The 230686-nt window shown below is 63.2% G+C and carries 213 protein-coding genes, 3 tRNA genes and 4 pseudogenes (2 of these 220 only partly in view); 107 read left to right on the top strand and 113 right to left on the bottom strand.

The window, feature by feature from the left end:
- The 7 genes from atpD to K426_RS15440 all read left to right on the top strand — a co-directional run.
- Positions 1 to 70, top strand: partial view of a F0F1 ATP synthase subunit beta gene (gene atpD, locus K426_RS15410; protein WP_066558844.1) — the 3' portion only. 1376 nt of this gene lie to the left of the window's left edge; only the last 70 of its 1446 coding nucleotides appear in the window; the start codon falls outside the window, past its left edge; its stop codon occupies positions 68 to 70.
- Between the two features lie 117 nt (positions 71 to 187).
- Positions 188 to 442, top strand: coding sequence for an ATP synthase F1 subunit epsilon (locus tag K426_RS15415; RefSeq protein ID WP_013846041.1), 255 nt, complete (start codon positions 188 to 190; stop codon positions 440 to 442).
- Positions 443 to 566: 124 nt separating this feature from the next.
- Positions 567 to 2537, top strand: a complete 1971-nt coding sequence (locus K426_RS15420; RefSeq protein ID WP_066558845.1) for a hypothetical protein — start codon at positions 567 to 569, stop codon at positions 2535 to 2537.
- Entirely contained in the window at positions 2534 to 3097 is a 564-nt protein-coding gene (locus K426_RS15425) for a hypothetical protein (RefSeq protein ID WP_066558847.1), read from the top strand. The genes K426_RS15420 and K426_RS15425 overlap by 4 nt, the downstream gene beginning before the upstream one ends.
- 72 nt (positions 3098 to 3169) lie before the next feature.
- On the top strand, positions 3170 to 4696 hold the full coding sequence (locus K426_RS15430) for a CpaF family protein (RefSeq protein ID WP_066558849.1): 1527 nt from the start codon (positions 3170 to 3172) through the stop codon (positions 4694 to 4696).
- Positions 4697 to 4821: 125 nt separating this feature from the next.
- Positions 4822 to 5628, top strand: coding sequence for a class I SAM-dependent methyltransferase (locus K426_RS15435; protein ID WP_066558851.1), 807 nt, complete (start codon positions 4822 to 4824; stop codon positions 5626 to 5628).
- A gap of 50 nt (positions 5629 to 5678) precedes the next feature.
- Positions 5679 to 6584 (top strand): DMT family transporter, encoded by a 906-nt coding sequence (locus tag K426_RS15440; protein WP_066558854.1) that lies wholly within the window; start codon positions 5679 to 5681, stop codon positions 6582 to 6584.
- Here the strand turns inward: K426_RS15440 and K426_RS15445 are convergent.
- Positions 6576 to 7007, bottom strand: coding sequence for an OsmC family protein (locus tag K426_RS15445; protein ID WP_066558855.1), 432 nt, complete (start codon positions 7005 to 7007; stop codon positions 6576 to 6578). The two genes, K426_RS15440 and K426_RS15445, sit on opposite strands and share 9 nt — an antisense overlap.
- Positions 7008 to 7094: 87 nt before the next feature.
- Between K426_RS15445 and K426_RS15450 the strand changes: the two genes are divergently transcribed.
- From K426_RS15450 to K426_RS15500, 11 genes are all read left to right on the top strand, one after another.
- Positions 7095 to 7475, top strand: coding sequence for a PRC-barrel domain-containing protein (locus K426_RS15450; protein WP_066558857.1), 381 nt, complete (start codon positions 7095 to 7097; stop codon positions 7473 to 7475).
- Between the two features lie 173 nt (positions 7476 to 7648).
- Positions 7649 to 8317 (top strand): RBBP9/YdeN family alpha/beta hydrolase, encoded by a 669-nt coding sequence (locus K426_RS15455; protein WP_066558859.1) that lies wholly within the window; start codon positions 7649 to 7651, stop codon positions 8315 to 8317.
- A 97-nt stretch (positions 8318 to 8414) separates the two neighbouring features.
- On the top strand, positions 8415 to 8606 hold the full coding sequence (locus K426_RS15460; RefSeq protein WP_025549910.1) for a YezD family protein: 192 nt from the start codon (positions 8415 to 8417) through the stop codon (positions 8604 to 8606).
- Positions 8607 to 8771: 165 nt separating this feature from the next.
- Complete coding sequence (locus K426_RS15465; protein WP_066558860.1) at positions 8772 to 11246, top strand: TonB-dependent receptor; 2475 nt, start codon at positions 8772 to 8774, stop codon at positions 11244 to 11246.
- A 161-nt stretch (positions 11247 to 11407) separates the two neighbouring features.
- Positions 11408 to 12280, top strand: a complete 873-nt coding sequence (gene panB, locus K426_RS15470) for a 3-methyl-2-oxobutanoate hydroxymethyltransferase (protein WP_066558862.1) — start codon at positions 11408 to 11410, stop codon at positions 12278 to 12280.
- Positions 12281 to 12354: 74 nt separating this feature from the next.
- Positions 12355 to 13053, top strand: a complete 699-nt coding sequence (locus K426_RS15475; RefSeq protein ID WP_066558863.1) for a tetratricopeptide repeat protein — start codon at positions 12355 to 12357, stop codon at positions 13051 to 13053.
- Complete coding sequence (locus K426_RS15480) at positions 13050 to 14411, top strand: outer membrane protein assembly factor BamB family protein (protein ID WP_066558864.1); 1362 nt, start codon at positions 13050 to 13052, stop codon at positions 14409 to 14411. Before K426_RS15475 ends, K426_RS15480 begins: the two co-directional genes overlap by 4 nt.
- 117 nt (positions 14412 to 14528) lie before the next feature.
- Positions 14529 to 15899: a ribosome biogenesis GTPase Der gene (gene der, locus K426_RS15485; protein WP_066558871.1), complete on the top strand. Its 1371-nt coding sequence runs from the start codon at positions 14529 to 14531 to the stop codon at positions 15897 to 15899.
- On the top strand, positions 15886 to 16122 hold the full coding sequence (locus tag K426_RS15490) for a sulfurtransferase TusA family protein (protein ID WP_066558873.1): 237 nt from the start codon (positions 15886 to 15888) through the stop codon (positions 16120 to 16122). Before der ends, K426_RS15490 begins: the two co-directional genes overlap by 14 nt.
- Positions 16123 to 16179: 57 nt before the next feature.
- Positions 16180 to 16620, top strand: a complete 441-nt coding sequence (locus K426_RS15495) for an Hpt domain-containing protein (protein ID WP_066558875.1) — start codon at positions 16180 to 16182, stop codon at positions 16618 to 16620.
- Positions 16621 to 16673: 53 nt separating this feature from the next.
- Positions 16674 to 17690, top strand: a complete 1017-nt coding sequence (locus tag K426_RS15500; RefSeq protein WP_066561864.1) for an LLM class flavin-dependent oxidoreductase — start codon at positions 16674 to 16676, stop codon at positions 17688 to 17690.
- On the opposite strand, the gene K426_RS15505 is transcribed toward K426_RS15500, so the two are convergent.
- Positions 17658 to 18740 (bottom strand): acyltransferase family protein, encoded by a 1083-nt coding sequence (locus tag K426_RS15505; protein WP_066561866.1) that lies wholly within the window; start codon positions 18738 to 18740, stop codon positions 17658 to 17660. The genes K426_RS15500 and K426_RS15505 overlap by 33 nt on opposite strands.
- Positions 18741 to 18925: 185 nt before the next feature.
- Here K426_RS15505 and K426_RS15510 point away from each other — a divergent pair, with 185 nt between their 5' ends.
- Entirely contained in the window at positions 18926 to 20584 is a 1659-nt protein-coding gene (locus tag K426_RS15510; protein WP_066558879.1) for an ATP-binding protein, read from the top strand.
- 4 nt (positions 20585 to 20588) lie between these two features.
- Here the strand turns inward: K426_RS15510 and K426_RS15515 are convergent, their stop codons facing one another.
- The 6 genes from K426_RS15515 to K426_RS15540 all read right to left on the bottom strand — a co-directional run bounded on the left by K426_RS15515 (position 20589) and on the right by K426_RS15540 (position 29796).
- The gene (locus tag K426_RS15515; RefSeq protein ID WP_066558880.1) at positions 20589 to 22040 is read right to left on the bottom strand and encodes an MATE family efflux transporter; all 1452 of its coding nucleotides are present in this window, start codon (positions 22038 to 22040) and stop codon (positions 20589 to 20591) included.
- Positions 22041 to 22117: 77 nt separating this feature from the next.
- Positions 22118 to 24817, bottom strand: coding sequence for a valine--tRNA ligase (locus K426_RS15520; RefSeq protein ID WP_066558881.1), 2700 nt, complete (start codon positions 24815 to 24817; stop codon positions 22118 to 22120).
- 40 nt (positions 24818 to 24857) lie between these two features.
- Positions 24858 to 26900, bottom strand: coding sequence for an alpha/beta hydrolase family protein (locus tag K426_RS15525; protein ID WP_066558882.1), 2043 nt, complete (start codon positions 26898 to 26900; stop codon positions 24858 to 24860).
- Positions 26901 to 27117: 217 nt separating this feature from the next.
- Positions 27118 to 27609, bottom strand: a complete 492-nt coding sequence (locus K426_RS15530) for a DUF2497 domain-containing protein (RefSeq protein ID WP_066558884.1) — start codon at positions 27607 to 27609, stop codon at positions 27118 to 27120.
- A 68-nt stretch (positions 27610 to 27677) separates the two neighbouring features.
- Entirely contained in the window at positions 27678 to 29144 is a 1467-nt protein-coding gene (locus K426_RS15535; RefSeq protein ID WP_066558888.1) for a TolC family outer membrane protein, read from the bottom strand.
- Between the two features lie 19 nt (positions 29145 to 29163).
- Positions 29164 to 29796: a protein-L-isoaspartate O-methyltransferase family protein gene (locus K426_RS15540; protein WP_066558893.1), complete on the bottom strand. Its 633-nt coding sequence runs from the start codon at positions 29794 to 29796 to the stop codon at positions 29164 to 29166.
- A gap of 203 nt (positions 29797 to 29999) precedes the next feature.
- Between K426_RS15540 and K426_RS15545 the strand changes: the two genes are divergently transcribed.
- Positions 30000 to 30073, top strand: a tRNA-Cys gene (locus tag K426_RS15545).
- Positions 30074 to 30086: 13 nt separating this feature from the next.
- Here K426_RS15545 and K426_RS15550 read toward each other — a convergent pair.
- On the bottom strand, positions 30087 to 30878 hold the full coding sequence (locus tag K426_RS15550) for a sulfite exporter TauE/SafE family protein (RefSeq protein ID WP_066558895.1): 792 nt from the start codon (positions 30876 to 30878) through the stop codon (positions 30087 to 30089).
- A 173-nt stretch (positions 30879 to 31051) separates the two neighbouring features.
- Between K426_RS15550 and K426_RS15555 the strand changes: the two genes are divergently transcribed.
- Complete coding sequence (locus K426_RS15555; protein ID WP_197672720.1) at positions 31052 to 31726, top strand: glutathione S-transferase family protein; 675 nt, start codon at positions 31052 to 31054, stop codon at positions 31724 to 31726.
- Between the two features lie 241 nt (positions 31727 to 31967).
- Here the strand turns inward: K426_RS15555 and ndk are convergent, their stop codons facing one another.
- The 3 genes from ndk to K426_RS15570 all read right to left on the bottom strand — a co-directional run bounded on the left by ndk (position 31968) and on the right by K426_RS15570 (position 34384).
- Positions 31968 to 32390, bottom strand: coding sequence for a nucleoside-diphosphate kinase (ndk, locus tag K426_RS15560; RefSeq protein ID WP_066558896.1), 423 nt, complete (start codon positions 32388 to 32390; stop codon positions 31968 to 31970).
- Between the two features lie 81 nt (positions 32391 to 32471).
- Positions 32472 to 32909 (bottom strand): DNA polymerase III subunit chi, encoded by a 438-nt coding sequence (locus K426_RS15565; RefSeq protein ID WP_066561868.1) that lies wholly within the window; start codon positions 32907 to 32909, stop codon positions 32472 to 32474.
- Positions 32910 to 32923: 14 nt separating this feature from the next.
- Entirely contained in the window at positions 32924 to 34384 is a 1461-nt protein-coding gene (locus K426_RS15570) for a leucyl aminopeptidase (RefSeq protein WP_066558898.1), read from the bottom strand.
- A 210-nt stretch (positions 34385 to 34594) separates the two neighbouring features.
- Between K426_RS15570 and K426_RS15575 the strand changes: the two genes are divergently transcribed.
- The 5 genes from K426_RS15575 (at position 34595) to K426_RS15595 (ending at position 40993) form a co-directional block, all read left to right on the top strand.
- Positions 34595 to 36838 (top strand): LPS-assembly protein LptD, encoded by a 2244-nt coding sequence (locus K426_RS15575; RefSeq protein WP_443018194.1) that lies wholly within the window; start codon positions 34595 to 34597, stop codon positions 36836 to 36838.
- Between the two features lie 86 nt (positions 36839 to 36924).
- Positions 36925 to 38310, top strand: coding sequence for a peptidylprolyl isomerase (locus K426_RS15580; RefSeq protein ID WP_066558904.1), 1386 nt, complete (start codon positions 36925 to 36927; stop codon positions 38308 to 38310).
- Positions 38288 to 39325, top strand: coding sequence for a 4-hydroxythreonine-4-phosphate dehydrogenase PdxA (gene pdxA, locus K426_RS15585; RefSeq protein ID WP_066558906.1), 1038 nt, complete (start codon positions 38288 to 38290; stop codon positions 39323 to 39325). Before K426_RS15580 ends, pdxA begins: the two co-directional genes overlap by 23 nt.
- A 5-nt stretch (positions 39326 to 39330) precedes the next feature.
- Positions 39331 to 40173, top strand: coding sequence for a 16S rRNA (adenine(1518)-N(6)/adenine(1519)-N(6))-dimethyltransferase RsmA (gene rsmA / locus K426_RS15590; RefSeq protein ID WP_066558909.1), 843 nt, complete (start codon positions 39331 to 39333; stop codon positions 40171 to 40173).
- A gap of 28 nt (positions 40174 to 40201) precedes the next feature.
- The gene (locus tag K426_RS15595) at positions 40202 to 40993 is read left to right on the top strand and encodes a transporter (protein ID WP_066558910.1); all 792 of its coding nucleotides are present in this window, start codon (positions 40202 to 40204) and stop codon (positions 40991 to 40993) included.
- Positions 40994 to 41041: 48 nt separating this feature from the next.
- Here K426_RS15595 and K426_RS15600 read toward each other — a convergent pair whose 3' ends face one another.
- The 3 genes from K426_RS15600 to guaB form a co-directional block, all read right to left on the bottom strand.
- On the bottom strand, positions 41042 to 41560 hold the full coding sequence (locus K426_RS15600) for a tetratricopeptide repeat protein (protein ID WP_066561869.1): 519 nt from the start codon (positions 41558 to 41560) through the stop codon (positions 41042 to 41044).
- 92 nt (positions 41561 to 41652) lie between these two features.
- Complete coding sequence (locus K426_RS15605; RefSeq protein WP_066558911.1) at positions 41653 to 42828, bottom strand: RsmB/NOP family class I SAM-dependent RNA methyltransferase; 1176 nt, start codon at positions 42826 to 42828, stop codon at positions 41653 to 41655.
- Between the two features lie 46 nt (positions 42829 to 42874).
- Complete coding sequence (guaB, locus tag K426_RS15610; protein WP_066558913.1) at positions 42875 to 44332, bottom strand: IMP dehydrogenase; 1458 nt, start codon at positions 44330 to 44332, stop codon at positions 42875 to 42877.
- 43 nt (positions 44333 to 44375) lie between these two features.
- Between guaB and K426_RS31335 the strand changes: the two genes are divergently transcribed.
- Entirely contained in the window at positions 44376 to 44588 is a 213-nt protein-coding gene (locus tag K426_RS31335) for a hypothetical protein (protein WP_145907343.1), read from the top strand.
- Positions 44589 to 44767: 179 nt separating this feature from the next.
- On the opposite strand, the gene groL is transcribed toward K426_RS31335, so the two are convergent.
- Both groL and groES read right to left on the bottom strand, forming a co-directional pair.
- Complete coding sequence (gene groL, locus K426_RS15615; RefSeq protein ID WP_066558918.1) at positions 44768 to 46414, bottom strand: chaperonin GroEL; 1647 nt, start codon at positions 46412 to 46414, stop codon at positions 44768 to 44770.
- Positions 46415 to 46490: 76 nt separating this feature from the next.
- Complete coding sequence (gene groES, locus K426_RS15620) at positions 46491 to 46778, bottom strand: co-chaperone GroES (protein ID WP_066558920.1); 288 nt, start codon at positions 46776 to 46778, stop codon at positions 46491 to 46493.
- A 457-nt stretch (positions 46779 to 47235) separates the two neighbouring features.
- Between groES and K426_RS15625 the strand changes: the two genes are divergently transcribed.
- On the top strand, positions 47236 to 50199 hold the full coding sequence (locus K426_RS15625) for a TonB-dependent receptor (protein WP_066561871.1): 2964 nt from the start codon (positions 47236 to 47238) through the stop codon (positions 50197 to 50199).
- Between the two features lie 160 nt (positions 50200 to 50359).
- A complete protein-coding gene (yghU, locus tag K426_RS15630; RefSeq protein WP_066558923.1) occupies positions 50360 to 51229 on the top strand; it encodes a glutathione-dependent disulfide-bond oxidoreductase in 870 nt (289 codons plus the stop codon).
- A 131-nt stretch (positions 51230 to 51360) separates the two neighbouring features.
- Here the strand turns inward: yghU and ligA are convergent, their stop codons facing one another.
- From ligA to rimP, 16 genes and pseudogenes are all read right to left on the bottom strand, one after another.
- Positions 51361 to 53496 (bottom strand): NAD-dependent DNA ligase LigA, encoded by a 2136-nt coding sequence (gene ligA / locus K426_RS15635; protein WP_066558926.1) that lies wholly within the window; start codon positions 53494 to 53496, stop codon positions 51361 to 51363.
- Positions 53496 to 54269 carry a WYL domain-containing protein gene (locus K426_RS30360; protein WP_082748618.1) on the bottom strand — a complete coding sequence of 258 codons (774 nt, stop codon included), beginning with the start codon at positions 54267 to 54269 and terminating at the stop codon, positions 53496 to 53498. The genes ligA and K426_RS30360 overlap by 1 nt, the downstream gene beginning before the upstream one ends.
- A 171-nt stretch (positions 54270 to 54440) precedes the next feature.
- A complete protein-coding gene (gene recN, locus K426_RS15645) occupies positions 54441 to 56114 on the bottom strand; it encodes a DNA repair protein RecN (RefSeq protein WP_066558930.1) in 1674 nt (557 codons plus the stop codon).
- Positions 56115 to 56222: 108 nt separating this feature from the next.
- Positions 56223 to 57008 carry an outer membrane protein assembly factor BamD gene (locus tag K426_RS15650; RefSeq protein WP_066561873.1) on the bottom strand — a complete coding sequence of 262 codons (786 nt, stop codon included), beginning with the start codon at positions 57006 to 57008 and terminating at the stop codon, positions 56223 to 56225.
- 59 nt (positions 57009 to 57067) lie between these two features.
- Positions 57068 to 58080: pseudogene (locus K426_RS15655) on the bottom strand (sensor histidine kinase).
- A 144-nt stretch (positions 58081 to 58224) separates the two neighbouring features.
- Entirely contained in the window at positions 58225 to 60558 is a 2334-nt protein-coding gene (gene pnp, locus K426_RS15660) for a polyribonucleotide nucleotidyltransferase (protein ID WP_066558933.1), read from the bottom strand.
- A 291-nt stretch (positions 60559 to 60849) separates the two neighbouring features.
- Positions 60850 to 61119, bottom strand: a complete 270-nt coding sequence (gene rpsO / locus K426_RS15665; RefSeq protein ID WP_022681215.1) for a 30S ribosomal protein S15 — start codon at positions 61117 to 61119, stop codon at positions 60850 to 60852.
- 15 nt (positions 61120 to 61134) lie between these two features.
- Entirely contained in the window at positions 61135 to 62043 is a 909-nt protein-coding gene (truB, locus tag K426_RS15670) for a tRNA pseudouridine(55) synthase TruB (RefSeq protein ID WP_066558936.1), read from the bottom strand.
- A gap of 60 nt (positions 62044 to 62103) precedes the next feature.
- Positions 62104 to 62685, bottom strand: a complete 582-nt coding sequence (locus K426_RS15675; RefSeq protein WP_066558944.1) for a thymidine kinase — start codon at positions 62683 to 62685, stop codon at positions 62104 to 62106.
- Positions 62685 to 63581, bottom strand: coding sequence for an alpha/beta hydrolase (locus K426_RS15680; protein ID WP_066558952.1), 897 nt, complete (start codon positions 63579 to 63581; stop codon positions 62685 to 62687). Before K426_RS15680 ends, K426_RS15675 begins: the two co-directional genes overlap by 1 nt.
- A 123-nt stretch (positions 63582 to 63704) precedes the next feature.
- Entirely contained in the window at positions 63705 to 64100 is a 396-nt protein-coding gene (gene rbfA, locus K426_RS15685; protein WP_066558954.1) for a 30S ribosome-binding factor RbfA, read from the bottom strand.
- Positions 64101 to 64148: 48 nt separating this feature from the next.
- Complete coding sequence (infB, locus tag K426_RS15690) at positions 64149 to 66755, bottom strand: translation initiation factor IF-2 (RefSeq protein WP_066558956.1); 2607 nt, start codon at positions 66753 to 66755, stop codon at positions 64149 to 64151.
- Between the two features lie 73 nt (positions 66756 to 66828).
- On the bottom strand, positions 66829 to 67485 hold the full coding sequence (locus K426_RS15695; protein WP_066558958.1) for a DUF448 domain-containing protein: 657 nt from the start codon (positions 67483 to 67485) through the stop codon (positions 66829 to 66831).
- A gap of 162 nt (positions 67486 to 67647) precedes the next feature.
- Positions 67648 to 67884, bottom strand: a complete 237-nt coding sequence (locus K426_RS15700; protein ID WP_066558962.1) for a tautomerase family protein — start codon at positions 67882 to 67884, stop codon at positions 67648 to 67650.
- A gap of 6 nt (positions 67885 to 67890) precedes the next feature.
- On the bottom strand, positions 67891 to 69462 hold the full coding sequence (nusA, locus tag K426_RS15705) for a transcription termination factor NusA (RefSeq protein WP_066558966.1): 1572 nt from the start codon (positions 69460 to 69462) through the stop codon (positions 67891 to 67893).
- Between the two features lie 12 nt (positions 69463 to 69474).
- Positions 69475 to 69999 carry a ribosome maturation protein RimP gene (gene rimP / locus K426_RS15710; RefSeq protein WP_066558972.1) on the bottom strand — a complete coding sequence of 175 codons (525 nt, stop codon included), beginning with the start codon at positions 69997 to 69999 and terminating at the stop codon, positions 69475 to 69477.
- 166 nt (positions 70000 to 70165) lie between these two features.
- Here rimP and K426_RS15715 point away from each other — a divergent pair, with 166 nt between their 5' ends.
- Positions 70166 to 71299 carry a PQQ-dependent sugar dehydrogenase gene (locus tag K426_RS15715; RefSeq protein WP_066558974.1) on the top strand — a complete coding sequence of 378 codons (1134 nt, stop codon included), beginning with the start codon at positions 70166 to 70168 and terminating at the stop codon, positions 71297 to 71299.
- A 91-nt stretch (positions 71300 to 71390) separates the two neighbouring features.
- On the opposite strand, the gene K426_RS15720 is transcribed toward K426_RS15715, so the two are convergent.
- The 3 genes from K426_RS15720 to tpiA all read right to left on the bottom strand — a co-directional run bounded on the left by K426_RS15720 (position 71391) and on the right by tpiA (position 74339).
- On the bottom strand, positions 71391 to 73025 hold the full coding sequence (locus K426_RS15720; RefSeq protein WP_066558977.1) for a CTP synthase: 1635 nt from the start codon (positions 73023 to 73025) through the stop codon (positions 71391 to 71393).
- Positions 73026 to 73115: 90 nt separating this feature from the next.
- Positions 73116 to 73493, bottom strand: a complete 378-nt coding sequence (gene secG, locus K426_RS15725) for a preprotein translocase subunit SecG (RefSeq protein WP_066558980.1) — start codon at positions 73491 to 73493, stop codon at positions 73116 to 73118.
- Positions 73494 to 73598: 105 nt separating this feature from the next.
- Positions 73599 to 74339 carry a triose-phosphate isomerase gene (gene tpiA / locus K426_RS15730; RefSeq protein ID WP_066558983.1) on the bottom strand — a complete coding sequence of 247 codons (741 nt, stop codon included), beginning with the start codon at positions 74337 to 74339 and terminating at the stop codon, positions 73599 to 73601.
- Positions 74340 to 74533: 194 nt separating this feature from the next.
- Between tpiA and K426_RS15735 the strand changes: the two genes are divergently transcribed.
- Together K426_RS15735 and trpE are read left to right on the top strand one after the other, a co-directional pair.
- On the top strand, positions 74534 to 76483 hold the full coding sequence (locus K426_RS15735; RefSeq protein WP_066558990.1) for a peptidylprolyl isomerase: 1950 nt from the start codon (positions 74534 to 74536) through the stop codon (positions 76481 to 76483).
- A gap of 25 nt (positions 76484 to 76508) precedes the next feature.
- Positions 76509 to 78011, top strand: coding sequence for an anthranilate synthase component I (gene trpE / locus K426_RS15740; RefSeq protein ID WP_066558992.1), 1503 nt, complete (start codon positions 76509 to 76511; stop codon positions 78009 to 78011).
- Positions 78012 to 78199: 188 nt separating this feature from the next.
- Here trpE and K426_RS15745 read toward each other — a convergent pair whose 3' ends face one another.
- The 7 genes from K426_RS15745 to K426_RS15775 all read right to left on the bottom strand — a co-directional run bounded on the left by K426_RS15745 (position 78200) and on the right by K426_RS15775 (position 82917).
- Positions 78200 to 78472, bottom strand: coding sequence for a DUF4242 domain-containing protein (locus tag K426_RS15745; RefSeq protein ID WP_066558995.1), 273 nt, complete (start codon positions 78470 to 78472; stop codon positions 78200 to 78202).
- A 154-nt stretch (positions 78473 to 78626) separates the two neighbouring features.
- Positions 78627 to 79397, bottom strand: a complete 771-nt coding sequence (locus K426_RS15750; protein ID WP_066558998.1) for an NUDIX domain-containing protein — start codon at positions 79395 to 79397, stop codon at positions 78627 to 78629.
- A gap of 41 nt (positions 79398 to 79438) precedes the next feature.
- The gene (locus K426_RS15755) at positions 79439 to 80029 is read right to left on the bottom strand and encodes a GNAT family N-acetyltransferase (RefSeq protein WP_082748620.1); all 591 of its coding nucleotides are present in this window, start codon (positions 80027 to 80029) and stop codon (positions 79439 to 79441) included.
- Complete coding sequence (locus K426_RS15760) at positions 80026 to 80430, bottom strand: ketosteroid isomerase-related protein (protein ID WP_066559000.1); 405 nt, start codon at positions 80428 to 80430, stop codon at positions 80026 to 80028. The genes K426_RS15755 and K426_RS15760 overlap by 4 nt, the downstream gene beginning before the upstream one ends.
- On the bottom strand, positions 80430 to 81272 hold the full coding sequence (fghA, locus tag K426_RS15765; RefSeq protein ID WP_066561875.1) for an S-formylglutathione hydrolase: 843 nt from the start codon (positions 81270 to 81272) through the stop codon (positions 80430 to 80432). The genes K426_RS15760 and fghA overlap by 1 nt, the downstream gene beginning before the upstream one ends.
- Positions 81273 to 81282: 10 nt before the next feature.
- Positions 81283 to 81684 (bottom strand): VOC family protein, encoded by a 402-nt coding sequence (locus K426_RS15770; protein WP_066561877.1) that lies wholly within the window; start codon positions 81682 to 81684, stop codon positions 81283 to 81285.
- 120 nt (positions 81685 to 81804) lie between these two features.
- On the bottom strand, positions 81805 to 82917 hold the full coding sequence (locus K426_RS15775) for an S-(hydroxymethyl)glutathione dehydrogenase/class III alcohol dehydrogenase (protein ID WP_066559002.1): 1113 nt from the start codon (positions 82915 to 82917) through the stop codon (positions 81805 to 81807).
- A gap of 205 nt (positions 82918 to 83122) precedes the next feature.
- Here K426_RS15775 and K426_RS15780 point away from each other — a divergent pair, with 205 nt between their 5' ends.
- A complete protein-coding gene (locus K426_RS15780) occupies positions 83123 to 84031 on the top strand; it encodes a LysR substrate-binding domain-containing protein (RefSeq protein WP_066559005.1) in 909 nt (302 codons plus the stop codon).
- A 152-nt stretch (positions 84032 to 84183) separates the two neighbouring features.
- On the opposite strand, the gene K426_RS15785 is transcribed toward K426_RS15780, so the two are convergent.
- The 10 genes from K426_RS15785 to K426_RS15830 are packed head-to-tail and all read right to left on the bottom strand — an operon-like array spanning position 84184 to position 92407.
- On the bottom strand, positions 84184 to 84384 hold the full coding sequence (locus tag K426_RS15785) for a hypothetical protein (RefSeq protein WP_087574953.1): 201 nt from the start codon (positions 84382 to 84384) through the stop codon (positions 84184 to 84186).
- Between the two features lie 5 nt (positions 84385 to 84389).
- Positions 84390 to 85175: a 2-keto-4-pentenoate hydratase gene (locus K426_RS15790; RefSeq protein WP_066559010.1), complete on the bottom strand. Its 786-nt coding sequence runs from the start codon at positions 85173 to 85175 to the stop codon at positions 84390 to 84392.
- A complete protein-coding gene (locus K426_RS15795; RefSeq protein WP_066559012.1) occupies positions 85156 to 85926 on the bottom strand; it encodes an electron transfer flavoprotein subunit alpha/FixB family protein in 771 nt (256 codons plus the stop codon). The genes K426_RS15790 and K426_RS15795 overlap by 20 nt, the downstream gene beginning before the upstream one ends.
- Entirely contained in the window at positions 85923 to 86672 is a 750-nt protein-coding gene (locus K426_RS15800) for a hypothetical protein (RefSeq protein ID WP_066559015.1), read from the bottom strand. The genes K426_RS15795 and K426_RS15800 overlap by 4 nt, the downstream gene beginning before the upstream one ends.
- Entirely contained in the window at positions 86669 to 88018 is a 1350-nt protein-coding gene (locus tag K426_RS15805; RefSeq protein WP_066559017.1) for an FAD-dependent oxidoreductase, read from the bottom strand. Before K426_RS15805 ends, K426_RS15800 begins: the two co-directional genes overlap by 4 nt.
- Positions 88015 to 88815 (bottom strand): aspartate/glutamate racemase family protein, encoded by an 801-nt coding sequence (locus tag K426_RS15810; RefSeq protein ID WP_066559022.1) that lies wholly within the window; start codon positions 88813 to 88815, stop codon positions 88015 to 88017. Before K426_RS15810 ends, K426_RS15805 begins: the two co-directional genes overlap by 4 nt.
- A 1-nt stretch (position 88816) precedes the next feature.
- Positions 88817 to 90019 carry an acyl-CoA dehydrogenase family protein gene (locus K426_RS15815; protein WP_066561882.1) on the bottom strand — a complete coding sequence of 401 codons (1203 nt, stop codon included), beginning with the start codon at positions 90017 to 90019 and terminating at the stop codon, positions 88817 to 88819.
- 23 nt (positions 90020 to 90042) lie between these two features.
- Positions 90043 to 90585 (bottom strand): flavin reductase, encoded by a 543-nt coding sequence (locus K426_RS15820; RefSeq protein WP_066559024.1) that lies wholly within the window; start codon positions 90583 to 90585, stop codon positions 90043 to 90045.
- 5 nt (positions 90586 to 90590) lie between these two features.
- The gene (locus K426_RS15825) at positions 90591 to 91478 is read right to left on the bottom strand and encodes an alpha/beta fold hydrolase (RefSeq protein WP_066559027.1); all 888 of its coding nucleotides are present in this window, start codon (positions 91476 to 91478) and stop codon (positions 90591 to 90593) included.
- 29 nt (positions 91479 to 91507) lie between these two features.
- Positions 91508 to 92407 (bottom strand): VOC family protein, encoded by a 900-nt coding sequence (locus K426_RS15830; protein WP_066559034.1) that lies wholly within the window; start codon positions 92405 to 92407, stop codon positions 91508 to 91510.
- Between the two features lie 123 nt (positions 92408 to 92530).
- Here K426_RS15830 and K426_RS15835 point away from each other — a divergent pair, with 123 nt between their 5' ends.
- On the top strand, positions 92531 to 93433 hold the full coding sequence (locus K426_RS15835; RefSeq protein WP_066559036.1) for a LysR family transcriptional regulator: 903 nt from the start codon (positions 92531 to 92533) through the stop codon (positions 93431 to 93433).
- A gap of 7 nt (positions 93434 to 93440) precedes the next feature.
- Here K426_RS15835 and tcuA read toward each other — a convergent pair whose 3' ends face one another.
- On the bottom strand, positions 93441 to 94892 hold the full coding sequence (gene tcuA, locus K426_RS15840) for an FAD-dependent tricarballylate dehydrogenase TcuA (RefSeq protein ID WP_066559039.1): 1452 nt from the start codon (positions 94890 to 94892) through the stop codon (positions 93441 to 93443).
- A gap of 141 nt (positions 94893 to 95033) precedes the next feature.
- On the opposite strand from tcuA, the gene K426_RS15845 reads away from it, so the two are divergent.
- From K426_RS15845 to K426_RS15880, 8 genes are all read left to right on the top strand, one after another.
- On the top strand, positions 95034 to 97343 hold the full coding sequence (locus K426_RS15845) for a TonB-dependent receptor (protein ID WP_066559042.1): 2310 nt from the start codon (positions 95034 to 95036) through the stop codon (positions 97341 to 97343).
- A gap of 62 nt (positions 97344 to 97405) precedes the next feature.
- Positions 97406 to 97999 (top strand): cysteine hydrolase family protein, encoded by a 594-nt coding sequence (locus K426_RS15850; RefSeq protein WP_066559045.1) that lies wholly within the window; start codon positions 97406 to 97408, stop codon positions 97997 to 97999.
- Positions 98000 to 98003: 4 nt separating this feature from the next.
- The gene (locus tag K426_RS15855; protein ID WP_066559048.1) at positions 98004 to 98852 is read left to right on the top strand and encodes an isocitrate lyase/PEP mutase family protein; all 849 of its coding nucleotides are present in this window, start codon (positions 98004 to 98006) and stop codon (positions 98850 to 98852) included.
- Positions 98853 to 98856: 4 nt separating this feature from the next.
- Positions 98857 to 100272, top strand: a complete 1416-nt coding sequence (locus tag K426_RS15860) for an FAD-dependent oxidoreductase (protein WP_066559051.1) — start codon at positions 98857 to 98859, stop codon at positions 100270 to 100272.
- Entirely contained in the window at positions 100269 to 101021 is a 753-nt protein-coding gene (locus tag K426_RS15865) for an SDR family NAD(P)-dependent oxidoreductase (protein WP_066559054.1), read from the top strand. Before K426_RS15860 ends, K426_RS15865 begins: the two co-directional genes overlap by 4 nt.
- A gap of 600 nt (positions 101022 to 101621) precedes the next feature.
- On the top strand, positions 101622 to 103082 hold the full coding sequence (locus K426_RS15870; RefSeq protein ID WP_066559057.1) for a glycoside hydrolase family 16 protein: 1461 nt from the start codon (positions 101622 to 101624) through the stop codon (positions 103080 to 103082).
- 318 nt (positions 103083 to 103400) lie between these two features.
- Positions 103401 to 104528 carry a glycosyl hydrolase gene (locus K426_RS15875; protein ID WP_066559064.1) on the top strand — a complete coding sequence of 376 codons (1128 nt, stop codon included), beginning with the start codon at positions 103401 to 103403 and terminating at the stop codon, positions 104526 to 104528.
- A gap of 11 nt (positions 104529 to 104539) precedes the next feature.
- On the top strand, positions 104540 to 104797 hold the full coding sequence (locus K426_RS15880) for a MoaD/ThiS family protein (RefSeq protein WP_066559067.1): 258 nt from the start codon (positions 104540 to 104542) through the stop codon (positions 104795 to 104797).
- 77 nt (positions 104798 to 104874) lie between these two features.
- Here K426_RS15880 and trxC read toward each other — a convergent pair whose 3' ends face one another.
- Complete coding sequence (trxC, locus tag K426_RS15885; protein WP_066561884.1) at positions 104875 to 105315, bottom strand: thioredoxin TrxC; 441 nt, start codon at positions 105313 to 105315, stop codon at positions 104875 to 104877.
- 324 nt (positions 105316 to 105639) lie between these two features.
- Here trxC and K426_RS15890 point away from each other — a divergent pair, with 324 nt between their 5' ends.
- Both K426_RS15890 and K426_RS31340 read left to right on the top strand, forming a co-directional pair.
- Positions 105640 to 106425: a transglutaminase-like domain-containing protein gene (locus tag K426_RS15890; protein WP_066559068.1), complete on the top strand. Its 786-nt coding sequence runs from the start codon at positions 105640 to 105642 to the stop codon at positions 106423 to 106425.
- Positions 106425 to 106691 (top strand): hypothetical protein, encoded by a 267-nt coding sequence (locus K426_RS31340; protein WP_145907345.1) that lies wholly within the window; start codon positions 106425 to 106427, stop codon positions 106689 to 106691. Before K426_RS15890 ends, K426_RS31340 begins: the two co-directional genes overlap by 1 nt.
- A 176-nt stretch (positions 106692 to 106867) precedes the next feature.
- Here the strand turns inward: K426_RS31340 and K426_RS33100 are convergent, their stop codons facing one another.
- Together K426_RS33100 and K426_RS15895 are read right to left on the bottom strand one after the other, a co-directional pair.
- Entirely contained in the window at positions 106868 to 107233 is a 366-nt protein-coding gene (locus K426_RS33100) for a DUF6538 domain-containing protein (protein ID WP_443018195.1), read from the bottom strand.
- 116 nt (positions 107234 to 107349) lie between these two features.
- Entirely contained in the window at positions 107350 to 107688 is a 339-nt protein-coding gene (locus K426_RS15895; RefSeq protein WP_066559071.1) for a hypothetical protein, read from the bottom strand.
- Between the two features lie 113 nt (positions 107689 to 107801).
- Between K426_RS15895 and K426_RS15900 the strand changes: the two genes are divergently transcribed.
- The gene (locus K426_RS15900; RefSeq protein WP_066559074.1) at positions 107802 to 108161 is read left to right on the top strand and encodes a hypothetical protein; all 360 of its coding nucleotides are present in this window, start codon (positions 107802 to 107804) and stop codon (positions 108159 to 108161) included.
- 40 nt (positions 108162 to 108201) lie between these two features.
- A complete protein-coding gene (locus K426_RS15905) occupies positions 108202 to 108522 on the top strand; it encodes a hypothetical protein (RefSeq protein WP_066559076.1) in 321 nt (106 codons plus the stop codon).
- Positions 108523 to 108732: 210 nt separating this feature from the next.
- On the opposite strand, the gene K426_RS33105 is transcribed toward K426_RS15905, so the two are convergent.
- The gene (locus K426_RS33105) at positions 108733 to 108891 is read right to left on the bottom strand and encodes a biotin carboxylase N-terminal domain-containing protein (RefSeq protein ID WP_197672804.1); all 159 of its coding nucleotides are present in this window, start codon (positions 108889 to 108891) and stop codon (positions 108733 to 108735) included.
- 42 nt (positions 108892 to 108933) lie between these two features.
- On the opposite strand from K426_RS33105, the gene K426_RS15910 reads away from it, so the two are divergent.
- A complete protein-coding gene (locus tag K426_RS15910) occupies positions 108934 to 110157 on the top strand; it encodes an IS256 family transposase (RefSeq protein WP_066553447.1) in 1224 nt (407 codons plus the stop codon).
- Between the two features lie 3 nt (positions 110158 to 110160).
- Here the strand turns inward: K426_RS15910 and K426_RS32160 are convergent, their stop codons facing one another.
- From K426_RS32160 to K426_RS15940, 6 genes are all read right to left on the bottom strand, one after another.
- Complete coding sequence (locus K426_RS32160) at positions 110161 to 110415, bottom strand: biotin carboxylase N-terminal domain-containing protein (RefSeq protein WP_066559079.1); 255 nt, start codon at positions 110413 to 110415, stop codon at positions 110161 to 110163.
- Positions 110416 to 110491: 76 nt separating this feature from the next.
- A complete protein-coding gene (locus K426_RS15920; protein WP_066559086.1) occupies positions 110492 to 111664 on the bottom strand; it encodes an acyl-CoA dehydrogenase family protein in 1173 nt (390 codons plus the stop codon).
- Between the two features lies 1 nt (position 111665).
- Positions 111666 to 112679: an acyl-CoA dehydrogenase family protein gene (locus K426_RS15925; protein ID WP_066559088.1), complete on the bottom strand. Its 1014-nt coding sequence runs from the start codon at positions 112677 to 112679 to the stop codon at positions 111666 to 111668.
- Positions 112680 to 112793: 114 nt separating this feature from the next.
- Complete coding sequence (locus K426_RS15930; RefSeq protein ID WP_066559090.1) at positions 112794 to 114410, bottom strand: thiamine pyrophosphate-binding protein; 1617 nt, start codon at positions 114408 to 114410, stop codon at positions 112794 to 112796.
- 78 nt (positions 114411 to 114488) lie between these two features.
- Positions 114489 to 115886 carry an aromatic ring-hydroxylating oxygenase subunit alpha gene (locus K426_RS15935; RefSeq protein ID WP_066559092.1) on the bottom strand — a complete coding sequence of 466 codons (1398 nt, stop codon included), beginning with the start codon at positions 115884 to 115886 and terminating at the stop codon, positions 114489 to 114491.
- Positions 115887 to 115953: 67 nt separating this feature from the next.
- Positions 115954 to 117630, bottom strand: a complete 1677-nt coding sequence (locus tag K426_RS15940) for an FAD-binding protein (RefSeq protein ID WP_158511748.1) — start codon at positions 117628 to 117630, stop codon at positions 115954 to 115956.
- A 746-nt stretch (positions 117631 to 118376) separates the two neighbouring features.
- Between K426_RS15940 and K426_RS15945 the strand changes: the two genes are divergently transcribed.
- Both K426_RS15945 and K426_RS15950 read left to right on the top strand, forming a co-directional pair.
- Positions 118377 to 120989: a TonB-dependent receptor gene (locus tag K426_RS15945; RefSeq protein WP_158511749.1), complete on the top strand. Its 2613-nt coding sequence runs from the start codon at positions 118377 to 118379 to the stop codon at positions 120987 to 120989.
- A 186-nt stretch (positions 120990 to 121175) separates the two neighbouring features.
- Entirely contained in the window at positions 121176 to 122018 is an 843-nt protein-coding gene (locus K426_RS15950) for an acyl-CoA dehydrogenase (RefSeq protein WP_145907349.1), read from the top strand.
- A 325-nt stretch (positions 122019 to 122343) separates the two neighbouring features.
- Here K426_RS15950 and K426_RS15955 read toward each other — a convergent pair whose 3' ends face one another.
- The 6 genes from K426_RS15955 to K426_RS15985 form a co-directional block, all read right to left on the bottom strand.
- Positions 122344 to 122817: an SDR family oxidoreductase gene (locus K426_RS15955; RefSeq protein ID WP_066559100.1), complete on the bottom strand. Its 474-nt coding sequence runs from the start codon at positions 122815 to 122817 to the stop codon at positions 122344 to 122346.
- A 54-nt stretch (positions 122818 to 122871) separates the two neighbouring features.
- A complete protein-coding gene (locus tag K426_RS15960) occupies positions 122872 to 123849 on the bottom strand; it encodes a hypothetical protein (RefSeq protein ID WP_066559102.1) in 978 nt (325 codons plus the stop codon).
- 70 nt (positions 123850 to 123919) lie between these two features.
- Complete coding sequence (locus tag K426_RS15965) at positions 123920 to 124225, bottom strand: 2Fe-2S iron-sulfur cluster-binding protein (protein WP_066559107.1); 306 nt, start codon at positions 124223 to 124225, stop codon at positions 123920 to 123922.
- 81 nt (positions 124226 to 124306) lie between these two features.
- Entirely contained in the window at positions 124307 to 125599 is a 1293-nt protein-coding gene (locus tag K426_RS15970) for a metal-dependent hydrolase family protein (RefSeq protein WP_066559109.1), read from the bottom strand.
- Positions 125600 to 125627: 28 nt separating this feature from the next.
- Positions 125628 to 126083 carry a hypothetical protein gene (locus K426_RS15975; protein WP_087575151.1) on the bottom strand — a complete coding sequence of 152 codons (456 nt, stop codon included), beginning with the start codon at positions 126081 to 126083 and terminating at the stop codon, positions 125628 to 125630.
- A gap of 572 nt (positions 126084 to 126655) precedes the next feature.
- Positions 126656 to 127084: a GlcG/HbpS family heme-binding protein gene (locus tag K426_RS15985; RefSeq protein ID WP_082748920.1), complete on the bottom strand. Its 429-nt coding sequence runs from the start codon at positions 127082 to 127084 to the stop codon at positions 126656 to 126658.
- A gap of 521 nt (positions 127085 to 127605) precedes the next feature.
- Between K426_RS15985 and K426_RS15990 the strand changes: the two genes are divergently transcribed.
- From K426_RS15990 to K426_RS16005, 4 genes are all read left to right on the top strand, one after another.
- Positions 127606 to 127944 (top strand): hypothetical protein, encoded by a 339-nt coding sequence (locus K426_RS15990; RefSeq protein ID WP_066559117.1) that lies wholly within the window; start codon positions 127606 to 127608, stop codon positions 127942 to 127944.
- An 87-nt stretch (positions 127945 to 128031) separates the two neighbouring features.
- Positions 128032 to 128496 (top strand): cupin domain-containing protein, encoded by a 465-nt coding sequence (locus tag K426_RS15995; RefSeq protein ID WP_145907352.1) that lies wholly within the window; start codon positions 128032 to 128034, stop codon positions 128494 to 128496.
- Between the two features lie 69 nt (positions 128497 to 128565).
- A complete protein-coding gene (locus tag K426_RS16000; protein ID WP_066559121.1) occupies positions 128566 to 129015 on the top strand; it encodes a cupin domain-containing protein in 450 nt (149 codons plus the stop codon).
- A gap of 125 nt (positions 129016 to 129140) precedes the next feature.
- Entirely contained in the window at positions 129141 to 129995 is an 855-nt protein-coding gene (locus K426_RS16005) for a MaoC/PaaZ C-terminal domain-containing protein (RefSeq protein ID WP_066559123.1), read from the top strand.
- A gap of 127 nt (positions 129996 to 130122) precedes the next feature.
- Here K426_RS16005 and K426_RS16010 read toward each other — a convergent pair whose 3' ends face one another.
- The 10 genes from K426_RS16010 to K426_RS16055 all read right to left on the bottom strand — a co-directional run bounded on the left by K426_RS16010 (position 130123) and on the right by K426_RS16055 (position 141084).
- Positions 130123 to 131028 carry a DMT family transporter gene (locus K426_RS16010; protein WP_066559125.1) on the bottom strand — a complete coding sequence of 302 codons (906 nt, stop codon included), beginning with the start codon at positions 131026 to 131028 and terminating at the stop codon, positions 130123 to 130125.
- Positions 131029 to 131193: 165 nt separating this feature from the next.
- Entirely contained in the window at positions 131194 to 132597 is a 1404-nt protein-coding gene (locus tag K426_RS16015) for an aldehyde dehydrogenase family protein (RefSeq protein WP_066559127.1), read from the bottom strand.
- Between the two features lie 19 nt (positions 132598 to 132616).
- Positions 132617 to 133708 carry a Zn-dependent alcohol dehydrogenase gene (locus K426_RS16020; protein WP_066559130.1) on the bottom strand — a complete coding sequence of 364 codons (1092 nt, stop codon included), beginning with the start codon at positions 133706 to 133708 and terminating at the stop codon, positions 132617 to 132619.
- A gap of 99 nt (positions 133709 to 133807) precedes the next feature.
- Positions 133808 to 135535: an N-acyl-D-amino-acid deacylase family protein gene (locus K426_RS16025; protein WP_066559131.1), complete on the bottom strand. Its 1728-nt coding sequence runs from the start codon at positions 135533 to 135535 to the stop codon at positions 133808 to 133810.
- 97 nt (positions 135536 to 135632) lie between these two features.
- The gene (locus K426_RS16030) at positions 135633 to 136577 is read right to left on the bottom strand and encodes a TauD/TfdA dioxygenase family protein (RefSeq protein ID WP_066559132.1); all 945 of its coding nucleotides are present in this window, start codon (positions 136575 to 136577) and stop codon (positions 135633 to 135635) included.
- 65 nt (positions 136578 to 136642) lie between these two features.
- A complete protein-coding gene (locus K426_RS16035) occupies positions 136643 to 136975 on the bottom strand; it encodes a 2Fe-2S iron-sulfur cluster-binding protein (protein WP_237229816.1) in 333 nt (110 codons plus the stop codon).
- 10 nt (positions 136976 to 136985) lie between these two features.
- Positions 136986 to 138224, bottom strand: coding sequence for a cytochrome P450 (locus K426_RS16040; protein WP_237229818.1), 1239 nt, complete (start codon positions 138222 to 138224; stop codon positions 136986 to 136988).
- Between the two features lie 153 nt (positions 138225 to 138377).
- Positions 138378 to 139034: a GTP cyclohydrolase I FolE gene (gene folE / locus K426_RS16045; RefSeq protein WP_082748636.1), complete on the bottom strand. Its 657-nt coding sequence runs from the start codon at positions 139032 to 139034 to the stop codon at positions 138378 to 138380.
- Positions 139034 to 139783: an SDR family NAD(P)-dependent oxidoreductase gene (locus K426_RS16050; protein WP_066559136.1), complete on the bottom strand. Its 750-nt coding sequence runs from the start codon at positions 139781 to 139783 to the stop codon at positions 139034 to 139036. Before K426_RS16050 ends, folE begins: the two co-directional genes overlap by 1 nt.
- Before the next feature lie 44 nt (positions 139784 to 139827).
- Complete coding sequence (locus tag K426_RS16055; RefSeq protein WP_066559138.1) at positions 139828 to 141084, bottom strand: FAS1-like dehydratase domain-containing protein; 1257 nt, start codon at positions 141082 to 141084, stop codon at positions 139828 to 139830.
- 345 nt (positions 141085 to 141429) lie between these two features.
- On the opposite strand from K426_RS16055, the gene K426_RS16060 reads away from it, so the two are divergent.
- The 10 genes from K426_RS16060 to purU all read left to right on the top strand — a co-directional run bounded on the left by K426_RS16060 (position 141430) and on the right by purU (position 152204).
- Positions 141430 to 141870, top strand: a complete 441-nt coding sequence (locus K426_RS16060) for a VOC family protein (RefSeq protein ID WP_066559144.1) — start codon at positions 141430 to 141432, stop codon at positions 141868 to 141870.
- A 61-nt stretch (positions 141871 to 141931) separates the two neighbouring features.
- Positions 141932 to 143089, top strand: coding sequence for an acyl-CoA dehydrogenase family protein (locus tag K426_RS16065; protein ID WP_237229819.1), 1158 nt, complete (start codon positions 141932 to 141934; stop codon positions 143087 to 143089).
- Positions 143090 to 143094: 5 nt separating this feature from the next.
- Positions 143095 to 144165 (top strand): acyl-CoA dehydrogenase family protein, encoded by a 1071-nt coding sequence (locus tag K426_RS16070; protein ID WP_066559148.1) that lies wholly within the window; start codon positions 143095 to 143097, stop codon positions 144163 to 144165.
- Between the two features lie 13 nt (positions 144166 to 144178).
- Positions 144179 to 145711 (top strand): class I adenylate-forming enzyme family protein, encoded by a 1533-nt coding sequence (locus K426_RS16075; protein WP_237229820.1) that lies wholly within the window; start codon positions 144179 to 144181, stop codon positions 145709 to 145711.
- 37 nt (positions 145712 to 145748) lie between these two features.
- Positions 145749 to 146018 (top strand): hypothetical protein, encoded by a 270-nt coding sequence (locus tag K426_RS16080; RefSeq protein ID WP_066559150.1) that lies wholly within the window; start codon positions 145749 to 145751, stop codon positions 146016 to 146018.
- A 237-nt stretch (positions 146019 to 146255) separates the two neighbouring features.
- Positions 146256 to 147506, top strand: a complete 1251-nt coding sequence (locus tag K426_RS16085) for a sarcosine oxidase subunit beta family protein (protein ID WP_066559152.1) — start codon at positions 146256 to 146258, stop codon at positions 147504 to 147506.
- A 10-nt stretch (positions 147507 to 147516) separates the two neighbouring features.
- Positions 147517 to 147804: a sarcosine oxidase subunit delta gene (locus K426_RS16090; protein WP_066559154.1), complete on the top strand. Its 288-nt coding sequence runs from the start codon at positions 147517 to 147519 to the stop codon at positions 147802 to 147804.
- A complete protein-coding gene (locus tag K426_RS16095) occupies positions 147801 to 150767 on the top strand; it encodes a sarcosine oxidase subunit alpha family protein (RefSeq protein WP_066559157.1) in 2967 nt (988 codons plus the stop codon). The genes K426_RS16090 and K426_RS16095 overlap by 4 nt, the downstream gene beginning before the upstream one ends.
- Before the next feature lie 76 nt (positions 150768 to 150843).
- Positions 150844 to 151302, top strand: coding sequence for a sarcosine oxidase subunit gamma (locus K426_RS16100; RefSeq protein WP_158511750.1), 459 nt, complete (start codon positions 150844 to 150846; stop codon positions 151300 to 151302).
- 11 nt (positions 151303 to 151313) lie between these two features.
- On the top strand, positions 151314 to 152204 hold the full coding sequence (gene purU / locus K426_RS16105) for a formyltetrahydrofolate deformylase (RefSeq protein ID WP_066561893.1): 891 nt from the start codon (positions 151314 to 151316) through the stop codon (positions 152202 to 152204).
- 395 nt (positions 152205 to 152599) lie between these two features.
- Here the strand turns inward: purU and K426_RS16110 are convergent, their stop codons facing one another.
- From K426_RS16110 to K426_RS16180, 15 genes are all read right to left on the bottom strand, one after another.
- Positions 152600 to 153004 carry a VOC family protein gene (locus K426_RS16110; RefSeq protein ID WP_158511751.1) on the bottom strand — a complete coding sequence of 135 codons (405 nt, stop codon included), beginning with the start codon at positions 153002 to 153004 and terminating at the stop codon, positions 152600 to 152602.
- A gap of 91 nt (positions 153005 to 153095) precedes the next feature.
- Positions 153096 to 153395, bottom strand: coding sequence for a chorismate mutase (locus tag K426_RS16115; protein WP_066559165.1), 300 nt, complete (start codon positions 153393 to 153395; stop codon positions 153096 to 153098).
- Positions 153396 to 153516: 121 nt separating this feature from the next.
- The gene (locus K426_RS16120) at positions 153517 to 154011 is read right to left on the bottom strand and encodes a hypothetical protein (protein ID WP_066559167.1); all 495 of its coding nucleotides are present in this window, start codon (positions 154009 to 154011) and stop codon (positions 153517 to 153519) included.
- Positions 154012 to 154095: 84 nt separating this feature from the next.
- On the bottom strand, positions 154096 to 154677 hold the full coding sequence (locus K426_RS16125) for a TetR/AcrR family transcriptional regulator (RefSeq protein WP_158511752.1): 582 nt from the start codon (positions 154675 to 154677) through the stop codon (positions 154096 to 154098).
- A 16-nt stretch (positions 154678 to 154693) separates the two neighbouring features.
- Positions 154694 to 155863, bottom strand: coding sequence for an FAD-dependent monooxygenase (locus tag K426_RS16130; protein ID WP_066559177.1), 1170 nt, complete (start codon positions 155861 to 155863; stop codon positions 154694 to 154696).
- A gap of 108 nt (positions 155864 to 155971) precedes the next feature.
- Positions 155972 to 157003 (bottom strand): GlxA family transcriptional regulator, encoded by a 1032-nt coding sequence (locus K426_RS16135; RefSeq protein WP_066559181.1) that lies wholly within the window; start codon positions 157001 to 157003, stop codon positions 155972 to 155974.
- A gap of 59 nt (positions 157004 to 157062) precedes the next feature.
- Positions 157063 to 158439 carry an L-serine ammonia-lyase gene (locus tag K426_RS16140; RefSeq protein ID WP_066559184.1) on the bottom strand — a complete coding sequence of 459 codons (1377 nt, stop codon included), beginning with the start codon at positions 158437 to 158439 and terminating at the stop codon, positions 157063 to 157065.
- Between the two features lie 159 nt (positions 158440 to 158598).
- Positions 158599 to 159600, bottom strand: a complete 1002-nt coding sequence (locus K426_RS16145) for a bile acid:sodium symporter family protein (RefSeq protein ID WP_066559187.1) — start codon at positions 159598 to 159600, stop codon at positions 158599 to 158601.
- 76 nt (positions 159601 to 159676) lie between these two features.
- On the bottom strand, positions 159677 to 160873 hold the full coding sequence (locus tag K426_RS16150; protein WP_066559191.1) for an acetyl-CoA C-acetyltransferase: 1197 nt from the start codon (positions 160871 to 160873) through the stop codon (positions 159677 to 159679).
- An 11-nt stretch (positions 160874 to 160884) separates the two neighbouring features.
- Positions 160885 to 161802: an SDR family NAD(P)-dependent oxidoreductase gene (locus K426_RS16155; RefSeq protein WP_066559194.1), complete on the bottom strand. Its 918-nt coding sequence runs from the start codon at positions 161800 to 161802 to the stop codon at positions 160885 to 160887.
- A gap of 14 nt (positions 161803 to 161816) precedes the next feature.
- The gene (gene paaG, locus K426_RS16160; protein ID WP_066561894.1) at positions 161817 to 162608 is read right to left on the bottom strand and encodes a 2-(1,2-epoxy-1,2-dihydrophenyl)acetyl-CoA isomerase PaaG; all 792 of its coding nucleotides are present in this window, start codon (positions 162606 to 162608) and stop codon (positions 161817 to 161819) included.
- 34 nt (positions 162609 to 162642) lie between these two features.
- Positions 162643 to 164394: a gamma-glutamyltransferase family protein gene (locus tag K426_RS16165; protein ID WP_066559197.1), complete on the bottom strand. Its 1752-nt coding sequence runs from the start codon at positions 164392 to 164394 to the stop codon at positions 162643 to 162645.
- Between the two features lie 118 nt (positions 164395 to 164512).
- The gene (locus tag K426_RS16170) at positions 164513 to 165454 is read right to left on the bottom strand and encodes an electron transfer flavoprotein subunit alpha/FixB family protein (protein WP_066559203.1); all 942 of its coding nucleotides are present in this window, start codon (positions 165452 to 165454) and stop codon (positions 164513 to 164515) included.
- On the bottom strand, positions 165454 to 166206 hold the full coding sequence (locus tag K426_RS16175) for an electron transfer flavoprotein subunit beta/FixA family protein (protein WP_066559206.1): 753 nt from the start codon (positions 166204 to 166206) through the stop codon (positions 165454 to 165456). The genes K426_RS16170 and K426_RS16175 overlap by 1 nt, the downstream gene beginning before the upstream one ends.
- A 95-nt stretch (positions 166207 to 166301) precedes the next feature.
- Positions 166302 to 167072: a class II aldolase/adducin family protein gene (locus K426_RS16180; RefSeq protein WP_066559208.1), complete on the bottom strand. Its 771-nt coding sequence runs from the start codon at positions 167070 to 167072 to the stop codon at positions 166302 to 166304.
- A gap of 213 nt (positions 167073 to 167285) precedes the next feature.
- Between K426_RS16180 and K426_RS16185 the strand changes: the two genes are divergently transcribed.
- The 9 genes from K426_RS16185 (at position 167286) to K426_RS16225 (ending at position 179751) form a co-directional block, all read left to right on the top strand.
- The gene (locus tag K426_RS16185; protein ID WP_158511753.1) at positions 167286 to 168170 is read left to right on the top strand and encodes a LysR family transcriptional regulator; all 885 of its coding nucleotides are present in this window, start codon (positions 167286 to 167288) and stop codon (positions 168168 to 168170) included.
- 263 nt (positions 168171 to 168433) lie between these two features.
- Positions 168434 to 169399, top strand: coding sequence for a LysR family transcriptional regulator (locus K426_RS16190; RefSeq protein WP_066559213.1), 966 nt, complete (start codon positions 168434 to 168436; stop codon positions 169397 to 169399).
- A 210-nt stretch (positions 169400 to 169609) separates the two neighbouring features.
- On the top strand, positions 169610 to 170467 hold the full coding sequence (locus tag K426_RS16195) for an enoyl-CoA hydratase-related protein (protein ID WP_066561895.1): 858 nt from the start codon (positions 169610 to 169612) through the stop codon (positions 170465 to 170467).
- 69 nt (positions 170468 to 170536) lie between these two features.
- A complete protein-coding gene (locus tag K426_RS16200) occupies positions 170537 to 171514 on the top strand; it encodes an NAD(P)H-dependent flavin oxidoreductase (protein ID WP_066559215.1) in 978 nt (325 codons plus the stop codon).
- A gap of 121 nt (positions 171515 to 171635) precedes the next feature.
- Complete coding sequence (locus tag K426_RS16205; RefSeq protein WP_066559217.1) at positions 171636 to 173327, top strand: class I adenylate-forming enzyme family protein; 1692 nt, start codon at positions 171636 to 171638, stop codon at positions 173325 to 173327.
- 120 nt (positions 173328 to 173447) lie between these two features.
- Positions 173448 to 174707: an MFS transporter gene (locus K426_RS16210; protein WP_066559218.1), complete on the top strand. Its 1260-nt coding sequence runs from the start codon at positions 173448 to 173450 to the stop codon at positions 174705 to 174707.
- A gap of 80 nt (positions 174708 to 174787) precedes the next feature.
- Positions 174788 to 175951, top strand: coding sequence for an acyl-CoA dehydrogenase family protein (locus tag K426_RS16215; RefSeq protein WP_066559220.1), 1164 nt, complete (start codon positions 174788 to 174790; stop codon positions 175949 to 175951).
- Positions 175952 to 176046: 95 nt separating this feature from the next.
- Positions 176047 to 176847, top strand: a complete 801-nt coding sequence (locus K426_RS16220) for a crotonase/enoyl-CoA hydratase family protein (protein ID WP_066561896.1) — start codon at positions 176047 to 176049, stop codon at positions 176845 to 176847.
- A gap of 792 nt (positions 176848 to 177639) precedes the next feature.
- Positions 177640 to 179751, top strand: coding sequence for a TonB-dependent receptor (locus K426_RS16225; protein ID WP_066559221.1), 2112 nt, complete (start codon positions 177640 to 177642; stop codon positions 179749 to 179751).
- A gap of 335 nt (positions 179752 to 180086) precedes the next feature.
- Here K426_RS16225 and K426_RS16230 read toward each other — a convergent pair.
- Both K426_RS16230 and K426_RS32005 read right to left on the bottom strand, forming a co-directional pair.
- Positions 180087 to 180311, bottom strand: a pseudogene (locus K426_RS16230) (transposase domain-containing protein); the annotation flags it as partial.
- On the bottom strand, positions 180239 to 180553 hold the full coding sequence (locus K426_RS32005) for a hypothetical protein (protein WP_162492911.1): 315 nt from the start codon (positions 180551 to 180553) through the stop codon (positions 180239 to 180241). The gene K426_RS32005 and the pseudogene K426_RS16230, both read right to left, overlap by 73 nt.
- A gap of 242 nt (positions 180554 to 180795) precedes the next feature.
- On the opposite strand from K426_RS32005, the gene K426_RS16240 reads away from it, so the two are divergent.
- Positions 180796 to 182865 (top strand): recombinase family protein, encoded by a 2070-nt coding sequence (locus K426_RS16240; RefSeq protein WP_066559228.1) that lies wholly within the window; start codon positions 180796 to 180798, stop codon positions 182863 to 182865.
- Between the two features lie 27 nt (positions 182866 to 182892).
- Here K426_RS16240 and tnpC read toward each other — a convergent pair.
- The 3 genes and pseudogenes from tnpC to K426_RS16260 all read right to left on the bottom strand — a co-directional run.
- Positions 182893 to 184287: pseudogene (gene tnpC / locus K426_RS32560) on the bottom strand (IS66 family transposase); the annotation flags it as partial.
- A 60-nt stretch (positions 184288 to 184347) separates the two neighbouring features.
- Positions 184348 to 184695 carry an IS66 family insertion sequence element accessory protein TnpB gene (gene tnpB, locus K426_RS16255; protein WP_030541462.1) on the bottom strand — a complete coding sequence of 116 codons (348 nt, stop codon included), beginning with the start codon at positions 184693 to 184695 and terminating at the stop codon, positions 184348 to 184350.
- A complete protein-coding gene (locus K426_RS16260) occupies positions 184692 to 185021 on the bottom strand; it encodes a transposase (RefSeq protein ID WP_066552878.1) in 330 nt (109 codons plus the stop codon). Before K426_RS16260 ends, tnpB begins: the two co-directional genes overlap by 4 nt.
- A gap of 242 nt (positions 185022 to 185263) precedes the next feature.
- On the opposite strand from K426_RS16260, the gene K426_RS16265 reads away from it, so the two are divergent.
- Positions 185264 to 185464 (top strand): hypothetical protein, encoded by a 201-nt coding sequence (locus tag K426_RS16265; RefSeq protein WP_082748642.1) that lies wholly within the window; start codon positions 185264 to 185266, stop codon positions 185462 to 185464.
- A gap of 743 nt (positions 185465 to 186207) precedes the next feature.
- Here the strand turns inward: K426_RS16265 and K426_RS16270 are convergent.
- Positions 186208 to 186282: transfer RNA gene (locus tag K426_RS16270), tRNA-Gln, on the bottom strand.
- Positions 186283 to 186410: 128 nt separating this feature from the next.
- Between K426_RS16270 and K426_RS16275 the strand changes: the two genes are divergently transcribed.
- The 3 genes from K426_RS16275 to K426_RS16285 all read left to right on the top strand — a co-directional run bounded on the left by K426_RS16275 (position 186411) and on the right by K426_RS16285 (position 188293).
- Positions 186411 to 186932: a MarR family winged helix-turn-helix transcriptional regulator gene (locus K426_RS16275; RefSeq protein WP_066561897.1), complete on the top strand. Its 522-nt coding sequence runs from the start codon at positions 186411 to 186413 to the stop codon at positions 186930 to 186932.
- Positions 186933 to 187004: 72 nt separating this feature from the next.
- Positions 187005 to 187319: a hypothetical protein gene (locus tag K426_RS16280; protein WP_066559250.1), complete on the top strand. Its 315-nt coding sequence runs from the start codon at positions 187005 to 187007 to the stop codon at positions 187317 to 187319.
- Positions 187320 to 187402: 83 nt separating this feature from the next.
- Positions 187403 to 188293, top strand: coding sequence for a DMT family transporter (locus K426_RS16285; RefSeq protein ID WP_066559252.1), 891 nt, complete (start codon positions 187403 to 187405; stop codon positions 188291 to 188293).
- Positions 188294 to 188391: 98 nt separating this feature from the next.
- Here the strand turns inward: K426_RS16285 and K426_RS16290 are convergent, their stop codons facing one another.
- Positions 188392 to 189147 carry an enoyl-CoA hydratase-related protein gene (locus K426_RS16290; protein WP_066559254.1) on the bottom strand — a complete coding sequence of 252 codons (756 nt, stop codon included), beginning with the start codon at positions 189145 to 189147 and terminating at the stop codon, positions 188392 to 188394.
- A gap of 107 nt (positions 189148 to 189254) precedes the next feature.
- Between K426_RS16290 and K426_RS16295 the strand changes: the two genes are divergently transcribed.
- The 12 genes and pseudogenes from K426_RS16295 (at position 189255) to K426_RS16350 (ending at position 200128) form a co-directional block, all read left to right on the top strand.
- The gene (locus K426_RS16295; RefSeq protein WP_066559256.1) at positions 189255 to 190238 is read left to right on the top strand and encodes a bile acid:sodium symporter family protein; all 984 of its coding nucleotides are present in this window, start codon (positions 189255 to 189257) and stop codon (positions 190236 to 190238) included.
- Positions 190195 to 190470 (top strand): annotated as a pseudogene (locus tag K426_RS16300) (phosphoribosyltransferase family protein); the annotation flags it as partial. The gene K426_RS16295 and the pseudogene K426_RS16300, both read left to right, overlap by 44 nt.
- A gap of 96 nt (positions 190471 to 190566) precedes the next feature.
- On the top strand, positions 190567 to 191724 hold the full coding sequence (locus K426_RS16305; RefSeq protein WP_066559259.1) for an aromatic ring-hydroxylating oxygenase subunit alpha: 1158 nt from the start codon (positions 190567 to 190569) through the stop codon (positions 191722 to 191724).
- The gene (locus tag K426_RS16310) at positions 191721 to 193331 is read left to right on the top strand and encodes a phytoene desaturase family protein (protein ID WP_066561901.1); all 1611 of its coding nucleotides are present in this window, start codon (positions 191721 to 191723) and stop codon (positions 193329 to 193331) included. The genes K426_RS16305 and K426_RS16310 overlap by 4 nt, the downstream gene beginning before the upstream one ends.
- Before the next feature lie 39 nt (positions 193332 to 193370).
- Positions 193371 to 194381 carry an aspartate carbamoyltransferase catalytic subunit gene (locus K426_RS16315; protein ID WP_066559261.1) on the top strand — a complete coding sequence of 337 codons (1011 nt, stop codon included), beginning with the start codon at positions 193371 to 193373 and terminating at the stop codon, positions 194379 to 194381.
- Entirely contained in the window at positions 194378 to 195601 is a 1224-nt protein-coding gene (locus K426_RS16320) for a dihydroorotase (RefSeq protein WP_066559263.1), read from the top strand. The genes K426_RS16315 and K426_RS16320 overlap by 4 nt, the downstream gene beginning before the upstream one ends.
- 68 nt (positions 195602 to 195669) lie before the next feature.
- A tRNA-Trp gene (locus K426_RS16325) sits at positions 195670 to 195745 on the top strand.
- Positions 195746 to 195914: 169 nt separating this feature from the next.
- Complete coding sequence (gene secE, locus K426_RS16330; protein WP_066559273.1) at positions 195915 to 196121, top strand: preprotein translocase subunit SecE; 207 nt, start codon at positions 195915 to 195917, stop codon at positions 196119 to 196121.
- Between the two features lie 62 nt (positions 196122 to 196183).
- Positions 196184 to 196720 (top strand): transcription termination/antitermination protein NusG, encoded by a 537-nt coding sequence (nusG, locus tag K426_RS16335; RefSeq protein ID WP_037451561.1) that lies wholly within the window; start codon positions 196184 to 196186, stop codon positions 196718 to 196720.
- A 184-nt stretch (positions 196721 to 196904) separates the two neighbouring features.
- A complete protein-coding gene (gene rplK, locus K426_RS16340) occupies positions 196905 to 197336 on the top strand; it encodes a 50S ribosomal protein L11 (protein WP_007709087.1) in 432 nt (143 codons plus the stop codon).
- Positions 197337 to 197340: 4 nt separating this feature from the next.
- Positions 197341 to 198039, top strand: a complete 699-nt coding sequence (rplA, locus tag K426_RS16345) for a 50S ribosomal protein L1 (RefSeq protein WP_066559275.1) — start codon at positions 197341 to 197343, stop codon at positions 198037 to 198039.
- A gap of 343 nt (positions 198040 to 198382) precedes the next feature.
- A complete protein-coding gene (locus tag K426_RS16350; RefSeq protein ID WP_066559277.1) occupies positions 198383 to 200128 on the top strand; it encodes a DEAD/DEAH box helicase in 1746 nt (581 codons plus the stop codon).
- A gap of 126 nt (positions 200129 to 200254) precedes the next feature.
- Here K426_RS16350 and ybaL read toward each other — a convergent pair whose 3' ends face one another.
- From ybaL to K426_RS16360, 3 genes are all read right to left on the bottom strand, one after another.
- Positions 200255 to 201892: a YbaL family putative K(+) efflux transporter gene (gene ybaL, locus K426_RS16355; RefSeq protein ID WP_066559280.1), complete on the bottom strand. Its 1638-nt coding sequence runs from the start codon at positions 201890 to 201892 to the stop codon at positions 200255 to 200257.
- Positions 201893 to 201968: 76 nt separating this feature from the next.
- Positions 201969 to 202109, bottom strand: a complete 141-nt coding sequence (locus tag K426_RS32165; RefSeq protein WP_169576878.1) for a hypothetical protein — start codon at positions 202107 to 202109, stop codon at positions 201969 to 201971.
- A 57-nt stretch (positions 202110 to 202166) separates the two neighbouring features.
- On the bottom strand, positions 202167 to 202568 hold the full coding sequence (locus K426_RS16360) for a hypothetical protein (RefSeq protein WP_066559282.1): 402 nt from the start codon (positions 202566 to 202568) through the stop codon (positions 202167 to 202169).
- 252 nt (positions 202569 to 202820) lie between these two features.
- Here K426_RS16360 and rplU point away from each other — a divergent pair, with 252 nt between their 5' ends.
- The 7 genes from rplU (at position 202821) to K426_RS16395 (ending at position 209025) form a co-directional block, all read left to right on the top strand.
- Positions 202821 to 203117: a 50S ribosomal protein L21 gene (rplU, locus tag K426_RS16365; protein ID WP_066559284.1), complete on the top strand. Its 297-nt coding sequence runs from the start codon at positions 202821 to 202823 to the stop codon at positions 203115 to 203117.
- 30 nt (positions 203118 to 203147) lie between these two features.
- A complete protein-coding gene (gene rpmA, locus K426_RS16370; protein WP_007683600.1) occupies positions 203148 to 203417 on the top strand; it encodes a 50S ribosomal protein L27 in 270 nt (89 codons plus the stop codon).
- Between the two features lie 274 nt (positions 203418 to 203691).
- The gene (locus K426_RS16375; protein ID WP_066559286.1) at positions 203692 to 204267 is read left to right on the top strand and encodes a GNAT family N-acetyltransferase; all 576 of its coding nucleotides are present in this window, start codon (positions 203692 to 203694) and stop codon (positions 204265 to 204267) included.
- Between the two features lie 222 nt (positions 204268 to 204489).
- Positions 204490 to 205590 carry a GTPase ObgE gene (gene obgE, locus K426_RS16380; protein ID WP_066559287.1) on the top strand — a complete coding sequence of 367 codons (1101 nt, stop codon included), beginning with the start codon at positions 204490 to 204492 and terminating at the stop codon, positions 205588 to 205590.
- 73 nt (positions 205591 to 205663) lie between these two features.
- Positions 205664 to 206794 (top strand): glutamate 5-kinase, encoded by a 1131-nt coding sequence (gene proB / locus K426_RS16385; protein WP_066559289.1) that lies wholly within the window; start codon positions 205664 to 205666, stop codon positions 206792 to 206794.
- A gap of 3 nt (positions 206795 to 206797) precedes the next feature.
- Positions 206798 to 207715, top strand: a complete 918-nt coding sequence (locus K426_RS16390; RefSeq protein ID WP_176392403.1) for an NAD-dependent epimerase/dehydratase family protein — start codon at positions 206798 to 206800, stop codon at positions 207713 to 207715.
- Positions 207716 to 207801: 86 nt separating this feature from the next.
- The gene (locus tag K426_RS16395; protein ID WP_066559295.1) at positions 207802 to 209025 is read left to right on the top strand and encodes an IS256 family transposase; all 1224 of its coding nucleotides are present in this window, start codon (positions 207802 to 207804) and stop codon (positions 209023 to 209025) included.
- Positions 209026 to 209299: 274 nt separating this feature from the next.
- Here the strand turns inward: K426_RS16395 and K426_RS16400 are convergent, their stop codons facing one another.
- From K426_RS16400 to radA, 6 genes are all read right to left on the bottom strand, one after another.
- Positions 209300 to 210334 (bottom strand): IS110 family transposase, encoded by a 1035-nt coding sequence (locus K426_RS16400; RefSeq protein WP_066559298.1) that lies wholly within the window; start codon positions 210332 to 210334, stop codon positions 209300 to 209302.
- A gap of 221 nt (positions 210335 to 210555) precedes the next feature.
- On the bottom strand, positions 210556 to 214125 hold the full coding sequence (locus tag K426_RS16405; protein ID WP_066559304.1) for an error-prone DNA polymerase: 3570 nt from the start codon (positions 214123 to 214125) through the stop codon (positions 210556 to 210558).
- Positions 214122 to 215714, bottom strand: coding sequence for a Y-family DNA polymerase (locus tag K426_RS16410; RefSeq protein WP_066559307.1), 1593 nt, complete (start codon positions 215712 to 215714; stop codon positions 214122 to 214124). Before K426_RS16410 ends, K426_RS16405 begins: the two co-directional genes overlap by 4 nt.
- Entirely contained in the window at positions 215611 to 216471 is an 861-nt protein-coding gene (locus K426_RS16415; protein WP_066559310.1) for an ImuA family protein, read from the bottom strand. Before K426_RS16415 ends, K426_RS16410 begins: the two co-directional genes overlap by 104 nt.
- A 202-nt stretch (positions 216472 to 216673) precedes the next feature.
- The gene (locus K426_RS16420) at positions 216674 to 217189 is read right to left on the bottom strand and encodes a CvpA family protein (RefSeq protein WP_066559311.1); all 516 of its coding nucleotides are present in this window, start codon (positions 217187 to 217189) and stop codon (positions 216674 to 216676) included.
- Positions 217190 to 217200: 11 nt separating this feature from the next.
- Positions 217201 to 218568: a DNA repair protein RadA gene (gene radA, locus K426_RS16425; RefSeq protein ID WP_066559313.1), complete on the bottom strand. Its 1368-nt coding sequence runs from the start codon at positions 218566 to 218568 to the stop codon at positions 217201 to 217203.
- An 89-nt stretch (positions 218569 to 218657) separates the two neighbouring features.
- Here radA and K426_RS16430 point away from each other — a divergent pair, with 89 nt between their 5' ends.
- The 3 genes from K426_RS16430 to K426_RS16440 all read left to right on the top strand — a co-directional run bounded on the left by K426_RS16430 (position 218658) and on the right by K426_RS16440 (position 222391).
- Positions 218658 to 219356 carry an endonuclease/exonuclease/phosphatase family protein gene (locus K426_RS16430; RefSeq protein WP_176392455.1) on the top strand — a complete coding sequence of 233 codons (699 nt, stop codon included), beginning with the start codon at positions 218658 to 218660 and terminating at the stop codon, positions 219354 to 219356.
- 81 nt (positions 219357 to 219437) lie between these two features.
- The gene (locus K426_RS16435) at positions 219438 to 221771 is read left to right on the top strand and encodes a patatin-like protein (RefSeq protein ID WP_066559316.1); all 2334 of its coding nucleotides are present in this window, start codon (positions 219438 to 219440) and stop codon (positions 221769 to 221771) included.
- On the top strand, positions 221768 to 222391 hold the full coding sequence (locus K426_RS16440; protein WP_066559318.1) for a hypothetical protein: 624 nt from the start codon (positions 221768 to 221770) through the stop codon (positions 222389 to 222391). The genes K426_RS16435 and K426_RS16440 overlap by 4 nt, the downstream gene beginning before the upstream one ends.
- 3 nt (positions 222392 to 222394) lie before the next feature.
- Here K426_RS16440 and K426_RS16445 read toward each other — a convergent pair whose 3' ends face one another.
- The gene (locus K426_RS16445) at positions 222395 to 222682 is read right to left on the bottom strand and encodes a 4a-hydroxytetrahydrobiopterin dehydratase (protein ID WP_066561903.1); all 288 of its coding nucleotides are present in this window, start codon (positions 222680 to 222682) and stop codon (positions 222395 to 222397) included.
- An 84-nt stretch (positions 222683 to 222766) separates the two neighbouring features.
- Here K426_RS16445 and K426_RS16450 point away from each other — a divergent pair, with 84 nt between their 5' ends.
- The 4 genes from K426_RS16450 to K426_RS16465 all read left to right on the top strand — a co-directional run bounded on the left by K426_RS16450 (position 222767) and on the right by K426_RS16465 (position 225546).
- Positions 222767 to 223192 carry a metallopeptidase family protein gene (locus K426_RS16450; RefSeq protein ID WP_066559320.1) on the top strand — a complete coding sequence of 142 codons (426 nt, stop codon included), beginning with the start codon at positions 222767 to 222769 and terminating at the stop codon, positions 223190 to 223192.
- Positions 223189 to 223791, top strand: coding sequence for a heme ABC exporter ATP-binding protein CcmA (gene ccmA, locus K426_RS16455; protein ID WP_066559325.1), 603 nt, complete (start codon positions 223189 to 223191; stop codon positions 223789 to 223791). The genes K426_RS16450 and ccmA overlap by 4 nt, the downstream gene beginning before the upstream one ends.
- On the top strand, positions 223788 to 224435 hold the full coding sequence (locus tag K426_RS16460) for a heme exporter protein CcmB (RefSeq protein WP_066559326.1): 648 nt from the start codon (positions 223788 to 223790) through the stop codon (positions 224433 to 224435). Before ccmA ends, K426_RS16460 begins: the two co-directional genes overlap by 4 nt.
- A 214-nt stretch (positions 224436 to 224649) precedes the next feature.
- A complete protein-coding gene (locus K426_RS16465) occupies positions 224650 to 225546 on the top strand; it encodes a DMT family transporter (RefSeq protein WP_066559327.1) in 897 nt (298 codons plus the stop codon).
- Between the two features lie 3 nt (positions 225547 to 225549).
- Here the strand turns inward: K426_RS16465 and K426_RS16470 are convergent, their stop codons facing one another.
- Complete coding sequence (locus K426_RS16470) at positions 225550 to 225834, bottom strand: chorismate mutase (protein WP_066559329.1); 285 nt, start codon at positions 225832 to 225834, stop codon at positions 225550 to 225552.
- 103 nt (positions 225835 to 225937) lie between these two features.
- Between K426_RS16470 and K426_RS16475 the strand changes: the two genes are divergently transcribed.
- The 4 genes from K426_RS16475 to K426_RS16490 form a co-directional block, all read left to right on the top strand.
- Entirely contained in the window at positions 225938 to 226966 is a 1029-nt protein-coding gene (locus K426_RS16475) for a polyprenyl synthetase family protein (protein WP_066561905.1), read from the top strand.
- An 88-nt stretch (positions 226967 to 227054) separates the two neighbouring features.
- Positions 227055 to 227834, top strand: a complete 780-nt coding sequence (locus tag K426_RS16480; RefSeq protein ID WP_066559332.1) for a TSUP family transporter — start codon at positions 227055 to 227057, stop codon at positions 227832 to 227834.
- 20 nt (positions 227835 to 227854) lie between these two features.
- Positions 227855 to 230356 carry an ATP-dependent helicase HrpB gene (hrpB, locus tag K426_RS16485; RefSeq protein WP_197672722.1) on the top strand — a complete coding sequence of 834 codons (2502 nt, stop codon included), beginning with the start codon at positions 227855 to 227857 and terminating at the stop codon, positions 230354 to 230356.
- Positions 230357 to 230414: 58 nt separating this feature from the next.
- Positions 230415 to 230686, top strand: partial view of an ETC complex I subunit gene (locus K426_RS16490; RefSeq protein WP_066559337.1) — the 5' portion only. 7 nt of this gene lie beyond the right edge of the window; only the first 272 of its 279 coding nucleotides appear in the window; its start codon is at positions 230415 to 230417; its stop codon lies off the right edge, out of view.

The following is a 230686-nucleotide window of genomic DNA, read 5'->3' on the forward strand; positions in this document are numbered from 1 at the left end:
CTTCTACATGGTCGGCGGCATCGACGAAGCCATCGAAAAGGCGAAGAAGCTGGCTGCGGAAGCGGCGTAAGACTTCTACATTCCCCTCCCTTTAGGGAGGGGTTAGGGGAGGGCCTGTAACGGCGCGCCCTCCGCGAACATCCCCTCCCCCGACCCCTCCCTACAGGGAGGGGGGAGATAGAGAAAAATGGCACTGCATTTCGAACTCGTGACCCCGGAAAAGCTCGTCCGCTCGGAAGAGGTCTATCAGGTGGTCGTCCCCGGCACCGATGGCGACTTCGGCGTGCTGGAGGGCCACGCGCCCTTCATGTCGACCGTCCGCGACGGTGCAATCCAGATCTTCGCCAGCGCGGGTTCCGCGCCTGAAGTCATCCCGGTCCGCGGCGGCTTTGCCGAAGTGAATGAAAAGGGCCTGACCGTCCTTGCGGAACATGCCGGCTGACAAGCCACAGACCGCCCGCTCCCGTCACAAGCAAAAGGCCGCCTCCCGTATCGGAGCGCGGCCTTTTTGGTTAGCAGCTCCTTAACTTTGCGCCGGTAATCGGATGCTCAATTGGGGAGTATCCATGTCCTATATGTTCCAAGACCTTGCAGGCCTTGCTCTCGCCACATTGCTGGCGCCGCTGGTCTTGTATTTGCCGGGTCTGGGCCTTGTCCGTCTGCTATCCCGAGCGGGACTTGCGATCGAAACCTATTGGCAACGGATCGGCTGGGCCATGCTGCTGGGCCTCGCGATCCTGCCCGTCTTCGACACGCTGCTGATCCGCGTCGCGGGCATTCCGGGCATGCTCCTGTTGAACGGCATGCTCGCCCTTTGGGGGACGCCCTTGCTTAAGGGCCGGGACCGGATCACATCCCTTATTCCCTTTCTTTTGCTTGCCGTCATCTGGTGGTTGATCTGCGCCTGGAGCCTCGTCGATGTCGACATGGAGGGTAAGCTTTATCAAAGCCTGATCGCAGTCGACATGGTCAAGCATGCCGCTGTGGTGGAGCAGATCGTCCACCACGGCATCCCGTTTGCCGATCCCTTTTTCGCGCGTGATGGCATCGCGGGCTATTATCATTATTTCTATGCATGGCCCGCCGCGATCAAATGGATCGGCGGAGAAGCGATCAGCGCCCGCATGGCTTTCAGCGGTACGATCTACTGGACGGGTTTCGGCGTGGTGGCGCTCCTTTGGCGCGTTGCCGCCGATGCCGCCTTCATCCGTCCCGGTCGCGGCCCACGCCTGTTGTTGCTGGCCGCCATCCTGTGTTTCGTCGCGGGCGCCGACCTGTTGTTCATGCTTTTGCGCTATCTTGTGGTCCATCGCATCGAACCGGAACTCGATAGCTGGAACACAGAAATCCGCATGTTGGGGACGTCCGTTCTTTGGGTACCGCATCATGTATCCGCGATGGCCGCCGCATGGACAGGGATGTTGCTGGTAACACGGGCCACGCCACGTAACCGGCTATTGCTCGGTTCGGCAGCGGGAGCCGCGTTCGCGACCATGTTTGGCGAGTCGGTATGGATCGCCCTGGCCATTGCGCCGCTGCTCATGGGGTGGACAATCCTGCGATTGTCGCGACGGGACTTCACGCTATTCATAGCGGGGGCGATCGCTCTCCTGCTGTCGTTCCCGCAATTGCACGACATCATTCACGGCCGCGCGCCAGAGGCCTTTCCTATCGCCTTCAGCGTCCGGCCCTTCACTGTTCTCTTCGCGGCCGATACGCCGACGACGCAGCTTTGGTGCTTGATCCTTCTCCCCCTTAACTATGGGCTGGAATTCGGCCTTTGCGGTCTGGGCGCCTATCTCTACTGGCGCAGGCACCGGCGGCCGGACAGCCGGGGTCTGGCCGTTCGCCAACTTCTGTTGTGGAGCACGATCACCACGCTATTTATCGGCAGCTTCTTCAAATCCGTCATCATCAACAATGATCTGGGCTGGCGCGCCGTTCTTTTCCCCGTAATGGCGGTGCTGATCTGGACCCTGAGACTGGCTCAGAGCGTCCCGTCCATCCGCAAACTCCACCCGATGGCGCTTGCACTTCTGGCATTGGGTTCAGCCGGAACAGCCTGGGATCTGTTTGGCATGCGCCTCATTCGACTGCCCCTGTTTGCAGTACGGCCGATCGGACTCAATAACTCCCCGTCCACCAGCTATGCGCAACGACAGGCCTATGAATGGGCAGATCGCCATCTGCCGCCCGACGCCGTGTTGCAGCACAATCCCTCCATTACGTTAAGAGCCGTGGATTTCGGTCTTTACGGTCGCCATTGGCCTGCCGTCGCTGATGAGCAGGCCTATCTTTTCGGCGCCGGGGTAAAAGCGACCGCAGATCGCATGGCCTCGCTGTCTCCGATCTTTACCCGCCCTCTCCCCGCACAGGACACCCTCCGCCGCGTCCGCACCGCGCATATCGACTATCTGCTGTTCGCTCAGCGCGATCCGATCTGGCGCCGCCATGGCGGACCGCCCGCAGCCTTCCCCTGCGTATATCGCTCGCAGTTCATCTGCATCGCCCCCGTGCCAAAGGCTGATCGTCCATGAAAACCCTCATCACGCTCGTCCTCGCCTATGCGCTGACGATGGCGATCGGCTTCCTCCTTTATATCGGCCTGATCCGCAGCCCGTTGCTAAGCGATGTCGGCATCCTCTTCTATCGGGGGATCATCATCGCGGGCCTTGCCGCCCTGCTGATGCTGATCGCTGGCCTGCTGCTACGTCACCGGCTGCGATTGGACCATCCGACGCTGGTCGGCGCGATTGCCCTCTCGCTGTCTTTCAACATCTGCTTCCTCATCACCTTCCCCGTGACCTTCGACCGGTCGATCACCATGTTCCTGCTCGCCCGGATCGAGCGCCATGACGGGGCGTTGGACACCGCCAGGCTGGAGCAGCTCTATGTGCGGGAATATCTGGGCGATATGCGCCAGATCGACCGGCGCGTGGCGGAACAGACCCTGTCCGGCAATATCCGCATCGACCAGGGACGCATCCATATCACCCCGCAGGGGCGGCGCCTGCTGGCCGGTGGGCGGATGATCGGGGGCTGGTTCGGCGCCGACCCGCGTTTCGTTACCGCGCCTTCGCCGACGCCACGCCATTAGCCATTTATCAAAGTTTCCACTCTATTCACCTTTAACAATCAGAGCTGATCCAGATTATTTCGGCGGAGAATTATGAGCGCGTTTGGACGAAAAAATGGACCCGCCGGCATCAAGCCGGGTTTCGGCATCGCTCGGCCAATGCAGGGAGGCGCGCCCAAGGAGGAGATCAAGGGCGGCGAGCAATTCCCGCCGCTGGACATGACGGCGCTGCCCACGGACGCCCCGCTCGATCCCCTTTCCGCGCCGACCGGCCAGATGCTGCGCAATGCCGATGCGATGCAGCGCCTGTCGGATCGCGCCAATGCCGAACATGCCGTCGATACCGGGCCGCAGGGCTTTGAAGCATCAGTCCACAAGATCAAGGAGCAGGTGCTGCCCCGCCTGCTGGAGCGCGTCGATCCTGAAGCCGCCGCGACGCTGACCAAGGATGAGTTGGCCGAGGAATTCCGGCCGATCATCATGGAAGTGCTGGCCGAACTCAAACTGACCCTGAACCGGCGCGAGCAGTTCGCGCTGGAAAAGGTGCTGGTCGACGAGCTTCTGGGCCTCGGCCCGCTCGAAGAATTGCTGTCCGATCCGGACGTCACCGATATCATGGTCAACGGCCCCGACCAGACCTATATCGAAAAGAAGGGCAAGCTCCAGATCGCGCCGATCAAGTTCCGCGACGAGGAGCATCTGTTCCAGATCGCCCAGCGCATCGTGAACAAGGTCGGCCGCCGCGTCGACCAGACCACGCCGCTGGCCGACGCCCGCCTGCCCGACGGTTCCCGCGTGAACGTGATCGTGCCGCCGCTGTCGCTGCGCGGCACCGCCATCTCGATCCGTAAATTCTCGGCCAAGCCGATCACCATCGACATGCTCGCCCAGTGGGGCGCGATGAGCCAGAAAATGGCCACCGCGCTCAAGATCGCGGGCGCCTGCCGCTTCAACATCGTGATTTCGGGCGGCACCGGCTCGGGCAAGACCACCATGCTCAATGCGCTCTCCAAGATGATCGATCCGGGCGAGCGCGTGCTGACCATCGAGGATGCGGCGGAACTTCGGCTGCAACAGCCGCACTGGCTGCCGCTGGAAACCCGCCCTCCCAACCTGGAAGGTCAAGGCGCGATCACCATCGGCGACCTCGTCAAGAACGCGCTGCGTATGCGTCCCGACCGCATCATCCTGGGCGAAATTCGTGGCGCGGAATGTTTCGATCTGCTCGCGGCGATGAACACGGGCCATGACGGCTCCATGTGCACGCTCCACTCCAACTCCCCGCGAGAATGCCTGGGCCGTATGGAGAATATGATCCTGATGGGCGACATCAAGATCCCCAAGGAGGCGATTTCCAAGCAGATTGCCGACTCGGTCGACCTGATCGTGCAGGTGAAGCGCCTGCGCGACGGTTCGCGCCGCGTCACCAACGTCACTGAAGTCATCGGCATGGAAGGCGACGTCATCGTCACCCAGGAACTGTTCAAGTTCGAATATCATGACGAGGATGACAGCGGGAAGATCATCGGAGAATATCGCTCCATGGGCCTGCGTCCTTACACGCTCGACAAGGCGCGGATGTTCGGTTTCGACCAGCCTTTCCTGGAAGCCTGCCTGTAACGACCGGCCCGTAAAAGCCGATCTGTGACAATCTGTTGCCGGCGGGACATTTCTCGCCGGCCCGCTTGCGCCAGCCCCGCATCGCCGGCACATCATCCCCTCTCCCCGTGAAGAGAGGATTGCCGATGAACCGTCTCGCCCGCACCGCCCTGTTGCTGACCGGCCTCTCCCTGCCCCTGCTTCCCCTGGCCGCCCAGCATTCGGGGCACCATCAGGCGGCCGATCCGATCGCAGCCGCAATTGCAGCCCCCAGCCGCACGCCTGCCAATATCGCGCGCGACAAATACCGCCACCCAGCCGAAACGCTCGCCTTTTTCGGGGTGAAACCAGACCAGACCGTGGTCGAATATGCCCCCAGCGGCGGCTGGTACACGGAAATCCTGGCGCCCTTGCTCCGCGACAAGGGTATCTTCTACGCGCTCCAGCCGACAGGCCGCTACCTGGACGGCTACAAGGCATTTCTGGCCGCAAAGCCGGAGATTTACGGCAAGGTGAAGCTGGTTCCCTTTCCCGACCAGACCAGCCTGATCCCGGCAGGCAGCGTCGACACGCTCCTCACCTTCCGCAATGTCCATAATATGGTGATGGGCGGCACCGAGACGGCGACGTTCAAGGCTTTCTACGATCTGCTCAAGCCGGGCGGGACGCTGGGTATCGTCGATCATCGCCTGCCCGAAGGACGCGATACGGCGCAGGAAAAGACCAGCGGTTACCTTAAGGTTTCGACCATCCGCCGCCTCGCGGAAGCGGCCGGGTTCGAATATGCCGGGTCGTCGGAGATCAATGCCAATCCCATGGACACCGCCGATTGGGAGAAAGGCGTGTGGACGCTCCCCCCGACACTGCGCAATGGGGAGGTCGACAAGGCGAAATATATCGCCATCGGGGAAAGCGACCGGATGACGCTGCGGTTTCGCAAGCCGGTGAAGTAACGCGGCACCTAAGCTGTTGCTTCATCGCGCAGCCGGGCTAAGGCGGTCGCGTGCCGCCCTCGTCCCTTTCCAGCCGTCCCCATCGCCCGCTTACCGCCATCGCGCTGCGGCTGGTTGCGGTGATCTGCCTGTCGATCATGTTCGTGACGGTCAGGCTGGCCGACGCGCGCGGCGTGCATGTCGTCGAATCGCTGTTCTACCGCCAGGCGCTGGCGCTGCCCGTGGTCTTCGCCTGGATCGCGGCGACCACCGGCGCCGGGTCGATCCGCACCCGCCGCATCGGCGTTCATGCCACGCGCATGGTCATCGGCTTGACCGGCATGGTGCTGAATTTCCTATCCTATATTCTGCTGCTGCCGGCGGAAGCCGTCACCATCGGTTTCACCATGCCGATCTTCGGCACCATATTGTCTGCCCTGATCCTGCGCGAAGCGACCGGCGTGCACCGCTGGAGCGCCGTTCTGGTCGGATTTCTGGGCGTGATCGTCATGGTCCGACCGGATGCGGGGCATTTCCCCGCAATCGGGGTCGCCGTGGCTCTCTCCGCCGCGTTCATCACCGCCAGCGTCAGCCTGGTCCTGCGCGAACTGGGGCGGACGGAAAATGCCGGGGTGATCGTCTTCTGGTTCACCCTGCTGTCCCTGCCGCCATTGGGCGCGGCCATGCTGTTTTATGGACAGGCTCATGACGCCGCGACCTGGGGGCTGCTGCTGCTGATCGGCGTGACGGGAGGGATCGCGCAAATCTGCATGACCGCCGCCTTGCGCTGGGCGCCCGTGTCGGTGGTGCTGCCGATGGACTATAGCTCGATCGTCTGGACGACGCTGCTTGGCTGGGCGATCTGGGGCAATTGGCCGATGGCGACGACCTGGATCGGCGCGGTCCTGATCATCGCGAGCGGCCTGTACATCGCCTGGCGCGAACATGTCCGCGCCAGGCGATTCCGATCAGCCTAGCAGTTCCGCATCCAGGCTGATCTCCGCATTCAGCAGCTTCGAAACCGGGCAATTGGCCTTCGCCTTGGCCGCCAGTTCCTGAAACTGCGCATCGTCCGCGCCCGGGATTGTCGCTTTCAGGCTCAGCCTGCTGGCGGTGATGGCGAAACCGCCCTCCTGCTGCTCCAGCGTCACGACGGCGTTCGTCTCCATCTTCTCCGCCGTCAGCCCCGCTTCGCCCAGAATCAGCGACAGCGCCATGGTGAAGCAGGAGGCATGGGCGGCGGCGATCAGCTCTTCCGGATTGCTGCCCGGCACCCCTTCGAAGCGCATCGCAAAGCCATAGGGATGCGCGTCCAGCGCGCCGCTCTGGGTCGAAATCGCGCCCTTGCCGTCCTTCAGGCCGCCGCTCCACACTGCCGATCCGCTGCGATTGATCTTCATGACCGTCCTCCTGTCTGCGGATGGGGAACCCCGCCGCCGCCCCTTGGTTTCATCACCATAGCGCGATTCTTTCGCAGGAGAGTGACAATGTCTGACTTAGTTGGGGCCGAATTGGCCGCGGAAAATCATCACGACCTGATCGCGTCTGACCGGGTCGAAGGCACCACCGTCTATAATCGCCAGGGCGAGAAACTGGGCCATATCTCCAATTTCATGGTCGACAAGCGAAGCGGACAGGTGCGCTATGCCGTGCTGTCCTTCGGCGGCTTTCTGGGCATGGGCAACGATCATTATCCGCTGCCCTGGTCGATGCTGAGCTACGATACCGACAAGGGCGGCTATGTCGTCGATCTGGCCAAGGAAACCCTGGACGACGCGCCCCGGCATCTGCCCGACGAACGGCCCGATTATGACGACGCCTATGGCCGCAGCGTCTTCCAATATTATGGGCTGATCTACCCCTGGTAACGGGTCTCAAACGCTGTAGATGGGCGCGCAAAGGAGGTATTGAGCGACCCTTCCGGCTACATGAACGCCAGATGAATCGGGCTGCCCAGATTCCGACACATTTTGTCGCTTGGCCATTGTCTACTGGATAAATAGAATTATCTCTCCCTCGACAATAGGACGAGGATCTGACCATGGAGCGATTCGGACATTCAGGTGACGCGCGCCAGCCGGTCGTGCTGACCATACCGGGTCTCAACAATAGCGGACCCGATCATTGGCAGACGCTGTGGGAAAAAACGCGCGGGGATTGCGAACGCGTCGATCTGGGAAGCTGGGCCAGCCCCAGCCGCAATAGCTGGGTCACGCGGCTGGACGCGGCGATCCGGGCAGCGGACGGACCGATCATCCTGGCCGCGCACAGCCTGGGTTGCCTCGCGGTGGCCTGGTGGGGCGCCTTGCAGAGCCAGGCCTATGGCTGGCCGGTGACCGGCGCGCTGCTGGTGGCGCCGCCCGACTGCGACCGGATGGAAACGCCCGAGACGATCGGCGGCTTCGGCCCCACACCCCGCGCGCAACTGCCCTTCCCGTCGATCGTCGTGGCGAGCCGCAACGACCCCTATATCTTCTTCGAACGCGCCCATAGCGTCGGCAAGAATTGGGGCAGCAGCTTCGTCGACGCGGGCTTTTGCGGCCATATCAACGCCGAAGCGGGCCTGGGCGAGTGGCGCTTCGGTCAAGCCTTGCTCGAAAAACTGATCGACAATGCGCATGAGCAGGCCTCTGCGATGCGGCAATTAAGGCCCGCCATACCACTGGCGCATCAGGAGCGGCGATTGGCGGCGCTGCGGGTCAACGGCTAGATTTTTCCGGGGCGCGACAAGAGAAACTTGAGCGCCCCTTATATTTGCTTTTTTGTCTATCAATCCAGTTGAGATAAAGAGCGGCTAAGAGGTGTTTATGAGTGAAAACCGATCGATTGAATTTGCCCGCAACGGCCGCAGCGATGGGCAGCGCCACGACATCGCCGTCAGCATCGAGAAGGTGCGCAGCGTGCTCGAAGCGCTTCGTTTCGGGTCGGTCACGTTGACCGTTCACGATGCGCGCGTGGTGCAGATCGACGTTACGGAAAAGACACGCCTGACCGCCTGAAAGAAGCGCGGGGGCACGCAGGGTTGTCGAATAAGGCCCGCATAAGGGCCGAATAACAAGTGGCAAGGGGTGGGCCACATTTTCCATTCCCAGACCAACGGCTTTGAGCGGATCACCGCAGAGGCCGCGATCAACATTCACCGGACATCCGGAAGGGGAATATACATGATTGCGCGTTTTCTGTGGCTCGCCGGGGTGGCGAGCGCATCCATCATTGCGTCCAGTGCATCTGCGCAGGACGCGCCTCAACCCGTTGCGGACAGCGCCGAGCAAGCCACTGCCCGCGGGGAAGTGATCATCGTCACCGCCCGCCGCCGGCAGGAAACCGCGCAGGAAGTGCCGCTGGCGATCTCCGTGATCCGCGGCGACAGCATCGAGGCGACCGGCAACTTCAACGTCGTGAAGCTTCAGCAACTGGCGCCGACGCTGCAGGTCTACACCACCAACCCGCGCAACACCTCGGTCAACATCCGTGGCCTTGGCGTGCCGTTCGGTCTGACCAGCGACGGCTTTGAGCAGGGCGTCGGCATCTATGTCGACGACGTCTACAATTCGCGCGTCGCCGCCGCGACCTTCGACTTCCTCGATGTCGCCCAGGTCGAAGTGCTGCGCGGTCCACAAGGTTCGCTCTACGGCAAGAACACCACGGCAGGCGCGATCAACATCACGACCAACCAGCCGACCTTCGATTTCGAGGGCCGCGCCGAGCTGACCGTCGGCAACCTCAACTACAAGCAGGCGAAGGCCGCCATTTCCGGCCCGCTGTCGGACACGATCGCCGCCCGCATCGCGATCGCCTCGACCAGCCGCCGTGGCACGCTGTACAATGTGACGAGCAAACGCTGGATCAACGAACAGGACAATCTGGGCATTCGCGGCCAGTTGCTGTTCAAGCCCACCGATGATTTCAGCATCACCCTGTCGGGCGACTATAGCAAGCAGGATCCGGAATGCTGCGGCACGGTGTTCGTGCGCGTCGGCACGACCCAACGCCCGATCACGCGCCAATATGACGCGCTCGTCGCAGCGATCAACGCTGCCAATCCCGGCCGCAACTATGCGACCCCCAGCCGCAATCCCTACGACCGGCTGACCGATCTCGACAGCAACCTGAATGCAGGCAACAAGATCGGCGGCGTGTCGGCGAAGATAAAGTGGGATGTCGGCCCCGGCACGCTGACCTCCGTCACTGCATGGCGTTTCTGGGACTGGAAGCCCGAAAACGACCGCGACTTCACCGGCCTGTCGGTCGTGTCGAAATCGCAGAACCCCTCGCAGCAGGACCAGTATAGCCAGGAGTTCCGCTATAATTACGAAAGCCAGAAGGTCGACTTCGTCCTCGGCCTGTTCGGCTTCAAGCAGCGGATCGACACCCAGGGCACCGAGCAACAGGGTGCCGACGCCAGCCGCTGGAGCCTGACCGGCACGCAGGCCACCACGCCCAGCATCCTTCAGGGTCTGACCGCCAGCAATACGCAATGGCTCAAGAGCACGAGCGCGGCACTGTTCGGCCAGTTGAGCTGGAAAGTGACCAACGCGCTGACTATCCAGCCGGGTGCTCGCCTCAATTATGACAAGAAGTCGGGCTTCTATCAGCGCGTCGTGACCAATGGCACAGGCCAGGTCATTTCCTGCACTCCAGCCCCGACCGCCGGCACGGTCCTCGCAGCGCAGTGCGGCGTCTATCAGCCGCAGGTCAGCTCGCCGTCCGACAGCGCCTGGAACTTCACCTACGACTTCAACGTCAATTACAAGATCGCGCAGGACATCCTTGCCTATGCGACCTACGCCAAGAGCTTCAAGACGCTGGGCATCAACCAGAACGGCTTGCCGCTCAATTCCGACAATACGGTGAACTACGCCGCCGGCACGGTGAAGCCGGAATCGGTCAACCATTATGAAATCGGCCTCAAGACGCAGTTCTGGGATCGCCGGGCGACCTTCAACCTCACCGCCTTCCGCACGGAGATCAAGAATTTCCAGGCGACGGTGAACGGCGGACAGTTCGGCACGGTGCGCGGCTACCTCGCCAATGCGGAAAAGGTCCGGTCGCAGGGTATCGAGGCAGACCTCAAGATCGTCGCCAGCGATCGCTTCACCGCCTATGCCAATGGCGCCTATACCGACGCCAAGTACAAGAAGTTCACCAACGCGCCCTGCCCGCCCGAACTGTCCGGCGGCACGTTCGTGACTGGCACCCAGACGCCGGACGCACCCGGCCAGGCCGGCAACACGCCCACTCATCCCGGAGCATCGCTCAGCCCGCGGGCATGCGACATCTCGGGCCAGGGTCTGCCCGGCGTGTCAAAATGGGCCTTCTCCTACGGTGCCGAATACAACATTCCGGTCACGCTGCTGGCGAAGGAAGGCCAGATCTATCTGGGCGTCGACGGCAATTATCGTTCGCACTGGAATTCGAACGCCTCGCCGTCAATCTACACGCAGGTGAAGGGCTATGCGCTGACCAACGTCCGGGCCGGTTTCCGTGGCGAAGGGTTCGACATCTTCGGTTGGGTCCGCAACGCCTTCGACGTGAACTATATCGAAAATCTCCAGGTTGCGCCCGGCAACACCGGCCTGATCGCCGGTCAGCCCGGCGACCCGCAGACCTGGGGCGGAACGATCAAATTCTCGTTCTGATAGCGCCCACGGCCTCATGATCGAGGCCGGCATCCAACGAGGTTCACCCCTGCGGGGAGCGACACAGCCCTGTCGCTCCCCGCATTTTTCGATGCCGCCATGATCGGATTGGACTTCTGCCCGATTTGCGCCAGCGATCAGGCTGGGGTAGAGGGCGTCCCATGTCCACGACCTTCACGCTCGATACGTCGACCAGCCGCGCCAATCCCACGCCCGCGCCGATGAAGCGCCTGACGGTGCCCGCCATCCAGCGCCGCAAGTTCGAGGGCAAGACGCAGCAGCCGCTGGTGATGCTGACCGCCTATACGGCGCGGATGGCGCAATTGCTCGACCCGCATTGCGACATGCTGCTGGTCGGGGATTCTCTGGGCCAGGTGGTGTACGGCCTGCCCTCCACCCTTCCTGTCACGCTCGACATGATGATCGCCCATGGGGCCGCCGTGGTGCGCGGCAGCTATCATAGCGTCGTGCTCGTCGACATGCCCTTCGGCAGCTATGAAGCCTCCCCGCAACAGGCCTTTGCCAGCGCCAGCCGCATCATGGCCGAAACCGGCTGCGCGGGCGTCAAGCTGGAGGGCGGCGTGGCGATGGCAGAAACCATCTCCTTCCTCAGCCAGCGCGGCATTCCGGTGATGGCGCATATCGGCCTCACCCCGCAGGCGGTGAACGCGCTGGGCGGCTATGGCGCGCGCGGCAAGAGCCAGGAGGAGCATGCCAAGATCATCTCCGACGCCCGCGCCGTCGCGCAGGCGGGCGCCTTCGCCATGGTGATCGAGGGCGTGATGGAGGACATCGCCATCGCCGTCACCGACAGCGTCGACGTGCCGGTGATCGGCATCGGCGCATCGGCCCATTGCGACGGGCAGGTGCTGGTGGCGGAGGACATGCTGGGCATGTTCGAGCGCGTGCCCCGCTTCGTGAAGCGTTATGAAAATATCGCGGAAACGATCGGCAACGCCGCCTCCCGTTATGCCGAAGATGTCCGAAACCGGCACTTTCCGACCGAAGATCAGGTCTATCGGCCCAAAAAGTGATTTGCGTGAGCGCAGTGCGCCGCTAATGATCGCGCCTTCCGCGTGCCTTATCTGACGAATTTCTGGAGACCCAAGTGGCCCTGACGCCGCAAAACAGCGAAGCCTTCATGCGTGAGGTCGATGAGGCCGTCCGGCAGGACCAGTTGCTGACCTTCTGGCAGCGCTTCGGCCGCTGGATCGTCGTGCTGGTGATCCTGGGGCTCGCCGCGTTCGGCGGATGGCTTTATTGGCAGCATTATACGAAGACACAATCGCAGGCCGTTTCGGAAGAGATGGACAAGGTGATCGCCACGGCGGTCGGCGGGGGCACGCCCGATGTGAAGCAGCTCGAAACGCTGACACAGGCGAGCCAGCCCGGCTTCCGCGCTTCTGCCCTGCTGGTGAAGGCCGGCACCGCCGCGCGCAAGGGCGACAGCAAGGCCGCGATCGCCGCCTATCAGGCGATGGCCAGCGACAGCTCGCTCGACCAGCCCTATCGCGACCTGGCGCTGATCCGCCAGACCACGCTGGAATATGAAAGCCTGGCTCCGCAGCAGGTGATCGATCGCCTGAAGCCCCTCGCCGTCGAGGGCGCGCCCTGGTTCGGCAGCGCCGGGGAACTGGTCGCCATCGCCTATATGAAGTTGCGCAAGCCCGACCTGGCCGGGCCACTGTTCGCCGCCATGGCGAAGGACAGGAACGTGCCGCAGTCGATCCGTTCACGCGCGCGACAGATGGCGGGCTTATTGGGTGTGGATGCAGTCGAAACGCCGATCGTGGCGGGACAGGAATGATTGGGCGCATGGGAAAGCACAGCATGACGAAATTTTCGGGCGCCAGCCGCGCCGTGACTGTGGCCGCGATGATCGCCCTGCTCGCGGGCTGCGGCGTGATCGGCGGCAAGAAGGGCGGCCCCAAGACCCCGGTAATCGGCAAGCGCACCTCGATCCTCAGCAATGAACAGGGTGTGGAGGTCGATCCGACCCTGGCCGACGTGCCGGTGGCCCTGCCCGAACCCTATGCCAATGACCAATGGTCGCAGCCGGGCGGCAGCCCCGCCAAGACCATGGGCAATCTCGCGCTGGGCGCTTCGCCCTCGCAGGCATGGACCGCCTCCATCTCGGGCAGCACGCCTCAGGCGCGCCTCGCCTCCGCCCCGGTGGTGGTCGGCGGCAAGCTCTATGTCATCGACGCCGATGCGCGGGTGATCGCGTTCGACGCCAACAGCGGCGCGAAGCTGTGGCAGACCGCCCTGCCCGCCGAAGGCAGCGGCCGCGCCCTGTTCGGCGGCGGCGTCAGCGTGATCGACGGCAAGCTCTATGCCAGCACCGGCGTGGGTGACGTCGCCGCCATAGACGCCAATACGGGCGCAGTCCTGTGGAAGAAGCGCCCTGGCGGCCCGCTGCGTGGCGCGCCGACGCTCGCCAACGGCCATGTCTATGTGATGGGCCAGGATAACCAGATCTTCGCGCTCAACCAGACGGACGGCGAAGTGCAGTGGACCGACAGCGGCACGCTGCAAGTCACGGGCATTTTCGGCGTGGCCGCTCCGGCCGCCGCGCAGGGCACGGTGATAGCAGGCTACAGCTCGGGCGAGCTGACCGCCTATCGCTATGAAAATGGCCGGACGCTGTGGGGCGACGCCCTGTCGCGCACCAGCATCTCGACGGCGGTGGCATCGCTCACCGATATCGACGCCGATCCGGTGATCGATCGTGGTCGCGTCTTCGCCATCGGTCAGGGCGGCCGCATGGCCAGCTATGAACTGGTGAGCGGCCAGCGCCTCTGGGAAATCAACATTGCGGGCATTTCCACCCCCTCGGTCGTGGGCGAATGGGTGTTTGCGGTGACCAGCGACGCCAAGCTGCTCTGCGTCGCCCGCGCGACCGGCAAGATCCGCTGGATCAGCCAGTTGCGCCGCTGGGAGAAGGAAAAGAAGAAGGACAAGGCGATCCGCTGGACCGGGCCGGTGCTGGCGGGCGGTCGCCTGATCCTGGTTTCGACCCATGGCGACCTCAACTATGTCGATCCGACGACGGGCAAGATCCAGGCGGAAATCGATCTCGACCGGTCGATGTCGCTCTCGCCGGTCGTGGCGAACAACACGCTTTATATCCTTGCCGACAACGGCAAGCTGACGGCGTTTCGTTAACGCCCTCAATGATGTTAAGTAACCGTGCTCCTGCGAAGGCAGGAGTCCAGTTCCGCTGTTTGGACTGGACTCCTGCCTTCGCAGGAGCACCAATATTTTGAAGGATACGGGCCTTTTATGCTGCCCACCGTTGCCATCGTAGGACGCCCCAATGTCGGCAAGTCCACCCTGTTCAACCGGCTCGTCGGCAAGAAGCTGGCGCTGGTCGACGACCAGCCCGGCGTGACCCGCGACCGGCGGGAGGGGCAGGCGAATCTTCTCGGCGTCGAATTCACCATCATCGACACCGCCGGTTATGAGGATGAGGATCCGCAGACCCTGCCCGGCCGCATGCGCATGCAAACGCAAGCGGCAGTGGAAAATGCCGACGTCGCACTGTTCGTCGTGGACGCCCGAGCCGGGATAACACCACTGGATGAGGAAATCGCCCGCTGGCTGCGCGAGGGCGACGCCCCGGTCGTGCTGATGGCCAACAAGGCCGAGGGCCGGGCGGGCGATGATGGCGTGATGGAAGCGTTCAGCCTGGGCCTGGGCGACCCCATCCCCTTCTCCGCCGAACATGGCCAGGGGCTGGCCGATCTGTTCCAGGCTCTCCTCCCCTATATCGACCGTGAGGAGGAGGAAGAGGAAGAAGGCGAGCTGAACGAGGCCGACCTCGAATCCGCGCCGTTGAAGCTGGCCATTGTCGGCCGCCCCAATGCGGGCAAGTCGACGCTCATCAACCGGCTTCTCGGTGAAAACCGCCTGCTGACCGGCCCGGAGGCCGGCATCACCCGCGACAGCATTGCCGTCGACTGGCAATGGACCAGCCCCGACGGCAATGAACGCCCCGTCCGCCTGATCGACACGGCTGGCATGCGCAAGCGCGCCAAGGTGCAGGACAAGCTGGAAAAGCTGGCCGTGTCCGATGGCCTCAACGCGGTCAATTTCGCGGAGGTCGTGGTGCTGTTGCTCGATTCCACCCGCGGGCTGGAGGCGCAGGATCTGCGCATCGCGGACAAGGTGGTGGAGGAAGGCCGCGCCTTGGTCGTGGCGCTCAACAAATGGGATACGGTGGAGCACGGCTCGGCGCTTTACCAGGGCATCAAGCAGGCGCTGTCCGACGGCCTCGCGCAGATACGCGGCGTGCCGATCATGACCGTGTCGGGGGCAACCGGCAAAGGGCTGGACGACCTCATCCGCGTCGCCTTCGAAACCCGCACCGCCTGGTCGCAGCGCGTGTCTACCGGCATCCTCAACCGCTGGTTCGAACGCGCGCTGGAGGCTAATCCGCCACCCGCGCCCGGCGGTAAGCGGATCAAGCTGCGCTACATCACCCAGAACAAGACCCGCCCGCCGACCTTCGTGCTGTTCGGCACGCGGCTGGACGAGCTGCCGGAAAGCTATCGCCGCTATCTGGTGAACGGCATCCGCAAGGAACTGGGCTTCGGCGCGGTGCCGGTACGCCTGACGCTACGCAGCGCCAAAAACCCCTATGCCAACAAGTGATGCGGCACATATCGACGCCAGGGGCATGAAATGTCCCTGGCCCGCGCTGCGTGTGGCGCGGGCGATGCGCTCGGGCGATGCGGTGACGATCGAGGCTGACGATCCCATCGCGCCGACGGAGCTGGAGGCGCTGGCCCGGCAGCAAGGCTGGACCTTCACGGCCAAAGGGCCGCACCTCTTCACGATTGGCCGGTCGCCCCAGCCCATGGCCATCACAGCTTAACCCCATATTTACGCCCCTCTTCTATACTCGCTGCGGCAGAACAGGGAGTGTCGCAGCGTGTCATATCAAGAGGCCGAACTGGTCAACTGGACCGATTTTGCCAAATCCCGATCGGAGCTGGGTACCGCCTTCCTGCGGATTCTCGGCTATTTCCGGGAAGATGGCGGCAAGGCGATCGGCGCGATTGAGGAAGCCTTTCGCGCGCGCAACGCCGCCGCGCTCGTCACCCCGGCCCATACGCTGAAGGGCGAGTCGGCGCAGTTCGGCGCCTATCGTCTGAGCGCCATGGCCGAAAAGATCGAGATGGTCGCCCGCCGCTGCGTCGAAAGCCGGGAAGGCCCGGACGAGCTGATCGAGGATGTGGTCGCGCTGCGCCCCTGCTTTACCGAGACGATGGCCCTGCTAGACCGCGACGCCAATCCGCTGGTCGCCCGTCGGCCCCAGGGCTTCGGCCGCCGCGTCGACGGTCCCGCGCAGGGATTCGGCCGCGCCGTCTGAACCGCGTCACATAAGTATTGAAATAAAACGGGTCATCCCCCCATATGCGGGCCATGACTCGTTTTTCCGTTCTGGACCTCGTCCCCGTCAATGAAGGCAGCAGCCCCGGCGAAGCGCTCCGCCGCGCCGCCGCCTTTGCCGCCCATGCCGAAAGCCTCGGCTTCCACCGCTATTGGGTGGCCGAACATCATGGCATGCCGGGGATCGCGTCGGCCGCAACCGCCGTGGTGCTGGCGCATATCGGACAGGCTACCCGCCACATCCGCATCGGCGCGGGCGGCATCATGCTGCCCAATCATGCGCCGCTGCTGATCGCGGAGCAATTCGGCACGCTCGCCGCCCTGTTTCCCGGCCGCGTCGATCTGGGATTGGGCCGGGCGCCCGGTTCGGACCAGCGCGTGGCACAGGCGATGCGGCGGACGCTGAGCGGCGGCCCGGATGAATTCCCCCGCGACGTGATGGAGTTGCAAGCCTATTTCGCGGGCGATGCGCGCCTGGGCTTCCAGGCGACGCCCGGCGCTGGCGAGGATGTGCCGCTCTGGATTCTCGGCTCCAGCCTCTATGGGGCGCAACTGGCCGCCGCGCTCGGCCTGCCCTATGCCTTCGCCTCCCATTTCGCGCCGGGCGCTCTGGACGAGGCGATCGCCATCTACCGCCGCGATTTCCGGCCATCGGCGCAACTCAAATATCCCTATGTGATGGCGGGCTATAATGTCTTCGCCGCCGACACCGTGGAGGAAGCGCAACTGATCGCGACCTCCATGCAGCAGGCCTTCGTCCGGCTGCGCACTGGCCAACCGGGCAAGCTGCAACCCCCTGTTCCCGGCTATTATGAAAGCCTGCCGCCCCAGGCGCAGGCCATGCTGGCCGACGTACTGAGCGCTTCGAGTATCGGCACCCAGGCCGATGTCGAGCGGGATCTGGCCACTTTCATCCGCCGCACCCAGGTCGATGAGATCATCATCGGCGGCCATATCCACGATCTGGAGGCCCGCAAGCGCAGCATCGAAATCGCCATCGCCGCAGGGCGAGCCGTGTCAGGCGGCCATGAGGCGGCCGCCGCTCAATAGCTTTGCCAGTCCCGGCGCGGCGCGGCTGAGCAGCGATCCCAGCAGCACCACGGCGACCAACACCAGCAGGGGCTGCACCAGAAGATAGGCGGGATAGAAAGGCGAGCCGAGCTTGCCGAACAGCGTCCCCAGCACCGGTCCGCCCAGCCAGATCAGGATGAGGTGCGAGCAGAAGAGGAAGAAGGCGAAGGGCTCGATCCGCAGCAGCATCCCGCGCGCCGCGCTGGCCGCCAAGGACCAGGCCAGCCGCCAGAAGAACAGCGCCGCCGCGATCCGCACCGCCATGTCCAGCACCGCCATGCCGATGCCCGGCGGCAAAGCGCCCACATGCAGGGAAACATGGAGCTGCGCTGTCATCAGCAGCGCGAAAGGGGGCGCCGCGACCGTCCAGGGCAGCGCCGCCACCCGATCGGCCAGCCCCTCGCGCCGGGCAATGATGCCCATGATGAAGAAGAACAGGATCGTCGCCCGCATCAGTACCGGCGGTCCCCAGCCCATGATCTGGCACAACGCCGCCATCGCCGCGACCGCGCCCAGCGCCCAGCCGGGCAGGCGCACGAACAGCGGCGCGGCGATCATGCACAGGAACAGGTCGCGCAGGAACGGCATCTGGACATTGATGTCGGGATTGCGGCTGACGATGAACAGTTCCTGGAACATCCAGTCGGTGGACGACGGCACGGGCGCGGACAGGCCCAGCACCCAGGCCGCGCCGGACACGAACAGGATCGCCAGCGCATTCCACAGGATCATCGGCAGCAGGATCGTCCGCACCTTGCGCCCGACATGGCGCACCCAATCCTGCGTGCGCGCCGATCCCGCGACCAGCCAACCGGAAATCAGGCCCAGCAACGGCACCGCGCTGCGCCCGAAAATCTCCATCAATCCCCAACGCAGGCTGTCCTGCGGCGTTCCCCGCAGGCTTTCCAGATCATGGCCGCTCAGACCCGTCCAGGCGTGGACGTACACCACTCCCAAAATGCAGATAACGCGAGCGATGGAGATCGCATCGGAACGCCGCGCCGCATCGGTCGTCAGCACGGCGGTCAAGCGATTTTCCCGATTTTCGGCAAATGTTTCAACGACCAGGCCTGACACGCATTTCCTCTGACATCGCGGCGCAGGCGTCCGGCCGCTTCCTGTTTATGGGGCCGGAATAAGCAGATTCTTTACCAGTCGCCGGTTAAATCGATCCGACGTGCCGGAATCCCGTCCGGTCGAGGGGAAAAAGGTTCATGACCCAGATGCACGGTGCCGACCATTTCGCAGGCGCGCAGCCGCATGTCTTTCAGGCTTCGGTCGACGCCATGGGCATGGTTTTCCAGATTGCGGGGTCCAGTTCGCAGTTGATCATCGACGCCACGCGGATCGCCGCGCTGTCGCATAATCCCGATCCTTCCCTTGCCATGGCGGGGCAAGTCGGCTCCCAGGTGAAGATGCGCGTCGGCCATGTCTGGCTGATCGCCAGCGTGCGCCGCATGGCGATGGACCGCCAGGACAGCAACAGCATCGTCGTCGACATCGACTTTCTGGGCGAAGGCGATGAGGAAAAGCTGACGGGCCGCATCTACCGCTTCCGCCGCGGCGTGACCCGCTATCCAACGCCGGGGACGGAGGTTTATCCGGTGTCCAGCCAGGACATGCAGCAGATCTATTCCGCCGACGACCGCCCTCATGTGCAGATCGGCACCGTCTATCCCACCGCCGACACCCGCGCCGCGCTCTATGTCGACTCCATGCTGGGCAAGCATTTCGCGCTGCTGGGGTCGACCGGCACCGGCAAGTCGACCAGCGCCGCGCTCATCCTCCACCGCATCTGCGACCTGTCGCCGCAGGGCCATATCGTGATGATCGACCCCCATGGCGAATATGGCGCGGCTTTCCAGACCAATGGCGCGGTCTATGACGTCAACAACCTCGCCCTCCCCTATTGGCTGATGAATTTCGAGGAGCATTGCGAGGTGTTCGTCACCTCCGAGGGTTCCGAGCGGACCGTTGATTGCGACATCCTCGCCAAATGCCTGCTCGCCGCACGGTCGAAGAACCGGCTGGCGGAGAGCATCGGGCGGCTGACGGTCGATTCGCCGGTTCCCTATCTGCTCTCCGACCTCACCAACATCCTTCAGAACGAGATGGGGAAGCTGGACAAGGGCACCGGATCGCTGCCCTATATGCGGTTGAAGACCAAGATCGACGAGATCAAGAGCGATCCGCGCTACAGCTTCATGTTCTCCGGCATGCTGGTCGCGGATTCGATGCAGGAATTCATCGCCAAGATCTTCCGCCTGCCCTCGGGCGGCAAGCCGATCTCCATCATCGACGTGTCTTCCATGCCGTCCGACATCACGTCGGTCGTCGTGTCGGTGCTGTCCCGGCTGGTGTTCGACTATGCCCTGTGGGCGCGTGACGAGCCGCAACGGCCGATCCTGCTGGTCTGCGAGGAAGCGCATCGCTACATCCCCTCCTCCACCACCGGATCGGGTCAGGCCGTGCGCCGCATCCTGGAGCGGATCGCCAAGGAAGGCCGTAAATATGGCGTATCGCTGGGCCTCATCACCCAGCGTCCGTCGGACCTGGCCGAAGGCGTGCTGTCGCAATGCGGCACGATCATCTCGATGCGCCTCAACAACGACCGCGACCAGGCCTTCGTGAAGGCCGCCATGCCCGAAGGCGCGCGCGGCTTCCTCGATTCCATCCCCGCGCTGCGCAACCGCGAGGCGATCATCTGCGGCGAAGGCGTCGCCGTACCGATCCGCGTCGCGCTCGACAATCTGGAAGAAGAACGGCGTCCGGCCTCGGGCGACCCGAGCTTCACGGAGCTGTGGCGTCAGTCAGGCGGCGAGGCGGAGATTCTCGACCGCACCATCACCCGCTGGCGCAGTCAGGGGCGGTAAGACTTTACCCTGCCGGGACGATCCGGCCGGCAGGCTCGCTCTCCGCATTAATGCTTTCGCGGCACTCTTCCTCGTTCACGGGGACGAGCAGCTTCGCCTTGCGCCAGCCCCCCTGCCAATAGACCAGCCCGGCCAGCAGGAAGGCCGCTGCCGAACCCGCCGGGAAGCTGAGCCACAGCGCGTCCGCCCCGATATGCGGATAACCCAGATGATAGAAGCCTAGCCGCACCGCGAAGAGGGTGAAGATCAGGATCAGCAGCGGTCTTACCACCACGCCATTGGCCCGCATCACGCCGAACAGGATCATCGTGCAGCCGAACAGCACGAAGCTCCAGCTCGCCAAAAGCTGCATATGCCATGCAGCGGCGATGGCGGCTTCGTTCCGCCCCAGGAACAGCGACAGCAGCGGCGCGTGGAACAGCAGGATCACGGCCACCATCGTGCCGGTGATCAGCAACAGATAGCCCATGCCATAGCCGGTGATCCGGCTGATCCGGTCCCATCGCCCGGCGCCGATATTCTGCGCCGCCATGGCGCTGACCGCCGCGCCCATCGCCATCGCCGGCATCTGGAGGTAGGTCCAGATCTGCTGGGCCGCGCCATAGGCAGCGGTGACGAGGAAACCCTCCCGATTGACGAGGCCGATCATCACCAGCCCGGAAGCGGACATGACGATCATCTGCAGTCCCATGGGCAACCCCTTGCCGAACAAGACCCGCATCTGCTCCGGCGCCGGGCGCAGATAGGCCAGTTCCCGCCCGCGCAGACGCAGCGGCAGATCCTTGGCATAGGTATAGAGGATGAGGCCGATCAGGCTGATGACACCCGCCGTCGCCGTCGCCGCGGCCGACCCGCCGATGCCCATCGCCGGTATCGGCCCCAGGCCCAGGATCAGCACCGGGTTGAGCACCAGATCGACGCCCACGCTCACGAACATGAAGATCAGCGGCGTGCGCGCATCGCCCGTCCCGCGCAGGCCCATCATCATCATGACGCTGAGCAGGGAAGCCGGCATGGCGATGAAGATCACCCGCAAATAGATGAGCGCCAGGTCGAACGCCTCCACCGGCGTCGCCAGCAGCCGCAGCAAAGCGGGTGCGCCGATCCAGCCGGCGGTCGCGACGATGAGACCCAACAGGGTACAGAAGCCGACGGCCGAACCGAAAGCGCGGCGCGCCGCGTCGAGATCGCCCCGCCCCGCCGCCTGCGCGATCATCACGGTCGACGCCATGCCGAAGCCGAAAACGACGGAGAACATCAGGAACATGGTGATGTTCGCATTGGCGGTGGCCGCCAGCGCCTGCGCCCCCAGGAAACGGCCGACCCAGACGGCGTTGATCGAGCCGTTCAGCGATTGAAGGATGTTGGACGCCAGCGTCGGGACGGCGAACAGCAGCAGGGTCGATGCGATCGGCCCTTGCGTCAGATCCCTGGCCCGATGTTCCCCTATAGCCATGACCGTTCCCCCTTGCGGATGCAGCGCGGCACCTGCTGGCCCTTGGTCAGCGCATCCCGATCGGATGCGCCGGCAAATCAGGCGAGCCGTTCCAGCGCCGCCTTCAATCTTTCCGCTTCGGCGGCTTTTTCGCCATGGTCCTCGCGCGCCTTGGCGACGGCTTCGGGCTTAGCCTTTTCGACGAAGCTGGGATTGGAAAGACGCCCGGAGAGGGAATCCCGTTCCTTCTCCGCGCTGGCGAGCGCCTTGGCGAGACGGGCCTTTTCGGCGGCGGTGTCGATCACGCCTTCCAACGGCAGGATGAAGGTCGCCTCGTCGACGACAATCTGCGCCGCGCCGCCCTCGACACTGTCACCAAAGGACAGGCTCTCGACCCGGCCCAACCGCGCCAGCGCCGCGCCCTGACGATCGATGCGACGGCGGGTTTCCTCCGACGCATCCTGGACGACCACGCCCAGCTTCGCGCCCGGCGGCACGTTGAGTTCGGTTCGGGCCGTGCGCATCGCGCTGATCAGGCGGATCAGCCAGTCGATCTCCGCCTGCGCCTCGCTATCCACAGCATAGAGCGCCTGCGGCCAGCGCGCGACGATCAGCGCCGTCTCCCGCTCGCCCGTCAGATGCCACAGCTCTTCGGTGATGAAGGGCATGAAGGGATGCAACATCACCAATATCTGATCGAACGCCCAACCCGCGACGGCGCGGGTTTCGTCATCCATCGCGCTCTTGGTCAGTTCGATATACCAGTCGCAAAACTGGTCCCAGACGAAATGGTAAATGGCGTTCGCCGCCGCGTCGAAACGCAATTCGGTCATCGCGGTGTCGATCGCCTGCACGGTCGCGACCGTCTCGGCAATGATCCAGCGGTTGACCGGCGCCTCCGCATGGGGCGCCTCATGGCTGGTCGAAGCGGTGACGCCATTGGATTGCAGGAAGCGCGCCGCGTTCCACAGCTTGGTCGCGAAGTTGCGATAGCCCTCGACGCGCTTCTCATCCATCTTCACGTCGCGGCCCTGGCTTTCCATGGCGCTCATGAAGAAGCGCAGCGCGTCGGCGCCGAACTTATCGATCAGGCCCAGCGGGTCGACGACATTGCCCTTGGACTTGGACATTTTCTGCCCGTCCGCGGCGCGCACCAGCCCGTGGAGGTAGAGCTTGCGCCACGGCACATCGCCCATGAACTCCAGCCCCTGCATCGCCATGCGCGCATCCCAGAAGAACAGGATGTCGAAGCCGGAAATCAGCAGGTCGTTGGGATAATGGCGCTTGAGCGTATCGGTCTCTTCCGGCCAGCCAAGCGTGCCGAACGGCCAGAGCGCAGAGGAGAACCAGGTGTCGAGGACGTCAGGATCGCGGGTCAGCGTCTTGTTGCCCGCGAGCGCCTGCGCCTCTTCCTCGCTCTCCGCGACATAGGGATTACCGTCCTCGTCATACCACGCCGGAATCTGGTGCCCCCACCAGAGCTGGCGCGAGACGCACCAGGGCTGGATATTCTCCATCCAGTTGAAGAAGGTCTTTTCCCACGTCTTGGGGACGATCTCGATCCGCCCGTCCCGCACCGCCTGCATGGGGGCAACCGCCAGCTTCTCCGCATCGACATACCATTGATCGGTCAGCCACGGCTCGATCACCACGCCCGAACGATCGCCAAAGGGAGTCTGGATGGTGCGCGGCTCGGCGTCGGATTCGACTTCCTCGCCTTCCTTGGTCTTGCTGATGTGCGGGACCAGCAGGCCCAGCGCCTTCATCTCCGCCACGACCAGCTCGCGCGCGCCGTCCACGCCGTCGCGGCTGAAGCGGTGCAGGCCCAGGAAGCGCTCCGGGATCAGGCCGTCGGCGGTCTGGATCACATTGGCTTCGGCATCGAACATGTTGAGCATGTCGGCGGCCTTGAAGCCCGCGCGCTTGCCGACTTCGAAGTCGTTGAAGTCATGCCCCGGCGTGATCTTCACCGCGCCCGACCCCAGTTCCGGGTCGGCATAATCGTCGCCCACGATCTTGAACCGGCGGCCAGTGATCGGCTGGAGGATATCCTTGCCGATGACGTCCTTGTAGCGCGGGTCTTCGGGATGCACGGCGACCGCCATGTCCGCCAGCATCGTCTCGGGCCGCGTGGTGGCGACGACGATATGGTCCGCGCCATTGGCCAGTTTCACGCCATCGGCTAGCGGATAGCGGAAATGCCAGAAGCCGCCCTTCACTTCCTTGGTCTCGACCTCCAGGTCGGAGATGGCCGAACGGAAATGCGGGTCCCAGTTCACCAGGCGCTTGTCGCGGTACAGCAGGCCGCGCTTGTGCAGTTCCACGAACGTCTTGATGACGGCCTTCGAAAAGCCCTCATCCATGGTGAAGCGCTCATTGGCCCAGTCCATCGAGCAGCCCAGACGGCGAAGCTGGCGCGTGATCGCGCCGCCGCTCTCGGCCTTCCATTCCCAGACCTTCTCGACGAACTGGTCGCGGGTGTAATTGGTGCGCTTGTCCTGCCGCGCCTCCATCTGCCGCTCGACCACCATCTGCGTCGCGATGCCTGCATGGTCGGTGCCCACCACCCACAGCGCATCCTTGCCGCGCAGCCGCTCATAGCGGATCACGATGTCCTGCAACGTATTGTCCAGCGCATGGCCGATATGCAGGCTGCCCGTCACGTTCGGCGGCGGGTTGACGATGGTGAAGGGCTCCGCGCCGGACCGCTCCGGGCGGAACAAGCCATTTTTCTCCCAATGGGCGTACCAGCGGGACTCGATATCGGCGGGGTCGAAGGTCTTGGGCAATTCGGTCATGAGAAGGCGCCTTAATGCGCCTTCTCATGGCATTCCAGCTTTACTTGCCGGTCCACTTGTCAAGCCAGCCCAGCGCCTCATCATACCATTGCAGCGAGTTGCGCGGCTTCAAGACCCAGTGATTCTCATCGGGAAACACCAGCAGCTTGGAAGGCACATTGCGCCGCTGCAACGCCGTGAAGGCCGCCAGCCCCTGGGTATAGGGAATGCGGAAATCCTTCTCGCTCGTCACCACCAGCATCGGCGTCTTCCATTGGGTCACATGGTTGACGGGATTCCATTTCTCGAACTCTTGCGCCTTTTCATAATAAGACCCGCCATGTTCCCATTCGTCGAACCATAGCTCTTCGGTCTCATAAGCCATGGCGCGGGCGTCGAACACGCCGTCATGCTGGACGATGCACTTGAAGCCGTCGGGCCAATTGCCCTCGATCCAGTTCATCATATAGCCGCCATAGCTTGCGCCGAGCGCACAGCCATTGCCCGCATCGACCTGTGCATCCTTCGCCGCAGCCGCCGCCAGGCCCAGCTTCAGATCCTCCAGCGGCTTGCCGCCCCAATCCTGGTTGATGCTGTCGACAAAGGCCTGGCCGTAGCCGGTCGAGCCATGGAAATCGACGATGACGGCGGCATAGCCATGCGCCGCGAAAGCCTTGGGATTCCAGCGATAGGACCAGCTATCGTTGAAGCTTCCCTGCGGCCCGCCATGGACCAGCATGGCCACCGGCAGCTTGCCCGTCACACCTTTGGGCTTCACGATCTGTCCCCAGACGGTGTCGCCATTGGCGCCCTTGAAGCTGTAGCGCTGGACCGACACGTCATCCACCCCTGCCAGCTTCTCCGCATTGACGCTGGTGAGTCGCACGGCTTTCCCCTTGGCCGGCATTTTCCAGAAATCGGTCGGCGACTGGATGCTGTCGAGGGTATAGACGAACCCACCCTTGGGCAGCGGCACGACGCTGCCCGCATGGCCCGCCTGTGTCAGCCGCGTGACCTTGCCCGAAGCAGCATCCACTCGAAAGACCGGATGGTCCAGCACATCATCAGCGGTGACGAATATCGCCTTCCCATCCGCCGCCCAGGCGATGGATGCCACCGAACGGTCCCAAGCCTCGGTCAGCGCCTTCGTCTCGCCCGTCGCGATGTTGCGGAGCATCAGCACCAGCCGGTCGCTCTCATAGCCGGGCCGTTTCATCGCCGCATAAGCGAGCCATTTCCCATCCGGCGACACGGTCGGCATGGTATCCGTCGCATCATTGGCATCCGTCAGATTGACCGGCGCCGCGCTGCCATCCGCCGGAACCGCGAAAATATCGAGATTGGTCGACAGCGATTCGATCCGCCCCGCCTCGCGCAGCGCGAAGAACAGCGTCTTGCCGTCGGCACTCCACGCGATCTCCTCGGCCCCGCCAAAGGGCTTGGACGGGCTGTCCCCGACCAGCGCGCCCATCACCGACACCGCCTTTCCGCCCGAAAGCGGCATCACGAAGATCTGCGAGCGCTGCCCGTCCGCCCATGTGTCCCAATGACGCACGAAAAGCTGTTCATAGACGCGCCCCGTACCAGCGCCCGGCGGCGTCGCGGGCTTTGCATCGTCGATCGTCTTCGCCCCCACCGGCCGGTCCGCCCACAGCGCGACCCGATCTCCCGCTGGGCTCAGCAGAAAGCCTGCAATCCCGCCTGGCGCCTGAGTCACCTGCTCGCCCTTGCCGCCCGCGACGGTCACCCGCCAAAGCTGATCATCGCCGCTCTGATTGGAAAGATAATAAAGCGATTTCCCATCAGCCGAAAAAGCGGGTGCGCTTTCATTCTTGTCCGCGACCGAGGCGACCATGCGCGGCGCCGCGCCCGCCTTGCTCAAGTCCAGCAGATAGAGGTCCGTCCGTCCCTTGTTCGCGGCAAGATCGGTCACCCGCAATTGATAGGCGAGCCATTGCCCGTCAGGCGAAACCGCCGGGGCCGACGCGCGATGGAGACTGGCCATGTCGCTGGGCGTGAACGGCCGGGCCGACGCCGGCGAAACGGCCAGCGCCGATTGGGCCAAGGCCAGAGCGCCAAGTCCCGCGTGCAGAAGATATTTCATGGATGAACACCCTTGAATCAGGTCGCGCCGCTCTCTTGGGGGCAGCGTCGACAGCTATGGAAAGGGTGTAGGCAACGCCTCGCCTGCTCGCAAGGATCAACCACCAAAGCGTAATAAAAGAACAAAGACGATGAAATCGGCGTTCAGTTAAGCGCAGGCGGAACATAGGACAAGCAACCGCCCGCCATGCGCGCGCGAATCACCAAGACTTCTCGACTCAACGGCCAGTGATGCGGGCGATTTCCTTGGCGACCATATCCTCGACCATCTGCGGCAACCGCAGGTCCAGCCATTCCTTCAGCATCGGCTTCAGCATCGAGCGGACCAACCCGTCGAGCGTATTGTCCTCGCCCTCCTTGGGCGTCACCAGCATGGACGACAGGGCCGAAAGCGAATGGCGGGCCGCAACCTCGCTCTCGACCGACAGGATGGACACACCCTCCTGTTCAGCCACGGGCCGGGGCGCACGGGACGTTCGATGGGCAGGCATGGGTTCCTCCACAGCAACCTCGTCGGTCAGTTCCAGCACTTCATCGCTGGCAGGCTCCGGCACTGCCTCCGCGACGGGTCCAGGCCGGACCTTCTGCGCCGCCTCTCCCCGCACGCGGCGCGGCAAGGTCTGCACAGCTTCTTCGCCTTCTTCCGCGATGATCCGCTTGATGGACGAGAGAATGTCCTCCATCGAGGGTTCCTTGCTCATATCGCCCATGGTTAACCCCTATTCCAGTTCCCGTTAACGCTATACCACAAAGGAACGCTTTCGGGGTTAAAATTGCGTTAAGGCTGCGCCAAACCGGGGTCCACATTGGCGTTTTGCGCCGGCGAGTCAACGGTCCGCGTCGATTGCAGCTTCGGCGCGGGGTCGAAATCCCAATCGAACCACTTGCCCTTCACCCGATCATAATTGACCATCGGGTCGTAGAGCGTGCCCGCTTCCAGGTTCAGATCGTCCGCCTCGGCATGGCCCATGGCGGCGAGCAGGCTGAAACCCGCGACATAGGCATTGCGCCGCGCCGTCACCAACTGGACCTTGGCGTTCACCGCCTCCTGCTCGGCATTCAATATGTCGAGGATGGTGCGGCTGCCGACCGAGTTTTCCGCACGCACGCCTTCCAGCGACAGGTTCGCGGCGTCGACCGCCTTCTGGTTCGACTGGATGCTCTCCAGCGAGGCTTGCCAGCTCGCATAAGCGGACCGGGTCTGCGCGATCACGCCGCGCTCGACCTCGATTTCCTTCTCCATCGCCTGCGATTCCAGCGCCTGGCTGCGCCGCACCTGCGCCGCCGGACGGCCGCCCTGATAGAAGGGGATGTTCAGTTGGACACCCGCCGACGCCTGCTTGTTGATTTGCGATCCGGTCGCGCTGCTGGTCAGCGTGTCGAGATAGTTGGTGTAGCCCGCCTGGGTGAAGGCGGATACCGTCGGCAGCACCGTGCCCTTGGCCGCGCGCACGTCGAATTGCTGAGCCTCCCGCAGCTTTTTCGCGACTAGAATGTCCGGATTGTCCTTGAGCGCCACCTGCACGGCGCTGTCCGGGGTCGCGGGCAGGCCCGGCAAGGGCGGCGGCGGCTCCAGAGCGTCCGGCGCCTCGCCCACCAGCGCGATGTAATTTTCACGGGCGGTAATGAGATTGGCCTCAGCGCCCTGCAGGTCGGACCGTGCCAGCGCCAGGCGCGACTCGGATTGCGCGACGTCGGTGCGGGTCACGTCGCCTACCTCGAACCGGTCGCTGGTCGCCTGGAGATTGACCTCCAGCGCCCGCACATTGGCCTGGTTGAGCGCAACCACCGCCCCGTTGCGGATGACGTCCATATAGGCGGCGACGACCTGCGAAAAGACGCTCGCCTCCGTGCCGCGCAGATCGGCCTGCCCGGCGGCCACCCGTGTCTTGGCGGCCTTGATGCCGTTGCGCACGCTCCCGCCTGTATAAAGCGGCACGCTCAATTGCGCATTCGCATTCAGCGTCCGCTGCGGCGAAGTGAAGCTGATCGTCGGCTTGAGAATGCTTTCGGAATAGCTGCCCGTCGCATCCAGCGCGGGCCGCCCCGACGCCTTCTGGATCGGCACATTCTCATCCGTCGCCCGCTGCCCCGCGCGTGCGCCCGTCAGCGTCGGATTCGACCGATAGGCCTTGGCGAGCGCGCCCTGCAACGTCTCCGCATGGGCCGCGCCGGCCATGGCGGAGGACACCGACAGCAACAGGAACAGGGCGCAACGCCCAGAAAACCGATGTCTTGCCGTCATGTCTCCCCCAATCGGTCCTTCAGAACACAAACCGTTCCGGCGCGGCAAAGCCCGGAAGCACAACCATTTCCAAATCAGCGAGACTGGAAAGACCCAGCACGCCCGACACCACCCGGCCGCTGCACAGACGGGTAACGCCGCGCTCGACGATGCCCGTCACGACCCGCGCGCCATCGGCAAGCTGCTGAACGAGCGGGGCGGGCACTTCCTCCACTGCGCCGTCGATGAACAGCACAGTATAAGGCGCCCCGGCAGCCGCACCGGCATTCAGCGGACCGCGAACGACCGTCACGCCCTCGACAGAAATCTCGGCCCCGCCTTCTTCCTCGACCGCCGTCACCTGCGCGCCCAACGCCGTCAGCAGCGCCGCGCTGTAGCCGGTGGCGGCACCGATCAGCAGCACCTTGTCGCCCTCAACGATCTGCGCTTCCTTAAGCAGGCGGCCGGTCACCAGCGGCGGATTGAGCGCGCGCCCTCCCGCCAGCGGAATCGGCCGGTCGACATAGGTCATCGCGCGCCGCTCGGCCGGCACGAAATCCTCCCGCGCGACATGCGCCATCGCCGCGATCACACGCTGATCATCCACATCGCTGGTGCGAAGCTGGCTTTCGACCATGGCGGTCCGCATCGATGAAAAATTCTGCTCGGTCACGACAATTCCTCGATCAGGATAGCTTCTATGACGACTGTATTAATAAGGCAATACAGCAAAGGATATAATTCCGGACCTCTAAATCAGCGCAAAGGCCACGCCAAGCGGCTTTGCGTGCCCGAGTGCCGGAATCTTGCCCGACAATATCACAGTGCTGCTTGACTTTGCATCAAAAGCCGCACATTTGCGGCCACCCACGCCGAGGCCCGATGGCGGAGTGGTGACGCAGCGGACTGCAAATCCGTGCACGCCGGTTCGATTCCGGCTCGGGCCTCCAGATATCATGCCGGTCAAACGATCAGGCGCCACCCCACCACCACCAGCACCGTCGCCAGCAAGGGCTGAAGCACGCGATCCGACGTGCGCGTGGCCAGCAGCGATCCGATCACGATGCCCGGCAGCGATCCGGCCAGCAGGTTGACCAGCAGGACCGGATTGACGTTTCCGATCCACAAATGCCCAAGCCCCGCGACGAGCGTCAGCGGCACGGCATGAACGATGTCCGTCGCCACCAGCCGCTGCATCCGCATGCGCAGCGGATAGAGCGCCAGCAACAGCGTCGCCCCGATCGCGCCCGCCCCGACGGAGGTCAGCGTCACCATCCCGCCCAGCAAGGCTCCCGCCAGCACGGTCAGCGCCGGCTGCCAGCGGGTGAAGCGGTCGGCCGTGCCGACCCTGCGGGCCAGCGCCCATTTGTGGAAACGCCCGCGCAGCAAGGTCGCGATCGCCGTGCCGATCAGCACCACGCCCAGCGCACCCGTGATCACGCCGGCCTTGACCTGCCCGATATGCATTTGCGACAGGATCGCCAATACGATCAGGGAGGCAGGGATGCTGCCGATCATCAGGCGCTTCACCACTTCATAGTCCGGACCGCCATCGGCGCCGCCCTGATGGTGATGCACCGCGCCCCCGACCGCCTTGGTGACCGATGCGAACCACAGGTCCGTGCCGACCGCCGTCGTGGGCGCGACGCCGAACAGCAGGATCAGGATCGGCGCCATCAGCGACCCGCCCCCCACTCCGGTCATGCCGACCATCAGGCCCACAAAAAGGCCTGCGATCGCGTGCAACCAATCCATATTCCGCCCCAAACTCTCTATGAGTAATTTGGTAGACATCTAGAGCCCAAAGCCCGCGCCAGCCAGCCCCCTTTTTGGATTGGAAATTTATCGCCATCAAAACAAATGCTGTTCACCGCGCCGATAGCGCGATGCTCTCGACTTCCCTTGCTCCCGCCGTCTAAAGACAAAGCATGATGAAGCTGTTCATTGGCAACAAAGCCTATTCGAGCTGGTCGCTGCGCGGCTGGCTGGCGTGCAAGCTGTCCGGCCTTCCTTTCGAGGAAGTGGTCGTGCCGCTCTATGACGAAGCGTGGGAGAAGCGGCGCGAGGGCGACGAATTCGCGCCATCGTCCGGCAAGGTGCCGATTCTCTGGGACGGCGACGATATGGTCGTTTGGGATAGCCTGGCCATCGTCGAATATCTCAATGAAAAGTCGGGCGGCGACAAATTCTGGCCCGCCGACACTGCCGCTCGCGCCATGGCCCGATCAATGGCGGCGGAAATGCATTCGAGCTTCGCCGCGCTGCGCCGCGAGCACAGCATGAACATCCGCCAGATCTATGCGCCCGTCCCGCCGTCCGAAGCGGTAGCGCAAGATATCGGCCGGATCATGCAGCTCTGGGCGCAAGCCCGCGCCCGCTATGGCGGTGAGGGGGAGTTTCTGTTCGGGGAGTTCGGCGCGGTCGACGTGATGTTCGCGCCGGTCGTGACCCGCTTCATCACCTATCAACTCCCCGTGGCCCGCTTTGCCGAGGCCTATATGCGCGCAGTCATCAACCATCCCTGGATGCAGGAATGGATCGGCGGCGCCCAGGCGGAGGAATGGGTGATCGACCGTTTCGAAGTTCCGCCGCAATTGGGATGAGTGGTCGTTAGTGGCCAATTGCTGCAATTGAGCGGATCCGTGTTCCTGCGAAGGCAGGAACCCAGTTCCGCCGCTGGTGGATCATCGCACCATAGGAACTGGGCTCCTGCCTTCGCAGGAGCACGATGCGCTTCAAGAAAAGCAGCGCGAAGCAGACCGTCCGCCTTCCACCCATTTCCACCACAAAAAAGGGCCGGCGGGCTTATCGCCCCCGGCCCTTTTTCCAAACTATCGCGCCGGATCAGCCGACGATTTCGTCCGTCTTGAAGAAATAGGCGATCTCGATCGCGGCATTTTCCTCGCTGTCCGAACCATGGACCGAATTGGCTTCGATCGATTCGGCATAATCCTTGCGGATCGTGCCTTCATCGGCATTGGCCGGGTTGGTGGCGCCCATGATGTCGCGGTTGCGCTTCACGGCGTCTTCGCCTTCCAGAACCTGCACGACCACCGGGCCGGAGATCATGAACGCGACCAGATCGGCAAAGAAAGGGCGTTCCTTGTGCACGGCGTAAAAGCCTTCGGCCTGCTCGCGGCTCATGCGGATGCGCTTCGAAGCGACGACCCGCAGGCCCGCTTCTTCCAGCTTCTTTGTCACGGCGCCCGTCAGGTTGCGACGGGTCGCGTCGGGCTTGATGATCGAAAAGGTGCGGGTAACGGCCATGAGGCTCAAAAGCTCCGAATTATTTGGGATAAGATGGCGCGCCTTTAGACCGGGCCGATGCCTATCGCAAGAGGGGCTGATTTACGGCCCCTGGACCCATTTGCGGCCTTCCTGCCGCCAGAAGCGGGGAGTCACGCCTTCGCGCTTGGCAAGATCGCGCCAGCTTGCCCGAGCGGCTTCAATGGTTTCCGCGTCGAAGAAATAGAAGGCGCGCTCGAATTCCAGCGCTTCCTCGCGCCATAGGCCGTCCGCCAATGCGACATGCCGTGCCCCATTGGCGGCGACGCAATCCGTCGCCAGCAAAACCGGCTGCATCGACTCGGCTCCCTCGCCCACCTTCCCGTGCGCCAGGAAGCTCTCTGGCGGTCCGGCCCACAGGCCTGCGGAAATCCGATCCAGCCGATCGGATTCCTGCGCCACCACCAGCAACCGCTCGCCCAGTCCCAGAATGCGGCCCGCAATGGCGGGCAGCACCTGTTCCACCGGATCGCGGCTGAGCTGGTAGAAGTCGACCTGTATCGGACTTTCTGGCATCAACCTTCAAACTTGTCCGCGACATAGCGGTCGAGCAGCCGCACGCCATAGCCGGTCGCGCCCTTGTCCCAGGTCGCGCCGGGCTTGTCGGCCCAGACCATGCCGGCAATGTCGAGATGCGCCCATTTGACGCCTTCGTCGACGAAGCGCTTGATGAACTGCGCCGCGGTGATCGAACCGCCATAGCGCGGACCGATATTCTTCATGTCGGCAATCGGGCTGTCGATCAGCTTGTTATAGGCGTCGCCCAGCGGGAAACGCCACAATTGGTCACCCGCCGCCTTGCCCGCCGCGATCAGATCGTCGGCCAGGCCGTCATCATTAGAGAAGATGCCCGCATATTCATTGCCAAGCGAAATGATCATCGCCCCGGTCAGCGTGGCGAGATCGATGATAACCTCCGGCGCATAGGTCTTCTGCGCCCAGGTAATGACGTCGCACAGCACCAGACGCCCCTCGGCATCGGTGTTCAGCACCTCGATCGTCTGCCCGGACATGGAGGTGACGATGTCGCCCGGCCGCTGCGCATTGCCGTCGGGCATATTTTCGACCAGGCCGCAAATGCCGACGACGCGGACCTTCGCCTTGCGCCCGGCCAGCGCCTTGATCGCGCCCGCCACGGCCCCGGCGCCACCCATGTCCCATTTCATGTCTTCCATGCCCGCGCCGGGCTTTAAGGAAATGCCGCCCGTATCGAAGGTCACGCCCTTGCCGACGAAGACCAGCGGCTTTTCGGTCGCGCCACCAGCACCCGCAGATGGCGTGCCGTCCCACTCCATCGCCAGCAGGCGCGGCTCGCGCACGGAACCCTGCGCCACGCCCAGCAGCGCGCCCATGCCAAGGTCCGCCATCGCCGCCTTGTCCAGCACGGTGATCTTGACGCCCAGCTCTTCCAGAGGCTTGCAGCGTTCGACGAAGCTTTCGGGATAGAGGATGTTCGCCGGTTCCGACACCAGCTCGCGGGTGAAGGCCACGCCCGACGCGACCGCCGCCCGCTTCTCCCATGCCGCCCCGGCATCGGCCGAGACCAGCGTGATCTTCTGCAACGTCGGCTTGGACTTTTCCGGCTGCCGCGTGCGATATGTTTCGATTCGCCAGCCGCGCAACAGCGCCCCGAAAGCCAGTTGCGCCGCCTTCTCCCCGCTCGCGCCGCCGAAAAATTCGACCGCCGCATGGGCCGCGCCGCTGGTCGCCAGCCGCGCCGTCAGCGCGCCGCCCGCGCGCTCATAATCCGCGTCGCTGCCCACCCCGGTGCCGACCAGCACCACACGCAGCACCTTGCCGCCTTCCTCCACGAAGCTCTCGAAGCTCGACCCCGCTTCCCCGGCGAAGCGCGCCGCGGCAGCGCCAGCCGCCAACACCGGCGCCGCGCCGAGCGGCAGCGCATCGAAGCCGCCCTTCGGCACGGCGAAGACCAATGTATCGGCTTCGGGACGGATCGGGCTGAACGCGATTTCCATCTAGGATCCTTTATTTCCTGCAAACATTCTATGCCTGTCAGATAGTGCGGCTTAGCTTGTCTGGCAAAGCCGTTCGACCGATTTTCCGGCAAAACTGTTGGTCCAGACGATTGCAGCGCAGACAAAGCGGTGCAATAGGGCATGCGATAGGCGGGAAACAAAGCGCCCCCTCAAAGAGGCTCCATCCCTTTGCATCATTCCCCATCCCTCTTGAATTTCAAACAGGTTCTGGCGGTAGGCGCGGCCCTTCCGTGCCTCGCGCTGGCGCCCCATGCCACCGCCCAACAGCTCCAGGAACCGCAGACCACGATCAGCACGCCCGACGCCCCAGTGCCGGAAAATGACGATCAGATCGGCTTTGCCGCCGACGCCCTGGAATATGACAGCAACAGCGAGGTCGTGACCGCCAGCGGCAATGTGCAATTGCTGCGCGAGGGCAACCGGCTGCGCGCGGACAAGGTCATCTGGAACCGCAATACGGGGAAGGTCGAAGCGACCGGCAATGTCTCCGTCACCGACCCTGAAGGCAATATCGCCTATGGCGACAGGTTCGACGTCACCGATTCCCTCCAGGACGGCATGGTCCAGAACATGCTGCTGGTGCTGCAATCGGGCGGACGCCTGGCCGCCGCCAACGGCCAGCGGGTGAACGGCGTCTACACGCTGCGCAAGGCCGCCTATACCGGCTGCGTGGTCGAGGATCATGAAGGCTGCCCCAAGGAGCCGACCTGGCAGATCAAGGCGGTCAAGGTCGTCTATGATCCGGTGAAGGCCCGGGTCAAATATACCAACGCCAGCATCGAGCTGTTCGGCCTGCCGCTGATCCCGATGCCCGGCTTTTCCCATCCGGTGGGCGACAATGGCGGCAGCGGCCTGCTGGTGCCAAACCTGCGCTACGACCGCACCAACGGGTTCGAGGTCGCGCTGCCTTATTATCTGAAGCTCGCGCCCAATCGCGACCTCACCATCACGCCGCATGTCTATACCGACACGCTGCCGATGCTGGAGACCAATTACCGCCATCTGTGGGACCGGGGCGCCTATCAGATCACCGGCTATGCCACCTATGGCAGCCGCGTCGCCACCAGCGGCGCCTCCTCCACGACCCCGGCGGGATCGGAAAAGGATTTCCGCGGCTATATGGACGCCAGCGGCGCGCTACAACTGACGCCGGAATGGAGCATCGGCGGATCGATTCGGACCGCGACGGACCGTACCTTCCTGCGCCGTTACGACATCAGCCGCGACGACCGGCTGCGTTCGACCCTCAATGCGCAGCGGATCGGGGAGAACAGCTATTTCTCGATCGCCGGCTGGGCTGTGCAGACGCTGCGCACCGGCGATTCGCAGGGGCAGATGCCGATCGCGCTGCCTGTCATCGACTATCGCCTGCGGATGAAGGATCCGCTGCTGGGCGGCGTGGTGCAGTTGCAGGCGAACAGCCTGGCCATCACCCGCACCCATGGCCAGGATACGCAGCGCGCCTTCGCCGCCTTCGAATGGAATCTGCGCAAGCTGACCCCGATGGGCCAGGAAGTGACCTTCACCACCTATTTGCGCGGCGACGTCTATCACAGCAGCGACAATCTGCTGACCAGCGTGGTGAGCTATGCCGGCGATCCGGGCTGGAAGGCGCGCGGCATCGCGGCGGCGGCGATCGACGTGCGTTGGCCCTTCATGGGCGAGGCTTTCGGCGGCGTCCAGCGCATCGCCCCACGCGTGCAGATGGTCGCCGCGCCCAGGATCGCCAATCTCTCCGTCCCCAATGAAGACGCCCGCGCCATCGACCTGGAGGACAGCAACCTCTTCGCGCTCAACCGCTTTTCCGGCTACGACCGGTTCGAGGATTCGAGCCGCATCACCTATGGCCTCGAATATAGCCTGTCGCTCCCGAACTTCTCGCTGGAGAGCGTGGTGGGGCAGAGCTATCGCCTCAACAGCCGGGAAAGCATCCTGCCCGATGGCACCGGCCTGTCGGATCGCCTGTCCGACATCGTCGGCCGCACCACCGTCCGCTACAAGGATTTCATTAGCTTCACCCACCGATTCCGGCTGGACAAGGACAACCTCTCCGTCCGCCGCAATGAGATCGACGCCACCATCGGCAGCCGCAAGACCTATGCGACGGTCGGCTATTTGCGGCTCAACCGCGATGCCAATCTCAATCTGGAGGATTTGCAGGACCGCGAGGAACTGCGTCTGGGCGCCCGCGTCCAGTTCGCGCGCTTCTGGTCGGTCTTCGGCTCGACCGTCATCGACCTCACCGATGCGAAGGAAGATCCGCTGTCTGTCGCGGACGGTTATGAACCCGTCCGCCACCGCCTCGGCATCGCCTATGAGGATGATTGCCTGACGCTCGGCCTTACCTGGCGGCGCGACTATCAGGTGTTGGGCGATGCACGAAAGGGCAATAGCTTCCAGCTTCGGCTGGCTTTTCGGAATATTGGCATATAAGGATCAGCCTTCCCGCTTTCCGCTCAGCACCGGTTAAGGCGGATCGGCGCATCTCGTGCCGAACCGATTGGAGAGTTTTGTCGACGATGCAGCCTGTCGTTTTCCCGTTTTACCGCATTGGCCGCCATGTCCGGTCGGGTCTTCGCACCATGCTCCTGTCCTCGGCCCTCCTGGCGACGGGCGTGCAAAGCGTCGCTGCCCAGACGGTCAATGACGATGACAATGTCGGAACCCAGCAGCTCAACTTGCCCAAGGACGTGACCGTCTTCGGCAAGAGCGATCCCAATGTCCGCAAGGCGACCGCCATCGTCAACGGCCGCATCATCACCGGCACCGACGTCGACCAGCGTCTGGCCCTGATCATCACCGCCAATGGCGGCAAGGTGTCGGACGAGGAGAAGGAGCGGCTTCGCGTCCAGGTTCTGCGCAACCTGATCGACGAGACGCTGCAGATCCAGGAAGCCGCCGCCAACGACATCAAGGTCGACAAGGCCGAGATCGAACAAAGCTATGAAAGGGTCGCGGCCAATTTCCGCCAGTCCCCCGCCCAGTTCGACCAATATCTGCGCACGCAGGGCAGCGCGTCCGCCAGCATCAAGCGCCAGATCGAGGGCGAACTGGCCTGGAGCCGCCTGCTCCGCCGCAACATCCAGCCCTTCGTCAACGTGTCGGAGGACGAGGTGAAGTCGGTGGTCGACCGCATGAATGCGGCCAAGGGCAGCGACGAGTTCCGCATCGGTGAGATCTATCTCTCGGCCACGCCCGAAAATCAGCAGCAGATCCTGGCCAACGCCCGCAACATCATCGAGCAGATCAAGCAGGGCGGCAGCTTCGCAGCCTATGCCCGCCAATTCTCCGAGGCTTCGACGGCGGCGGTCGGCGGCGATCTGGGCTGGGTCCGTCCCGCCCAATTGCCCGACGAACTGGCGCAGGCCGCGGCCGCAATGCAGGTCGGCCAGATCGCGGGGCCGATCAGCGTGCCCGGCGGCGTGTCGGTCATCTATGTCATGGACAAGCGTAAGGTGCTGACCGCCGATCCGCGCGATGCCCTGCTCAGCCTCAAGCAGCTTTCCGTCAGCTTCCCCGCCGGCACGACCAAGGAACAGGCGAGCAGCAGAGCTGCGGCCTTCGCCGCGCAGGTCAAGACCATCAAGGGCTGCGGCCAAGCCAATGAACTGGGCGGCAAGATCGGCGCCGACGTGGTCGACAATGACAATGTGAAGCTGCGCGATCTGCCGCCGCAGTTGCAGGACATTCTGCTCAACCTCCAGGTGGGCGAGGCGACGCCGCCCTTCGGCTCGATCGCGGACGGCGTGCGCGTGCTGGTCGTCTGCGGCCGTGACGAAGCCACTTCCGCCGCTGCGCCCAATGCAGAACAGATCATGGCGCAGCTTGAGGAGGAACGGGTCAACAAGCGCGCGCGCATCTATCTGCGCGATCTCCGCCGCGATGCCGTTATCGACTATAACTGATCCGGCGGACCCTCACGCGATGGGGCCGCCCTTCGCCGTCTCGCTTGGCGATCCGGCGGGCATTGGGCCGGAAATCGTCGCCAAAAGCTGGGTGATGCGGGAGGCACGCGGCCTGTCGCCTTTCTTCGCGGTCGGTGACGCCGCTTCGCTGCGGGCGGTCTGGTCCGGCCCGGTCCAGATGGTCAGCTCGCCGGAGGAAGCGATCATGGCGTTCGACGACGCCCTCCCCTGCCTGCAGGTGGCCGATGCTGGCGAAATCATCCCCGGCACGCCCAGCATGGACGGCGCGCGCACGGCGTTTCAGGCGTTGGAAGTCGCGGTCGGCCTCGCCCGCAGCGGTTCCGCGGCGGGGATCGTCACCGCGCCGGTGGGCAAGGAACAGCTTTACGGCGTCGGCTTCACCCATCCGGGGCAGACCGAGTTCATCGCTGAACGTTGCGGCGTGGCGCCGCATAACGCCGTGATGATGCTGGCCGGGCCGTCGTTGAAGGTCGTGCCGATCACCATCCATATCCCCTTGGCCGATGTGGCGTCCGTGCTGACGATCGATCTGATCCGCGCCCGCGCCATCACCACCGCCAAGGGACTCCAGCGCAATTTCGGCATCGGTCGTCCGCGCCTGGTCGTCGCCGGGCTCAACCCCCATGCGGGCGAAGGCGGGGCGCTGGGCCGGGAGGAGATCGACATCATCCGCCCGGCCGTGGAATCGCTCCAGGCCGAGGGTTACGACATTATCGGCCCACTCGCCGCCGACACCCTGTTCCACACCCGCGCCCGCGAAACCTATGACGCCGCGCTCTGCATGTATCACGATCAGGCGCTGATCCCGATCAAGACGCTGAATTTCGATGAGGGCGTCAACATCACTTTGGGCCTTCCCATCGTGCGCACCTCGCCCGACCATGGCACCGCCTTCGGCATAGCAGGCAAGGACAGCGCCAATCCCGGCGCGATGATGGCCGCGATCCGGATGGCCGCCGAAGCCGCCCGCGCCCGGTTGACCCCCGGCTGCTGAGCCTCATGACTGCTGATATCCGCCCCAAGCTCCCACCACTGCGGGAGGTCATCGCCGCCCACGGCCTTCAGGCGAGCAAGGCGCTCGGCCAGAATTTCCTGCTGGACGAGCAATTGCTGGATCGCATCGCCGCCATCCCCGGCCCGATCAAGGACCAGTCGGCCTTCGAAGTCGGCCCCGGTCCCGGTGGCCTCACTCGCGCGATCCTGAGGGCGGGCGCGAATCTGGTCGCCGTCGAACGCGACCGTCGTTGCCTTCCGGCGCTGGCCGAACTGTCCGAAGCCTTTCCCGGCCAGCTCCGCGTCATTTCCGGCGACGCCATGCAGATCAATGCCCGCGCCGAAGCGGGCGAAGGCGCGCATATCATCGCCAACCTGCCCTATAATGTCGGCACGGCCCTGCTGATCGGCTGGCTTTCGGCAGAGTGGGCTCCGCTCCCCTGGTGGTCGACGCTGACCCTGATGTTCCAGATGGAGGTAGCCGAGCGCATCGCCGCCAAGCCCGGCGGCGACCATTATGGCCGCCTCGCGGTGCTCGCCCAATGGCGGAGCGACGCCAAGATTGCGATGAAGGTCCACCGCAGCGCCTTCACGCCCCCACCTAAGGTGATGTCAGCAGTCGTCCACATCACCCCCAAACCCGCGCCCGAAGGCGTGCAACTGAAGCATCTCGAACGCCTCACCGCAGCCGCCTTCGGCCAGCGCCGCAAGATGCTGCGCCAGAGCCTGAAAGGCCTGCCCGGCGCACTGGACGCGCTGGAGGTGGTCGGCATCGACCCTCAACGCCGGGCCGAAACCGTAAGCGTCGAGGAATTCGTCGCAACCGCACGGATGATGGGCCGTTCCTGACGAATCGCCAAGCTTTCAAAGGCCGTCCATGCTGCGTACCCTCCCGTTTCTTCTCGCCCTTCTCGCCAGCCCGGCGCAGGCGCAACTGCGCGATTTCTGCCCGGAACGCCCCGGCCTCGACACCCCGCCCTGCATTTTGGACAAGGGCCATTGGCAGGTGGAAATCGGTCTGGCCGACCTTGCCCGCGACAAGACGCCCGAGCGGAAGACGACCAGCGTCACTCTGGGCGACACCGAATGGCGCTACGGCCTCGACGGCAACACCGAACTGCACGCAGCCTGGACAGCCTATTTATGGCGGCGCGACATTGATCGGCTCAGTGGTGGGCGCAGTCATGCGTCCGGCATGGGCGACCTCAGCCTGGGTCTCAAACGCGCCCTGTTCAATCCCGATGGCGATGCGCTATCGCTCGCGGGCGCGGCGACGATCACTCTGCCGACCGGAAGCGATGCCGTCAGCGACGGCACCTGGAGCGCTTCCTTCCAGCTCCCCTTCAGCTATGCGCTGACCGACAATCTCAGCCTGATCGCCACCCCGGAAATCGACGCCGCCGCCGATGAAGGCGGCCATGGCCGCCACCTCGCTTATGGCAGCGCGGGCGGCCTGTCCGCCGATCTTGGCGAGAAATGGAATGCCTCGCTGGAAATGCAGGTCATTCACGATCGAGACCCGGAGGAATCGTCGACCCAGACCCTCAGCTCCGTTTCGCTCGCCTTCAAGCCGCAGGCGTCTCTCATGCTGGATGCCGGGGCGAATTTCGGCCTCAACCACGCTACGCCGGACGCGGAAATCTATATCGGCCTGTCACGACGTTTTTGAAACGTCTCCAGTTTAATCAGATGTGTTCCTGCATCCGAAGGTAAGCCATCAGGGCGTTTCGGTCGCCGCCGCCTTGGGCGCTGGCACCGCATCCTTCGAACTCAACACCGTCGCGGGCGGACCCTTTTCGATCGCTGCCGCCAACTGGCCCACGGCGGCACAGTTCGCCTTGCACAGCCCCTGCGCCTGGGCGAGATTTTCCTTGGCCTTGGCGATCGCACCCTTTTCGACCATCGCCTCGCCCTGTCCCACCAGAGCAGCAACATCATTGGGTTCCAGCAACAGCGCCTCGCGATACAGGCGGATCGCCTTGCCCTGCAAACCCTGCGCCCGAGCGACCTGCGCCAGCTCGATATAGGCGGAGCGGTTGCGCGGATCGACCGCCAGCGCGCTTTCCAGCGCATCGGTCGCGCCCTGATAATTGCCCGCCTTGCGCGCCGTCTCGCCCGCCTTCTGCCACTCTACCGACAAGGGCGATATCTGCGAATCCGGCCGCTGCGACAGGCCTGCGCTGGAAACGGTAGTCAGCAGGACAGCCAAGGCGATCGAAGCAGGGGTAAAACGCATGCACAACTCCAGCCATGTTTCAGGCATTGATTCCGACCCGAATTCCGGCTGACAAGTGTCGCGATTTTGCGCCCGCTTGTCCATCGACTCTTTCAAACGGCCCGCCGCAGGCGCGCGACATAGAAACCGTCGGTGCCGTCATGGCCCGGCGTCAGCAGCAATCCATCGCCATGGGCACGGCCCATCGCCGCTTCGATCCTTTCGGCGGTCCAACCGTCATGCCGTTCCAGAAATGCCCGCACCTGATCCCGCCCCTCCCGGTCCGTCAGCGCGCAGGTAGCATAAACCAACGCACCGCCCGGCGCCAGCAAGGGCGCCGCGAAATCGAGGATACGTGCCTGCTCCGCCACCAGCCGGTCAAGCCGGGCCGGAGTCAGCCGCCAGCGCGCCTCCGGATTGCGCCGCCAGGTGCCGGTCCCCGAACAGGGCGCGTCGACCAGCACGACATCCGCCCGGCCCTTCAGACTTTCCAGCGCACCCGCCTCATGCCCCTGATCGAGCAGCAGTGTCTCGATGAAGGTCGCCCCGGCCCGCTCGGCCCGCGGATCGAGCCGGGCTAGGCGCGAACGGATGGTATCGGCGGCGATCAGCGTCCCCTTGCCCGCCATCGCTGCGGCCAGCGCCAGCGTCTTGCCGCCCGCCCCGGCGCAAAGATCGATCACGGTCATGCCCGGCGCGGCGGCGCAGGCGAGCGCGATCAACTGGCTGCCCGCATCCTGCACCTCGACCTGACCCCATTTCCAGGGATCGCTCTGCTCGACGGGCGCGCCTTCGGGCAGGCGCAACGCGTCGGGCAGTCCCGATAGCCGGATCGCTTCAGGATAATGCGGCGCGACCCTGTCCAGATCGGCCTTCAACCGATTGACGCGCAGATCGACGGGCGCCCGACCAAGCAACGCCTCGCGCTCCACCGGCGCGGCCAGCAGCGGCTCGATCCAGCTGGGCACGATGCCGGCCAGGGCGCCCGCTTCCGCATCGGTGATCGGCGCAGGGCCATGCGCCGACCCATCGAACAGCGCCGCCAGTTCCGCCCGCTCCCGTACGAGCCCGACCATGGCGGCGCGCCCGCTCTCGGGCCGATCGGCCACGCGCCGCACGGCGTCATAGACATGGTCCCGCACCGCCCGCCGGTCACGCGACCCGGCATAGCGCCGTTCCTTGAAATAGCGGGCGATCAGCGTGTCCGCCGCCGGACCGCCATCCCGCGCCGAGGCGATGATGGCGTCGAGCAGTTCGATGGCGGCTTGGACACGAGCGGAAGGGGTCATCAAAACACTCCCCCCTTCCGCAAGCGGGAGGGGAATTTACAAGGCTTCAACGCGTCGGATAATTGGGCGCTTCCCGCGTGATCGTCACATCATGCACATGGCTTTCCGACAATCCGGCATTGGTGATCTGAACGAAGCGCGCCCGCTCCTGAAGATCCTTGATCGTGCGGCTGCCGGTATAGCCCATGGCCGCCTTCACGCCGCCGACGAGCTGATGGATGACATCCTTCGCCGGTCCCTTGAAGGGCACCTGACCCTCAATGCCTTCGGGCACCAGCTTCATCTGATCCTTGATGTCCGCCTGAAAATAGCGGTCCGCCGACCCCCGCGCCATCGCGCCGACGCTGCCCATGCCGCGATAGCTCTTATAGGCGCGCCCTTGATAGAGGAAGGTTTCGCCCGGCGCCTCCGCCGTGCCCGCCAGCAGTGAGCCAACCATGACGCAGCCTGCGCCCGCCGCCAGCGCTTTCGCCACATCGCCCGAGGTGCGCAACCCGCCGTCCGCGATCACCGGAACGCCCTGCTTGGCAGCTTCCTCCGCCGAATCCATGACGGCGGTAAGCTGTGGCACGCCCACGCCCGCGACCACGCGGGTGGTGCAGATCGACCCCGGCCCGATACCCACCTTCACGCAATCCGCGCCCGCCCCGATCAGCGCCTTGGTCGCCTCGGCGGTGGCGACATTGCCGGCCACGACCTGAACATGGTTGGACAGCTTCTTCACCGCCTCGACGGCGACCGCGACCTGCCTGCTGTGACCATGGGCGGTATCGATGACGATCAGGTCGCACTCCGCGTCGATCAGCGCCTTGCTGCGCTCCAGCCCTGCATCACCCACGGTCGATGCCGCCGCCACGCGCAGGCGGCCCGAAGCGTCCTTGGTCGCCTGCGGATAGGTGACGGCCTTCTCGATATCCTTGACGGTGATGAGGCCGACGCAATGATAATGATCGTCCACCACCAGCAGCTTTTCGATGCGCCGCTGGTGCAGCAGGCGCATCGCCTCATCCTGGCCCACACCCGTCTTCACCGTCGCAAGATTGTCGTGCGTCATCAATTCGCTCACCGGCTGGGCCGGGTTTTCCGCGAAGCGCACGTCGCGGTTGGTGAGGATGCCGACCAGCTTGCCCGTAGCCTCGACCACTGGAATGCCGCTGATCTTGTGGCGCGCCATCAGCATCTGGGCATCGGCCAGCGTGGCATTGGGGGTGATGGTGATGGGGTTCACCACCATGCCGCTTTCGAAGCGCTTGACCGCGCGCACAGCGTCCGCCTGTTCCTCGATCGAGAGATTGCGGTGCAACACGCCGATCCCGCCCAACTGCGCCATGACGATTGCCATGTCGGCTTCCGTCACCGTGTCCATGGCGGACGACAGGACCGGGATGTTGAGCCTGATCGCCTTGGTTACGTAAGTGCTGGTGTCCGCCTGGCTGGGCAACACATCGGATTCGGCGGGCTGCAACAGCACGTCGTCGAAGGTGAGGCCAAGGCGAATATCCATGTAAAAGCCACTTTCTGCTGCGCGGACCATGCAGGGGCATAGCATGATCGCTGGGGGATTCGTGGCGGCCCATGTAACCATTAACCAGCAAAACGGCCAGACCCCCGATGGTATTTTATTGCGGGGATATTTTGGACGGGGTGTCGAGGGGTTAGATTGGGTGGAAGGCGGACGCTTCCTGTTTTGTCATTCCCGCGAAGGCGGGAATGACGAACTTCGAAAATGTCCGGAAATGGCCAAAAAAGTGAGCGTTTGATGATATTGTCATCCCATCGAAAGCTGGGTTCTCGTGAGGCTAGGTCGAGCGCTATCGCCTGAAATCCCAGCTTTCGCCGGGATGGCGGAAATGAAGGCCGCTCCCCACCCAAAACGGCCACAAGAAAAAGACTGGCGGATTGCTCCGCCAGCCTTTTCTGTTTCGCTTGAGGGCAGGACTTAGAAGTCCATGCCGCCCATGCCGCCCATGCCGCCGCCGGGCATGCCCATCGGCGCCTTGTCGTCGGCGGGCAGTTCAGCGATGGTCGCTTCGGTCGTGATCAGCAGGCCGGCCACCGAAGCGGCGTCCTGCAGCGCGGCGCGAACGACCTTGGTCGGGTCGATGACGCCAGCGGCGACGAGGTTCTCATAGGTGTCGGTCGCGGCGTTGAAGCCCTTGGTCTCGTCATTCTCGCGCAGCAGGTTGCCAGCGACGACGGCGCCGTCGACGCCCGCATTCTGGGCGATCTGGCGCAGCGGCGCTTCGATGGCCTTGCGGATGATGTCGATGCCACGGGTCTGGTCGTCATTGGCGCCCTTGAGGCCATTGAGAGCCTTGGTCGCGTACAGCAGAGCCGTGCCGCCACCGGGGACGATGCCTTCTTCAACGGCTGCGCGGGTCGCGTGCAGCGCGTCGTCGACGCGGTCCTTGCGCTCCTTGACTTCGACTTCGGTGGCGCCGCCGACCTTGATGACGGCCACGCCGCCAGCCAGCTTCGCCAGACGCTCCTGCAGCTTTTCGCGGTCATAATCGGACGTGGTGGTCTCGATCTGAGCGCGGATCTGCTCGGTGCGGCCCTTGATCGCTTCGCCATCACCGGCGCCATCGACGATGGTGGTGTTGTCCTTGTCGATCGTGATGCGCTTGGCGGTGCCGAGCATGCCAAGGGTGACGTTTTCGAGCTTGATGCCGAGGTCTTCGGAGATCACTTCGCCCTTGGTCAGGACGGCGATGTCTTCCAGCATGGCCTTGCGGCGGTCACCGAAGCCGGGAGCCTTGACCGCAGCGACCTTCAGGCCACCGCGCAGCTTGTTGACGACCAGGGTTGCCAGCGCTTCGCCTTCGATATCCTCAGCGATGATGAGGAGCGGACGGCCCGACTGAACCACGGCTTCGAGGATCGGCAGGATCGACTGCAGGTTCGAAAGCTTCTTCTCGTGGATCAGGATGTACGGATCAGCCAGCTCGACAGCCATCTTTTCCGGGTTGGTGATGAAATAGGGCGACAGATAGCCGCGGTCGAACTGCATGCCTTCGACGACGTCCAGTTCGAAGTCGAGACCCTTGGCCTCTTCCACGGTGATGACGCCTTCCTTGCCGACCTTTTCCATCGCTTCCGCGATCTTCTGGCCGACTTCGACGTCACCGTTGGCGGAGATGATGCCGACCTGGGCGACTTCCTGCGAACCGGAAACCGGCTTCGAGCGGGCCTTGACGTCTTCGACGACCTTGGCGACGGCGAGGTCGATGCCGCGCTTCAGGTCCATCGGGTTCATGCCGGCGGCAACCGACTTCATGCCTTCGCGAACGATCGCCTGGGCCAGAACGGTCGCGGTGGTGGTGCCGTCACCGGCGATGTCGTTGGTCTTCGAAGCGACTTCGCGGACCATCTGGGCGCCCATATTCTCGAACTTGTCCTTCAGTTCGATTTCCTTGGCGACGCTGACGCCGTCCTTGGTGATGCGGGGGGCGCCGAAGCTCTTGTCGATGACGACGTTGCGGCCCTTGGGGCCGAGCGTCACCTTGACCGCGTCGGCCAGGATGTCGACGCCGCGCAGAATGCGCTCACGGGCGTCGCGGGAGAATTTTACTTCTTTTGCAGCCATGGGTAAAAACCTTCTTGCAAATGTGTGTGCGGGGAAATCTTGAGTAGGTCAGACGACGACGCCCAGCCCGTCGCCTTTAGGCGACAACACCCAGAATATCCGATTCCTTCATGATCAGCAGGTCTTCACCGTCGACCTTGACTTCGGTGCCCGACCACTTGCCGAACAGCACGCGGTCGCCCGCCTTCACGTCCAGCGGAGTGACCTTGCCGTCTTCGGCCTTGATGCCGGTGCCGACAGCGACGATCTCGCCTTCCTGCGGCTTTTCCTTGGCGGTGTCGGGGATGATGATGCCGCCGGCAGTCTTCTCTTCCGCCTCTACGCGGCGAACGAGAACGCGGTCATGCAACGGACGAAATGCCATGTTGTGTGCCTTTCCCTCTTTACGACGTTTAAATGGGATGAGGTGGAACCGCCATGGACGGCGACTCCGGCTCCTTCTCCCGATGAACCCGTGTCTGTTAGCACTCCCGATCAGGGAGTGCCAGCGCCGTTTCATATGGACGGGAAAGCCCGGAGATCAAGAGCCACCCGTATTTTTTTGGACCCGGAATTTTCCGAACGCAGAACGAAAGAGATTATGACGATGCCGCTATAAGACTTCCGTGCGGACAGAGACAGTCAAACTGTTGCCAAAATGCTTCTACGTGCAAAAAATACGACAAATGCAGGCCGATGCCGGGGAAATACTGCTTTACGTGAATAAAACAGAACAGCAACATTCCCCTGTCGGCTCAACCGGATAGCGGATGGTCGGACAAAAGCAGCGTGATGTCGCGGCATTCCCAGACCGCGGCGCGCGCCACAGAGGGGATAGCCTGATGTCTATGATGAAGACATTTGCCCGGCTGCGTGATGGCGCGGCCCTTTCCGTGTTTGCCCTTGCCAGCTTGAGCGCCGTCGCGGCGACACCAGCCTTGGCCCAAAGCTCTCCGCAAAGCTCCTCCACCGCCGATGAGGGCGAAACCATCGTCGTCACCGGATCACTATTCCGCCGCACCAATACGGAAACGCCATCCCCGGTTACGGTTCTCACCGCCGAGACGCTGCAAAAGGCGGGCATCACCACTGCTTCCGACGCCATCCGGTCCGTGTCCGCCGACAGCGCCGGATCCATCGGCACCGGCTTCCAGAGCGGCTTTTCCGCTGGCGGTTCGGCCGTGTCGCTGCGCGGCCTGGGCGTGTCCTCCACGCTCGTTCTGGTGGACGGGCTGCGCTCCACCAACTTCCCGATCAACGACGACGGGCACAATGCCTATGTCGACCTAAACTCCATTCCGTTCAGCCTGGTCGAGCGGGTCGAAGTGCTGAAGGACGGCGCGTCCTCCACCTATGGCGCCGATGCGATCGGCGGCGTCGTCAACCTGATCCTGAAGAAGCATTTCAACGGCATTGCGGGCAGCGCCGAGGCGGGCGCCGCCTTCCAGGGCGATGCCGCGCACCAGCGGCTGGACCTGACCGCCGGCTATGGCGACTATGAGGATCAGGGCTGGAATATCTACGTCAACGGCGAATATCAGCGCGACGGCCGCGTCACCAACCACAGCCGTGGCTTTCCGTACAACACGCTGGACCTGACCTCCATCGGCGGGCTGGATAACAATAATAATGACAGCACGCTGACCGGCCAGGCAGATAACGGCACGCCGACCGCAGTGGTAACCCGGGTCAGCCAGACCGACCTCAACAATCCGCTTGCCGGCGGCGGCACGTTGCTGACGAACCAATATCAAGCGCTCAACCTGAACTGCGCCAACGGCACCTATACCCAGACGGGAGCGCAGGTCGGCACCGTCTGCAAATATAATCTGGAGGATCAATATAATCAGCTCGCGCCCCTTCAGCGGCGCTATGCCTTTAGCGGCCGCATCAGCGTGCGGATCAACGACAATGTCGAAGCCTATCTGACCGGCATGTATTCCAACAGCTTCGTCAGCATCATCAACCAGCCACGCGCCCTGCGCGCCACCCAGCCCTTCGGCGCTTCGCCATCGCTGGCGTCGAACAATCCGGGGATCGTGCTGCCGGTCTATATCTGCTCGGCGGGCGTCAATTGCGCCACGGCGGCCAATCGTCAGCTCAATCCGAACAACCCCTTTGCGGCCGCCTTCGCCAACGATCCCGCCAATGGCGCGGCGCGCATCCATTATCTGTTCGGGGACATTCCGGCGGGCAGCGACCGCACCAATGAGGTGTGGCGCTTCGCCGGCGGCTTCAGCGGCAGCATCAATGACGACTGGAACTGGAAGATCGACGGGGTTTACGCCCGCGACAACCTCAAGATCACGCAATATGGCTATCTGAACATCGCCAACACGCTGAACGCGATCAACACGGGCGCCTATAATTTCGTCAATCCCTCCGCCAACAGCCAGGCGGTGCGGGACTTCGTGTCGCCTGACATCACCACGCCGTCGCATTCGGAAATGTATTCGGTCGATGCGTCCGTGACCAAGAAGCTGATGGACCTGCCGGGCGGCCCGCTCCAGATCGCCATCGGCGGGCAGGTGCGCCATGAGATGCTGGAGAACAACAACCAGAATGCGGCGCTGGACACCTGGACGCTGACGACATCCGCGGCCTTCGGCAAACATACCGTTTCGGCCGCCTATTTCGAAGTGCAGGCGCCGATCCTCGACAGTCTGGAGGTGAACGCATCCGGCCGCTACGACCATTATTCGGAAGGGTTCAGCCACTTCTCGCCCAAGCTGGGGGTGAAGTTCACGCCGATCCGGCAACTGGCGCTGCGCGGCACCTTCTCCAAGGGGTTCCGGGCACCGACCTTCGCGGAATCGAACCCGCGCAGCCAGTTTGCGGGCTTCTCCAACTTCACGCCGCCAACCTCCTTCCAACTGGCGCATGGCAATAACGGCTATTCGCAGAGATATCGGCTAGGGTCCGGCCTGACCGGCAATCCCGACCTGAAGCCCGAAGTGTCGCGCAGCTTCACGGCGGGCGCCATCTTCGAGCCGACCCGCTGGCTGAGCCTGACCGTCGATTATTATAATGTGAAGAAATCGGACCTGATCGTCGCGGGGCCGCAAACAGGCGATGCTCGAAACGCCTATTATGGACAGTCGAACGTGGCCGCTGCCTGTGCTGCGGTGGCTGCCGTAGGGCCGGGCTATAGCTGCTACGCCATCGACGCGCCCGACCCGGCATTCCCCAATGCCCTGCCCCGCGTGCTGATCATCAACGCACCGTTCGTCAACGCCAACTATGCAGTGACGTCGGGCGTCGACTTCTCGGCCACCGCCAAGATTCCGCTGGGCGACGAGATCATGTGGACGAGCCGGATCGAAGCGACCCATGTGATCCAATATGATCTGCACACTGCCAAGGGCGTGCAGAAATATGCGGGCACCATGGGCCCCTATGAGCTGTCGTCGGGTAACGGCACGCCCGATTGGCGCGGCAACTGGCAGAATACGTTGCAGATCAGGAAATTCGCCCTGACCGCGACGGCCTATTATGTCGGCAAGATCAAGGCGGTGGCGGCGGACGAAGGATCGCTCGACCTTTCCTGCGCCCACAATCTCTATTCAAGCAATCCGCTCTATTCCGACAAATTCTGCCATGTGAAAAGCTTCATCAATGTCGACATGAACGCTCAGGTGGAAGTGAACGAGAATTTCACCTTCTTCGCCAATGTCGGCAATGTGTTCGGTCGCCGGGCTCCGCTGGCGCCCGCTTCCTATACAAGCTCGCCCAATTTCCTGACCACTTGGCATTATGCCGGGCTGATCGGCCGCACCTTCAAGGCGGGGGCAAGCTTCAAATTCTGATCTTCCGTTAAAGGGGGAGAAAGGGCGGCCTCCCTTGGGCCGCCCTTTTTTTGCGCGCGCGCGTTTGTATCGCGGGCGGGCGATCCTTACCTAGCGCCGGAGCGGTGGACCTCCTCGCTACCCGCCGCCCCTGTTAGAAGCCTTTAGAGGGATCGCCTGCATGACCGACACAGCCTATATTCCGCCGCGCGTCTGGACCTGGGACAAGGATAATGGCGGCGCCTTTGCCAACATCAACCGGCCGATCGCGGGACCGACCCATGAAAAGGCGCTGCCGGTCGGCAAACATCCGTTGCAACTTTATTCGCTCGCCACGCCCAATGGGCAAAAGGTGACGATCCTGCTGGAAGAGTTGCTGAAGGCAGGCAAGGATGCGGAATATGACGCCTGGCTGATCCGTATCGGAGATGGCGATCAGTTCGGCAGCGGCTTCGTTTCGGTCAATCCGAACAGCAAGATCCCGGCGCTGATGGACCATGGCGTCTCTCCGCCCCGCCGGGTGTTCGAGTCCGGCTCGATCCTGGTCTATCTGGCCGAGAAATTCGGCGCTTTCCTGCCGACCGATCCGACCAAGCGCACCGAGACGCTCAACTGGCTGTTCTGGCAGATGGGCAGCGCGCCGCTCCTGGGTGGCGGCTTCGGCCATTTCTTCGCCTATGCGCCGGAGAAATTCGAATATGCGATCAACCGCTATGCGATGGAGGCCAAGCGGCAGCTCGATGTGCTGGACCGGCAACTGGCCGAGCATGAATATATAGCGGGCGAGGATTATACGATAGCGGACATGGCGATCTGGCCCTGGTATGGCGGCGTCGCGCTGGGCCGCGCCTATGATGCGGCGGAGTTTCTCGACGTGCAGAGCTACAAGAATGTGCTGCGCTGGGCGAAGCAGATCGACGAGCGGCCCGCGGTGAAGCGCGGGCGGATGGTCAACAAGGCGAACGGGCCGCTGGAAGAACAGCTACACGAACGCCATGAAGCGGGCGACTTTGCGACGCGCACGCAGGACAAGCTGGAGGGGGCGAGCTGAGGGCGACCTTATCCTTGTCCGGTTTTGCCTAGGCGGTTTTGAAATTTTGCGCCGGGTGGCTTCCCGCCATTCCCCCTCCCGCTTGCGGGAGGGGGATGTCTTGGAAATGTCCAAAACCGGCCACACACACACTATCCCGCCGCTTTCACGATCTCCGCCCAGGCGGCTTCGTCGATCACTTCAATGCCGAGCGCGGCGGCCTGTTTGAGTTTCGAGCCGGCGCCGGGACCGGCGACCACCAGGTCGGTCTTGGCGCTGACCGAGCCGGCGGCCTTGGCGCCCAGCCGTTCGGCCTGCGCCTTGGCCTCGTCGCGGCTCATGGTTTCCAGCTTGCCGGTGAAGACGACCGTCTTGCCCGTGACCTGGCTGGCGGTGGTTTCGACCACATAATCGGGCGGAGAGACTTCGCTCAGCAGGTCGTTCCACACCTCCACATTATGCGGCTCGTGGAAGAAATCGGCCAGTGCATGGCCGACCGCTGAGCCCACATTTTCGACGCCGATATGTTCCGCGATCGCCTTGTCGAGGCGGTTGCGGAAGCGGCCTTCCTCTTCCCCCTCCGCAGGCTCGGCGGCATCGCGCAGGGCGATGATCTCTCGGGCAAGCGCGTGAATCGCCTCCAGCGTCGTATAGCGTTTCAGCAGATCACGCGCCGTCACCGCCCCGATATGACGAATACCCAGGCCGAAGAGCAGACGGGCGGCGTCGGGCCGACGCTTCGCCTCTATGGCAGCGAGGAGATTGTCGACCGATTTTTCCTTCCAGCCCTCCCGGCCCAACAGGCTTGGGCGGTGAGCCTTCAGGCGGAAAATGTCGGCGGGTTCGGTGATCCAGCCCAGATCGAGAAATTCCTCTATGCTCTTCTCGCCCAGCCCCTCGATATCGAGCGCGACGCGGCTGACGAAATGGCGCAGCCGTTCGAAACGCTGCGCCGCGCAGATCAGGCCGCCGGTGCAGCGGATGTCGACCTCACCCTCTTCGCGCACGGCTTCCGAATGGCAAACGGGGCAATGATCGGGGAAAGTGAAAGGATCGCGCACGGCATCGCGGGTCAGATTGTCGACCACCTGCGGAATGACGTCGCCCGCGCGCTGCACGACAATGCGGTCGCCGGGACGTACGCCCAGACGCTCGATCTCGTCGGCATTGTGCAGGGTGACGTTGGAAACGACGACGCCGCCGACAGTGACGGGGGTCAGACGGCCCACCGGCGTCAGCTTGCCGGTGCGCCCGACCTGGATATCGATCGCCTCCAGCGTGGTCTGGGCGCGTTCGGCGGGGAATTTATGGGCGATGGCCCAGCGCGGAGCCTTGGCGACGAAACCCAGGCGTTGCTGCCAGTCGAGCCGATCGACCTTATAGACCACGCCGTCAATGTCGAAGGGCAAGTCGGCCCGCGCCGCCTCTATGGCGCGATAATGGGCGATCAGCGCTTCCAGCGTGTCGACGCAGGTGAGCCGGTCGGAAACGGGCAAGCCCCAGTTCGCAATCACCTGCATGACGCCGAGCTGGGTTTCGGCGGGGACCGCGCTGACCTCACCCCAGCCATGGGCCAGGAAGCGCAGCGGGCGGCTGGCGGTGACGGCGGCGTCCTTCTGGCGCAGCGATCCGGCGGCTGCGTTGCGGGGGTTGGCGAATTGGCGGGCCTTTTCCGGGTCTTCGGCTTCGGCCGCCAAACGCGCGTTGAGGGCAACGAAATCGGCCTTGGCCATATAGACTTCGCCCCGGACCTCGAAAAGATCGGGGATGGCTTCGCCCGTCAGGCACTGCGGGATGTCGTCGATGGTGCGGACATTGGCGGTGACATCCTCGCCGGTCGTGCCGTCGCCGCGCGTGGCGGCGAGGACCAGTTCGCCCTTTTCATAGCGCAGCGAGCAGGACAGGCCGTCGATCTTGGGCTCGGCGGTCAGCGCCACCGGGGCATCCTCGGGCAGCGCCAGGAAGCGGCGGACGCGGGCGATGAATTCGGCTATGTCCTCGTCGGAAAAGCCGTTGTCGAGGCTCATCATACGGACGGCATGCTGCACCTTCTTCAGCGAAGAGGTGGGCGCTGCGCCGACCTGGGCGTTGGGAGAGTCGCTGCGGATGAGATGCGGGAAGGCGGCTTCCAGCGCATTATTTTCGCGGACGAGCGCGTCATAGTCGGCATCCGCAATCTCCGGCTCGTCCTGATCGTGATAAAGGCGGTTGTGACGTGCAATCTCGCGCGCCAGGCGCATCAGGCGATTGGCGGCTTCGGCTTCGGTCATTTGCGTGGGGTCGGTCATCAGCCCTGATTCTTGAAAAACTCGTCTATCTTCGAACCCCAATAGACTTCATGGGGCGCGTGAACACCATCTGCATCGATAATCTCGGCAGCGCTCTCCTTTAACAGCCGAACCAAACGCGGTTCGGCAGCACATCGGTTCAAAGAGACAAAAAAGGTTTCCGCATCAGGCGCCAGCCGGTCGGCATGGTTGAGAATAGCCTCCATATCTGGATCACCGGGAGCCTCGAACCGCAACCAGTAGCGCGCAATACAATCCTCCAGAGCCTGTCGTTCCAGCGGATGATATTCGCGATCACAGCGAGCCATGAACATTAGGGCATTCAGAACAGCAACGAAATCGGCTCGTTGACGAACGTTCAAACCCCAACCCGGTTTCGAGCGTTGCGATCTGTCGATCTCAAATTGTGCAAAGAAAGCCAATGGCGAACCGAGTAACTCTCCCGTCGCCGCATCAGCAATATCCGTGATGCGATCGACACGAAATTGACGCACCGCCGCCCGATGATGACAGAAAGCCCATAAATAGAGCGTATCGGCGGCACGATCCAATCGTTGGCAGGTTACAAGCCGCTGAGTAACCTCGCCTTTGCTTGCCGGATAGGTAAGAACGAAGGGTAGGCCAGAAACCGAAATGAGTTTTTCTTGCCACGCAGGCAGCCCGTCTTCGGGAACAGAGGCAGGGTGATCGTCCTCATCGGGGACAACAAAGTCGGTGAGGATTGCTCTTGCTGCGACAAACTTCCCGCGAACCTCCGTCCACAAACTGCTCATCCTTTTGCCCCCTTAGAAATCCAGCCGCACCTCTGCGGCAGCCCCAGCTTTTAGAGTTTGCCTCGATTTGATTGAAGCGCAATGTGCTCCTGCGAAGGCTGGAACACAGTTCAAACGGCAGGACTGGGCTCCTGCATTCACAGGAGCACCACTTTCCTTCGAACAAAAATCCTAAACTCCCAGCAGCCTTTCCGCCTGCGCCCGCGCCTCTGCGGTGATCTCCGCGCCAGAGAGCATGCGGGCGATTTCTTCGCGCCGTTCGCCATCGCTCAAAGCATGGACGCCGGTGCGCGTGACCGTGCCCCCGTTCACATTGGCGCTCGATTTGGCGATCAGCATATGGCCCGCACCCCGCGCCGCGACCTGAGGGCTGTGGGTGACGACCAATATCTGATTGGTCTTCGACAAGCGCGCAAGGCGGTCACCGATGGCGGATGCGACCGCGCCCCCTACCCCGCGATCGATCTCGTCGAAGATCAGCGTGTCCGCCCCGCCCTGCTCCGCCAGCGCGACCTTGAGCGCGAGGATGAAGCGGGACAATTCGCCTCCGCTAGCGATCTTGACCAGCGGCGCGAAGGGCGCGCCGGGGTTGGTGGAGATTTCGAACTCCACCCGGTCCATGCCATGGGCGCCCCATTGCCCCTCCCCCTGCGGTGCGACCACGGTGCGGAAGCGGGCGGCGTCCAGTTTCAGCGGCGCCAGTTCGGCGGCGACAGCGGCGTCGAGCTTGCCCGCCGCCATCTGTCGTTCGGCGGACAGAGCCTGCGCTGCTTCACGATAGGCGGCCGCCTTGGCCCTCGTCTCCGCTTCAAGGGCGGCAAGATGCTCCTCCCCACCTTCGATCGCGGCCAGTTTCGCGGCCATGTCGTTGCGCAGGGCGGCGAGATCGTCGGGCTGCACCTGATGCTTGCGGGCCAGGCCGCGCAGGTCGAACAGGCGGGTCTCGATGGCGTCGAGCCGGGCGGGATCGAAACTCAGCGCCTCGGCGGCTTCGTTCAGGCGGTCCTCCGCTTCGCTCGCCTCGATCACGGCACGGTCGAGCGCGGCGAGAACCTCGGCCAGCAGCTCATATTCGCTGACGATCCGGTCGAGTCGGCGGGCAGCCTGCCGCAACTGGGCAAGGCCGCCATCGGAGCCGGTGAAGCATTCGGTAACGGCGGACAGATCGTCGGACAGGCGGGCACCCTTCTGCATGGTGGCGCGTTCCTCGGCCAGCAGGGCTTCCTCGCCGGGTTCGGGCGCGAAGCGGGTGAGTTCGTCCACCGCATGGGTCAGGTAATCGCGGTCGCGGGCAGCCGTTTCGACGCTGGCGCGGCTTTCGGCAAGGCGGTCGGCGGCGGCCCGCCAGGCCTGATAGGCGCCGGAGACAGCGCCAGTGTCGCAGCGCCCATAGGAATCGAGCAAGGCCCGATGCCCACGCGGGTTGAGCAGACCGCGATCGTCGTGCTGGCCGTGGATTTCCACCAATGCGCTGCTAAGGTCACGCAGCAAGGCGGCCGAACAGGCCTGGTCGTTGATGAAGGCGCGGCTGCCGCCATCGGCCTTGACCATGCGGCGGATGATCAGCGGCTCGCCCGGTTCCAGGTCGATGCCATTGTCGGCCAGCAGGTCCGTCGCGCGATGATCGGCGCGGGGCGTGTCGAAGGTGGCGGTGACGCTGGCCTGCGCCTCCCCATTGCGGACGAGGCCGCTGTCGGCGCGAGCCCCCAGCGCCAGACCCAGCGAATCGAGCAGGATCGATTTGCCTGCCCCCGTCTCGCCGGTCAGCACGCCCAGGCCGGAACCGAAATCCAGGTCCAGCGCCTCGATCAGCACGACATTGCGGATGGACAGGGCGGTCAACATGACGATGGTCCGCGAATGTCATTCCAGCGAAAGCCGGAATCTCGGGCCGCCAGGTCGCGCCCGGACGCCTGAAACCCCAGCTTGCGCTGGGGTGACGATATCATCCGATTAAGCCTTGGGCGCATGTTCCCGCATGAGCTTGTAGGACCGCTCATACCATTTCGAACCGGGATAGTTCTTGCCCAGTACCGCGGCAGCCTTTTGCGCTTCGGCGGGAATGCCGAGCGAGAGATAGCTTTCCACCAGACGCTCCAGCGCTTCCGGCGTATGCGTGGTCGTCTGATATTTGTCGATCACCGTGCGGAAGCGCAGCGTCGCCGCCAGCCACTGACCCCGGCGCTGGTAGAAGCGCCCGACTTCCATTTCCTTGCCCGCCAGATGATCGTTGACGAGGTCGAGCTTCAGCCGGGCGTCGGCGGCGTAGCGCGTGTCGGGATAGCGGCGGATCAGCTCGCCCAGCGCGTCCAGCGACTGCTGGGTGATCTTCTGGTCGCGGGTGACATCGGCAATCTGTTCATAATAGCAAAGCGCGATCAGATAATAGGCGTAGGGCGCGTCCTTGTTGCCGGTATGAATCGACAGGAAGCGCTGGGCGGCGCCGATCGCTTCGGGATAATCCTGATTCATATAATAGCTGAAGGCGGACATGAGCTGCGCCCGGCGCGCCCAGGGCGAATAGGGATGCTGGCGCTCCACCTCGTCGAACAGCGCGGCGGCGAGCTTGTACTGCCCCCGATCCAGCCGATATTTGCCCGCATTGTAGAGCGTGGACACGTCGCGGGCGACATATTGGGTGTCGGCCTTGTTCTTCGACGTCGCGCAGCCGGCGAGCAGGGCGGCAAGCAGAAGCGGTGCGGTGGCCGCGCCGATGCGCGTCATGGTTTTCGTCAGCATGGCCGGGTCATAGCCGAGCGAATGCGCCGCGCCAAGCGGCAGAATGGTGGCAAGCGTCACTATGCGCGGACTGGCAGGTCCAGCCGTGCGGTCGCGCCGCCCTGCGCCGAGCGCTGGAGGGAGAAACGGCCGTTCAATTGCCCCGCCAGCGCGTTGGAAATGCGCAGGCCCAGACTCTGACTGCCGCCCAGGTCGAAATCGGGCTCTATCCCCTTGCCGTCGTCGGTTACGTGGAGCGTGATCCCGCCGTCCGCCATGTCCAGACCGACATGGATGCGACCCGCCCGATGCGGCAGGCCATGTTCGATGGCGTTGCTGACCGCTTCCGTCACGATCAGCGCCAGCGGCACGGCGATATCGGGTTCGAGAATCAGGTCTTCCGGCGCTTCGATGGTCAGCGCTATGTCATCACGGCCGCTGGCTTCCACCACATCGGCGGTCAATGTCGTTAAGAAGGCGCGGATATTCTGCCCCTCCCCCGACGGATTGTAGAGCGCACGGCTGATCCGTCCGACCAGCGCCAGCCGGGCCGAGGCGTCGTCCAGGGCGCGGCGGGCGATGTCATGGTCGACATCGCGCCGCTGGAGCGAGAGCATCGCGGCCACGACCTGAAGATTATTGGACACGCGGTGCTGCAATTCGTGAAACAGCAGCTCGCGATTTTCCGCCAGCGCGCGGCTGCGCTCCCGCTCGATCGCGAGGTTGAAATTCGCCTCTGCATGAAATGGATGAGCGCGATGTCGACCGCCACGACGGCGCCGTAAAAGCCAAGGGCCAGCAGGACACCCGGATCGAATGCAATGCCCATGCGCGGCGGAATGAAGAAATACCAGGAAAGCGCGCCGCACAGCAGGCCCGCATAGATGCCCGGCCGTACGCCGAAGAGGAAGGATGAGAGAATGACGGCAGGAAAGAAGGACACGAAAGGATAGCCGACCGGCATGACGATTTCGGCGGCGCTCCGGATCGCAAATGCGATCAGGCAGAAGGCTGTCGTCAGCAGATAGGCCTGCCACGGTCGCCGCAGGACAAGCGGCAGGCGCTCCACGAATTTTTCGTTCCTGCGCTGCATATGTCCCCCCAAACCCTTTGTTACCGTATCATAACTTTCATTCCCGCCAACTGATTGAGATCAGGAAAGACTCGATTCCATCGAAAAGGGCGCCCGGATGATCCGGACGCCCTTTCCTGCTGTTTCAGCGATGTGCTTGCGCGATCAGTCCTGGGTCAGGAAGTCGGGCAGACCGGCGTTCGAGCCGTCATCATCACCGCCCTTGCCGCCTTCGCCACGCGGGCCACGGTCACGGCGCGGGCCACGATCGCCACGACCTTCACCACCGCGACCGCCACGGTCGCCGCCATCGCGACGCGGGCCACGGCCCCGATCACCACGATCACCGCGGTCGCCGCGCGGTTCACGCGGCTCGCGGGCAGGACGGGTGTCCTCCAGCTCTTCGCCGGTCTCCTGATCGACGACGCGCATGGACAGGCGAACCTTGCCGCGCGGGTCGATCTCCAGAACCTTGACCTTCACTTCCTGGCCTTCCGACACGACGTCGGTCGGCTTTTCGACGCGCTCATTCTTCATTTCGGAGACGTGGACGAGGCCGTCCTTGCCACCCATGAAGTTCACGAACGCACCGAAGTCGACGATGTTGACGACCTTGCCGGTGTAGATCTTGCCGACTTCCGCTTCCTCGACGATGCCGAGAATCCACGCCTTGGCGGCTTCGATCTGAGCGATGTCGGACGAGCTGATCTTGATGATGCCCTCATCGTCGATGTCGACCTTCGCGCCGGTTTCCGCGACGATCTCGCGGATGACCTTGCCGCCGGTGCCGATGACGTCGCGGATCTTCGACTTGTCGATCTGGATCGTCTCGATGCGCGGGGCATGGGCCGACAGCTCGGAACGGGTCGAGGACAGCGCCTTGCTCATCTCACCCAGGATATGGGCACGGCCTTCCTTGGCCTGACGCAGGGCGACTTCGAAGATTTCCTGCGTGATGCCGGCAACCTTGATGTCCATCTGCATGGTGGTGATGCCCGCTTCCGTGCCCGCCACCTTGAAGTCCATGTCGCCCAGATGATCCTCGTCGCCCAGAATGTCGCTGAGGACAGCGAAATTCTTGCCTTCCAGGATCAGGCCCATGGCGATGCCCGACACCGGACGCTTGAGCGGAACGCCCGCGTCCATCATCGACAGCGAACCGCCGCAGACCGTCGCCATCGAGGACGAGCCGTTGGACTCGGTGATGTCGGACAGGACGCGGATGGTGTAGGGGAACTCGTCCTTGCTGGGCAGGACGGGGTGCAGGGCGCGCCATGCCAGCTTGCCATGACCGACTTCGCGACGGCCCGGCGCGCCGAAGCGGCCGACTTCACCGACCGAATAGGGCGGGAAGTTATAGTGCAGCATGAAGTTTTCATAATAGACGCCGTTCAGGCCGTCGATCATCTGCTCGGCGTCCTTGGTGCCCAGCGTGGTGGTGCAGATCGACTGCGTTTCGCCACGGGTGAACAGCGCCGAACCATGGGTGCGGGGCAGGAAACCGACGATCGCCTCGATCGGGCGAATCTGCGTGGTGGTGCGGCCGTCGATGCGCTTGCCGTCCTTCAGGATGGCGCCGCGCACGATCTCGGCTTCCAGCTTCTTGGTCAGCTTGATGCCGGCCATGACGGTCTGGGCGTCCAGGCCGTCAGCGGTGAACTGTGCCTTCGCCTTGGCGCGGGCTTCGTTCAGCGCGTTGGAGCGGGCCGACTTGTCGGTCAGCTTGTAGGCGGCGGTGATGTCCTTGCCGATCAGCTTCTTGAGCTTCTTCTTCAGGTCATCCAGATTGTCGCCCGTGGCAACGTCCCACGGATCCTTCGCCGCCTTTTCAGCAAGGTCGATGATCGCGTTGACGATCTTCTTGCTGGCTTCATGGGCGAACAGGACGGCGCCGAGCATGACCTCTTCCGACAGCTCCTTGGCTTCGGATTCGACCATCATCACCGCACTGCCGGTGGCGGCGACGACCAGGTCGAGTTCGCCGGTCTTCACTTCGTCCAGCGACGGGTTGAGCTGATATTCACCATCCTTGTAGCCGACGCGGGCAGCGCCGATCGGACCCAGGAAAGGCACACCCGACAGGGTCAGCGCGGCCGAAGCGGCGATCATCGCCACGATATCGGGCTCGCTCTCGCCGTCGAAGCTCAGAACCTGAGCGATGACGTTGATTTCGTTATAGAAACCTTCGGGGAAGAGCGGGCGGATCGGGCGGTCGATCAGGCGGGAAACCAGCGTTTCCTTTTCCGTGGCGCCACGCTCACGCTTGAAGAAGCCACCCGGAATGCGACCGGCGGCCGAATATTTTTCCTGATAATGGACGGTCAGCGGGAAGAAGTCCTGTCCTTCCTTCACCGACTTGGCGGCGGTCACGGCGCACAGCACCACCGTCTCGCCATAGGTCGCCAGCACGGCGGCGTCGGCCTGACGCGCAATACGGCCGGTTTCGAGAGTCAGGGTCTTGCCTGCCAGCTCGATTGATACCTTCTTTACATCGAACATAGATTTTTCCTTCGCCCGCGCGGCCCTATTGCCGGGCGGGGCCTGTGTTGCGCGCTATCCGGCGCGCGGCGGTTTCGGGGCATCGTCTGGCCCCTTGTTTCGAGGGATCGCGCCGGATTGCACAATCTCCTCACCTGCTTACCGTGTTCCTGCGACCCGAAGGGCGGCGTAAGCCAACGCAGGAACCCAGTTCTGGTCTTTGTCCTGGATCCCCGCCTTCGCGGGGGCGCCCCAGACCTATTTGACCAATACGTAATCGGCCCGCCGAAGCGGGCCGAACGATTGGGTCACTTACTTGCGCAGGCCCAACTTGGCGATGAGGTCGGTGTAACGCGCCCCATCCTTCTTCTTCAGATAGTCCAGCAGCGAACGGCGCTTGTTGACCAGCATAAGCAGGCCGCGACGGCTGTGGTTATCCTTGTGGTGACCCTTGAAATGCTCGGTCAGGTTCGAAATGCGCTCCGAGAGGATCGCCACCTGGACTTCCGGCGAACCGGTATCGCCTTCGGCGCGGGCATGTTCCTTGATCAGCGCTTCCTTGCGCTCAGCAGTAATCGACATCGGCTTCCTTTCATTTTAGAGATTAAAGCCGCGCACCACCCGGATCTCCGGGCCACTGGCTTCGACCAGCGCGACGGGTGTTTGCCCGTCCATCGCCAGCATCAGGCCGGTATGCGGTTTCCCCATAAGCACCTTCCCCTGTCGGAGAGCCAGCGCGTCATCGGGAGAGACTGCGAGAGCCGGGATGTCGTCCAGCCCTGCGGTCAACGGCAGCATGCACTGCGCGATGCCGCCGCCCCTAGCAGCTTCGTTCAATTTGTCCAGCGAAATCGCGGATTCCAGGGTGAACGGCCCCGCCTTAACCCGGCGGAGCATCGTGACATGGCCCACCGTGCCAAGCGCGAGCGCAATGTCGCGGGCAAGGCTGCGGATATAGGTGCCCTTGGAGACATGAGCGGTGAGGGTGACGGAGGCAAACCTGTTTTCCTCGAGTTCTGGCCCTTCCGGCTCCTGCCCCGTGATGGAGAGGGCGTGGATGGTGACGGCGCGGGTCTTCATCTCCACCTCCTGCCCTGCGCGGGCGAGGTCATAGGCGCGCTGGCCGTCGATCAGGATAGCCGAATAGGCAGGCGGAGCCTGCTCGATCGGGCCGGTGAACCGCGGCAGCACGGCTTCGACATCGGCCAGCGTCGGGCGATGCTCGCTGGCGGCGATTTCCTTGCCCTCCAGGTCGAGCGTGTCGGTCTGGACACCGAAGGCAACGGTAAAATCATAGATTTTGTCGCTGTCCAGCATCCGCCCGGCGAGCTTGGTCGCTTCACCGATCGCGATGGGCAGCACGCCAGTCGCCAGCGGGTCGAGCGTGCCGCCATGGCCGACCTTCCACTTCCCCGCGCCACTCTGGCGCAGGGCGCGCTTCACGGCGCTCACTGCCTGGGTCGACCCCAGGCCATGGGGTTTGTCGATGATGATCCAGCCGTGCATGGCGGCGGGCTCTAACCGTCATGCGGCCTATTGTCAGCCCTTCTTGGGCCGGCAGACAAATCAGTCGCCCGATCGCCTTTCAGCAAAATGGCGGCGGCAGAGCGCGACATAGCGGTCATTGCCGCCGATTTCAGTCTGCTCGCCCTCGCGGATCGGGCGTCCTTTCCCATCGACGCGCAGGTTCATGATCGCCTTGCGCCCGCATTCGCAGATTGTCTTGATCTCCGTCAACGTGTCGGCAAGGCCCAGCAGCGCCGCGCTGCCCTCGAACAATCGCCCCTGGAAGTCGGTGCGGATGCCATAGCAGAGCACGGGGATGCCCAACCGGTCGCACACCGCGGCAAGCTGCCAGACCTGATCGGTGTTCAGGAACTGCGCTTCGTCGATCAGCACGCAGGACAAGGGGGTCTCCGCCTGCCGCGCCTCGACGGACTGGAAAAGATCGGTCGCCGCGTCGAAGAGATGCGCCTGCGCCTCCAGCCCGATGCGGGACACGATCCGGCCCTGGCCGTAGCGGTCATCGATCGCGGCGGTCCAGAGCATGGTTTCCATGCCGCGCTCGCGATAGTTGAAGCTTGATTGCAGCAGGGTGGTCGATTTGCCCGCGTTCATCGAGCTGTAGTAGAAATAGAGCTTCGCCATCAGCGTGCCATCGGAGCAACGCTTTTGAGGAAGCGCACAAGCGCATCTCCCAGCGCAATGCGCTTGTCGGAGAAACTATGGTCGGTCGGCCAGACCATCAGCCGCGTGTCCGGATTGGCGGATTGCGCGTCAGCGGTGACCTTGCGGGCCATAGCGCCGATGCCCCGCTCCGCGCCGATGATGGTGAGCGGGCGGCGGCCATAGCCGACCAGTCGGCGGCCGAGGTCGAATTTTTGCGGCTGGGCGCGGATTTCGCCGGTCAGGCTGTCATAGGTCGCGCCTTCAAGCGGCGGCAGGTCACTGGCGACTTCGGCCTTCCAGGCGGCTTCGCCCTGCGGCGTCGAGAGCGCGGCAACGGTTTCGGCCGGGTCCCAGGGGTCGATCAGGAACAGGCCGGCGACATGGGGTTCGGCGGCGGCGACATCAGCGGCCATGAAGCCGCCCATGCTGTGGCCTGCGACGACGATGGTGCTGGTATCGATACGATATTTGGCCACGGTGGCGGATTGCTGGAGATATTGCAGCGCGTTCCAGGCATCTTCCGAGGCGTGGGTGAAAGAGAAGCTGCCGGGACTGCCCCAGGAGCCGCGATAGTGAAGCGTCAGGACATTCCATCCGGCGCGGCGGGCGGCCTGGGCGATGTCCAGATTCTGCTCATTGCCGGGAAAGCCGTGGAGCAGAAGCAGAGTCGGGTGAAGGCCCGATCCGGCAGCGGTATAGAGAACCGCGTTCAGCGCGCCATCCTCGGAGGGGATGACGAAGGCGCTCACGCCAGCCGGATAGGCGCTGTCGGGCGCGGGATCGCTGATGACGGCGGGGTGGATCGGCGCTTCCTTCGCCGCCAGCGGCGCAGCGAGGGCCAATAATCCGCCCGAAAATATCCCGATTCTTTTCATATGCCCTGCCCCTTGGTTCTTGTCCGGGAGAGGCGTTGTTAGCCGGGCTGCGCCGTCCCGTCGACGGGATTAGAATCAGTTCGCTTCACGGAGAGCCTAGTCCCGCACAGAAGCACTGCGCGCTCATTCGTCTTCAGGCGTTTCCAGATCGCGGGCAACCTTGGGGTCGCGAAGCAGCTTGTCGATGTGGGTACCCTCATCGAAACTCTCATCCGCCAGGAATTTAAGCTTCGCCGCATATTTGAGGCGGATGCGGGTCGCAACCTCGCGCTGGAGATAGGCGGTATTGGTGCGCAGAGCCTTCAGCACCGCTTCCTCATCCTGTCCCAGCAGCGACTTCACGAACACGGTCGCGTGGCGCAGGTCGGGTGACATGCGGACTTCGGTGATGCTGACGACATGCCTGGCCAGCACATCGTCATGCACGTCACCGCGCTGGAGGATGTCGGAAAGGACATGGCGCACCTGTTCGCCTACACGGAGCAGACGAACGGAGGGGCCTTCATTTTGTTGAGCCATTGCAAATCCTGGCCACCCCGGCTTGCACCGGGGTAGCTCATTCGATGGTTACAGCGTGCGGGCGCGTTCCTCGACCTCGAACAGTTCGAGCGTGTCGCCGGGCTTGATGTCGTTGGTGTCCTGCAACACCGCACCGCATTCCATGCCTGCACGGACTTCGGACACATCGTCCTTGAAGCGGCGCAGCGAGGCGATGTGGGTGCGCGACACGATGACATCGTCGCGGGTAAGGCGCGCATTGAGACCCTTGCGGATGATGCCGTCGAGGACGAGCAGACCGGCCGCCTTGTCCTTCTTGCCCGCCGGGAACACCTGAAGCACCTCGGCCCGGCCGACGATGGTTTCGATACGCTCCGGCGCGAGCTGGCCCGCCATTTCGCCACGGACTTCTTCGAGCAGGTCGTAGATCACGTCATAATAGCGCAGCGAGATCTTCTCGCGCTCCGCCAACTGACGCGCCTTGGCATTGGGACGGACGTTGAAGCCGATCAGCGGCGCACGGCTGGCGGCTGCCAGCGTGACGTCGCTTTCGGTGATCGCGCCGACGCCCGAATGCAGGATGCGCACCTTGATCTCGTCGGTCGAGATGCGGTTGAGCGACGACACGATCGCTTCGACCGAACCCTGCACGTCGCCCTTCACCACCACCGGATATTCGATGACGGTCGTGTTCAGCGCCGAGAACATATGCTCGAAGCTGGTCGGAGCGGTGGTGGTGCGCTTCTTGGTCGCCTGTTCCTGACGGTAAGCGGCGACTTCGCGGGCGCGGGCTTCATTTTCCACGACGGTGAGTTGGTCGCCCGCCATGGGAACACCCGAAAGACCCAGCACCTCGACCGGAGTCGAGGGACCGGCGGTCTTCACATTCTGGCCCTTGTCATTGATCAGAGCACGCACCTTGCCGCTCTCCGCGCCGATGACGAAGGTGTCGCCGACCTTGAGCGTGCCCCTGCGGACCAGCACGGTGGCAACCGCGCCACGGCCCTTGTCGAGCTGCGCCTCGATCACATTGCCTTCGGCAGCGCGTTCGGGGTTGGCGGTCAGTTCCATGACCTCGGCCTGGAGCAGAATCTTCTCGATCAGCTCGTCCAGACCCGTCTTCTTGAGCGCCGATACCTGCACGTCCTGCACGTCGCCGCCCATATCCTCGACGACGATCTCATGCTCCAGAAGACGCTCGCGCACCTTTTGCGGATTGGCTTCCGGCTTGTCGCACTTGTTGATCGCCACGATCATCGGGACGCCAGCGGCCTTGGTGTGGTTGATGGCTTCGATGGTCTGCGGCATCAGCCCGTCATCGGCCGCCACCACGAGGATGACGATGTCGGTGACGTTGGCGCCGCGCGCGCGCATTTCAGAGAAGGCTTCGTGGCCCGGCGTATCGAGGAAGGTGATGACGTCGCCCCCCTTGGTCGTCACCTGATAGGCGCCGATATGCTGGGTGATGCCCCCGCTTTCGCCCGCGACCACATCGGTCCCGCGCAGCGCGTCGAGCAGCGAGGTCTTACCGTGGTCGACATGGCCCATGATGGTTACGACCGGCGCACGGAGCTTCAGCGTCTCGGGCGCGTCGACATCGCCTTCGATGCCGATTTCGACGTCGGCATCGGACACGCGCTGGATGCGGTGACCGAATTCCTCGACCAGCAATTCCGCCGTATCCTGATCGATCGGCTGGTTGAGCGTGACGGCAGTGCCCATCTTGAACAGAGCCTTCACCAGATCCGCGCCCTTTTCGGCCATACGGTTGGCGAGTTCCTGAACGGTGATGCTTTCCGGCACGACCACATCGCGCGACTGCTTTTCGCGAGCCTGGGCACCGCCCGAATAATGGGCGCGGCGTTCCTTCTCGCGGGCGCGCTTGAGCGCGGCGAGGCTGCGGGCGCGAGCGCTGTCGTCGTCCGCCAGAGCGCGGGTCACGGTCAGCTTGCCGGCCTGACGGCGATTGTCGTCGCCACGCTTGGCGCGGTCGGGCTTGGCCGGTTCCGGACGCTTGACCGGCGCGACCGGGGTAAAGCGGCGCGGCGGAGGCATGGCGGAGGCGCCGGGCGTTGCCGGCTTCTGATCGGCGGCAGCGGGCGCGGCTTCGGCGGCAGGCGCAGCTTCTTCGGTTGGCGCAGGCGCGGCCGGAGCCTCGTCGACTTCCTCGACAGCCTTGGCCTGTTGCTCGACCTGACGCGTGGCTTCCGCCTCAGCGGCTTCGGCAGCCAAGCGATTTTCCTCGGCTCGGCGCTTTTCTTCCTCGGTCGCGGCAAGACGCTGGGCATCCTCGCGGCGGCGCGCATCTTCCAGCGCGGTCATCCGGGCCTCTTCCGCCTCGCGCAGCAGCTTGGCCTGCAATTCCTGACGCGACATCAGGCTTTGCGGCGGCGACTGGCGCACGGGAGCGGCAGGCTGCGGCGCGCGAGTCTGCTGCGGCGGGGAAGCCGGAGCCGCCGGAGCGACAGGCGCAGGCGCGGGATCGGCCTGAAGCTCAGGCGCAGAGGCGCCGGCTTCACCCGGCCTGCCCAGGATGCGGCGCCGCTTCACCTCAACCACGACCGTATTCTTGCGGCCATGGCTGAACTGCTGCTGCACCTGACCGGACTCGACCGTGCGCTTGATCCCCAGCGGCTTGCGGCCCAGAACCGGCTTGTCTTCCTTGCTGTCACTCATACGACTGAACTATACCCTTCACATCAACCCGGCTGGTAAGGCCCGCCGGCGCCTTTCAATTCCAACAACCACTTCAGGCGCCCAGCGCACCGGCAGAGTCCTGCTCCCCATGCACCGGCGCCTCGTTAGCGCAACCCAGATAGCTTTCCAAGCGGCCTATGGCCGCACGCAGACGCGACGCCGCACGCGAGTCGGTCACTGCGATATGGACGACATTGTCCCGCCCCATTGCCATAGATAGGGCGTGTCGGTCCACAGGCAAGACGATGCCCGCCAAATCGGTGCCCTCCGCCTCCTGCCCGACGCGGAGCGCCTGATCGAGCTTGCGGTTGCCGTCTGCAGCCGCATCGGCGGCATGAAGCAAGAGGGTCACGTCCCCTTTGCGGCAAGCGACATCGATCTTTTCCGAACCTGTAAGGACCATGGAAGCCTTCGCCTCCAGCCCCAGACGGTCCAGCAGAGCCTTGCGCAAGCCGTCCTCGATGAGGGCGGGCAGCGTGTCGGGGATTTGCAACTCGCCTGTCTTGAAGGCGCGGGCCAGTGCGCCCTTGAGCTTGCCTTTCATGTGCGGCTGTTCGAGTTCGGTGCGGGTGACGCCGATCCAGGCGCCCCGGCCGGGGGCTTTGGCGCGGATGTCGGGCAGGATTTCGCCATTGGGGCCGCAGGCGAGGCGCACCAGCATTTCCGGGTCGGCGCGGTCGCCGGACAGAATGCATTTGCGTTCGGTCATGCCAGCGCCTCCCCGCCAACTGCCATGTTCCTGCGACCCGAAGGGCAGCGCAAGCCAAAGCAGGAACCCAGTTCAGCGCTATCGAGGAGATGCGACGGCGGGGATGGGCTCCTGCCTTCGCAGGAGCCCATCAGCCGAACAGCGATGTCGGCGTTCAGCCTCTCATTGGGAAGTGACCGCAGCATTGGCGTCCTCCCCAGGTTTGGAGGCCGGCACGCGGTCAGCGATAAGCTGCCCGCCCGACCCATAATTTTCCGTCGAAATCTCGGAAATCACCACTTGCACGGCAGCAGGCGACTTCCCCAGCCGCTCGACAAGCGACTGGGTGACGTCAGCGACGATAGCCGCCTTCTGCTCACGGGTGGCGTTTCCGGCCAGACGGATGTCGACAAAGGGCATCTGTTCTTACGCTTCCTCGTCTTCGAACCAGTGCGCGCGGGCGGCCATGATGATCTCATTGCCCTGCTCTTCGTTCAGGCCATATTCGGCCAGAATCCCGCCCTTGTCCTCGCTGCTTTCGTTGCGGCGGCGGCGCTGGTCGACGCGCTTCTTCGCGATCAGCTCATCGGTGGCGAGGTCGGCCAGATCATCCAGCGTCTTGATGCCCGCCTTGCCCAGCGTCACCAGCATGGCTTCGGTGAGGTGCGGCATGCCGGCCAGCGCGTCCTCGACGCCCAGCGCCTGGCGCTCTTCGCGGGCAGCGGCTTCGCGGCGATCCAGCGCTTCCTGCGCGCGGCTCTGCAATTCTGCGGCGAGGTCTTCGTCGAAGCCCTCGATCGCGGCCAGTTCCTCGACGCCGACATAGGCGACTTCTTCCAGCTCGCCAAAGCCTTCCGCCACCAGAAGCTGCGAGAGCGTCTCGTCCACATCCAGCTCGTTCTGGAATAGTTCGGAGCGGGCGACGAATTCCTTCTGGCGCTTCTCGGACGCGTCGGCCTCGGTCATGATGTCGATGGCCTTGCCGGTGAGCTGCGAGGCCAGACGGACATTCTGGCCGCGACGGCCGATGGCGAGCGAGAGCTGATCGTCGGGCACGACGACTTCGATGCGTTCCTCTTCCTCGTCGATGACGACGCGGGCGACCTGCGCGGGCTGAAGCGCGTTGACGACGAAGGTCGCGGTGTCCTCGCTCCAGGGGATGATGTCGATCTTTTCGCCCTGCATTTCCTGCACGACGGCCTGCACGCGGCTGCCCTTCATGCCGACGCAGGCGCCGACCGGGTCGATGCTCGAATCGCGGCTGATGACGCCGATCTTGGCGCGGCTGCCCGGATCGCGGGCGGCGGCCTTGATCTCGATCACGCCGTCATAGATTTCGGGCACTTCCTGCGCGAACAGCTTCTTCATGAATTCGGGGTGTGCGCGGCTGAGGAAAATCTGCGGCCCGCGATTTTCGCGGCGCACGTTCAGGATCACCGAGCGGATGCGGTCGCCCACGCGGACGACTTCGCGGGGAATCTGCTGATCGCGGCGGATGACGCCCTCGGCGCGGCCCAGATTGACGACGACATGGCCGAATTCGACGGATTTCACGACGCCGGTGATGATCTCACCCACGCGGTCCTTGAATTCCTCATGCTGGCGTTCGCGCTCGGCGTCGCGGACCTTCTGGAAGATCACCTGCTTGGCCGACTGGGCGTCGATGCGGCCCAGGTCGATCGGGGGCAGCGGGTCGACGATGAAGTCACCGATCACGGCATCCTTCTTCAGCTTCTGCGCCTGGCGCAGATCGACCTGCTTGAAATAGTCGTCCACAGCCTCGACCACCTCGACGACGCGCCACAGGCGCAGGTCTCCGGTCTCCGGGTCCAGCTTGGCGCGGATGTCGTTTTCCGCACCATAGCGGGCGCGGGCGGCGCGCTGGATCGCGTCTTCCATCGCCTCGATGACGATCGCCTTGTCGATCATCTTCTCGCTGGCGACGCTGTTCGCAATGGCGAGCAGTTCGGCCTTGTTGGCGGAAATGGCGTTGGCCATGGTCGTGAACCCTTATTCTTCGGTTTCGAACTCGTCCGCCCCATCGGAGGAGAGCGGCATACTAGCAGCAATCAGCGCGTCGGTCAGTATCAGCTTGGCATCCCCGACCAGCGCGAAAGGGATGACCACTTCACCGGCCTTGACGTCGGTGAACAATATGTCCTCGCCCTCGACGCCGTTCAGCACGCCCCGGAAGCTCTTGCGGCCCGAGACGGTTTCGGCGGCGGCGATCTTCGCCTCATGCCCGGCCCATTCGATGAAATCGTGCAGGCGGGTCAGCGGACGGTCGATGCCAGGCGAGCTGACTTCGAGGCGATAGGCCTCCTCGATCGGGTCGGCTTCGTCCAGCACGTCCGAGAGGCGGCGGGAGATGGTGGCGCAATCCTCGATGACGAGCTGCTTCGTTTCCGGCCGTTCGGCCATGATCTGCAGCGTATATTCGTCGCCCGATCCGAACAGCTTGATGCGCACGAGGGCGAAGCCCAGGGCTTTCACCTCCGGTTCGATCAGGGCTGTCAGTTCGGCGATGTCCGCCATGCAGTCTCCAAAAGCAAATGTGCAGCTTCTTCGTCGCCGCAGGCTCTTGCCTGCGACCCCGACATGTTTGACGATGTAAGGAAGCAACGGCGATATAGGCGGGATGCCGCGCTGCTGCAACAACATTTGTTGCAGGGCATTTCATGCCCGGACGAGAGGAGATTCGATGCGCCAATTCGCCCTGACCGCCCTGCCCCTGGCGCTTATCGCCTGTTCGCCGGACAATGCCGTGGGGCAAAATAGCGCCGCCTCGACGGACAAGCCATTCAAGACGTCGGTGATTGCCGATTTCGATTCTCCCTGGGCGATGACCTTCCTGCCGGACGGGCGGATGTTGATTACCGAGAAGGCCGGCGAGATAATCCTGTTCGATCCGGGAAACGGAACGAAAATTCCCGTCGCGGGAATGCCGAAGGTCGACAGCGCAGGCCAGGGCGCCCTGATGGATGTCGTGCTGGCGCCCGGATTTGCGCAGGACAAGAGGGTTTATTTCAGCTTCTCCGAAACCGGACAGGGCGGCAAGGGTGTGGCGCTCGCCACCGGCACCTTCCATCAGGCAAGCGACGGGACGACGAAGCTGGATGGCGTGAAGGTGATTTTCCGTGCCAGCCAATATGTCGACGGCAACGGCCATTATTCGGGGCGAATCGCCTTTTCCCCGGATAGGAAATATCTGTTCTTCACCAATGGCGAGCGGCAGAAATTCGATCCGGCGCAGGATCCGAAATCGACATTGGGCAAGGTGCTGCGGTTGAATTTGGATGGGACGGCTGCGGCGGGCAATCCGCTGGCGGCCAAGGGATTTCATCCGGCGGTCTGGTCCTATGGGCATCGCAACCTGCTGGGGATCGCGTTCGACAAGGACGGGCGGCTCTGGGAGCAGGAAATGGGGCCGCGAGGCGGGGATGAACTCAATCTGATCAAGCCGGGGCTGAATTATGGCTATCCCCTCGCTTCCAACGGCAGCCATTATGATGGGCGCGACATTCCCGATCACAAGCCGGGCGACGGGTTCGAAGCGCCAAAGCTCTGGTGGAATCCGGTGATCTCGCCCGGTGGGCTTGTCTATTATTCGGGCGACCTGTTCCCGCAGTGGAAGAATTCGCTGTTCATCGGCGGGCTGTCGAGCCAGTCGCTGGTGCGCGTGAAGCTGGACGGAGACAAGGCCGTCAAAGCCGATCGGTGGGACATGGGCGCGCGAATCCGGGAGGTGGAGCAAGGGCCGGATGGCGCGCTCTGGCTGCTGGAGGATGGCAAGGATGGGTCGCAGGGACGGTTATTGAAGCTGACGCCTGCCTGATATCGTCATCCCAGCAAAAGCCGGGGTCTCAAGCCGAAGCGCGAGACATAGCCGCACGAGATCCCAGCTTTCGCTGGGATGACACATGCAATCAAACCAACCGGCTCTGCTTGACCGCCGCTTCGATGAAGCTGGCGAACAGCGGATGCGGGTCGAAGGGTTTGGACTTGAGTTCCGGGTGGAACTGCACGCCGACGAACCAGGAATGGTCCGGCCGCTCGACGATTTCCGGCAACATGCCGTCGGGCGACATGCCCGAGAAGATCAGGCCGCCCTTTTCCAGCGGTTCGCGATAGCCCGCATTGACCTCATAGCGATGGCGGTGCCGCTCGCTGATCTCGCTCGCGCCGTAGATGCCCGACACGACGCTGTTGCCGGTGAGCTTGGCCGGATAGGCGCCCAGACGCATCGTGCCGCCCAGATCGGTCTCCGCCGTGCGCTTTTGCAGGCCTTCCTTGCTCATCCATTCGGTGATGAGGCCGACGACCGGCTCGCTGGTTTCGCCAAATTCGGTGGTCGAGGCATTGTCGATGCCCGCCGTGTTCCGCGCGCCCTCGATGCAGGCCATCTGCATGCCCAGGCAAATGCCGAAGAAAGGCACATTGCGCTCGCGGGCGAACTTGACCGAGGCGATCTTGCCCTCCGACCCGCGCACGCCGAAGCCGCCGGGGACGAGGATGCCGTGCATCGGCTCAAGCCGGGCGGCGATGTCCGCCCCCTCTTCCTCGAACAATTCGGCGTCGATCCACTTGATGTTGACCTTCACCCGGTTGGCGAAACCGCCATGGTGTAGGGCTTCGTGAAGCGACTTATAGGCATCGGGCAGGCCGACATATTTGCCGACCACGCCGATGGTGACTTCGCCCTCGGGATTTTGCTGGCGGTCCATGATGTCGTGCCAGCGGTCGAGCTTCGGCTCGGGCGCACCCTCCATGCCGAAAGCGCGCAGCACTTCATCGTCCAGCCCCTCGGCATGATATTGCGTCGGCACGGCATAGATGCTGCTCGCGTCGAGCGCCGGGATGACGGCTTCGGGCCGGACGTTGCAGAACAGCGCGATCTTGTGCCGCTCGCTCTCCGGCAACGGATGTTCGCAGCGACAGAGCAATATGTCGGGCTGGATGCCGAGCGAGGTCAGTTCGCGCACGCTATGCTGGGTCGGCTTGGTCTTCAGCTCGCCCGCCGCCGCGATATAGGGGACCAGCGTCACATGGACGAAAATCGACTGGCTGCGCCCCAGATCATTATGAAGCTGGCGGATCGCCTCCATGAAGGGCAGCGATTCGATGTCGCCCACCGTCCCGCCAATCTCGCACAACACGAAATCCAGATCGTCGGATTCGGCGAGGGCAAAGGCCTTGATCTCGTCAGTGACGTGCGGGATCACCTGCACCGTCGCACCCAGATAGTCGCCGCGCCGCTCGCGCTGGATGATGGTCTGATAGACGCGGCCCTGGGTCACATTGTCGGATTGCCGCGCCGAAACGCCGGTAAAGCGCTCATAATGGCCAAGGTCGAGGTCGGTTTCCGCCCCGTCATCAGTCACATAGACTTCGCCATGCTGATACGGACTCATCGTGCCCGGATCGACGTTGAGATAGGGATCGAATTTCCGAATGCGCACACGGAAACCTCGCGCTTGCAACAAAGCTGCAAGCGAAGCGGCCATCAGGCCCTTGCCAAGCGAGGAGACCACGCCGCCGGTGATGAAAATATACCGCGCCATGGGAGGAGAGGCTTAGCCTTTTACAAACGAGTTAAGCAAGCGCGCGAATCCACGCGCGAGCAAAAAAAGCGAAATTGACGGTTAAGTCGTTCAGTTCGCGAGCGGAACCGCACCATTTGCAGCGTTGCTGCTCGCCGCGCCCGCAGCGCCGGCCAGCGGATCATTGCCGGTGGCCGGAGCCGGAGCGGTCGCCGGAGCGCTGGGCGCCTGCTTCACGAGCGATGTGTCGATGTCGCTCGGGCGGTGCTGGATCGATGCGATGACCGCCAGCACGACCGACAGAGTCACGAAGATAGCGGCAAGAATCGTGGTCGAGCGGGTCAGGAAATCGGCCGCGCCGCGCGCAGACATGAACCCCGCCGGGCTGCCGCCGACGCCCAGGCCGCCGCCTTCCGACTTCTGCATCAGGATGACGGTGACCAGCAGAGCAGCGACAATGGCCTGCACGACGAGGATGAAGGTGAACATGGGGGCGAACTCTGTCTGGTAATGGGTGCGTTGCCGCGCACATAGCGATGAAGGGGCGCGGGGGCAACCGCCCCTCTTCTCCCCTCCCGCCTGCAGAGGGCTTATTCAGGCGGCCGCTGCGATTACCGGAGCGAATTTCTCCGCCGTCAGGCTTGCGCCGCCGATCAGGCCGCCGTCGACATCGGCCAGCGCCAGAAGCTCCGCCGCATTGTCGCCGTTCATCGACCCGCCATAGAGGATTCGCATCCCATCGGCCTCCCCGCCGATCCGGCTCGCCAGCGCGGCGCGCAGGGCGGCGTGCATGGCGGCGACCGCTTCCATCGTCGGGATTCGCCCCGTGCCGATCGCCCAGATCGGTTCATAGGCGATCGCCAGCCAGTCCGCCGCCGCCCCGTCCGGCAAAGATGCCAGCAATTGCGCCGATACGACCGCCTCCGCATTGCCCGCATCCCGGACGTCGAGGCTTTCGCCGACGCAGAGGATGACCTTCAGCCCCGCCGCCTTCGCCGCCAGTGCTTTCGCCGCGACATCGGCATCCGTTTCGCCCTGGTCCTGCCGCCGCTCGCTATGGCCGACGATGGTCCAGCTCGCACCGGCCTCCGCCAGCATCGCAGCGGAAAGGCAGCCGGTTTGCGCGCCGCTCGCCTTCATATGGCAATCCTGCGCGCCGACGAAGGCCGCGCCTTTCACGCCGTCCGCCGCCGCGATCAGCGTCGCGGGCAGACACAGCCCGACATCCACCGCCGGATATTCGCGCGCAAGGCCGCCGATCGCCTCCACCTCGCCTAATTGGGCACGAAGGCCGTTCATCTTCCAGTTCCCGACAACCAGCTTCCGCCTGCTCATCGATCTTTCCCCTTATGGTTATTGCTGCACGGTGCCCAACGGCGCCGCTCTCCAATGCGAACCGTCGAGTTGGCCGAGCCGATGAACGGCGCACGGGCATTTGTCCAGCCTTGCGCCCGTCGCGCCCCTTGCCCACGCGACGATCCGCCCTTAAAGCGGGCCGCCATCAAAGCCGCATTTACGGACTTTCCTCCATGCTTTCAGTCTTTCGCCGTTTCATCCACTCCAAATTCGGCGCCTTCGCGGCCCTGATCTTCCTTGGGATCGTCGCGGCCGCCTTCATCATGGGGGACCTCACCAGCGGCAAGTTCGGCACGTCGCTGGGCGCCGGAGAAACCGCGGCGAAGGCGGGCGGATCGCGCCTGACGATGACGGAATTTCAGGACCGGGTGCAGCGCGTGTTCGAAAATGCGCGCCGTTCCAATCCGGGCCTTCAGATCAGCGATTTCCTGGCCCAAGGCGGCGGAGCGCAAGTCTATGATCAACTCGTCGCATCGATGACGCTGAAGGAATATGCGGGCGACCAGAAGGTCCATATTTCCAAGCGGCTGGTCGACGCGCAGATCGCGCAGATCCCGGCCTTTCAGGACGCGGCGGGCAATTTCAGCCAGGAGAATTTCCGGCAATTGCTGCTGCGGGAACGGATCACGGAACAGGCGCTGCGCGACGATATCAGCCGCGAAATATTGGAGCGGCAGATGCTCGCCCCCCTGGGCCTGGGCGTGAAGCTGACCGACTCCATGGTGCTGCCCTATGCCTCGCTGCTGCTGGAGGCGCGCCAGGGAACCATCGCCGTCGTTCCCGCCAGCGCATTCAGGGACATCAAGGATCCGACCGACGCGCAACTCAATGACTTCTACAAGCAGAATGCCGCGCGCTACACGATTCCGGAACAGCGCCGCATCCGCTACGCGGTGATCGATGCCGAACGCTTCACCCAGGCGGCACAGCCGACCGAGGCGGAGATCGCGGCCGCCTACAACCAGAACAAGGCCGCCTATGCCGCCAGGGAAAGCCGCAGCTTCGAGCAATTGATCCTGCCGACCGAGGCAGGCGCCAAGGCGATTGCAGATCAGGTGAAGGGCGGCAAGTCGCTCGCCGCCGCGGCGCAGGGCGCTGGTCTCTCCGTGTCCGAGCTGACCGACCAGAGCCGTGAGGCGCTGACTGCCGCTTCTTCCGCCGCTCTGGCCAATGCGGGCTTTGCTGCGAAGCAGGGCGAGCTGGTCGGCCCGATGCGCGGGTCGCTGGGCTGGGCGCTGCTGCGCGTCACGGCCGTCAAGTCGACGCCCGCGCGCGCCCTGGAAGCCGTGCGGAGCGAAATCGTCGCCACGCTGCGGACGCAGAAGGAAAAGAAGCTGCTGAACGACTTCACCGGCAAGATCGAGGATCAGATCGCCAATGGCGGCAGCTTCGAGGAAGTGGTGAAGGATAATGGCCTGAAGCTGGAGACCACGCCTTTCCTCGTTTCCTCCGGCAAGCAGGTCGAGGATGCGGCCTATCAGCTCTCCCCCGATGTGAAGCCGCTGCTCGCCCCCGTCTTCGGGATGAGCCAGGATGACGATGCGCAACTGATCCCGATCGCTGCCGACAAGCGCTATGCGCTGGCCGCGCCCGGCGACATCCAAGCCGCCGCGCCGCCGCCGCTCGCCAAGGTCAAGGCGCTGGTGGCGATGCAGTACAAGCTCGCCCAGGGCAATGAGAAGGCGAAGGCGCTGGCCGAACAGATCCGCGCCAAGGTCGCCAAGGGCATGAAGCTGGAGGAGGCGGTAGCCTCCGCCGGTGTCGCCCTGCCCAAGCCTCAGGTGGTGGGTGGTCGCCGCGCCGACATCATGCGCGACGGGCAGCGTCCGCCCGCCGAGGTCGCGATGCTGTTCACCATGGCGCCCAACAGCGTGAAGACGCTGCCCGCCGGGCAGGATCGCGGCTATTTCGTGGTGCAGTTGAACGCCATCAAGCGCGGTGACGCGGGCAGCGACAAGGCGCTGGTCAATCAGGTCCGCGACCAGCTCAGCGACGTCGTCGGCCAGGAATATGGCCAGCAGTTCGAGCGCGCCGTCGAGAAGGAGCTGGGCGTCAAGCGCAACGCCAATGCGGTGGCCAGCGTCCAGCGCGCTCTCGCCAGCGCCAATAATGGCGGTCAGTAAGATGGTTGCGGGGGGACCGGCAGGGATGGACGGCATCGAGAGCGCGCGCAAGGCACTGGCGGCGGGGCAATCCGCGCTGGTGTGGCGGCGCCAGATCGCTGATACCGACACGCCGATTTCCGCCGCGCTCAAATTGTTCGAGGCCGATCGCGGCGACTTCCTGCTGGAATCGGTCGAAGGCGGCGCGGTGCGGGGCCGCTACAGCCTGATCGGGCTGGCCCCCGACCTCGTTTTCCGGGCGCAGGGCCATGCGGCCGAGATCAACCGCCAATGGGCGACCGACCGGGAAGCCTTTGTGCCGGAAAGCGTGGACGCATTGGATGCGCTGCGGGCGCTGGTCGCGGAGTGCCGGGCGGAGCTTGATCCGGCACTACCCGCTGCTCTGGCCTGTCTGGTCGGCTATTTCGGCTATGAGACGGTCGGGCTGGTCGAAAAGCTGCCCCGCCCCGCGGAAAATCCCATCGCGCTTCCCGACATGCTGTTCGTGCGGCCGACGGTCATATTGGTGTTCGACCGGCTGGCCGACGCGCTCTTTCTGGTCGCGCCGGTGTGGAAGGGCAGCTTTGCCGACGCCGATCGCGCCGTGGAACAGGCGCTGGAGCGGATCGACGCCATTGCTGCGCGGCTGGCGGCGCCCCTGCCCGTACAGACCGCCCCGGCCGAGATTGCCGATGTCGCGGTGACGCCGGTGCTGGAGCCGGGCCGCTATGCCGCCATGGTCAACAAGGCGAAGGACTATATCGTCGCGGGCGACATTTTTCAGGTCGTGCTGGCGCAGCGCTTCACCAGCCCCTTCACCCTGCCGCCGATCGCGCTCTACCGCGCATTGCGGCGGATCAACCCCTCGCCCTTCCTCTATTATCTCGACCTGCCCGGCTTTGCCTTGATCGGATCCAGCCCGGAAATCCTGGTCCGGGCGCGCGACGGCGAAGTCACCATCCGCCCGATCGCCGGCACCCGCCCACGCGGCAAGAATGCCGTCGAGGACGCCGCCAACCGAGAAAGCCTGCTGGCTGACCCCAAGGAACGGGCGGAACATCTGATGCTGCTCGACCTCGGCCGCAACGATGTCGGCCGGGTCGCGGCGGCGGGCACCGTCACCGTGACGGACAGCTATACCGTCGAATTCTACAGCCATGTCATGCACATAGTCTCCAATGTCGTGGGGCGGCTGGCGCCGGAGAAGGATGCGCTGGACGCGCTGTTCGCGGGCTTCCCGGCGGGCACGGTTTCAGGCGCGCCCAAGGTGCGCGCCTGCGAGATCATCGCGAAGTTGGAGCCGGAGACGCGTGGGGCTTATGCCGGGGGTGTCGGCTATTTCGGGCCGGACGGCAATATGGATAGCTGCATCGTCCTGCGCACCGCTGTGCTCAAGGATGGCGTGATGCATGTCCAGGCGGGCGCGGGCATCGTGGCGGATTCGACGCCGGAATATGAACAGCGCGAATGCGAAGCGAAGAGCGGCGCGCTGCTCGCTGCGGCAAGGGAAGCCGTGGCATTGGCGCGCTCGGCGGGTTTCGGGCAGTAGCCCTATTGGGATTGGCCTGTGGTTGAAATGGGCCATTTTCAGCGATTGAGTGCACCGTGTTCCTGCGAAGGCAGGAACCCAGATCAGACGGCGGAACTGGGCTCCTGCCTCCGCAGGAGCACGTCAACGACTGTCCGTCTTCTACCCATTTGGTGACACCGCTCCCACGCACTCAGTCCCTGAACGCTTTAATCCGCCGTCGTCGGATCGATCGTCGCGCGCACCTGAGCGATGCTGTTGGCCGGGAAGCCAGCCATTTCCGCATGCTGGCGGATCAGTTCCTCACTGGGGGCGCGATAGACGCAGTAGATCTTGTCATCCGTCACATAGCTGTGGACCCATTGGATATCCGGGCCAAGCTGGCGCAGGACATTGCAAGACCCTTGCGACGCACCCTTGAGCTGATCGCCCGACAATTGGCCGACGCCCGGCATGTCCCGTTCGATCACATATTGCGGCATGGCATCCTCCCCATCTGAAGACGGGCGGAGTGTACGCCTTTCACGCGCCCGGTTCGAGAGGCGATATCGGGTTAGTCATCACGACAGGCCGCCAGCACCAACCGCCGCGAGACGAACGAGGCGGCGCGGAAAAGGCATGGACCCGGCGCATGCTTCAGACACGCCGGACGGTTCCCGCTGGTTCCGACGTCACCGGATAGCCAAGGTGACCGGGAATGCAGAGATGCCTCTCTCCATTTCTCTCCTCGAACCAGGGCGTCACCTTTTCGACCGGGATCGACAGGGCATGCGCCGCCAGATCATCGAAGCTGCCGAATTGCGCCAGCCGCTCCAGATTGCGCCGCGTCGGAAAGATGACCTGTCCTTCCCCCCGATCGCAACGCTCCAGCGTCTCCGTCGCGCCGCTCCAGAAAAGCTGCACATTTTCGGTTTCATCGACGCTCGCCGCCTGTCCCTCCGGCGCCCGGGCGAGGTAGAAGCGGGTATCGAACACGCGCCGTGCATGTTCCAGTCGGGCTGGATGCCAGCGGGCAAAGGGGACCAGCGCATCCAGCGCGACTTCCAGCCCATGCGCGCCCAGAATGTCTCCAAGGCCCGCTCCCTCCGCCAGCGCCCGCCGCATGGCGCCGATCCGGTCCGGCTCCAGCGGACGGGTGAAGGCGATGGCCAGGCCGCTTTCCTCCAGCGTCTCGCGGATCGCGGCGATGCGCGCCGCCGCTTCGTCCAGCGGCAGGCCGCCGGCGATTTTCGCGGCCAGGGCATGATCGCCGACATCCACCGCTCCGCCCGGAAAGACCAGCGCGCCCGCCGCGAAGGCCATGCTCGACGCCCGTTCCATCATTAGGATTTCCGGCGCCGCGCCCGGTCGATGACGCAGGATGACCACCGTCGCGGCGGCGCGTCCTTGTGGCATATTCTCTGTCATGGAACCGCAATAGGCGTTGAAATCGCAAGCGGTAAAGTCCCTTAGGTCAATTCCGCGAAGGGACTGCCGACCCCAAGGTCGTTGCCCCGTTCTCCCGCGAAATATTCTTCAACCAGAAGTGGGGCAATGCGGTAGCCTCGCTTATGCCAGAAATCCGCCAAATCCCGGACTCCTGCGGGGCGGCGGGGATCATTCTCTTCGCGCGCCACCGCGCAGAATGCGGCGCAATCCGCGCCCGCCGCCTTTGCCGCCGCCTCCCGTTCATCGAAGAAGCGATGGCCGATGCCCTGCCCGCGAAATTGCGGCAGCAGCACTGATTCCCCGAAATAATGGACCGCGCGGGGATCAACGCCCGCTGCGAGGAAGGAGGCCTTGATCGCATCGGACTGCGTTGCCATGGGCGAGGCTGTCGCCATGCCAACTGGAATCTCGCCTACTCGCGCGACGATGAGGATCGCATCAGCGTCACTCAGAAATTCCGCCAGATAGCCGGCCTCATAATCCAGACTGCCATCATAAAGATAAGGCCAGGTGCGAAACACCGTCATCCGCAGGGTGGCGAGCGCGCGCAGGGACATATCGTCCCGGCCGATCCGCTCGATCACCAGCGGCGCGACAAGATCGGTCGTCATGCCGCGCCGCTCACCTGCCGCAGCCAGTCGGCCAGATTATAATGGTTGCTGACGCGGGCGATCCGACCGTCCACGATTTCGAAGAACGCGCCCACCCGCAAACGGTACCGCTGTCCGTTCGCGGGCGGCAGGTCATTGTCGGTCTGAAGATATTCACCCTCCAGATGGAACTCCGCCGCTGCGCGCGCGCCGTCGGCGGAGGTCAGGAAAACGGGGTCGATCACCCGTTCCCTGTAACAGCGGTTCATATGGTCGAGGAACGCCGCGAAGGCCGCCTTGCCGTGACGCGGCTCGCCCTGCGAGGGTTCGTGCACCACATCATCGGTCAGCAGATCCAGCATCGCCGTGGCATCGCCGCGGTTGAAGGCATCATAATAAAGGGACAGCACAGTCTCGCTCATCAGTCCTTAACGAGCCGAGCCGCGTGCCAGTGCAGATGGTCGGCCATGAAGGTGGAAATGAAATAATAGCTGTGGTCATAGCCTTCGCGCAGGTTCAGCGTCAGGTCGATGCCCGCCGTCTCGCAGGCCGCCTTCAGCAGTTCGGGACGCAATTCCTGTTCGAGAAAATTGTCGGCCATGCCTTGATCGACCAGCAGCGCAGGGACGCGAGCGCCATCCTCGATCAGCGCGACCGCGTCATGCCGCCGCCATGCCGCAACATCCTCACCCAGATAGCCGCCCAGCGCCTTCCGTCCCCAGGGCACCCTGCCCGGCGCGACGATCGGCGCGAAGGCCGATACCGCCCTGAACCGGTCGGGATGGTTTAGCCCGATGGTGAGTGCGCCATGGCCGCCCATGCTGTGCCCCATGATCGACTGGCGTTCCATGGCGGCGGGAAAATGCGCCGCGACCAGCGCGGGCAGTTCCTCGGTCACATAGGACCACATGCGATAATGGGCCGCAAAGGGATGCTGCGTCGCATCGACGTAGAATCCGGCGCCCAGACCGAAATCATAGGCGCCGTCCGGATCGTCCGCCACGTCCTCGCCACGCGGGCTGGTATCCGGGGCGACGAAGATCAGGCCCAGTTCCGCGCAAACCGCACGGAACTCACCCTTTTCAGTGACATTGGCGTGGGTGCAGGTCAGCCCCGACAGATACCAGACGACCGGCAGTTTCGCCCCTTGCTCATGAGGCGGCACATAGACCGAGAAGGTCATCTCGGTGCCCGTTGCGGAGGATGCGTGGCGATACACGCCCTGCACCCCGCCAAAGGCCTTGTTCGCGCTGACCTGCTCCAATGTCATGGGATCAGTGTCCGTCCGTGAAGGCGTAGCTGACGACCTTGTTGCCGGCAGGATCGCGGAGATAAGCGGCGTAGGCGCCGGGCAGATGGCTGCGAGCGCCTGGAGCGCCCTCATCCGTGCCGCCATTGGCCAGACCGGCGGCGTGGAAGGCATCGACTTGCGCCGGAGTGGCACCGGCAAAACCGATCGTCACGCCGTTGCTCGATGGAGCTTCGCCATTGCCGGGCTTGGCGATGATGAACGCAGGCTTCTCCTTGCCATAGAGAATCCAGCCATTGCCGAACGGCCCGAGATTCCCGATGCCCAACGCTCCAAGCGCAGCATCGTAGAATTTGGCCGAAGCATCAACATCGGCTGCGCCAATGAAAACATGGCTGAATATGCCGTCACCGGAAATCACTGCCATATATTCCTCCTTGCTTGTCTTGAAATCGGCGCGTCGGCGGGGTTTAAGCGCCTCCACTATCTGGTCGGAACTTGGCGCAGGCCACACTTTGCCTGCCGTGCAGGCGGGTAGATCTGCCGTTCAGAACAGCACGACGCTGCGGATGCTCTCGCCCGCGTGCATCAGGTCGAATCCCTTGTTGATCTCCTCCAGCGTGAGGACGTGGGTGATCATGGGATCGATCTCGATCTTGCCGTTCATGTACCAGTCGATGATCTTGGGAACGTCGGTGCGACCCTTGGCGCCGCCGAAGGCCGTGCCCTTCCAGACGCGGCCGGTGACGAGCTGGAACGGGCGGGTGCTCACCTCCTTGCCCGCTTCGGCCACGCCGATGATGATGCTTTCGCCCCAGCCGCGATGGCAGCATTCCAGCGCGGTGCGCATCACTTCGGTATTGCCGGTCGCGTCGAAGCTGTAGTCGGCGCCGCCGTCCGTGATCTCCAATATCTTCGCGACGGTTTCCTCACGCGACAGACCCTTGCTGTTGAGGAAATGGGTCATGCCGAACTTGCGACCCCATTCCTCGCGGTCCGGGTTGATGTCGATGCCGATGATCTTGTCCGCGCCGACCATCTTCGCGCCCTGGATGACGTTGAGGCCAATGCCGCCCAGGCCGAAGACCACGACATTCTCGCCGACCTGCACCTTGGCCGTGTTGACGACCGCGCCGACGCCGGTGGTGACGCCGCAGCCGACATAGCAGCTCGACTGGAACGGCGCGTCCTCGCGGATCTTCGCCACCGCGATCTCCGGCAGGACGGTGAAGTTGGAGAAGGTCGAACAACCCATATAATGGAAGATCGGCTGGCCCTTATAGCTGAAACGGGTCGTGCCGTCGGGCATCAACCCCTTGCCCTGGGTCGCGCGGATGGCTGTGCACAGGTTGGTCTTGCCCGAAAGGCAGCTTTTGCACTGGCGGCATTCGGGGGTGTAGAGCGGGATCACATGGTCGCCCGGCTTCACAGACGTCACGCCCACGCCGACTTCGCGCACGATGCCCGCGCCCTCATGGCCCAGGATCGAGGGAAAGATGCCCTCGCTGTCGAAGCCGTCCAGCGTGTAGGCGTCGGTGTGGCAGATGCCCGTCGCCATGATCTCGACCAGAACCTCGCCCGCCTTCGGGCCTTCCAGATCGACCTCGACGATCTCCAGGGGCTTCTTCGCTTCAAAGGCGACGGCGGCGCGGGTCTTCATCTCTCATTCCTCGTCATGGTCCAATTTCGAGAGGAAGGAGCATGGCTCGGCACAATTGGAAGAATTCCCGCATAACCATGCGGGAATTCTTCCAAGCCGTTTCATCGGCACGCCCTCTCTCTCTGCTACGCCACCCTAGCGCTATTCCGCAGTGGTGATAATATGGTGTTTTAAAAAATCATTATTTCTGGAATGGGACAATCGGATGTCGAATTGGGATGGCATCGATGAATTCATCAGCGTCGCCACAGCCGGCTCCTTCACGCGAGGGGCAAGAGCATTGGGCGTGTCCACCACGCATGTCAGCCGTTCGATCATGGCGTTGGAGCAGCGCGTGCAGGCGCAGCTATTCCATCGGACCACCCGTACCGTCCGGCTGACCGACACCGGCCGGGTGTTTTTGGAACGTTGCGAGCGCATCGCCCAGGACAGGGACGAAGCCATCGCACTGATCAGCGATCAAAGCGAACCGCAGGGCGAGTTGCGCGTCACTTGTTCGACCGCAATGGGCGAAAGGTTCGTGGCACCGATCATCCGTCGCTTCGCCATGCAGCATCCCAGGCTTGCCGTGTCGATCGAATTGTCCAATCGCGTCATCGATCTCGTTGGCGAAGGGTTCGACCTGGCCGTACGCACGGGCACGACCATCGACCCGCGCCTGATTGCCACGCGGGTGGCGTCACGTACGCTCTATACCTGCGCCGCGCCCAGCTATCTGGCGTCGGCGGGACGTCCAACGGAGGTTGAGACGCTAGGGGAGCATGAATGTATTGCAGGCTCCGCAGGCACTTGGCATTTCAAGGTCGACGGCGAGGAAATGATCCATCGGCCCAAAGGGCGTTTCAGATGCAATAGCGGACATGCTGTCATGGAGGCATGCGTCTCCGGTCTTGGCATCTGCCAACTGCCCGATTTCTACATTCTGCCTTATCTTAAACACGGCATGGTCGAGCTGTTGCTGGAAAATTTTCAGCCGGACGACGAACCCATCTGGGCAGTCTATCCCCAGCGGCGCCATCTCTTGCCGAAGGTGCAGAAGGTAGTGGACTGTCTGCTCCATGAGCTGGGGCCAGCGATGAACCGCCCCAAGAGGGAAGCGCATCCTACCTCTTAGAGCGCGCTGCGCTAAATCGGACGCAGGGCGCGCGCTCTAATTCCTTGTTGTCGCATCCTTTTAAGCGGAAAACCGGTTCCCACTTTTCCGGACGATGCTCCAGCTGTCTGGTTCCAGTAGAGCGAGAGGATCCGGTTAGGAAAACTGCCGCATCACCTGTTCGTCTCACTTGAGCGGTTGCCGCAGCGTTTGCCGGCATGAGCGCCTCCTGGCTCGCTCAAGGATGTCGCGTTCAACCTGCTTGACGGCGCATTGCCAAACTGAAAGTCATGATGACGCAGGCGCATGATCTCGATCATCATGTCGGTGCGGATATTGCCCGAACCGATGATAACCGTCTTGATCTTGGCCATGGCCTTCAAGTCTTTCCATAGGTGAAATTCGTTTCGCCGATGCCGCCGATGACGGCCCGGACCTGATCGCCGGGATTGAGCGCCACCATCGGCCCCAGCGCACCGGCCAGCAGAATATCGCCCGCCTTGAGCGGCTCGCCGCGCCGCGCCAGCGTCTGCGCCAGCCATGCGGCGGCGTTCAGCGGATTGCCCAGCACCGCCGCGCCCACGCCAAAGGATACGGGTGCGCCGTTGATTTCCATCACCATGCCGCAACTGTAGAGATCGAGCCCTTCGAGCCGCTTTCCATCCCGCGCGAGGACGAAGAAAGCCGAGGAGCCATTGTCCGCAACCGTATCGGCAAAGCTGATTTTCCAGTCCGCGATGCGGCTGTCGACGATCTCGATGGCGGCATGGACGCTGGCGACGGCCTGCCCGACCATGGCGGGCGTGGTGTCGGGATCGAGCAGGTCCGCGCCAAGGATGAAGGCAATTTCCGCCTCGGCCTTGGGCTGCAAGACCCGTGCGGGATCGAGCGTGCCGCCATCGGCGATCCGCATATCATCGAACAGCACACCAAAGTCCGGCTGGTCGACGCCCAGTTGCTGCTGCACCGCCCTGGCGGTCAGCCCGGCCTTACGGCCGACGATGCGCCGTCCCTGCGCTTCCCAATAACGGGTGTTGATCGTCTGGATCGCATAGGCGCCGTCGGCATCCTGCGGCTCCAGCCCGTCGCGCATCGGCGGCACCGCACCGTCGGCATAGGCATTCCGCAAACGGCTGGCGAGGTCTTCACGATTGGGGGACGGCATCGATTTCGTTCCTCTCTTTCTCTTCGAGCGATTGCAGCACCAGAGGCAACAATATCTTGGCATCAGCCACCATCCCGACCTCGGCATAGCGGAAGATCGGGGCGTCAGCGTCGCTGTTGATCGCGATGATCCGGCTTGCCATGCCGATTCCGGCAAGATGTTGCGGCGTCCCCGAAATGCCGGCGGCCAGATAAAGCCGGGGAGTCACGAAATGGCCGGACTGGCCGATCTGGCGCGACACAGGCGCAAGACCGAGGTCGACCGCGGGCAGGCTCGCGCCGAGCGCCCCGTCGAGCCGTTGCGCGATTTGGCCGAGGGTGGCGAAGCTTTCGGCGTCCAGTCCCCGCCCCCCACTCACCACCAGACGCGCGCCCTCCAGCGCGGCGTCGCGGGCGGGCAGTTCGACATGGTCGATCCCCGATATGCCGGGCGCCGGCAGCGTCACCATCCGGTCGCAGGCGGGTGGCTCGTTCATGGTGGCGACGGCAATGCCCTGCGTCAGCCGCAGGTCAAACAAGATACGCCCCCCATAGGACGGACGCCTTGCGACCAGCACATCGCCGTCCACGCCGATCTCCGTCAGGCGGCCCAGCAATACGGCATCGAGACGCGCCGCCAGAACTCCCGCCAGCGCCTCGCCTTCGGGGGTTGCTGGTAGAATGAACAGGGAGCGGTCACTTGGCCAGTCCTGTACCGAATCATTATCGCTGCCCACGCCGATCGCCACCAGAATGCACTGCCACCCCTTCATAGCCGTTCCCCCATGAGGACGATCGCGAGCGCGCGCGCCTGTTCCTGCACCGTGCCTGCGATCATCAGGCAATCGGTGGGCGACCGCGCGCCCGCCAATTCGCCGCTGCCAGCAAGTTGGAATCCGGTGGCGCCCACCGCGAAAGCCTCCCGACGTTCGATCTGCGCCTGACGAGCCTGCACGACATTCTTCATCAGCGGCTTGCGCAGCCGGGTGCGCCGGTCATTGGTGGCGCTGGCGACGATGGGCCCGGTGACCGCTAACCATTCCTCACGCGCACCCACTTCGCGCATCAGCCGCAGGTGCGGAGCCGCCTCCACCATCTGCACGCGGCCGAAAAAGGGCAGGCCGAGGATGGCAGCCAGCATCGGGGGCACCAGTCCATCGTCGCAATCGCCAAATTCACGGCCGATCAGAATCAGGTCCGCGCCACGCGCCGCCACAGCCAGCGCCCGCGCGGTCGCCGCCTGATCCCAGGGCGTCGCCAAAGCCAGCATCGATACGTCCGCGACGTGAAACGCAGAGACGGCGCGGGCCAGCTTGTCGCATTCAGGACCGCCCGCGACGATCGCGCTCAGTTCGACATCGGGCTGGGCATCGCGGACCCTCAGCGCCATTTCCAGTGCCGCTGCATCGAAAGGACTGAACAGCAGCCGGTCGCCGGAGCATTCGGGCAGGCCGCCCGGTCCCGGCGCCACCGGCCATTTGGGATCGAGCACGCCTGCGATCAGCACCATGATCCTCATGACGCCGCCACCGCTTCGCCCGCAATCCGCCCGAACACCACCGCCTTGCCGAGGGCCGAGCCAGTCATATAGGCGGCGCCATGGAAGCCGCCGGTGACTTCGCCAGCGGCGTACAACCCCTCGATCCAGCCACCGTCGGCGCGCAATACTCGCGCTTGGCTGTCAATGCGCAGGCCGCAATAGGTGCCGAACACCACGGCGGTCGAAGGATAGGCATAGAACGGCCCCTGATCGATCCTGCGCAACGCGCCATGATGATGCACAAGATGCGACCTCCCGAAATCGGGATCATGCCCGGCATCGACATGGGCGTTGTAGCGATCCACGGTCGCTGACAGCACATCGGGATCCATCTCGATCTGCGCGGCAAGATCCGCCATCGTATCACCTGTATAGAAGAGCCCTTCCTCCAGCCGCCGCCCGAAATCCAGGATACGGACGCGGTTGTCGCCGGTATCGAAAATCGCCTGGTCCATGATCTGATAGGCGCAATGCCAAGGCTGGGCCATCACCGCATCGCCCAGCAGCTTGTAGGAAATGCTCTCGTCGACGAAGCGCTGCCCGTCCTGGTTGACGGCGATCGCCCCCTTGTAGACCGCCTGCAGGCTGTGGTCGTTGCTCTCGTCGGTCGGATGCTTGCCGAAGGTGCCCTTCACATAATCCATGTCGCGCAAGTCCGCGCCCAGCGCCTGCGCCATCTGCAACCCGTCGCCCTGCGATCCCGCTCCGGCGACGAACACGGCCGGGGCATATTGGGGGGCGTAGCGGTCGAGCAACAACGGGTTCTTGGCAAAGCCGCCGCTGGCGATGATGACGCCGCGTGCCGCTTCGAGCGTTTCGCCGTTTTCGAGAACGACACCAGTGACTCGCCCGTCCGGATTCTGGAGCAGCGAGCGCGCAGCCGTGCCCGGGCGATAATCGATATGGCCGGTTTCTTCGGCGGCGGCATGGATTGCGCGGACCATATCGGCGGGATCGACGCTGTGCACGCGCGGCACCGACTGGCCCGCCGCCGTCTCAATCACAGGGCTGAAAGCCACCCCAGCGGCCTTCAGCCATTCATAGGTGGTGAGTTGCGCATCGCAATAAGCCCGGACCAAATCCGCATCGTTCACGTCCTTGCCCACTTCGCGCAGGTCGGTGAACAGCAGATCAGGACTGTCGGCCACGCCTTGAGCCGCCTGAAGATCGGTCCCGGCAAAGGCGAGGCACCCGCCGCTCATGGCCGAGGAACCGCCGGATTCGGCCAGTTTTTCCAACAGCACGACCTCCAGGCCATGCTGCGCGGCGGACAGGGCGGCAGCCCAGCCAGCCGCCCCGCCGCCAATGACGATCACATCAGTCATGCGGGGTTCAATCCGTAGAAATCGAGAATTTCGTCGCGTCTGACCGGATCTGGCATTGCGCCGAAATAGCCTGTCCCCGCCGCCTGCCTGCCCGCCCGGCGGGCATCCACCGCCACTTCCGCCGCCCGCACCCAGGCGCCCAGGGAATCGATCACCGGAACGCCGTCCACCTCACTGACGCCGTTCATCGCCAGCAGCACATTGAGCGGCGCCTCCCCCGGCACGATCGCCTCCGCGCCCCTGGCGATCAGGTCACGGGCCGCGCTCCGAAACCGATCGATCAGCGGGCCGGGACTGCCAAAACCCGCAAGCACGTCAGTGAAACGGAAGCCGACGTCGCAGGCGCCGACGAGCCGGCAGCCGATGCCGTGGCGGCGGACATTGTCGCGATAGAGTTCGGCCAGCTCGGGGATGAACAGCAGCGCCCCGAACCGCCGCCCATCGTCCACCGCCGCCCGCGCCGCGCATTCGCCATAGCCCACCACCGGAATGCCGACCAGGGCACGAATTTCCCGCAGCCCCGGTTCCGGCAGGGTGCTGAGCGCGAAGGCGTCATAGCCCTGCCGTTCCGCCATCAACGCGCCCTGCATGAACTGGATCGCGTGCAGGAACTGGAAGCCGACATGCTTGATATCGTCGCCCGGATAGTTGGTCCGATAGGTGCCTTCGCGCATGCCGTGCATGTCGATCACCGTGTCGGGCCGCGCCACCTGCTTGAAATGCGCCTTCAACGCGTCGTCATAGGCGGCAAGGTCGCTGAGGACGGTGAAGCTTTGGTGCCAGATGCGGATGTCCATCTCAGTCGGCCTTCGGTTTTTCGTAGAGCAGCGGCGGCAGTTCGCCACTGAGCAGATAGCCGCCCAAGGCACCGGCATTGTTATCGGCATCCTGGGTGACATGATTGGCGGCCACGAGCGTGTCCCGCAGATAGCGCTGGATCGGGTTGGATTTGTACACGCCCCGCGCGCCGGTGCATTTGTAGAGCGTCAGCACCGCTTCCTCGCACTCCCGCCCGATGCGCGCCATGTCGAGCATATAATGGATGCGATCCTCGGTGGAGACCAGTTCGCGCCGTTCGACGATCTGCGTGCAATGCGCCATCATCTGTTCCATGCGGGCCTGCGAAGCGCGGACCTTTGCCACGGCATTGGCCAGGCGATCCTTGACATAGGGGCTGAGCCGCGTCGCAGCGCCCGATCCATTGTCGACCCGCACCTGCATCTGGTCGATGAAGACGTCGATCGCCCCCTGCGCGAAACCGATGATCACCGAGGACACCGACGAATAGAAGACCATCGCAAAGGGGAAGAGATAATTGGTCGGCCGGTCGTCCATCTTGTAATCGATCATCGAATGGGCGCGGTGATCGGGGATGAAGGCGTCCTTGATCAGCAGGCTCTTGGATCCGGTGCCGGACAGGCCGAACGTATACCAGTCGTCAATGATCTCATAATCCTCGCGCTTGACCAGCAGGGCGTGGCGGTCGATCGGCACGCCCTTTTCATTGCGTTCCAGCGCGCCGATAAAGGCCCAGGTGCCATGGTCGCTGCCGCTGGAGGTGGGCCAGCGGCCCTTGAGGCGCCAGCCGCCCTCCACCTTGGTCAATTCGCCCACCGGCGGATAGGAGGATGCGATGATGGTCTGGTCATCCTCGCCCCACACATCCTGCGCGGCGCGATCGTCCATGACGCCGAATTCCCAATTGTGCACGCCCAGGATCATCATCGCCCATGCGCTGGCGCAGCAGCCGCGGCCAAGCTCCCCCAGCACCCGCATGAAGACGATCGGGTTCATTTCCCATCCGCCATATTTTTTCGGCTGGAGGATGCGGAAGAAACCGGCTTCGCGGAACATGTCGATCACGTCGTCCGGCACGCGGCGCGCCTCCTCGATCGCGTCGGCGCGGGCGCGCAGGCCGGGAACCATGGCGGCGGCGCGGGCGACCAGTTCCTTGGCTGTAGGAATTTCACTGGCCTTCTGGCCCAATACGGCAACGGACATGGCGGGCTCTCCTTGTATCTTGTTCACTGGATCGGGCGTTCGGGCAGGAATGCCCCGTCGAAATAGATGAGCGGGTCGCCCCCCGGTTCGCGCAGCAGCACGCCCAGCACGTCGCAGATGAAGATATCGTGCGTGCTGGCTTCGATGCTTTCGCCCACAAGGCAGTCGAAGCTGGCGAGCGCGCTGCCGAGCAGGGGCGCGCCGCTGGTGGCGGTGAGCCAGTTGCCTTGCGCGAACTTCTCCTCCGGCGGAACGCCCCCGGCAAAACGCTTGGCCAGCGGCAGGGCATCATCACCCAGCACATTGACGCCCAATATGCGCGACTGGCTGATGATATTATGCGCCCAGGTCGAGCGGTTGATGCAGACCAGCAGCCGCGCCGGTTCGGCCGTGACGGACGCCACCGCCGTCGCCGTCAGCCCGGCCCACCCCTCACGCCCCTGGCCCGGCGCGACCGAGGTGATGATCGTGCATGCCCCGGCCAGGCGCCGCATGCCCTGCCGGAACAGGTCGGGCTTGGGCGCCATGGGCGACGACGGGATGGGATGGGCGAGCGCGGCGGCCATGGCTGTCAGACCTCTCCGGTGGTCAGATATTTGACCACCACGGCATCGAATTCCTCAGGGCTTTCATATTGCGGCCAGTGACCGCAATCCTTTTGCATGACGTAGAGCTTGCCTTTCTTGAGGCGCGGCAGGGCGGCCTCGGCGGCGGGGACGTCATGGATCGGGTTATGCGTGGTCCAGAGCAGCAGGGCTTCCTGCTCGATCTTTTCCAGCTCCATCGCGTCGGGCATCGCTTTGCCGCCGCCGGCCTTGGCCTGGTTCAGCCGGGCGAAGACCAGAGGCGCGGACTTCTGGAAATCGGGCCGCGAATAGATGGCGAGGCGGGATTCGATCAGCTCATCGGTCAGAAGATCCCAATTGCCTTCATAGATGAGCCACTGCATCCGTTCCTTGATGCTCTCGAAGCTGGGCGGCTTACCGTAATTCTTCTCGGTCAGCGTGGCGAGGTTGACCAGATCCTGGCGGCCCTTGTCAGTCATGATCGGAATGCCGCCGGCGGTATTGAGGATCAGGCGCAGGCAGCGTTCGGGATATTTGACCGCGAACAGGCCGGTTACCAGCCCGCCCAGAGATTCGCCGGAAATATGCGCCTTCTCGATGCCGAGCACGTCCATCAACTCCTTGAGTTGATCGGCATAGATGCTGGCGGGATATTCGATGTCGGTCTTCTTTTCCGACAGGCCGTGGCCGACGAAATCAAAGGCGATGACGTGGAAATGCTCGCCCAGCGGCACCACATTTTTTGAATAGGCCTCGATATGGCCGCCGATGCCGTGCATCAGGAACAGCGCTTCGGGTTTGCCCTTGCCCGCTTCGGCAATGCGCACGCGGCCGAAGCTCGGCGTGTCGACATAGCGGATTTCGGCGCTGAGAAAATCGATCCAGATAGACATAATCACTCCCTGATTGGATTGGCCACTATTCAGTCGGCCATGTTCATGTTGCGGGCGTGGCCCCAGTCCGACATGCGGTCGTAGATTTGCGGCTCCCAGCTCGCATCGTCGATCACCAGACCGCCATGACCCAGTTCCATCCCGAAGCCCGAGGGGGTCCGCATGTAAAAGCTGAACATCTGGTCGTTCGGGTGATGCCCGAGTTCCAGCACGATCGGGATACCGGCCTTCTTGGCGCGATCGCAGGCCAGGCCGACATCGTTCATGTCCCGATATTCCAGCATCAGGTGATTGAGCCGCTTGGACGAAGGGAAAGAGCCTGTCGCGAGCGAGTGGTGACGCCCTGTAGCGCTGTGGAAGAAGGTCGCGTCCGCATAGACGCCCGGCGCGATGAGCTGCCGGATGCGGTCGCTGTAGCGCAGGCCCAATATGTCGCGATACCAGGCAACGCCCTCGTCATAGTCACGCGAGACCGGCAGGATATGGCCGATGCCAAGGTCGCCGGTCGTGAAACCTGCGCCGCGCAATATGGGCGAAAGATGGCCGCCATCCTGAACGAAACCAGTGCGCCCGCCGAAAAATTCATGGGTGACGCCGTTGGGATCGGTGAGGCTGTAGAGCCGGGTGACGCAGCGCGCCGCCGCTCGCCCGGCATCTTCTTCGCGCACATCCGCTCCCTTGGCGCGAAGGGCGGCGACATAGGCGTCCAGTTCCTCCGCCGTGCCGACATCCCAACCCGCATGGGTCAGGTCATCGTCATCCCCCTGGGTGGCGAGCATCCGCCAGGGATGATCGTCCATGCGCAGGCCAAGGCCGCCGTCGGGCGTCGTCACGGTGCCCAAGCCAACGATGTCGGTTGCAAAGCTGCGCCAGGCTCCAAGGTCGCTGACGGCAAAGACGACATAGGCGAGATTTTGCAATTCTGCCATCAATCCACTCCTGCATCTCGCTTGCCGCGAGTTGATAGGACTGGATTAGCGCGCCCTTCCTATTGTCAAAAACGATATATTTGGATAGTCACTATTGCGGTAAACGATTGGCAGGTAAGAGCGATGCAACTGAGGGATTTCGACGTCAACCTGTTGGTCACGATGGAGGCGATCTGGACCAACCGCAACGTATCCAACGCCGCAAGGACGCTGAACCTGGCGCAGTCCACGGTCAGCGCCGCGCTCAACCGGCTGCGGCAGGCGCTGGACGATGAACTGTTCACCTGGTCGGGCAGCGAAATGGTGCCGACGCCGCTGGCCGAACAAATCATGCCGGACGTGTCCCAATTGCTGAATGGTGTGCGGGCAGTCATCACCAAGTCACGCGGCCAGATCGATACTGTCGAGCGGCGGCTGGTGATTGCGACGGCAGACTATGTCGCGGCGCTGGTTGGCGGGCCGTTGCTGACGCGGGCGGCTATAGAGGCTCCACAACTGTCCTTCGACTTTGTCGAGATCCGGCCGCAATTCCTCAACCGCTCGACCCGGCCAGACATCGACCTGTTCGTCTTTCCGGCCAATGCGCTGCGCGTATCGGGCATGGAACGGGAATTGCTCTATCGCGACACTTATGTCTGCATCGGCGCGGAGGATAATGACGCGCTCTACCCCGGAATGTCGGCCGATGAATTTCTGGCGCTGCGCCATGTCGGTTATTCGGCGCTGCCCCGCGTGTCGTTCAACCATGAAACCATGTTGTGGGACGAGCTGGGCAAGGCCGCGAACCTTCGCCTCACCATGGGCAATTATCTGATCTTCGCCCGGATCGTCGCAGGCAGCGACGCGGTCGCCATCCTGCCCAGGCGACTGGCCACGACGCTGAAGGGGGAATGGAAGCTCAAATGGATCGAACCTCCCCTTCCCACCCCGGAAATCGACATCTCGGCCACCTGGCGGCCCGATCAATCGAAGGACATTGCGCTGACCTGGCTACGTCAGGCGCTGGTCGACATCATGGCTATGTAGTCCGGCATCAGCCCATGGCGGCGTGGGCACCGGCGATCCGGCCGAACACCGCGCCGCTGGTCAGGCCCGCGCCGCCGGGATAGCGATCATAATAAAGGCCGCCGACCAGTTCGCCCGCCGCGTAGAGCCCGGCGATCGCCTCGCCTTCCTCGCTCTGGACGCGGGCCTGCTCGTCGATCGCCAATCCGCCGAAGGTCAGCGTGATGCCGCATGTGACCTCATAAGCGACAAAGGGCGGCTCGCGCAGCGCCCGCGCCCAATTGCTCTTGTTGATCGCAAGACCCCGGGTGCCGCGTCCATCCTTCACCGCAGGGTTGAAGGGCACGTCCTCATCCACCGCTGCATTGAATTCCGCGATTGTCCGCAGCATGGCGTCGCGGTCTATGCCTTCCAGCTTGGCCGCCAATCCTTCCAGCGTATCCGACTCGAATCGCGCGGCGCGTGGCACGCGATATTCGTCGGGCAGGATAGGGATCGACTGGGCGTCGAACAATTGCCAGCCCGTGCCGCCGGGCTGGCGCAGAATCGCCGCGCCCATTTTCGAATAGGTATAGTTGCGGAAGTCAGATCCCTCGTCGAAGAAACGTTCGCCATTGCGGTTCACGACTATACCGAGCGTGAAATAATTCTTCTGCTGGTTGATCATGGCGATATTGCCGAAGTCCTCGGCTCCCGCATCGAAGAAAACGCTGTGGCAGCCCGACCAGTCGCCATGCGACCGTGCACCGATGGCGAAGGCGGCCTGTATGACATTGCCGGTGTTGTAGCGCGACCCCCGGACCTTCGCGAGATCCCAGCCCTGCCCCAGAGTGCGCACCCGCCATTCCGCATTGGCGTGATAGCCGCCCGCCGCCAGCACGACCGCATCGGCATGCAGCGCCTCGCCGTTGACGATGACGCCCTCCACCCCATGGCGATTGCCGATCAGATGTTCGACCTTGTGGTCGTAGCGGATCGTGACGCCCAGCGCCTCTGCACGGCGGAACAGCGCGTCCACCAGGCCAACTCCGCCGCCAGCCGTCTCCACGGTCAGGCCGCCCCAGAAGATGTTCCGCCCGTCGACCTTGAAGGATTGGCGGCCATAAGCGGGCAGGAAACGCACACCCTGATCGCGCATCCATGACAGGGTAGGCAAGCTTTGCTGCACCAAAATGTCGATCAGCAGCGGATCGGCGCGATAGCCGCTGAGTTCGCACAGATCGAGGTAGAATTTCTCCGCGTCATAACGACCGAAGTCGCTGCTGTCCCGCTCCTGCTCGGTCAGGTCGGGAACGAGATGGGCGATATCCTCCACCCCTTCATAGACTGTGCGGAAGGCTCCCCCCGTAAAGGCGGAGTTGCCGCCCCGCGCCGCTTCGGGCGCCCGCTCCAGTACCGTGACCCGCGCGCCCGCCTCCGCCGCGGCTATCGCTGCACACAGCGCCGCATTACCCGCACCCACCACAAGGACATTCCGCATTCCATCTCTCCTATCGTCATAGACGATAATCGCTATCGATAATTATCGCTTCACTCGATGATGGCGATGTTCTAGCCCTGTGGTCAAGAGGAAAGCCAAGGCGCAGCCAAAACAAGCCGCCGGCCAATGGGAGAGAAGAAGATGACGTTCGCGCGCCTTGCAACAGCGGTGTCCAGCACCGCGCTTGCCATGTCCTTTTTGTCCGCCGGACCCTCTCTGGCGCAAGAGGCATCACAGCCGGAAAATGGCGCCGACATCATCGTCACCGCGACCAAGCGGGCGGAATCGATCAACGATGTTCCCATGTCGATCAGCGCCGCTTCCGGGGACGAGCTGGTCAAGGCGGGCATCCAGAGCGCCAATGATCTGGGCAAGATCGTGCCGGGCTTCACCTTCACCCAGTCGGCCTACAGCACGCCGGTCTATTCGCTGCGCGGCGTGGGCTTCTACAATTACGACATCGGTTCTACGCCGACCGTGACGGTCTATCAGGACGAGGCGCCCCTGCCCTTTTCCGCGATGACGCGCAGCGCCAGTTTCGACCTGGAACGGGTGGAAGTATTGAAGGGGCCGCAGGGCTTGCTGTTCGGGTCCAATTCGACCGGCGGCGCGGTAAACTATATCGCTGCGCGCCCGACCGACCATCTGACCGCAGGGGCCGACGCCAGCTATGGCCGCTTCGATAGCTGGGATCTGGGCGGCTTCGTGTCCGGTCCCGTCAGCGACAACGTCGCTGTGCGCATCGCTGCGCGGCATGAAGGATCGGGTGAATGGCAGCACAGCGCGACCCGGCCCGGCGACCGCAATGGCAAGCGGGATTTCACCCAGCTTCGCGGCCTGATCGATTATAATGGGGAGCGTTTGAAGGCAAAGATCGGCTTCAACGCCTTCTGGGACAAGTCCGACGTGCAGGCGGCGCAGCTTATCCAGGTCAATCCGCTGATGCCGCCCTTCGTCGATCCGCGCCTGGCGAACCAACCGATCGTCACATCCGACGCCCGTGTGGGCGACTGGACGGCGGGCCTCAATCCCCGCCGCGACGACCGCCAGTGGCAGGTGACGGGCCGGTTCGACTATGACCTCAGCGACAGCGTGACGCTGACCTCGCTCACCTCCTATTCCGACTATAAGCCGCATGACGTGGTCGACCCTGACGGGACCGCACTGGTGCTGGTCGACACGATCGACAGCGGGCGGATCAAGGCCTTCTTCCAGGAAGTCCGGCTTTCGGGCGAGTTCGGCTCCGGCAGCCGCTGGATCGTCGGCGCCAACCATGAAAACAACAAGGTGGATGAAGTCCAGCGACTGACTTCGACCGAAGCGTCCGGCTTCGCACCCTTCGCCGTCTTCTTCGGCCTGCCGGTGCCCGACCAGATCCCGATTTCTTCGGAGCAGCGGTTCAAGACCTATGGCGTCTTCGGCAATGTCGACCTGGCGGTGAGCGATACCATCACGCTGCATGGCGGGCTTCGTTACACCGACACGTCGGACAAGTTCACCGGCTGCACCGGCAACAGCGCCAATGGCAGCCTGGCGGTCGGCCTGGGTATCATCACCCAGGGCGATCCGTCGGCGCTCGGCCCCAACCCGCAATGCACGCAGCTCAATGCCGCTCTGCAACCGACGATCACGCGCACCAAGCTGGCGCAGGACAATCTGTCCTGGCGCGGTGGCATCGACTTCAAGCCCAATAAGGACACGCTGCTCTATGCCAGCGTCAGTCGCGGTTACAAGGTCGGCGCCTTCCCGCTGATCCCGGCATCGTCGGACTCGCAATATACGCCGGTGACGCAGGAAAAGCTGACCGCCTATGAAGCCGGTTTCAAGCTGACGCTGCTGGACCGGAAACTGCAACTGAACGGTGCGGTATTCCACTATGACTATCGCGACAAGCAGACTCTGTGCAGCGTCATCCTGACGCCCAATATATTCGGCCCGTTGAACCTGCTGGTCAATATTCCCAAGTCGAAGGTGACGGGTGCCGAACTACAGGCGGTGCTGCGTCCGGTGCGGGGGCTGACGCTGAATGCAGGCGTGACTTATGTCCGCAGCCGCATCGGGGACTTCGTGAACTTCGATCCCTATGGCGTGGTCGAGAATTTCAAGGGCGAATCCTTCCCCAACACGCCGCGCTGGCAATGGTCGGTGGCCGCCGATTACGAATTCCCGGTATCGCAGACGCTCAACGCCTTTATTGGCGGCAATATCAACGGCCGCAGCAAGACCAACGGCGCACTCGGGCAAAATCCGACGCTGGCGATCGACGGCTATACTCTTATCGACCTGCGCGCCGGAATTGCCAGCGCCAACGACCGCTGGCGCTTCAGCATCTGGGGCCGCAATGTCGGTGATAAATATTATTGGACCAATGCCTACAAGATCGCGGACGTATCCGCCCGCTTCGCCGGTATGCCGGCGACCTACGGCGCGACGCTTTCTGTCCGTTACTGATCCTTTCCGCCGGTCGGTGACCTGTCCCCGCCCGGCCTGTCCCGAAACCCGGAGAATGATGAATGACGTCCGCGCTTCTACTGCTCGATCTGCAAAATGAAATGGTCGACCCCAAGGGCAAGGTCGGAGCGCATGGGCTGGCCAAGATCGTCGAGGAACGGGGCGTGCTGGCCAATGCCCGCCGCTGCCTCGACGCGGCCCGCAGCGCCGGCATGGCGGTGGTCCATGTCCGGCTCGGCTTTCGTCCCGACTATGCCGATTGCCTGAGCGTCGCCGCCCGGATCGGCGGGTTGAAATCCAATCGCGCCGCGATCGTCGGGGAGTTCGGCACCGAATTCCATCCCGATGTCGCGCCAGCCGATGGCGAGCTGGTGATCACCAAACAGTGCGTCAATCCCTTCTTCAACACAGGCCTGATGACCTGGCTGATGCAGAAGGGCATCAAGCGGCTCTACATGGGCGGGGTCGCCACCCATCTGGTCGTGGAAAGCACCGCTCGTTTCGCGGACGATGCCGGTTTCGCGCCCGTCGTGATCGAGGATATCTGCGCCGCCCCAAATCTGGCGCTGCACGATCATTTCATCACGATGATCGCCCCCGCCGTCGGCACGGTCAGCAACAGCGGCCAGTTCGTCCAGGCGGCGCGGGAGGGCTGATCCCATGGCGCTGCGGGAAATCGCGTCGCGCCGGGAAGCCGTGCTGGCACCCGGCGCCGCCAACGCCCTCTTTGCGCGGATCATCGAGGATCTGGGCTTCGAATGCGTTTATGTGACCGGCGCCGGGATCGCCAATATGGCATTGGGCGCGCCCGACATCGGCCTGACGACGCTGGACGACATCGCCGGAACCGTGTCGCGCATAGCCGACGCCGTCAGCCTGCCGCTGATCGTCGACGCCGACACCGGCTTCGGCAATGCCGTCAACACGTTCCGCACGATGAAGGTGCTGGAGCGGGCGGGCGCATCCGCCATTCAGTTGGAGGACCAGCTTTTCCCCAAGCGCTGCGGCCATTTCAACGGCAAGGGCGTGATCCCGCTTGGCGAGATGCTGCCGAAGATCCGCGCCGCCGCAGATGCGCGGACACGTGACACGCTGATCATCGCCCGCACCGATGCGCTGGCGGTAGAGGGCATCGACACCGCACTGGAGCGCGCGGAAGCCTTTGTCGAGGCAGGCGCGGACATCACCTTCATCGAGGCGCCACGCGATGCGGATCAGATGCGTCGCATCGCCGCCTTGTCCGTGCCGCAGATCGCCAACATAGTCCATGGCGGCAAGACCCCGCCCTTGCCCCAATCCGAGCTGGCCGACATGGGCTTCGGCCTTGTCCTCTATGCCAATGCGGCCTTGCAGGCAGCGGTGCGGGCCAGCGCGACCGTGCTTGGTTCGCTCAAGGCCACCGGCTCGCTCGATGCCGTTCATGACCTGCTCGCCTCTTTCGAGGAACGGCAAGCAGCGGTGGCGAAACATCATTGGGACGCGCTCGAACAGCGGTTCAAACCGGAGTAAAATCATGCACCTGATCGTTGTGGGCAGCGGCATTGCGGGCCTGAGCGCCGCGCTGACCGCAGCCGAAGCCGGAGCGCGGGTTACGCTCATCGAACGCGCTGCGGAGGGCGAGCATGGCGGCAACACCCGCTATACCGAAGCCTATCTGCGCATGAAGTCGATGGATGAGGTGGCCGACGACTTTATCGACCATTTCATGGCCAATGCCGGGGGCTATACCGACCCCAGCATCGAACAGGAAATGGTGCGCGACCATGCCGACTGGTCACCCATTGCGCGCAGTCAGTCGATGGTCGACCCGGACCTGCTTTCCGCCTTTGCCGACCATGCGGGGACGACCCTGCGCTGGCTGGAGCGGGCCGGGCTGCGCTTCGATTTCCTGCCCACCGCGTTCATCACCACCACGACCACGCGCTTGCTGCCGGTCGGCGGCGGGCTGGCGATGGTCGAGACGCTGACGGAGGCATGCAAGGCGAAGGGCGTCGACTTCCGCTTCGAAACAACCGCCCGGTCGCTGCTGGTACAGGACGGGCGCGTCACCGGGCTGGCAACCAGCCGCGGCGCAATCGAGAGCGACGCCGTGATCCTTGCCTGCGGAGGGTTCGAGGGCAATCCGGAAATGCTGGCCCGCTACGTCGGCGCGCAGGCGATCAACCTGCGCCCCGTGGCGCGGGGCGGCCATTATAACAAAGGCGAAGGCATCCGCATGGCGCTCGACATCGGCGCCGCGCCCAATGGCGATTTCGGCAGCTATCATGCCGAACCGATCGATCCCCGCTCGGGCCTCGCGGAACCGGCGATCTTCACCTTTCCCTATGGCATACTGGTCAACAAGGACGGCCTGCGTTTCACCGACGAGGCACCCGGCACGGTCGATGCCCATTATGAAAATGTCACCCGGCGCATCTTCCAGCAGCGCGACGGCATCGCCTGGCTGATCGTCGATGCGCAGATCGACGATGTCCCCAACTGGCAGAAGGGCAGCCGCACCGATCAGCCGCCGGTCAGGGCCGACAGCATAGAGGCGTTGGCGGACGCGATCGGCGTGCCCCGCGATGTGTTGGCCGACACCATCGGCCGCTATAATGCAGCCTGCGGGGCAGGCGAATTCAAGCCGCTGGAGCGTGACGGTCTTGCCACCCAAGGCCTCACGCCGCCCAAATCCAACTGGGCGCGGCCGATCGACCGGGCGCCCTATCTCGCCTGGCCGGTGATCTCGGCCAATGTCTTCACCTTCGGTGGCTTGAAGGTCGATCGCCACGCCCGGGTGCTGGATCAGGACGGCCGCGCCATCGATGGCCTTTATGCTGCCGGGGAGACGATGGGCCTCTATTATCGCACCTATACCGGGTCGACCTCCGTGCTGCGCGGCGCGGTGTTCGGGCGGCAGGCTGCACTTCACGCGAGCGCAGGCGCATGAAGACGCGGTTTGCGCTGGACGATATGGCCGTGCTGGTCACTGGAGCGGGCGGCATGATCGGCGGCGCGATCGCGCAGCGTATGGCCGAAGGCGGCGCCCGGCTGGCACTTGCCGACCGGGAAGCGCCATCATCGGCGGGTGACAGCCGCAGCTATGCGCTCGACCTCTCCGACGCGGCGCAGGTGCGCGAACTGGTCGATGCGGTGGTCCACGATTTCGGCCGGATCGACTGCCTCGTCACTGCGGCGGGCATCACGTCGCTGGGTTCATTTGAGGACATCAGCCTGGAGGAATGGGACCGGGTGCATGGCATCAACCTGCGCGGCGTGTTCCTCGCCAATCAGGCGGTGATCGCGCCGATGAAGGCGGCTGGCTTCGGCCGGATCGTCAATATCGGGTCAGTGCTTGCCAAAAATGGCGGCAACCCGCGCCCCTGGATCGACCCGCAAGAACAGACGCGCGCAGGCAACGCCGCCTATGGCGCGGCCAAGGCGGGCGTGCATGCGCTCACCCTCTACCTCGCCAGGGAGCTGGCATCGCACGGCATCACCGTCAACGCCGTCGCGCCCGGCCCGATCGCCAGCCCGATGACGAACAGCTTCCCTACCACGCTGGTACAGCAAATCCCGGCAGGCCGCATGGGCCGGTCCGATGAGGTGGCGGGCATGGTCGCCTGGCTCTGCACGCGAGAGAGCGCCTTCGTCACCGGCGAGATCGTCGACGTGAACGGCGGCCTCTGGATGGATTGATCACAAGCACGGGACAAGATGATGGCCATAGCTCACGACGCATCGGTGGTACCATCGTGAATATCATTCGGGACGTATGCTGTCGTTAGAACGGCGCGCTCTAACTGAATGGCGCGCAAGGCCTGGGAGAAGTTGTAGCCCAAGCGCGAAAAGACGCAGAAGCATGATCGCGGCGAAGGCAGTTCTCCCAGCGCTGGAAGGCTCCCGCGAGGCTCGAATTGTCAACATCGGCGCCGTTGCCACCGAAGTCGTTGGGCCTGAGACGGGCCACTATGAATTTCTCCCGCAAATGCCCATCGGATCGTACGGGCGACCACTGAGGTCGAGAGCCGGGCGTGGTGAGGCGCGTGCGGGCAAATCCGTGCAGGTCGCTTGCCCAAGCCCAAACAACCCACCTCCAGCATATCGGCGACAAATCGTGCCGTGAAGCCGGTGAGATGAACGTAAAAGTCGTTTCGCCGAATCTAAAAAAAGGTTGATATACAGAATGATAGCTGAGAATCCGCTGGCCCGAAACGGGGCAGCGGCACTATCTGCATAGGATAAGGAGGAATCGGCAAAGCGGTCAGTCTCATCCAAGAGAACAACAGGGGTCGCATCATGAAAAAAACATTTTTCTCACGCTCGCTTTCGGGCGCTCTATTCGCATGCCTTTTTATGGTTTGTTTCAGCGCCTTGGCTTTAACCTCGAACGCGATCTTCTTTGCACGTTCAGATCGTGAAGCGCCAGCGTTGGGGGCGGCAACGGACAGGCATGCTTCAGATGCCAAAATCGACACATTGGAATTCATGCGCTCCGCAATAGAAAACGCATCCGCGCAGCACGTGGCTGCCGCTGATACGACTGCCATTGCATCATTCTCATCATTAGATGCAGGCGATTTTTCCAGCTTCGACTTTGCGAACGGCACCCGATATCCGGAGCGGGCCACTGCGTCGGTTGGGCCCGCGACTTATCAGCCTGGGGCTAATGTGGCTCATGTCCCGATCTCGCTTGACCGGCCGACGCCCAACACCGTTATCGCTAGGGTGATGACCGAAGACGGCACCGGACTGGTGAGAGGCGTTGCGGGGATCAACTATCAGCCCATATACAAAGCCGTCATCTTCCGCCCAGGCGATCCGCTGACAAAAACCGTCGACGTGCCGATCATCCTCGGGATCCCGCAAGCCGATTTCATCGTCCGTTTCGTCGAAGCGCCCTGGGGAGGTAAGATGGGAACCGATCGCGCCTATGTGCAGTGCGACTTTCAGAAAGAGGCCACACCGGCGCAGACTGTCGGGCGCGAGCCTCGGACCTTTTCGCCGAGCGGCACGCTTCAGTGGAGGATGAGCCGGGATACAATGAAATGGTCGGATGCAGGCCATGACAAGGCCTGGTCGACCAAGCTGCCAAACGGCCGCTCGCAGCCGGGGAACCAGGAAACCGGGATTTATCTTGATGGCTGGGTTTACCGTGACGCCGGGATCGAGGCGCCCCTGCGCTACACGGACGATGGACTAGTCATGCATAGCCAGAAGCTCAAACAGCCGCTGGAGTGGGATGGCGTTCCCTATAATTATGGTTCGGTCGTCCTGAGCGGTCACAATACCAAGCCGGTCCAGATCGGATATGGCCAATATGAATTCACGGCCAAGATGCCGGACCGGCGCGGCTCATGGCCAGCTTTCTGGCTCATCTCCACAGCTGGCTGGCCCCCCGAGATCGACATCTATGAGGGGTTCGGCTTCGAGAGCTGGTGGGATTTCGATCGCTATACCGCCAACACGCTGCATGGCGGTGCCAATATCACCCGCACCTTCCAGCAAGGAATATTCATGAATACCGAGGAGGTCTATGGCATCGGCGGTTTTACGAAAAGCTTCCACAGCTTTGCCGTGGATATACAGCCGGACTATATAAGCTGGTTCATAGATGGCAAGGAGACCTACCAGGCCGTCAATCCTTTCGCCGGCTTCCGCTGGTACCCGATCATGGATGTCGCAGTGAAGACGACCGGCGATTATGCGGATGGCTCAGGTGACATGATCGTCAAAGACATCAAGATTTATTCCAATTAAGGCAAGGAATGAATTTGGGTGCGGCCCTGGATGACAGGGAGGCGGCGCCGGATGTCCAATCACCCAATAGGCCTCACCCTAAGCCGTTATTCTGCAAGCGGCCATTTTCGCAGTATAATGCAAGGTGACCGGACGGGCCGCTCCTGCGGAAGCGAATTGGCCACTTAATGTCTGGGATGGGCCGTTTTTCCGGTTAACGGGCGCCCCCTGATCGCTGTCGATCGTTCAACTTGACCAAGGCTGCTTTCCGTCCGAGACTGTCGCAGCCGAGCGCGCCGCCAATTGGTCAGGCGGCCCATTTCGGCGGGAGACCGAGACATGCACGAGCTTGCCCTGCTGGTGGCGACGCGAAAGGGTGCCTGGATCTATCGCAGCGATGTCGGACGGCGGGAATGGCAGGCCGATGGTCCGCACTTCCTGGGCCATATCATCCATCATCTGGTACTCGATCCGCGCGATGGTCGCACATTGCTGGCCGCCGCCAAGACCGGGCACCTGGGTCCGACGATCTTCCGCTCGACCGACCTGGGCAGGAACTGGAGCGAGGCGAGCCGTCCGCCAGCCTTTCCCAAGGCGCGAGAAGGAGAGGTTGGCCGCGCCGTCGATCACAGTTTCTGGTTGACCCCCGGTCACACCACCGAACCGGGCGTCTGGTATGCCGGAACCTCACCACAAGCGCTCTTTCGTAGCGAGGATGGTGGTGTGACCTGGGAAGGCGTCGCGGGCTTCAACGACAACCCCGCCTATCGCGACCGTTTGGGTGGCACACAGGACGGAACCCCCGATGGTCCGAAGCTGCATTCGTTGCTGGTCGACCCGCGCGACGCGGCCCATCTCTACCTTGGCATGTCGGGTGGGGGCGTGCACGAATCACATGATGCCGGCCAGACCTGGATGCCGTTGATCGAAGGGCTGGAGGTGGTCGCCGGGTTCGATGCCAGCCAATGGGCCTTTCACGACCCACATTGCCTGGCGCTATGCCCTTCGAACCCCGACCGGCTCTATCAGCAGAACCATTGCGGTATTTACCGGATCGATCGGCCGTCGAACCAATGGCGGCGGATCGGACGCGCCATGCCGGCGGAGGTCGGCGACATTGGCTTTCCCATCATAACCCACCCACGCGACGACCGGATTGCCTGGGTATTCCCGATGGACGGCACCGACGTTTGGCCACGCACCAGCCCGGGGGGCAAGCCTGCAGCCTATATCACTCGCGATGGCGGCGAGTCCTGGTCGCGACAGGATGCCGGCCTGCCTCAGAACGGCGCCTGGTGGACGGTCTATCGCCAGGCGATGGCCAACGATGCCTGTGATCCGGTCGGCATCTATGTCGGCACGTCCAGCGGCAGCCTGTGGATGAGCGCGGATGAAGGCGAGCAATGGTCGATGATCGCGCAGCATCTACCGCCAGTCTATGCCGTGGAAACGGCCGTCCTGGCCTGAGGAGAAGTGGCATGAATGTGTCGATTCCCAGCGCGCTGCAATCCTATACTGGCACGTCGCAGGTTGAGGCGTCGGGCGCGAACCTTATCGATTTGTTCGCTACGCTTGATGCGCGCTATCCCGGCATCCGCTTTCGCATGATTGACGAGCAGGACCGCTTTCGCCGCAATATGCGCTGCTTCGTCAACGGTGAACAGGTTTTCGAACTAGGCAGGCCGCTGTCCGCCTGGGACGAAGTCATCATCCTCCAGGCTCTCAGCGGGGGATGACGATCGTTGGCGCGGGCGTGCTGCGGGTTCGCAGCCTGCGCGATATTTGCTTTAGCGTGTCTCGCGCCGATGTCCCCCTACAATTGCGCCCTTGCCCATGCGACGATGGCCTGTTGCGGCATTGCGCCCGATTGCCGGGCCACTTCGCGCCCGTTCGAGAACAGGATCATCGTGGGGATCGAACGTATGCCGTAGCGCGCGGCGATGCCCTGCTCGGCTTCCGTATCGAGCTTGCCCAAGCGCATGAAGGGTTCAAGGTCGCGCGCTGCCCCGGCAAAAGCAGGCGCCATCTGGCGGCAGGGGCCACACCAGGACGCCCAAAAATCCACCAGGAGGGGCACGCCGCTGCGACCGGCATGCGCATCGAAATTGGCGGCGGTTAGCGAAACCGGCTCACCCGCGAAAAGTGGCTGCTTGCACCGCCCGCATGTGCCCCCTGCATGCCGTTTATCCGGTGGGACACGGTTGGCGGCGCTGCAATGTGGGCAGACGATGATCAGAGCTTTGTCTTGGGTCATGAAACTGCCTTGCTTCCTCACGCTCGCGAAAGCGAGAGCCATAAACCGTCCGGTCGCGATGGCCATCGAATAGCCGCCTGTCCGCACCCCGGGAAGTCTATATGTCCCGGTTAACGACTGTAAAGGGTCGGCTTTTTCCGGCCAGGAGGTCGGTCCCTCCGATGACAATCTTCGCGTCGATTTCGTGTTATATCCGTAGAGGCAAGGAACCCTGGACCCCCTCCATTCGTCCGGCTGTTTGCCGGTGGCTGACCTCCAGCCATTATTGCTGACATAAGCTCCTTGCACCCAGAGGAAGCCTTATCTCGATCAATGGAACTGCCAATGACGCTCTCAATTGCTATTCATCTCGACTATGAACTGGCGCGGCCGATGGACATCCTGCTTCATGTCCATGCGGCCCAAATCCCCGAGCAGCGGGTGGAGGATCAGTCTTTCACTCTTCCCCCTTATGAGCATGTCGCAAGCGTCGCGGCGCAGGACGGGATTGGAGAACGCATCTGGATGCGCGCGCAGGACCAACTTATCGTCGATTATACCGCAACCGTCGCGATCAATCGCATCCTGACGCCTTTGGGTCAGCTCGATCGCGTGCCCTTTCATCTATTGCCTGGCGAGACAGTGCAATATCTCATGCCCTCACGCTATTGCCCGTCCGATCGTTTCCATGACTTTGTGGATGCGACTTTTGCAGAGCCCGAGGGCGGCGCGATGGCGGTGGCGATGCGCGAGTGGGTCCATGATCATTTGCGCTATGCTCCAGGCGCCAGCAATGGCGACACGACCGCGGCAGACACCTTCATCATGCGAAAGGGCGTCTGCCGCGACTATGCGCACCTGCTCATCACCTTCGCCCGGGCCGCAGGCATTCCCGCGCGCATCGCCAGCGTCTATGCGCTGGGTGTCGAACCACCGGATTTCCACGCGGTCGCTGAACTGTTTCTTGGCGGAGAATGGCATCTGGTCGATGCGACCGGCATGGCCCGGGAAGCCGACATGGCGAAGATAGGCGTCGGGCGGGACGCGGCGGACGTCGCCTTCCTGACAGCCTTTGGCGAAGCCAGACTGAATACCCAACAGGTCAGTGTCGCACGGTTAGAAGAGGCTTGATGATGATGTTCGTCGACGGACGGCTTTCATGTAGAGATGGTGGGCTCGCTTGGGGCAGCGAGCAGACCAACAAAAATGGTAGCCATATTGTTATGCCCGGTGGCGGTGAGGCAACGGAAGGGGCTTGGACCGATGCGGAACGCGCCGAACTCGCCAACTTAGCCGACCGGCATGAGCTCGATCTCGATACGCTGCTTGTATTGGTAGACCCAGCCGGATCAGGCTCTGATGGATCGGCGCCTTCCGGATTGCATTGCTGTTTTTGAGTTGGCGTCCCTCGCCTTCCCTAAGATCGAAAACCCAAATGCCTTCCGTTTGACGCACATCGACCAGACGCAACTGGCGGATTTCCTCCTGGCGCATTCCAGAGAACACCGCGATCAGGGGGAGCCAGAATTTTTCGTCCCGAATGACATGCATTCCCGGCTTCGATCGCCGATGTTCAGATTGGCACCCCGCCCAGATTGGCGCTTTCGAGAACAACGAACAATTCCTCCGACCGCAGATACAGGCAGCGCGACAGGAACCGCGCTTCTCCTGATTGGTGCCTGTGGAGGCTGCATGTCAATTCGCTGCGTGCCAGCCGTACCCGCAACGCCGTCGGCACTGCCCTCCGGAAGTGATAGACGCCCCCGCGCCTGACCGTATTCGGGATGCCTCCCATCCGTACCAAGCCCCAACTTTGTAGCAGGGTTCTGTAGCAAACGCCCCACCACAGTTCCGGCGTCGTTCGAAAAGCCCCGGTTTGGCAGTATGTTGGGAAAAACTTGGCTGGGGCGGCAGAATTCGAACCTGCGAATGGCGGCATCCAAAGCCGTCGTTCGTCATCGGCCAGCCATGGCGTTTAGATTGGCCGGGTCGACGGCCATGTGACCATCAGGCTTGTACACGAATGCGGCCCTATTGCGCCGATGATCCGCGCAATCAGCGTTGCTTCTTTGCGATGGTCGCCGTGAAGTCCGGATCCTTGTTCGCGACCCAGTCAACGAATTTGCGAACATTCGGATTTTCCAGCAGACCCGCGACCTCCATCCCGTGGCGCTGCAGTTCGGAATTGGTGAAATTGGCAATCAGCGTTTGCTGGCAGATGGAATGCATCGGCACGACATCGCGACCGCCACGGCTCTTGGGTATGGGGTGATGCCAGACGATGGTCTTGCCGGTCGGGCGGCCGCATAGCCAGCAGGCCACCGGCTCCTCTGGAGCTTCGTCTTCCTGCGGAAGACGATCATAGGGATCGTATTTCGAACGCTTGCGGGCCATATATCGATTTAACTGCCTTGATTTCGGTTCGGCTATAGCGATGCGAACGCCGGCATCATATTGGTAAGTTCATAAATCGGCCTCTTGCTAAAAAATCGCGACGGGAAACAACAATGACAGAAGCATTGAAGCCGTGGGATGGCGAACGGGTCCGCAAATGGCTGGAGCGCCGGTTCGAAGCATCGAGGCTGGATCAGGCTGCGGCGGACCGGCGCGGCTATGAGGCGCGGGACGATTATGACAGGGCCGCTGCCGAAGAGTGGGTTTGCCGCGTGCTGAAGGCTGTCGATTGCACGAATGAACAAGCCGGGTTCGCCAGACGCCTTCAGGAACTGATCGGCCAGGACGAATATCCGGCGACGAGCATCTATGACGATGTCCGGTTCGAGCGGCATGTTCGCAGCTACCTCAGGAGGCTCGTCAAGATGACGAAGGCAAATGAGGGGTTCGAGAAGGCGCTGCACCATCAGTGAAAAGGATGAAGTGCCGCCATCGGCATGCTAGGGCCGTTGCATGTCCAATACCCGTAGCCTTGGCGGCACCGTCGAAATCGACGGATCCAAATTTGATTGGCAACTCCTGAGCGAGCCCCGGCTATCCTCTGACGATGGGTGGAAGGGCATGACTGTCTCATTGCGCGCGCAGGGTATGCCGCGCGAGGCCGTGCTCGAATTTCCAACACCCAAGCGCCTGATGAAAGGATTGCCCAAAGGGCGTTCCCACATCAACGACGCGATTGCCGCAAGGGGGGTACGGGCGGCGTTGTGCGCTGGATGGGATCCAGCGTCACGCGGCAAGACGATGATTTTCACGGTCGATGCCAACGGCGACTAGCGGAGCGAAAGCCGCTGGTCTGCACTTGGAGATAAAAATCGGCAGCAGAATGGCGACAAAGGGTCGATAGGATCAAGAATCATCGGCGCATAGTTTGCGGGGGATAGCCCACTCCGGCCGCGATCCGCTTGATCTCGTCGTCATTGTCGGGAAGTGGGTCGCTGGCCGGAACGACGGGAACTCCGGCTTCGATCGCGATGCGCGGAGACCTTATCGCCGAGGGAGCACATCGTGTCGGGCTACGGGCCGATGAACTTGATCCCCGCCTGCGCGCGCTTCCGCGAAGTCCGGGTTCTCAGATAGGAAACCGTAGCCGGAATGTATCGCGTCGACGCGAGCGTTCTTGGCGATCGCGGGACTGTCAGGAATTTCGTGTGCGACGAGGCATAATGGGGAACAAGGAGACCCGGTATGTCACGACGCAAAGAACCCTCGATACCGAACGACATTCTCGATCAGCTGCTTGCCGGCACTGACGCGGCCGCGGCGCTCAGCCAGGGCGGCCTGCTCGATACATTGAAGAAGGCATTTGCCGAACGGGCGCTCAATGTGGAGATGGATCACCATCTTGGCCAGGAGGAGCAAGGGAACAACAGCCGGAACGGCTATGGCCGCAAGACGGTGACGACCGACGGGGGACGGATCGAGATCGAGGTGCCGCGTGATCGGGCCGGCAGTTTCGATCCGCAGCTGATCGCCAAGTACCAGCGACGCTTCCCTGGCTTTGATGACAAGATCATCTCGATGTACGCGCGTGGCATGAGTACCCGGGAGATCACCGGGCATCTGCGCGATCTGTACGGGATCGACGCCTCGCCCGATCTGATCAGCACGATCACCGACGCGGTGCTGGAAGAGGTTGCAGCCTGGCAGCAACGCCCGCTGGACCCAGCCTATCCGCTGGTTTTCTTCGATGCGATCCGGGTCAAGATCCGCGACGAAGGCATGGTCCGCAACAAGGCGATCCATATTGCCCTGGGCGTCATGGCCGACGGCACCAAGGTGGTCCTGGGGCTATGGCTGGAACAGAATGAAGGCGCCAAGTTCTGGCTGCGCGTCATGAACGAACTACGCAACCGCGGCGTCGAGGATATCATGCTGGCCGTCGTTGACGGTCTGAAGGGCTTCCCCGACGCCATCACCGCCGTCTTCCCCGAAGCGATGGTCCAGACCTGCATCGTCCATCTGCTGCGCAACTCGATGGATTTCGTGGCGTGGAAAGACCGTAAGGCGCTCGGAACGGCCCTGAAGGCCATCTACCGTGCTGTCGATGCCGCGGCCGCCGAGGAAGCGCTGACGGCCTTCGAAGCGAGCTTCTGGGGGCAGCGCTATCCTGCCATCGGCCAGAGCTGGCGTCGGGCATGGCCCGAGGTCATCCCATTTTTCGCCTTCCCCGACGAAGTCAGGCGGATCGTCTACACCACCAATGCCATCGAGGCCTTGAACTCCAAGCTTCGTCGCGCTGTTCGTGCGCGGGGCCATTTCCCCAATGATGAGGCGGCCACCAAGCTGCTCTATCTGATCTTGAACCGATCGGAGAAAGAGTGGAAAATGCCGCCGCGCGAGTGGAACATGGCGAAGGCGCAATTTGCCGTTCTCTTCGGCGAACGCTTCATCAGGGCCATGACGGCCTGATGGTCAACCGCCTCGCCGCACACGAAATTCCTGACAGCCCCGGCGATCGCTATTATGCGCTCCCAGTCCAAATGGGCGGCGATCGCGCCCGCCCCCCTCTCCGAGATGGTATGCCTCGTCGGCCTTGAACCGGTGGAGCGATAGCTTGTCCTCCTCAGCGTATATCGCAACCGTGCGAATGCCGAGCTCGGTCGCAGCGCGAAACACGCGGATCGCGATCTCGCTGCGGTTCGCGACGAGGAGACGTGAAATCTTCACGGTTCGCAACCCTTCTCTATGATTGCTCGACAAGGCCTTGGGACTTCCGGCCCATGGCCGAAAGCCGGCAGGAGACCTATCGCGACCGCGGCAACTCCAACACACGGTCAGCAATGATTTCCTTCTGAATCTCGGAGGTGCCGCCGGCGATGGTGACCACCCAGCTGTTCATGAAGTCGTAGGCCCACGGATTGCTCGCGCGGCTCTGGTCATAGTCGAGCATACCGAGACCCAGTATCTCCGTGACCACCTCGCCCAGCGCCTTGTATGTCCCCCCCACCAGCAGCTTCACCATGGAACCCTCCGGCCCCGGAGAGCCGGTACGATCCACGTTGGAAACGTTGGCCACCGCCATCGCCCTATGGCCCAGCCCCTCAGCCTTCAGTTCAGCCAGCTTATCTGCAATCGCGGAATCCTCGATCGCCAGACGGCCATCGGGAAGCCGCGTACGGCGGGCCAGATCTATGGCCCGCTCGACCTTGGCGCTGAGGCTGATCTGGTCGCGAAGGAAGGTGGTCCCGCGCTCAAACGCCAGCGTCGACATGGCCACGCTCCAACCGGCGTTGATCTCGCCCACGACGTTCGAGACCGGGATGCGGACCTCGTCGTAGAAGACCTCGTTGATCGCCGACTCGCCCATCATCGTTTCGATGGGACGGATGGTGATCCCGGGCGAGCGCATGTCGCAGATGATCCAGGTGAGCCCCTTGTGCCGCTCGGACGTGGGATCGGTCCGGACGAGCAGCTCCTGGTAGTCCGCGGTGCTGGCCCCGGTCGTCCAGATCTTCTGACCGGTCACGACGACGTGGTCGCCGTCGATGATGCCCCTGGTCTTCAGGCTCGCAAGGTCTGAGCCAGCACCGGGCTCCGAGAAGCCCTGGCACCACAGGGACTCCCCCCTGAGTATCCTCGGCAGGTGGAACGCCTTGAGCTCCTCGCTCGCTCGGGCGATGAGTGTAGGACCGGCGTGCGTCTGGGCGATCGACATCAGCCCATAAGCGGGGGCGTTGGCGCGCTCGCACTCCTCGAACCAGATCAGCGACTGGATTCCGGTCAGCGCCGCGCCGCCATACGCCTTCGGCCAGTTCAATCCGGCCCAACCGCCTTCGTAGAGCCGGCGCTGCCACGCCTTGTCGTAGGCAGCCGCCTCCTCGCGAGACGACGGCCGCGTCCCGGGGACGTTCTCCTTGAGCCAAGCCCGCGCCTTTTGACGGAACTCGACTTGTTCAGGTGTATAAACCAGGTCCAAATCAGACCTCCATCAGCTGATCGTTGAGGACTTGGTGAAGGGCGGCTTTTTTCCGTCCAAACATGTTCGAAAGCACTATGCCGCGCTTGAGAAAGAGGTGAGCGTTCATCTCGCTCGTAATGCCGACCGCACCGTGAAGCTGAATGTTCGCGTCAGCGTTCTTTCTGGCTGCTTCCTGCGCGATGGCGCGGGCCGCAGCCACCTGCATGGGCGCGTCGCCGCGTCCCATTCCCAAGGCAAGCGAAGCATAGTAAGTTTGGCAGCGCGCATGCTCGGCTCGAGCAGTCATCTCCGCGATGGGATGGCGAACCGCCTGATAGGCGCCGATAGGCCTGCCGAAAGTCTGACGAAACTTCGCATATTCAAGGATCATATCGCGAGCGCCCTCCGCCTGGCCGACCAGCATCGCGGCCGCGAGCAATGAGCCGTGCCACCAAATCTGCGGATCTCCCGCTCGTGCCAACAGCGGCGCATTATCCAGATCAAAGCTGCGCATCACGAGCGTATCATCGAGGCATGGGCAAGCCTCGCCTGCCATGCTCGCAACATCCACCAGTTCAGCCTTGGCGGGTCGAACAAAGACGGCCATCGCGCACTGCCCAGATGAGAGCAGTCGGACGCGCACGCGGCCATTCGATTCCGGCCCGGACGAGACCTCCGGCAACGCGATTCCAACTGCGACCTCCCCGCTGAGTATTGTCTCCGCCAGCTTGGTATTGCCCGCCACCGCGGCGACCCGGGCACCCAGGACGCCCCCAAGCAGCGAGAGGGGGCCGAGATTACGACCTAGCTCACGGAATAGCAGCACCTCCTCGGCATAGCTCAGGGCTAGGCCGCCCCATTCCTCCGGCATGCTCATGCGCAGCCAACCCAGATCTGCGAAGGTGCGAAGCGAGGCGTCATCGACGGCCTGCCGCTGATCGCCCTGGAGGCGTTCGAGGGGCAGCTCGTTGGCTATTCCCTTGCTGAAGGCAGCTTGGAGGCCTTCCTGCTCTTCCGTCAATAAAAGGTCCATCGCAACCTACGCTCCGCTAATCCGAAATATCTCAATTCTGCCGCAATCCGCACCGCCCAGACTTGGACCGCCGATTAGCTCGATGCCGTCCTGGGTGCCCGTCCCTTCCCTCGCTCAATGGAACGGGTTCGGCATGGTCAGCGTGTCGATCTTGAGATCGATCAGAAGGGGACCCTTCCGGTTCTGGATCGCCTCGATTGCCTTCTCCAGGTCGTCCTCGTTCCGCACGGTGACCCCTTGGCCTCCGAGAGCCTCGGCCAAGGGGGCGAAGTCCGGCCAGTTCATAAGTGCGATGTCATGCGGCAGATCGCGCACGGTGAACTCTGCGACCTCCATGCCGTAGGCGCTGTCGTTGCAAACGACACAAACCAGATCCACGCCCATCCGGACCGCCGTATTGAATTCCAGCAGGCCGTTGTTCATGAAGCCACCATCGCCAGTGACGAGCAGGGTCGGCAGGTCGGGCGCCGCGAAAGACGCGCCTACGGCGGAGGCGAGACCTAGGCCGATGCAACCAGACATGATCCCGAAGTAGTAGAGCTGCGGGTTCTTGACGCGGAAGACCTTGAGACCCTCCACCACGAACCGGCCGCAGTCGTTCACGAGGACGCGATCCCTGGGCAGGGCGTCGCCAATCGCAGTCAGCGCTTTGTAGAAGTCGACGGTCGTCTCGGTCGACGTGTCCGGCAGTTCGAGATGGGACGATGCCAGACGTGCCGGCAGGGCGGGATCCAGGTAGCCGCTCGGCGGGATTTCCGCCATGTCCAGCAGGCCGATCAGAGCTTCGGCGACAAGGTCGACCTCGCCCAGCAAACCTGCGTCGGGTTCGACGAACCTGCAGATCGCCGCCGGATCATTGTCGCACTGGATGACCCGCTTGCCCTCGATGAAGGCGCCCCGGCTGGTCGTGTAGGAATTCATCGAGCAGCCGAAGAACAGCACGCAGTCGCTGGCGACGATCTCATCCACCGCCGCGGGGGTCGACAGGGTTCCGAAGACCCCCAAGTTGAAAGGCTCGCCTTCGAAGAGCTCCCTGGCCTGAACAGTCGTCGCGAGAAGCGCGCCGATGCGCCCAGCCAGCTTGATGAGCGCAGCCTTGCCACGCTCAGTGGCCGCGCCGCGGCCCGCCACGATGATAGGCTTCGATGCCGCGGCGATCATCCCGGCGGCGTTGTCGAGATCGTCGCTCGCCGGCACGAGCGCCCGTCGCTCGAAGTTCAAGAGCTTTGTCGGCCGGTACTCGATATCAGCCCACTGGAAGTCAGTCGGAAAGTTCAGCGCGATAGGCCGCTTCTCGAGCTCCGCGCGGCGAAATGCCCGCGCGATGTCACCCAGCAGCGTCTCGGGCGAGATTGCCTCCTCGAACCCCGCGCCGATCGACAGCACGAGTTCCCGCTGGGCGATGTTCTGGGTGCTCTCCCGGTTGGTGTGGGCGGTGTCGCCGCACAGCAACACGAATGGGACACGGGACTTCACGCCCTCGACAAGCGCGGTGATCGAATTACACAGCCCGGGCCCGTGGGTGACAGTCGCGACGCCCACCTTGCCCGCGCACCGACCATATGCAAGTCCCATGAGGACCGCGCCGCCCTCGTTCCCGGCCGGCACGTAACGGCCGCCAAGCTTCCTGAAGGTGTCCAGGACGAAGATGTTGGCGTTCCCCAAGACGCCGAAGATCGGGTCGACGCCGTGATCCAGCAGAGCGCGCGCAACAGCCTCGTGCCCCTTCATCGTCCTCTGTTCTACCACTGACAAACGCCTAACTCCTTTTAGCGCCGGCGATCACGCGGCTGACACGCCGCGGACCGCTCACTTCGCGAGATACTGGTCGACCATGCGGTGCAGGTTGCGGCAGCGCATGTCCGTGTAGCGGCCGAACGTGAGTTCACCGTCCGGTCCAAGAGCCCTCAACCCCTCCTGCTGGGGCCCCATGTTCGCGACGTCCTGATCGAGCAGTCCGCCAAGATACGAACCGTTGAATTCCGGAGCGTCGCCAAGCGCTTCTTCGGGACCGAGAAGCCGATACTGGGCGGGCGGCGGGTTCGTGCCCTTCGGCTTGATCTTCATGAGGAAGATTTCCATGAGGCTGCGCTCGTGATCCAGCCCCAGGGGGCGGATACGGTAGCAGATCTTCACGGTGAACCCGCCCCAGATGTGGGTATTAGGGAAGAGGTCGTAGGAGAATCCATCCACGAACTCCCCGTCCGAAAGGTCGGAGAAGTCGTAGCCGGTTTCCTTCTCGAGGTTCTCCCGCGCCATCTGCGCGAGGTAATTCCTCATGGTCTGTCCAGGCTTGATGGACTTCGCCAGATCCCTGCCCGGAGGACCTCCGCGGCTGCCGTTCGTGAGCGCGAGCCTGACCCGCTGCTCGTCCGAGAGGTGATCCGGCCCGCTCCACGCCTCGCTGATCACCCCGAGAGGCACGACGAAGCGCGTCACGTGGTCGGAGATGAGGTCATACTGGACCTGGTCGTAGCCGGAATAGGGAACCGCCTGCGCATGGGTGGCGACGACGTGGGAGGACTCCAGGAACGCCTCGGCAACCGCCTTCCAGTTCGCATCGACAACCTTGCCGAGGTGTAGCGCCTTGTAGCAGTCGTTGATCCGGAAGTGGTCCATGTGCTCTGGATAGTCACCGAGAAGGCCCAGCATCGGCTCGGCGTCGGGATCGAAGTTGATGAAGATGAACCCCGCCCATGTCTCGAGGCGCAGTTCGGGAAGCCCGAACTCCTCCTGGTCGATCTGCGGGAAGTCCCATTCGAACGGATTGTGCTGGAACGTTCCGTCGATGTTCCACACGAAGCCGTGGTAGGGGCAACGCAACTGCCTTTTGCAGCCGCCATGCGTCGCCAGCTTGCGTCCCCGATGCAGGCATACGTTCTGAAGAGCCTTGATCGAGCCATCCGGCTGACGGACGATCAGCACCGACCTTCCAACCAGATCGAAAACGTAGGTGTCGCCGGGGTTGGGGATCTCCTCCTCACGGCACGTGTATTGCCAGGTCTTAAGCCAGACCTTGTCGACCTCCTTCAAGAAGTGCTCGCGACTGGTGTAGTTGCTCGCTTTGATCGGCTTCACACCGAGGTCGACCGGATTGTGATAGCGGGATACCGGCGGCGCGGGCGGATCGACATCCCGGTCAATCACCTGTTGGTAGGTTATCCCAGGTGCCTTGGCGATTGGGTCGGCGGGATCGAAGTTCTTCACATATTGTCTCCTGGCGTTCAGGACCGTTGATGGGTTGGGGGGGCGACAGCCGCGCGGTCGGGAGCGGCTACCCGGACGACGCGACCGCCTTCGCTGCGATGAAGCCGAAAACCGCTGACGGGGCGATACTGGCGCCAGCACCCGGGTAGGTAGCCCCGAAAGTTGGCGCAGCTATGTTACCTGCGGCATAAAGCCCATCGATAGCCGTGCCGTCGTCGCGAAGCACCCGGGCATTCTCGTCGCAAACGAGGCCGCCGGCCGTGCCGACGTCTCCAGGAAAAAACTTCACTGCGTAGTACGGACCCTTGTCGATGCGCCCTAGGGTCGGGCTGGGCCGGTGAAACGGATCCGCATAGTAGGAGTCGTAGTTGCGGTCGCCGCGCCCATAGTCCTCATCGCGTCCCTTATCCACGAGGTCGTTCCAACGTGAAACGGTCGCGGACAACTGCGAAGCGTCGATGCCGCAAAGACGCGCAAGATCCTCGATCGTGTCGGCGCGCTTCATGTAGCCGCTGGTGAACCACTCTTTCGGAGTCTGGAATGGCAATCGGCCCGCCCAAGCATAACGACTTCGATTCCGATGATCCATGATGGCCCAGCATGGCACAGCGGGACTGGCCTTCTGGCGCGCATACATCGACATGCCCGTCGCGACGTAAGATCCGGCCTCGTTTCCGAACCGCTCACCACTCTGATCGACGCCGATGCAGCCCGGCTTCGCCAGTTCCGCGGCGCAGAACGCTCGCTGTCCGCTTGGCAGGATCGAGGTCGGAATCCACCAAGCGAAATCCATCTTGTCAGTAGCCGCGCCCAGTTCGACGGCCTGCTCCATGACCTCGCCGGTGTCGCCCGGATTACTGGCCGTCCAAGCCGTCGAACTCGGCGTCGGCCCATGCTGCTCGCGCATCCTCGCGGAATGCGAGAAACCGCCGGCAGCTAGGAGCACGCCATGGCGGGCGTGGAACTCGAAGCGCTCACCATTCCTAGAGCACCGAACTCCCGTGACGCGTCCATCGTCAGTCAGCAACTGCTCCATCGGCATGTCGATGACGACCGGTACACCTGCGTCCAGAACCAGCCTGAGCAGGCGCGTGACCAGCGCCGCTCCCAAGCCCAGATAATGTTTTCCCAAGATGCGCTGCTTCGCCATGCGATAAAGCATTCGCCCGACCATAGCCGCGCCCTTCAACCTGGCTTGGGCAAGAAGGATGTAGCGCATCTCCGAAGTCATCAGCGGATATGGGTTCGCTGTCCCATGAAGGTGGTCATACCAAGGGCCAAGGATGTGCCCGTCCACAAGTTCTGACTCTATCGAGCGGCCCTCAACCAATCCGCCAGGAAGCTCGTCGTGGTAATCGGACCGATATGCGCAATGCTTGAACGGTATCCCGCGATCCTCAAGAAACCGAACCATTTCCGGCCCCTCGGCAAGAAACGCGCGCCACCGCTCGGGTGTCGAACCGCGACCTCCATCCTCACCGACAAGGTTCGTGAGGTAGGTCCATGCCAGATCATGGCTGTCCTGCACGCCCTCCCGATCCAGCACCGGACTTATCGGGATCCACAGCACGCCACCGGACAGACCAGTTGAACCGCCGACTTTGCTCTGCTTTTCAACAATTATAGAGGAAAGGCCCAGCGCCTTCGCCTTCAGAGCTCCAATGAGCGCCCCGGCCCCGCTTCCCACAATTACGAGATCATAGTCGCGTTGCCCGGAGGCTGGGACGTCTCCCGGACGGATCACGCCACACCCCCATGTTGCGTCTTCAACACCGCCAGCAGGTTCGCCACGCATTGATAGGCGACAACGTGGGCGCTCTTCTGCCCCCTCAACGTTTCAGGACCAAACACGCGATGCGCCCGCTCACCTGGAGCGTTCAATCTGTTCGTTGTGACTTTCACCAACCCTCATCCCACTTGCGGCGCACAGCCGTCGATCCAGCGCATTGAATGCGCTCGCATGGCTCGAGGCACCGTTTCTTATGCTCATCCTTAGAAAGGGTCGCATGGCTCCGAGGATGGGACTATTGTGTATTGAGATGCGTGTGTCGGCGGTAAGCACTACTGGGCAGAACCAAACTGGCGGCATGCATGAAGGAGCCGCTGATCAACCGCCTGGCGCGTCACACTTCCAGGATAGAGCCCACCGCTAATGAACTCCTCGCTCATTCCGATTGAACCCGCTGACGATTTCAGGCTTAGGGCGCCTTTGGCGGTCATAATGGACAAAAGCCGTAAGCCAGCCAGAAAAAGACACTTATCTTCCCCCCCTGTCTTGTTCAGCCTGACTAGCGCGCTGACCTTGCGATCGAGCGCGCATCCAACGAGAACAGGCTCCGAGGGGAATTAGGCGACATGCCAGGACACCACCTGCTCTTCGTCACAGCGCCACTCGACAGTTCTCAACAGACGTAATTGAGCTTTCTTAACGTCGAATCCGCCAGGCAAGCGACAGAATATATTTATAATTCTAACATGAGGGAGGGAATGATGGGTAAGGTAACGAGTGAGCGTTCAGCCGCGAGTGGGCTAAATCGCCGGCTGTTTCAGATTTCGGCAGCTTCGGCTTTGGCGCTAGTCCTTGTCGTACCAGAGGCCAGCGCTCAGGCGGCGGAGCAAGGAGAAAACTCCACCAGTGGCGGCGTGGGCGATATCGTCGTGACAGCCCGTCGTCGTGAGGAAAAGCTACAGGACGTGCCTCAGGCAGTCAGCGTCATGAGCCAAGAGCAGCTGAAGACGGAGAACGTGCGCGACCAAAGCGATCTTCAGCAGAAGATACCTTCGTTGAGCGTGGCAAGTCGTTTCGGACGTACCGGCGGAACCTACGCGATGCGCGGCTTGTCAGGCCAAAGCTCGTCCACTCCCACGGTCGGCACCTACTTCGCGGAAGTCCCGACGCCCACCAACAATGTCGGGTACGACGGCAGCGCCGGGCAGTCGCTTTATGATCTACAGTCAATACAGGTTCTCAAGGGTCCGCAAGGCACGCTTTTCGGGCGGACCACAACTGCGGGTGCCGTGCTCGTCACGCCGGCCGCGCCCGACCTTCACGACGTAAAGGCGAGCGGCACGCTTGCTTTGGGGAACCTTGATTATTTCCAAGGCACGCTAGCGGTGAGCGTACCCATTGTCGATGGCATCCTCGCCATTAGGTTCGCCGCCAACTACAATCACCGCCGAGGCTACACGAGGGTCATCGGCTCAGACAAGCGACTGGACGAGCTGAACAACGAATCTCAGCGAGTGAGCCTGCTGTTCCAGCCAACTGATTGGCTCAAAAACACGACGATTTATGATCGTTTCCATGCAGACCAGTCCTCAAGCTCCTATTTCGCCGTCGATACGCCGGCGAATTTCGGCTTGTTCAACCTTCCGGCCAACACGCCTTTCTTCAATGGCGTGTGCGCCCAGTCGGTGGCCGTGGGTCTCTCTTCGAGCGTGGCGGCATGCTCCGCGCAGCGCTTGGGAATTCTAGCATCGCTGAAAGCCAATATCTCAGCCGAGGTGGCGCGCATCGCCCAGGGTGGTGACGAGCGTCGTCGGGTCAACGCCGGGAACACCACGTTCTTCCAGGACAGGAACACGCATGAGACCCTGGTCAACCGGACCGAACTCACGCTTCCCGATATCGGCCCGGTTCAGCTACAGCTGAAGAACATCTTCGGGTACCAAACGACCAAGGGCTATTCCGGCGTAAACGTCGGTGGCATCGACGAATTACTTAACCTCTATATCGGTGTGGGTGCGGGGCTCGCCGCAAACCAGGCTGGCAATAAGGCGGTAATCTCAACCGGTCCGGTCGAGAAGTTCTACTCGAACGAAACACAGCTTTCCGGCAATCTGTTCGATGACCGCTTGATATTCGTCGCCGGTTACTACTATCAGCACGCGCCCAGCACCTCCGATTTGGCTCATGTCGGCGGTTTGCAGAAGACCCTCGGTGGCGTCACGACAGTCAATCTCGGCTTCTCCGCCGGGCGCCCGTTCACGGTAGGTGGACGTGCGAACCAGAGCGCCTTCTACGGTCAGGCCACGCTAGGTCTGGACGGGCTGGTAGACGGCGTTCATCTGACCGCCGGCGTTCGCAAGACAAAAGATGATTTCATCCTGCGCACCCAGGCGGCCGGGATCAATCCTCTGACCGGCGTGCTGTCGCCTTCCATCGTCACGATCAACACGACGACGGGCGCCATCACCACTACACCCTCGCCAATCGCGACGCAGACCCTGAAAACCAGCGGTGTTAACTATAATTTCTCGATCGACTATAAGGCGACGCCGGACCTTCTGATCTATTTGACGACCCGCAAGGGCTACGTCCCCGGGGGCTTGAACAATTCGATTGCCGCTGGCGCACCGGCGTTCAAACCTCAATATGATTCCGAAACGATCAAGGACGTCGAAGCGGGTATCAAGTGGGACTTCAACCTCGGTGACACGAATGGTCGTTTGAACGTTGCAGCATACGAGGCACGCTATTCGGGCATACAGCGGTCGTTTACGTCGATCGTGAATGGAGCCGCGACCTCCTATGTTGCCAACGTGGCCAAGGCCAAGCTGCGCGGGGTTGAGGTCGAACTCACGGTCCTGCCCATTTCAAATCTGCGCGTAGGGATCAACTATTCGTACAACGAGGCCAAATATACGCAGTGGCTTGGAGCCGATCCTTATGGCGCAGCGCCAGCAGGAACGAACATCGATCTGTCGAACAACCCGTTCCAGAATGCTCCGAAGCACAAGGTGAACCTCAACGCGACCTACGACATCCCTCTCTCCGGCAACAACGGGACCATCTCGTTGACTGGTCAGTATACCTACCAGTCCGAATCGTCTGGCCTTACGGCTGCGGAGCGATACGCCCAGATCTACGGTACAGCCGGGCGACGGGCGGCCTATGTGAACGGTTACGGCCTCGTCAACGCGCGCATCGACTGGCAGGATGCTCTCGGCATCAAGAATGTCGTCGCCAGCTTGTTCGCTCGGAACGTCTTCGACAAGGTTTATCAAACCTCGGCCACAGCTCTCAACAACACGTTGGGCGTTTCGACGAAGCAGTTCGGCGAGCCCCGCGTGATCGGTGCGAGCCTCTCCTTCGACTACTAAAGGCTGTAATGTGATCGATCGAATGGTTTTCATTCGATCGATCACTTCGCGACGGCCGAACGCACTGCTCTCCTGATCGCATAACAAATCTCGGACGACGGCGCTGCCGCGCGGCTCAGCATTCTTCAGAAGAAATTTCAAAGCCTCGTCGTCCCCAATAATCTCAACTTAGGCGAAACCCAAAAGATGGACGATCCGGAGCCCTTTATTGACCGTATGGCGGTTCAGCATGACTGGTCGGACGAACGGAGGTTCGCGCGGCTGGCGGCTACTCTAGACCATGACACATCCCCGTGGCCGGCGGCGGTAGTGCCGCCACTTGGCCACTGGCTCTGCTTCCTTCCAGGCGAACGTCAGAGCTTGATCGGCGCGGATGGGCATCCTACGCGCACCAAGGATGGCCTGCTTCCCGATGTCGGGCTCCCGCGCCGGATGTGGGCCGGCAGCAGGATCAGTTTCCTGCAGGATATGCCGCTGAACGCTCCAATCGAGCGAACGTCCACCCTGATGGTGGCAGTACCAAAGAGCGGTCGATCCGGCAGGATGCTCTTCGTCACCGTCGAGCATCGCATCAGCGTAGCTGGAGGCGATGTCGCCATCGTCGAGGAACAGGATATCGTTTATCGCGAGGCGGCCGCTCCGGGCGGATCATTCGTCCGAACCGCGGCCGATCCAGGCGAGAGCGACCCCACGCTCTTGATGGTCACGCCGGATCCGGTGATGCTGTTCCGATACTCCGCGCTAACCTTCAACGCCCACCGCATTCACTATGATCGCCAGTACGCGCGCGATGAGGAAGGCTACCCAGGATTGGTGGTGCAAGGCCCGCTGATCGCCACTCTGATGCTTGACCATCTGTTGCAGCACTCGAAGTCTCGCGTCGCAAGCTACAGCTTTCGCGCAGCCTCGCCCTCGTTTGCAGGCGAACCCATTGCTCTGGGTTTTAGGCAGGTCGGCAACGAAACGCAGCTACGCGCGGTCGGAAGCGTCGGTGTGCTCATGACTGGCACCGCGGAACTCAAACCATGAGCACTGCGCTCTCTCCTGTTTGTTCCCGCAGACGAGGAGGCCCGTCTCCATCGCCATGATTGACGACGGCGAAGCTTGGGCACGGGGCGTTGAGTGCGCACCCACGATGGAACGGGCTGCCAAAGCCAACTAATCAGACCTCGCTGGGCCGCGGCCCCCTCACCTCTATTTCCGTCACTCTTTCAAAGACATTGGCCAGCCTCGCCCTCGCGCTGCAATGGGAGGTGCGTGAATTGCGCAGTCAGTTGCCCCTTCCTTCGCAGGGTGACGGGCGATAATGGGCTAAATCATCAAAGGCCAAACGAACGGAGCGACACGCACTCCTTCACCCTCCCCGCATGACTGGAATGAGCGCGCCGGTGACGGCGCGCACGGCGGGCGAGGCGAGAAACAGAATGACCTCCGCCATCGCCTCCGCCTTTACCCATTTCGAGAAGTCCTCGTTCGGCATGTCCTGACGGTTGGTCGGCGTGTCGATCACGCTGGGGATCAGCGCGTTGACCGTGACGCCGGTGCCGGCGAGTTCCTCGGCCAGCGCCTCGGTCAGGCGGTGCACACCCGATTTCGACGCGGCATAGGCACCCATCCCCGCCTTGAGCGCGGGCAGCGCCAGCTTGGTGATCGTGGCGTTGGTCATCAGGTTCATCGCCTGCATCTTGGCCCAGGAGTCGAGGCCGCCGTCTTCGAGCGTTTCCCAGGTGAAACCGCCCGCGACGTTGACCAGGACGTCGATCCCTCCATGCGTGGCGGCAACCCGGTCGAGCGCGGCCTGTGTGGCCTCGGCGTGGGTGAGGTTCACGCCGCCGATGTCGAGCGCGCCGGCAAGCGGCTCACAGCCTCTCCCGGAGGTCGCCTAGGCCGCCGATCTCGCCGGCTGGACGCGATCGCCAAGCGCATGCATGAGTGTCCCAAGATATCCCGGAATTGACCGGGGCCAGCCGTCAGCCTCTGCTTCGCAGTCAAGGAAGCGGCGATCTCCCAGGACGATCAACTCGCGCAGTCCAGCGTCGAGAGCCTCCACAGCGTCGCACCAGTGGTGCGGATGCTGGATCCTGACGTCCCCCTGGCTATAGACCGTGTCGCCGATCCTGCAACTGCCGGAGACCACGATCCGGACCAACTCCGTTCCAAACCGGGCGCGCGCCATGGCGCGGCGGTTTGGATCGACGTCCGTGCATATGACCATCGGCCCCCGCCTGGGATCCCCCATCAGGGCCAGCGACGCGCGCACACCGGGGGACACTTCATCCCAATTTGCACGATCCTCGTAGCTCCCGTTGAGCTTTCCCATCCGGAGTTTCGGCGCCAATGTCGTCGCAATAGCGGAAGGGCCTGCCCCCATGGCCGGATCGTCGGACATGACGTCGCCTACCGTCCCGAAATCGCTAGCGATCCCCTTGAGCATCTCGTTTTCTAGATTGGGATGGAACTCCACGGCGGGCCGCATCTTCTGACCGCGGCTGTCGCCCAAGACCACAATCTCCCATTGGCCTTCAGGGCCGTAAGTGACCTCGCCGTGCCCTGGATAGACGCGCCAACCTTCCTGGAAGCGGAATTCGCCCGCGCCGTAGACATCGGGCTCCATGTGAATCCGCCCCTTCAATGCCACCCTGAAGCTGTCGCTGGCATGCGCATGCGCGGGAGAGACGGGAAGGATCGAGTGTGGCGCGGCATTGAGCAAGCTGATCACGGGCCCAGCCTCCTCGTCCCCCACCATAATCAAATTAAACACGAAGGCGCCCCCCTTGAACTGATACCAGTCCCGGGAATCGTGGAAGCTCATGTCGACATGGTCTTCAAACGCCTTTGGCGCTCCACGAGTACGAAACATTCGAGGCTCCTCTCAGAAATCTACGAAGTCGCTCAATCAGAAGCGGCATTTTCTTATGGATCGAAGAAGTTCAGTCGAACGTGATCTTCACATTGGGGGTCAGGGGCTTTGCCTGGCAGCCCAGTACGTACCCTTCCGCGATGTCACCATCATCCAGGACTTCATTGTGGTCCATCGAGACCTGCCCTTCGACGAGTGTGCAAAGACAGGCGCCGCACTTTCCCACCAAACAAGAAAAGGGCGGCGTAAGGTCAGCCTGGAGCATGACGGCGACAAGCGAATGAGCGCTGGACCAGCTGAGATTGTGATCCGTGCCGCCCAGCACCACTTCGAGGTCGGCGGTGATGATGGCCACTTCGGATTCAATGGATACCATAAAGTCTGATCCTCGCCGGGCTCGGCACTAATGACCCAGCCAACTCAGAGTGAATGGGAACCCAGCCTGCCGATGCATGGGCTACTGCTTCACGATATCTCCGCCCTTCATTACGAACTCGACGTGCTCGAGCACGCTGATATCGGCTAGTGGGTCGCCGGTCGTCGCAATCAGATCGCCGAAGCGTCCGGGCTGGATGCTGCCGACCTTGTCGGGGGCGCCGATCAGCTCAGCCGCATGGAGCGTGGCCATCTGGATCGCTGCCATCGGCGGAATGCCAGCCTTGGCGAGCAGCACGAACTCATGGGCGTTCTGACCAGGCCGCGTGTCCGTCCCGAAAGCAATGCGGACGCCCATCCTGTACGCCGTGAGCACATTCTGCCCGGTCAGCCGACCCAGGGTGGTGATCTTCTGCCGACCGGACTCGCTGAGCATTTCCGGATGGGCGGCCGCCAGGTTACCCAGATCGAAACCGGCCTGGAGCGTCGGGACGAACCAGGTTCCCTTGGCCTTCATGAGCTTGAAGGTCTCGGCATCGGCAAAGGTGCCATGCTCGATAGAATCGACGCCCAGCGCCGCGGCATGTTCCACCGACGTCTTGCCATGGGCGTGAGCTGCGACCTTCATGCCTAGCGCGTGCGCGGTGTCGACGAACGCCTTGATCTCGTCGTCTGTCATGAGCATCGCCCGGGGATCATCGCCGTCGCTTGCCATGCCCCCGGAGATGGCGATCTTCACAAGATCAGCGCCCGCCTTGTGGCGGGAGCGCGCCAATTCAATGGCGTTCTCCGGACCGCTGACGACATTATCGTCCCACTCTGGCTTGTGCAGGGCTGGGTCCAGCCCCATGCTCATGTCTCCATGCCCCCCGGTCGGCGCGATCATCCCGCCCGAAACCCAGAGACGCGGTCCCATGACCTTGTTCGCGTTGATCGCCTTCTTCAAACTCACCACGACAGGGGTGTAGCCGGATACGTCGCGAGCCGACGTGAAGCCTCGTTCCAGCAAGGCGCGCGAATTGCTGATCCCGGTGACTAACTGGTCAGTCGGGGGAGTCTTCACCAAGTAATTGATGATCGGCGCTTCAAAGTTTATCGATAGATGGACATGGCAGTCGATAAGTCCCGGAAGGACCGTTTTGCCGGTCAGATCCACGACCTCGTAACCCGCTGGCGCGAGGTAGCCGCCAGTCACTTCCTGGATCACACCGTCGTGGATCAGGATCGAAACTCGCTCTCTCGGTTGGGCCGAAACACCGTCGATAAGCCTTCCGGCGTGCACCACCACGTCCTTCGCGAAGCTGGCCGCGGGGACACACAACACACCGGCCGCCATCGCCAAACGGCCGACAACTCCGAACAATCGATTGCCCATTCTCGATCCTTTCATCCCCGCGCCACGATCACTCGGGAAGATTCTCGAGGGTGCGCTTTCCGATGGAGGCGATCATCGCGGCGTGTTCGGGGCTGGCATCGGCAGAGGCTCGAGGAGCCATGCCCTGAATGTCGCCGAATATCTCGACCGACATGCAACCCTCGGGACCTGCGGTAAGGGGCCCGTAAAACTCTCCCGGGCCCGACGTGAAGACGTCACCGGAACGCAACTCCTGCCCATCCGGCGTGAGCACCGATCCCTTTACGACAACCTCCATGCGATGCGTATTATGGGCATGACGCTCGAGAACGTGGCCTGGGGGAAGCTGCAAGAGCATCACTGAAGCAGGGTTGTCTGACTTCTCACCGAGCGCGACAACGCCAAGGTTGATACCCTGTTCGTGAGCGATCTCTCGAGCGAACCCGAACCCGTCCGTAGTCATCTCCGCGAGTACGTCGCATTCGGAATGCCGATATATTCTCATGATCCTCTCCCTACTGCTGCTGCTGCAACACGATTATCGCGCGACAGTGCTCAACGAGGACATCCGCGATAAGTGCGTTTTGGCGCGTCCCGGGAGAATTCGACTGTTATGCATGCCCGGCTTGGGCGGCGCACAGTTCTTCTGGAGAGAGACAGATGCCTCTCACCATGGTCATCGGCGCTTCTGAACTACGGCCTCCAGTTCGCGGGAACTCCAGCTCTCAGCCCAGCTCAGCCGCGGCGCATTCCAGGCAGGCCATGCAGACCAATGCTGAAGCCGATCCCGAAAAATCGCCTCGTGCCTTCCGCAGATGTCGACAACTTCAAACGCTGCACCCGCGGTCGCGGGCGGCTGGTGTTTCCTGGCATACGAATGGCCCACCGTGCCCGAAGGCAGCGGTGGGCCAAACTTTCCTCCCCAGAAAACCTCTTGTGTTGGAAGCCTGACGATCCGTTCTGGAAACCCATACCGGCTGCGCCAAGTTGGTCGGAAGTAATAGAGGTTACCCATGTACAAAAAAGACCAAGCCAAGCCGCGATGACCGGGCGGTAACCAACCATACGCGCGAGGATTTACGTTTGGGCGTTGAGCCCGGCGGCGGCGATACCACTGAGAGCGCAGATTTCGTCGTTGTCGGACGTATCACCGGTGACGCCAACAGCCCCGATCGGCCGACCTTCCGCATCAACGACAAGCACGCCACCGGCTGCCGGAATGATGCCTTGAGGCGCAATGGCGCTCAAGCTCGAAACAAAGGCCGGACGCTCCAACGCCATTTCGCCTATCTTCCTGGTCGAGAGGCCGAGGGACAGCGCGCTTGACGCCTTGCCGCACGCTATCTGCGGACGCAGCGTGGAGCTCCCGTCCTGCCTTTGAAGCGCGATCACGTGCCCCCCGGCGTCGAGCACAGCGACGGTTAGCGGCTTCAAGCCCAACTCGGCGCTTTTGGAGAACGCGCCAGCAAAGATGGCATTGGCATGATCAAGTGAGATAAAGCCCAAACCAGACTCCTCCATTAGATGTTGCGGATTACGTCTCCATGGCCCTGCCGCGCATTTTGAATGAACGAGGCGAGGGGCACGGCGACAACATGGCACGCGCCCAAGCCCACCAAGGTTCTGCCGAAAGCTTTCAATGACTAGAGGGCCACCGAGAGCTGCACCGCATCATGCGGTGACTTGAATTTGATTAGCGACTTGGTCATCTCAATCTCTTCTCCGTCCAAGATACCTCGCCTCGCGTTCGAACCCCTCCGCCACGGAAGTCCATCGCCGGACTGGGCCTGGTCGCATTTCGGGTGAGCTAGATGCAGTCTCCAAGGGAGGCTGATAAATGCTTTTTCTGCCTCGACCTGCCATGAACGCCTTAGTCGGTTCAGAGCCGAAGATGCCTCGCGCACGCGTCATGATGAGATCATTGGAAGCGCGATTGATGCGCCGCCGCCTCAAGCACATCGAAAACGCATTTATCGGACCGCCGCCACTTAGGTAACGATAACGCCATCTATAAGTGGAGGGATGTAATGGCAGCAGAGGCGATGGAGGGCGTGTACGCGCCTTCGAATGCGGCCGCGCTGACGGACCTCAGCGACGCCAGCATTTTTCATCACAATCAACATTGGCCGATCTTCGCCCGCCTACGCCGTGACGATCCGGTGCATCATTGCACCACCAGCCCCTATGGGCTCTATTGGTCGATAACCCGGTACAAGGACATCATGGAGGTTGACAGCAACCACCAGGTCTTCTCGTCGGCGAACGCGACCTCGCTCGACGAAACCCGTGCCAGAGGACTAAAGGCGCGGCGACCGCAGAAGGGAGCCCAAATCGCCGCTATCTCAAGCCTTATTCGCTGGATGTGATCAAGGGCCAAGAGAAGGCAGCCCGCGGGCCCAATGATCCCTCCTATCGCCGACCGCTGGAGGTGCCGCTGACACGTAAGCAGCAATATGAACGCCTCAAGTCAGCCCACAGCGGCGCCTGACTTACCACGAAACACAGGGATCGAAGTAGGAGCACAAAAAGTGGCCACGATGAAACATAAGGACATCTTCGCGCGCGACATTGAGTGGATCGCGGGCGACGAAGGAGTCCGCTTCGCCCAATTCCTCCTCGACCCTAATGATGCCGAGGAGTCTCCTGCGGTCATCCTGGCCAAGTTCGAGCCCGGTGAGGAAATCCATCCTCATACCCACGCCTGCAACTACCTGGAATACATCGTTCAGGGATCGCAAAAGGTCGGCAAGATCAATTTCGAAGCCGGGGACGTCCGCTGGGCTGCGGCCGGCACAGGCTACGGCCCGATCAAGATTGGGCTTGAAGGCTGCACGGTGCTGATCGTGTTCGAGACCGCTTCGAAATCGGCGCCGATATTGCTCGGCAAGGCTCGAGGATTGGCCGCCGCGGCCCAGTAGGACACCGCGCCGCGAATTCAGGGCGGTAGTACATTACAATGAAAACGGTCTGGCAGAGAAGGATAGATCATGGACCCGCGCAGTTTCTCAACACTTCACATTCATAGCGACGAACTTCCTTGGATCGAGTTCGTGGGTGGCGTCCAAGTGCGCATTCTCCATGCCCGTCCCAGCGAGGATTTCATTGTCACCCAGATCAAGGCCAGCCCAGGCGCCGAAAGCGGACTGCACCGGCATCTCGGCCCGGTCTTCGGATGGACCGTATCCGGCCATTGGGGCCATGATCGCAATTTTGAGTACCGTCCGGGCACCTACATCTTCGAGACCCCGGGGGTCATCCACAAGTTCATCGCCGGCAGCGAGCCGGTCAACGCCGTGTACATCAGTCATGGCACGCTCGAGCACATCGATCCTCAAACCCGGGAGGTCACTCAGTCGATTTCGCCGACCGGATATCTCGAGCACTATTTGGCAGCGTGCGAGAAGGCCGGTTTCGGCCGGCCAAACTTCCTGACCTGAAGGTGCTCCTTCGCCCCTCAGGGGCGCGCGAACGAACATGGCGATATCGACAGGGGTGCGCGAAATGGCTTCAGCATTCGCCGATCGCCCCCTTGTTCTGCCTGCCCCCCAATGGACAAACCGCCATGCCAATTGACTATCCTGCAATCCTGGGGATCAGGGAGACTGCCCGGCGCTTCGCATACACCGATCGTGACACCATGCTCTATGCCTTGGGCGTGGGCATGGGCGGCCAACATAAAGACGACCGTGAGCTCGATTTCGTCTACGAGAAGAACCTGAAGGCCGTGCCGACGCTGGCGACCGTCGTAGCTTGGGGCGCCGGCGTGCCGACCGAAGAACTCGGCGTCGATTACAAACTTGTTTTGCACGGGGAGGAGCAGACATTCTTCCACAAACCGGTACCGACGGCGGCAACGATCCTTGCCGACAGCCACATCGCGGAGGTGTACGACAAGGGCGAAGGCAAAGGGGCCATCATTGTCCGTGAGACAGTGCTACGCGACGAGAGCGACGGACAGCCCATTGCCACATTGCGCCGCATGCTGTTCGCCCGCGGCGACGGCGGTTCTGGTGGTTCGAAAGAGGCTCCGCACACGCCCCATAATCACCCTGATCGCGAGCCAGATGTGATCTTGGAGTTTCCCACCGCACCCAATCAGGCCACAATCTATCGTCTCTGCGGCGATCGCAACCCCCTGCACATCGAGCCAGACCGCGCTAGGACGGCCGGGTTCGACAGGCCGATCCTTCATGGTCTCTGCACATACGGCTTTACTTGTCGCGCCGTCGTCGAAGCCTTCTGCGATTTTAATCCAGAACGTCTTGCAAGTCATCAAGCCCGATTTTCGTCACCCGTGTTTCCTGGCGAAACCCTCCTCGTCCGGCTTTGGCAGGAGGGCAATGTCGTATCCTTCGAAGCTGATGCGATCGAGCGATCGGCGAGGGTCATCAGCAATGGCAGGTCCCAGCTCCGGTAGTGGAGCGCCTGCCCGCTCCCTGGTCCGCACACATCCCAATACCCGGCGCAAGCGAATCCGCATCGGAAGCTGCCGGACCCCGAACAGCGCTCCGGTTCGCTTTGCACCATTGATGACGCACCCAGGCCTAACCTGTGGGCAGGATGGTTTCGGCCGACTCCCGACCGGTCCGTCGCGTTTCACGCCATGCAATGACCAATCCGGCCACAACGATCAGCGGGGCGCCGAGATACAGTGCCGAGTTCGGCAGTCTTTCCCAGATCAACCAGCCATAGAGCGTCGCCCAGAGTAGCTGGGAATAGTCCATGACGATCACGCTGGTCACCGCGCCGTAGCGGAGCGACGCCGTGGTCAGAAGCTGCCCGAGTGCACCAAAAACGCCGAGCGCAACCAATAGTCCCCATTCAACCGCGCTATGGCTCTGCATGTAGAAATGCATCAGCGGTGCCGTCAGCAAAGTGCCGAACAGCGAAAGCCAGAACACTATCCCCGCCACACTTTCCGTGCGCGCAAGATCTCGCACCTGAAAATTGATGAGCGCGATCAACAGAGCGGCGAAAAGCATCAACCCCACACCCACTGACGCCACCTGCTCGCCATTGGGCTGAGCGACGATGACGATGCCCGTGAAGCCGAGAACCACCGCGAACCACTGCCAGGCACTTACCCTTTGCTTGAACGACCAGGCAGCCAGAAGGACGGCAAAGAGCGGTGAGGTAAAGCTTAGCGTCGTGGATACTGCCAACGGCAGCAGCACTGTGGCAGTGAATATCAGCCCCATTGTGGTCGTGCTGATGATGGTGCGCACCGCATGGGTTCCCGCACGCTTGGTCCGTATCTCTGCGAACCGGCCTGTAGCCGTGAGCCATAGTATAATCAGAGGAAAACAGGCCGCTTGCCTCCAGAACATGATCTCCGGGACCGAGATGCCCGATTCCCCACAATATTTGACGAGCATGTAGACGGTCGAAGAGACAACCACTGCGCAGAGCCGCAGGAAGAGCGCATAGAGCGGTCTTTCAGTCCGTTCCATAATCACTATCCCTCCGCGCGTTGGCGGTCTCGCCAACACCGCCGACGAGACCGCCAACGCGCGGCAAATGAAATGGCGCGTCATCCGACGCATGACGGCCGGTATCGATAGCGACGCATGTGACGGATCACGAACGATCTACGAACCGCGGTCAGCAGGAGTCCGCTACACCTTCGCGATGTTGATCACCTTGCCTTGGGTGAAGGCCTTCAGCCCCTCGACGCCCTTGGCACGACCGATGCCCGACTGCTTCGCCCCGCCGAACGGCACGTCCATCGGCCCGTCCAGGTGCTTGTTGACCCAAACGGTTCCAGCCTGGATGCGCAGCGCGATCTCCATGCCGCGCTCGACATCCTTGGTCCAGATCGTGCCACCCAGGCCATACTCACTGTCGTTGGCCCGCTGGACGACGTCGTCGATGTCATCATAGGCAAGAACCGGCATCACGGGTCCGAACTGCTCCTCGCGAACCAGACGCGCGTCGTCCGGCAGATCCCGGACGATAGTAGGAGCGATGAAATAGCCGTCACGGTCGAGACGGTCGCCTCCCACAACTACCGTGCCCTTGGCCTTCGCGTCGTCGATGAGCTCCAAAACCCTCTCATACTGCTGCTTGTTCTGAACCGGCCCCATCTGGGCACCCTGCTTCAGTCCCTCGTCGACCACGACCTCGCTGGCGAGCCGCGCCAGCTCGTCGCAAAGCTCGCCATACATTGTACGCGGCGCGTATACCCGCTTCACGGCGAGGCAAACCTGACCGGCATTCATCATGGCGCCATCGAAAACCCGGCGGGCCACCTCCTTCACGTCGGCGTCATCGAGGATGATTGCGGCGTCGTTGCCGCCAAGTTCCAGAAGTAGCCGCTTCAGCGAACCAGACGCGCTCTCCATCACGCGGCGACCGGTCACGGTGGAACCGGTGAAGCTTATCATCGCGACGTCCGGGTGCCTGGAAAGGGCCGCACCGAGTTCATTGGCGTCGATCACGATGTTCAGGACGCCGGGGGGCAGGATGTCCGCAACGATCTCTCCAAGCAACGCGCCAGTCAGCGGCGTCGACGGAGCGGGCTTCGCTACCACCGTGTTCCCGGTGATGAGCGCCGGAGCGACCTTGTTCGCCAGCAGCGCCAGCGGAAAATTCCAGGGGACAATCGTCGCGACCACGCCGAGTGGCGTGCGCTGCTCCACGATCTTCTCCTTCTCGTTGTCCCTGATGACCTCCAGAGGAAGCTCCTGGTCCGCGAACCATCGTAGTGCGCTCACGGCGCCGGCCACCTCGCCCTGGGCCTGTCGAAACGGCTTCCCTTGTTCCTGGACAAGCAGAGTGCCGACCTCCTCAGCCCGGGCCTGGAGGGCTTCAGCGACCCTGTGCAGATAGGCGCGACGCTCTGGATAGGTCAGGGAAGACCAGGCCGGGAAGGCTCGCTTGGCCGCCGCAACCGCCTGGTCCAACTGGGCCGCATCGGCCCGCGCGCAACTCGCGAACGAAGTGCCCGAGGCGGGATTGATCACATCGAGGGTCGACGCGCCTTCCACCAGCTTTCCGTCGATCAGCATTCGATAAGTCATCGGAAGTCCTTCCAATCGATCAGAACGAGGTGATGACGGAGCGCGCGATCTCGCCTTGGAGCAGCTCCTCGTAGGCCTCGTTAATCTCGGCGATGTTGATCTCGCGCGAGATCAGATCGTCCAGGTTGAGTTTCCCCTGCAGGTACAGCTGAGCGTAAAGCGGGATGTCCCGCTTGATGTTGCTCGACCCCATCTTCACACCCCGGATGGAGACCTGGCTTCTAAGCAGGTCGGCCGTGACGTTGATCTCGATCGGCTTCTCAAGGGGATGCATCCCGATCATGTAGGCGGTGCCGCCCTTCCGGACCATCTTGATCATCTGTTCCGAGGCGACCTTCATGCCCACGACCTCGAAGGCGTGGTCGACACCGTCGGGGACCAGTTCCCGTACTGCAGCTATGGGATCGCTGGTGGTGGAGTTGATGAAGTCCGTTGCACCGAACTTCGCCGCGAGCTCGAGCTTCTTGGGCTGGATGTCGATTGCGATGATGCGGGAGGCTCCGGCGAGCGCGGCGCCCGACACGACGTTCAGGCCGACGCCGCCGATCCCGACCACCACCACCGTCTCGCCCGGCCGGACGCCCGCCGTATTGATGGCGGCGCCCGCTCCCGTGCAGGTGCCGCAGCCGAGCAGCGAAGCCTGCGGGAACGGGAGTTCCTTGGGAACTTTCGCGAGCTGGTTCTCATGGAGGAGCGCCCGTTCGGCGAACGCTCCCATGCCGAAGCCCTGAGTGACCGCCGCTCCCTGACGCGTCAACCGAGCTCCGTCATCCGCTCCGCGTTGCGTCTCCTCAGGATGGGAGCAAAGGTAGGAGCGTCCACCGAGGCAATCCTCGCAACGACCGCAGAACTGCAGGAGTGACCCGACCACATGATCGCCAACCGCAAAGTCCGTCACATCGGGCCCCACAGCCTGAACCACTCCAGCCAGCTCATGGCCGAGAACCGCAGGGAGTGGCATGCCAAAGTTCGTGACCGCGTAATTGTGATCTGAATGGCAGAGACCTGAAGCCCTGACCTCAACCAGCACTTCCCGGCCTATCGGCTCGCCAATCTCGATGTCTTCAACCTGAAAGGTTCCGTCCAGGGCGTTGAGAACCGCTGCTTTCATCGTCTTTCCTCTTCCTCATTGCTCCGATGGCCGCCTGATCCGGTGGCGAGCGGGCTTCTGTTCAATCTTGTTCGGGGGCTGTTACGGACGTTAGTCCGCCTACTCTGCCGCCACGGCCGATGACGTCCGGCCGCCGCGGATGAGCCGACCCGGCAATTCGCCCGTCGACCGTCCATGCCGGTAGGTCACGACACCAGACAGAATGGTCGCGTCATAGCCGACCGCGTGCTGCGTCAGGCGCTTGCCTCCGGCTGGCAGATCGTGACTGATCCTGGGAACCTCGAGCTCGAGCCGCTCCATGTCGATCACGTTCAGATCGGCCTTGTATCCGGGCGCAACTAGGCCGCGATCCGTAAGGCCGATCGTCTCGGCCGGGAGGCGGGTGAGAGCCCGCACGGCGGCCGGGAGGCTAATGCCGGAGTGAGCGCCGCCGCCGACCCATTGAGTGAGGATGTAGGTCGGATAGGCGGCATCGCAGATCAGGCCGTAGTGGGCGCCGCCGTCCCCAAGACCGAACAGCGCCCCCGGCGTGTCGAACGCCTCGCGAGCACGCTTAATATATTCTTCGATCACCGGGGCGGCCGGCGCGTAGAGTATCGCATGCCCCTCGTCGCGCAGCAGCTCGTCGAGGATCAGATCCTTAGGATCGACGCCCATCGCCGCGGCGCGCGCGACAATCGTCCGCTCGGGCGGCTGGTGGTATTGGGGCGGATTGCCGAGGGCGAACAGCGGATCGATCGCTTTCACGATCTGGACGAAGAACGGGTTGGGATCCTCGGGCTCCTCGCTGAGGAGCTGCCGGCGGAACTCTGGATCTCGAAGGTGGCGGACCTTCTCATCAAGGGGAAGATGCGCGATCGATCGGTAGCTGGGGCACAGGGAAAACGGATGGTAGCTGAGGTCGAGGCCGAACAGGACCCCGACCGGTCGGGGATAGAACTGGCCGCTCATGCCTTTGCCCACACCCCGCTCCGCGAGCAGATTGAGGTAGGTGCCGAAATTCGCCGGGCGAGCAGCATTCTGCAGCATACTGAACGTCAACGGCCGTCCGGAGACCTCCACCAGCCGCTCCATCACGGAGAACTCATCCTCAGCAGATTCCGCGCTGTTCGGTATCAACTGGAACAAGCCACCTTCAGCGTCCCTCAGCCCCTCGGCCAGCGCGACCAACTCATCTTCCTGCGTAGGCACCGAGGGGGCGAATTCGCCCGAGCGGAACCGATGCCCAAGGTAGCGCGATGTCGAGACGCCCATCGCGCCTGCCGAGACGGCCTCCGCGGTCAGACGTCGCATCTTTGCCAGATCGTCAGTAGTCGGCGGCTCAAGGTTCGCGCCCCTGTCCCCCATCACATAAACGCGAAGCGGCGAGTGCGGCAGGAAGGCAGCGAAGTCGACATCCGCGTGTCGGCTGTCGAGAAAATCCAGATACTCGGGGAAGGTCTCCCACTCCCAGGGGATGCCCTCGGTCATTACGACTTCGGGAACGTCCTCGACCCCCTCCATCAGCTTCATCGCGATTTCCCGCTGGGTGTCGCGGATGGGCGCGAAACCCACGCCGCAATTGCCCATCACCGCGGTGGTGACGCCGTGCCCCGATGACGGCTTCAACGTGTGTTCCCACGTCACCTGCCCATCATAGTGCGTGTGGAGATCCACGAACCCGGGCGTGACGACACGTCCCGCAGCGTCCAACTCCTCCGCGCCGGTTCCCGTGAAGCGCCCTACGGCCGCAATCACGCCGCCCTTGATGGCGACGTCGCCGGGGAACGGAGCCTGCCCGGTCCCGTCGACGATCAAACCGTTCCTGATGACGATATCATATTCCATGTCGTCTTCCTCCAGGGGCTCCAAAGGCATCAAAGCGAGAGCCGCCTGGCCACACGCGCGGTGCGAGCCCCCTCCAACAGCTTCACCGACGCGCACATCAGTCGATGGCCTTCTTCGCCGCGAAACTTCCCTCGATCGCGGGATCGAGATACCGGCCGAGGGCGTAGTCGCCCGCGATCGTCGTGCGCTGAGCGTGGCGGAAGTCTTCGAAGGGATGGCCGCGCGCGGAATGCAGAACCCTCCAGTTATCCCAGACGATCAGGTCTTCCGCCTGCCATTCGTGAATGTGCGCGAAGCTCTCGTCCAGGAGATGCTGGGCGATCTCCTCGAAGAGTTCCTGGCTGTCTTCCCGGCTCATTCCGAGCACGTGGTCGGCATACATCGGCGAGAGCTTCAGGATCTTCCGACCGGTCGCCGGCTGCGTAATCACCATCGGATGCACCGTCGGCGGGAAATCCGCCCTCATGGCGGCGTCGTTCCGGCCGCTCGACTGGTCAATGACGCCGGTCGGGAAGCAAATCGGGTTTGCCTTGGCCCGGTACTGATAAACGACCTCCAAGCCCTCCAGCCGATCCTTCAGATTCTGCGGCAGCCGATCATAGGCGTCGATTGCGTCGATGAACCCCGTCTCTCCGTTCTGCGCCGCCGGCACGAGCATTCGGAGGACCGCCCCTCGGATGATCCGCGGCGCGAAAGCCTGGTCCCAATGCCAGCCGATGAAGCCGGCGCGCGGCTCGCCATGGAACAGTGCCGCGTTGCGCATCTTGTCCGCGTCACCTGGCGTGTACTTCAGGTCCAGGAGGTAGGGGTTGCTCTTCGCGTTGAACTCCTTCTTGACGGAGACCTCGGGCGTGCCGAAACAATGGCTGAGGCGCATGTGCCCCTCCTCGCTATCGTTCGCGCCGCGGAAGAGAAGCAGCCCGGACTGCGTCCAAGCATCGACGATAGCCTTACGGTCGTCGTCGGAAATGTCTCTCCGCAGATCGATGTCGAAGGCCCGTAGGCCGAAACCTTCTGCAGTTTTCTCAAATCTCACCGCCACTTGGCATCCTCCTAACTCCGGCGTGCTCCCAGGTCGTCGCACTTAAGGGCTCACTTGCCCTGCGCTCAGAACTGGGCAGCGGGCATCCGCAGGACCAACCCGTCCCAGTCGGACTGGAAGTTGATCTGGCAGGCCAGCCTGCTGTTCTCCTGCGCGCCTTCCGCAAGCTCGAGCATCTGCGCTTCGTGGGCGCTTGGCCCGCCAACCTGCTCGCTCCACGCCTCGTCCACAAAGACATGGCAGGTCGCGCATGCCGCCTGGCCACCGCAATCGCCGTCGATACCCGGGATGTTATTTCTGATAGCGACTTCCATCGCGGACAGGCCGGTCGGCGCGTCAACAACGTGCTCCGCTCCGCTCGCTTCGATATAAGTGACTTTGGGCATTTTGACCTTCATTCCCCGGAGGCTAAGCGTGGATACGGACCGGAAGGCTGCGCACCCCCCGGACACTGCTCGAATGCGCGAACTGCGGGGGTTGGGTGACCTCGATCCTGGACCAGCCTGTAGCGAGGATCTCCTCGAGCAGTATGCGCAGCTGCATGTCGGCAAGGCGGTTGCCGAGGCAACGATGGATGCCGAAACCGAAGGAAAGGTGGTGCCGCGGATTTTCCCGATCGATGATAAACCTGTCCGCATCGCGAATGGCGGTCTCGTCGCGGTTGCCCGAGATGTACCACATCATGACCTTGTCACCTTTGCGGATCGTCTTGCCGCCTAGTTCGTAGTCCTGCGTGGCGCGCCGACCCTGCGCCATGATGGGCGTATGGCAGCGGATGATCTCTGAGACGGCGCTATCGATCATGGCCGGATTAGCCTTGAGCTTCGCCCATTCTTCCGGATTGTCGTGGAACGACATCACCGTCGCCGACATGCTGTTGCGCGTCGTGTCGTTGCCGCCCACGATCAGGAGGGAAACGTTGGATGCGAACTCCATGTCGCTCAGCGCCTGCCCTTCGGGCGAGTGCGCCATGATGGAGATCAGGTCAGAGGCAGGCTCCTGCGCCCTCCGCTCGTCCCGGAGCATCAGGAACGTCCGCGCCATCTCTTTCAGTTCCTGATCGCGTTGCTCCCAGGAATCAACCACCCCGTCGCCAGGCACACCAGCGATGATGTCGGACCAGCGCTTGAGCCGCAGCCGTCCCTCCGACGGGAAGCCGAGAAGCGTGGCGAGCATCAACATCGTCAGCTCCACCGAGACAGTCTTCGCCCAGTCGAACTCCTCGCCGATAGGCAATGTGCCGAGCACGCCTCGCGCCCTTGCGCGGATGAGATCCTGGAACTTGACGAGATTGCTCGGCGCCAATGCCGGCGTGACGATCTTTCGCTGCGTATCGTGACCAGGCGGATCCATGTTCAGGAAACCGCCGATCGGCGTGGCATCGTCGCCCACGCCCTTCGCCCGGACTTCGTCCAGAGACGTGGCTCCCGCAGAGGAGAAGACACCGTGGTTACTGTCAACCTCAACAATGTCCTTGTATCGTGTCACCGACCAGTAGGGTCCGTAGGGACTCTTAGAGCAATAATGCACCGGATCCTCACGCCGGAGGCGCTCGAAGATCGGTCCCTGCAGGTTCTGAGCGAAGATCGCCGGATCGCTGACATCGAGGCCCTCCGCCGGCAGGACATCAAGTGCTGCATCTTCCATAAATCGACTCTCCATGGCGCTTCTCTTAGTTCGAACGTTGATTCAGGATTACCTGTAGCACCCTGCGGCGAGTAATGCGTTTTTGGCGAACAGGGCTCCAAGGCACACGAATGAGACCGAGGGTCCGTGCCTGCCGTGCCTTAGCACCCGGCGTCAGTATCCCATCAGACTCAGCACCTCCCTGCGGCTCGACTGATCATCGAGGAAGGTGCCCATCAGCTTCGATGTCACCATGGCTACGCTCGGCGTGCGGACGCCGCGCCCAGTCATACATCCATGGTGCGCCTCGATCACCACGGCCACGCCTTGGGGTTGCAGGTTCTCCCAGATGCATTGAGCGACTTCGGCCGTGAGGCGCTCCTGGATCTGCAGGCGCCGGGCATATCCGTGCAGCACCCGCACCAGCTTGGAAATGCCGACGACGTGATCGCGTGGAAGGTAGGCGATCGCGGCCTTGCCGATGATCGGCGCCATGTGGTGCTCGCAGTGCGACTGGAACGGGATGTCCTTGAGCAGCACGACCTCGTCGTAGCCCCCGACCTCGTGGAACACACGGCTTAGGTGAATAGCGGGGTCTTCCAGGTAGCCTTGGCAATACTCCTTCCAGGCCCTGCCGACACGTGCCGGAGTGTCCAGCAGACCCTCACGGCCCGGATCATCGCCTGACCAGCGGATCAGAGTGCGGATCGCGTCCTGGACCTCGCTGGGCACCAACAGTTTCGTCGGCGCGGCATCGCCGTTGGAAGCTGCCGAACGGCTACCGATGCGCTCGTCTGGTCCGGTAATGATGAAGCCAGTCTCAAGCCGCATCACAGACTTTGCCCGCCGTCCACGGTCAGCACGGCCCCTGTGACGAAGCTCGCGCGCCTCGACGCCAGAAACGCAATCGCCTCCGCCAGCTCCTCGGGACGGCCACGACGCCCAAGAAGGCTCTCCTGCACTGTCGCGATGTCGGTCCTCTTGACCCCACGGTTGTCGAACCAGCCCGCACGAACCGCGTTGGAGCGGACTTGGTAGCGCCCCTCTTCTCGCGCGGTCACCGCCAGCAACCTCTCGGCCGCAGCCTTGGGCGCCGCCGAGAGGCCTCCCCGCGGCTCGAGACGCGCGCCTTGGTAGGTCGTAACTCCGACGATGGCGCCAGCGCATTTGCGCAGCTCTGGAAGCGACGCGTGAAGGAGGTTGGTTAGGCCGAAGACGTCAATCTCGAAGATCCGGCGCCATTCCTCGGGTGGCACCTGGCTGACGAAGTCGTATCTCGGCTTGCCTCCAGGCGCGTATACCAGGGTTCCGACCCCGCCGAAAAGACCGGCGGCCCGTTCGATGCCCCGTGCGACCGACGCCGGATCGAGCACGTCGATCTCGACTGCATCCGCCTCTCCCGAGGCAGCGCGTATCTCATCTACCAGCTCCTGAGCCTCGTCGCGTGCCTTCCTGTATGAAACCACGACGCTCGCGCCCTGCTCGGCGAGCTTGGCCGCTATCGCGCTACCAAGACCGCCACTGCCGCCGACCACGAGCGCCGCGCCCGGTGCGAACAGCGATGAACCTACTTTATCCATGATCCCCTCATCAATTTGCAGTGCCGAACGTAGATCCTGGGGATCTAGCCGTTCCTCCAGTCGTCTGCGCGATGTACCGTGGGCTTGGCAGGCGGGGGCAGCTTCGCCAGTCCCGTCTCGCGCGAGGCGACGAGGATCGTGGCGGACCCGCCGATGTTCTCCTCGCCGCGTTGATTGATGCCGACCAGATCCACTTCGATCGCGGGGCCAAGGACAGGGTCCACTCTGACTTCGGTCACGACGCCGTGGATCCAGGTCGTATCGCCGATGTAGTTGAATTTTCGCAGGTCGTACTTGACCCGATAAACCCAGGCATCATCGCCGGCGATATTGTTGCAGTAATGGTTCAGCATCGCCTGTCGCATGACCGCGACGTCGTAGATCGCAGCGACCCCGACCTCCTTGACCAAGCCGGCTTCCCAATGAACCCTCTGGATTGCGTCCCAGGCGTTGAATTCATTCCTGGAATAGAAGCCCCGCAGGAGCTTCCGACTCTCATACGCAAGCTTGAACGGGGGAGCGCCGTACGAATACCAACCCGCGCCCATGAACAGGTTGATCAGGTCGGTGATCGTCAGCGGCCCTTTGACCATGGTGGGAAGCTGCGTCCCGACGGAGATGTCCTCGATGAACCACGTGTCCGATCCCCGCCGGTATTCCGCGTCGTAGGCCGCGTCGATGGCCGCGAGATCCTCGTCGGAATAGTTCGTCACGATCGGCTCCGCCTTCTTCCGGGGCCGATCGCCCTCGTCGGATGACCGCCGTCGCTCGATGTGCACGAAGGTCTCCGTGCCCTGCACGAGAACGACGTCGTCATCGTTCCAATAGCTCTTGCCGTTGTCGACGACGACGGACTTACCCCCGAAGCTCGACGTCTTGCCCTGAACGTCCTCCACATACTTGGACACGTACAGCCGCTGCCCGCCGGTGATGGGGGCGTAGTAATAGTTCTCGCCACCGGAATGGAAAAGCTGGACCCCGCGCAAGGCTCCCCGCGTCTCGCGCTCGAACTCCGGCTCCATCTTCTTGGGCCGCTTGAGGCCCATGGTGCCTTCGAAGCCCAGTGGCGCGATGCTCTCTCCCCAGCGCGTACCCTTTGGATAATCCTCGTCGATGAAGAACGGATTGTCGCTGCCGCCGTGGATCACGAAGCGCCGGAACGCGTCGTAGGACGCATAGATGTTATGCGGCTTGTCCAGCCACCCGGGACGCAGGGTCGGATTGGGGAAGCCGATGCGTCGGCGCATCATCGCGACCGACTCGTCGGTGATCTGCCCGAGGATCATGCCTTCCGTCGCCATTCCCAACTCCCAGTCTCTCTACGGCTTACCGACGGAACACGTGGCGGTTTCCCGAGACCCAAACCTCGAAGGGAGAGCATCGGAACCGGCTGTCCGCCGAGGTTAACGCCGACGATAAGGGCAGGTGGACCGCAGGCCGTGAAGTGCGTGCTTGGTCCGTCCCGAGGATTTTTCACACTAATTGCCTGGGATGCCGCGTGCAACAACGCTCACCGGCTGCAGCTAACTGAGCGCCCCGCCCGCGACCCCAAGTCGCGTTCGGCCGTGAGCTCGACGGAAAAGGCCATGCGAAGCGTGTGTCGAGGGCTCCATGCCCCGGCGGTGGGTAGGATGTGAAAGGGCACGATGAAATATCTCCACACCATGATGCGGGTGCGAGACCTCGACGAGTCGCTCTCCTTCTACCGCGATGCGCTGGGACTGGAGGAGATGGAGAGGCACGACGTCCCGGCGGGCCGCTTCACCCTTGTATTCCTCGCAGCACCGCAGGACTCGGACGCTGCTCGGGCCTCTAGGTCACCGATGATCGAACTCACCCATAACTGGGACATCGAAGCCTACTCAGAAGGGCGCAACTTCGGACACGTCGCCTTCGCGGTCGACGACATCTACGCCACTTGCCAACGCCTGCTGAACCACGGGATCGTCCTTAATCGTCCCCCGCGCGACGGCAAAATGGCATTCGTTCGTTCGCCCGACAACATCTCAGTGGAGCTGCTGCAATCGGGCATCCCGCTCCAGCCGCAAGAACCATGGGCGTCCATGCCCAACGTCGGATCGTGGTGATCCCCCCGCCATCGCGCGCAACTCTTGGTGAAAAATGGACCTAGGCTACTCAAATGACGACATGGCGTTCTTCGAGGAGGTGCAAACCTTCCTGGACGCCTCGTGGAAGGCTCGCCTTCCCGCCAACGGCAGGCCAAGCGCCGAACTGGTGCGCGAATTCAGGCTCCTTGCCACTGAAAGGGGCTATCTCTACCGCGCCATCCCCAAGGCGTACGGGGGCTCCGAGCAGCCGGCAGACCCAATGCGCGGGCGGATCATCCGGGAGTGCTTCGAGAAGGCCCGGGCGCCGATGGAGGTTCCCGGGGCGGGCATGTCCATGCTGATCCCGACTTTGCTGGAACACGGGACCGAAGATCAACGGCGGATGTTCATTCCGAAGACGATCCTCGGGGAATATCGCTGGGCGCAGGGGTACTCGGAACCGGGCGCGGGCAGCGATCTGGCGTCCCTCAAGACCAGCGGCCGGCTGGACGACGGACGGTGGGTCATCAACGGCCAGAAGATCTGGACCAGCCAAGCCTACAGCGCCACCCACATGTTCGCTCTCGTGCGGACGGAACCCAAAGCAGGAAAGCACGCCGGCATCTCCTATCTGCTGCTCGAACTAGACCAGCCCGGCATATCCATCCGCACGATCCATCAGATCACGGGACAGTCCGAGTTCTGCGAGGTGTTCTTCGAGGACGCTCACACGCCGGCCGACTGGATCGTCGGGACGCGCGGCCAGGGCTGGCAGATCTCGAAGACCACGCTCAAGCACGAGAGGAGCAACATAGGGGGCGTGCGAACTCTGGGGCTGCTGGAGTCGCTGTGGCGGCTGGCGCGGAACGTGGAACTCGACGGCAGACCCGCTGCCGAAGATCCCCAGATCCGCGAGCGAATGATGGTCCTCGAAGGCTATGTCCAGGCTCAACTGTGCTGCGGCTACTACCAGTTCGCGCAGGCGGTGGCCGGAGGGTCCGCCGGAAGGCTTCCGCTGCTCAACAAGATCGCGGGAACCCGCATCGCGCTGGAGATCGCACAGGTCGCTCAGGACATACTTGGTGATCGCGCGCTTGAACTGCCGAACCATGGCGGGGTCACCCGTCGGGATCCCGCGCAATGGGTGAACCAGATCTTCGGATCCCTGGCGCTCTCCATCGCCGGAGGCGCTTCCAACATCCAACGCAACATAATCGCCGAGCGCGGCCTCGGCCTCCCGAAGGACGAGGCGGTATAGTCCCCATGCATTTCGACCTAACAGACGAGCAGAAGCAATTCGCGGACGCGATCGAGCGGCTGCTGGCCGACAAGCTCAGCGGAAACATCCTCACCCGCATCGACGAAATCCCCTCCGTGACGGCGGCGCTCGACGCCGAACTGTCGGCACTGGGAGTTCCGGCGATCCTCACGGACCAAAGCCACGGCGGCCTCGGGATGGGGCTGCTCACGCTCTCGGTCGTGGCGGAGGCGCTCGGCCGCCATGCCGCCCCCACGTCTCATATCAGGAACGCGGTCGGCGCGTGGATCGTCGCGGAGTGTGGCTCCGAACGGGTCAAGAACCTCTGGCTGGACAGGTTGCTGGCGGGTGACGCCAAGGTCGCGTTCGCCTTCAGCGAGACGTCCGACATCTGGAGCCCCGACGAGTGGCGGATGACGTCCGCGCATGATGAGGTTACGAAGCGCTGCGTCGAAGGGGCGAGTGATGCGGACCTGTTCATCATCGGCCTTGAGGACGGCCTCTTCGCAGTGCCGAAGGAGGCCGCGCAGGCGCACGTCAGCGATTATCCGCCGCTTGATGCCTCGCGGCCTCACGCCAGCGTGACCTTGCAAATGGCTGGCGCCGAGGCGGTCGGCGACCGCCAGGCCGCATGGCGCCTCTACGACGCCCTCATGATCCTGGCGGCGATCGACGCCGCGGGCGCCGGGTCCGCCGCGTTGGAACTGTCGGTCGAATACGCCAAGAGCCGAGTTCAGTTCGGGCGCCCGATCGGAGCCTTCCAGGCGATCAAGCACGCCCTCGCCAACATGGCCGTCGACATGGACCCCGTCCGGTACTTCTGCTGGTTCGCTGCACATGCATGGGACACGCCAGCGCCGGAGGCGCCCTGGTCGGCGGCTTTGGCCAAAGCTCACGCCACGGACGTGGCGGTCAAGACCGCCCGGGCCGCCGTCGAGGCGCACGGCGGCATTGGATATACCTGGGAATATCCGCTGCACCTCCTGCTCAAGCGCGCGATGCATGATCGGATGACCCTGTCCTCATCCAATCGGCTGCGCGCGCGGGCGGCCACCCTTCCCCGGCCCCTGACCTGAGGACGATCACACCATGACGGGCAATGCCGCCGACCGGATGAGGGACAACCTCAACGCCATCCTCAACATCGCACCCGAGCAGGAAGCGGTCGAGCTCCGCCGCCAGTGGTGGACATGGGGCGACCTCAGGACGCGGAAGGAGGCAATCGAGGCAACGATAAGTGACGCCGGGCTGGGCTTCGACACCCGCATCGGCGTGATACTGCGTAACCGGCCCGAGGTGATTCCGGCCGTCCTCGCCGCGGTGACTACGGAGAGGTGCCTTGTAACGCTCAATCCCACCCTTCCGGACGCCGCCCTCCACACCGACATATTGAAGCTCAAACTTCCGGTGATCATCGCGTCCTCAGTCGACTGGGCACGTGGCCTAGTTCGGCAGGCCGCCCTCGAGACTGGCGCTTTATGCATCGAGGTCGGCGACGAGGTGTCCGGGTCCGTGAAGGTAATCCAGGCCATTTCCAGGAACCGCGAGACCGATTCTCCGACCGTGGCGCCCGGCGTGGCGGTGGAGATGCTGACGAGCGGCACAACCGGCCCCCCGAAGCGTATCCCGCTCAAGCGCGCACGCTTCGCCCAGTCGATACTCGGCGCCGCGAAGTTCGAGGCCGGTCGAAGTGCGGACGACTCCCCACGCCTGCGCCCGAGCACCCAGCTGCTTCTGACCCCCTTCGCGCACATCGGAGGTCTTTTGGCCCTGCTCAACGCGCTGCTGGCTGGCCGGAAGACCTGCCTGCTCGAGAAGTTCGAGGTGTCGGAGTTCCAGGACGCGGTTAGGCGTCACCGGCCCAAGGTGGTCCAGACGCCGCCGGCCGGGCTCGCGATGGTTCTTGCCGCAGGTGTCCCGAAGGAGGATCTCTCCAGCCTGGTGGCGTATCGCACGGGTGCGGCCCCGCTCGACCCCGCCCTCGCCGACGAGTTCTGGAAAACCTACGACATCCCCGTCCTCCAGAACTACGGCGCCACGGAGCTCGGCGGGGTGGCGGGATGGACTCTGGACGACTTCAAGGCGTTCTGGCCACAGAAGCGCGGCGCGGTAGGGAGGCTCAACCCCGGAGTGGAAGCCCGGGTCAAGGCCGTCGACGGCGACGAGGTGCTTGCGCCAGGCGAAGAAGGCATCCTGGAGCTTAAGGGATCCCAGATCGGCGATCCGGAAACCTGGGTGGCGACGACGGACCTTGCAGTCCTCGATACGGAAGGCTTCCTTTGGATAAAGGGCCGGGCAGACGCGACGATCATACGCGGCGGCTTCAAGATCCAACCCCAGTCCGTCGCAGATGCAATTGAACGCCACCCTTCGATCCGAGAGGCCGCAGTCGTTGGCATCCCAGATCAACGGCTTGGTCAGGTGCCAGCTGCCGCGTACGCGCTAAAGCCGGGTATGACGCCGCCTTCATCAGACGATCTGCGCAAGTTTCTCCGCGAGACTCTACTACCTTATCAGATTCCGACCGATTTCATCGAGGTCGAAGAGCTGCCACGCACGCAGTCCATGAAGGTAGGGTTGCTAGCGGTACGGGAACTGTTCGAAGGACGGGAGGTCAAATGAACTGGGAAGGTGACAAACTATCTGCCCGGGTCGAGCTGTGCTGACTGGTCTCACGATCTTCAGCACCACGCGCGCCGATGCCAGAAGACCCGACCTGCTGGATGCAGATGGCAACATGATAGATCCAACGCAGTTGATGCTGATCTCCTTTCAGAACATCAAAGACTCCAACAGCGGTTTTGAGGTTGACCCAAACAGTCTGGCAGCCGTGTTTGGTCCGGGCTATCGGTTCCGACATATTAGGATCGAGGAAACCTACGGTCCGCCGACTTTTGGGGCGATGGACAAGTTTGTAAAACCTAAGTAAGCGAATTCGATGAAGGTGATCGCCTCGCCTTCACTCAAGCATGACCTAAATAGTCCAACTGCCTCCACATCTTCAAATCCATCGACAGCAAGGCTCACCGAGAGCCATTTTGTTGGGCGCATAGTGTATGCGCCTTCCTCGCTTCTAGCTGTCATAAGGTGTGAAACCGGCGCGATCATACAACGAAATGGCCCAATTATACTTCGCGTAGACTGAGTTTTCAGCGAATGTCGCGTCATGAAATTCTCGGCTCTGACACTCCTACGAAGCGCACTTGATAAGCAGGCCAGCTATCCCCACCAGTGGCGGAAGGCCGAACCGCAGCAATCGTATGACGTTGTCGTCATAGGCGGTGGAGGCCATGGCTTGGCCACGGCCTACTATCTCGCGAAGGAGCACGGGATCACCAACGTCGCCGTCGTGGAGAAGGGCTGGATCGGCAGCGGCAACACTGGGCGAAACACCACCATCATTCGGTCGAACTACCTGTTCGACGAAAGCGCGGCCCTCTACGATCACGCGTTGCAACTCTGGCGCGGCCTAAGCCAGGAACTGAACTACAACGTCATGTTCAGTCCGCGCGGCGTCCTGATGCTGGCGCACACTGTGCATGACGTCCAGACGATCAAGCGCCACATCCACTCCAACAAGCTTAACGGCATCGACAACGAGTGGCTGTCGCAAAAGCAGGTCGCCGAGTTCTGTCCCGGACTCAACATGTCGCGCGATGTCCGGTATCCGGTCGTCGGCGCCGCCCTCCAAAGGTCGGGCGGTACGGCGCGCCACGACGCAGTCGCCTGGGGCTATGCACGCGCAGCGAGCGGCATGGGCGTCGACATCATCGAGAACTGCATGGTGACCGGCATTCGGCGAGGTTTCGACGGAGGGGTCACCGGCGTCGAGACCTCCCGCGGCTTCATCGCAAGCAAGAAGGTCGGGGTCGTCACCGCCGGCCGAAGCTCACAGGTCATGGCGATGGCGGGCTTGCGGCTGCCCATCGAAAGCTATCCCCTGCAGGCTCTCGTCTCAGAACCGACCAAACCGGTCCTCGATTGCGTGGTGATGTCCAGCACGGTGCACGGCTATGTCAGCCAGTCCGACAAGGGCGAACTGGTCATCGGCGCGGGCTCTGACGCATATGTCGGCTACGGGCAGACGGGCAGCGCGCACGTCACGGCCCAGGCGATCGAGGCGGTCTGCGAACTGTTCCCCCAATTCGCGCGGATGCGCATGCTGCGCAGCTGGGGCGGCATCGTAGATCTCACCCCGGACCGGTCGCCCATCATCGGCGAGACGACGGTGCGCGGGCTCTACGCAAACTGCGGTTGGGGCACCGGCGGCTTCAAGGCTACGCCGGGCTCCGGCCACGTCTTCGCCCACACCCTCGCCACAGGCAAACCACACCCGATCGCAGCCCCCTTCTCGTTGAACCGCTTCGTCACCGGGCGGCTGATCAACGAGGCAGCGGCGGCTGCGGTCGCGCACTGAGAAGACCCCGATGCTTTTGATCGCATGCCCATTCTGCGGAGACCGCCCGGAAATTGAATTCCGCTACGCGGGCGAGGCGCACGTGGCCCGGCCGACCGACCCCGCTTCGCTCGATGACGCGACCTGGGCGAGTTACCTCTACGAGCGCAGCAACCACGCCGGCGAACATGCCGAGCGGTGGCATCACGTCCACGGTTGCCGCCGATACTTCAACGCCTTGCGCCACACCGTAACCGACGCCTTCCTGGGTAGCTATCCCGCCGGCTCGCCGCGGCCGCGCCTCGGGGCCGGCCAGTGAACGGCGTCTTCCGCCTTCCAGGCAAAGGTCGGATCGACCGCGGGCGGCCCGTCCGCTTCAGCTTCGACGGACGTCGCATGACGGCGTTCGCGGGGGACACGCTCGCCAGCGCCCTCCTGGCGAACGGCGTCCATCTCATGGGACGATCCTTCAAATATCATCGTCCCCGCGGCGTCCTCGGAGCGGGCGTCGATGAGCCTAACGCTCTGGTCACCATCGATCGCGGAGCCGGCCGCGTTCAGCCGAACGTCCAGGCCACCGTGATTGAAGTCTACGAGGGGCTCGTTGCGCGGAGCCAGAGCCGATGGCCCTCATTGAAGTGGGACATGGGGGCGATTAACAATGTCGCGTCAGCCCTGATACCCGCCGGCTTCTACTACAAGACATTCATGTGGCCCCAATGGGCTTGGAAGACGCTCTACGAGCCCGCGATCAGGCGATCCGCCGGGCTCGGCCCACCTCCGGAATTACCGGATCCCGACAGCTACGCCATGCAGTACGATCATTGTGAAGTGCTCGTCGTAGGAGCGGGACCCGCCGGCCTGGCAGCCGCGTTGGCCGCCAGCACGGGCGCGGCGCGCGTAATCCTTTGCGACGAGCGTGCCGAATTAGGTGGATCGCTCCTCGCCGATCCCGGCGCAGTCATCGACGGCCTGGATGCCTGGTCCTGGCTGGAGAAGGCGGCGGCCGAACTCTCGTCACGGCCGAACGTGACGATCCTAACGCGTACCACGGCCTTCCGCTACGGATCGCACAACATGATCAGCCTGGCGGAACGCGTCACCGATCACATATTCGATGCGGCACCGGGTTCGCTGCGTGAGCGATGGCGTCAGGTCAGGGCCAGACAAGTCATCCTCGCCACCGGCGCCCATGAACGGCCAATCCTATTCAAGGGGAATGACCTTCCAGGCGTCATGCTGGCCTCCGCCGCCCGCGCTTACAATAACGCCTATGGCGTACGCCTGGGTCGCGCAGGAGTGGTGGTGACGCGCGGCGACAGCGGATACCAGGCTGCGTTCGATCTGGCGGAGGTGGGTATTAAGACCACGATCGCCGATCTGCGCGCGGCGGCCTCCCCGCCGCTCGTCCAGCAGGCGGAGCGGCTCGGGATTGACGTCATTCAGGGCGCAACCCCTGTGAGCGCCGGCGGACGACTAAGGGTAAGCTCGCTCGAGATCGCGCAGTCGGACGGCCGCCGGCGGACGCTGCGGTGCGACCTCGTGCTTATGGCGGGTGGCTGGGCGCCGACCGTCCATCTTTTCTCCCAGGCTCGGGGATCGCTGCGCTGGGACGATCGGCTCGAGGCATACGTGCCCGACAAGGCCGCGCAACCCGTGACGTGCATTGGCGCGTGCCGAGGCGACCTCCACACCTCGACGGCACTGCAGAACGGCTTCGCAGCTGGCGCGGGCGCCGCGGGGTTGGATTCCGGCCGGGCGCCCTTCTCTTCGCGCGTCGATGCAGATGCCGACATGCGCGGAGTGCCCATGAGCGTCGCAACCGAGGACTCCATGGCCTTCATAGACTTCCAGAACGACGTCACGTCCAAGGATTTGCGACTGGCGGTGCGCGAGGGTTTCCTCTCGGTCGAGCACTTCAAGCGCTATACAACCACGGGCATGGCGACCGACCAGGGCCGCACGTCGAACCTCAACGCGATGGCCGTCGTTGGCGAGGCGATGGGCGTGCCCATGGGCCAGGTGGGCATAACCACCTTCCGCCCTCCCTACACCCCTGTCACCTTCGGCACACTGGCTGGCAACAATCGCGGCGACGGGTTTCTGCCGATCCGCCGGACGCCCACCCACGAGTGGGCGGTCGCGCAAGGCGCGGTGTTCGAGGACGTCGGGCTGTGGAAACGCGTGCGCTACTTCCCCCGATCGGGTGAGACCATGGAAGAGGCGGTGCGGCGAGAGTGCCGGACCACCCGCGCGGCGGCGGGCATCCTCGACGCCTCCACACTCGGCAAGATCGAGGTCGTGGGACCTGATGCGGCCGAGTTCATGAACCGAATGTACGTCAACGCCTGGACGAACCTCAAGTCCGGCGGCTGCCGTTACGGCATCGTGCTTCGCGACGACGGATTCATCTTCGACGACGGCGTGGTCGGCCGCCTGGCCCAGGATCGCTTCCACGTCACGACGACCACCAGCGGGGCGGCAGGCGTGTTCGATCTGATGGAGGACTACCTCCAGACCGAATGGCCCGACCTCGACGTCTGGCTCACCTCGACGACCGAACAATGGGCGGTCGTAGCGGTTCAGGGTCCCCGAGCCCGCGACATCCTGGCGCCGTTGGTGGAAGGCATCGACCTCTCGGCTGATGCCTTTTCGCACATGACACTCCGCGAGGGAGTGATAGCAGGGGTGCAAGCAAGACTTTTCCGCGTGAGCTTCACCGGCGAGCTGGGCTTCGAGGTGAACGTGCCATCGGGCGAAGGTCTGAGGGTGTGGGAAGCCATCGTGGGAGAGGGCCGGAAACACGGCGCGACCGTATATGGCACCGAGACCCTGCATGTCCTGCGGGCCGAGAAGGGCTTCATAATCATCGGTCAGGAAACGGACGGCACGGTCACCCCGGACGATGTCGGACTGACCTGGACGATCGGCAAAACGAAGAGCGACTTTGTGGGAAAGAGATCCCTTACGCTGGCCGGGCCCGCCTCATCCAATCGCAAGCAGCTCGTTGGGCTACTGCCCGACGGGCACGCGGATGTGCCGGACGAGGGAGCGCAGCTCGTGAACGGCCCAGACGCGGCACCATTCACCGCCCAGGGGCACGTCACCTCCGCCTATTGGAGCGAAACGCTCGGGGGACCGATAGCCCTCGGCCTACTGCTGGACGGCAGGGCGCGCCACGGCGAACTCATATACGTCACCTGCCTGGGCGGCGCTCCGACCCGATGGCGCGTGTGCGAACCTGTCTTCCTCGATCCGAAGGGGGAACGCCTCGATGCCTAGTCGCGAAAAAATCGTCCGCCACTCCATCGGGCCTGGACTCCTTCTCCGTCCCCACTCGAAAGAGCACAGCTGGTCGTTGCGGCTCCGCACGCAGCAGATCGAGCAAGCCTCGGTGGCCTGGAAGGCGCCATTGGACCTCGCCCCCCTTGCCAGTTCATCGCTGGACGGAAGGCACGCGTTGAGGCTCGGACCCGACGAGTGGTTGTTGATGGCAGAGGCGTCATCCGCCGCAGACGACCTCCACAGCCTGGCGGTGTCAACCGCGCTCTCACTCGTCGACATCTCCGACAGGGAGCTCGCGTGGACGATCTCCGGCGAGAATGCGGGCCGAGTGCTGGCCACCGGCTGTCCGCTAGACCTCTCGGAAGCAGCCTTCCCTCCCGGACGGGCCACGCGAACGGTCTACGGCCATGCCGAAATCGTCCTGTGGCGCCCGAATTCAGAGCGGTCGTGGCAGATCCGCGCGCTCCGATCCTTCGCCATCTACCTGACGCACCATCTGGCGCATGCCGGCAAGCAGTGCGCGAACACGTGAGAACCGACCCGATGACCACCCATCCCCATACACGGTGCACGTCGACCGACACCGTATACCGGCTGACCATTTCCTGCCCTAACAAGCCGGGGATCGTAGCGGCGATCACGACCGAGCTCTTCCGCCATGGCGCCGATGTGCTCGAGGCACACCACTACTGCGACACGGACACGGACCGGCTTTTCGTTCGCCTGAGCTTCAGCCTTCCGCCCGCCGTCGCGCCCGAGGGTGTCCGCGCCGGCTTCGCCCCGATCGCCGACGACTACGACATGGAATGGTCGCTGGTGCCCGCGGAGGAAATGAAGAAGGTACTGATCCTCGTTTCCAAGTTCGACCATTGCCTCGTTGATCTCCTGTATCGCTGGCGGATTGGAGAACTGCAGATGGAGCCAGTCGGCATCGTCTCGAACCACCCTAGGGAAACGTTCGCCGGCGTCGATTTCGGCGGGATACCCTTCCACCACCTGCCCGTCACCAAAATCGACAAGCCGAAACAGGATGCGAAGATCCGCGAACTGGTGACCAACACCGGAGCGGACCTGGTGGTCCTCGCCCGGTACATGCAGATTCTGTCCGATGACCTGGCGGCCTTCCTGGCGGGCCGATGCATCAACATCCATCACAGCTTCCTTCCGGGCTTCAAGGGGGCGAAGCCATACCACCAGGCGCATTCGCGCGGAGTGAAGCTCATCGGAGCCACCGCGCACTACGTCACCGCAGACCTGGACGAGGGACCGATCATCGAGCAGGACGTCGAACGCATAAGTCACCAGGACACCCCGGAGGATCTCGTGAGCAAAGGGCGCGACATCGAGCGCCGCGTCCTGGCGCGAGCGGTGTCACTCCATCTGAGCGGACGCTCTTTCGCGAACGGTTCCAAGACCGTGGTGTTTCGAGACTAGCGATGTCCCCACGATCATAGATGGGAAAGAGTTCGAGGCGCAAAGCCGGGACAAGTCAGCCGTCCATCGGTTTCGCACGGGCCGTTGAAGCATAACTTCTCACGTTCAGCTACGGATTGTGTCGAGCTTCAACAGTGCATTCAGGCGTCGGTTCGGCATAACGCCGATCCACTGCGCCAACGGGGAACGGCCTGCCAGCCCGCGTGGTCGTCCTGGGCGGCAGCGGCGTCGGCACCCACGCGACGAAAGAGCCGCCTGAAACGGCGGAATGTGACAAGTGGTCCTGATGCACCCCTGTCCAGCTAACCAGATTGGAGCCAGGGCGATGGCATAGAGAGACGAAGGGGACCAGTCACTAATCGACTAAGTTCATCGACCATGGGTGCACAGGACCGTCAGGGGACGGCGAAGTCTCGTACCTCCTCGGGCTGGATTATTTCATTCTCGAAGGTCGCTTCGACGAGGAGGCCGTTGGGATCTCGATGCTGCACTTGCACGAGATTGGTTTCGGGTACCGTTATCGCCATATATGCAGTACCTGCGGCCTTCACTCTGTCGAGATATTCCGGAAGGCCGCTAACGCGAAATGCGACATGGTCACGCATTCCAGGCTGCAAAACGTCGGTTTCGATCACGTGCAGGATGGGATAATCGCCTCCTTCAGCATAGAGCCACGCACCTCCCGTAGGAAAGGGCGGCCGAAAGCCTGGCCTGAGACGAAAGAACCTCTCGTAGAACTCAAGCGTCGCAGCGAGTTCGGTCGTTCTGATTGTCACATGGTCAAGTGTGATTACCGACATTTGCGCCCTCCAAATCATACGGGAAATAGACACCCCCAATAACGTGATTTATAGATGAAATCTGAGAATATCCGTCGAAATAGCCTGCACGCTATTTGCTGGCCAAAATCTTCATCTCTTCGGCCTGCGACTTCTCGCCTTCCGCGACGATCTGCTCACATAAGGTGCGAACCAATTCCGGGTTGATCCCTTGATCAACCGCCAGATTCATCCACCTCTCCACAACGAGCTTGACGCGATGAGGTATGTGGGGCTCCAGTCCGGCAGCCATTTTCAAAGGAGCAAGCGTACCATTAAGCTTGATACGCTTCGCGATGAGAGGGACGAGTTCGCGGTCAATCGCCTCGATTTCCAATCTGATCTCTTCTATTCTAGACTTAACATCTTCCATAATTTCAATCTTTCCAATCCATGGCCAAAACGACCACCTTTTCAGATAATTGTCGCCTTTATTTACGTTACCATGGCTGATTTTGAGTGATGGTCGTGGCAGTGGCCAGCGGTTCCACCGCTTACTTCGCGAACCAGAAGTCCCTCGCCTCTCCGGAAAATTCCGGATCGGCGATCAGAAATGCCTCGTCCCACAATTGCCCTGGAACAATTTCCCAGTGCTCGACGGCTAAGTCGCCCTCGAAACGCCAAGCGCCCATCCCGATGAATTCTTCAACCTCGCCGTTCCGTTCAAGACGGGTGAGCATGCTGACGACACCGTAGAGGTCGTCAGCCAGGATTTGCTCGACTCTGACTAGCCGAAAGCTGTCGCCGGCAATTGCGGTGCGACGCGCACCGTAAGCTTGGCTGAAAGCTCCATCTCCCGTGGCCGCCAACCGCACGCCTCCGGTGTGAATCACGAAATCTGGCGATACTCGGCTAAACGCCGATTTCTGATGATCCAGCTGCATCTGCTCGCGAACTTCGGGATCTAGCGTCTGATCGCTCTGGATTCTGACCACTCCCTCATAAAGCTGCGCAAGCCAAAGGGCGTTCGGATGGTCTGCAGTCATCATTATTGCGTCTCCTCTATGTGCTGGTGCCGATGACCGTCGTCCTTCTGCAGAACTTGCAGGGGGCGGGGTTGACCAGCACGCCGTCTACGTGATGCGAATCCTCGAGATGAAATCCCAGACGACCTGCTGCAGGGGCGGGGTCCGGGGAGTGTCGAGCCAGTAGTCGATGGCTGCCCTCAAGGCTGCCTGGGTGACCTCTGCGGCCAATCGTGGATATACCTCAGATCCAGGTGCGATCTCGTTTCTCTTCGCAATCTGCTCAGACAAAGCATCAAGCCCTGTCGCGTCGGACCGGTATTTCTCGGCCGCCAAGGCGGGCTCGGCCCTCAGCAGCCGCATACGCCTGACCCATGACCGATCCGGATCGACCGGATACAGCGCTTTGCACGCGTGAGCCAACGCAACCCAGAGCTCCTCATCCGCTGGGCGTTTGCGCAATGCCTCGACGACGAGATCGTAGTTATGGGTCAAAAGCCCGACGACCGCCGCCTCTTTGTTCGCGAAGTAGTTCCGGAACGTCCTCAAAGACACGCCAGCCTGCTCGGCGATATCTTCGATCCGCAGTTGGGATAGCCCGTGCCTATCGGCGAGATCCAAAGCCGCATTTGCCAATGCAGTCTTGGTGGCGTCCTTCTTGCGTTCCCGAAGAGTTACTGTCGATGACACTTTTAGTCTCCGGCCACTACATTCCGTAATCGGTCAGTGGCGTGGTATTGGGCTTGTCGAGCCCGAAGAAACGCTTCAGCAAACCCGACCTTACCAGCCCGTTTCGAAGTTTCGTCCCCCACCAGGTACTTGGCACGAACATTCCCGTGAACAAGTGCCCCTGCTTTTCAAGAACCAGGGGACGATGAGCCGCATAGTAGTTTTTGAAACCTTCCACATGGTCACCATTGGCTGCGAATAGCTCGCCGGCCAGGCGATAGGCACCAATGAGGCCCAGCAGTCCGCCAGCGCCCGAGAACGGCGATGCGCAGTGGGCCGCGTCGCCCACAAGCGCCACTCGTCCGTTTGACCAAGAGGGCATTATGACCTGCGCCTGGGCGTCCAGGTAAAAGTTAGGATCATTATCTATCTGCTTGATGATGTTCTGGGTATCCCAACCTACACCTTTGAATGCATCGCGCAGAATCTGCCGCTGATGCTCCATGTCCCGATAGTGATATTCGATTGGCTCTTCCTGACGGAAAGCAAGGTAGACCATCGACGGTCCATTGCCCGAGGCTTGTACCATCACAGACTTCCCCGGCTCATTGAAAAGGGTGCTTTTCCTCTTCTGAGCAAATGGCGTGGACGCCATCGTGACTGCGAAATAGTGCTTCTTAAATTTCACGAACTGTTCAGAAGGGCCGAAAACCAAGCGGCGCACTCCCGAGTGGAAACCATCTGCCCCGATCACCAAGTCGAACCTGCGCGGAGATCCATGCTCGAACGTGACGTCGACCCCGGATTCGTCCTGCTTGATTCCGCTGATCGCGTCTCCGAAGACGTATTCAACGTCGTCGCGCGTCGCATCGTAAAGAACATTGGACAATTCGCCACGACGAATCTCCGCGGCCCCACCCCCTTCGATCTGGAGGGCTTGCATATCCAACGTGCCGATGAGGCGGTTCTTCTTGTCAACGAAGTTCGCCGCGATGTCGTCGACTCTCCGCGCTCTGACTATGTCCATCAGACCCATCCGCTCGACGACCTGGATCGACTGGTCACGAACATCCACACCTTGGCCTCCGAGGCGCAAGGTCGGCGAAAGTTCGACCACAGTCACTTTGCAACCGATGCGATTCAGCCAGTAGGCCAGTGCTGGACCTGCGATGCTCGCTCCGGATATCAGGACATTCTTGTTGATCATCAGTCACCTCGTTATCGACTCGCTGATAGCATTATTTTGCCTTTTAGGTAAATTTGCTTTTTAGGCAATTGTTGAAGATCGATGATGGCGTTGGTGAACGCGGGTTCCTCAATCGGGGCACCGCTCAACGGAAGATGCGCTGGAGGAGCCGCCACGGTAACGTGAAGGGGTCATCCCTTCGGATGCGCGGAAGCGTTTGATAAGGTGCGACGCGTCTGTGAAACCGCATTCATCAGCTATCTGCGCGATCGGCCATTGGGTTCGACCGAGCAAGTCCTTGGCACGGTCCATTCGTATGGCGTCCTGCGCTGCCTTGGGTGTCATCCCGAGATCATTGAGGAAAAGCCGCGTCAGGTTCCTCGGCGTCGATCCCACGAGCGAAGAGAGTTCGGCAAGGCTCAGACGCCGGGACAGCAGTCGCTCGATCGCGAGCAAACTCTTTCGAACTCGTCGATCGCGGGCGTGAGAGAAGCCTGGCAGAGCCGGAACGGGCTGTGGAGCCTCTGCAGGCCTCTGCGCCTCTTCCAACATTATGCGCAGTCCCTTCGTGGCAGACCCGGGGCCGAGATGACGCTCCACCAGCCAACTCGCCAGATGGACAGATCCGACGCCTCCAGGGCAGGTGATGCGGTTGCCATCCACGAGGAACATTCGGTCTGAGATCAACCGCAGGTCTGGAAACTCAGCAGCGTACTCGAGGTGATGGAACCAGCTGACGCAAGCACGCCGCCCACGCATAAGGCCCGCGCGCGCGAGCGTGAGCACGCCGTTGCACAAACCGACAAGTGGGATTCCAGCACCAGCAGCCCCTCGTAGATACGCGAAGAGCGCCCCACCCTCATCCAGTTCTTGAAGTGTCCCCCCCACCACAACGATATAGTCGAATGTTCGGCAGTCGATCAGGCCGTCGTGCGATTGAACCACCACGCCGTTGCTGGCCCTCACGGCTTGCCGGTTTTCACTCAGGACGGACCACTGGCAATGAATCTGCCTGGATCGGTCGCCCTCGTCCGCAGCTAAACGCAGCGTGTCTATGAACCCCGCAAGCGCGAGCATCGTGAAGTTCGGCATCGGCAGGAAAGCGACCCGCAGATGGGGGGTGGTGGTAGTGGAAAAGGTTCTGAACTCAGCTTTTTGCATAGGAGCTGCTTCTCGCTTGAAAATCCCTGTCTCTAGCCCCTCCCTGCCTCTTGGCTGCGTCAGCAATCCGCGAAGCTAACGGCCAGTCCTCCCAAGGAGGTCTCCTTATAAATGACGTTCATATCGGCACCGGTTCGCCTCATCGTCTCGATGACCCTGTCCAGCGATACATGGTGCTCCCCGTTGCCGATCAGCGCGAGGCGCGACGCGTCGATCGCCTTGATCGCCCCCATGGCATTGCGCTCAATGCACGGGATCTGGACGAGGCCCGCTATAGGATCGCAGGTCAGGCCGAGATTGTGTTCCATCGCTATTTCCGCGGCGTTCTCCACTTGAGCGATTGTCCCGCCCAGGACGGCCGTCAGCGCTCCAGCGGCCATCGAGCAGGCTACGCCAACCTCTCCTTGGCACCCTACCTCCGCTCCCGCAATTGAGGCGTTGCGCTTGTAAAGCGCTCCGATCGCAGCCGCCGTCAGGATGAAAACCCGTCGGCTCTCCGGATCTGAGCCATGATACCGGTCAAAATACCAGAGTACCGCAGGCAAGATGCCAGCCGCGCCGTTCGTCGGCGCAGTGACGACCCGCCCCCCCGCGGCATTCTCCTCGTTGACGGCCATCGCCCACAAATTGACCCAATCCATGGCCGCCAACGCGTCGGGATTTCCCGCCGCTTCTCGTTCCTGGAGATTGACGAGCATTTCCCTGGCCCGACGTTTAACGCGGAGACCACCCGGGAGCTCGCCTTCCTGAGAAAGCCCGCGTTCGACGCAGGCGTCCATTCCAGAAAGAATACGGTCCAAGCCGATGTTTATTTCTTCCCCGGTCCTACATGCGAGTTCATTGGTACGCATGACGCCGGCGATCGTTAATCCTGCGCTGGATGCCTGCTGAAGTAGCTCTTTTGCAGATGCGAAAGGCAGCGGGGTGCGGCGTCGATTGTGTCCTGCCGATCCCACGGCGGTTTCACCTTCTTTGACGACGAAGCCACCACCAATCGAGTAGTAGGTCGCAGTGAAGATCACGGCTCCGCTTCCATCAAGCGCATCGAACCGGAGAGCATTAGGGTGCCCAGGAAGGCGCTCGGTTCCAGACCAGATGATGTCTGCGCCGACGTCGAACTCAATGGAGCGCATGCCACCAAGAATGAGTTTTCGATCGGAGAGAACCGCCTGAAATGCGAGTTCTGCAGCATCGGGGTCAATCGTATCTGGCGAGAAGCCCGACAGCCCCAATAAAACTGCGCGGTCAGTGGCGTGGCCACGACCGGTCAGCGCCAGTGATGCAAAGAGGGTTACGTTCACCGTGACCGTCGATGCGATGAAATTATCTCTCTCGATTTCCTCCACGAACCGCTTCGCGGCAGTCATGGGACCCATCGTATGACTGCTCGAAGGACCGACCCCTAGCTTGAAGATTTCGAACGTACTGACGATCATTTCCAATCTCCGAAGCGAACCTTAGCCTGACGACCGATAGTAATATCGACCACTTCGATATATTGTTCGCTCACGCCACACTCTTCGCGAAAAGTGGCAACTGCGAATTCGCTCTCTCGACCGGCCACGGTGAGATTGGCACCGGTGATCTGCCCCGCATTATGCGGACAGGGAAGCAATGGCAGCCTCCGCGTTTCCCTCAGTCCGCGCGCTGTAGCGGCGGGTGAGGACCGCGCACACTACAAGCTGCATCTGGTGGTAGAGCATCAGCGGCAGGACGATCAGCCCCAACGAGGGGCCTGCGAAGAGGACGGTCGCGATGGGAAGGCCACTGGCAAGCGACTTTTGCGAACCGCAGAACTGTAAGACGATCGCGTCGGCTTCCTTGAAACCCAGAACTTTCCGACCGAACGTCCACGTAAGGATCAGAACGCTCGCCAATAGCCCGGCGAGGATCGCGAGCAGTCCTGCCAAGTCGTCCAGCCTTACCTGGTCCCAGACCCCGCTCACCACACCGCGCGAGAACGCGACGTAAATGATCAGCAGGATCGATCCGCGGTCCGCAAACGTCAACAGCAGCTTGTTGCGCGTGACCCAATTTCCAATCAGTGGACGCAACAACTGGCCAGCGACAAATGGCGCCAGCAGCTGCAACATAATGTCTCGGAAGACACCGAACGAAAGCTCGGCACCAGCCACCTGCAGGAGCGAGCCGGCAAGCACTGGCGTTAGCACCACACCGACGATGTTAGATGCGGACGCGGCGCAGAGCGCTGCGGGCACATTGCCGCGGGCAATGGATGTGAACGCGATTGACGACTGCACAGTCGAGGGAAGTACGCACAGCAGCATCAGACCGCTCGCGAGTGCCGCTGGCAGGATGGACTCGGTGGCGGCGACCAGCCCCAGCCCCAGCACCGGAAACAGCAAGAACGTCGTGGCCAGCACCGCCAACTGAAGCCGCCATTGAGCCATCCCCGCCCAAGCCTCAGCGCGAGAAATCCTCGCGCCATAAAGGAAGAAGAGGAATACGATACCCACGTTGGCGGCCATGCCGGCGACCTCAGCGCCCTGCCCGCGCGCGGGTAACACGCCGGCCAGGCCGACCATCGCGAACATCGCCAGGATATATGGGTCCACGAAGGTGCGAAATCGCTGCATCAGATGTTTCCTCAATTCCGGTCTAAGCGGGACGGAGACCGCTGTCCCCGAAGCGGTTCGGTTGGCGTCATCCCTGCTAAGCGCGCTCAAACACGGCCGCCACGCCTTGGCCGCCGCCGACGCACATGGTTTCCAACCCGTAACGCGCGTCGCGGCGCTGCATCTCGTGCAGCAGGGTCGTCATGATGCGCACCCCAGTCGCGCCGATAGGGTGGCCAAGCGAAATGCCGGACCCATTGACGTTGAGCTTGTCACGTTCGTCCCAATTCCAACCCTTCATCACCGCGAGAACCTGTGCAGCGAAAGCCTCGTTCAGCTCAACCAAACCAATATCGTTCCACGACAACCCGGTTTTGGCGAACAGGCGCTCCACCGCAGGAACGGGCCCGATACCCATCGTCGCCGGATGGCAACCGGCGGCCGCCCAGCCTACCAAAAACCCCATGGGCTGAAGACCGAGTGGCACCAACATATCTTCTGCCACTATGAGGCATGCAGCCGCCGCATCGTTCTGCTGGCTCGAGTTGCCCGCCGTACAGATGCCATTCGCCATGATCGGGCGAAGCTTAGAGAGCGTCTCCGCGGTGGTGTCTCCCCGCACCCCTTCGTCTTGGTCGAAGACGAACGCCTCGCCCCTCTTCTGGGGGACGGTAACCGGAACGATCTCGTCGCTCAGGATACCGAGGTCCCATGCACGAGCCGCCTTCCGCTGACTTTCCGCCGCGAACTCGTCAGCCTCCTCGCGTGAGATCTGATACTGCCCGGCCAAATTCTCGGCAGTCTCGACCATTCCGGATATCTGTCCGAAGCGGTCTACGGGCTGCGAGCGCGCACGCCCCCGGTCGAGGCGGTCGTGAAGCGTAAGTGAACCCTGCCGGACACCGCTGCGCAGCCCAGTCGCGTAATGCTCGATGTTGCTCATGCTCTCGACGCCGCCAGCCAGCACGACGTCGGCGGCGCCCGTCTGGACCATCATCGCGGCGGTGGCGATGGCCTGCAGCCCCCCGCCGCAGCGCCGATCAAGTTGCATTCCGGGAACCTCGATCGGGAGGCCCGCGGCGAGAGCCGCCCACCTGCCGACGCAGGGCGTCTCGCTGTTGGCGTAACTCTGCGCGAAGACCACGTCCTCGATCAAAGCAGGATCGACCCCGCTGCGAGCCACGACGGCCTTGACCACCACGGAGCAGAGATTCTCCACCGGAACGGTGCTGAGCGCGCCCAGGAACTTGCCTACGGGGGTTCGAACGGGGCTAACAATGGCGGCGCGGCGCATGGCGGCTCCTATCAGACGGGGTCGTAGGGAAAGACAGTCGCGGAGGCGCCGATGTCGGTGAACTTGGGTTTCAGCGCGCCGAGCGCCTCGCTGAGCAACGTCTCAGGCGTCCAACCGTCGCTTCGCGCCACAGAGGCGACGGGACGGGGTTGATTGAAAAGAATGACCTCATTGCCGCGAACAGCGAAAATCTGGCCCGTGACATCAGAAGCCGCGTCGGCAGCGAGGGCGATGGCGAGTTGAGCCACCTGATCGGCCCTCATGCCCGTGCGCATCCGCTCCACGCGCTGCGCCGACGCTTCGTCAGTCACCGGGATGGTGGCGATCATGCGCGTCCAGGCGAAGGGCGCGATGACGTTCGAACGAACACCCTTGACCGCGCCCTCCATGGCCAGGATCCGGGAAAGACCCACCACCCCCATCTTCGCCGCGGCATAGTTCGCCTGCCCCAGGTTCCCGATCAGCCCTGAGGTAGATGTGAAGTGCACGAAGGAGCCGCCGCCCTGTTCGCGGAACAGTTCCACGACGGCGCGCGACACGTTGAATGCTCCCCGCAAATGAACCTCGACCACCGCATCCCAGTCGACCTCCCGCATCTTGTGGAACATGCCGTCGCGCAGGATGCCGGCCGGATTGATGACGGCGTCGATGCGGCCGAAGCTGTCGAGAGCTTGGGCGACCATCCGCTCAACGGCGCCATAGCTTGCCACGCTCTCGCCGTTCGAAACGGCCTCACCGCCGCCCGCTCGGATCTCCCGGACCACCCCCTCGGCGGTCTCAACGGAATCGTCATCCCTTCCCGAAACGCCCGCGCCCAGGTCGTTCACGACCACCTTGGCACCCGCTCGGCCCGCCAGCAGAGCGCACTCGCGCCCGATGCCGTTCGCCCCACCTGTGACCAGCACAACCTTGCCGTCCAACACGCCCATTACCACAGTCCCCTTCAGCGTCCCTTGAAGACCGGGCGCCGCTTCTCCGCGAACGCGCTCAGTCCTTCGGAATAGTCCTCACTCCAGCCGAGCTGCCTCTGCAGATCCCGTTCGAGATCCAGCTGCTGGTCCAGCGTCGAAGCGCTGCTGGCCCTGATGGCGCGCTTGATCCCCGCGAGCGCCAGCGGGGCCATCCCCGCAAGGCGCTGCACCAGCGTCTCGACCTCTGCGTCGAACCCTTCGTCATCGACCGCCCGCCAAATGAGACCCCATTCCGCGGCGGTCGCGGCGGAGATGGGTTCGGCCGTGAGCGCCAAACCCATCGCACGCGCCTGCCCGGCAAGCCGCGGGAGTGCCCAAGTGCCGCCGCAGTCCGGCACGAGGCCAACCTGGGCGAACGACTGTATGAATTGCGCACTCTTGCGTGCGATCACGATGTCACACGCGAACGCGAGACTGGCTCCGGCACCTGCAGCCACACCATTGACGGCACAGACCACGGGCGCGAGTAGCCTGGCGAGGCGTCGCGCCAAGGGCCCCCACCTGAACTCCAAGGCCTCGCCCAGGTCGCGAAGGGGATCGCCAGGTTCCCTCTCGAACTCGAGAAGATCCTGGCCAGCGCAAAACCCTCTCCCCTCGCCTGTCAGCAACAGGAGCTTCAAACCAGCGTCCACCGCCAGCTCGTCGATGACGGAAGCGACCTCCTCGTGCATCCGGACGGTGAACGAGTTGAGCCGATCAGGCCGGTTCAAGCGGATCCTGGCGACGCCGTCCTCGCGCTCAAACACGATGGTATCGTAGCTCATGAGAGATCCACCCATCCTCGGCACCGCACCGGATTCACCGCCCAATCGCGTAAGCAGGCCGGCGCGGATCCGCAGCCGCCTCCAGCACGCCCGAAGGCAACTTTCGCGCGAAGCACACCGCTCCCGCACGCCAAGCAAAGTCCGGCCAGGGCACGACGTCGTGCCCAAGCTTGGCCAGGGCTGCCATCTGATCGTCCTCGAAGCGCGCCTCGAGGTTCAGCCGACCCGGATTGTACGCATGGGGTTCGAACGAGTCGGGAAAACTATAGGTGGCGAAACGCGGCGCCTCGACGGCCTGCTGGGGCGACATGCCGAACAGTTCGATGTTCAGCCAGACCTGAACCAGCGCCTGCAGCTGGACGTCGCCGCCCGGCGTCCCGAACGCTCCGATTCCACCGCTATCGGTGCGGAACAGGAACGGCGCAGGCGTAAGCCTCGGGCGCTTACCCGGAGCGACACTGGAGGGATGAGACGGGTCTGCCCAGGACTGACTGCCTCGCGAGGAGGGGCACAGACCAGTCCCCGGGACCACCGGGGTATCGGTCGATACGTCGCTAGGCGTGCAGGAGAACACGTTCCCCTGGCCATCGATGACGGCCACGTAGGACGTGTCCAGAGCCGGCAGCGTGGGAGGTCGGCGGGGAGTGTCCTCCACATTCGCTCTGTGGTCCTTACCGACGCTGCCCGGCGGAGGCATCTTGGGCGACGCCGCGGTCGGCGAGATCAGCGCCAGCCGTTCGGCGCAATAGGATGCGCTCAGGAGTTCATCGACGGGGACGTCCTCGAAGTGAGGATCCCCGAAGTAATGATGGCGGTCGGCAAAGCACAGCTTGATGGCTTCGGTGATAGTGTGGACGTAGGCTGTGCTATTGTGGCCGAGAGCGACGAGATCGACGCCCTCCAAGGTCGCCAGGATCTGAAGCAGGCTGGGCCCTTGGCACCAGGCTCCACAGGAGTAGACAGTGGAGGATCCGACCTTCCTCGCCAGCGCCCTCTCCGTCTCGACCCGAAAGCCGGCCATGTCCTCCATGGTGAGGAGTCCGCCGTTCGCTTCGTGGTAATCTACAATGGTCCGGGCGATATCGCCCCGATAGAACGCATCGCGGGCGGCATCCAAGCCAGCTTCACGCCCCTTGCCAGACGCAGCCGTCTCGCAATCGACCATGTACTGGAGGGTCGCGGCGAGATCGGCCTGGACAAACAGGTCGCCGACTTTGGGGGGAGCGCCGTTCGGCAGGTAGATCTCAGCCGAACTCGGCCACTGCGCCAGCGTATCCGCGAAGGTCTCCAGAAGGTTCGCCTGGAACGGGTACATTACGTAGCCGTCACGGGCAAAGCCGATCGCACTTCGCGCAACTTCGCCGAACGTCATCGTCCCGAAGTCCGCGAGCGCCGTGATGCATGCGTCCGGCGCGGCGGGCACGACCGTCCTCAGGATACCCTCTGGAATGCTTCCGCCGTGCTCCCTGACGAAGAGGTCAGGCGTGACGCGGCGCGGCCAGTATCCGAGCCCGCTGATCGTGAGCACCTCGTCGCGTTCGGCCAGGTAGACCGCGATCGGCGCGACGCCGGCGATGTTGACCATCTCGCTCTGCACCACGCCCATCACCAATACCGCGCAGACCCCGGCGTCGACCGCATTGCCGCCTGCCTCGAGGATGGAATGGGCGGCCTGCGCCGCTAGGTAATGACCGGCGGTCACGACATGCTCACGACCCGAGATCGTGGGGCGGAGAGATGGGATGCCCTGCGCAGCGGCAAGGCCAGTAAGGGAGTCAATGCTCATGAATTCCTCCAGTTCATCGAGGAGTTAAGGCCTGCGCCAGGCGTCAGCGCATCCAGGCATCGACGCGCGTGAGGTCCGCTGAGATCTGCGCACCGCCGCGTCGCGTGCCGGTCGAGGCTCATCCCAGGTCACCAAGCTGCTGCATCAGCTCGGGAACCGCCGTCTTGTAATCGGCGACCAGTCCGTAGTCGGCGACCTGGAAGATGGGCGCGTCCGGATCCTTGTTGATCGCGACGATCACCTTGGAGTCCTTCATGCCCGCCAGATGCTGGATGGCGCCCGATATGCCCACCGCGAGATAGAGCTCGGGCGCGACCACCTTGCCCGTCTGCCCCACCTGACTGTCGTTGGGCGCGAAGCCGGAGTCGACGGCGGCACGGCTTGCGCCCACTGCCGCGCCAAACCTGTCGGCAAGCACCTCGATGACTGCGCGGAACTCCTCCGCGGATCCCAACGCCCGCCCCCCGGACACGACGACCCTCGCGCCAGCGAGATCCGGCCGGGACGATTTGACCGCTTCCTCGCTGACGAAGCGGGCTGCCCACCGCGGGGCGGATATATGGACCACCTCCGTAGCAGCTGAGCCTCCCTCGCCGGCTGCGGCGAACGCTGTCGAGCGGACGGTGATTATCTTTTTTGCGTCCGATGACTGCACGGTCTCAAGCGCGTTGCCGGCATAGATGGGGCGGACGAATGTGTCCGCGTCGACTATATCGATCACGTCCGAGATCAGAGCGACGTCGAGCTTCGCCGCTATGCGAGGGCTGATGTTCTTGCCCTGCGCGGTCGCTGGGGTCAGGATCGAGTCATACCCCCCCGCAAGCGGCACGACGAGCGCTTCGAACGCCTCAGCGATGCCCTTCCCCAGCTCGTCGCTCTCGGCGAGAAGAATCTTCCGAACGCCGGCGATCCCGGCGGCCTCAGCGGCGACACCTGCCGCACCGGCGCCCGCGACGAGCACGTCGACCTCGTCCGACAGCTTCCGTGCAGCCGTCACGGTCTTGTGGGTCGCGCTCTTGAGCGACTGGTTGTCATGATCAGCGATGACGAGAACGGCCATTACAGAACCCCCGCTTTGTTTTTCAGCTGCGAGACAAGGTCGGCTGCGGACTCAACTATGACGCCGGCGGCACGTACTGGCGGTTCGGCGACCTTCAGGACTTTGAGGCGAGGAGACACGTCGACCTTGATCGAGGCCAGTTCCCTCACCTGTAACGGCTTCTGCTTGGCCTTCATGATGTTTGGCAGGGAAGCGTAGCGGGGTTCATTGAGACGTAGATCCGCCGTGACGACCGCCGGCAGCTCGAGCTTGAGAGTCTGCAGTCCGCCGTCGACCTCACGCGTGACCGTGGCCGAGCCCGCCGCCACCGCCAGATCGCTGGCGAAAGCGGCCTGGGGCCAGTCGAGCAGTGCCGCGAGCATCTGCCCGGTGGCGGCGTTGTCCCCGTCAATGGCCTGTTTGCCCATGACGACCAGATCGGGCGCCTCCCCGGCGACCAGCTGCCTCAATACCTTCGCCACCGAGAGCGGCTCGAGGTCACGATCACCTGCGTCGATCAGGATGGCGCGATCGGCGCCCATGGCTAAGGCCGTGCGAAGCGTTTCCTGGGCTTGGAGGAGCCCGATCGATACCGCGACCACCTCGGTAGCGACGCCCTTCTCCTTGAGACGAACCGCCTCCTCGACGGCGATCTCGTCGAACGGGTTCATCGACATCTTCACATTCGCGAGGTCGATGCCCGAATGGTCGGACTTCACTCGTGCCTTCACGTTGTAGTCTATCACTCGCTTGACAGCGACCAATACGCGCATGTCCCACTCCTTGGTCGATCACTTCGAAATTGAACGCATCCACCCCGGAAGGGGCAGGGCGTTCGACGTATCCGCCTGGTCAAGGCATCGGGCGCTCAGTCGGCATATCCGGGGTTCTCCCGGTCGAGCTTGCGCAGCAGGGCGGGCCAGTTGCGCTCAGCCGACGCCGCCATCATCTCCCGGGTGAACCTGCGGTCCGCGTCGGCCGCCACCTCGGGAGCCGGGAGATGCAGCCGGCGCCCCATCGACAACGCCGCGACCTGGGCGGAGCAGGCTGTCTCGAGGTTGGCAATCGACCGGAAGGCCTCGCGAACCGTGCGGCCGACGGCCAGCGTCCCGTGATTCCTCAGGAACATGAGGTTCTTCTCGCCCAGATCCCGCGGCAACCTCTCACGCTCGTCGATGTTGGTGGCCACGCCTTCATATTCGTGGAACGCTATCTCGCTTAGGACGAGGATCGCGGGCTGCGTTAGCGGCAGCAGACCCTCCTCAATGGCCGAGACCGCCATCCCGTCACGGGTGTGCAGGTGGATCACGCAGCCAGCGTCCTCGCGAACCATGTGGATCGCGCTGTGAATGACGAACCCTGCAGGATTCACGGGATACGGCGATGGCTCGATGATCTCGCCCGCCAAGTTCACCTTGACCAGGCTCGATGCGGTGATCTCGTCGAAAAACATACCGTAGGGATTGATGAGGAATTCTTCCCTCTTGCCCGGCAACCGCGCCGAAATGTGGGTGCCCGTGAGGTCATCCCACCCGTAGAGCGCCACCAGCCGGTAGCACGCCGCAAGATCGCTGCGGATCGCGTGCTCCTCGGGGCTCCACAATCCGCCCGCGTGTCTGTCCATCTGCGCTGTTGTCATGCTCGATCGTGGAATTTGGTACGCTGCGTCCTTGCCGCGACACCTCGAACCTGCTGACTTGCCAGCGCCATGAGAAGTGCTTCCCTCCCCGGCCAACCCCAATATTCGCAGCAATCCCGGACACTCGGACCCACGCCATCCCGGCGCGACACATTGACACGGAAGGGACGAGCCCCCAAGTGCATGGCAGGACAGTCAGTCGAGGTGACGCATATGGATGTCGATCTCGCGCGCGCAGTGCGCTTCTTCTACGTCGCGGAGGGGACGTCGTTCATCCGGGCGGCGCAGAAGCTGAACGTCGATCCCACATGGCTCTCCCGCCAGATCCAGCAGTTGGAGAACCAGCTGGGCTGCCGTCTGCTGAAGCGCACGACGAGGAACGTCACGCTCACGCCCGAGGGGCAACAGTTCTTCACAGCGGCGAAGCAGCTGGCGCAGGCCGCGAACGAGGCGCAATCCGTCGCCTCCGCACTGGAACAGAAGAAAAGCCTTCAACTGACGGTCGGGATAAGCAGTTCGACGTTCTGGATCCCCGTGCGGCAGGCGCTGCTAAGCTCGTTCCGGTCACGCCATCCCGAGATGGTCATCTCGACGACGGCGAAGACGAGCACGGAGCTGTTCGACGACTTGACGCAGGGCATCATCGACATTGCCGTAATAGGTGCCGTCAAACCCACGGAGGAATTCGACCGAACGGTAATCTACCGCAACAGGCCGTTCCTCTTCATCCCTAAGGAGTCCCCCCTGGCCGCCAAGACAACGATCACGATGGCCGACTTCAAGAATCTCAACGTCGTGTTCCCCGTCATCGACAACAACTTCTCCTTCGATTTGATCTATCAACCCTTCCTGGACGCCGGCGCCAATCCGCACTGGTCCCCCGAGGGGGTGTACGCTGCGATGTACTTCGCCGCGTCGAGGCGCATGGGGATGATCGCCTGGGGCTTCGAGCAGGGCATCAGCGATTCCCTGGTCCTGCGGGAGATTTCGGACTGTACGGCGATGATGGAGGTCGTCGCGCTCAAGAACAAGGACGACGAACGCCGCGCCGTCCGAACTTTCTGGGCACGCGCCCAGACCGTAAAGAACGTCATTTAACCGCTCGGGCCCAGAGGTCGCTCTTCGAGAAAGGGGGCAAATAGCGTAGAATCTTCAAGGAAAAATGCCGCCGTGTTTATGGAGCAGTAGCGTCATCTGGTGCGAGCTTGAGCGGTAGCGATCGCGCCGGCACTTCATCGACGACGGTCGAAAATGCCGGAGCTAAGTTAGATACGTCATACACGATATGGGAGGTGGCCGTCCTAGCTACTTACGCGGCGATGTGCACGCAGCCGCGTTAAGCCAGGATCCGCAGACAACAGATGAGAATAGATCAAGATCTTAGGCGGCTGGTGCAATTCTACCATGTCGCCCGCGCCAAATCCCTGCCGGCGGCGGCCTTCAAGCTGGGCGTCGAACCCACATGGCTATCGCGGCAGATCAAGCAGCTAGAGTCCCATCTCGGTTTCCTCCTGTTCGACCGAGCCGACCGTCACATGACGCTGACACCGGAGGGAGCGGAATTCTTCGAGAGCGTCAAAGACATCGCCGACGCGGCGAGACGGGTTGAATCAGTGGCGCGGTCCCTTGGGGCAGGAAAGAACGAACTTCTGTTCGGGCTCGCAGACTCGTCCTTCTGGCTGCCTGCGAGAAAGGCACTGCTCGATGCCATCTCCACGAGCCATCCCGAAATCGTCCTCAAGACCGTCGTTAACGATACCACGGAGTTGATGAACCAGCTCCGGGACCGGGAGATCGACATCTGCCTCGTGGGAAGGCTCCACGATATGGAGCGCTTTGACTATCTTACTATCCACAATGGAGCCCCGCGGCTCCTGGTCCCCGAGGAGTCCCCCCTTGCCAAGAAGCATCAGCTCTCGATGGCCGACATCTCCAATTTGGACGTCGCCATCCCCCTCATCGACAACGACTATTCGTTCGAGACGATCTACGGCCCATTCCTAAGCGCCGGCGCGCGCCCCCACTGGGTCTCGGAAGGCCCACTTGCGGCTTTCCATTTCGCGCTCGCAAACCGCATCAGCCTGGTCGCCTGGGGATTCGAGGACACCGTCAACAGCTCCCTCCTCGCAAAGGAGGTGGTCGACAGCGACGCCAGGGTTGAGGTCGTGATCGCGATGAACGCGGACGATGACCGTGAGGCAGTCCAGAAAGTCTGGCGGGAAGTAGTCTCCATAGCGAGAAGGATAGGCGAGCCGCCCTCCCGCGATCCGCGCGCGCGCAAGAGGCGAGCTGCGGCAAGCACTTCCGACAGCCCCAACAAGGGTTAACCGCCCTGGACGCCAGCGCATCGCGGTCCGACATGCAGAGTAGTGCGGACCACGCCGTCATTCTGACGGATTCGCAATAGTTGCCCCTCTAGTCGTGTGAAATATCGGGCCGGACCGCCGGAAACGGATGAGGACTGTCCGCACCACCGCGCACAAGCCAAATCCCGCCGTCGGCGAGCAGTGCAAGATGCGATCGCGCAGCCGAGCCTGATGCGGTCGCACCGGCACGAGATAGTCTGCGTCTGGCTCCGGGGAAAGATTTTGGAACTATATTCTGAATATAAGGCGCTTCAGATCGAAAAGCGCCGCGCGGTCATGGTGATCACACTCCATAACCCCCCAATGAACGCCAGCTTTCCGGCGATGCATCTGGAACTCTCACACATCTTCTCGACGATCAACCGGGACCCCGAGGTTAAGGTGGTCGTGCTCACCGGAGCCGGTGACCGAGCCTTCTCCGCCGGCGGGGATGTGAAGAACATGCTGCGCCGACTGACGACCGCAGACCATGCGGCCTGGTTGCGCGGGATGCGCGAGGCCAAGGATCTCGTTTATTCGATCCTCCGCCTTGAAAAACCGCTGATCACGCGGATCAACGGGCACGCGATGGGGCTCGGCGCCACACTCGCAGTGCTGGGGGACTTCTCCTACATGATCGAGACCGCGCAGATCGCCGACACGCACGTGAAGGTCGGGCTAACGGCAGGCGATGGCGGTTCCATGATGTGGCCGCTCCTGATGGGCTTCATGAACGCGAAGCGGTATCTGCTGACGGGTGACGCGCTGACCGGCAAGGAGGCTGCGGATATCGGCCTCATAACGGGTTCCGCCGCCAATATGCAGGAGCTCGACGAACTTTGCTTCGGTATGGCCGATCGGCTCGCAAGAGGCGCGACGCTCGCGGTCAACGCCACCAAGGCGAGCATCAACATCCTCCTCAGGCGACTGCTGGAGGGGGTGATGGAGGCCCATCTGGGGGCTGAGACCCTCACCTACCTCTCCAAGGACCATCTCGAGGCGGCCAAGGCCTTCAGCGAAAAGCGCACGCCGGACTTCAAGGGCGAATAGCAAGATCGGCGCCCAACCACGCGCCGGGGTCGACGCTTAAATAGACGAAATACAGAGGAGATACTGCGGATGCTAGCCACTGGCGCACTTTCCCAAGTGCCGCACTTGGATTCACTCCAATTGCCGGTGCTCGCCGCCCCGATGTTCATCGTGTCGGGGCCGGAGCTGGTGATCGCTCAGTGCCGTGCGGGTGTTATCGGATCTTTCCCGGCTCTCAACGCGCGCCCCATGGAGGTTCTCGACGATTGGCTGGCCCAGATCTGCGAAGGGGTGTCCATCCCCGGCGGCCGGCGGCCCTTCGCCGTCAACCAGATCGTACACAAGAGCAACAACCGCCTCGACCACGACGTCGAGCTCTGTGTGAAATACAAGGTTCCGATCGTGATCACCTCCCTTGGGTCGCGGCGCGACGTGAACGAGGCGATCACCGCCTACGGCGGGATCGTCCTGCACGACGTTATAAACGACCGTTTCGCGCACAAGGCGATTGAGAACGGCGCGACTGGGCTCATCGCGGTGGCGGCAGGTGCGGGCGGCCACGCCGGCACGCTTTCACCGTTCGCGCTTCTGCGCGAGATCCGGGCCTGGTTCGATGGTCCGCTCATATTGTCCGGCTCCATCTCCCACGGCGCGTCGATCCTGGCCGCGCAAGCAGCGGGGGCAGACCTCGCCTACATCGGGTCGGCATTCATCGCGACCAAGGAGGCCTCGGCAGCCGAGGGCTACAAGCAGATGATCGTCGACGGGTCGGCTGCGGACATCCTCTACACGAATGCCATCACGGGGGTCCACGGCAACTACCTCATGCCGTCGCTCGTGCGCGCCGGCTTCGACCCGCAGAACATGCCCGTCGGCAACCCGAAGGAGATGAACTTCCAGAGCGGTGGCAACATGGAAGCCAAAGCCTGGCGGGACATCTGGGGATGCGGCCAAGGTCTCGGCGTGATCGACGAAGTGAAGTCGTCCGCCGACCTCGTGGCGCGATTGGCTGCTGAATATGGCGCGGCCCGGGAAGCTCTCAAGCAGTCGGCGTTTGCCTACTGGTGAGGAGACTATCGGAGACTGGCGAAAAGCGCATCAACCGCCTGGACGAAGGCCGCCAACCATCGGCGTCCGCATGATCGCGCAGTTGGGGTGCACGGCACTCCGGCGGAGCGCAAAGAAGTGAATGGGAGAGATCGTGGAACGCGACAATGACATGGATTTCGGGCGGTTCGGCCTCAAGGTTCCGACCATCCGTCCAAAGATCCCCTTCGGCTCGCAGACGATTGCTGGCGTGCTAGACCATGCGCTGCAAGACCGACCAGACCACGAAGCGCTGGTCGACCGGAACGGCCGGTACACTTACGCCGAGCTGGAGGAGACGGTGAACGCGGCCTGTCGGGCATTGACCGGGTTCGGCGTTCGGGCCGGTGACCGGATCGCCGCGACCTCATCTAACAGCGCCGACCTCATAATCGCGTTCCTCGCCTCCCAGCGCCTCGGTGCCGTCTGGGTCGGCATGAACCGCGTGCTGGCCCCGCGCGAGAAGCTCTATCTGCTTCAGGACTGCGAGGCATCCCTCCTCCTTATCGACGAGGAAAGCCTGAGCGGATTGGTTCCCTCCCTCAAAGACTCAGACTTCAAGCCACGCATCGTACTGCTCAACGGCGGTTCGACGGAGGACGAATGGCGGGAAGCAGTGCGTGAAGCCTCCGGGGCGCCAAGGCCGGACGTGCAGATCGATCCGCATGCTCCTGCGCTTATCTCCTATACGAGCGGTACGACCGGCCAGCCGAAGGGCGCCGTCCATAGCCAGCACAACGTGGCCGTCGTCGCCGCAGCCTGGGTCTCCCGCCAGGACTGGGACGTCGGCCTCCGCCGCGGCTGCGCCCAGGCGTTCACGATCAACAACATCATGATCCGCGCGGGTGTCCTGGCGCTGGCCGGGGGCGGAACCCTCGTCTGCATGGACCGTACCGATCCGGAAGGAGTGGCGGACTGGGTCGAGAACGAGAGCATTGAGGTGCTCTTCGCGGTGCCCACGATGCTGCATGACCTACTGATGGACCCGAGGGTCAAAGATCGGCGTCTTGCCTCCCTCGTCCGCCCGCTAAGCGGCGGAGCAAGCCTGCCCGACAATGTGCGGCGGGCGTTCAAGGATCGGTTCGGTTCAGAGATCCAGTTCGTCTACGGGCTGACCGAGGCGCCCACATCCGTGTCGCAGACCGACCCCGAAGAACCTTTCGTTCCGGGATCGAGCGGCCGCGCCCTCCCTCACCTCGAGATCGGGATCCTCGACCAAGACCAGAACCCCGTCCCTACCGGTGGAGAAGGGGAAGTCGCGATCCGCGCGACGCAGACCGGTCCCTGGGCCGGGGTCTACACGCCCCTCCTGGGGTACTGGCGGCGTCCCGACGCGACGGCGCAAGTTCTGAAGCGCGGCTGGCTGCTAACAGGGGACGTGGGACGGCTGGACGACGATGGACGGCTGTACATCCTCGACCGGCGCAACGACGTCATCATCCGCGGAGGCGCGAACATCTACCCGGCGGAGCTCGAGCGAGCGTTAGAGGAGCATCCGGACGTCGCCGCAGTCGCGGTCGTTGGACTTCCGAACGAGCGACTGGGGCAAGTCGTTGCGGCGGTTCTGCAAGCGACCGGCGAGGATCTGGACCTGCCGGCGCTTGACGCCTGGCTGAAGACGCAGCTGGCCGCCTACAAAACTCCCAAATATTATTATCTCACGGAGAAGATGCCCAGAAACGCGATGAACAAGATCGTCAAGCCCACCCTCCGAGATAAGATCTCAAGCGGGGAGCTGCGTCTAGCACACGAGTCCAGCCGCCGAAAAATTGCTGGCGAGCAGGCGTCCGGCTGAACACGACGGTCGCGATTAAATCATCTTCCAGAATAGGGCTGCTCCGATGATGACATACTACACGCCGTCGATGTGCACCAATTCGGCGGACATCCTCGCCATAGTCGGAGGAGCGGTCCAGTGAGGCTCTTGGCACTTTCGGAACCGGAACGCCGTGAATGGACGGAGGGCTGGAAGCTTCCGCTCATCGCCGCGGTAGGCATGGCGATGTCGGCAAGCCCGAACCTGACGCTAGGCGCTCTGATGACCGCCATCCAGGAGGATACCGGCTGGACCCGCCTGCAGATATCCGCCGGCACCGGAATCATGAGCGTAGTGATGATAATGCTGGCGCCGATCATGGGGCACGCTGTGGATCGCTTCGGCTCAAGGCGGATCGCGTTGCCTGGATTGGCAATGTTCTGCCTGGCGCTAGCTTCGCTTTCGATTGCTGGCATTTCGAAAGAGACATGGTGGGCGGGCTGGACCTTTATCGCGGTCTCAGCCCTCTTTATCAAATCAACGGTTTGGACAGCCGCAGTCATTAGCCGCTTCAGCCACAGCCGCGGGTTGGCCATTGCCGTGGCACTCTCCGGTTCTGGCCTGGCCTCGTTCTGCTTGCCCTTTTTTCTCACTCTGCTGCAGCAATCCTTTGGATGGCGCGGTGCCTATTGCGGCTTGGCGGTCTTTTTCGCATCGCTCTCGCTTCCAGCCGCCTGGAGGCATTTCTTTGATGCTGCCGACCAGAGACGACGTGACAATTCTCTGTCCGCTCTAGTCGATCGGTCCAATCTTCCGGGTCTCTCGCCTCGAGAAATCTTTCGCTCACGTAGGTTTGCTCAACTCGCCCTTTCTTGTCTGCTTGTCGGCACCGCGATTACAGCATTGAGCGTGCACTTCATTCCCATATTGACAAGCAAGGGCGCCGCACCACTCGCCGCTGCTGGGATCGCCGCAGGAATTGGCCTCTCATCTGTCATAGGACGCCTCATGACGGGCCTGCTCTTGGATCGATTCAGTGGTCCGCTGATAGGCCTGACCGGCTTCGCGCTGCCAGTTGCGGCGTGCATACTGCTGCTGGTAGACTCCGGCACGAGCTATGCTATTGTGGTCGCAATTCTCATCGGCTTAGCAGCCGGCGCTGAATTCGACGTCATCGCCTACCTCTCGGCGCGTTATTTTGGGCTCCGACACTACGGCTTGGTTTTCGGCACTGTCGTAGGATTGTTAAGCTTTGGGGCGGGCATAGGGCCCATGTTCGGCGCTTTCATGTTCGATCACTACGGAAACTACGAGAACATGCTTCTTGTCGTGGCGCCTACATTTGTCCTATCGGGATTACTGATTGGAAGCCTCGGAAGCTATCCCGTTCTTCCGGCACCTGACGCCGCCCCCAGCTAATCGAATAAAGTTTTAAATGAACATTTTCTTCCAGGAACGGCACCCCGGTTGCCTATTCCGAAGTCAATCGGAGTATTTCCATGATCCAAGATCCAGCTGCCTCCTTTCCCGAAATCCGTGAATCCGTCCGACGCCTTTGCGCCGCCTTCCCCGGGGAATACTGGCGTGAGCTTGACCGCGAGAGGGCGTATCCCACCGCATTTGTCCAGGCTTTGACCGAAGCGGGCTTCCTGTCGGCGCTGGTGCCCGAGGCATATGGTGGTTCGGGACTCGGACTGCAGGCCGCCACGGCTGTCCTTGAGGAGATCCACCGGGCGGGCTGCAACGGTGGTGCCTGCCATGCGCAGATGTACACTATGGGGACGATTCTCAAGCACGGGAGCGAGGAGCAGAAGGCGCGATACCTCCCGGCGATCGCGTCTGGAGAGCTACGCCTGCAGGCCTTCGGCGTTACGGAACCCACGGCGGGCACGGACACCACCAGGATATCCACCTTCGCGCGACGTGAAGGAGACCGCTACGTCGTCTCCGGCCAGAAAATCTGGATCAGCCGCGCGGAGCACTCAGACCTGATGGTGTTGCTGTGCCGCACCACGCCCCGGGAGGCGACCGCCAAGCCCACCCAGGGCATGAGCGTGCTGCTTGTGGACATGCGCGAAGCGGTGGGGCGGGGTCTCACGATCCAGCCGATACGCACCATGCTGAACCACGCCACGACTGAACTCTTCTTCGACAACCTCGAGGTCCCGGCAGAGAACCTGATCGGCGAGGAAGGGCAGGGTTTCCGGTATATCGTGGACGGGATGAACGCCGAGCGGATCCTCATTGCATCCGAATGCATCGGCGACGGGAGATTCTTCATCGACCGTGCCAGCGCCTATGCCAAGGAACGCCACGTGTTCGGTCGGCCGATCGGACAAAACCAGGGTGTCCAATTCCCAATCGCGCGCAACTTCGTTCAGTTGTCGGCCGCCGCCCTTATGGTCCGTCATGCCGCCGAGATGTTCGACGCTGGCCAGGCCTGCGGGACCGAGGCGAACATGGCAAAAATGCTGGCGTCGGAGGCATCGTGGGCCGCTGCCGACACCTGTCTGCAGACTCATGGCGGGTTCGGGTTCGCGGAGGAGTTCGACGTCGAGCGCAAGTTCCGCGAAACGCGTCTGTACCAGGTCGCGCCCATCTCGACGAACCTCATCCTCAGCCACGTGGCCACCCACGCGCTCGGGATGCCCAAGAGCTTTTAAGTCCCCCAGGGCTGTTGGCGCAATCCGATTGCGCGCTCGCCATGGGAGCCTTCCAACTGCCTTCGATGTCACCGAAAGCTATGCGGGAGCTATCAATGAACGATCGTGTAACCGTCCGTCTTGAGGACGGCGTCGCTGATGTTCGGCTGAACCGGGCGGACAAGATGAACGCTCTCGATGAGGCTATGTTCGCGGCCATTATCGACACCGGTGAACGCCTTGCTCAAGACAAATCCGTCCGTGCGATAGTGCTCTCGGGTGAAGGCCGGGCTTTCTGCGCCGGCCTCGACATCGGCAACTTCACCGATATGGCGGGCGACGAGCCGCCCAGCGATCGGCTGTTTGGCACGACGCGAACTTCTAGTGGAGCCAACCGCGCCCAGCAAATGGGAATGATCTGGCGCGATTTGCCGATCCCTGTCATCGCCGCTCTCCACGGTGTGGCATTCGGGGGTGGGCTGCAGATTGCATTAGGCAGTGACATTCGTTTCGCCACTCCAGACACAAGGCTTTCAGTGATGGAAATCCGCTGGGGTCTAATCCCGGATATGAGCGGAATGGCCCTGATGCGAACCCTGGTCAGGGACGATGTGGTGCGGGAGTTGACCTGGACGGGCCGGCAGGTTCTTGGAGAAGAAGCCGCTCGCCTGGGACTGGTAACCGGCCTTTCGGCTGACCCCTATGAGACTGCAATGGCGTTGGCGAAGGACATCGCAACCAAGAGCCCCACCGCCATCCGCGCCAGCAAGAGACTACTCAACTGTGTGCCCGACTCCGATCAACACGAGATCCTGCTGATGGAGACTGAGGAGCAGGTGCTGTTGATGGGGAGCGCAAATCAGAAGGAAGCGCTTCTGGCACATACCGAGAAGCGCGATCCTATGTTCTCAGACTAGTGACCCGAATCTGAAGTTCGCCACATTGTGGGGCAGGCGCTGAGCGAACTTCAGATTCATCAGGGTCACTAGCAAATATATGATTCTAGTGTGGTTTATGGATTTGAAATACGCTCCCCACCTAGCCGCTATAATGAGGCGTATTTCAAATCCACCACACTAGGGCAAGCGATCCCCTCGGGCTTGCGGTGCACTCTGCAAAGCCTGCATAAGGCGGCAGCCGATCCGCCGCCCCAATCCAAGCGGGCACGGAGATGATCTCGGGCCGTCCGGACCTAGCCGCGTGTACGAGGACCGACTCCGGCGTCCCCGTCGACATACCTTCTGCTGCGCGAGGGCATCGTTATGGTCATGCATGCCGCGCGGGCGAACGACGAGGACCGAGTGCAGCGGCGGTGCCAAGTGACGCCCCGCCAATCTGGCGCACCCGGCGGGTCTACTTTCCACCGCGGCGATTACGGTGTTGTAGCGCGAACTGAGGCTGCTGGTGGCGCAATTGCTGACCGACCTGCGGGGCCGGACTTGGCTCGGAGCTGACGCGGTCCTGTGCTCCACGCACTCCTCCTCCCCAGGTTGAGAGCATCTATCGCGGCGTCGAACTCGATGGCGGCGTGGATACTGATACCTAGAATGTCCGAGCCGTGCGATTCTTTGTCCGGTTCCTCCCACTAATTGTGACCCTTCCAAGTCACAAATTCACTGATCGGCAACGCCGCCGATCGATCCGACCGCTAATTTATAATGACAAACCGCAGGCAGGAATGCGCGTTGGACTAAAATGAGGGAAACGAGATGACCAATGCACGTAACGCCGCGCGCCTACTCCTGTGCTTCGCGAGCACGATTGCGCTAACCAGTCCCGCGTTCGCCCAGAGCGCCCCAGCAGGAGCGGACAACCCCCATGCCGGATCCCCAGACATCGTGGTGACCGCCACCCGGCGGTCGGAGCAGCTGAAGGACGTTCCCCAGTCCATCGCAGCATTCTCCTCGGACATGCTGGAGTCGCGGGGGATCGACGACATCAATTCGCTCGGGCGTCAGACGCCAGGTCTCGTCCTGAACGAACGGTCGGACCGAACCCCCAACGTCGTTATGCGCGGGGTCGGCTCCTTCGGGAACGTCCAAGGCGTCGGCTTCTACATTGACGATGTTCAGAACTTCACCGATCAGACCATGCGACTGCAGGACATCGAGCGCGTTGAGATCCTGAAGGGTCCGCAAGGCACCCTGTACGGCGGCAGCAGCATCGGAGGAGCGATCCGGTACATCACGAAGGAGCCAGGCTTCGAGACCGGGGCAGAGGTGCAAGCCGAAGCCGGCGAGAAGGACTATTTGAACCTCTACGCATCGATCAACGCCCCACTCACCGACAAGGTGGCAGCGCGCCTGTCCGGGTACTACAGCAGTGACGACGGCTTCATAACGTCTCCCACAATTCCTGACATCGGCCACTGGAAGGAATACGGGCTCCGCGGTCAGGTGCTTCTGAAGCCCAGCGACCGGCTGACCGCCCTCTTCACGGTGCGTTACCGAAAATTTGACGGCGCGCTGGCACTCGACAACCCCCACGACGGCGTGTCGCGCGTCAACTACGTCACCGATCTCAGCTTCCGCCCCAACACGAAGCTGGAGACGGTGGGCGTAGTCGCCAAGCTAGGATACGAGTTCGACGGGGCCGCGCTCGAGGCAATCTCGTCCTTCACCCGCCAGGAACGAAGCTACCTAATCGATCCCGACTACAGCGCCGCCCCGATCGTCGCGGTGATCGGGGAGGACACCCGCCCCGTGAAGGTCATGACGCAGGAGCTGCGGCTGACCTCGACCTCGGATGGTGCCCTAAAGTGGATAGCGGGCCTCTATGCGGCGAGGATGGACAACATCCAGATCATCGGCTCCCCCTTGGACACGGTCTTCCTCGGAACACGCATACCCAACGCAATCAATCGGAAGAGTCAGCAAACCGATCTCGCAGCCTTCGCCAGTGCCGATCTGCGTCTTGGAGACCTGACGGTGTCAGGCGGCCTGAGGCTCTACAACGTCGACTACGACGCCGTCGTGTACTCCGTGGCGGGGCAGCCGACCTTCGACAACGACGCCACGGTCATACTTCCCCGGGTCTCGCTTTCCTACGCAACCGCGGGCGGCACCAATCTGTATGCCTCGATCGCCAAGGGATATGAGCCAGGCAAGGCGTCGGTGGGGGCAGACGTCCCTTTCGACTACCGCGCCGAGAAGACATGGGCGTTCGAGGCCGGGGCGAAGGGTTCGCTGTTCGACCCGTCCCTCTACTTCGAACTGGCAGGGTTCTACACCCTCTATCAGGACCGGCAGTTCGAGAACCGGTTCTTTGATACCGACGGCGTGGTCCTAGAGAGGATCGATAACATCGGCGATTCCGAAGCCTACGGCTTCGAAGGCTCTCTGGTGTGGCGGCCGACGAAGAGCTTGGCGCTGAACGGCGCGCTAGGATATCTGCATGCGCGCTGGAAGAAGGGAACCATCTACAGCGGCACCGATATCGCAGGAAGGACGCCGCCGAATTCGCCAGCCTGGACGGCAAACCTCGGTGCTACATATTCTGCTCCCCTTTCCAAGAGCCTGAAGTTCGACCTGCACGTCGACGCGACCTACATGGATCAGTTCCAATGGACTCTGGACTACAATCCCATCTCCGGAACGAACCCCGCCTACTGGACAAACTTCGCAAAGCTCTCCGTTGGCGACATCGATGACCGTTGGAGCATCTCGGCGCAGGTCCGAAATCTGTTCAACACCCGATACTACACCCAATTCTACCCAGAGTTTTTCGGGGTCCAGGGGGCCGACGGAACGTGCGACAAGTGCCACCTTGGCCTGCCTGGGGAAAGGCAGCGGATCGTGGTATCGTTCAGCGCAAAGTTCTGATCGGCCGGATCTAAGCTTAGAAAGGGCGGGCCGTGACCGGCCCCGCCGCCACCTGAACGAACATATCCGCTGAATTGGACGGGACTGTACAAGGCTAGCTCAATCGCAAGCTAATCCTATGCTAAATTCCGTTCGGGCTAAAGCACCAAACGAAAAAGGGCTCGGCCATTAGCCGAGCCCGTAAAGTCTTGGAAGAGGATGCCTAAAAGGCGCGTCGGTAGATAGCGCCGGTGGGAAAATGCTGCAAATGCGCAAGGAATGCTGCGGCGCGAAATTCGCAAGAATAATATACTGTCCTGGCGCTTCGATCGTATGCATTCGGAGAAGGCCGCGGATCAGGCGGCTTCGCGTTGATCCTCTGCGGTGCGCCAGTTCCAGGGAAGCAGTTCATGGAGACGGTTCTGAGGGATGTCGGCGATGCGGCTGAGCACATCGGCAAGCCAAGCCTGCGGATCGATGTCGTTGAGCTTCGCCGTGCCAATGAGGCTCAGCATGAAGGCGGTGCGCTGGCCGCCGCGATCTGAACCAGCGAAGAGCCATGATTTTCTGCCCAGGGCCATCGCAGGGTCATTCTGCCCATGTCGGGCAGATGGTAGAGTTTCATTATCGCTGGCATCCATATTACGGCGGTCGTTTTCGGCATGAAGGCCGCGAGGACCGGGCCAATGGCGCGATCATCCGGGTAGAGATCAGGCCGGGTGAGATCATCCAGGTCGCAGAGTGGATGCTGGACAGGGCGTTGTGCGCCGACATGGAGATGGGCGAACCGCGCGTTGCGGTGATTGGGCTTGTAGAGCTTCATGGACTGCTTACCGATCGCGGTTTCAGGCAGACTTCGACGGATGGACTCACGGCCATCCAGGAGGCGCGCCATGAAGGCACTACCACGACCCTCGTCGCTACCGATGCTGACCCAGCAGCTGAGCATGCCGCTCGATACGCCGCAGATGCGAGGCCTGAGCGAGGCGCAGCGAAGCGCCGTTGTTGCCAGGCTGGCGACCCTCTTGATGGCCGCAGCCGGCGTCGCGGCGAAGGAGGCCAGCGATGACGGGCAATGATCTCCTTCCAGTCACGGTGCTCAAGCGCAAAGCTGTGGTGTATGTCCGACAGTCGACCCCGGGTCAGGTCCAGAACAACCTGGAGAGCCAGCGCCGACAATATGAGCTTGTCGATGTTGCGCGACGCTGGGGATTTCACGATGTCGAGGTGATCGACGATGACCTTGGTCGGACCGCCAGCGGCACTGTCGACCGCCCCGGTTTCGAACGACTGGTCAGCGGCCTGTGCACGGGCAAGGTTGGCGCGGTGCTTTGCTTGGACGCATCGCGCCTTTCCCGTAATGGCCGGGACTGGCACCACCTTTTGGAGCTGTGTGGCCTGGTTGAAGCGCGCGTGATCGATCTCGACGGGGTATACGATCCCTGTCGACCAAACGATCGATTGTTGTTGGGCATGAAGGGCAGCATCAGCGAGTTTGAGCTTGGCATTTTGCGAACACGCATGCTTGACGCGGCGCGCGCCAAGGCAAGGCGGGGAGAACTGCGCCTCAGTGTTCCGATCGGCTATATCTGGCACCGCGAATACGGCCTGGGGCTGGATCCCGATATCCGGGTACAGGAGGCGATCCGCCTCATCTTTTCGCGTTTCCGCGAGCTTGGCAGCGCCCGCCAGGTGCTGATTTCGCTGACAGCTGACAATTTCCATTTTCCCCGCCCTTCTGACGGCCGCAAAACGGTGTCCTTCGACTGGGTGCCGGTTCGCTATCGAAGCGTTATTTCGATCCTGAAGAACCCCTTCTACGCTGGGGTCTATGTCTATGGTAAAAGCGAGAAGCGAACCGAGATTGTCGATGGCAGGGCACGCAAAAGTTACGGCCACAGCAAGCCCTTTGGAACGTGGGAAGTGCTGCTCCAGGATCATCACGAAGGCTATATCGATTGGAGTGAGTTTGAGAGGAACCAGAGCCATATCGCCGTCAACGCGTTCGGACAGAAGGGCGGCATCAAGTCGGGTCGTGGTGGCCGCGCGTTGCTCGCGGGCCTGCTCACCTGCGGCCGATGTGGAAGACGGTTGGGCGTTGTCTATTCGGGCCGGCCTCCGGGTCATCCCTATTACCGCTGCGAACGTATCAACCAGATGCTGGCCAAGCCACGATGCATGACTTTTGGCGCATCTCGCATCGACCCTGCCATAGGCAAAGAGATATTGAGAGCCGTGACGCCGATGGCGATCGAGGCCGCAATGGAAGCTGATCGGGCGCATCGGGATAATCTGGAAGAACGGCACCGCATGGTGGAGCTGGACTTGCAGCAAGCCCGATACGAGGCATCCCTCGCTGAACGTCGCTATGCTGCCTGCGACCCTGATAACCGCCTGATCGCTGCCCAACTTGAGAATAGCTGGGAAGCAGCGCTCAGGCGTGTTGAAGCCTATGAAGCGGGTTTGGCCCAAGCGCGACAAATCGATCTGGCCGCGCCGGCGCCCGATTTTGCTGGCATTGCCACCGACCTGGAGACCGCTTGGCGCTCGCCTAACGTCGACATGCGTTGTCGTCAGCAGCTCCTCCGCACGCTCGTGACCGATATCATCGCTGATGTCGATGAAGAGCAACGTGAAGTCATTTTGACGATCCACTGGAAAGGTGGCCAACATTCTCAGCTGCGCATTCGCAAACCCAAAGCAGGCGAACATGGCCAGAGTACGCCCGAAGCCGCCCTTGCCATCATCCGCTCCATGGCCACCCGGTGGTCCGATGCAGACATTGCCGCCACTCTCAACCGGATGGGAATGCAAACCGGACAAGGCAAGACCTGGACAGCGCGCCGTGTCGGCTCGCTGCGCACTGTCCACAAAATCCACGGCTACCGATCCGCCGAAAAGAATGGAGAGTGGCTCACGCTGACCGAAGCCGCCAAAAAGCTTGGGGTTACTGCCCATCGGGTCCGTCGACTGATCAAGGAGGGCGTGCTCCCTACCGAGCAAGTTGTACCCGATGCGCCGCACCAAATCCGAGCCACGGACCTGGAAAAGGACGAAGTGACCCAGTTCCCGCGTCACAGAGGCCCGTGTCACATCAAAATGGAAAACCAAAAGTCCCTGTTTCCGGACATTTGAAGAGGAGGTGTAGTATGAATCGGTCGTTGCTATGCCTCGAAGCGCCCGTTCCGCCGCGTTGTTCGAGAGGCAGATGCGGCCATCATCGAGGAACGCAGCGAAGGCTGGCCATGCCTTGAGCATGTAATCCATGGCCTCGGCCACATCGCTGTTCTTCGATAGCTTGGACCGGTTGTCGCGCATCCATTCTTCCAGATCGGCAACGAGCGGGGCGCTGAGTTCCTGTCGAAGGGCGTGGCGCTCCTGGGCCGGTCTGCCGTTGATGGCGCGCTCAATGTCCAAGATCGCGTCGATACGGCGGACCGCCTCCACTGCCAGCGGCGAGATAACGGCCTTTTTGCGGCGCTTCTTGAGCTGCGCGGCGATATCGGCCAGCTCGAAGAAATAGCGGCGCGCGTGGCTCCAGCATAAGGCGCGGGTCAGCGGCGCCGGCAGTCTGTCGGCATGGAACAACGCATTGTAGCCGGCATATGCGTCAGCCTGAAGGATGCCTCTCCAACTGCGCAGATGTCCCACGGGATGCTCGCCCCGCCGGTCCCGGGAATAATGGAAGATCGCTGCGGGCGGTGCCGGTCCGCCAAAAGGTCGATCATCCCGAACATAGGTCCAGATCCGGCCCGTATCGGTCTTGGTCTTGGTCAGCACTGGCACCGTCGTATCGTCGCCATGCAATCGCTCGGCGGCAAGGACGTGGGCTTCGATCAGGAGATAGAGCGGCATCAGCGCGGCGGTGCAGGTGCCGACCTGATCGGCCAGAGTGGAAAGGCTCAGGTCCACGCCTTCCCGGGCATAGCGATCACGCTGGCGGTTAAGCGGTTGATGCGCGCCGAACTTCTCGAACAACAGCATCGCCAGGAAGCTGGGGCCAAAGAGCCCGCGGGGCGTGACGTGGAACGGCGCCGGCGGTTGGGTGATCTTCTCACAATCCCGGCAGGAGAACTTCTCCCGCACGGTCTGAACCACCTTCCACTGTCGCGGCACGACCTCAAGCGTCTCGGTGATATCCTCACCCAGCTTGCACAGCCGTTCTGAGCCGCAGCAGGGGCAGGCATCGGGCGCGGCGATGACGACGCGCTCGCGCGGCAGATGCTCGGGCAAGGCCTTGCGGGCGGGCCGCTTGCGCTCGAACGGTGCGACGTTGGTCTTCGCCGCTGCCAGGGCAGCCAGGAACTCATCTTCGCTGGCAGCGGTCTCGCACTCCTCGAAGGTCAGTTCCATCTGGTCGAGCAGATGGCGCGTGCGTTCGGATCGCTGGCCAAAAAGGGTGCGGCGCATCTTCTCGTTCTGCAGTTCGAGAAGGGCGTTGCGGGCTTCCAGGTCAGCGTTGATGGCCTTGATGCGGGCGACTTCAGCGGCGACAGCCTCGGCAGCGGCAAGCCGCTCGCGAAGGCTGTCGATCTCTGCTTGCGCTTCGGTCCCCATGGTCAATGACATAGCCGAAAAGCACCGGAATCCCTAGCTTCTTAGGTCATGCCGGGGCTTTTATCCGGCCAATGTCGGACGCCAGGTGGCCTGCGGATTACGCCAGTCGATCGCCTCCAACATGCAAGCCATCTGCGAGGGGGAAATGGCAATCACCCCGTCCACGGCCGAAGGCCAGATGTACTTCCCGCGCTCGAGACGCTTGGCATAAAGCGACATGCCGACACCATCATGCCAGATGATCTTGCAGAGGTCGCCGCGGCGTCCCCTGAAAATGTAGAGATCCCCGGCGAAGGGATCACGTCCGAAACTCTGCTGCACCTGCAGAGCCAGGCTGCGCATGCCGCGCCGCATGTCCGTGTGCCCCGTTGCGATCCATATCCGAACGCCGGAAGGAACTGGGATCACGGCTTGACCGACCGCAGCACTGCCGACACCAGCCCAGGTGATGCGCCAGCGGGAATGCGCACGATCGCCCGCTCAAACTCGACGGTGATCGCCGATCCGATCACTGGCACCGGATCGGCTTGCACCTGCACCTCGGCAAAGCCCTGCGCTGCCTGCCCCATCTGCCGCCGCCATCTGTAGATCTGGTTCGGCCGCAGATCGGCACGGCGGGCAATCTCCGCCACGTTCGCACCGGGCGCCGAAACCGCCGCGACCAGTTCGCGCTTCTGCTGGTCGCTCCATACCCGCCGCCGCTCCGGCCCCGAAATTACCGTGATCTGACTCATCGCACCGTCCTTAGTATCGGTGCAAACACCGGCGCTTGCACCGGTGCCATGTCAAAATATCAGCGGATCACCGCAAGGCGGCCCTCACCGGAGCGATACCTTCGATCCTCGTGAACCGCTTGACCGGACCTGTGAACAAAAAACCAGCGGCTGAACGACCACAAAGGGTCGAGAGTGAAAGCTGTGGAAAACATAAATTTGCCGATAGACGATTCGCTCGGTCGGACGCTACTCGCCGCCGGATGAGCATCGTAGCAACCATAATGAATTCGACCACCGGCCAACCAATCCAGAAGATGACCTTCGGCCGGATGCCAAAGCCTTGGGCCACTTTCCATCTGGAAAATGGAGAGCGCGTGACGGCGGACCGCGTGAATGTTGGGAAACCGGCGCCCGGCAAATTCGTCGCCCCCGTCGAAGTCTGGGTCACACCCAAGAACTGAAATCTGCCCTATCGTTGGAGAACGAGATTTTCACACCTCAACGGCCGCCCTTACCCTTCCACGTCAAAGTATCTGATGAACAACGTTGCGCCGCGCAATGAGTGCCCTAAAAAAGCGAGGCCTGCTTTCTGCCTTACTCGATTTGAACGCATCCGCGTTTCGGACGATGCGATCCGATTTAACTCCATTTGCTCCGATTTGGACCAGTGACATAGTCGGCGGATTGCAGAACCATTGGTTGAGTTATTGGGAGTATGCCCGTGCCTCGCAATGCTCTGCCCAAACAGGACGACCGGATGATCACTGGCCGATTTTGGGGAACTCGCCTGCCTTTCGCGCCGCCAGATTGATCGTTTGCGCGCGAAACGCCCAAGCAATTTCCTCCGGGAATTCGAGCTGGGCACCGGGAGCAGCAAATTCCACCGCTGCCCCCGGTTCCGACTTTCAGAGGGTCAAGCCTGGCTCGATACCAGAGCCTTGTGGTGATCGCCCACCATCCATACGGTCGTCTGGCGCTTCGAGCAATTCGGCGACGCTGGCACGACGCGCGATAGTCAGCACTTCCTGTTCCCATCGCGCGAACCAGCGCCGCTTCTCCTCTTCGAGATCGTACCCGTATAGGTTCGCTCCAGCCCGGTCTTCAGATGATTCAGCATCGCTTCTAGGGAGAACCGGATCCAACCCTCTTCGATAGAGATCTTTACATAAGTCACTGGAAATGGGCCGAAACTAGAGGATTCGGCTGGCTGGGGCGGCAGGATTCGAACCTGCGAATGGCGGCATCAAAAGCCGCTGCCTTACCGCTTGGCGACGCCCCAGCATCGGCCGGATATCGCCGGCGCGGACCGCCATATAGCGTGTGCTGCGCGAAAGGAAAGCCTAGTCATTATTTTCCGAAACGGCCAATATGCGCCCCGCCCTTCCCTTCAGCCTGGAATTGCCCGGCATGTCCGCTCCGAATTCTCCATCAGCCGTCTCGACCTCCCAGATCTCGCCTGCTTCGCCGCTATTCCTGCGCGAAGACGAGATTCGCCGGGGCATAGAGATGCTCTATTTCGGCTATTCCGCGCTGACCCGGTCGATCGACGAGGGGCTCTCCGCGCAAGGGCTGGGCCGGGCGCATCACCGCGCGCTCTATTTCATCTCGCGTCAGCCCGACCTTACCGTCAAGGATCTGCTGCGCCTGCTGGCGATCACCAAGCAGTCGCTGGGGCGCGTGCTCAACGACCTGATCGAGCAGGGCTATATCGAAACCCGGCAGGGCGCTAATGACCGGCGGCAGAAATTGTTGCGGCTGAGCCCCGCCGGGGTTGCGCTGGAGGCAGAGCTGTTCCGCGCGCTGCGGGAAAAAATGGCGGCCGCCTATGCCCAGGCGGGTCAAGGCTCCGTCACCGGGTTCTGGCGCGTGCTGGAAGGGCTGATCCCCGATCAGGATCGATCGATGGTGTTCGGCCTGCGCGGCCGCTGAAAGATCGTTACGCAACCTTATCACCGCAGCAACGCTTATTAGACCTTCGTTGATGGCAAATGAGGGTAAACCATGCGCAAATCATATCTGGCCGCCATGTCGGTGCTGACCGTCCTGAGCGCGTCCGCCTGTTCGGAAAAGGCCTCCAACAATCTGGAAAATGCAGGCTCCGCCATCGGCAATGATGTGAGCAACGCGGTCGACCAGGCGGGAGAGAAGATCGACAGGGGGCTCGACAAGGCAGGCAATGCGATAGACGAGAGTTCTGACCGGATGGGCGCGGCGATGGACAATGCCTCCCGCGATGCCGAACGAGAGGCGCACGAGGCCAAGCAGGATGTCGGCTCGGCAATGGAACGCGCGGGCAACGACATCCGAAAGGACTGACCCGAACGGAAAAGCGCCGCTCCCCGGCCCCCGCAAGGGAGCGGCGCTTGACCTGAGCGGCCATCGGCAGCACCAGCGATGGCATGCATGGCGCCACTTCCAAAACCCCCTCCCCCTCCCGGCTGATGATCGGACGCCCGGAACTGGCGCTGATCGGCATTACCCTGTTGTGGGGCGGCACATTTCTGATCGTCCATCAGGCGATGCGCCACAGCGGTCCGCTGTTCTTCGTCGGGCTGCGTTTCGGCACCGCCGCGCTGATGGCGCTGCCGTTCGCGTTGCCCCTGTTGCGTGGCGTCACCCGGCGCGAATGGCTGGCCGGGGTGATGATCGGGGTCGGCATCTTCACCGGCTATTCGCTACAGACATGGGGGCTTCAGACGATCGCCAGCAGCACGTCGGCCTTCATCACTGCCGCCTATGTGCCGCTGGTTCCCATCCTGCAATGGATCATCCTGCGCAGGCGGCCCCGGCTGGCGAGTTGGGCGGGCGTGGCGCTGGCCTTCATCGGGTTGTTGCTGATCGCGGCGCCGAAGGATGGATTGTCGCTGGACCGGGGCGAGACGCTGACGCTGATCAGCACGCTCGCCATCGCGCTGGAGATCATCTTCATCAGCCTGTGGGCGAGCCGCGTCGACGTGGCGCGGGTCACGTTCATCCAACTGGCGGTGACATCCCTGCTGGCCTTTGCCTGCATGGTTCCGGCTGGAGAGGTGATTCCGCCCTTTTCCTGGACGGTGGTGCTGTCGGCCTGCGGCCTGGGGCTGATGACGGCGCTGATCCAGTTCGTCATGAACTGGGCGCAGCAGAGCGTGTCAGCGACCCGGGCGACGCTGATCTATGCGGGCGAGCCGGTCTGGGCGGGCCTGATCGGCTGGATCGCAGGCGACCGACTGCCGGCCATCGCCCTGCTGGGCGGCGCGCTGGTGGTCGCCGCCGTCATTGTCAGCGAAATCCGGTTCGGGAAGCGTTAGAGTGATTTCGAAGCAAGTGGAATCACCTGCTGACTCGGAAATCACGGAAAACAAAAACTCCCCTGGAAACATTCCGGTTCAATCAGACCGGAATGTTTCTAGCGCCGGAACACTGGCGGGCGTTTCTCGAAAAAGGCCGCGAATGCCTCCTGCGCCTCGGCGGAGCGAAGCGTTTCCTGAAACAGTCGCGCTTCCTCCTCGATCCGCTGGTTCAGCACGGCCGGATCGCCCTTCATCAGCCGGCGCGTCACGGCAAGCGCCTGGGGCGGCTTGGTCATCAGCAGGGCCGCTTTCCGCCGCGCATGATCCAACAGGCTATCGGCGGGGACGATCGCCGTGACGAAACCCACCTGATCGGCCGTCTGCGCGTCCATCGGCTCGCCCAGAAGCAGCATCGACGCAGCCTTGGCATAGCCGAATGTGGCGGGCGCCAGCAGGCTGGAGCCTGCTTCAGGCACGATCCCCAGATTGACGAAGGGCGTGATGAAGCGCGCATCGGGCGAAGCATAGACCAGGTCGCAGTGGAACAGCATGGTCGTGCCCACCCCCACGGCGAGTCCCTGAACAGCGGCGACCATCGGCTTTTCAAAGGCGGCGATGGCGCGGATGAAGGCAAAGGCAGCCTCCCCGCCCTGCGGGCCAGCCATGAAATCCTTCAGGTCGTTGCCCGCGCAGAAAGCGTCGCCCTTCCCGGCGAAAAACACGACGCCGATCTCGTCCCGCGCGGACGCATCGGCCAGCGCGGCGGTCATGGCACGGTACATGGCGGCGGTCAGCGCATTCTTCTTGTCAGGCCGGTCGATGTGGATTTCGATGACGCCCTGATTTTCGACGATGGCGATCCCTTCGCTCACGGCCCGACTCTCCTTCACTTTTGGCTGCGGTGATTGACCGGGCGACTGTTGGCCGATCGGCGCTGGGACGTCTATTCTTTTTCGACCATTCTGCCTAAAGCCGAGCCATGCAACGCCTGCGCGAGATTCTGGACCCTTTCCTGCTGCTGCTGATCTGCACGGTGGCGCTCGCATCCTTGTTGCCCGCGCGGGGCGAGGCCGCCGGTATCGCCGGAGCCGCCGCGGATGCGGGCATCGTTCTGCTGTTCTTCCTGCATGGCGCCAAACTGTCGCGGGAGGCGATCTGGGGCGGGGCCAAGGCCTGGAAATTGCATCTGGCGACATTGGGAACGACCTTTGCGGTCTTTCCGTTGATCGGCCTTGCGACGCAGCAGGTGACGGCGATTCCCCCGTCGATGCGCGCAGGATTGCTGTTCCTGACCCTGCTGCCGTCCACGGTGCAGTCCTCCATCGCCTTTACGGCGATTGCGCGGGGCAATGTCGCCGCCGCGGTGGTGAGCGCATCCTTTTCCAATCTGCTGGGCATCGCGCTGACGCCGGCGCTGGTCGCCCTGATGATGGAGAAAAGCGGAACGGGAAATCTGATTTCGCTGTCCTCGATCGAGGACATAGTGCTGCAATTGCTGCTGCCCTTTGTCGTGGGACATCTGGCACGGCCATGGATCGGCGGCTTCGTGAACCGGCACAGGGCGATGCTGGGCCGGGTGGATCGCGGGTCTATCCTGCTGGTGGTCTATTCCGCCTTCAGCGCGGCCGTCGTGGAGGGGCTGTGGCACAAGGTGTCGCGGGGCGATCTGCTGCTGCTGGCCGCGCTGTGCATCGCGATGCTGATCGTCGTGCTGCTCTTCACCTTCTTATTGGGGCGGCTGATGGGCCTTTCGCGACAGGATGCGATCGTGCTGCAATTTTGCGGATCGAAGAAAAGCCTGGCAACGGGCGTGCCAATTGCCGGCGTGCTCTTCCCGGCCAGCGCGGTCGGACCGATTCTGCTGCCGGTCATGCTGTTCCACCAGATACAGTTGATGGCCTGCGCGGTGCTGGCGCGGCGCTATGGCCGGAGACAAGCTGCTGTTCGTCGACGATATCAATGACAGCGGGCGAACGATCAATGCGGTGCGGGACGCCATGGCGGCGGCTCCGGCTGAGGCGGTGCGCTTTGCCGTTCTGATGGACAATGTCCGGTCGGCGGCGGCGGTGAACTATCGCGCGGAGGCCATCGACCGGGCGGTGACCAAGGACTGGTTCGTCTTTCCCTGGGAAACCGTGGCAAGCCGGGAGAGCATATTGGCCGATTGGGGCGATGTGCCGGAAAGGACACAGTAGCTTTCCAAAGAACGGAGTTTCCGGCCGCCCTTGTTGCCCGCGAACCGTTACTGTTATACGAATGTATAACTTCGGCGACGTGTGGGGCTCGCGATAATGGACGGCAGCGGGCAAGAGGATGATCCCGACGCGGCATGGAGCCTGCCCGGCTGGACCTATCGCGATCCCGAATTTTTCCATGCCGAACTGCGCCGGGTGTTCCGGCCATCCTGGCAGATCGCAGCGCATGAAAGCGACATCCCCTCCCCCGGCGACTTCCATCGGCTGGATTATATCGGGGAAAGCGTGATCGTAATGCGGGGCGAGGATCAGGCCATCCGCGCCTTCACCAATGTCTGCCGCCATCGCGGGGCGCGGATCGTCGATGCGGCGTCGGGCTGCGCAAGGAAGCTCACCTGCCCCTATCATGGCTGGACCTATGACAGCGGCGGGCGGCTGACCGGGGTGCCGATGGGGGCGAGCTATGCCTTCGACATGGCCGATCATGGGCTGGCGACTGTGGAAGTCGAGAATTTCCACGGCTTCCTGTTCGTGCGGCTGGAGGATGATGGCGGGCCTTCCGTGGCGGAGATGCTGGCGCCTTATCTGAGCGAGATCGCAGCCTATCGCTTCGAGGAATTGCGGGCGCTCGGTCGAGTGACGCTGCGCCCGCGGGCGGTTAACTGGAAGATTATCGGAGACAATTATTCGGACGGGCTGCATATCGCGGTGGCGCATCCGGGGCTGAAGCGGCTGATGGGCGATGGCTATGGCGTCGAGGCAAGCTCATATGCCGACAGGATGTGGGGACCGATCCTCGACCGGCCTTCCAGCCACCTTTCCGAGCGGGCCTATCAGCATTTCCTGCCGCGCATACCGCATCTGGGGGATGAGCGGCAGCGGCTTTGGGCCTATTTCAAGCTGTGGCCCAATATCGCTTTCGACATATATCCCGACCAGATCGATTTCATGCAGTGGTTGCCGCTGTCTCCGACGCAGACGCTGATTCGGGAGATTCCCTATGCGATTCCTGATAAGCGCCGGGAAATGAGGGCGGCGCGCTATCTTAACTGGCGGATCAACCGGCAGGTCAATGCCGAGGACAGGACATTGATCGATCGGGTGCAAGCGGGCGTGGCTGCGGAAAGCTTCACCGTGGGGCCACTGTCCGATCGGGAGGTGGCGCTCCGGCATTTTTGCAAGCGGATGCGGCAGATCATTCCGCAGGCGCGGCTGCATCGGGCGCCCGCGGCAGGGTGGAGCCGGGCCGCATGACGAAACGCTATGACGCCGTCATCATCGGGGGCGGGCATAATGGCCTGGTCTGCGCCTTCTATCTGGCGCGGGCGGGGTACAAGGTGCGAATCCTCGAACGGCGCGCCATCGTCGGCGGCGCCGCCGTCACCGAGGAGTTCCACCCCGGCTTCCGCAATTCGACGGCGAGCTATACCGTCAGCTTGCTCCACCCCAAGGTGATCCGCGACATGGCTCTGGCCGAACATGGCTATCGCGTGATCGAGCGCCCCATCAGCAATTTCCTGCCGCAACCCGACGGCCGCTATTTGAAGCTGGGCGGCGGGGTCGAGCGGACGCAGGCCGAGTTCGCCAAGTTCAGCGCGAAGGACGCCGCCACCCTGCCCGCTTATTATGATGCGCTGGAGGTGGTCGCGGACGTGCTGCGCGACATGACGTTGAAGGCACCGCCCAATGCGGGCGATGGGCTGGCGATGGTGGTCGCCGCGCTCCGGCAGGGACGGCGGATCGGCGGGCTGACGCTGGAGCAGCAACGCGACGTGCTGGAGTTGTTCACCAAATCGGCGCGCGGCTTTCTGGACGGCTGGTTCGAGAGCGAGGCGGTGAAGGCCGCCTTCGGCTTCGACGCGGTGGTGGGCAATTATGCTTCGCCCGACACGCCGGGCAGCGCCTATGTGCTGTTGCACCATGTCTTTGGCGAGGTGAACGGGAAGAAAGGCGTCTGGGGCCATAGCGTCGGCGGCATGGGAACGATCACCCGGATCATGGCGCAGGTGGTGCGCGCAATGGGAGTGGAGATCAGCCTGGAGGCGCCGGTCGCGTCGGTGCTGGTCGACGGAAAGCGCGCCGTCGGCGTCCGGCTGGAAAGCGGCGAGGAAGTAATGGGCAAGACCATCATCGCCAATGTCGGGCCGAAGCTGCTTTATGAACGGCTGATGGACCCCGGCGACCTGCCGGACGATTTCCTGAAGCGCATCCGGGGGTTCAAGACGGCATCAGGCACCTTCCGCATGAATGTGGCGCTGTCGGCGCTGCCGGACTTTTCCTGCCTGCCGGGCGTGGGCGAGCATCACCAGTCGGGGATCATCATCGCGCCGACGCTGGATTATATGGACCGCGCCTTCATGGATGCGAAGCGCGATGGCTGGTCGCGCGAGCCGATCGTCGAGATGCTGATTCCTTCGACGGTCGACGAGAGTCTCGCCCCGCACGGATGCCATGTGGCGAGCCTCTTCTGCCAGCAATTCGCGCCGGTTTTGCCGGAGGGCCGCAGTTGGGATGATGAGCGCGAAGCGGCGGCGGACCATATCATCGCGACGGTCGATGCCCATGCGCCCGGCTTCGCGCGTTCGGTGATCGCGCGGGACATACTCTCGCCGCTCGATCTGGAGCGGAAATTCGGGCTGGTGGGCGGCGACATCATGCACGGCAATATGACGCTGGACCAGCTTTGGGCAGCGCGGCCGGTGCTGGGGCATGGGGCGTATCGCGGGCCGTTGAAGGGGCTCTATATGTGCGGCGCCGGGACGCATCCGGGCGGTGGCGTGACCGGCGCGCCGGGGCATAATGCGGCGCGAGAAGTGATGAAGGACGGAACGCTGCTGGGGCGGTGGTTCGGGCGCGCTTGAGCTTGCCCTCGCCCCCACCCTCGCCTAAAGGGTCGGTTCATGCCCGACATCATCGTTCCATCCGCCCAGTCCGATCTTAAAGGGGGCGACCTGACTGGCCGGGCGTTGTTTCCGCATCGGCATCTGCTGTCCATCGCGGACCTCAAGCCCTGGGAAATCCGTTTCCTGCTCGATGAGGCGGAACATTGGGCGAAGAGCAACCGGGGCGGCGCGCGCAAGCATGACGATCGCCTGGCAGGCATGACGCAGATCAACGCCTTTTTCGAGAATTCGACGCGGACGCTGCTGTCCTTCGAGATTGCGGGCAAGCGGCTGGGCGCGGACGTGGTCAACATGGCGGCGGCCACGTCCAGCGTGAAGAAGGGCGAGACGCTGATCGACACCGCCATGACGCTGAACGCCATGGCCGCCGACGTGATCGTCATCCGCCATGCCAGTTCGGGCGCGGTGGCGCTGATCGCGGACAAGGTGGATTGCCCGGTACTGAATGCAGGCGACGGCTGGCACCAGCACCCGACGCAGGCCTTGCTCGACGCGCTGACCATCCGGCGGCGCAAGGGCGGTTTCGAGGGGCTGATCGTGGCGATCTGCGGCGACGTGCTGCACAGCCGGGTGGCGCGGTCGAACATGCTCTGCCTCGCCGCGCTGGGCGCGCAGGTGCGGGCGGTGGCGCCGCCAACGCTGATGCCGCCCGAGGTCGAGATGCTGGGCGCGACGCCATACACCCGCATGGACGAAGGGCTGGAGGGCGCCGACGTCGTGATGATGCTGCGGCTCCAGAATGAGCGCATGGACGGGGCTTTCATCCCCTCGGCGCGGGAATATCATATGTTCTACGGGCTGACGCCCGAGCGGCTCGCCATCGCCAAGCCCGATGCGCTGGTGATGCATCCCGGCCCCATGAACCGGGGCGTCGAGATTTCAAGCGTGGTGGCCGATCATCCCGAGCGCTCCGCGATTACCGAGCAGGTGGAAATGGGGGTCGCCATTCGCATGGCCTGTCTGGACGTGCTGACCCGAGGCGCGCGTGGCGTGGAGGGATGGCAATGACAAAGCTCGCCATCATCAACGGGAAGCTGGCCGATCCGGCAGGCAAGGATGTCGACAGCGGCGTCATCCTGATCGAAGGCGACCGGATCGTCGCGGCGGGCGATGTGGCCGTGCCGAAGGATGCGGAGACGATCGATGCGGGCGGACTGGTGGTCGCGCCGGGGCTGATCGATCTGGGCGTCTTTGCGACCGACAAGCCTGCTTTTCATTTCGGCGGGATTACGCGAGCGGCGCTGATGCCGGACCAGTCCTCCCCTCTGGACGATGCAGGCCTCATCCGGCAGGCGACGCGGGCGGGGAAACCGGATTTCTGGGTGCACCCCATCGCTGCGGCGACGCGAGACCTCAAGGGCACCGAACTGGCCGAGATCGGCATGATGCAAGCGGCAGGCGCCAAGGCTGTCGGCACCGGACGCCAGTGGATCGCGGATTCGGGCGTGATGATGCGGGTGCTGTCCTATGCTTCCGGCCTTGGACTCACCGTCATCACCCATGCCGAAGATGGCGGGCTGGCGGGCAAGGCCGTGGCGACCAGCGGGGAGACGGCGACGCGCCTTGGCCTGCCGCACGCACCCGCCTGCGCCGAAGCCATGGCCATCGCCCGCGACATCATGCTGGCGCGCGCCACCGGGGCGGCGCTCCACTTCCGGCTGGTGACGACCAAGGCGGGCTTCGACCTGATCCGCGCCGCCAAGGCCGAAGGATTGAAGGTCACTTGCGGCATCAGCCCGGCCTATCTGTTCCTGGCCGACAATGCGGTGACGGATTTCCGCACCTTTGCGCGCCTCTCGCCGCCGCTGCGGTCGGAGGACGACCGTAAGGCATCGATCGCGGCGGTGGCCGACGGCACGGTCGACGTCATCACCTCCAGCCACGATCCGCGCGGACCGGAGGACAAGCGCCTTCCCTTCGCGGACGCTTCGCCGGGCATGGCAGGGGCGGAAACGCTGCTTGCGCTGTCGCTCAATCTCGTGCGCGAAGGACATGTGTCGCTGGGTCGCCTGATGACCCTGCTCAGCGCCAATCCGGCGAAGATTCTGGGCGTCAATGCGGGCAGCTTCGCGCCGGGCAGCGCGGCGGACCTGATCTTTGTCGATCCCGACATGCCGTGGATCGTCGATTCGACGAAAATGGCCGCGCAGGCAGGGAATACGCCCTTCAATCGCATGCCTGTGCAGGGCCGCGCGCGCAAGATCATGAAGGGTGGCGTTTTCCTCTGATTTCTCCCCTTGCCCTCCCAGGCGGGCCACGCTAAAGCGCCCTCCTTCGCTGGCACAGGCCAAAGTGCAGGAGTGTAGCTCAGCTGGTAGAGCGTCGGTCTCCAAAACCGAATGCCGGGGGTTCGAGTCCCTCCACTCCTGCCAAAGATTTTGCCGTGAAACCTTGATAAACCAAGGGTTCGCGGCTAAGTGCGCAGACGAAGATGGGTCGCGGAGCAGGCGGCCGCACCCCCGGACGCCAATATGGGCGGGATCGGGAGGGCGGACTGTTGCTTCGCGCTTTGGTGTTTGTTCGAAGGGTTTGAGACAGGCGATGGCGAAGGTTTCTCCGGGCGAATTCGTCAATCAGGTGCGGACCGAAGCCAACAAGATCGTGTGGCCCACCAGCCGCGAAACGATCATGACTGGCGTGATGGTGGTCATCATGACCTCGCTGCTGGGCCTCTTCTTCTTCGGCATCGACACCTTCTTCGGTGCGATCGTGCAATGGCTGCTGGCCTTTGCGGCCGGTCAAGCCTGAGTTTTTATTGATTGCCGCGATTTTCAAGTAAATCGCTAAGATCGGGAGTTTGAGACGGTAACATGGCGCGCTGGTACATCATCCACGCCTATTCGGGCTTCGAGAACAAGGTCAAGGAATCGATCCTGTCCGAAGCCGAGCGCATGGGCCTCTCCCAACTGGTCGAGCAGGTGGAAGTCCCCACCGAGACCGTGACCGAGGTGAAGCGCGGCAAGAAGGTGCAGGTCGAGCGCAAGTTCATGCCCGGCTATGTCCTTGCCAAGCTGGCGATGAACGACGACATCTACCACCTCGTCAAGAACACGCCGAAGGTGACGGGTTTCCTGGGTTCGTCGGGCAAGCCTCAGGCGATCAGCGAGGCCGATGCCGCCCGCTATTTCGGCGCCCAGAAGGAAGCCGAGGCCGCGCCCAAGCACAAGGTCAGCGTCGATTACGAAATCGGCGACAGCGTCAAGGTGCTGGACGGCCCCTTCGCGAGCTTCAACGGCACCGTCGAGGAGCTGGATTTCGAAAAGAACCGGGTCAAGGTGTCCGTGTCGATCTTCGGCCGCGCCACGCCGGTCGAGCTGGACTTCGAGCAGGTCGAGCTTTCGAAGTAATTCACGTCATCCCAGCACAGGCTGGGATCTCGTGCCTCGGGTCGTTCCCTTGCGGCCTGAGATGCCAGCTTCCGCTGGCATGACGACAAGGGGAAGTGCGGGAGGGTTTCTTCGGAAACCCGTCTGACCGCTAAACTTGAACCGGGCGCGTCTTCGGACACGTCCAGCAACAGAGTGAGTGACAATGGCCAAGAAGATTACGGGCTATATCAAGCTCCAGGTGCCCGCTGGAGCCGCCAACCCCTCGCCGCCGATCGGTCCGGCGCTGGGTCAGCGCGGTGTGAACATCATGGAATTCTGCAAGGCGTTCAACGCCTCGACGGAAAAGATGGAAAAGGGCACCCCGCTGCCGACCATCATCACCGTCTATGCGGACCGTTCGTTCAGCTTCGTCACGAAGCAGCCGCCCGCCACCTATCTGATCAAGAAGGCCGTCAACCTGAAGTCGGGTTCCAAGGAACCGGGCAAGGTCGTCGCCGGCAAGATCACCCGCGCCCAGCTCGCTGAAATCGCCCAGGCTAAGATGGTTGACCTGAACGCGAACGACATCGACGCGGCGACGAAGATCATCGAAGGCTCCGCTCGCGCGATGGGCCTCGAAGTGGTGGAGGGCTAAGACCATGGCAAAGCTGACCAAGAAGGCCAAGGTTCTGGCCACTGCCGTTGACAAGGAAAAGCTGCACGGCGTCGATGAGGCGCTGGGCCTGATCAAGACCCACGCGACCGCCAAGTTCGACGAAAGCGTCGAAATCGCGATCAACCTGGGCGTCGATCCGCGTCACGCCGACCAGATGGTCCGTGGCGTCGTCACCCTGCCCGCCGGCACCGGCAAGGACGTCCGCGTCGCCGTGTTCGCCCGTGGCGACAAGGCTGAAGCCGCGACTGCCGCTGGCGCCGACATTGTGGGTGCCGAAGACCTGCTGGAATCGATCCAGGCCGGCAACATCGACTTCCAGCGCGTGATCGCCACCCCCGACATGATGGGTCTGGTCGGCCGTCTGGGTAAGGTTCTGGGCCCCAAGGGTCTGATGCCGAACCCGAAGCTGGGCACCGTCACCCCGAACGTCGCTGAAGCGGTCAAGGCCGCCAAGGGCGGTCAGATCGAATTCCGCGTCGAAAAGGCCGGCATCATCCACGCTGGCTTGGGCAAGGCGAGCTTCTCGGCTGCCGACCTGCGCAAGAATTTCGACGCGTTCGTCGACGCGATCGTCAAGGCGAAGCCGTCGGGTTCGAAGGGCAAGTACGTCCGCAAGATCGCCCTGTCGTCCTCGATGGGTCCGGGCGTGAAGGTCGACGTGGCGGAAGTCGCTTCGGTCTGATCCCAGACTATAACAGTTAAGGGGAGCCTCCTTCCTCCGCGCGGGGAAGGAGGCTTTCTTCTTTTTTGGGGAGGCTTCTGATAAGAGGCTCTCCTGTCCTTCCCTGCTTCACTGAAGAGACGGACGAAATTGCCTCTTCAAAGGAGGCAAAGGCACGGGCCATTCCACCCTTCTGCACTTCAAAAGAGCAGGGCTTGAAAGAGCAAAACGCACTTTCAGACAGCCCCAACGGATGAGAGAGTGGAGCGCACCCGAAACGTTGGGCCAAATGACATCAGGTCAGGCCCGACATCAGAATAAAGATGCCGTCAGCAGAGACGGGTCGCACTCCACGGATATTATCATGAGTTTTGAACACCTTCCTTCCCTTCTCTCCGATGCGCTGACACGGAAGGGCTATGAAAATCTGACCCCAGTACAGGCGCAAGTCACCCAACCCGAAGCCGAAGGCCGCGACCTGATCGTGTCGGCGCAGACCGGATCGGGCAAGACCGTCGCTTTCGGCCTGGCCATGGCGGGGGAACTGCTGGGCGAGCAGAGCCGCCTTCCCGTCGCGGGCAAGCCGCTGGCGCTGGCGATCGCGCCGACGCGCGAACTGGCGTTGCAGGTCAGCCGCGAGCTGGAATGGCTCTATGGCGAGGCCCGCGCCCGCATTGCCACTTGTGTAGGCGGCATGGATGCTGCCAAGGAACGCCGGGCGCTCAGCCATGGCGCGCATATCGTCGTCGGCACGCCGGGCCGTCTGCGCGACCATCTGGAGCGTGGCGCGCTCGACCTTTCAGGCCTCAAGACCGTGGTGCTCGATGAAGCCGACGAAATGCTCGACATGGGCTTTCGCGAGGATCTGGAAGAGATTCTCGACGGCGCACCGGACGAACGGCGCACGCTGCTCTTCTCCGCCACCATGCCCAAGCCGATCGTGGCGCTGGCCAAGCGCTATCAGAAGGATGCGCTGCGCATTTCCACCGTCAGCGACGAGCGCGGCCATGGCGACATCAGCTATCAGGCGCTGACGGTTGCCCCCGCCGACATCGAGAACGCCGTGGTCAACCTGCTGCGCTATCATGAGGCGGAGACGGCGATCCTCTTCTGCGCCACCCGCGATAATGTGCGACACCTCCACGCCAGCCTGACCGAGCGCGGCTTTGCCGCCGTGGCGCTGTCGGGCGAGCATAGCCAGAATGAGCGCAACCACGCCCTGCAAGCCCTGCGCGACCGCCGGGCACGGGTGTGCGTGGCGACCGACGTGGCGGCGCGTGGCATCGACCTCCCCAATCTCAGCCTCGTCGTGCATGTCGAACTGCCGCGTGATGCGGAGACGATGCAACACCGTTCGGGCCGCACCGGGCGCGCGGGGAAGAAGGGGACGGCCGTGCTGATCGTGCCCTATCCGCGCCGCCGCCGGGTCGAATCCATGCTGCGTGGCGCAAAGATTCCGGTTGAATGGGGCACCCCGCCGAGCAAGGAAGCGATCCAGGAGCAGGACAATGCGCGGCTGCGCGCCAGCCTGATGGAGAAGGCCGAGCTGGACGAGCAGGACTGGGCGCTGGGCGCCGAGCTGCTGGCCGAAAAGTCCGCCAAGGAAATCGCGGCGATGCTGGTGCGCAGTGCCCGTGCCGCCCTGCCCGCCCCCGAGGAGCTGCTGGATGCCAGCGAAGCGCCTGCGCGGCGGGACGGACCGCGTCCGGGCTTTGAGGACACCATCTGGTTCCGCATGGACATCGGCCGCAACCAGAATGCCGATCCGCGCTGGATATTGCCGCTGATCTGCCGTCGCGGGCATGTCAGCCGGGGCGATATCGGCGCGATCCGCATTGCCGCCAATGAAACGATGTTCGAAATTCCCTCCGCCATCGCTTCGAAGTTCGTCGGCGCGGTGCAGCGCACCGGCCAGGCCAATGACGAAGGCGCCGAAGTTGCCATCGAGCAAATCGAGGGCAAGCCACGCGAAATGGCGCGGGAGAATCGGCGCGAAGGACCGCATGGCAAGGGACGGCCCAATAGCGAGCGCGGCCCGCGCCCACCCGCACACAGCCCGCGGCCCTTCAAGGGCGGCCCCAAGCGCGCTGGGCCTCGCAAGCCCCGCTAAAGCGCGCTGCGTTAAATCCGACGCAGGACGCATGCACTAAATTTTTGTGATCGCATCGTTTTTGCGCATGATGCTCCAAGGTAAACGGGCCGCTCCTCGATGGAGCGGCCCTTCCTGTTTGCAGGGTCAGCCCGCGCCGCAGAGCGCCAGCATCTTGGCGGCCAGTTCGCGCTCGCCCATGACGACGTGGGGGACGCCCAGCCCTTCCAGATGAGCGACTTCCGCGTCCGAATGCGCTCGGGCGATGACCTGAAGATTCGGGTTCAGGCGGCGCGCATGTTGGTGGATCGCACCGCCTTCAAAACCCTCCGGCACCGCGATCAGCAGGCGGCGGGCTTCGCAGATGCCCGCTGCGGCGAGGTAGCGGTCCTCCAGCGCGTTACCGCGCACCACTGACAGGCCGGCCTCCTCCGCTGCGTCGGCGCGGTCGGCATCGCCCTCCAACACCACGAAGGGGGCTTGCCGCTCGGCCAGCCGGGTAGCGATCAGCTTGCCGACGCGGCCATAGCCGACCAGGATGACATGGCCGGTGCGCGGTTTTTCCGGCGCCTTTTCCGGCTTCGCTTCCTCTTCATCCTCCGCCTTGTGGCTGCGCACGATAACCGAAAAGATCAGCGGGTTGAGGAAGATCGACACGATCGCGCCCGCGAGGATCAGGTCGCGCGCCTCGGCGGGCAGCACGCCCAATCCCGTGCCCAATGAGGCAATGATGAAGGAAAATTCCCCGATCTGCGCCAGGCTCGCCGCGATGGTCAGCGCCGTGTCGCCGGGATGACCGAAGGCGCGAACGATGGCGAAGGCGGCGATGGACTTGCCGACGATGATGATCGCCACGGTGGCGAGCAGCGGCAGCGGCTGTTCGATCAGCACTGCCGGATTGAACAACATGCCGACCGAGACGAAGAAGAGCACCGCAAAGGCATCCCGCAAGGGGAGCGTTTCCTCCGTCGCCCGGCGGCTGAGCGGCGTTTCGCCCAGAATCATGCCCGCGAAGAAAGCGCCCAGCGCGAAGGAGACGTCGAAGGCGACCGCCGCGCCGAAAGCGACGCCGAGGGCGATGGCAAGGACGGCGAGGCGGAACAGCTCACGCGAGCCGCTATGGACGACCCAGTGCAGCGCCCAGGGAATGACGCGGCGGCCGACGACCAGCATCAAAGCGACGAAGCCCGCAACCTTGAGAAAGGTGATGAGCAACGGCGCGAGCAAGGCTCCTGCTCCACCGCCCGCGTCGGCATTGTTCATGACCCCGGCCAGCGCGGGAAGCAACACCAGCGCCAGGACCATCACCAGATCCTCCACGATCAGCCAGCCCACCGCGATACGCCCCCGGTAGGTTTCGACCAGATCCGCCCCTTGCAACGCGCGCAGCAGGACGACCGTACTCGCCACCGAAAGCGAGAGGCCGAAGACCAGCCCGCCCATCAGCGGCCAGCCCATATAATGGGCAAGCCCCATGCCCATCAGTGTCGCCACGGCGATCTGCCCGATGGCGCCGGGCACCGCGATATTCTTGACCGACAGCAGGTCGCGCAGGGAGAAATGCAGGCCGACGCCGAACATCAGCAGGATCACGCCGATTTCCGCCAGTTCATTGGCCAGCCCCGCATTGGCAACGAATCCGGGGGTGAAGGGACCGACGATGATGCCGGCGACCAGATAGCCGACCAGCGGCGATAATTTCAGGCGATGGGCGATGGCGCCCATGATGAAGGCAACGACAAGGCCCGCTACGATCGTTCCGATCAGGGGCGTGTGATGGGGCATAGAGTATGTTTTCCTTGGCGCCGCCGGCGGAGTGCGCTGAGTTCGTGCGTCCCACCACCGGCAGCTTATCCTATTTTCATTCAGCGACAGCCAGCATGGCCGCCGACAGCAGCGCGCCGGCCGCGCCCAGTCCCGCCAGGACGGCAGGCATGAACCACGGGGGCGGGCGGCGGCGAGACGAATCGTGGTCGCCGCGGCGCGATCTTCTGCGGGTCATGAAGAAGCTCCTTTTCCTGACGGCGGTTCCCAAAGGGTCCGCCCTGAGAGCGATACGTCAGGAAAAGGCAGGCGGCGCGCGGGCGCGCTGGCGGGAAAGCAGGTGGAAGGGCTTGGGGGACGGGAAAGAAGGAGAAAGGCGACGAGCAGGCAGGAGAAGCGCGGCGCCCGGCGGCAACGCCGCCACGGGCAGGAACCAGATCGCGGCGGGCGCCAATGCCGGTGCCCGCCCATCGCCATCCGGCTCGGTCACCCGGAGCGCGATGGGATTCGCATCAGCGCGGGCCTTCAGCACGACGCCGGTGGTCGCCGGGTTGAAGGCGGAGCCGGTGATCCTGCTGGACGGCGGCCCCAGGGGTGCCAGGGCGCTCAACAGCGCCACGCCGAGCGACAGCCACAGAGACAGGATGAAGGGCAGGCCGCCCGGCCCGGCTTCATTCCTGTATGGCGTCGGCGTCATGCGTGATAATATCCCTTCCGCGATGCAAGATAGGAACGGGTGAGCCGAAAAACCAGCCCTGAAAGCCGGTCGGATGGTGGTCGTATTTTCGAACCGAATGATGGCTTTGCCGCCAATCTGAAAATGCTCTTGCCGGTTGACAGAAGCGAGTCATTCCAGTAGCGGGCCACATTCCCGCGCGGGTCGGTAAGGGCTTCATGTCCTCGACGATCTGCGTAAAGCAGATTTGAACGAGAAGAGAAGAGAAGAGCCATGTTCGCAATCGTGCGCACGGGCGGCAAGCAATATCGCGTCGCCGCCGGAGACAAGATCGTCGTCGAAAAGCTGGCCGGTGAGGCTGGCGACAAGGTGACCCTGGATGACATCCTGTTCGCCGGTGAAGGCAGCGATGTGAAGGACGCAGCCAAGCTGACCGTCGCCGCTGAAATCATAGCGCAGGCGAAGGGCGAGAAGGTCATCGTCTTCAAGAAGCGTCGTCGTCACAACTACCGCCGCAAGAACGGCCATCGCCAGAATCACACGATCCTCAAGATCGTGTCGATCGCCTGAGCCGCAGCTAAGTCACGAGGAGTTTGAGTCATGGCACATAAGAAAGCTGGCGGTTCATCGCGCAACGGTCGCGATTCGGAATCGAAGCGCCTTGGCGTGAAGAAGTTCGGCGGTCAGGAAGTGATCGGCGGCAACATCATCATTCGCCAGCGCGGCACCCGCGTATACCCGGGCCGCAATGTCGGCATGGGCAAGGACCATACGCTGTTCGCGCTCGGTGAAGGCCGCGTGGTATTCCACACCGGCAAGCTCGGCCGCAAATATGTGTCGGTCGACGCCATGGCCGAAGCAGCCGAATAACGGACGATTGATGACGGATCGTCCCTCGCAATCGGGGCGATCCTCCTGGCGGAACGGCTTTTAGTCCACCGTCAGCGTTCGAGGAAAACAAGGGGCGCCCCGTCCGGGAGCGCCCCTTTTTCCATTTGTCGGCGTCTCCCCTCATTTTCCCTCAAGCCTCTGGAACTCCACCTCCCCCTCGCGCGTCGAGGCGGCGGGCCCAGCCAGAGACAAAGCGTCGTCAAGCCGTAACTTTTTGCGGCCAGAGGCGCGCCAGAAATCAGGAGACGTTTGAATGTTCGCCCGTACCCCTCGCCTGTTGCTGCGGCCCGGCTGGATGGAAGATGCGCCCGCCCTGGCCGAAGCGATCGGTGATCCTTCGATCCTGCGCAACCTGACGCGTGCGCCCGCCCCCTATGCGCAGGCTGATGCCGAGGCTTTCCTCGCCACGCCGCAGGATCCGCGCCTGCCGCGCCTGCTGGCCTTCACCCGCACCAACGGCGCGCCGCGTCTGGTGGGCGGCTGCGGCATTCATCTGGAGGAGGATGGCACAGCGGAACTGGGCTATTGGATCGCCCGCCCTTATTGGGGTCTGGGTTTTGCCACGGAGGCCGCGCGCGCTGTCATGCACATGGCGCGGGCGTCGGGAATCCGCGATGTCCGTGCAGCCCATTTCACGGACAACCCGGCATCGGGCAACGTCCTGCGCAAGATCGGCTTCCGCTATACCGGACGGATCGAAACGCGCTTCAGCCTGGGCCGGGGCGCAGCGGCGGACTGCCTGATTTTCGAGGAAGGTGAGGCCGCGCGCATGGCGGCGGATTCGTCAATGGACCTTTACGGGGATTCTGTGCCCGCATTGGCGGCCTGATCCTGCAACGCCGGGGGAAGCGACGGGCGCTGCTTCCTCCGTCCCCCTTAAAGGGCACCCGCTGGCTGCGCCAGGCGATTCGGCGCTGGACGAACCGATGACGGCTGGGATCGGCTCCGCGAAATCGTCACGCGGCGGCTGGTTTTGGCGCTGACGGAAGAAGCGACCGCTTTTACTGAGCGCGTGGTTTAATTTCGCCGCATAAACCGCTATGGGCGCGCCATGCATTTTCTTGATCAAGCGAAGATTTACATCAAATCCGGCTGGGGCGGTCCCGGCGCGGTCAGTTTCCGGCGTGAAAAATATGTCGAATATGGCGGCCCGGACGGCGGCAATGGCGGCAAGGGCGGCGACATCATCTTCGAGGCGGTGGCGGGGCTGAACACCCTGATCGACTTCCGCTACACCCAGCATTTCAAGGCGCAGCGCGGCCTGCCCGGCGCCGGCAAGAATCGCTATGGCGCGGGCGGCAACGATCTCGTCATCAAGGTGCCGGTGGGGACGCAAATCCTGTCCGATCCCACACCCATAGAGGGCACGGAGGATGAAGACGGCTATCCTGAATATGAGGATCAGGAAGTGCTGGCCGACTTCACCGAGGTCGGGCAACGCATGATATTCCTGCGCGGCGGCGATGGCGGGCGCGGCAACCTGTCCTACAAGACCAGCACCAACCGCGCCCCGCGCCAGCATGGGACGGGCTGGCCGGGGCAGGAAATGTGGGTGTGGCTGCGGCTGAAGCTGCTGGCCGACGTGGGCCTGGTCGGCATGCCTAATGCGGGCAAGTCGACCTTCATCAATCAGGTCACCAACACCAAGGCGAAGGTGGGAGCCTATGCGTTCACCACCACCAAGCCGCAGCTCGGCGTCGTGCTGCATCGCGACCGGGAGTTCGTTCTGGCGGATATTCCGGGGCTGATCGAAGGCGCCGCCGAAGGCGCGGGCATTGGCGACCGCTTCCTGGGGCATGTCGAGCGGTGCCGGGTGCTGCTGCACCTGATCGATGCGACCGGCGACGATCCGGTCGAACAGTTCCGCATCGTGCAGGATGAGCTGGCGGCTTATGGCGGCGGGCTGGACGAAAAGCCGCAGATCGTAGCGCTCAACAAGGGCGACCTGCTGGGGCAGGAATTGATGGAAGACATTGCCGAACAGCTTCGGGACGAGGCTGACGTGGAGGATGTATTCATCATCTCCGGCGCGACCGGCGAAGGCGTACCGGCTCTGCTGGACGCGGTGCTGCCGCTGCTGGACCAGCCCAGCGACAATGAAGAGGAGGATGAGGCCGGTGAGGAAGGCGAGGCGCCGTGGTCTCCGATCTGACCGGCAAATCAGGCTCGCTTCGATCGCTACCCTCCCCCGACCTCTCCCTGCAAGGGAGGGGAGGAAGATATAGATGACCCCTTCCCTCTCCGGCTTTCCGCCGTCTCAAATCCGCCGTCTGGTCATCAAGATCGGGTCCGCGCTGCTGGTCGACCCGCAGGGACAAGTGCGCGAAGCCTGGCTGCGCACGCTGATCGCGGATGTCGCGGCACGCAAGGCTGCGGGGCAGCAGATCATCATCGTCTCCTCCGGCGCCATTGCGCTGGGCGCGCGGCGGTTGAAGCTGCCCAAGGGCGGGCGTGGTTCCCTGGAGGATGCCCAGGCGGCAGCAGCGACGGGGCAAATTGCGCTGTCGCAATGCTGGGCGAGCCTGCTGCACGAGAACGGCATCACAGCCGCACAGATGCTGGTGACGCTGGACGATCTGGAGAATCGCCGCCGCTATCTTAACGCCTCCGCCACGCTGGAGCGGCTGATGGCGCTGGACGTCGTGCCGGTGGTGAATGAAAATGACAGCGTCGCCACGGCGGAGATCCGCTTTGGCGACAATGACCGGCTGGCGGCGCGTATCGGACAGGCGGCACGGGCTGACGCAGTTGTGCTGCTGTCGGACGTCGACGGGCTTTACACCGCCAACCCGCATGTCGATGCGAACGCCATGCTGATAGAGACAATCGAGCGCATCGATGCGCGCATTGCCGGGATGGCGGACAGCGGCTCCGCCTCGGGCATGGGATCAGGGGGCATGACCTCCAAGATCGAGGCGGCGCGCATCGCCACGGGGGCTGGCGCGCATCTGGCGATCATTTCCGGCAAGGTGGATTCGCCGCTGTCGCATTGGAGCGATGGCGGCAAAGGCTCGATCTTCCTCGCCGCGCAGGCGAAGGGCGCGCGCAAGGGCTGGCTGGCCGGGCGCCTGACGGTGCGGGGGCGGATCGTGGTCGATGCCGGGGCGGAGGCGGCGCTGGGGCGCGGCAACAGCCTGCTGCCCGCTGGCGTGGCGCGGATCGAGGGCATCTTCGCCCGCGGCGACGTGGTCGACATATTGGCCGAGGACGGACGGGTGATCGCGCGCGGCCTGATCGAATATGACAGCGATGAAGCGGCGCGCATCGCGGGCAAGCGCAGCGAGGACATCGCCGCTTTGCTGGGGCACCTCCCCCGCTCCGTGCTGGTCCATCGCGATCATATGGCGATGGTCTGATCCATGGCCCTACGCATTGCGATGACGGGCGCGACGGGTTTCGTCGGCGCCGAAACGCTGAATCAGGCCTTGGCGGCGGGACATCATGTCTCAGCCATCACCCGCCGGGCTCAGCCGCCCCGCGCCCATCTGAAATGGGTGCCGGGCGCGCTGGAGGATCGGGCGGCGCTCAACACGCTGGTGCGCGACGCCGATGTGGTGATCCATATCGCGGGCGTAGTGAACGCGCCGGATCGCGAGGGGTTCGAGATCGGCAATGCGCGCGGCACCATGGCGGTGGTCGACGCCATGCGTCAGCGCGGGGTCAAGCGGCTGCTCCATGTCTCCTCGCTCTCGGCGCGGGAACCGGGGCTGTCGGACTATGGCTGGTCGAAGGAACTGGCCGAACGGCATGTGAAGGCAAGTGGGCTCGACTGGACCATTATCCGGCCGCCCGCCATCTACGGACCGGGCGACCGGGAGATGCTGGAGCTGTTCCGCATGGCCAAGCGCGGGATCATGCTGATGCCTCCGGGTGGGCGGCTGTCGGTGATCGAGGTGAGCGATCTGGCGCGACTGTTCCTGACGCTGGCGGTCGAGAAGGACATGAAGAGCCTGACCCATGTCTATGAAGTCGATGACGGTACGCCGGGCGGCTGGGACCATATGGAGTTCGCGCAGGCGATCGGCCGGGCGGTCGGGCGACCAGTGCGGACTTTCGCGACGCCGAGCTGGGCGCTGGGACTGGGCGCCCGGCTGGATCGGATGGTGCGCGGCAGGAATGCCAAGCTGACGCTCGATCGGGTGAGCTATTTCTGCCATCCCGACTGGGTTGTGGCAAAGCGCAAGCAACCGCCCAAAAAGCTGTGGGTGCCCAAAGTGACGACCGAAGACGGGTTGAAAGCGACGGTCGATGCCTATCGGGCGAAGGGGTGGCTGTAGCGCGGCTTGCTGGTTCGGGTGGAGAGCGGGGGACTGTCAGGAATTTCGTGTGCGACGAGGCATAATGGGGAACAAGGAGACCCGGTATGTCACGACGCAAAGAACCCTCGATACCGAACGACATTCTCGATCAGCTGCTTGCCGGCACTGACGCGGCCGCGGCGCTCAGCCAGGGCGGCCTGCTCGATACATTGAAGAAGGCATTTGCCGAACGGGCGCTCAATGCGGAGATGGATCACCATCTTGGCCAGGAGGAGCAAGGGAACAACAGCCGGAACGGCTATGGCCGCAAGACGGTGACGACCGACGGGGGACGGATCGAGATCGAGGTGCCGCGTGATCGGGCCGGCAGTTTCGATCCGCAGCTGATCGCCAAGTACCAGCGACGCTTCCCTGGCTTTGATGACAAGATCATCTCGATGTACGCGCGTGGCATGAGTACCCGGGAGATCACCGGGCATCTGCGCGATCTGTACGGGATCGACGCCTCGCCCGATCTGATCAGCACGATCACCGACGCGGTGCTGGAAGAGGTTGCAGCCTGGCAGCAACGCCCGCTGGACCCAGCCTATCCGCTGGTTTTCTTCGATGCGATCCGGGTCAAGATCCGCGACGAAGGCATGGTCCGCAACAAGGCGATCCATATTGCCCTGGGCGTCATGGCCGACGGCACCAAGGTGGTCCTGGGGCTATGGCTGGAACAGAATGAAGGCGCCAAGTTCTGGCTGCGCGTCATGAACGAACTACGCAACCGCGGCGTCGAGGATATCATGCTGGCCGTCGTTGACGGTCTGAAGGGCTTCCCCGACGCCATCACCGCCGTCTTCCCCGAAGCGATGGTCCAGACCTGCATCGTCCATCTGCTGCGCAACTCGATGGATTTCGTGGCATGGAAAGACCGTAAGGCGCTCGGAACGGCCCTGAAGGCCATCTACCGTGCTGTCGATGCCGCGGCCGCCGAGGAAGCGCTGACGGCCTTCGAAGCGAGCTTCTGGGGGCAGCGCTATCCTGCCATCGGCCAGAGCTGGCGTCGGGCATGGCCCGAGGTCATCCCATTTTTCGCCTTCCCCGACGAAGTCAGGCGGATCGTCTACACCACCAATGCCATCGAGGCCTTGAACTCCAAGCTTCGTCGCGCTGTTCGTGCGCGGGGCCATTTCCCCAATGATGAGGCGGCCACCAAGCTGCTCTATCTGATCTTGAACCGATCGGAAAAAGAGTGGAAAATGCCGCCGCGCGAGTGGAACATGGCGAAGGCGCAATTTGCCGTTCTCTTCGGCGAACGCTTCATCAGGGCCATGACGGCCTGATGGTCAACCGCCTCGCCGCACACGAACGTATGGCCCGCCCCGTTTGCAAGAGGATTTTACGTTGTTCTGATCAGTCTGCGTCAACGTATACGGTCTCATGGGTGAACCCATGGCCAAGATGGACATCCGCGCGATTGGGGCTCCATAAATTCCGCGGTATCAAGTACCGTTCGTGTGCTCGGGCTCTCCAAACGCCGGTCGACTGTCAGGCCATCTTCTCGATCCTTCCCGCAAACCTCTTTGGCCACCGCGCGCTGGCGTGCGGCCGATCTGATCAGGCAGCCATGCAAGCGTGCCCGCGTTCAAAGGACTGATCCTTGCGCAGGACAGCCCACGCGATCCGTGCCAGTTTGTTGGCCAGCGCCACCACGATAGCATTGCGATGTACGCCTCTCTCGATCATCGCCTTCAGCCAGTGACCGAGAGGCGTGTTGCTCTGGGATAAAGACGGCAACGCGGCTCTTGCACCGTGAATGAGCAGGGTACGCAAATAGGTGTTGCCGCGCTTGGTGATCCCGAACAATCGCGCCTTCCCTCCGGTGGTGTGCTGACGCGGGACAAGTCCCAGCCAGGCCCCCAGGTCCCGAGCTTTGGCAAAAGAGCTCGCATCGCCGACTGCCGCCACCAGCGCGGTAGCATTGAGGACACCGATTCCCGGCACCGATATGAGCCGGCGCATGCTTTCATCCTGGCGAGCCAACGCAACAAACTCCCCGTTCAGCGCGTCGATCCGTGCATTAAGCTCCTGCCATTCGGCACGCAAATCCGCGACCATTTGACGCATCCGCGACGATAGGCTTTCCTCCCCATCGCCCAGTAACGCATCCACGCCCATTTCCAGTTTGCGGCGACCGGCTGCAAAGATCACGCCGCGTTCGAGCAGGAAAGCCCGCAATTGGTTGATCAACATCGTACGTGATGCCACCAACCGCGAACGAGCTCGGTGCAGACTCTGAATATCCAGCTGCTCCTGGCTCTTGAGTTCGACAAACCGCATTGTCGGGCGCGACGCAGCTTCGGCGATCCCTTCGGCATCTCGATCATCGTTCTTCTGGGCTTTAATATAGGGGCGAACATATTCGGGCGACATTAGCCGGATCTCGTGTCCTTGCGCTGCGAACAGCCGCCCCAGATGATGCGCACCGCAGCACGCCTCCATCGCAATTACACAGGCTGGGAGCTTGCGCACATAGTCGATCAGACCCTGACGGCGCATTGATCGACGCACCACCACCGCGCCGTTACCGTCCACGCCTACCACACTGCAAACGTTCTTGCCCAGATCAACGCCAAGGATCACAATAGACATCGGTCCGCTCCTTTCCCTTTTCGAGCACCAGCATCATATCCGATGCCGGGGAAAAGGGGCGGGCCATTCCATAAATTCCTGACAGCCCCGAGAGCGGAGATCATTTCCGTCATCCCAGCGAAAGCTGGGATCTCAGGCGATAGCGCACGACCTGGCCTCACGAGATCTCAGCTTTCGCTGGGATGACGATTGTTGGCGTTCACTCCTGGCCATTTCCATCCTCAATGAAAATCCCGCGATTGCGGCAAGATCCGCACATTGCGCGGATGCCCTGAGGCACGTGCATGAGGCTTGCGAGAAGGCTCCTCCACACCTGTTTGCGAAAGCCGCCCCAACTCCACCGTCCGATCATGCACTCGGGCAGCCATCAGGTGGACGACTCCCTCCTTGCTGCGCTGCACTTCCCCTTCGACCAGCATCAGCCGCGACGCCATGACCGGCCGCCGCTGCATTTCGAACAATCGCGCCCAGAGCAGGATGTTGGTGATGCCCGTCTCATCCTCGATCGTAATGAAGACCGCATTGCCCTTGCCCGGCCGCTGTCGCACCAGCACCACGCCGGCCGTCTTCACCAGCGTCCCGTTTTTCACCGCCGATGTCTGCGCGCAGCTCAGCACGCCCTCCGCCGCGAAGACCGGGCGCAGGAATTGCATCGGATGCCCCTTGAGCGACAGCCGCGTCACCAGATAATCGGCCTCGACATGCTCTGATAACGCCATGGCGGGCAGCATCGCATCCGGCTCATCGCCCAGTTCCCGCGCCTTGGCCGCGGCGAACAGGGGTAATTCATCCGAAGGCGTCCGCCGCGCTTCCCAGAGGGCAGCCCGCCGGTCCTGCCCCAGCGACCGGCAGGCGTCGGCGTCCGCCAGCAACCGCAAGGCCCGCGCCGGCAATCCCGCCCGCCGCGCCAGATCCTCCATAGTGGCAAACAGCCCGTCCGCCCGCGCCGCGACCAGTTGCTTCGCCCAATCCTCGCGAAAACCATCCACCTGCCGTAAACCCAGCCGCAGCGCCAAGGCCCGCCCCTGCCCCTCGCCCCGCTTGCCGTGCCGCGATCGCAGCAACGGTTCGAGCGCATTGTCCCAGCCGCTCATGTTCACATCGACATCATGCACGGTGACGCCATGCTCCCGCGCATCCCGCACGAGTTGCGCCGGGGCATAGAAACCCATGGGCTGCGAATTCAGCAGCGCGCAGGCGAACACGGCGGGCTGGTGGCATTTGATCCAGGCCGAGACATAAACCAGCCGCGCGAAGGACAGCGCATGGCTTTCCGGAAAACCGTAACTGCCGAACCCCTCGATCTGCTTGAAGCAGCGCTGGGCGAACTCCGCCTCATAACCGCGCTCGACCATGCCCTTGATCATCTTCTCGCGAAAATGATGGATGGTGCCGACATTGCGGAATGTCGCCATGGCGCGACGGAGCCGGTTGGCGTCCACGTCGCTGAAATCGGCCGCAACGATCGCCAGCCGCATCGCCTGCTCCTGAAACAGCGGCACGCCCTTGGTCTTGTCGAGGATTTTTTCCAGCTCGTCCTTCGGCCCATGGTCCGGCGCGGGCGAGGGATAGGTCACCTTTTCCTCTCCACAGCGCCGGCGAAGATAGGGATGGACCATATCGCCCTCGATCGGCCCCGGACGGACGATCGCCACCTGGATGGTGAGGTCATAGAGGGTGCGCGGCTTCAGCCGTGGCAGCATGTTGATCTGCGCCCGGCTTTCCACCTGGAACACGCCGATGCTGTCGCCCTTGCACAGCATGTCGTAGACGGCATCGTCCTCCGCCTCCATATCGACCGTCAGTTGATGGTCGCCCAGCCCCTGCTCGCGCATCAGGTCGAAGGCCCGGCGGATGCAGCTCAGCATCCCCAGCGCCAGCACGTCGACCTTCATCAGGCCGAGGGCGTCGATGTCATCCTTGTCCCACTCGATGAAGCTGCGATCCTCCATCGCCGCATGGTGCAGCGGAACCGTCTCGTCGAGCCGGTTCTGGGTCAGCACGAAGCCGCCCACATGCTGCGACAAGTGACGCGGAAAAGGCCGATGCAGCAACTGGTCGACAATGGCCTTCAACTGCACGATCTGCGGATTGTCGAGCGCAAAGCCCGCCTCCACGATCCGCGCATCGCCCATGTCGCCGGAATAGCTGCCCCAAACCGTGCTGGACAGGCGCGTCGACACATCCTCGCTGAGGCCCAGCACCTTCGCCACTTCCCGCACGGCGCTGCGCGAACGGTAATGGATGACGGTCGCGGCGATCCCGGCGCGATGGCGGCCATAGCGCTCATAGATATATTGCATGACCTCCTCGCGCCGCTCATGCTCGAAATCAACGTCGATATCGGGCGGCTCGTTGCGCTCTTCGGATACGAAGCGGGAAAAGAGCAGGTCATGCTTGCGCGGATCGACGGAGGTCACGCCCAGCAGGAAGCAGACCATGCTGTTCGCCGCCGAACCCCGGCCCTGGCAGAGGATGCCCTTCGTCCGGGCAAAGGCCACGATGTCGTGAACGGTCAGGAAATAATAGGCATAGTTGCGCTTGGCGATCAGTTCGAATTCCTGCCGCAGCGATTCACGCACCTTCCGGGGAATGCGCGGACCATGGCGGGCATGGGCGGCCGACCAGGTCAGCTCCTCCAGCCATTGCTGCGCCGTCCAGCCCTCCGGCACCGGCTCATGGGGATATTCATAGGCAAGCTGGTCGAGCGTGAAATGCACCTGACTTAAGAAACGCCCGCTTTCCGCCACCGCCTCCGGACAATCACGGAACAGATGGGCGATTTCGGCAGGGCTATGGACATGCCTCTCCGCATTCGCCTCCAACAGGCGCCCTGCTTTGGCGATGCCAGTGCCTTCGCGGATGCAGCTCAGCACATCCTGCAAGGGACGCTGCGCTGGACTGGCATAGAGGGCGTCCATGGTCGCGAGCAAAGGCACGCCCGCCGCCGCCGAAAGCGCCTTGAACCGCGCCAGCCGCCGCGCATCCCGTCCATCCCGACCCAATGCCGCCCCCAGCCAGACCCGGCGCGGCGCCAAGCGCGACAATCGGACCAGAAGCCCCTCCAGATCGGCCGGAGGCGGCGGCGGCACAAGGCTGAGATGGCCCTGCCTGATCGCCTCCTTCGGCGGCCGGTCATCATAATCATACTCCACCGGCTTGCGATGCGCCGTCTGCTCGGTCGCGGTGGAACCGGGCATCACGATCAACAGCAGATCGTCGAGATAGGCGGTCAGATCCTCATAGCGCAGGATGCAGTCGCCCTTCACCGACCGGAGATTGCCGACGGTCAGCAATTTGGTGAGTTCGCCCCAGCCCCGCCGCGTCGCGGGATAGGCAACGATGTCCGGCGTGCCGTCGGCAAAGACCAGCCGCGCCCCGACGACCAGCCGCAGATCGGTCCGGCAGGCGCGCTCCTCTTCATCGCTGAGTTCCAACGGCTGGCCTGCTTCCTTGCGCGCTTCCAGCAGCGCCTCGCGCATCCGTTCGGGCCAGCGCTTGCGCGCGACATGGGCGCGGACCACGCCGGCGACCGTGTTGCGATCGGCAATACCCAGACCCTGAAGGCCCAGCATGATAGCACGCGTCACCATGTCCTGCGCATGGGACGCGCCGCGCAGGAAGGAGAAATTGGTCGCGGCCACCAATTCGGCAAAGGGTGGAGCCTCAGTCGGCGGGGATTGGCCCGGTGGTTTACGCCGCGCTTTCTCCCGCACGGCTTCCAGCGCCTCCTGCTCCCGCCGGTCGATGGATTTGGGTTTTGCCGGATCGGGTCCGCTGCCCCGTTTCATGCGAACAGGCCATGAATATACCAGCCCGGATGCACCGCTTCGATCCCGTAAAGCCCGTGGCGGAAAATCCAGTAGCGCCGCCCGCGTGCATCCTCGACCCGGTAATAGTCCCGCGTCAGCCCGACGCTTTCCCCCTCCAGCGCGCCGTCCTTGGCCGTCCACCATTCGGGCGCGATGCGTTCGGGGCCTTCATAGCGCGTCACTTCATGCAAAGCCCGCCGCCAACGGAAGCGATGCGGCGGGCCGTCGGGCACTTGCGCCACCACATCGATCGGCTGGGGCGGATCGAACAGATGCAGCGGGCGCAGGGGCGGGTCGCCTGCCTCCTGGCTTTGCGGCCAGTTCATGGGCGCGCGGCTTTCCATGGCGGGCAGGGCAAGCTGGGCCTGTTCGGGAATATGGCTGTCGCTTGGGTGAAGCCGCTGGATACGCGCCCGCCCCGCCCGGATCGACAGCCGGTCCACCAGCGCCGCGACGCTTTCTTCGCGACGCGCCTCTCCCCCTTCCAGCGCCAATTGCGTCGGCGCCATCGGTTCAGCCTGCGGCACGGTGAGGCGCAGCATGTCGAAGCCGAAACCGGGGTCAAGTGGATCGGACAGCGCATCGATCCGTTCCTGCACCAGCCGCATGATCGCGGGCGCATCGCGCACCGGCAGGCTGGTTTCGACCCGCAGCGGAAAGGCGAGGCCATCGCTGCGGAAGAACAGCGCTTCGAACCGCCTACCGCCTTGGCCGCGTTCACCGAGCCGCTCTCCCGCCTCCGCCGCCATCTCTTCCAGCACTTTCAGGGCAAAGGCGGTGCTGCCCATCGGTTCGGCAAAGCGCCGTTCGATCCGGATCGCCGGGCGCGACCGCCGGGGCGCAAGCGGCCGCCGCCCCAACCCAAGCAGGCCATGCAACGCATCCACCGCTTCCTCACCGAAGCGCGACGCCAGGATCGCCGCCGGTCGCGCCGCCAGATCGCCCACGGTACGCAGCCCCGCCCGGCGCAGCGCCACCACGCTTTCCTCCTCCAGCCGCAATGCCTCGACCGGCAGGCGCCGCAGCGCCGCATCCTCGTCCGCCGCAGCGCCGACCGAAAAACGGCACAGCGCATGGGCGCCCTCCGCCGTTCCGGCGAGGGCATGGCGCACCCGCATGCCATGGCGCTCCAGCCGCTCCGCCGCCTCCCGCGCCAGCATGTCCTCCCCGCCCCAAAGATGCGCGCAACCCGTAATGTCGAGCATCAGGCCGAAGGGGGAATCGAGCGCCGCAACCGGCGTATAGCGGGCGCAACCGTCGCACAGCCGCTCCAGCCAGTCCTGATCGCCATGGGGATCGGCATCGAACATACGCAGACCGGGTTCCCGCGCGCGGGCGTCGGCCAGCGTCATGCCGGGCGTCAGGCCCAGCGCCAGGGCATCGGCGTCCAGCGTCGCCAGCCGCATCGCGCCGCGCACCTGCTCGACGACGACCGCAGGCCCTTCGCCCTGCGCTGCCCAAAGGTCAGGCCGCGCGATCCGCAGCCGGTCGACCGGCAGGAACGGAAACCACAGCGCCAGATAGCGGCGCTTGCCGATCGCGTCCTCCGCCATCCTGTCTCCTGCCATCCTGTTCCCTGCCGCTCTGGCCAAGGTCATGGCGTTCATCGCGCCCACCTCCACTTTCTTCAAACATGCCCCGGCCATTGTCCCAGACCAGCCGCCAGCCGAGCCCATCCCGCCCCGCCCGCCGCCGCAACAGGCTGAGATCGAAGGCGCACATGCCCGGCCCGTTCCCCGGCACGGGCAGCGAAGGCGCAGCCGCCACGCGCCACCGCGTATCCGCCGCGCTCGGCACCGGATCGCCGCCCACCCGCAACATGAAGGCCGTCACGCCCGATGCCTCCGCCGCCAGCGCCAACCGCCGGCTGGCCGTCAGGTCGAGCAAGGGCGCGGAACCATGCAGTTCCACCACCAGCCCGCCCAAGGCCGGACAGCGCAGCGCATCCACCGCAGCGCGCAACAGCATCCCGTCATCGGCCATCACGCCGATCACCAGCCGCTCGGGATCGACTCCCAGCGCCGCCAGTCCCGGACCATAGGGCATGCCCCCTGCCCGCCCCGCCGCCGCCGTCCGCAGCCAGAGCAGAGGCGCATCCCCTGCCGCCAGCCGCGCCAGGATTAACGCCAATCCCGCCCCCGCCGCCGCTTCCTCCACCGCAGCGAAGAATTCATGCACCCGGCCACGCGCCAATCCGCCATCCAGCGCCTGATCGATCGCCGCATGGCCGGTTTCCACCCGCGCATGAGGCTGCGAGGCTGGAACGCCCTCCAGCGATGCAATATGCCGCCTGAGGGCGGCGAGGGACTTCACCGACTCGACCATATTGTTTGTTCCTGATTTGTTCTTTTCGACGCAATGACGGACGCTGTCAATTGAGCGTGGCGACCCGATCCAGAAAATGCGCAAGGCGGCGCATCTGCCGGTCCATCAAAGGTTCAAGGATGAGGCCGCCCGTTCGGCCACCGTCATCCCGGTCAGGATGAGGAGCTGATATCCCAAGGCCGATAATTGAACCGAAACCGACCTATTCGGCTTCCATAGACTTGTGCGCCCGGCGCTCTGCCACGAATTCGCTGATCGCCTGACCGCTGGCATTGAGCAGCGGATAGGTGCGCGCGTCGGACAACCAATCCGGGCGTCGGGCACCACTGCCGTAGAAAGTGTCGTAGACGAGGCTGAACGCCAGAAACACCAGAGTCGCGCCGATCAAGCCCTTGACCGCGCCGAAGCCCGCGCCCAGCACGCGGTCGACGGGACCGAGCACCGACTGGCGCGTGCGGCGGCCGATCGCATGGGCCAGCAGCTTGCCCGCGCCGAAGGTGATGCCGAACACCAGCGCGAAGGCGAGCACCGCCGCGCCGCTGGTGCTGCCGATGAAGGGTGTGACCAGCTCGGTGGCCGAAGCGTGGAACAGGCGGATTGCGAAGATCGCCAGCACCCAGGCGATCAGCGACAGGGTTTCCTGCACAAAGCCGCGCATCAGGCCGAAGATCGCACAACCGCCGATCAGGAGCAGGACGAGAATATCGATCGCGTTCATCGCGTTGCTGGCTATCCGCGCCCGAGCATCTGGTCAACAAGTTGCGCGAGGGCGCGATAGCCGCTGACGGAAATGCCCTTCACCCCATCGGCCACGGCGGCAGGCACGAAGGCGCGATTGAAGCCCAGCTTGGCAGCTTCGCGCAGGCGGAGCGGCGCATGGGCGACCGGGCGGATTTCGCCGGACAGCGCGATTTCACCGAAGAGAACGACGTCGGCGGGAACCGGGCGTTCCGACAGCGCGGACATCAGCGCGGCGGCGACGGCCAGGTCGGCGGCGGGGTCCGACAGGCGATAGCCGCCCGCGACGTTGAGATAGACTTCGCAGGTCGAGAAACTGAGCCCACAACGCGCCTCCAGCACGGCAAGCACCATGGCAAGCCGCCCGCTGTCCCACCCGACCACCGCACGGCGGGGGGTAGCGCCGCTGGAAAGGCGGACGACCAGCGCCTGTATCTCCACCAGCACCGGGCGCGTGCCTTCCAGCGCCGGAAAGACGGTGGCGCCTGTTACCGTTTCATCGCGGTGCGTCAGGAACAGGGCGGAAGGATTGCTCACCTCCTCCAGCCCCTCCGCCACCATGGCGAAGACGCCAATCTCGTCCGTGCCGCCGAAGCGGTTCTTGATCGCGCGCAAGATGCGATATTGATGGCTGCGTTCGCCCTCGAAGCTCAGCACCGTGTCGACCATATGTTCCAGCACGCGCGGTCCCGCGATGCTGCCATCCTTGGTGACATGGCCAACGAGAATCAGCGCCGTGCCGCGCTGCTTGGCGAAGCGGATCAGTTCCTGGCTGGAAGCGCGCACCTGGCTCACCGTGCCGGGCGCGCCTTCGATCAGGTCGCTGTGCATGGTCTGGATCGAATCGATGATGAGCAAGGCGGGCGGCGTTTCCTCTCCCAGCGTCGTCAAAATATCGCGGACGGAGGTGGCGCTGGCGAGTTGCACCGGGGCATTGCCCAGGCCCAGCCGCTGGGCGCGCAAGCGGACCTGATCGGCCGCTTCCTCGCCGCTGATATAGGCGACGCGGTGTCCCGCCATGGCGATGCGAGCGGCGGCCTGCAACAACAGCGTCGACTTGCCGATGCCGGGGTCACCGCCGATCAGCGTGGCGGAGCCGGAGACGATGCCGCCGCCCAAAGCGCGGTCGAACTCCGCAATGCCGGTGGTGGTGCGGGGCGGCAATTCGACCTTGTCGTCCAGGCCCACCAGCCTCAGCGCGCGGCCGCCGCTGTGCAGATCATGGCGGGCGGAAAAAATTGTTTCGGCCACTTCCTCAACGATGCTGTTCCATTCGCCGCAATCGTCGCATTGCCCCTGCCAACGGTTTGAAACAGTGCCGCATTGCTGACAGACGAATTTGCGCTTTGCCTTTGCCATGGGGCACGCATATCAGAACATATGCGGAACACAAATCCCCTTTGCATCTTCCCATGGAAACCGGGCGCGGAGTGGGGCATTGTTTCGACATGAAGACCGTTCGTGTCGCGAGCTATAATATCCGCAAGGCCATTGGCACCGACCGCCGCCGGGTTCCGGAACGGGTGATCGACGTGCTGAACGAACTGGACGCCGACATCATCGCGCTGCAGGAGGCGGACCGGCGCTTCGGCGTGCGGTCGGCGGCACTGCCGCCCTGGCTGCTGGAGAGCATCAGCCCCTACAAGCCGGTGCCGCTCAACGTGCATGTCGATTCCATGGGCTGGCACGGCAATGCCATATTGGTGCGCAAGGAAGCGCAAATCGGCACGCATGACGTGCTGCACCTGCCTTGCCTGGAACCACGCGGCGCCACCATGGCGGAGGTGACGCTGGGCAAGGCGAGCCTGCGCATCTTCGGCATGCATCTCGACCTGTCGGGGCTGTGGCGGCGCAAGCAGGCGGCGGCGGTGATCCACGCGGCGGGCCTGCGCGACACCATGCCGACGGTGCTGATGGGCGACCTCAACGAATGGAGCGCGGAACGGGGGTGCCTCGCGGATTTCGCGCGGCATTACAGCTTCGCGCCCTGCGGCCGGTCCTTCCATGCGCGGCGGCCAGTGGCGCGGCTCGACCGCATCATGCATTGCGGGCAGTTGAAGCTGGCCGATTGCGGCGTGCATGAAAGCGCGGCGGCGCGGCGGGCTTCGGACCATCTGCCGATCTGGGCGGAGTTCAAGCTGGGGTGATGCGCGATTCCCGTGGGACAAACGCGCATACCCATCAACGCTCTCTCGACAAGCGGCTCTTGCTCTGCAACTCTCAACCCCATGAAAGAGCGGGAACTCAGGCTCGCACTGGTCTGCTATGGCGGGATCAGCCTGGCCGTCTACATGCACGGCATCACAAAGGAAATCTGGCATCTGGCTCGGGCCAGCCGGGCTTTTCATGACGGCGCGCCATCGGGCAACAGCAGCGAGGCGGTCTATCGCAAACTGCTGAAGGATCTTGAACAGGCCTGCGGCGTCAAATTGCGCGTGATGCCCGATATCATCGCGGGCGCGAGCGCGGGCGGGATCAACGGCATCTTCCTGGCACAGGCGATCGAGACGGGCCAGTCGCTCGACCCGCTGACCGACATGTGGCTGGACAATGCCGATGTCGAAAGGCTGCTCGACCCCGACGCCCGGCCCGCCCGGCGGATCACCAAATTCTGGGCGACCCCGCTCGTCTGGATGGCGGCGCGGCATCCGGGCGACACGGTCGAGCGCACCGTCGCCCCCGACACGCGGGAGGAGGTGCGGCACAAGCTGTCGCACTTCATCCGCTCCCGCTGGTTCGAGCCGCCCTTTGGCGGCGAAGTCTTCACCGCCATGATCCTGGACGCCTTCGATGCGATGGAGGCGACCGGGCGCGGCCCCGCGCTGCTGCCCGCCGGTCATCCGCTGGACCTGTTCGTCACCGTCACTGATTTCGAAGGGCATCCGCAGAGCCTGAACCTCCACAGCCCGCCGCAGGTGGTGGAGACGGAGCATCGCCTGTCGATCGGCTTCCGCGCCCATGGTCAGGTCGGCCGCAGCCTTGCCGATCCTGCCGAGTTGGTCTTCGCCGCGCGCGCGACCGCCAGCTTCCCCGGCGCCTTCCCGCCCTTCACCGTGCGCGAGCTGGACCGGGTGCTGAAACGCCGCCATCGCGCCTGGCCGACGCGGGACGCCTTCCTGACGCGCGCCCTGCCCCGCCACGCCGCGCGGGGCCGCGTGGAGGATGCCGTGCTGATCGACGGATCGGTGCTGGCCAACGCCCCCTTCGCGCAGGCGATCGGCGCGCTCAAGAACCGTCCGTCCCGGCGGGAGGTCGATCGGCGCTTCGTTTATATCGACCCCAAGCCCGGGCACCGCTCGATCCAGCTCAACCGGCAGGGCGAGGCGGAGGAGGCGCCTTCGGGCGAGGAGGCGCCCCTGCCTGGCTTCTTCCGCACCATATTCGGCGCCTTGAGCGACATTCCCCGCGAACAGCCGATCCGCGACAATCTGGAGGCGATCGACCGGCACAGCGCCCGCATCCGGCGCATGGTGCGCATATTGAACGCGCTGCGGCCGGGGATCGAGGCCGAGGTGGAGGGCACCATCGGCGGTATGCTGTTCCTCGACCGGCCGACGCCTGCCCGGCTTTCCGCCTGGCGCGGCAAGGCGCAGCAGCGGGCGGCCAACTCCGCCGGTTTCGCCTTTCCGGCTTACGGGCATCTCAAGCTTTCCGGCATTGTCGAGGATCTGGCCGACCTGCTGTTCCGCCTGAGCGGGGAGGAAAGCCCGCTGATGCGCGAAAGCTACCGCCAGTCGCTGTGGAGCCATGTGCGCGCGATCGGTGCGGATCGATTGACCGAGGATGTCGGTCCCGCCTCCGCCCCGGTCGGCTTCTTCCGCCAGCATGACCTGCCCTTCCGCATTCGCCGCCTGCGTTTTCTGGCACGGCGGCTGGCCGAGACGCTGGAGGTGGAGACGACCACGGATGATGCCATCCTCCAGAAGATGCACGACGCCATCTATGCCGCCCTGTCGCATTATACCGAATGCGAAGGCGTCGATTTCTATAATGGCGAAATCCGGGCAGCGGCGCGGGAGGTGCCCAATGATCCGGGCGCCGCGCTGGAGGCGGTGGCGCAACTGCGGGGCTTGCGCGAACGCGACGAGGCGGCGGACATGATGCTGGCCGATGCGCTGGCGGGGCTGCCCAAGGCGGCGCGGCGCACCATGCTGCTCGCCTATCTCGGCTTTCCCTTTTACGACATCGCCACCCTGCCGCTGCTGCAAGGCCATGGGATGGACGAATATGATCCGGTCAAGGTCGACCGGATTTCGCCGGAGGATTGCAGCGCGATCCGGCCCGGCGGGGCGGAAGCCACGCTGAAAGGCATTGAGTTCAACAATTTCGGCGCCTTCTTCAGCCGCGCCTATCGCGAGAATGATTATCTCTGGGGGCGGCTCCATGGGGTGGAGCGGCTTCTGGATATCGTGATTTCGGCATTGCCTGCGGCAAGCCGTCTTTCGCAGGAGGCGGTGCATCAGTATAGGCGGACCGCTTTCCTGGCGATCCTCGATGAAGAAGAAAAGCGGCTGGACCATGTCGCTGATCTGATCGCCAGCTTGCGAGAGGAGATTGGGTGAACGCAGGCCGGACGCTGTTTCCGATGATGGTGCTGGCGCTGGTTGCCGGTTGTTCTCCAGCCCCCGACGAGCAGGTGAGCGCGAGAGAACGGCCTGGTGAACGGGCCGCCCTGCCCGATTCGTCGTTGACGCGGGATGCGCCGTTGCCCCGCGAAGCGGCGGCTCCGGCATCAGCCCCCGCCATTCTTCCCGACATCGATCCCGCCCTTGCCGACATGCAAGCGGCGCAGGGCGGCGAACGGAAGGCGAGAAATCGGACGCCCGCCGATCCGACCAGTAAAACGCCGTCGCAGTCGCTGCCGACAACACCATCTGTGGCCAACATCCGGCCCCCGGCCTATGTCCTGGACCTGCCACCCTCTGACGGTGCGGCCGACGCCCAGCCCTTTCCCGATGAGGTGACGCGCTACATGGTGGACCGCGACAGTTGCGACCATTTTCGCGGCGAGGAAGCCTATGATACGGAGCGGCTTGCCTATTTGCAGGAGAATATAGCGGAGCTTTGCACGGGCACCGACGCCCGGCTGGCGCTGCTGCGCCAGCTTTATGCCCGTGACCCGGCGGTCATGTCCGCGCTCAGCGGCTATGACGACCGGATCGAGGGCAACGCATCGCAATAGCGCTTACAACAGAGCGTCGATCTGCGTGGCGAGGTCGATGTCGCGGCGCGACAGGCCGCCCGCATCATGGGTGGTCAATATGATGTCGACCCGGTTGTAGACATTCGACCATTCGGGATGATGGTCCGCCTTTTCCGCAAGCAGCGCCACCTGCGTCATGAAACCGAAGGCGGCGGTGAAATCCTTGAACGTGAAGAGGCGGCGGATGCCGTCAGGGTCTTGAACGGCCGTCCATTCGGGCAAGTTCCTGAGCGCCAGAGCGCGTTCCTCTCCATCCAGTTTCGCGATCATCTCTTTTTCCTGACTTTTCCCCGCCTCATCCGACGGCATTAACCCATTTTCCGGTGCGTCGAGAGTTTGCAGACGATTCGGAACATGCTTTATGTCTTCCCTATGCATGATGCCGGTCAACCACCCCGATTTGCGCCGACGCGCGAGGATATCGAAAAGCTGGCGCTGAAGGCGCTGACGCGCCTGCCCGAACCGTTCCGGTCGCATCTTTCCGACGTCGTGCTGTTCGTTGAGGAATTTGCCGATCCCGGAATACTCAAGGAGATGGAGATCGACGATCCCTTCGGCCTCACCGGCCTCTATTCCGGCCGGCCGGTGGGGGAAGCGGCGCAGACCGGCGACATGCCGCCGACCGTGCACCTGTTCCGCCGTCCGCTGCTGGACGAATGGGTGGAAACCGGCGTGCCGCTCGACATGCTGATCACCCATGTGGTGGTGCATGAAATCGGCCATCATTTCGGCCTCTCCGACCTCGACATGCATGTCCTGGAGGACATGGTCACCCTATGAGCCGGGTGGGATTGCACCTGTCGGACGTCGCCTGCGTGCGCGGCGGGCGGTTGCTGTTCCGCGGCGTCGATCTTGCCATGGAGCCGGGCGGCAGCGCGCTGCTGAAAGGGCCGAACGGCATCGGCAAGTCCAGCCTGATGCGGATCTGCGCCGGGCTGCTGCGCGCTTCGGCGGGAACGGTGGACCGCCATGGCAGGGTCGCGCTGACCGACGAACGGCTGGCGCTGGACATGGAACAGCCGCTCGGCGCGGCGCTCGGCTTTTGGGCGCGGCTGGATGCGGCGGCGCCGGGCGCGCTGGACGCGGCTTTGGCGGCGATGGCGCTGGAGGCGCTCCGCCAGGTGCCGGTGCGCATGCTGTCGACCGGCCAGCGCAAGCGCGCGGCGCTGGCGCGGGTGATCGCTGGGGGCGCGCCGATCTGGCTGCTCGATGAACCGGGCAACGGGCTGGACGATGCGGCGTTGGAACTGCTGGGCGATGCGGTGGCGGCGCATCTGGCCAAGGGCGGAATCGTCGTCGCTGCGTCGCATCAGCCGCTGCCGCTGGCGACGCCGGTGATATTGGCGATGCAGGATCATGTCGCGGAGGAGGACGCGTGAATATCCTCCTGACCCTGGCCAGCCGGGATTTGCGGCAGGCCTGGCAGTCCGCCGGGCTGTGGCTGCCCGTCGCCTTTCTGTTGCTGGTCGCCAGCCTCTATCCCTTTGCGGTGGGGCCCGATGCGGCCTTGTTGCGGCGGACTGGTGGCGGCATGCTGTGGATCGCGGCGCTGCTCGCCAGCCTCTTGCCGGTGGACCGGCTGGTGGCGCCGGACAGGGACGCGGGCGTGCTCGATCAGATCGCTCTGCGCGGCATCGGGGAGGAGATGGTCGTGCTGGCGCGGCTGATCGCGCATTGGCTGGGTTTCGGCCCGGCGCTCATGATCGCGACCCTGCCCGCCGCTGCCCTGTTGAAGCTGGATGGAGCGACCATCGGCTTGCTGGAGGCGGGACTGTTGATCGGCACGCCTGCGCTGGCGGCACTGGGGCTGCTGGTGGCGACATTGACCGCCGGGCTGCGATCGAGCGGCGCGCTGGCGGGGCTGCTGGCGCTGCCGCTGGCCGTGCCGCTGCTGATCTTCGGCGCGGGGACGCTGGGCGACGGCAGCGGCGCGGCGCTCAAATTCCTGGGCGCGGCATCGCTGCTGCTGGTCGCGATCACGCCCTTTGCCGGCGGTGCTGCGATCCGGGCGGGGCGGGAATAAGCGAGACGGTTTCGGTTGGAAGGCGGACGATCTGCTTCGCGCTGCTTTCCTTGAAGCGCATCGCGCTCCTGCGAAGGCAGGAGCCCAGTTCCTACGGTGCGATGATCCACAAGCGGCGGAACTGGGTTCCTGCCTTCGCAGGAACACGGATCAATCAATGGCTTGCATTGGCCAAAACTCGACAACCGAGTGCCATTAGGCCAAAGGCGCGGACATGATTGCCGCCCTCGCCTCCCTTCTCTTCATTCTCATTTGGTCGACCGGCTTCATCGTCGCACGGGCCATGGTGCCCCACGCTGCGCCGGAGTTGATCCTTGCCCTGCGGCTGACGCTGACGACTCTGCTGCTGGCAGGGGCCGCGCTTTGTGCACGGCAAGCCCTGCCTCGCGGGCGGCGGTTGACGCTGCACTTGGCGGCTGGGGCGATGCTGCACGGCTTCTATCTGACGCTCAGTTGGTGGGCAGTGAACAACGGCATGCCCGCCGGAGTCATGGCGTTGCTGGGGGCGCTGCAACCGCTGATGGTCGCGGTGGCGAGCGTCGCCTTTCTGGGGGATCGGTTACCGCCCCGCGCCTGGACCGGGCTGGCAATCGCGATTCTTGGGGTCGGCTGCGTGCTGCTTCCCGCGATCGGGCGGGCGGGCGCGGGATCGATCACGATATGGCCTGCGTTTGCGGGGATGGTGGCGGTGCTGGGCATGGCGGGCGGCACGCTGATCCAGCGCGGGGCGATTGCCGGCGATGGCATCGCGATTTCAGGCGCGGTGCAGAATGCGGGCGGCGCGCTGGTCGCGCTGATGGCGGCGCTGATCGTAGGCGAATATCGTTGGGATGGAAATCCCATCCTCTGGCTGGGTCTGGGCTGGTCGGTGCTGGGCCTGTCGGCGGGTGGACTGTCGCTGCTGGTGTGGCTGGTGCGGCATCAGGGGCCGACGCGCATGTCTATGCTGTTGCTGCTGGTGCCGCCGCTCGCCGCCATCGAGGCTTGGCTGCTGTTCGGGGAGCGGCTGGGGCCGGTGCAGCTCATCGGCTTCGCTTTGGCGCTCGGCGGGGTGATGCTGGGCCGATCGACACGGCCCGCGCGCGGCCAGGAAATCACCGAACCGGCCTGACGCTCAGCCCTGCTGTTCGCGCAGACGCTCATGGTGCCGGATCACCTCATCGATAATGAAGCGCAGGAATTTTTCCGTGAAGTCGGGGTCCAGATTAGCGTCGGTCGCAAGTTGGCGCAGACGCGTGATCTGGCGTTCCTCCCGGCCCGGATCGGCGGGGGGCAGGTCGTGGGTCGCCTTGTGCTCACCCACCGCCTGGGTGATCTTGAACCGCTCGGCCAGCATGAAGACCAGCGCCGCGTCGATATTGTCGATGCTCTCGCGATAGCGCTTCAAAGTCTCGTCCACTGTGGTCCTCCGATCAATTGGGAGGCTTTTTGCCGCTTCCGCACGCCCGCGCAAGCTATTCCCGCTTGCCTTTAGCATTTTGGCCCGCCACATGGCGCTTGTCATGACAGCATCCGCCACCGGCAATGTCCATCCCATCGGCCGCGCCAACAGCGCGCCTTCGCTCGCCCCCATGATGGCGCTGGTCGCTGAGGGCATGAATCAGGTCAATGCCGTCATCCTGGACCGGATGCAGTCGCGCATTCCGCTGATCCCCGAACTGGCGGGCCATCTGATCGCAGGCGGCGGCAAGCGGATGCGGCCGATGCTGACCCTCGCCTGCGCCGATCTGGTCGGCTATGCCGGGTCGCGCCATTACAAACTGGCCGCCGCCGTCGAGTTCATCCACACCGCGACCCTGCTGCATGACGATGTGGTCGACGGGTCGGGGCTGCGCCGGGGCCGCAAGACCGCCAATATCATCTGGGGCAACAGCGCCAGCGTGCTGGTGGGCGATTTCCTCTTCTCCCGCTCCTTCGAGCTGATGGTCGAGGCGGAATCGCTCAAGGTGCTGAAGATCCTCTCCAACGCCTCTGCCGTGATCGCGGAGGGCGAGGTCAACCAGCTCACCGCCCAGCGCAAGATCGACACCAGCGAAGAGCAATATCTCGACATCATCGGCGCCAAGACCGCCGCCCTGTTTGCCGCCGCGTGCCGGATTTCCGCCGTGGTGGCCGATCGCAACGAGGCCGAGGAGCAGGCGCTCGACGTCTATGGCCGCAATCTGGGCATCGCCTTCCAGCTGATCGACGACGCCATAGACTATGAGTCGGACGGCGCGACCATGGGCAAGGATGCGGGAGACGATTTCCGCGATGGCAAGGTGACGCTGCCGGTGATCCTGGCCTATGCGCGCGGTTCGGACGAGGAACGCGCCTTCTGGAAGGCCGCGATCGCGGGCAACCGGGTGAGCGACGAGGATCTCGCTTATGCGACCGGCCTGCTGCGCAAGACGGGCGCGATTGCGGACACGCTGGCGCGGGCGCGGCATTATGGCCAGCGGGCGATCGACGCGCTCGGCATGTTCGACAACGGCAAGGCCAAGGCAGCGCTGACCGAAGGGGTCGAGTTCGCGATTGCGCGAGCCTATTGAGGGAACAGGCGCTCGGTTCGTTTGATTTCGGTGTTCCTGCGAAGGCAGGAGCAGCGAATATTCTCCTCCAATCAGCGCATTTCCGCCCATGATCCCCTCTCCCGAAACCATCGCCTTTCTGATGGCCGCCGCGCTGATGGCGGGATGCATCGACGCGATGGCGGGCGGCGGCGGGCTGATCGCCCTGCCCGCCTTGCTCGCCGCCGGGATCCCGCCCGTACCGGCCGTCGCGACCAACAAGCTGCAATCCTCGCTCGGCACGTTCGGCGCCTGCATCGCCTATGCGCGGGCAGGGCATATGGACCTCAAGGCCTATCGCTGGCCGCTGATCGCCGCCTTTGTTGGCTCGGCGGGCGGGGCATGGCTGTTGCAGCGGGTCGACCCGTCCATCCTCGCCGGACTAATGCCCGCGCTGCTGATCGCGCTGGCGGCCTATTTCACCTTTTCGCCCAAGATCAGCGAAATGGACCGGCACCAGCGGGTCGGCGTGGTGGCGCTCAGCCTGCTGATCGGCGCGATCGGCTTTTACGACGGCTTTTTCGGGCCGGGCGCTGGGGCGTTCTACACCACTATCTTCATCGCTTTGGGCGGCCTTGGCCTTGTCCGCGCAACGGCGCAGACCAAGGCGGCCAATTTCGCCAGCAACCTGGCCGGGCTGCTCATCATGATCGCGGGCGGGCATGTGATCTGGATCGTCGGCCTCGCCATGGCGGTGGGCAGCATCACCGGCGGGCAGATCGGATCACGCCTGGCGATGCGCTTCGGCAGCCGGTTGATCCGGCCGCTGCTGATCATCATGTCGCTGGCGCTCACCGCCAAGATGCTGCTGGACCCCAAGAACCCGATCCACGCGCTGCTGTTCGGCTGAATCATTGCGTTGAGGCGCGAATGGCGCGAGAGGGGGCAGCGATGACCGCCCTGCCGATCCCCTTGCCGATCCATGCCGTCCTGCCCGACCTGCTCGCCACCTTGCGCAAAGGCAGCAATGCCGTGCTGGTGGCGCCGCCGGGCGCGGGCAAGACGACGGCCGTGGCCCCCGCCCTGCTGAACGAGCCATGGTGCACGGGCCAAGTCCTGCTGCTGTCCCCCCGACGGCTGGCCGCGCGCGCGGCGGCGGAGCGGATTGCCGAGTTGATGGGCGAGGATGTGGGCGGCACGGTCGGCTATGCGACGCGCCTGGATTCGAAGGCCTCCAAGGCCACAAGGCTGCTGGTGCTGACCGAAGGCATTTTCGTCCGGCGAATTCAGGATGATCCCGAGCTTTCAGGCGTCTCCGCCGTCCTGTTCGACGAAGTGCATGAGCGCAGCCTGGACAGTGATTTCGGACTGGCCTTGGCCCTTGATGCCCAGGGCGCGCTGCGGCCCGACCTGCGGATCGTGCCCATGTCCGCAACGCTGGACGGGGCGCGTTTTGCCGCGCTGTTGGACGGCGCTCCGGTCGTGGAGAGCGAAGGCCGCATCCAGCCGCTGGCGCTGCGCCATGTCGGGCGCGCCGCCGAAAAGCGGATCGAGGATGAGATGGCGGCGACCATCCGCCGGGCGCTGAGCGAGGAAGCCGAGGGCGATCTGCTCGCCTTCCTGCCCGGCGTTGCGGAGATCGAGCGGACGGCGGAGCGGCTGGAGGGCGCAGGCGTGGAAGTCCACAAGCTGCACGGATCGCTCGACCCGGCGGCGCAGCGGGCGGCGATCCGGCCTTCGCGGGAGGGGCGGCGGAAGGTCATCCTCGCCACCTCCATTGCGGAAACCAGCCTCACCATCGACGGCGTGCGGATCGTCGTCGATAGCGGGCTGGCGCGACGCCCGCGCTACGACCGGGCGGCGGGCGTCACGCGGCTAGTGACGGAGCGGGCGAGCCAGGCGGCGGCGACCCAGCGCGCCGGTCGCGCTGCGCGGCAACGGCCCGGCGTCGCCTATCGCCTGTGGGAAGCGGCGGCGACGGCGGGCATGCCGCCCTTCGACCCGCCGGAGATATTGGAGAGCGACCTTTCCAGCCTGATCCTCGACTGCGCGCTGTGGGGCGTGAGCGATCCGGCGGAGCTGCGCTGGCTGGACGCGCCGCCGGGCGCTGCGGTGGCGGAAGCGCGCAAAAGGCTGACCGTGCTGGAGGCGTTGGACGCGGACGGGCGAATCACCGCGCATGGCAAGGCGCTGGCGAAGCTGCCGCTGGAGCCGCGCATCGGCCATATGCTAGTGCGGGCTGGCGAAATGGGGCTGGCGGACATCGCGGCGGAGGTCGCCGTGCTGCTGGGCGAGCGGGGAGTTGGCGGACAGGACGTCGACCTGTCGCAGCGGCGCATGCGCTGGCGGCGAGAAAGCGGGAAACGGGCCGACGCGGCGCGGGCCATGGCAAAGCGCTGGAGCAAATTAGCTCCCCTCCCGCTTGCGGGAGGGGTCGGGGGAGGGAATGTCGGCGTAGGAGAGGGCCATGAAACCGGCCTCGCGCTTGCCCTCGCCTTCCCCGACCGCGTGTCCAAGCGCCGCTCCGCCGACGGCGCGGATTGGGCCAGCGTCGGCGGGCGCGGCTTCCGGCTCGATCCGCTCAGCCCGCTTGCCCGAGAGGAATGGCTGGCGGTCGGAGAAGTCCAGGGCAGCGCAGCAGGCGCTCGCATCCTGTCCGCCGCGCCGATCAGCGAGGCGGAGGTCATCGCCCTGTTCGGCGCTCGCATCGCGGAGCATCGCACGGTGCGCTTCCGCCCGGCCAATGGAGGGATCGAGGCGCTGCGGGAACGGCGGCTGGGCGCGGTCAGGCTATCCTCCGGCTCCGACGACCGCCCCGATCCGGAAGCGGTAGTCACCGCCCTGACCGAAGGCGTGGGGCAAGGCGGGCTGGACCTGCTCCCCTGGTCCGAAGCGGCGTGCTCGCTCAGGATGCGGGCGGATTTTGCCGGGGTGGAGGCGCTGTCCGACGCCGCGCTGATGGAGACGCTGGACGAATGGCTGCCGCCGCTGCTGCAAGGCAAGCGCCGCCTGTCCGACATCGACCGCTCGCAGCTTTCCGGCGTCCTCGAAGGCCTGATCGGCTGGGACGGCAAGCAACAGATCGACCGGCTCGCCCCGCCCGATTTCCGTTCGCCCGCAGGCAGCGCCCATGAAATCGACTATGCCGCCGAAGGGGGACCGCGTGTCGAACTGCGCGTGCAGGCGCTGTTCGGCCTGGAGGAGCATCCGGTGGTCGGCAGCCAGCGCACTCCGCTGGTCCTGTCGCTCACCTCGCCAGCAGGCCGCCCGATCCAGACCACGCGCGACTTGCCCGGCTTCTGGGCGGGAAGCTGGAGCGCTGTGGCCAAGGAAATGCGCGGGCGCTATCCTAAGCATCCCTGGCCCGATGATCCGGCAGCGGCCAGCGCCACTTTGCGCACGAAACGCGCCGATGCCAAGGGGAAGCCTTGACTTGGGTCCGTTCGCTGGTGCAACGCAGCGCCATATTCCCTCAGGAGTCTTTATCGCGATGAGCGCGCGCATCTATCAGATCCAGAAGAACGCCCTGCAATCCGGCAAGGCGCTGACCCGTAAATGGGTGCTGGAATATGCGCCCGCCGAAGCGAAGAAGCCCGATCCGCTGACCGGCTGGGCCGGGTCCGGCGATACGAAGCAGCAGATCATGCTGAGCTTCCCCTCGCAAGAAGCGGCGCGCGCCTATGCGGAGCGGGAGGGCATTGCTTATACGGTGATCCCGACAGCGCCGAAGACGTTGAAAATTCAGGCCTACGCGGACAATTT

Origin of the sequence: Sphingobium sp. TKS (genome assembly GCF_001563265.1) — a bacterium.
Classification (GTDB): Bacteria; Pseudomonadota; Alphaproteobacteria; order Sphingomonadales; family Sphingomonadaceae; genus Sphingobium.

Coding starts and splice junctions, on each gene's coding strand:
- K426_RS15995 (WP_145907352.1), top strand. CDS start 128,032: ATGAACGCCTCAAGTCAGCCCACAGCGGCGCCTGACTTACCACGAAAC.
- K426_RS15770 (WP_066561877.1), bottom strand. CDS start 81,684: ATGGCAGTGATTTCCGGTGACGGCATATTCAGCCATGTTTTCATTGGC.
- K426_RS15510 (WP_066558879.1), top strand. CDS start 18,926: ATGACCCAGATGCACGGTGCCGACCATTTCGCAGGCGCGCAGCCGCAT.
- K426_RS16220 (WP_066561896.1), top strand. CDS start 176,047: ATGAACGATCGTGTAACCGTCCGTCTTGAGGACGGCGTCGCTGATGTT.
- K426_RS33100 (WP_443018195.1), bottom strand. CDS start 107,233: ATGCCGCCATTCGCAGGTTCGAATTCTGCCGCCCCAGCCAAGTTTTTC.
- K426_RS16090 (WP_066559154.1), top strand. CDS start 147,517: ATGCTTTTGATCGCATGCCCATTCTGCGGAGACCGCCCGGAAATTGAA.
- K426_RS15465 (WP_066558860.1), top strand. CDS start 8,772: ATGATTGCGCGTTTTCTGTGGCTCGCCGGGGTGGCGAGCGCATCCATC.
- K426_RS16215 (WP_066559220.1), top strand. CDS start 174,788: ATGATCCAAGATCCAGCTGCCTCCTTTCCCGAAATCCGTGAATCCGTC.
- K426_RS16430 (WP_176392455.1), top strand. CDS start 218,658: ATGAAGACCGTTCGTGTCGCGAGCTATAATATCCGCAAGGCCATTGGC.
- rimP (WP_066558972.1), bottom strand. CDS start 69,999: ATGGCGGACATCGCCGAACTGACAGCCCTGATCGAACCGGAGGTGAAA.
- rplA (WP_066559275.1), top strand. CDS start 197,341: ATGGCAAAGCTGACCAAGAAGGCCAAGGTTCTGGCCACTGCCGTTGAC.
- K426_RS16135 (WP_066559181.1), bottom strand. CDS start 157,003: ATGCAAAAAGCTGAGTTCAGAACCTTTTCCACTACCACCACCCCCCAT.
- K426_RS15525 (WP_066558882.1), bottom strand. CDS start 26,900: ATGAAATATCTTCTGCACGCGGGACTTGGCGCTCTGGCCTTGGCCCAA.
- K426_RS16195 (WP_066561895.1), top strand. CDS start 169,610: ATGCGGTCGCACCGGCACGAGATAGTCTGCGTCTGGCTCCGGGGAAAG.
- K426_RS15790 (WP_066559010.1), bottom strand. CDS start 85,175: ATGCCGTCCCCCAATCGTGAAGACCTCGCCAGCCGTTTGCGGAATGCC.
- hrpB (WP_197672722.1), top strand. CDS start 227,855: ATGGCGCGAGAGGGGGCAGCGATGACCGCCCTGCCGATCCCCTTGCCG.
- K426_RS15945 (WP_158511749.1), top strand. CDS start 118,377: ATGGGTAAGGTAACGAGTGAGCGTTCAGCCGCGAGTGGGCTAAATCGC.
- K426_RS16320 (WP_066559263.1), top strand. CDS start 194,378: ATGACAAAGCTCGCCATCATCAACGGGAAGCTGGCCGATCCGGCAGGC.
- obgE (WP_066559287.1), top strand. CDS start 204,490: ATGCATTTTCTTGATCAAGCGAAGATTTACATCAAATCCGGCTGGGGC.
- K426_RS15450 (WP_066558857.1), top strand. CDS start 7,095: ATGTCTGACTTAGTTGGGGCCGAATTGGCCGCGGAAAATCATCACGAC.
- rpmA (WP_007683600.1), top strand. CDS start 203,148: ATGGCACATAAGAAAGCTGGCGGTTCATCGCGCAACGGTCGCGATTCG.
- K426_RS16065 (WP_237229819.1), top strand. CDS start 141,932: ATGGCGTTCTTCGAGGAGGTGCAAACCTTCCTGGACGCCTCGTGGAAG.
- K426_RS15775 (WP_066559002.1), bottom strand. CDS start 82,917: ATGAAGACCCGCGCCGCCGTCGCCTTTGAAGCGAAGAAGCCCCTGGAG.
- K426_RS16240 (WP_066559228.1), top strand. CDS start 180,796: ATGACGGGCAATGATCTCCTTCCAGTCACGGTGCTCAAGCGCAAAGCT.
- infB (WP_066558956.1), bottom strand. CDS start 66,755: ATGAGTGACAGCAAGGAAGACAAGCCGGTTCTGGGCCGCAAGCCGCTG.
- K426_RS15460 (WP_025549910.1), top strand. CDS start 8,415: ATGAGTGAAAACCGATCGATTGAATTTGCCCGCAACGGCCGCAGCGAT.
- nusG (WP_037451561.1), top strand. CDS start 196,184: ATGGCGCGCTGGTACATCATCCACGCCTATTCGGGCTTCGAGAACAAG.
- truB (WP_066558936.1), bottom strand. CDS start 62,043: ATGCACGGCTGGATCATCATCGACAAACCCCATGGCCTGGGGTCGACC.
- K426_RS15780 (WP_066559005.1), top strand. CDS start 83,123: ATGTCGAATTGGGATGGCATCGATGAATTCATCAGCGTCGCCACAGCC.
- K426_RS15415 (WP_013846041.1), top strand. CDS start 188: ATGGCACTGCATTTCGAACTCGTGACCCCGGAAAAGCTCGTCCGCTCG.
- K426_RS15700 (WP_066558962.1), bottom strand. CDS start 67,884: ATGCCCTTTGTCGACATCCGTCTGGCCGGAAACGCCACCCGTGAGCAG.
- K426_RS16435 (WP_066559316.1), top strand. CDS start 219,438: ATGAAAGAGCGGGAACTCAGGCTCGCACTGGTCTGCTATGGCGGGATC.
- K426_RS15715 (WP_066558974.1), top strand. CDS start 70,166: ATGCGCCAATTCGCCCTGACCGCCCTGCCCCTGGCGCTTATCGCCTGT.
- K426_RS15965 (WP_066559107.1), bottom strand. CDS start 124,225: ATGGTATCCATTGAATCCGAAGTGGCCATCATCACCGCCGACCTCGAA.
- K426_RS16205 (WP_066559217.1), top strand. CDS start 171,636: ATGGGAGAGATCGTGGAACGCGACAATGACATGGATTTCGGGCGGTTC.
- K426_RS16265 (WP_082748642.1), top strand. CDS start 185,264: ATGAGCATCGTAGCAACCATAATGAATTCGACCACCGGCCAACCAATC.
- K426_RS15950 (WP_145907349.1), top strand. CDS start 121,176: ATGGACGATCCGGAGCCCTTTATTGACCGTATGGCGGTTCAGCATGAC.
- K426_RS15830 (WP_066559034.1), bottom strand. CDS start 92,407: ATGGCAGAATTGCAAAATCTCGCCTATGTCGTCTTTGCCGTCAGCGAC.
- K426_RS15625 (WP_066561871.1), top strand. CDS start 47,236: ATGTCTATGATGAAGACATTTGCCCGGCTGCGTGATGGCGCGGCCCTT.
- K426_RS16020 (WP_066559130.1), bottom strand. CDS start 133,708: ATGAAAGCAGCGGTTCTCAACGCCCTGGACGGAACCTTTCAGGTTGAA.
- K426_RS31335 (WP_145907343.1), top strand. CDS start 44,376: ATGATCGCTGGGGGATTCGTGGCGGCCCATGTAACCATTAACCAGCAA.
- K426_RS15845 (WP_066559042.1), top strand. CDS start 95,034: ATGACGTTCGCGCGCCTTGCAACAGCGGTGTCCAGCACCGCGCTTGCC.
- K426_RS16415 (WP_066559310.1), bottom strand. CDS start 216,471: ATGGTCGAGTCGGTGAAGTCCCTCGCCGCCCTCAGGCGGCATATTGCA.
- K426_RS16070 (WP_066559148.1), top strand. CDS start 143,095: ATGCATTTCGACCTAACAGACGAGCAGAAGCAATTCGCGGACGCGATC.
- K426_RS16475 (WP_066561905.1), top strand. CDS start 225,938: ATGACAGCATCCGCCACCGGCAATGTCCATCCCATCGGCCGCGCCAAC.
- K426_RS15520 (WP_066558881.1), bottom strand. CDS start 24,817: ATGACCGAATTGCCCAAGACCTTCGACCCCGCCGATATCGAGTCCCGC.
- K426_RS16165 (WP_066559197.1), bottom strand. CDS start 164,394: ATGAGCATTGACTCCCTTACTGGCCTTGCCGCTGCGCAGGGCATCCCA.
- rpsO (WP_022681215.1), bottom strand. CDS start 61,119: ATGTCGATTACTGCTGAGCGCAAGGAAGCGCTGATCAAGGAACATGCC.
- trxC (WP_066561884.1), bottom strand. CDS start 105,315: ATGACCCAAGACAAAGCTCTGATCATCGTCTGCCCACATTGCAGCGCC.
- K426_RS15975 (WP_087575151.1), bottom strand. CDS start 126,083: ATGAGAATATATCGGCATTCCGAATGCGACGTACTCGCGGAGATGACT.
- K426_RS15650 (WP_066561873.1), bottom strand. CDS start 57,008: ATGCTGACGAAAACCATGACGCGCATCGGCGCGGCCACCGCACCGCTT.
- K426_RS15480 (WP_066558864.1), top strand. CDS start 13,050: ATGATTGGGCGCATGGGAAAGCACAGCATGACGAAATTTTCGGGCGCC.
- secG (WP_066558980.1), bottom strand. CDS start 73,493: ATGTTCACCTTCATCCTCGTCGTGCAGGCCATTGTCGCTGCTCTGCTG.
- K426_RS15820 (WP_066559024.1), bottom strand. CDS start 90,585: ATGGCCGCCGCGCTCGCCCATCCCATCCCGTCGTCGCCCATGGCGCCC.
- K426_RS15825 (WP_066559027.1), bottom strand. CDS start 91,478: ATGTCTATCTGGATCGATTTTCTCAGCGCCGAAATCCGCTATGTCGAC.
- K426_RS15735 (WP_066558990.1), top strand. CDS start 74,534: ATGCTTTCAGTCTTTCGCCGTTTCATCCACTCCAAATTCGGCGCCTTC.
- K426_RS16040 (WP_237229818.1), bottom strand. CDS start 138,224: ATGGAAGATGCAGCACTTGATGTCCTGCCGGCGGAGGGCCTCGATGTC.
- K426_RS16175 (WP_066559206.1), bottom strand. CDS start 166,206: ATGCGCGTATTGGTCGCTGTCAAGCGAGTGATAGACTACAACGTGAAG.
- K426_RS16400 (WP_066559298.1), bottom strand. CDS start 210,334: ATGTCTATTGTGATCCTTGGCGTTGATCTGGGCAAGAACGTTTGCAGT.
- K426_RS16055 (WP_066559138.1), bottom strand. CDS start 141,084: ATGGCGACGGAAGGCATGATCCTCGGGCAGATCACCGACGAGTCGGTC.
- K426_RS16310 (WP_066561901.1), top strand. CDS start 191,721: ATGACGAAACGCTATGACGCCGTCATCATCGGGGGCGGGCATAATGGC.
- K426_RS15600 (WP_066561869.1), bottom strand. CDS start 41,560: ATGCGTTTTACCCCTGCTTCGATCGCCTTGGCTGTCCTGCTGACTACC.
- K426_RS15445 (WP_066558855.1), bottom strand. CDS start 7,007: ATGAAGATCAATCGCAGCGGATCGGCAGTGTGGAGCGGCGGCCTGAAG.
- K426_RS15895 (WP_066559071.1), bottom strand. CDS start 107,688: ATGGCCCGCAAGCGTTCGAAATACGATCCCTATGATCGTCTTCCGCAG.
- K426_RS16025 (WP_066559131.1), bottom strand. CDS start 135,535: ATGGAATATGATATCGTCATCAGGAACGGTTTGATCGTCGACGGGACC.
- K426_RS15535 (WP_066558888.1), bottom strand. CDS start 29,144: ATGACGGCAAGACATCGGTTTTCTGGGCGTTGCGCCCTGTTCCTGTTG.
- K426_RS15930 (WP_066559090.1), bottom strand. CDS start 114,410: ATGAAGGGGCACGAGGCTGTTGCGCGCGCTCTGCTGGATCACGGCGTC.
- K426_RS16000 (WP_066559121.1), top strand. CDS start 128,566: ATGGACCCGCGCAGTTTCTCAACACTTCACATTCATAGCGACGAACTT.
- K426_RS16450 (WP_066559320.1), top strand. CDS start 222,767: ATGCTTTATGTCTTCCCTATGCATGATGCCGGTCAACCACCCCGATTT.
- tcuA (WP_066559039.1), bottom strand. CDS start 94,892: ATGCGGAATGTCCTTGTGGTGGGTGCGGGTAATGCGGCGCTGTGTGCA.
- K426_RS15850 (WP_066559045.1), top strand. CDS start 97,406: ATGACGTCCGCGCTTCTACTGCTCGATCTGCAAAATGAAATGGTCGAC.
- K426_RS16155 (WP_066559194.1), bottom strand. CDS start 161,802: ATGGGCGTGTTGGACGGCAAGGTTGTGCTGGTCACAGGTGGGGCGAAC.
- K426_RS15425 (WP_066558847.1), top strand. CDS start 2,534: ATGAAAACCCTCATCACGCTCGTCCTCGCCTATGCGCTGACGATGGCG.
- K426_RS15890 (WP_066559068.1), top strand. CDS start 105,640: ATGACGCTCTCAATTGCTATTCATCTCGACTATGAACTGGCGCGGCCG.
- K426_RS16280 (WP_066559250.1), top strand. CDS start 187,005: ATGCGCAAATCATATCTGGCCGCCATGTCGGTGCTGACCGTCCTGAGC.
- K426_RS15570 (WP_066558898.1), bottom strand. CDS start 34,384: ATGGAAATCGCGTTCAGCCCGATCCGTCCCGAAGCCGATACATTGGTC.
- K426_RS16140 (WP_066559184.1), bottom strand. CDS start 158,439: ATGATCGTCAGTACGTTCGAAATCTTCAAGCTAGGGGTCGGTCCTTCG.
- K426_RS15900 (WP_066559074.1), top strand. CDS start 107,802: ATGACAGAAGCATTGAAGCCGTGGGATGGCGAACGGGTCCGCAAATGG.
- K426_RS15745 (WP_066558995.1), bottom strand. CDS start 78,472: ATGCCGCAATATGTGATCGAACGGGACATGCCGGGCGTCGGCCAATTG.
- K426_RS15555 (WP_197672720.1), top strand. CDS start 31,052: ATGATGAAGCTGTTCATTGGCAACAAAGCCTATTCGAGCTGGTCGCTG.
- radA (WP_066559313.1), bottom strand. CDS start 218,568: ATGGCAAAGGCAAAGCGCAAATTCGTCTGTCAGCAATGCGGCACTGTT.
- K426_RS16260 (WP_066552878.1), bottom strand. CDS start 185,021: ATGAGTCAGATCACGGTAATTTCGGGGCCGGAGCGGCGGCGGGTATGG.
- K426_RS15580 (WP_066558904.1), top strand. CDS start 36,925: ATGCAGCCTGTCGTTTTCCCGTTTTACCGCATTGGCCGCCATGTCCGG.
- panB (WP_066558862.1), top strand. CDS start 11,408: ATGTCCACGACCTTCACGCTCGATACGTCGACCAGCCGCGCCAATCCC.
- K426_RS15595 (WP_066558910.1), top strand. CDS start 40,202: ATGCTGCGTACCCTCCCGTTTCTTCTCGCCCTTCTCGCCAGCCCGGCG.
- K426_RS16180 (WP_066559208.1), bottom strand. CDS start 167,072: ATGACAACAGCGCAGATGGACAGACACGCGGGCGGATTGTGGAGCCCC.
- K426_RS16170 (WP_066559203.1), bottom strand. CDS start 165,454: ATGGCCGTTCTCGTCATCGCTGATCATGACAACCAGTCGCTCAAGAGC.
- K426_RS15835 (WP_066559036.1), top strand. CDS start 92,531: ATGCAACTGAGGGATTTCGACGTCAACCTGTTGGTCACGATGGAGGCG.
- K426_RS15515 (WP_066558880.1), bottom strand. CDS start 22,040: ATGGCTATAGGGGAACATCGGGCCAGGGATCTGACGCAAGGGCCGATC.
- K426_RS16275 (WP_066561897.1), top strand. CDS start 186,411: ATGTCCGCTCCGAATTCTCCATCAGCCGTCTCGACCTCCCAGATCTCG.
- K426_RS15430 (WP_066558849.1), top strand. CDS start 3,170: ATGAGCGCGTTTGGACGAAAAAATGGACCCGCCGGCATCAAGCCGGGT.
- groES (WP_066558920.1), bottom strand. CDS start 46,778: ATGGCATTTCGTCCGTTGCATGACCGCGTTCTCGTTCGCCGCGTAGAG.
- K426_RS15990 (WP_066559117.1), top strand. CDS start 127,606: ATGGCAGCAGAGGCGATGGAGGGCGTGTACGCGCCTTCGAATGCGGCC.
- K426_RS15605 (WP_066558911.1), bottom strand. CDS start 42,828: ATGACCCCTTCCGCTCGTGTCCAAGCCGCCATCGAACTGCTCGACGCC.
- guaB (WP_066558913.1), bottom strand. CDS start 44,332: ATGGATATTCGCCTTGGCCTCACCTTCGACGACGTGCTGTTGCAGCCC.
- K426_RS16035 (WP_237229816.1), bottom strand. CDS start 136,975: ATGAAGGTCAAAATGCCCAAAGTCACTTATATCGAAGCGAGCGGAGCG.
- K426_RS15925 (WP_066559088.1), bottom strand. CDS start 112,679: ATGGACCTTTTATTGACGGAAGAGCAGGAAGGCCTCCAAGCTGCCTTC.
- K426_RS15800 (WP_066559015.1), bottom strand. CDS start 86,672: ATGAGGATCATGGTGCTGATCGCAGGCGTGCTCGATCCCAAATGGCCG.
- ybaL (WP_066559280.1), bottom strand. CDS start 201,892: ATGCCCCATCACACGCCCCTGATCGGAACGATCGTAGCGGGCCTTGTC.
- K426_RS16110 (WP_158511751.1), bottom strand. CDS start 153,004: ATGTCGGTAATCACACTTGACCATGTGACAATCAGAACGACCGAACTC.
- K426_RS16200 (WP_066559215.1), top strand. CDS start 170,537: ATGCTAGCCACTGGCGCACTTTCCCAAGTGCCGCACTTGGATTCACTC.
- K426_RS15910 (WP_066553447.1), top strand. CDS start 108,934: ATGTCACGACGCAAAGAACCCTCGATACCGAACGACATTCTCGATCAG.
- K426_RS15490 (WP_066558873.1), top strand. CDS start 15,886: ATGCCAACAAGTGATGCGGCACATATCGACGCCAGGGGCATGAAATGT.
- groL (WP_066558918.1), bottom strand. CDS start 46,414: ATGGCTGCAAAAGAAGTAAAATTCTCCCGCGACGCCCGTGAGCGCATT.
- rplK (WP_007709087.1), top strand. CDS start 196,905: ATGGCCAAGAAGATTACGGGCTATATCAAGCTCCAGGTGCCCGCTGGA.
- der (WP_066558871.1), top strand. CDS start 14,529: ATGCTGCCCACCGTTGCCATCGTAGGACGCCCCAATGTCGGCAAGTCC.
- K426_RS16405 (WP_066559304.1), bottom strand. CDS start 214,125: ATGAAACGGGGCAGCGGACCCGATCCGGCAAAACCCAAATCCATCGAC.
- K426_RS16150 (WP_066559191.1), bottom strand. CDS start 160,873: ATGCGCCGCGCCGCCATTGTTAGCCCCGTTCGAACCCCCGTAGGCAAG.
- K426_RS15720 (WP_066558977.1), bottom strand. CDS start 73,025: ATGGCGCGGTATATTTTCATCACCGGCGGCGTGGTCTCCTCGCTTGGC.
- rplU (WP_066559284.1), top strand. CDS start 202,821: ATGTTCGCAATCGTGCGCACGGGCGGCAAGCAATATCGCGTCGCCGCC.
- K426_RS15860 (WP_066559051.1), top strand. CDS start 98,857: ATGCACCTGATCGTTGTGGGCAGCGGCATTGCGGGCCTGAGCGCCGCG.
- K426_RS15750 (WP_066558998.1), bottom strand. CDS start 79,397: ATGACAGAGAATATGCCACAAGGACGCGCCGCCGCGACGGTGGTCATC.
- K426_RS15855 (WP_066559048.1), top strand. CDS start 98,004: ATGGCGCTGCGGGAAATCGCGTCGCGCCGGGAAGCCGTGCTGGCACCC.
- K426_RS15785 (WP_087574953.1), bottom strand. CDS start 84,384: ATGGCCAAGATCAAGACGGTTATCATCGGTTCGGGCAATATCCGCACC.
- K426_RS16010 (WP_066559125.1), bottom strand. CDS start 131,028: ATGGAACGGACTGAAAGACCGCTCTATGCGCTCTTCCTGCGGCTCTGC.
- K426_RS16225 (WP_066559221.1), top strand. CDS start 177,640: ATGACCAATGCACGTAACGCCGCGCGCCTACTCCTGTGCTTCGCGAGC.
- rbfA (WP_066558954.1), bottom strand. CDS start 64,100: ATGGCTCAACAAAATGAAGGCCCCTCCGTTCGTCTGCTCCGTGTAGGC.
- ndk (WP_066558896.1), bottom strand. CDS start 32,390: ATGGCCGTTACCCGCACCTTTTCGATCATCAAGCCCGACGCGACCCGT.
- rsmA (WP_066558909.1), top strand. CDS start 39,331: ATGACTGCTGATATCCGCCCCAAGCTCCCACCACTGCGGGAGGTCATC.
- K426_RS31340 (WP_145907345.1), top strand. CDS start 106,425: ATGATGATGTTCGTCGACGGACGGCTTTCATGTAGAGATGGTGGGCTC.
- recN (WP_066558930.1), bottom strand. CDS start 56,114: ATGTTGACCGCCCTGTCCATCCGCAATGTCGTGCTGATCGAGGCGCTG.
- purU (WP_066561893.1), top strand. CDS start 151,314: ATGACCACCCATCCCCATACACGGTGCACGTCGACCGACACCGTATAC.
- K426_RS16120 (WP_066559167.1), bottom strand. CDS start 154,011: ATGATGACTGCAGACCATCCGAACGCCCTTTGGCTTGCGCAGCTTTAT.
- K426_RS15695 (WP_066558958.1), bottom strand. CDS start 67,485: ATGACCGAACGCAAATGCATTCTGTCCGGCGACCGCGCCGACCCGGAA.
- K426_RS15550 (WP_066558895.1), bottom strand. CDS start 30,878: ATGGATTGGTTGCACGCGATCGCAGGCCTTTTTGTGGGCCTGATGGTC.
- K426_RS15500 (WP_066561864.1), top strand. CDS start 16,674: ATGACTCGTTTTTCCGTTCTGGACCTCGTCCCCGTCAATGAAGGCAGC.
- K426_RS16445 (WP_066561903.1), bottom strand. CDS start 222,682: ATGATCGCGAAACTGGATGGAGAGGAACGCGCTCTGGCGCTCAGGAAC.
- K426_RS16075 (WP_237229820.1), top strand. CDS start 144,179: ATGACGGGCAATGCCGCCGACCGGATGAGGGACAACCTCAACGCCATC.
- secE (WP_066559273.1), top strand. CDS start 195,915: ATGGCGAAGGTTTCTCCGGGCGAATTCGTCAATCAGGTGCGGACCGAA.
- K426_RS15755 (WP_082748620.1), bottom strand. CDS start 80,029: ATGACGACCGATCTTGTCGCGCCGCTGGTGATCGAGCGGATCGGCCGG.
- K426_RS16360 (WP_066559282.1), bottom strand. CDS start 202,568: ATGACGCCGACGCCATACAGGAATGAAGCCGGGCCGGGCGGCCTGCCC.
- K426_RS16285 (WP_066559252.1), top strand. CDS start 187,403: ATGCATGGCGCCACTTCCAAAACCCCCTCCCCCTCCCGGCTGATGATC.
- K426_RS15455 (WP_066558859.1), top strand. CDS start 7,649: ATGGAGCGATTCGGACATTCAGGTGACGCGCGCCAGCCGGTCGTGCTG.
- K426_RS16295 (WP_066559256.1), top strand. CDS start 189,255: ATGCAACGCCTGCGCGAGATTCTGGACCCTTTCCTGCTGCTGCTGATC.
- K426_RS15960 (WP_066559102.1), bottom strand. CDS start 123,849: ATGTTTCGTACTCGTGGAGCGCCAAAGGCGTTTGAAGACCATGTCGAC.
- K426_RS16005 (WP_066559123.1), top strand. CDS start 129,141: ATGCCAATTGACTATCCTGCAATCCTGGGGATCAGGGAGACTGCCCGG.
- K426_RS16050 (WP_066559136.1), bottom strand. CDS start 139,783: ATGGATAAAGTAGGTTCATCGCTGTTCGCACCGGGCGCGGCGCTCGTG.
- K426_RS16190 (WP_066559213.1), top strand. CDS start 168,434: ATGAGAATAGATCAAGATCTTAGGCGGCTGGTGCAATTCTACCATGTC.
- ligA (WP_066558926.1), bottom strand. CDS start 53,496: ATGACCGACCCCACGCAAATGACCGAAGCCGAAGCCGCCAATCGCCTG.
- K426_RS16315 (WP_066559261.1), top strand. CDS start 193,371: ATGCCCGACATCATCGTTCCATCCGCCCAGTCCGATCTTAAAGGGGGC.
- K426_RS15675 (WP_066558944.1), bottom strand. CDS start 62,685: ATGGCGAAGCTCTATTTCTACTACAGCTCGATGAACGCGGGCAAATCG.
- K426_RS16305 (WP_066559259.1), top strand. CDS start 190,567: ATGGACGGCAGCGGGCAAGAGGATGATCCCGACGCGGCATGGAGCCTG.
- K426_RS15530 (WP_066558884.1), bottom strand. CDS start 27,609: ATGGGCGATATGAGCAAGGAACCCTCGATGGAGGACATTCTCTCGTCC.
- K426_RS16395 (WP_066559295.1), top strand. CDS start 207,802: ATGTCACGACGCAAAGAACCCTCGATACCGAACGACATTCTCGATCAG.
- K426_RS32165 (WP_169576878.1), bottom strand. CDS start 202,109: ATGACCCGCAGAAGATCGCGCCGCGGCGACCACGATTCGTCTCGCCGC.
- K426_RS16410 (WP_066559307.1), bottom strand. CDS start 215,714: ATGGCAGGAGACAGGATGGCGGAGGACGCGATCGGCAAGCGCCGCTAT.
- K426_RS16350 (WP_066559277.1), top strand. CDS start 198,383: ATGAGTTTTGAACACCTTCCTTCCCTTCTCTCCGATGCGCTGACACGG.
- K426_RS16145 (WP_066559187.1), bottom strand. CDS start 159,600: ATGCAGCGATTTCGCACCTTCGTGGACCCATATATCCTGGCGATGTTC.
- proB (WP_066559289.1), top strand. CDS start 205,664: ATGACCCCTTCCCTCTCCGGCTTTCCGCCGTCTCAAATCCGCCGTCTG.
- folE (WP_082748636.1), bottom strand. CDS start 139,034: ATGCGGCTTGAGACTGGCTTCATCATTACCGGACCAGACGAGCGCATC.
- K426_RS15880 (WP_066559067.1), top strand. CDS start 104,540: ATGAATGTGTCGATTCCCAGCGCGCTGCAATCCTATACTGGCACGTCG.
- K426_RS15760 (WP_066559000.1), bottom strand. CDS start 80,430: ATGAGCGAGACTGTGCTGTCCCTTTATTATGATGCCTTCAACCGCGGC.
- K426_RS15810 (WP_066559022.1), bottom strand. CDS start 88,815: ATGGACATCCGCATCTGGCACCAAAGCTTCACCGTCCTCAGCGACCTT.
- K426_RS16015 (WP_066559127.1), bottom strand. CDS start 132,597: ATGACTTATCGAATGCTGATCGACGGAAAGCTGGTGGAAGGCGCGTCG.
- K426_RS15420 (WP_066558845.1), top strand. CDS start 567: ATGTCCTATATGTTCCAAGACCTTGCAGGCCTTGCTCTCGCCACATTG.
- K426_RS15905 (WP_066559076.1), top strand. CDS start 108,202: ATGTCCAATACCCGTAGCCTTGGCGGCACCGTCGAAATCGACGGATCC.
- K426_RS30360 (WP_082748618.1), bottom strand. CDS start 54,269: ATGAGCAGTTTGTGGACGGAGGTTCGCGGGAAGTTTGTCGCAGCAAGA.
- K426_RS15875 (WP_066559064.1), top strand. CDS start 103,401: ATGCACGAGCTTGCCCTGCTGGTGGCGACGCGAAAGGGTGCCTGGATC.
- K426_RS16420 (WP_066559311.1), bottom strand. CDS start 217,189: ATGAACGCGATCGATATTCTCGTCCTGCTCCTGATCGGCGGTTGTGCG.
- K426_RS15970 (WP_066559109.1), bottom strand. CDS start 125,599: ATGGGCAATCGATTGTTCGGAGTTGTCGGCCGTTTGGCGATGGCGGCC.
- K426_RS15795 (WP_066559012.1), bottom strand. CDS start 85,926: ATGAAGGGGTGGCAGTGCATTCTGGTGGCGATCGGCGTGGGCAGCGAT.
- K426_RS16465 (WP_066559327.1), top strand. CDS start 224,650: ATGATTGCCGCCCTCGCCTCCCTTCTCTTCATTCTCATTTGGTCGACC.
- tpiA (WP_066558983.1), bottom strand. CDS start 74,339: ATGAGCAGGCGGAAGCTGGTTGTCGGGAACTGGAAGATGAACGGCCTT.
- K426_RS15815 (WP_066561882.1), bottom strand. CDS start 90,019: ATGTCCGTTGCCGTATTGGGCCAGAAGGCCAGTGAAATTCCTACAGCC.
- yghU (WP_066558923.1), top strand. CDS start 50,360: ATGACCGACACAGCCTATATTCCGCCGCGCGTCTGGACCTGGGACAAG.
- K426_RS15680 (WP_066558952.1), bottom strand. CDS start 63,581: ATGAAAAGAATCGGGATATTTTCGGGCGGATTATTGGCCCTCGCTGCG.
- K426_RS16085 (WP_066559152.1), top strand. CDS start 146,256: ATGAAATTCTCGGCTCTGACACTCCTACGAAGCGCACTTGATAAGCAG.
- K426_RS15435 (WP_066558851.1), top strand. CDS start 4,822: ATGAACCGTCTCGCCCGCACCGCCCTGTTGCTGACCGGCCTCTCCCTG.
- K426_RS16480 (WP_066559332.1), top strand. CDS start 227,055: ATGATCCCCTCTCCCGAAACCATCGCCTTTCTGATGGCCGCCGCGCTG.
- K426_RS32005 (WP_162492911.1), bottom strand. CDS start 180,553: ATGAAGCTCTACAAGCCCAATCACCGCAACGCGCGGTTCGCCCATCTC.
- K426_RS15805 (WP_066559017.1), bottom strand. CDS start 88,018: ATGACTGATGTGATCGTCATTGGCGGCGGGGCGGCTGGCTGGGCTGCC.
- K426_RS16060 (WP_066559144.1), top strand. CDS start 141,430: ATGAAATATCTCCACACCATGATGCGGGTGCGAGACCTCGACGAGTCG.
- K426_RS16375 (WP_066559286.1), top strand. CDS start 203,692: ATGTTCGCCCGTACCCCTCGCCTGTTGCTGCGGCCCGGCTGGATGGAA.
- K426_RS15870 (WP_066559057.1), top strand. CDS start 101,622: ATGAAAAAAACATTTTTCTCACGCTCGCTTTCGGGCGCTCTATTCGCA.
- K426_RS16130 (WP_066559177.1), bottom strand. CDS start 155,863: ATGATCAACAAGAATGTCCTGATATCCGGAGCGAGCATCGCAGGTCCA.
- K426_RS16185 (WP_158511753.1), top strand. CDS start 167,286: ATGGATGTCGATCTCGCGCGCGCAGTGCGCTTCTTCTACGTCGCGGAG.
- pnp (WP_066558933.1), bottom strand. CDS start 60,558: ATGTTCGATGTAAAGAAGGTATCAATCGAGCTGGCAGGCAAGACCCTG.
- K426_RS16390 (WP_176392403.1), top strand. CDS start 206,798: ATGGCCCTACGCATTGCGATGACGGGCGCGACGGGTTTCGTCGGCGCC.
- nusA (WP_066558966.1), bottom strand. CDS start 69,462: ATGGCCAACGCCATTTCCGCCAACAAGGCCGAACTGCTCGCCATTGCG.
- pdxA (WP_066558906.1), top strand. CDS start 38,288: ATGCCGTTATCGACTATAACTGATCCGGCGGACCCTCACGCGATGGGG.
- paaG (WP_066561894.1), bottom strand. CDS start 162,608: ATGAGCTACGATACCATCGTGTTTGAGCGCGAGGACGGCGTCGCCAGG.
- K426_RS16115 (WP_066559165.1), bottom strand. CDS start 153,395: ATGGAAGATGTTAAGTCTAGAATAGAAGAGATCAGATTGGAAATCGAG.
- ccmA (WP_066559325.1), top strand. CDS start 223,189: ATGAGCCGGGTGGGATTGCACCTGTCGGACGTCGCCTGCGTGCGCGGC.
- trpE (WP_066558992.1), top strand. CDS start 76,509: ATGGACGGCATCGAGAGCGCGCGCAAGGCACTGGCGGCGGGGCAATCC.
- K426_RS15865 (WP_066559054.1), top strand. CDS start 100,269: ATGAAGACGCGGTTTGCGCTGGACGATATGGCCGTGCTGGTCACTGGA.